This window comes from Ktedonobacter robiniae, from assembly GCF_016587375.1.
GTDB classification, from domain to species: Bacteria; Chloroflexota; Ktedonobacteria; order Ktedonobacterales; family Ktedonobacteraceae; genus Ktedonobacter; species Ktedonobacter robiniae.
Window position 1 is genome coordinate 4,130,947 of record NZ_BNJG01000001.1, and the last position, 230,686, is coordinate 4,361,632.

Below are 230,686 nucleotides of genomic sequence, written 5' to 3' on the forward strand. Positions count from 1 at the left end.
CTCGGGACAGTTTAAAAACTACCATCTACCGATCTTGAGCATTCCCGATCCCCAGGATGCGCAGAAGACGCTGAAGCTCTCTTCGGCTCCCAACGAGATCGTCTTCGATCCCCACGGCAACGCCTGGTTTACCGAGCTGAATGCCGACTCCGTTGGCATGCTAAATCCGAAAACAGGAGAGATAAAGCAGTATCCGCTCTCTGCTCAGTCCAGCGTACAGAAGCTCAATCCCTATGGTCTGGCGCTGGACCACCAGGGTATGCTCTGGGTAACACTATCGAGTTCCGCCCAGCTAGCGCGCCTCGATCCAGCCAGCGGTAAGGTGCAGCTCTATCCCCTGCCCGATCCTCAGCTCTACTTGATGCAGGTCACCAGCAACCGCCAGGGTACTATCTGGGCTACCGGCTTCAACAAACTCCAATTGCTGAAGTTTGAGCCAGCCAGCACGCGTTTTACCTCGTATCCGGTCTCCTCGAAGAAGAGCCAGGAGACAGACGGGACGGTCTATGATGTCGTGGCGCTGAGTAACGGCGATATCTGGATGAGCGTACCTTCTGAGAACGCCCTGGCCCGTCTCGACGCGAAATCGCATGCACTCACCTTCACGCCGCTTCCAACGAGCGGTGCCTATCCGCTCGGTCTCGCCCTCTCCAGCGACAACACGCAACTCTGGTTTACTGAGAGCGCCAGTGACAAAATAGGTGTCTATAAATTAGCATAAAGGGAGCGTGCTCGCATGTGAGCACGCTCCCTTTATGCTAATTTATAGACTATTGCAGGTACTTCGCGAACCAGCTCTGGATGTGGCGCAGGCGCTCCTGGCGTGAGCGTGGATGCCCCCCACGCGAGAGACCGTGGCTCTGCCCTTCAAAGCGTACCAGCCGCACTTCGCGTCCCATATATTTGAGCGCGGCGAAGAGTTGTTCCCCCTGCTCGATGTTACAGCGCAGGTCCCGGTCACTGTGGATGATGAGGAGCGGCGTACGAATATTCTGCACATACTTGATGGGCGACATATTCATATACTTCTCCAGGTCCTCCCAGGGCGTGGTATCCAGGTTGTCATAGCTCAGGTCCCAGCCGATATCGCTTACGCCAAACATGGTCGCCATGTTGCTGACGCAGCGGTCGGTGATCGCGACCTTAAAGCGGTTGTTGTGGCTGATCAGCCAGTTGGTCATAAAGCCGCCATAGCTACCCCCAGTAACGCCCATGCGCTCAGTGTCGATATAGCCACGCTGTACGACCTCGGCGACGCCGTTCATGATATCGATGGGATCTTTCTCGCCCCAGGCCCCGCGTACAGCATGCGCGAACTCAAAGCCATAGCCGCAGCTACCGCGTGGATTGGTATAGAGGACGACATACCCCTCGGCAACGAGAAGCTGCATCTCGTGGAAGAAGCCATAGCCATATTGCGTTTGCGGCCCGCCATGAATCTCCAGGACCAGGGGATACTTCTTGGAGGGATCAAAGTTGTGCGGCTTTAAGACCCAGCCATCCATAGGCCAGCCATCAGCCCCCTCATAGGTGAAGTGCTCTGGCGTTGCCAGATGGAGCTCATTGAGTAGGGCATCGTTGAAGCTGGTAATCTTGCGCAGTTCGCCATTGGTCTCGGCTGAGCGTACGAAGATCTCCTGTGGGTGCGTGGCGTCGGCAACATTCATCGCGAAGGTCTGCTTGCTGTGATCGATGCTAAAGTCGCGTACATGCACATTACCAGGGGTGACCGTCGGTGGCTCTTTGCCCGCGCCATTGGTGGTGGAGATGGCATAGATACGCGAGGCGCCCCGGTGCGAGGAGAGGATATAGAGCGTCTTGCCATCGGCGGACCAGGCAGGCTGCGGCATCAGGTGCTCGTCGCCAATGTCGCTATTGGTGAATTCGAGGGCCGTTCCCTCAAACTCGGGCGTCAGGTTCTTCGGCTTGCCTTTCTCTGCGCTGACGGCGATGGTGTAGAGATAGGCATGCCCTGCCGAACCAACTTTCTTTGACGCGATAAAGGCGATCTGCTGCCCATCGGTGGACCAGGAGGGTGAGGAACATCCCATGCTGCCATCAGTCAGGACGCGTGGCTCACCCACAACCTTGTTATCCTGAAGCGCGAGCACATAGACATCTGCTCCAGGAAGGCGCCAGCGCTCCTCGTTGCGGTCAGAGGTGAAGGCAACCTGATTTCCATCAGGTGACCAGGCAGCATCGCCATCGTTCCAATCGCCATCCGTCAACTGCTGTGGCTCTCCGCCCTCGCGTGGGATCAGGAAGAGATGCGCGCGGCGCTCATAAATAAAGCCAACGCCATCCAGGCGATACCAGAGCTGGTCTATCACATGCACTTTGGGCAGCGCCTTGCCGTCTTCCGTCTCCTCCTCATCAGCAGGCCCAACTTGTGCGCTGAAGAGCAAGTGCTGGCCATCGGGTGACCAGGCGGGAGATGAGGCGCCATGCTCCATGAAAGTAAGCTGGCGCGCCTCGCCGCCATCGGTGGGCATGATCCAGATCTGGGGCTTATCCTTGCCGAGCTTCTTCTGCTCTTTCTTCTCCGTCGTGGGAGGCTGATCGCTGCTCTCACGCTTGGCGACAAAGGCCAGCCAGCGCCCATCGGGCGACCAGGTTGGTGCGCTGGTCAACTCGGTCTCCTGGGTAAAGCGGCGCGCCTCTCCATCCTCGGTGGGACTGATCCAGATGCTTGAACGATAGGCATGCTTCTTGTCGTCGATGCGCGTCACGACATAGGCGACCTGTTTGCCATCTGGGGAGATGCGCGGCCTATCGATAAACTGCATACGATAGAGGTCTTCAATGGCGATGTTCCGTGTCATGAATCCAACCTTTCTGGTAATGTGTAGGGGCAGCGCTTACCTGGCCTTCTTCTGCGAAGGTGAGCTATGCAAGCAGGACCCCTACTCTTACACCTATACCTTAGCCATTTTCGAGGGTAATAGTGTGTCGTAGAACACCAGCACGCTGTGCCTGGACTGTTAATTCTAGTGTAGCATGTGTTGGGCCCTTGATGGTCCATTCTACTTTACAGCGATGGTCAGTAATGCTGCGCCCATAGCTCCCTTGCAGCTTATTAGAGCGTCCCTCCAATTGGCCCACCTCTTGATACTGTTTCCCTTGCAGCAGTTCGACCTCCTCTGGCAGGCTCAGGGTTACTTGAATGGGACGCACCACTCTGCGCTCACGAGCCTGGGCGCTAGTGTCTGTGGGGAGAAAGCCATTGTTTTCGATGACGGCAGTGATATGGTAGATCTGCTCTGCTTGCAGTTCGACCTTGAGCGCGTAGAGACTGAGGTAGGGATTGAGCGAGGCATGCATCAGGGTGAAGGCGCTATGTTTTTCGCACATCTCTGGCAGATAGCGCAGCGGTGCGTTCTGTCGGTAGAGCTTACTCTTCCAGCCACCAATCTCAACCGCTCCCAGTTGCGGATGCTCAAAGGGGCGCCAGTCCTCGAAGGCCTCGCCCTGCATGACCTCGTCGTTCCACTGCATCAGTTTAATGTCATCCTCTTCTGGGTGCCAGCGCATCCAGGGAATGAAGTCGCGTGGCCCGATGCCTGCTGTGGTGGGCAGGTCCCAGAGTTCAACTGTAAAGCCAAACCAGCCCAGGTGATCATAGACATAGTCATCCATCGCGCCCTTCGTCAGATCTTTGGGTCCGTAGCGGAAGCCATGGTAAGTTGAGATGGCTGGATAATCCGTGATCTCCTGACTCTTCTCGCCAAGAAGCTTGAAGACCTCCAGGTCTGAGGGCAACATCTCATCGTCAGCCTTGGTGCTGTATGGACGCAGCAGGACGCCGGAGGTGGTATGGTAGGAGGCGAAGCCTGAAATATTTGTATGGGTGCGCCAGAACTCGGCCTCGGCCCGGGTCTCTGGCTCTGAGAAGGGATAGGCTCCCGCGCCAGATTGCTCATTCTCCGCGGCCCATTGATAGGGGTAGTTGCGGTTGATATCCAGACCCTCTTTGCGTGGAGCAAGAGGAATAAGGTAGCCATCATAGTTGCGGATGAGGCCCTCGGTCATCAGGTGATAGTAGGTTCCGCCTTCTTCATCAATCTCACGGCGGCGCATAATGCGTGCATCTTGCCTGGAGCTTTTCCATGCCCCATTGGGGTCTGGGACACGCATCATAAGGATCTCGCCGTCCCCATCAATGTCCTCGGGATAGAGTCCATCGGGATCATGGGCATCGTCATAGGGATAGGGCCGGGTACTGCTGCGCAGAGTATAGGGTGTAGTCAGGTAGCGTTCCGCTCCATCCACACTCAGGCGCGGCAAAATATAGAAGGTGGTGCGGTCAAGCAGGCGCGTGATTTTTTCGTCCTGCCCATAGCGTGTCAGGTATGACCAGATGGTATACAGGGCGATGGTTGAGCCAGTAACTTCACCTGCATGTGTATTGCCATCGATCCAGTAGGCTGGCTTTTCCAGGGCTGGCCCCGTTGTCTGATTGGTCAAGGTGACAAGCCAGATTTCACGCCCTTCCAGACTTTTGCCTAGAGACTCGATGGTGGCAAGCTGTGGGTGCGCTTCGACAAGCTCAAAGAGGAGTTGGGTCAGTATCTCGTAGGTGTAGTATGAAAGCTTTCCTTGCAGAGGGTCGAACTCCTGATGAACAATAGCATTGGGCATGGTGATATCCTGTCTCTATTCTAAAAAAGGCCTCTCTATAGCCTGGCATTGCATTGATGAAGGGGAATGTTAGGGGCGCTATAGGACGAGCATTCTGCCCTTAAGTGGGGTATCACCTGCTGTACGTTTGAGGGCGTACAGCAGGTGGCCGAGACTATTTTACGCCTTGGGGCGGCGCCGGCCTCGGCGCTCACGCTCCATAGCGAAATCGAGCGTTTCGTGCAGGCGTTCGAAATCGTCTACATCGAGCTGAAGCTCTACCGCGGGCAGATCGTCAGGGCGCGCGCGCCCCTCTTCAAAGAGCTGAAGCACCATTACCAGCTCAACCTCGATGTCGATGACACCGCTGCTGGTATCGATTTCAAGCTCTTCGTCATCGTCATCGTCATCATCATCACTGTCTTCGCTGGTGTGAGGGCGAGGAATGAACTCAATGTTGGTGCGCGCGCACTTGAAGCGTCCCGTTAACTTGAGCGCGTCAGTAGAAATCTCTTCGGCCAGTTCGCGTACAACTTCCATCATCTGGCTAAAGGCGTCTTGCAGTTGTTCTAACGCGTCATCATCATCCCCGAGAGCGTCTATCTCTTGCGAGAGATCTCCGCTGGTCTGGTTGCCGGGGATGCCTGCTTCTGGTAAGCGCTGGCGTGCAAGCTCATTGAGTTGTTTGAGTGCCTGGGCGAAGGCGGGGGAGAATGTAGAACCATCTTTTTCGCTGGTCTTTGTTTCTCCTTCGTGAGCCACACCCACCTCCTGGCCCTCGCCTTCCTCATGCTCCGTCTCCTCCTCACTTTCCAGGCCTACGGCTGCCTCGACCATGAGAATTTGTTGGTGCAGTTGTTCGGCCACCTCGCGAGGAAAGTAGGCTAAGATTCTTGCCTGTCTTGACGCTGCGAGTAACTCAAATTGGGGCCAGTCCCGGTAACGTTCGCGGCCCCGCAAGTATCTCACTTCCACTAATCCCAAGGTGTCCAACCGCAACGATAGATCCATGTCTTCCTCCTCGATAGCAGAATGAACCCGGCTGCATCTTCCATATGTTCCGCCGTTCCTGGCTCTTTGCACGTATTGCTTCTGCTCGTGTATTTTTTAGGCAAGAGAGTACATACCCCTGTTCTCTGGGGTATATGTATTGGTAAGAAATAGGTTTGTAAATAGCCGTCCTCGCCAACTCACCCTGGCGCTATTTCCCTTACTTGGCACCAACAAACTCTCCAGGTTGTGATTCTTCTATCCTGTCCCATCATATCACAACAGGCGCGAAATAATACAACTAGCAGTACATATTTTGCCCTTTTTTAGTACTGAATCGGATTATTGATAAATTCTAAAGCTATTTTCGTTTTGAAAAAAATTCATAATTTACCCAGGCGATAATTATTGGCGCAGACATGGTATGTGGTGGGAAAATGCGCCGCATTTTCCCACCACATACCATGTCTATCTTTTGTTTACTGCCACTGCGTCCAGGCGGAGCGCAAGCGGTGGCGGGTCAGGCTTAAGGCCGTTGCCAGGATCAACAAGCTGAGTCCCATAATGGCCAGGGCGAGCGAGGATGGTAGGCCGAGCGAGGGCAGAAAGAGCGCGTGCATAGCCGCGATTACTACCAGGCCCGCTCCGCTGAGCACAAACACGCGGATATGGGTTCCGATACCCACCAGCAGCAGTATCAGGGCTTCTCCTCCCAGGAGCAGCGTGGGCGCCAACTCCGACCCTTGGAAGCTGAGCCAGAGCGTGGGGAGGAGCAGGAGGGCCGTGCCAGCCAGCGTACACAGTTGGGCACCTACTCGTTGTTGTGGCAGCCCTTCATCCCGTTGCAAGAATGCCGCGATCAGAATAAGAGCTGTCGCTGGCGGTAGTGTGAGCACATCAAACTGCGTCTGCTGAAGCGCCAGCAATTCCCACGATAGAGCCAGGCTAACAAGTAAACAGGCACTGTAGTAAGCCCAGCGTTGCCAGTTCGTCCTCCTTTGCGTATAGCCATAGGCCGCGATGAGCATAGACAGAACCAGGAGCGTGAAGGCGCCTGTGTGGGCCAGGACCGGTATGGTGCTGCTTAATCCTCCCTGCATAATCACGCTGCCAACTACCAGGACTTGCCCCATGAGACTGACGATTGTGGCAAGCTCTGATGTGGGGAGCCAGTGCGTGCGTGGGCGTAGCCTGTGCCAGAGCCATTGTGAGGCAAAGATGAGTATATTGAGAGCGCTATACGCCAGGGCAGCCTGCCAATTTGTGAAGGGTAGAGTGGAGATGGTCCATAGAGCCAGAGCACTGGAGAGAAGCACAAGTTCTGGCATGCGTTCCACTAGCATCACAACGAGGCTCAATGCGAGCAGTGCCACCAACATGCCTGAGGGAAGACTCGCATAGTGATGTTGTGTAATCTGTACCTGCCAGCCGAACATAAGCAGCAACCCAAGCAGACTGGCGAGGTACCAGGAGGCATTCCATGGCAAGACCAGAAACTGGGATGTGACTTCTTGCTTCTTGCCTCCTCTGGCAAAGATCTTTACCAGGCGTCCCACGAGCAATCCCACACCTCCCAGGCCCAGGGTCAGGGTTACTAGGTATGTGCTTTGCTGCTGTACCTGCTGTGCCGAGCATGCCTGGGCGACGGGATCGCATGTGATTACCCTGGTTGCCAGGAGCAGGCCCCAGGCCGCAAAAGCCAACACCAGCGCCTGCCAACGTGTCGGCGCCTTGCGCTCATTAAGCAGGACACCATAGGCAGCGAACGCGTACACGATGAGGATATCTGGCACGGCGGCATAGAAAGGAAAGTTGACGTTTGAGAGCGAGCCATAGATTCCTGTCAACAGGGCTGAAGCCAGGGCAGTGGCATAGAGTGGCAAGCTATAGTTGTGCCACCAGTCACGCTTCTCGTCTCTTTCCCCACCGCGAAAGAAGGCTATATACTTGCTGACGCTTCCTAGCAGGGCAAAGGTTAGCGCGATCAGCACAGGACGATAGAGATCACCCAGCGCGCCCGCGTAATATACCGACCAGGTCGTGTACACAGGTGCCAGCCATGTAAAGAACGGATCTTCACTTACCAGTCCACCGACGTAGAAGAGTTGCGCGCAGAGCAAGAGAACCCAGCTCGCGCTTGCCATTTCACCATAGATGGCGCCCTGCACGCCAAGCGCGATAGTAGCAACATTCGCGCAAACTGTGAGCGCTAGCGCCTGGCGTGGGCCACGCCACAAGCGGATGCTAAGCGTGAGGAGAATACTGGTGGGTGCAAGCCAGGTGAGTATGGCAAAGGTATTGACGGGCAGGCAGAAGGCCCAGACCGTGCATATGCCAGCGAGCCAGGTAACCTCATGCTCCTTGCTGAGCAGACCCGCGATATAGTAGAGTGCGGCACAGAGCAGGAGTAGCCAGAAGGTCGCGTGTAACGTCGCCTGGTTGCCGCTGCTGGTTCCCAGTACACCCAGCGTAATGGTCGCTATCAGCGCGGTGACGCCCAGGGCAATACTATAGGTGCGCCCAAGCCAGAGGTGTGCTCCCAACATGAGCAGGATGCTGATCGGGGCTATCCATGTCAGCAAGGAGAAGTTTGCAAACGAGCACGCAATGAGCAGAAGCAATGTGGCCGGAGTGAGCCCAGTCACGGCTGGCTCCTGGCTGATAAGGCCTGCTACATAGTAGAGCGAGGCACACAGGAGCAGAACCCAGGTAGCGAGCGTTGCTTCATGATGAACACTTCCACTAATGCCAACCATCAGTGTCGCCAGAAGGGCGCTTATTGCCAGTGGCGCACTCCAAACTCTCCCAAAGCGCATGCGCGCAGCCAGTGCGACGAGAATGCTCATTGGAGCAAGCCATGCCAGGAACAAGAAATTATTACTGGGCAGGCAGATGGCTACGCCCGCAAAGAACGCGGAAACAATCAGCCACAAAGGTTTGCGTGCCAGGATTGCACCGATATACCAGGCTGCGGCCAGGAGTGCCAGTTCCAGGAGAATAGGTACCGCGATAGGCTGCAAGTTCTCGGCGAGCACGCCCGTTGTTGCGCCAGAGAGCGTCTGTATGCTCTCCATGCTTGCATAGAGGAGGCCATACAGCAACCCCTGGAAGAGGGCAGGCCATTCCCAGGTGATGTGCTGGTATCTTGTCTCGACTCTACGAGGCCAGTGTTGCGCAAACTGGCGCGAGATCCCCGCTGCGAGTACAGGTAGGACCAGGCAGAGGCTAAAGAAGAACGGAATATAGTTAAAGAGTGGCCCTATTGCCAGGAAGCCTAACACCATTGACAGTGCTAGAAGGCCTGGACGTCGTTGCGCAATGGCAAGCCCATAGCTGATCACTTCGAATCCCAGTAGTAGGCTGAGCTGAATGGCTGCCGTTTGCGAGAGGGCGAAAAACAACGTCAGGCCCATGCCAGTGAGGGCGACAAGTTCAATGGGGTTGCTCCATGCCTGGCTATATCTCGCGCGTGCCTGAAAGCCCAGGGCGGTAAGCAGCAAAGCGACGCCCAGGAATAGCCAGGTGGGGTGAAGTGAGCTGAGCAGCAGAGTCTCACCGCAGAGCCAGTAGAGTAAGAATCCGCAGAGAAGGAGGAGCCAACACCAGCGTGCCTGAGCAGGAGCCAGTTGACGCTGCAACTTGGTATGTAATTGGACGCTACTGAGCGTGAGGAGTAAACCAAGGATGCAAACCACCAGGGTCGCGATGCTATCTATCATAGCTGTGGGAGTGTGAAGAGGCAACCAGTCGTTATGCGTGAAGGTATTAAGGAACACGTGTAGGGGCATGCTTGCTTCACCGAACAGGGGAGCGAGCGCTATCAGTGTTAAGCTTATGCCTTCCAGTTGTTTCTCCAGGCCCTGCGTTCTGAACTGGCGCATGAGTGAAGGCGCGAAGCGCAGCAGTATGTGATAGTAGGCGGCCACGCTAATAAGTACGACAGCGTAGCCAGCAGGGCGTAGTGAGCAGGCAAAGGCGATGGTGAGTGCCAGGACGATAAACAGGTAGCACGTTCCTGTGACCCAATATGTTTTGCGTGTTCGCCAAGCCATACCCGGGCACCAACCTAAAAGCAGCGCGATCTGTCCACAGAGCGCAATCTTCTCCTCCAGGTTGGAGATGCCGGGCAGAATGATGTATTCAGATGAGAGCGCTATCGCTATAGTCAAAAGGGCTCCCAGCGCGCAGATGCCTACCCAGAGGTACATGCAGACGCGTAGTGGGTCGTGCAAGACTGCCAGCCTTCCATCAAAGATGCTTGCGCTATTCTTATCGGGGGGAAGACAGAGCATCGCTCCAAGTGCCAACAGCATTGGCCCACAAAAGAGCCAGGGCAAAGCCAGGTGAAAGGCGCTGAGGGTCGCGACATCAGCGATGCTCAGCGCCGCCAGCGAGAGGTAGCTAAAGAGGCTAAAGCGCTGATAGACCGCGAGCGATCCGTACGCTATTGCCGCATATGCCGTGACCATGGCTACCAGTGCCGCAGGCGAAAATGTCACCAGGCTTCCAGACGCCAGGCGGTACGCAGAGAAGCTGACCAGGGGAATAAGCAAGGCAAAGATGGCAGTGTAGATGATCGAGACGATCCGAAAACTATCGAACCTGCGCGTTACAATCCCGGTGGCGCCAAAGACGATATGCACCAGGAGCATTACAATAAATGATTTCAACAGATCCGGAGTTGTAGCGATAAAGTTGAGCGACCCTGTGAGAAGGAGAAACGCACCCAGCGAGGCCACAATATTGATGGTCTGGTCTTCAAAGAAGGTCCGCAACGAGAACATCTGGTGTGGAGATCGTGCCACGGCCTGAGGCTCTGGGCTGGGTGCCAAAGCCTCCTCAGACCGACTTGTGTTTGCTCTCACAGGTATGACTGGACTTATTGGGCTTTGTGCTGGTCCAGGCTGGACGACTCGTGTTGGCTCTACTGATGGCATACCATTGTGTATATGATCTACAGGTGCGCTGATAGGAAGTGTAGGCATCTGTTTCTCACTCACGACAGATGGCGCTTGAGCGCTCATAGCTGGCGTGGGCGGAGTCAACGGCATTGGCGCTGGTATCTCCAGGTGTATCTGCTGAAGCGTATTAAGTCGAGCCTGGTGTTGCACGATCAGTTGCCCTACGGTGATGTTCCTATGCTGGTAGGCTGCGACCCGCACAAGGTCCTGAATCGACCTTCTAAGAAAGTTCTTCTCTTTCTCTAACTCGACTGGATACTGGCAACGAGGGCATTCCTCTCCCGGAGGGCTACCATGGATGGGTAGCTTGCAGCCAGCGCACCATTGTGCAATAGTAGGCATATATCCCTCTCTTTCGCTACGTCTCTCTTTATAAGGGGCCATAGTCTTGATGCTTAAAAAAAACAGGATAATGAACATATGAGTACGTTACAAAACATTGTACGTTCAGTAAACGCTACTGCTGAGTGTCATTTGTCCCATTTCCTGTACCTGGGGCTGGATAGTATGCCTGAAGCCTGGATAATGCCTCTTCAAAGCGCGTCTGCACATCTTTTTCTCGATGCGTAATCTTCTCAGCTTCATACAATGTGCGGCCAAAGCGAAAAAAGCCTTCTTGCTCAACATGGGCGACACTCGGTAGCGTGCTAGGAGCTGGGAAATGCTTCTGGCCTAGTGGATAGGGCATATGGAAGGAGAAGACGAGATCTGGAATAGCCTCGGTCTGAATCTCTAGCAAGTAGAGCGAGTAGTAATCCTTCTCTTCGGCGTAGAGACAACGCGGGCAAGCTTTGACCTCCTGTGTGTTCAAGCCCAAGTACTCCCAGATGCTCTCGTAATATCCCTCTCTTTTCTCTTCATAATGAGTTTCGCAGAGGTGCAGTGAGATTTTATGTGGTTCTGGTGGGCGATAAAAAGAGAGGCGTGCATATGGTGTTTGGGCAAGCAGGCGCATAGCCTTATTTTTGTGTTGGTACCAGGTGCTTTTCTGTTCCAGGTAGCGTGTTGCATATTTGGTGGCACGTCTGCTTTTGAGCTGGTTCTCCTTGGCCCAGCGGGAACTCCAGACGGTCCAGTATGCCAGCTCCAGAGTCGCAACAAGCCCAGATGATCCATGGCTCCGCCATTGCATTATTAAAGCCTGCCAGGCATCTTGCTGTTCTTTCCGCAGGCGTTGATGTTCCTTGCGGCTCTCGGCGCTCTTTTGTGATCCCGCATGCCGATTTTGCTTTGTGCGGGCAGTATGCTCGCCTCGCCATTTTGCTACATCTTCCTGAGTGATTGCCAGAATCATGCGGCGGTCATGCACCGGGTAGCCAAGTGTACGTCCGGCTTTTCTAAATTGGCGATGGGTGAGCACTGGTAGTTTGCCTTCCTCAATCCAACGGCGGCGCTCAAGAAGCGTGCATTGAAGCAGTGTTTGCGCCTCTACCGGCTCAACTGCCAGTTCCTCAGGATACATTTCTAGCAAATGTTGCCATGCTGTAGCGTCCTCATCGATCAGCTTCATAAGACGCTCCATTACCTGCTCCTTAGATTCTTTGAGCTTATGATCCAGCCCCAGAAACGCCAGGATCTGCGCCTTGGTAAGCATTCTATTGAGTTGCTGTGCCTCCATCTTCTCCTCCCATACCATCATCAAAATTGTGCTCTATCTTTTCAATACACTGCTCATTGCCAGAAGCGGAAAGCAAATAACGTCATTTCTGGTTGATGGTGTGATGTGCCCCGGGCTGCCATAGGCAGCCCGGGGCACATCACACCATCAACCCTGGCGAGCGCCGCAGGCGCGAGAGGTCATGTATATAGTGTGCAATAGAAAAGGGAGCGAGCGGGCTGGGAAAGTCAATTTCCCAGCCCGCTCGCTCCCTTTTCTATTAGAGCTATTTGTTAGGAAGGATTCTCTTTGAGAAGCTGCTCTAGTTTCTGAGTATGCTGGCGGCGTATACTTGCGCGCTCAATAATGGCGCGCTCCTCATCGTCCGCTGGCTCGAGGGGTGGAATGGGGGTTGGCTTGCGGTTCTCATCAAGAGCAACGTAGATGACGTTGCTGCTGGCGATCTTACGTACCTCGCGTGTGATAAGGTCCTCCGCTGTGACCTCGACGCCGACATCCATGCTGGTGCGGCCCGCATAATGTAGCTCGCAATGTACGGTGACCACATCGCCAATGAAGGCGGGGGCCAGGAAGTCGAAGCGCTCGACTCTGGCCGTCACGACGTAGGGACGATGGCAGTGCTTGATGGCGACGACGGCCGCGGCTTCGTCTACCATTCTCATGATCACACCGCCGTGGACGTTGCCCTGGCTGTTGGCGTCGATCAATTCCATGTTGCGGCGTGTGGTGCTGCGTGAATAGGCGATGCTATGCCCCTGGGTCAGGTCAACCTCGGGCAGGTTCTTATATCTATTAGCAATTCTCTCGAATGGATTCATTGGCTGTGACTCTCTCCGGCAAACAATATTTGTGTAACAATATACTTTATTATCTCATCACCAACAAGGCTGTGCATATGTAGCTGGCTGCATATTTCTATCCAGGGCAACAAAAAAACTTCCCACAGGATCGCGGGAAGTTTTTTGTTGCCTGACTTGATTTCTTAGTCTTCGCGGGCGCGTGAGCGCTCGTTCTGGGTCAGGTAGCGTTTGCGCAGGCGAATATTCTTCGGCGTAACTTCAACCAGTTCATCGTTGTTGATGAAGTCCAGCGACTGCTCCAGGCTCATCAGAATTGGCGGTGTCAGGCGTACCGAGATGTCAGACGTGGAGGAGCGGATATTAGTCTTCTGCTTCTCTTTACACACGTTGACTACCATGTCCATGGGGCGTGTGTTCAGGCCAATGATCATTCCCTCGTACACCTGGGTCCCCGGCTCGATGAAGGTATCACCGCGCTGCTGGGCGTTGTTCAAACCATAGGTGACGGCGGTTCCTAGCTCGGAGGCCATCAAGACACCCATGCGTGTGGTACCCATCTTACCCAGCCAGGGCTCGAAGCCGATCAGCATGCTGCTCATAGCGCCGTTACCCTTGGTCAAGGTCAGGAAGCTATTGCGGAAGCCGATCAAGCCACGGGTTGGAATCTTGTACTCGATGCGTACATTGCCGTAGCCGTCACTGGCCATGTTCGATAGCTGGGCTTTACGTGTGGCCAGGACCTCAGTCAGGGCGCCGATATACTCGTCCTTTGTATCAATGACCAGGTGCTCAAAAGGCTCAAATGTATGCCCATGCTCATCCTGGCGCGTGATGACCTCGGGACGTGAGACCTGGAACTCGTAGCCCTCACGGCGCATGGACTCGATCAGGACGGAGAGGTGCAGCTCGCCACGACCCGAGACGATGAACTCATCGGGAGAGTTACCGTCCTCGACGCGCAGGCTGACGTTGACCTCCAACTCGCGATAGAGGCGCGCACGCAACTGGCGCGATGTGGGGTACTTACCCTCGCGTCCAGCAAAGGGGCTGGTATTCACGCCAAAGGTCATCTTCAGAGTTGGCTCTGAGATGGCGATGGTCGGCAGGGCCTCTGGCTGCTCTGGATCGGCAAGCGTCTCACCGATGTTGGCATCCGAGATACCCGTAACGGCAATGATATCGCCCGCCTGGGCCTCGTCGATCTCAATGCGCTGTAGGCCGCGGTTGGTAAAGACCAGGTTCACCTTCTGGCGGCTCACATCGCCATCGCGTGTAATGCGGGCCACACTACTGTTGGGAGTAATACGCCCACGTGTGATACGTCCAATGGCGTACTTGCCCTTGTAATCGTCATAGTCCAGGGCCGTGACCAGCATCTGGAAGGGCGAATCCATGTCGACCTTCGGTGCTGGAATGGTATTGATGATGGTCTCGAAGAGTGGCTCAAGACTGACGCGCTCATCATCGGGATTGCGCATGGCGACGCCTTCGCGCCCAATCGCATAGAGCACTGGGAAGTCGAGCTGCTCATCGGACTTGGCTAACTCCAGGAAGAGGTCCTGCGTCCATTCCACAACCTGGTCGATACGCGCGTCTTTGCGGTCGATTTTATTGATAACTACGATGGGCTTCAAGTTAAGCTCTAGCGCTCTTTGCAGCACGAAGCGTGTCTGGGGCATGGGACCCTCAGCAGCGTCAACGAGCAGGATACAACCGTCGGCCATGTTCAGTACGCGCTCAACCTCACCACCGAAGTCGGCGTGTCCAGGTGTATCGATGATATTGATCTTGGTACCGTGATAGCTTACAGCGGTATTCTTCGCCAGGATGGTAATGCCACGCTCGCGCTCCTGGTCGTTTGAGTCCATAATCAGTTCGCCGACCTGCTGATTCTCGCGAAAGATGCGGCTCTGCTTGAGCAAGCCATCGACAAGCGTTGTTTTGCCGTGGTCGACGTGAGCGATGATTGCTACATTGCGGATGTCGGTTCGTTCTTTTAGCTGATTTGGGGTCTTTTCAGGGGTTGCCATAGTTGTCTCGGTATCGATAGCGTCAGAAATTTGCATGGTAATAGCGTAAACTCCTCAGGGGGCATAAGAAAACCGGACGTCCACGGCGCCCGGTGGATAAAGCAAGCAAGTAAATGGACCGACAATTCCAAGCTACATTGTAACGACTCCGCACACCTTCGTCAAGGCAAGCATGAATTAATGGGTAGTGTATATGGAGGCGGTTCCGGTCGGTACCCGGAACCGCCTCCATATACACTACTTCACTTCTTGAGCGCCGCAGGAGTGAATAGGTCTAGAAAAACGTGCGTGACTGCGCGGGATGCGTTCTATTTAATGCCTGGTCAACGCTGTAGCAAGCTGTGATCAGTGAAAGATGCGTAAAGGCCTGGGGGAAGTTTCCCAACGCCTCACCTGTAGGACCAATTTCTTCTGCGTAGAGTCCCACATGGTTTGCATAGCTCAACATCTTCTCCAGCATCAGGCGTGCTTCCTGGACGCGACCTGCCCGTGCCAGTGTCTCCGCCATCCAGAAGCTACATGGGCTAAACGTTCCCTCAGCGCTGCCCAGGCCATCAGGCGCGGCCTTCTTTGGATGATAGCGGTGAACCAGGGAGTCACTGCTCAAATCGCGCTGGATGCGTTGAATCGTGCTCAAGATGCGCGGATCAGTCGGACCCGCGAACTTTGTCAAGACCATAAGGAGCGAGCTTGCGTCTACTGCATCACTCCCATAGTATTGAACAAAGCTACCAATTTTTTCATTCCATCCCTTGCTCATGATCTCTTGATAGATCTGGGCGCTTGTGCGTGTCCAGCTATCGACGGGCGCAGGTAAACCCCGATGGCGAGCCAGGCGTAGGCCACGATCAAAGGCGACCCAGCTCATCAGGCGTGAATGCACAAAGGGCTTGGGACCACCACGTACCTCCCATATTCCTTCATCGGGCTTTTGCCAGTTATCCTTTAGCCAATTGAGTAAACGGCACAAATTTTCCCATAGATCGTAGGAGATTGAGGCGTATTGATTATAAATGTAGATGGCATCCATCAGTTCGCCATAGATGTCGAGTTGTACCTGCGAGTAGGCTCCATTCCCAATGCGTACCGGGCTGCTCTTCTTGTAGCCTTCGAGATGGTCCAGGGTAAGCTCGGTCAGGTCGTGTCTGCCATCGATGTTATACATCGGTTGCAGCATCATCTCGTTATTTTTGAGTTCATGACAGCGTGTGTCGAGCCAGCCCATGAAGGCCTCAGCCTCCTGAGTGAAGCCCAGCGTGAGCAAGCTATAGAGGCTGAAGGCGGCATCGCGTAGCCAGGTATAGCGATAGTCCCAGTTGCGTGTGCCTCCCAGAGTCTCGGGAAGGCTGGTGGTTGGGGCCGCGACAATGGCCCCGGTCGGAGCATAGGTGAGCAACTTCAGGACAAGGGCTGAGCGTTGCACCATCTCGCGCCAGCGCCCTTGATACTGACATTGGGCGAGCCAGTTCTGCCAGTAGGCCATGGTCTCGTTGAACTCGGCGCGATAGTGCGCCTCCGAATGATCCTGGGGCGCGATCTCATCGCAATTGGTGCTTTCAAGAATGAAGCGTGCGGATTGTCCCTGGTGCAATGTAAAGTGTGCTTCTACACCACCCCCATCGTTTGCTTGCAAGGAAACGGAGGATACGAGCCCCAGGCACATGCTCTGACTATGAAAAATGACGCCTTCCCTATCATCGGCAAATGTCAATGTATGGGCGTCGCGAGCATAATTGAAGGCTGGCTGACAGATCATGTCAAATGAAAGCGAGCCGCGTACCACGGAGACCGAACGCACGATATGATGCTGGCGATGCGAGCGTTTGCCGCGTTTGATGGGCATAAAATCCGTAATCTCAGCAACGCCATCAATGGTTAGAAAGCGTGTAATCAAGATGTTGGTCTCGGGCAGGTAGATCTGCTTATGCCCCATGTTAGGGGTCTCGATGGGGGCGATGCGGAAGCGACCGCCTTTCTGGGTATCAAGCAACGCGCCAAATATGCTGGGAGAGTCGAAGCGAGGGAGGCAACACCAGTCAATCGAACCATTCTTGCCAACCAGGGCCACGGTGTGCAGGTCGCCAATGACGGCATAGTCTTCAATGGGCAGGTAGCCATCCGTCGAGCGGTTGAGGGTCGTGGGCTGCGAATCTATAGCCATAAGAATCCTTTCGTCGCAATCTCTTCTGTCTCTTTTAGAGATATACGATTGACAATGGCCAAATAGATGTATTGATCTCTAATAGGAGAAAAGGGTGTGGTGGTGGTTGCGATCTGCAACCACCACCACACCCTTTTCTCATTCGTAACTTATATATAACTACTTAATCTTTGCTAGCATTTGCTGCACCATGTCTTTGAGGTCCAGGTGTGAGCGGGCATCCTGGCTGCCCAGGCAGGTGAGGTCGCTGCTGGTCTTGCCCTGGTAGGTAATCGTGGTCGAGGTGCCGAAGGAGGCTGATTTCAAGCAACCGTGGTGGGGAATCTTGCTCACATCGCCTACCGCCTGCAAGGCGGTATGAAGTTGCTGGATGGCGAAGGTGCCAGCAGGAAAGGTCTTATCCTGGTAGGTGCCGAAGTGTGTTTTGCCTTTCTGCGTATAACTCAGGCTGCCACTGCCATCGCTATGAATCACCAGCGTATAGCCGGGGGTATTGGTCGAGCCAGAATTGGTAATGGTGGCCAGGGAGCCACCAGTCGCGGCGCCTGAGCCTTGCCCCTTGGAGGTAGTATCAAATGCCGACATCGCTGTTATTCTCCCTATACTCATGGATGCAACGATAATAACTAGAAGGAGCGCTATGGTCGTGCCTCCTATCCATAATACGCGCCTCCCTGGTAAAAAGGAACGATGTCCAGGGGTATTGATGTGATGAACTGACATAAATTGCACCTCTCCAGGGTCAGATTATTGCAGGTAGACAAGCTTGGTTAAGTCGTTGTTGTTATCTATGAACTCTTTGCGTTCGTCGTAATGACGTTATTGGCAGGAGAAAAGTTCCCATGGATTGCTGCTATGGCGTTGGGCGAATGTAACTCTCTCTTTCCATAAACAAATTATATGGTCCAGGCTAGCTTGGCTTCCTCTCGCCGCTATACAGAAAAGCCCTCGTCCTGGTGATATACTCCAAATTGATGCACTATTAAGTTTACGCAAGGAGAATATACCCTATGCAGCCATCCACACGCATCCTGGCCGTTGATGTTGGGACCGGAACCCAGGATATCCTTTTGTTTGAGAGTGGCAAAGAGATGGAGAACTGCTTCAAGCTGGTTATGCCCTCGCCCACTGTCATTATCGCTGAACGCATCAAGCAGGCAACAAAAGTAGGAAAACGCCTGCTCTTAACGGGTGTTACAATGGGTGGCGGTCCCTGTCACTGGGCTGCCCGCGATCATGCGCTGGCAGGCTACGCCGTAGCTGTCACGCCTGACGCTGCTCGCACCTTTGATGATGACCTGGCAGGCGTCGAGCGCATGGGTTTTGAGATCATTGATGATCAAGAGGCCGAGCGTCGCGCCGCGCAAAATGATACCGTCCATATCGAGATGCAGGACTTCAATGCTCAGGCTATTCTGACGGCTTTTACAGCCTTTGATGTCGACCCCACCGTCGATGCCATTGCCCTGGCAGCCTTTGATCACGGGGCCGCGCCTCCTGGATATAGCGACCGGCGTTTCCGTTTTGACTTTATTACAGAGACGGTCCGGCGTCGCCCCTCACCCAGCGCCTTTGCCTACCTGGCCCAGGATATTCCCCCCTCACTCACGCGCCTCCATGCGGTGGCGCAGAGCGCCCGGCGCTATTTAAGTCTGAGCGGATCACGCCTGGATGCGCCTCTGCTCTTGATGGATACCGGCTCGGCGGCGGCGCTGGGTTCGCTTGAGGATGCCAGGGTGCGTGAGCAGCGTGAGTCTATTCTCTGCAATATCGGCAATTTTCATACCCTGGCCTTTCACCTGCGCGATGGCGAGATCATGGGCATTTTTGAGCACCACACGGGGGAGATTGATCGCGCACGCCTGGAAGAACTGCTCCGTAAACTGGCCCAGGGTACATTGACTAATGAAGAGGTCTTTGCGGATAGCGGCCATGGGGCCTTGATTATCAAACGCTTGCATGAGACAAGCACTCAGCCAGGTGGAAAATTACCTTTTCTCTCGGTGACGGGACCGCGCAGGGCGCTGCTGGATGGCTCTGAACTCAAGCCCTATGCCTGTACGCCTCACGGGGATATGATGATCACTGGCTGCTTCGGCCTCTTACGCGCGCTCGCGGACAACAACCCCACGCTCGCTCCAGCCATTGAGCCAGCGCTACTACCTGCCTTCAAGCTATCCTGAATATTATCCAGTTTGAGTCGCTCCCCGGCCCTGTTAACCTGGGATTGTGTGCCTCTCTCGCTTGTCCTGGTCTATGTATTGAGCCTTTGTCCTGGACAAGTGTATGCAGGTGCAGTGTTTTTCTATGGGTATATGGAAGAAGCGTTTGGGCGTGCTTAATTCATAGGCTTGCCGTGAGGGGTGAGGAATGGGATCGGTTACGAGTTCTGCGTTGGGGCTTGAGAGGAACATCGGCAGCGGTTTGGACACGGGTGACTTTTTCGCGGATTAACGATATCTGTGAATGGACGGCCTGGCGGGACTGCTGGAGTTTTCGCGCTATCTCAGAGGGGCGTTCATTAGCAACGATGTACTGGCATATTATTGCTTGCTTCTCAGTCAGACCTATGGCCGGGTGATCAAGAGCCAGGCGAGCCATATCTTCCAATTGACCATAACGACTACGTCGATAATCATTCAGGTCGTCCGGAGAGAAGAGCCATCGGTCGACGACACGTACTCCTGGTATGCGTCCTGCCTCAACCAGGTGCATAAAGTGCCAATAGCTCAGATCGAGGTGTTTCGCCGCCTCGTGAGTTGTCATCATGCCATTGAGATGCTGTAGGTTACGATGTAGATCGCTACTCCTAAGGACCATTGTCGGACGCCTTTCTACGGGTACAGCCGTGAGTTAAAAAGTGCCTGGCAAAAGACATTCTTAGTTACAATGAGTATAACATAGGAGCTTATAGTAGTTCAAGCTTGGGAATTCTGCAAATAGTCAAAAATAGGGAACGCTAGAGAATGCGGAGAACTTAGCCTTTGGGATAGTATTTCGCTCATCTCCGCATCCCAGTAGAGAAGAGAGCGCTTACTACTGATCCGAAACCCTGGCGTTTATCCCCGAATGGGGTGAAGCGCTAGTCGCGAGAGCGACGTTGGGTTTCGGAATAAAAATCTTAGCGACCCAGGTCAAATAGGCCCTGAAGGCGCATCGCCAGCATCATGTCGCCAGCCATCTTGACTTTGCCTGTCATAAAGGCGTTCATCGCGTCCAACTTCCCTCCTGCGATGTCCAGCCAATCCGTATCCTTAATAGTGAAAACCACGTCTGGCTTCTCGACACCGCCCTCAATCAACTGGCAGGTCTGGTTCTCAATTTTCGCCGCGTACGACCCGGCCTGCTCACCAGTAATATTAAACTGAAAGGTCTTGTTGAGTCCCGCTGCCCCTTCCGGCTTGAAGCGCGATTGTAAGGCCTGGAATGTTTCTGCTACTGTCATTTCTTTTCTCCTTTAAATGCGAGCAGGTAATTCCCTGCTGGCTATAGTATAGTCATAGAAACGCCAATGCCTTCAAGAACGCGTGTTTCTCGCCCGCGAAGCTCATGGGTAAAGGGGGGTGGGTGGCAAGAAAGAATCCTCCAGGTTAGAGCCGGGCTCTTGTATACAAAGTCCTCTAATGATATGCTGAAGGCAACAAGACGTCATTGACGTGAACACAAGATGTCGTAGAAAGAAGTAGGGGGTCCTATCATGTCCGGTGAGCGGATTGCGCGCAAGGTAAAGATCGAGGGCGGCTATCTCAATTTCAGCTCGGCCCACTTTATCACCTATGGTGGCAAGTGTGAGCGCTTGCATGGCCATAATTATGGCGTCCTGGTCGAGGTTGAGGGGACGTTGGGCGAGGATATGCTGGTCTTTGATTTTACTGTACTTAAACGCTTGACTAAGGAGATCTGCAAGCGCCTTGATCACCGCTTCTTGCTGCCCCTCCACAATCCGCATCTGCAATTGGCCTCCACTGAAGATGAGTGGGAGGTGCATTTCGCTGGCAAGCGCTATATCTTCCCACGCGCCGACGTGGCGGAGCTACCCATCGATAATTCGACCGCCGAGCGCCTGGCCGAGTATATTTGCAACGAACTCTGCCGTGAACTTCGGGCTTTTAACACCTCTAATCTCTCCTCTATTATGGTCGGCGTCGAAGAGGCCCCCACACAAATGGCTTACTATAAACTCTCGCTTAACGAGTAGCCATAAGGAGAAAGACAGCGGGTGCGCTTTCGAGCGCACCCGCTGTCTTTTCCTACTCTTCTTATCCCTGGCGTACGGCTTTGAGCCATACGGCTTGGGCGGCGGCAATCGCCTTGCCCGGCTGGATGTTATAACCGAGATAAGCCAGGCTGTTCTCAACAGCGCTTAGCGCGACCAGGACATCATTGGGGGTCATATAGCCCATGTGCCCGATACGGAAGATGCGCTCTTTCAGAGTTTTGCCCTGGCCCGCGGCATAGATGACGCCGAAGGTGTCGCGCGCAACCTTGAGGAAGGCCGTGGCCTCGACGCTCTCTGGTACCATGACGGCGGTCAGGGTATCGGAGGCAAACTGCTCTTCTGTGCACAACAGGTCAAGTCCAGCGGCCTTGATGCCTGCGCGGCACATCTCACCCATGAGGTGATGGCGCTCCTGTACCTGCTCCCAGCCCTCTTCTGCCAGCATGTTCAGCGCGGCTTGCAGGCCATAGTAGAGCGAGATGGGGGGCGTTTGTGGGGTCTGACCCTTGTCGTAGCTCTTGCGGTATTCCTTCAGGCTGAAGTAGAACTTGGGCGTATGCGCCTCTTCCGCCTGGGCCCATGCTCGCTTGCTCGCGGCGATGATCATCATACCGGGAGGGCACATCAGGGTTTTCTGTGAGCCGGTGAAGGCGACGTCTACGCCCCACTCATCCATGTGCAGTGGAAGTGCGCCCACGCTGGAGACGCCATCGACGAGGACGAGCGCGCCATGTTTTGCGGCCTCGGCGGCGATCTCTTTCACGGGATTAAAGACGCCGGTACTGGTCTCATTATGTTGCAGGCAGACGGCTTTGATGCTGCCCTGGTGCTTGTTGAGCACCTCGGCAACCTCGGCTGGCTTGGCGGCAGTTCCCGGCTCGTAATCCAGGTGCTCGACGGCATAGCCCAACTCGGCGTTGGCCTTGGACCAGCGCTCACCAAAATCGCCAATCACGACGTTGAGCACCTTGGCGCCTGCGGGCACAAAGTTGACCATCGCGGTCTCCCAGCCACTACTACCCGAGCTTGCCAGGACGTAGACCTGCTCCTGCGTGCGGAAAAGCGCCTGGAGCTTACTGGCAACGTCTTTTGCCAGCACGCTAAACTTTTCGCTGCGGTGATTGATCATGGGCATGGTCATGGCGGCGGCAACCTGCGGGGGAACAGGCGTGGGACCTGCCAGGTGTAGGGCAACTTTCTCTTTGAGCATGTGTATCTCTCCCTCGTTTCAGCAAACAAAAAAGGCACCAGATTGATGGTGCCCAGCCCAGGCGAGCGGCTGATACATAATTTAAACTTGTTCTCCAGGCTTCCCCGTGGTAATCCACGTACGCGCCAGTTACCGAGAGAACACGGAATGTGTCTACTTTCTTCTTCCAGTATACCAGATATTCTGCATTTTTCCAGGGGCTGTGTGAGTCAGGTCCTCAAGATGAGAACCCGTCTCATGCAGCCCTGGAGCTTTTGTCGCGCCTAGCGTGTAATGAAGTCGCGACCGATGGCGTGCGCCACTGCCTGCGCCTGTGGCATCAGTTCGTTGAACTGCTGAATGGTCAACGACTGTGCGCCGTCCTTCAGCGCCTCGTCGGGATTGGGGTGTACCTCGATCAAGAGGGCGTCGGTTCCCGCGGCGATAGAAGCCAGCGTCATCGGCCCCACCAGGTGACGGTGACCTGTGCCCTGGCTGGGATCTGAGATGATCGGCAGGTGCGAGAGCGTCTTCGCGACGGGGATGGCGCTGATGTCCATCGTGTTGCGGGTCGCCTTCTCGAAGGTACGGATGCCGCGCTCACAGAGGATAACGTTTTTATTGCCCTGTGAGAGCACGTATTCAGCCGCCAGCAGCCACTCTTCGATGGTCGCCGACATGCCACGCTTCAGTACGACGGGCTTGTTGGTGCGCCCAATCTCGTCCAGGAGCATGTAGTTCTGCATGTTACGTGTGCCGATCTGGAGAATGTCAGCGTACTCGCAGACCATGGCTACATCGGATGGGGTCATGACCTCGGTAATCACGGCCATGCCGAACTCGTCGCGCGCCTTCGCTAGCAACTGGAGGCCCTTCTCACCCAGGCCACGGAAGCCGTAGGGGGAGGTTGAGGGCTTGAAAGCACCACCACGCAGGATGACGGCTCCAGCCTTGCGCACGGCCTCGGCGGCGGTCATCAACTGTGTCTCCGTCTCAACGGTGCAGGGACCCGCCATCATGACGACGTCTTTGCCGCCAATTGTGACGCTGCCACCGTCGACACAGGCCGCGGGTACCTCGACCGTAGTATTCTCAGGGTGAAACTCGCGACTGGCAAGCTTGTATGGCTTGGAGACGCGTAGAACGTTGTCTACGCCGGGCAGGCCCTCGAGAGAGTCTTCCAGGCCCGGAGTGATGCCGCCGATGCCACTGGGCAGGCCCGCGTTGCTGGTTTGCCCCAGCACACCAATAACGGTGCGCTCGACGCCCTGTGAGAGGTGTCCCGAAAGTCCATGGTTCTGCAAAAATTTCAATACGTGCTGTATCTCTTCGTTATTACTATGCGCCTTCATAACGACAATCATGAGTCCTTCTCCTTCTTCTCGCAAACAATTGAGTACGAGCAAACAGCGCTCGCGCTCCGGCCACCGTGACCACCTTGTCATAATTGCCGGGTCGATACAACTTACTTCTTCTCCGAAAACCCTGAGCGTGCTTGCCCCCGAATGGGGTTGGGTTTCGGAATAAGGTTTTTGTCACCAACCTGCTTTTTCCTGTCGGTGATGAATAACAATAACTTGAGCCTGCCTGGACCTCTATCCAGCCTACACGCCCTATTTGTGTAGACCGTAGCTTGGGCGCAGGCGGATAGCTTCGTGCAAATACACGTGACGCATCTCGGCGTTGCTGCGCGTGCTGTTGACATGCAGCAGGACGCGGATGCACATTCCCAGGCTCTCAGGCACGGGAATCTCGCGTGCGCACATCAGCGGTACCTCGGTCCAACCGATCTCGCGTGCCGCTTTCGCGGGAAAGCAGGCATCAAGATCCTCGGTCAGCGTGAAGAGCGCGCTGGCGATATCTCCAAGCTGAAGCTCATTCTCGCTGACGAGATGCTCCAACAGCTCTTTGGTTGCCCTACAGATCTCTTCCTCGGTGTTGTTCTTGACCGTTGTTGCGCCACGTATTCCTCGACAGTAGATCACTATGCTTTCACCCCTTTACCGGTTAAATACTCGCCCTTCTCGACCAGAAGCACTGGTAAGCAAGAACGAAAGTGTCTCCATTGTAAGGGATGAAGGCAAGGTTCTTCCAGCCCGCGATGCTACTGTTGTAGGCTATACCACGCCCACAACCACATTCCCTCCCTTTTCCTCTTTCCTATTTTGCCCAGTTCCTCTAGGCAAATATCCTTTACTTCTTCTCCGAAATCCCTGAGCGCGCGCCCGACTGGGGGTTGGGTTTCGGAATAAGATCTTACTGATTACTCCTGGTTCCCTGGTGCAGACTCTGGATATAGCCTTTGACTGCCCCAGGTTGTTCCTCTTCGCTAGTGCGGTCGATCAGGTTGACCAACGCGCTACCAACGACCGCTCCATCGGCTAAGCGACTGATCTGCGCGATATGCTCAGGAGTCGAGAGGCCAAAGCCGACCGCGATAGGTACCTGCTTTGCTTCGGTATAGCGCCGGATGCGCGCGATAAAGCTCTGCAGATGCGCTGGTAGCTCGGTGCGTGCGCCGGTGACTCCACTTAAAGAGACGCAGTAGACAAATCCGCCCGGTCCCTGCGCGACCAGTTCGACGACCCGCTCCATGCGCTCATCCTTGATGGTTGGCGGGATGAGGAAGATAAGGGCGAGACCATGGCGAGTGGCTGCCTCACGCAACGGTTCTGCTTCGTCTGGGGGGAGGTCTGGTACGATAATACCACAAACCCCATGCTGGCGCGCCTCGGCGCAGAAGCGCTCCAGCCCATAGGCCAGAATCGGGTTGTAGTAGCCCATAAAGACAAGCGGCGTCTCGCTTTGAGCGGAGATGCGTTCCGCGATGCGCATGCAGCCGCGAATCGACATCCCGCGTTCGAGGGCGACGTGCCCTGCGTGCTGGATGGTCGCGCCATCGGCCAAGGGATCGCTGAAGGGCAATCCTAGCTCAATGATGTCTGCACCTCCCTCTATGGCCGCCTGGATAACGTGCACGCTCTGCTCTTCATTGGGATAACCACACATAAAGTAGGGGATTAGTACGCCCCGCCCCTCCTCTTTGGCGCGCTCAAAGGCGTGCGTGATGCGCGCCGCTGGCGACGCGATGGTTTCCTGTCGTCTCTCCATAAATCACTCCTCGTTTGCTTCGTCCGTTATCCTGGGGTGGCTGGCGTCCAGGATAGTTGCGGTGAGCCGTGTTTCGTCTCCTGCCGCGTAAGTGCGTAGTAGCTCCTGAAGCTCTGCCAGAGCCTGCTCAATGTCTGCTCGCCCCTCGGCATGATGCGCCTCAATAGTAATGATGGCGCTGGTCGTGCTCTCCTGGGCTGCGCTTGGCTCGCTCTGGCGCCAGCACCAGCGTCTCGCGATGACCAGGCCCTGCTCATCCGAGAATACGACCTCGTCTACCTCCGGATGCTCGACTTCGTCTGCGCCCAGCAGGACGTAGCGCTCGCTGCCATCCGCGAAGTGGACCGTGACCTTGCCGGTGATAGACTGAATATCAAAGACCGCGACCGGCAGGCCATAGCGGATGCTGACCAGGTTGCCGATATCCACCATCGTATTGATGCAGGGAATATCTCCCTTCTTGGTCAGGCGGCGCAGCAGGGCCTCGGCGGCGCTCCGGTACTGCGTAGGCTCGACGCCAAAGCCACGAAAAGCCGTGCGCCAGGCCGCCAGGGATGGCAACTGGCTGAGCGGAGTCTTGCCAATGCGTTGGATGACCGCCTGCTGCTCGTTGAGATAGGCATCACGCAGCTTTTCAGGTGTGGGGCCGTTGCGCAACCCGTGTGCCAGAATCACGCCCCCAACTACCTGGGGATAGCGCGCTAGTAGATCCGCGCTGTAGCCAAATGACATCATGTCTCCCTTTTCCCTTCTGTTTCTACAGGCTTACGTTCAGTGCCTTCGCGACGGTGATCATATCCTTGTCTCCGCGCCCAGAGAGATTGACGAGGATCAGTGAGCCTGGGGCGATCTCGCCGCGCTGTCCCATCTCTATCAAGTAGCCAAGCGCGTGCGATGACTCCAGCGCTGGGATGATACCCTCGGTCCGGCTCAGTTCTTGCAGGCCGCGCAGGGCGGTGGCGTCGCTGGCGGCTCCATAAGTGGCACGCCCGCTGTCTTTCATATAGCTATGCTCTGGCCCGACGCCGGGATAGTCCAGGCCCGCCGAGATGCTGTGTGTGTCAAAGACCTGCCCATCCTCATTCTGGAGTAGGTAGCTCATGGCTCCATGTAGCACACCCGGCGTTCCCGCGACGAGTGTGGCCGCGTGTTCTCCCTGCTCCATGCTGCGCCCACCGGCCTCCACGCCGATTAGCTTGACCTCGCTGGCATCGGCGAAGGGGTAGAAGATGCCTATGGCGTTGCTGCCGCCTCCCACACAGGCCAGGATCATATCGGGGAGCCGTCCCTCAAAATCTTGAATCTGCTCGCGCGCCTCGGTACCGATGACAGATTGGAAGTCGCGCACGATGAGAGGATAGGGATGGGGACCTGCGGCGGTCCCAAAGAGGTAGAAGGTGCTCTCGGCATTGGCTACCCAATCGCGGAAAGCTTCATTAATGGCGTCTTTCAGTGTGCGCGAGCCAGTATCGGCTGAGCGTACCTCGGCCCCCAGGAGCTTCATGCGAAAGACGTTGAGCGATTGGCGCTCGATATCGACGGACCCCATGTAGATGATGCATTCTAGCCCCAGCATGGCGCAGACCGTGGCCGTGGCGACGCCGTGCTGGCCCGCGCCCGTCTCTGCGATAATACGCTGCTTGCCCATGCGCTTCGCCAGGAGTGCCTGCCCCAGGGCGTTGTTGATCTTATGTGCGCCCGTATGCGCCAGGTCCTCGCGCTTGAGATAGACCTTGACATCTGGTGCAACGAGCTTTGAGAAGCGGGGGACGTAGTAGAGTGGGGTGGGACGGCCCACATAGTGCCGCAGGTACGTCTCTAGCTCGGCTTGAAAGGCTGGATCTTTGCGTGCCTCCTCATAGGCTGCTTGCAGCTCGGCAAAGGCCGTGGAGAGGCTCTCAGGGATAAACTGGCCGCCATACTCGCCAAAGCGTCCCCGCTGATCAGGATAGCGCTGGTGCTGATACTGTGGCGTCTTTTCCTCTTGTGCTTGCATGCGTATTATCTCTTTCTAGTCGTTCCAGAATTACGTGCTTAGCCCTGGCTGGTGCGTACCTGGCTCAGGAAGCGCAGAATCTTCTCAGGATCTTTCTGTTTCTCGCTTTCAACGCCGCTGCTGACATCGACGCCCCAGGGCTGAACCTGTGTGATGGCCTCGCTGACGTTCTCAGGTGTCAAACCGCCCGCCAGGAAGATGCGTTGCCCCTGTGCTGCCTGGCGGGCCAGTTGCCAGTCAGAGACCTCGCCTGTTCCACCCCACTGTGGTGTTGGCGTGTCCAGCAGGAGCCGCCACGAAACCTCGCGATAATCCTGCAACCTCGCCAGGTCGTCCTCCGTACGCAGGCTCAAGGCTTTGATGACGGGTCTCTTGATACGCTGGCAGAACTCGGCTGTCTCATTCCCATGAAGCTGTACATATTGCAAGCCAGCCTCCTCCACAACGTCGTTGATAAAGCTGGCCTCCTTATTGACGAAGACCCCAACGAGGTCGGGCACGCGTTGCCCCTTCTCCAGGCGCTGAGCATAGCTGCTGCTCGCTACGATCTCGCGTACATGCGCAGGCTCAATATAACGGTGGCTTGGCTCATGAAAGATGAAGCCGAGCAGGTCCGCGCCTGCCTCAATGGCCGTGGTAATATGCTCCGCCTGGCGTAGGCCACAGATCTTGACCTGTGTGTTCGCGTTTGCCCCTCGCAGAAGACTCTGGATCTGTCCTGATATATTTTTTGAGACGACCAGGGATTCGCCAACGAGCATGCCCTGGACATCGTAGCGCGCCAGGCGCCGGGCGTCCCCCTCGTTATGAATACCGCTCTCGGCGATAACAATGCGGTCGGCGGGAATCTGTTGGCGCATATCGCGAATGAGATCCGGGTGCATTTTAAAGGTCACCAGGTCGCGGCTATTGACGCCAATAACCAGCGCCCCTGCCTCGACGGCGCGCCGCACCTCTTCCTCGCTGTGTGCCTCGACCAGGCACTCCATGTGCAGGGAGCGCGCCAGCCCTAGCAGGTGGCGTAGCTGAGTATCATCTAGCAGCGCGCAGATAAGCAGGATGGCGTCCGCGCCCCAGGCGCGTGCCTCGTACACCTGGTAGTCATCGACGATAAAATCTTTGCGCAACACCGGGATCTTCACGGCCTGTTTGATGGCTTGTAAATACGCAGGCGAACCCAGGAAGAAATGCGGCTCGGTAAGGACTGAGATGACCTCAGCCCCATTGGCTTCATAGGTTCGAGCCAGCGCTACGGGAGTGGCATCCGTAAAATCACGGATGAGCATGCCCTTCGAGGGCGAGGCGCGCTTCACCTCCGCGATCAGGTGCACCTCTGAGCGTGGCTCGAAAGCCCTCGCGAAGTCGCGTGGCGGCTCCTGTGCCCTGGCCTGTCGTTGTAGCTCCTCTAGTGGTACCTCTTGTTTACGCGCTTCGAGGTCGAGACGCGTTTGTGTGACGATGCGATCAAGAAACATAATTTCACCTGGCGATTGATTGCGTACACTCTATAACATCGGCGAGGGTGCGCCTGGCTTTACCTTCGCGTAATGTGGACTGGGCAAGTTTGATGCCTTCATGGATCGAAGGCACAAGGTCATTGGCATAGAGCGCCGCCCCCGCGTTCAGGCAGAGCATATGCGTCTTCGGGTTGTCGCTATAGTCGCTGAGGAGCGTGCGTAGCATCTCGGCGCTCTCGGGCGCGTTTCCTCCCTTAAAGGCGGCGCGGTCGCTGATCAGGGGTAGGCCAAAATCCTCCGGTGTGATGCTGTATTCGCGCGTTTCCGCGCCCTGGCGCACCTCGCAGACATAGGTTGGCGCGCTCAGCGAGCATTCGTCCAGGCCATCGGCCCCATGCACGATGAGAGCATGCTGGCAGCCCAGGCGCAACAGAACCTCGCCCATCTTGCGCATCACGCTACGGTCGGGAACGCCCAGGACCTGGTAGCTGGTGTGCGCCGGATTGGTGAGCGGGCCAAGGATGTTGAAGATGGTGCGAATGCCAACCTCGCGCCGGGTGGGACCAATATATTTCATGGCCGGGTGATAGGCTGGTGAGAACATAAAGCCGAATCCGACCTCGTCGACGCAGCGCGCGATCTCTCGCGGCCCCAGATCAATCTTCATGCCCATAGCCTCCAGCACGTCCGCGCTCCCACAATGGCTGGTGGCCGAGCGGTTACCGTGCTTGGCGACCTTTGCTCCCGCCGCGGCGGCGATAAGACCCGTGCCCGTGGAGACATTAAAGGTTCCCGCCTGGTCGCCACCCGTGCCACAGGTGTCGAGTGCTCGGGCCTGGCTCTGCTCATCGAGATGGACCTGGACGGCCTTATCGCGCATGACGCGCGCCATGCCCGCGATCTCTTCAATGGTCTCGCCACCGGGGCGTATACGCAATACGGCCAGGAACGCGCCCATCTGGGAGGGCGTGGCGACTCCCGTCATCAGTTCTTCCATGACTTCGGCGGCTTCGTCTTCGTTCAGGGTACCGCCGCTGGCGATATGCCCGATTGCCTCTCGTATCATTGCTCGCTCTCTCCTCGTTTTCTGCCTGTCGGCCTCGTGCCCCAGGCGTCCTTACCGGGTTAAAAAATTGCGTAACAACTCTTTTCCTGCTGTTGTGATGATAGATTCGGGGTGAAACTGGACGCCCTCCACGGGATACTCGCGGTGGCGCAATCCCATAATCAGGCCGTCCTCCGTCTGGGCCGTGATCTCCAGCGCCTCTGGCAGGGTTTCACGCTCGACGATGAGGCTATGGTAGCGCGTGGCCTCAAAGGGTTTTGGCAGTTCTTGAAAGACGCCCTGGTTATCGTGATAGATGAGGGCCGTCTTCCCATGCACCGGCTCTGGCGCGCGAATAACGCGTCCGCCATACACCTGTCCAATGGCCTGGTGTCCCAGGCAGACGCCCAGTAGCGGTGTGCGCGCACCAAAGCGCTCGATCACCTGGCACGAGATGCCCGCCTCATTTGGCGTGCAGGGCCCCGGCGAGATGACGATGCGCTCCGGATGGAGCTCCTCAATCTCATCAAGCGTGATCTGGTCATTGCGCTTGACGAGGACCTCCGCGCCTAGCTCTGCCAGGTACTGGTAGAGGTTATAGGTAAAGCTGTCGTAGTTATCGATGAGCAGCAACATCTTATTGGTCCTTCCCGCTGGGTAGCGCGACCGTGGCAGCATGCGCCTGGAGATATTCGCGCGTAATGTTCTCGGCCTCGTCTACGGCGCGCATCTGGGCGCGAGCCTTGTTGACACTCTCCTGGTATTCCTTGGTTGGGTCCGAGTCGGCGACGACGCCACCACCGGCCTGCACATAGGCCACACTATCTTTGATTACCATGGTGCGCAGGGCTATGGCCGTCTCCTGGTTCCCGTTATGGCTAAAGTAGCCAACCGCTCCCGCATAAAGTCCGCGCTGGTCGCCCTCCAGCTCGCTGATAATCTCCATGGCGCGAATCTTGGGCGCGCCCGACACCGTTCCCGCCGGGAAGCCCGCGCGCAGGGCCTCAAATGGCGAGACATTCTCTCTCAGCTTGCCTGTGACGTTCGAGACCAGGTGCATGACATGTGAATAGCGCTCAATGGTCAGGAATTCATCGACCTTGACGCTGCCAGGCTCGCTCACGCGTCCCACATCGTTGCGCCCCAGGTCTACCAGCATGATGTGCTCCGCTTGCTCCTTAGGGTCCTGGCGTAGCTCGTCGGCCAGTTGCTGATCACTGAGGTAGTCTCCGCCTCGCGGTCGTGTGCCCGCGATAGGTCGAATCGTGACCTCCTCGTCTTCGTAGCGCACCAGTAGCTCTGGCGATGCCCCCACCACATAGAAGTCTTGCAGGTCGAGGTAGAACATATAGGGTGAGGGATTGATGGCTCGTAGCGCCCGGTAGACCGTAAAGGGGTCAGCCGTGATGCGGCGGCTGAAGCGTTGCGAAGGGACAATCTGGAAGGCGTCGCCGGCTTTGATATATTCAATCGAGCGGCGTACCATCTCCTCGTACTCCTCCTGCGTGCGATTGGAGGCCCAGGGCTCGGATTTCTGTTCCAACTGCTCCGGCTCTGGCAGGGGAACGCGTACCGGCTGGCGCAGGCGCTGCTGCACATCCTCAAGGATGGCACTGGCCCGCTGGCATTCGGCTTGTAGGTCTGGCGCATCCAGGTGCAGGTGCGTGATCACGCGCACGCGCTGCTTGACATGGTCAAAGACCAGCACTGTCTCCGTAAAAACAATCACCGACAGCGGCAGATCGAGCGTGTTTTTCACGGGTACGGGCACGCGTTCAAAGCGCGAGACCGCCTCATAGGAGAGGTAGCCGACGCTGCCACCAAAGAATTTGGGCAGTTCGTTGGGCGCCATGTCGGGCGGCAAGACCAGTCGGTACTGCCCCAACTCCTGCTCAATCAGGGTCAGGGGATCGTGGCAGGGAACCTCTTCTCGGCGTGTGTTGACCTCGCCCCGCTCATTCTTGCTCATCTTGAGCAGGGTCGCGGTCTCTTCGCGGTGCACCATGACCATGTAGGGGTCAATGCCGATGAATGAATAGCGTGCGACTTGCTCTCCCCCGGTGACGCTTTCGAGGAGAAAGCTATAGGGATTCTGGGCCGTTTTGCAATACGCGGAAACAGGGGTCTCCATGTCGGCCAGGATATCACAATAGAGGGGCAGTATGGGTCTGCTCTTGCTGACATCCTGACTACCCGTCTCTATGTCATACAGCCTTTGAATTTCGGCGAGCGATGGCGAGTATAGCATGCTCAAAATCCTTCTCTCTGTTCTGGCGGAGCTTCTGAAGTGAATCACTTCAGAAGCCCTTTCACTTTGTGTTAACCCAGACCTACAACTGTTTTGACGTTGCGAACTGTCTCCTGCGCGCTGGGGCGAACCGCGTCCGCTCCTTGCTTAAGGATGTTTTCCAGTTCACCCATGTCATTGATATATTCGTAGTAGCGTTTCTGAATAGGTTCCAGCGTGGCAACGAGCTGCTCGGTGAGCGTGGCCTTGAAGTCTCCATAGCCCTTGCCCTCGAATTCGGCTTCGATCACCGCCTGCTCTTTGCCCGTGATCGCCTGATAGATGCCTAGCAGACTGGTGATGCCGGGGCGCTGGGGATCAAACTTCACCAGGCGCTCAGAATCTGTCTGCGCGCGTCCGATCTTCTTCTTAATGACCTTGGGATCATCCAGCAGGTTGATGCGCGACTGCGGATCCGGATCGCTCTTGCTCATCTTCTTGGTTGGCTCGCTCAGCGACATAATGCGCGCCGCAACGTCGCGAATCTGTGCCTGCGGTAGCGTAAAGACTGGCTGCTTGTAAAGGCTATTGAAGCGCTGGGCGATATCGCGTGTCAGCTCGACGTGCTGACGCTGGTCATCACCAACGGGGACATAGTGCGCGTGGTAGAGCAGGATATCGCTGGCCATCAGGACTGGGTAGCTATACAGGCCGTTGCTCACGCTATCCGGATCATCCGCCGCCTTGGTTTTGAACTGCGTCATGCGGTTCAACCAGCCCATAGGAGTGAAGCAATTGAGAATCCAGCTCAGCTCGGCGTGTTCCTGGACGTGCGACTGGACAAACAGTTTGCAGTGTTCCAGGTCAAGTCCCACCGCCAGGTAGAGCGCCGCCAGCTTGCGTGTATTCTCGTGCAGCTCTCTGGCGTCGATGGGCAGGGTAATCGCGTGCAGGTCAACGATACAAAAGATGTTTTCGTACTGTGCCTGCCCCTCGACCCAGTTGCGGATGGCTCCCAGGTAGTTGCCCAGGTGAATATTTCCGGTCGGTTGCACACCCGAAAAGGTGCGTTTCTTCACGGGAGGCTTGCCAGTTCCCGCCGCTAGCTGCTCAGTGGCTTTCGCATTCATCTCAATCGTCATTGCTCCATCTCCCAAGAAAACATGTATTTACAGAAAACAAAAAACGCCTCTCATCCCCCACAGGGACGAGAAGCGTGTCGCTTTCGTGGTACCACCCTTGTTCAGATTATCCGCCAGTATCGTGTTGTTTTGCTGCCTAACTTGCTTTTCTAGGTTGCGAATAATCCCTCTTTGCCGGATACGGCCTCGTCAGAGCGCTCAATCTTTTTCTCTACTTCTGGCTCTGTCCTGGTGACATATCCTGTCCTCGATAACGGGGGACGTTCCGAAAGAGTACTACTAATTCTATCGGCGTAGAACGTTCGCTCTTTAGCTTGCAGGCCCATTCCATAGCTGTGCTGATATCGGTTTCCACCATCCCCGACTCTCTGGCATCGTCGACAGGCTATGTACTTTTCCTGTTCATCGCGTTCGGTCTTTCTTTGTGCGTATGAAAAAAGTATAGTAACAAATTTGTGTTCTGTCAAGTGCTATATGCGCGCATTTTCGCTTTCTTCATTCATATTTTTCCATCAGAGCCTTTACACTTTTGACATATGTATGATTGAAGATGCCGTAGTGATCCAGGTTCCAGGAGCCTTCGTTATAGGCGCTGACCACCTTGTCCAGGTCGCCATCATAGCGCTCCCACAATTTGTAGAGGTAATACGTTCCCAGGCGGATGTTATCCTCAAGCTTATAGGGGTCGCGCCTCGTACTAATGGTACTGTTGAGCGCCTTCGCCGTATAGGGCATAAGTTGCATGACACCAATGCCGCCGTCCTTGGCGATGACGTGCTGTTTCCAGCCGCTTTCCTGCCAGGCAATTGCCAGAACAAGGTCCGCTGGAAGACCATAGTCGTTCGCGTACTGGCGCAGCATATCTTCCACCTGTGTTTTTGAGGAGCTTTCCAGTGCTGTGTAGGCATACCAGCGTATGCTTCCATCTTCTAATATTCCAGCTTCTTGTATCGTTTGGGGCAGACAGAGCTGCTGGCCATAGAGAATCAGGTTCATATTCAGCAGGTAATTAGCCTGGGCGATATCCGCTAATGAGACCCCAGATTGTTGCGCGATATGATTGAGGTTATCTCCCACCTGGACCGTATACCACCTGCACTCCTTGCCCGCACCTGGATCGGCTGCGAAGGTCTGGAAGTGGAGAAAACTCACCGTAAACAGGAAGAGGAGCAAGACACCCAACAACGGCGATGGCAGTATCCCTCTGCCCCTTCTCTTCTGCAAAAAGTATTTTCTCATCTTGCACTACCCCTCCCCTTACAACTTTCTGCCTCCAACACATCTTTACTATAAACTCCTCTTGTATAAACACATACCAACTCTTAATATCTTTTCGCGCCTGCGGCGCTCGCCTGGGTAGGGAGTGTGATGCATGGTGGCAGCCGCAAGCTGCCACCATGCATCACACTCCCTACCCTTCTGCTGTGCTGAAATAGCGCTCTTGACGGCTTTTTCCCTGCATGTTACAGTGAGGGAAAATGTCTACGCATATGACTGGCTAGCAAGTTTGGAGAAACGGGGCCAAGAATGATGAAAGCAGGCGAAGCGCTGAGCGCGACGGTCGAAGAATATCTGGAAAGCATCTATAACATGAGCGTTGAAGGCGAACTCGTGATTGGCGCGCGTCTGGCCGAGAAATTTGGGGTCTCCGCGCCTACCGTGACGGAGATGCTAAAACGCCTGGTGAAATCTGGATACATTGAGATGGACAGCAAACGCCATATCACCCTTACTGAGGCTGGTTATGAGGCGGCGGAGGCCGTGCTACGCCGTCACCGCCTGACCGAACGTTTCCTGGTGGATATGCTGGGAATGCAGTGGCACCAGGTGCATGAAGAGGCCTGCCGCCTCGAGCACTTTATCTCTGGCGCGGTCGAGTCGCGTGTAATTGCTAGCCTCGATCTGCCTCAGACCTGCCCCCATGGGAACCCTATCCCCGGTATCGTTCCCAATGCTCGCACCTATCTCAAGGATAATCATGCCCTGCGCCTCTCCAGTGTTTCCGAGGGGCAGCAAGTTACTGTGCTCTGTATCTCGGAAGTCGTTGAGGATGAAGAGGCGTTGATCCTCTACCTGCATCAGAAAGGCATTACCCCTCGTATGCATGTGACCGTGCTCTCGCAGGAGCATGTGGAGCCTGATGTCGATCCCACTGCTCGTGGCGAGCAGTTCTTGCTACAAGTGGATGGACGCCAGGTCGCGATTAGCAAGGCTTCTGCCGCTAAAATCTGGGTCGTTGCCAACTAAAGCCCATTCCCTCTTGCTAACGGGCCTTCTCATCTTACACTTCTTGTCAGGACCAGTCTGCTTCTATTGCTCACATGTAGGCGCGTGCTTTAGCAGCGCGAGCAACATCAGGCTGGTCTTTTCGTCTCATTCTTGGACGAGATCGACGCATATTTGCTATACTGCCTAAAAATAAGGATGTTGGCCTCGTTCTCTTCTTTACGGCGAGAACAAATATATCTGTGCGTCTAAATACTTACTACTTATCCGAAAACCCTGGGCGCGCGGCCGCTGTACCCCCGAATGGGGGTTGGGTTTCGGAATAAGATCTTAGCGAGATTGTGTGAAAATGTTATGAATGATGAGCATGAATCTTCTCAGTTGAGACCTTCCCTGGATGCAGAGTGGCAGAAGGCACCAGCACAAAAAAGACGTGCAGGCGTGACCTTGTCTGAAGAGTCAGTCAATGCACAGACCGAAAATTCGCGTCGAGACTGGCTCATTGGGATAGGCATGGTGCTCTCCTTTATGCTCTACTATCTGCTAGGAAATACCAATCTCCCCTTTGGGATCTTGAACGATCCCCATGTTGTGCCAGCCTCGTTCCTGCCCTTCCTGGGCCTGCCTTTTCTCCTTATATTTCTGGTCCTGGCCTGGATGCGCCTCCCTCTGGCCCTGGCACTCTTTCCATTGACGCTGCCCTATTTTCAGGATCATTACCCAAAGACTGTCTACAAAACTCTGCATTTTAGCCTGGCCGAGATCGCCATCTTTTCCCTCTTTGCGCTGGCGCTGGGACAGCTTGTCTTGAAGAAGGAGGTGCGCGCCTCTTTCTCCTGGCGGGCGCTGCGTGAGCGTCTCGGCGCCTTCCTGCTCCCGGCTGCGATCTTTCTGCTCGCGGCCTGTGTCTCAGTCGTCATTGCCTATTCACGTAGCAATGCCCAGGTGGCCCTGCGCAAAGAAGTGCTGCTGCCGCTGCTCTATGTCGTGCTGGTCCTGGGCTATATTCGCACACCACGCCAGGTGACAAATCTGCTCAAGGGGCTTATTGGCGCGGGTCTGATGATCGGCCTCTTTGGTGTGATTCAGTATTTCTTCATGAAGAATACCCTGGCTCAAGAGGCTGATGGCGTGCGCATTCATACCGTTTACGGCAATGCGAATAATATCGGCCTCTTTATCGATTATGGGCTTCCCATTGCCCTGGCCTGGCTGGTAGCGCTCAAGCTCTCCTGGCGCCAGCGCCTCCTGGTGCTTGTGCTCTGCCTCCCCATGCTGATCTCGATTTTTCTGACGCAGTCGCTCGGGGCCTGGCTGGCCCTGGGAGCCGCGCTCCTCTTCATCGTTGCGCTCTCCCTGCCCAATCGCAAAGTCTTGCTGATCGCGACGGTTGCCTTGCTGGTCGTCGCTGGTGCAGCCTTGGCCCTCTATCATGACCGCATTCTCAACTTTGTCTTTGAACGCCACGCTGGCCATGGCGTGGGTACAGCCGAGAAGCGTATTTACCTCTGGCAGACTGCCTGGCACATGATTCAGGATCATCCCTGGTTTGGCGTTGGCCTGGATAACTGGCTCTGCCACTATAGCCCCAATAAAATATGCCGTACCTCGCTACCTCACTACTGGATTACCAATGATCCTGTCACGGGCGCCTGGACGGGGATGAGTGATGAGCCAACGCTCTCGCATCCACATAACATCTTCTTGCATGTATGGGTCAGCATTGGGATCTTTGGCCTGCTAGCCTTTATAGGGGTGTTGATACTCTTCTTCTGGACCTTCTCTCGGATCCTGTTGCGTCTTCGTACAGCCCCACTGGCTGAGCGGGCTGCCTATCGCTGGCTGGTGGTTGGTGTTGGTGCCTCTATGGTGGCGGCCCTGGTGCAGGGCCAGATCGATAGTGCCTTCCTGGAACAGGATCTTGCCTACTGTTTCTGGTTGCTGTGTGCCGCGTTGCTCATTCTGCGCCAGCTCACACAGACCGCCTGGTGGCGCGAAAAAGCCTAGAAAAGGAAAAGTGGGGAGTGCAGAGGGGCATCAGCCCCCTCTGCGTCATTTCCCTCCCGCCGCAGGCGGGATGAAGCCCTTTCAGACGAAATTGTACAGAGTAGACTAGTCTTTTGTGAGCAGCCTCACAGTAGGAATGCGAGGCCGCTCATAGCTATCTTTTCCCAATCCCTGTTACACTACAAAAAGAGTTTTTTCGGGAGAAGATATATGCTATTAGACATCCCCGTGATGACATTGCTCATCTGGTGCGCCTGTCACTTTGTGGGTGACTTTGCCTTTCAAAGCACCTGGATGAGTCTGGAAAAAGGTAAGAGTTGGGAAGTCAATTTTTATCACTGTGCGACCTATACTGCTGTCTTTGTGCTCTTTGCCCATCCCTCCTGGCTGGCAACACTGCTTCTTTTTGCGACCCACTTTATTGTCGACCCACTGAAGGCGCGCTATAAACTCATTGGCCCCATCTGGCTTGATCAGCTCCTCCACATCTTAACCATCGTCCTTATTCTCGCGTTCAAATTCTAGCTATGGCGTTTGTGGACAGCGCGATGCTGCTGACGATTTTACAACGTATAAGTAAAGAGGGCGTTGCAAGGTTTGCAACGCCCTCTTTCACGTGTATTATGCACTAGCTTTGTTCAACCTGGGGGCCGTTCTCGCCCTCTGGACCACTTGGCTTCTCACCCTTGCCATAGATGAATGTAGAGAGATCACTGCGTGTCTCCTCCAGGATTTTGTGGAGCTGCGTCAGACGCTGAGCATCTCCACCTGTGCTGCGCGCCGCGATAACGAAGAGGCGTGCGACCTCGGCAGCCTCGGTACGTAGTGCCTGTACCTCTGGTGCATCCCAACGCTCAACGCGCCCCGCGAAGCGCTCCCACCAGGGGTTATGTCCAGGTGCGCCCCCTGCAGGATTTGTCTCCTCCGCCTTGCGCTCGCCCAGGAAGGCACGCCCGGCGTCGGTGATGTGATAGATCTTCTTGCCCTCTTCTACGGTCACGGTGACCAGGCCGCGATCTTCAAGCATTTGTAATGTTGGATAAATCGAACCCGCGCTAGGGGCATACAGGCCGTTCGATTTCTGTTCCAGAGCCTTCATCATCTCATAGCCATGCATAGGACGCTCTTGTAGAAGCTCTAGCAGGGCATACTTCATATCACCGCGCCCAAAGAAGCGCTTCTTAAAGCCTTCAGGACCAAATGGGCCCTCAGGGCCAAAGGGACCCTCGGCTCCAAATGGGCCATGCTGACCAAATGGGCCGTGAGGACCAAAGGGACCTCCAGGGCCAAACCCGCCGCGACGACGCATCCACATCCCGAAGCCTCTTGGACCATGATGTCCATGGCGGCCATGGCGCCTCTCAGACTCCCAGGGGGGCGTCCACCCCTCCCAGTCTCCGCCAGCGCCCTCAAATGCAAAATCTTTTCCAAATCTGCGTGGCATTGCTGTCCACTCCTTTCAAGATGGTGTTGTACTTGCTGTTCTCATTGGCATTTGCTCAATACGATATATCGTTATTGGTAATATAAACGATATATCGTATTGTTGTCAAGACCCAAATGTAGCAATATCTCGCCTGGCGGTAATTCACCTGAATTTGTGTCCACTTTTTACCCGAATCTTTGCTCATTCACCCGAGTTTGTGCTGTGCTAACGATATACTCATGCGCGTTTGGTAGATAGTAGTTTCTCTTTTTGTACGATTGAGTGGAGTGGTGGTTCGATGGACACGTAATCTACCAGATCTTCGACACGTCACAGTGCCCCAGGATTAGATGTTTGCAAAATTGCAGGGCGATCAATTTCGGGTTTTCTGCCCGGCTTCAAGGTAGAAGGTCACCAATACAGTCGTTTGCCGAAACCGTGGCAATGAGTCGTTGCGTTGTATGTTCTCCAACAAATTGGTGGTCTGATCCTGATTTTCTTGCTAGAAAATGCTCTACATTGCCATAATATACTTCAAGAGGTCGAATGTTCAAAAAGCAAACCGAAAAGGAGTTCCTTGATGATAACAGACACATCCCCATTGATGAGTGTGTACGAAGGCTGGGATGGCCATCAGCGTAGCTTGATACGAGCCATTGCTCCACTCTCCCCCCAACAGTTAGCCTATCGACCTGCACCCCATCTGCGCTCTGTAGGGGAAATCGCTAGCCACCTGAGCCTGGGACGGGTTGGTTGGTTCCAACGGATGCAAGCACCTGGCAGCAAGGAGGTCGTTCGCCAGGTCAATGGATGGGAAGAGGAGCATCGTATTGTCGAAAATGCGGCGGAACTCGTCAGGCGCCTGGAAGTGACCTGGCAAATGATCGAGACCACACTCGACTCCTGGGCGATCAGTGACCTGGCCCAGACGTATCAGCATACGTACTGGGGAAAAACCTACACGATCTCGCGCCAGTGGACGATCTGGCGCATCATGTCCCACGATCTTCATCACGGTGGGGAGCTCGTCATCCTCCTTGGCATTCAGGGTATCAACGCTCCCGAACTTGGTGATCTGGGCGGACATATTACCGAACCTCCTCTAGCTGAACCACCCTGATCGTACCGAGGACGCGTTACGCTCTTTGCTGGTTATGGAGATATCGAAAATGCTAGGTATTCCTTGTTGAAATTCATGTGGACTTGAGATTGGCGTTTTGGGGACGTAGGTTTGGCGCAAGAAGAGCTCTTTGCTAGCGTGATGTTACCGCAAGGAGGACAAGTGAAATCAGCATTTTCCTTCTTCTTTTTCTAGTATACTGGAAAAATGCCCAAAAAACATCGTCCAAAGGGCCGGTGTGTGTTTGCGTTCTCTCCTGTATGATATGGGTCGTCGTACGCTCAAATCATCAGCAGGGCTCTATGCTCTGTTGCTTCAAGGAGACAAACGCATGCAGATTCGACGTTTCAGCTCTGAGCTCAAAATCAAAATCCCTGGCAATCATCCCGGTTTGTACGGTGTACCTATCCAGCTCCGCCGTGGACAGGTCCCTCTTGAAAAACTGGAAGCGCTTGCCAGGCGTGTCAATGGCATGCCTCTGCTGCTGAATGCTGAACTGCAGGTGGAGGCGATGTACTTTGATCCGCATGCCTGCATAGAAGAACACGCAGCAGATCATCCGATCCTCTTCCTGGTCATTCACGGTCAGGGAACAGTGCGTATCGGTGGCCCCGCGGGGGAAACGCGCGACATCCAGGCTGGTGATGCCGTTCTTTGGCCTGCTCATACCGACCACACCGTCTGGACAGGGGACGAGGAACTCCATGCGATTGTGATCAACGCATTTCAAGACAAGGCTGCTCACTGACATTCTTGGCAACGTTCTTGCCTTCCGTCTCAATGGCGGTTCTCAATTCACGTGGCCACCGAACATGCTAGTGCAAAAGCACGAGGCCTGTTTGGATTAAAGATGTTGTATGGTTCTCCTCTTGAGAATTCAAAGCTCTTGTGCCTGGCGCTAACGACTGGATAGGCATCTGTCCGAAATGTGACGCACCCTCTCTGTCAGGAAACGCATTTCTAACTTGCATTTGTGTTAATCTGAGCGTATGCTTTCTCCATCTTGTTCAGTTGCGGAGGAAAACCATGGCAAAAGAGCAGATTCATATGCCGACATCCATACCACAGGCGGCCCGGCTGGCGGTAGCCGTGTATTTTTTTCTAACCGGTGCCACGTTTGCCTCATGGGCAGTGCGTATTCCAGCCGTGCAAACCAGGCTTGGGCTGAGCCCAGGTGAGCTTGGAGTGGCCTTGCTGGGAACGGCTGCCGGCGAGCTTGTGTTCATGAATCTGGCCGGTTACCTGGCGGCGCGCTTTGGCAGCCGATTTCTCACCGTGATTGCATCTGTCTGTCTTAGTGTGATGCTGCCGATCCTGGCACTCGCGCCAACCCTGCCGGTTCTGGTGGCGACGCTCATGCTCTTTGGTGCCTCTTTCGGATCGGTGAATGTGGCCATGAATACGCAGGGGGTGGCTGTCGAGCGGTGTTACGGGCGTTCCATCTTCAGTTCGTTCCACGCTTGCTACAGTATCGGCGGACTAACCGGGGCACTAGTCGGCGGGTTGATGGCCACTCATGACATTGCTCCCTTGCCGCATTTTCTCGGCGTCGCGTTCCTTGGAATCATTCTGACGCTCTCGGTCGCGCATTTTCTGTTGCCAGCCCATACGGACGCACAGGGAGCAAGGGTCGTAGTTGCCCGCCCAACGCGTACACTGCTGGCCCTGGGCCTCGTTGCTTTCTGTGTGGTACTTGGGGAAGGGGCCATGGCTGACTGGAGTGCCGTCTATCTCAACACCATCCTGCGTACGGGGATGGGACTGGCCGCAGTGGGCTATGCTGCCTTCTCCATCGTCATGGCCGTGGGCAGAGGAATGGGGGATCACCTGGCGAACCGCCTTGGACCAAGTATGATGGTCCGGTTGGGAGGACTCGTGGCTGCGGGAGGGCTCACACTCGCGTTGGTGGTCAATTGGGTTCCGTTGGCCCTGGTCGGCTTTGGTCTGGTGGGCGCGGGCTTTTCGGTGATCTTTCCCCTCACACTGAGCGCTGCAGGCCGTACCTCGAAGCATGTATCAGGAACGGCGATCGCTGCCGTCGCCACCTGCGGATATGTCGGTTTTCTGGTCGGTCCAGCTGTCATTGGCTTCGCCGCGAACGCTCTGAATCTGCGCGTTGCTCTGGGCGTTGTGGTGCTCCTCAGCCTATGCGCTGCTGCCTTCGCGCGCGTGGTAGGCGGTAGCAAACAAGCCGGGAGCGGCCAGGTTCTTGCGGATGGCGAACGCTCTTTTCCTTTGGGGATCTCTACTGAGAGGAAGCCAAAAAGATCATCACAGATCTGAGCCTATCAGTCCAGCTTCAGGTGCCCCATAACTTTTCGCACAAGGATGTCCCAGGCAAAAGATGGTAAGATCTAGATGCCATATCAGTCGACGAAGAACTCCTCCAACACGGGAGCGAGAATCTGCGGGACGATATCGTGTGTCTGATCCTTGAGGCGGCGGTGTTGCCCTTTAGGCAGGGAGTCTACCAGCGTTTCCGCGCCTTTGTGCATCCATGCAGGGCTCTGCCCACCGTCCACCACGAGCGTGGGGATCACGACGGAGGACACCAATTTGGTTGGCAATGGTTTCCCCAACTGGATATCTCTTAGGATGGTCATTTCGTAAACGAGGGTGTGTGCCATAGCCTCAAGCGCGGGCCGGAATGGGGCATGTCGCAACTGAGCAACGACTTCGGCAGGCATGCCCACTCCTTTCGTCTGGAAGAGTTCGACCGCCTCACCTCGACGACCCGCCGCTATCAGCTCGGCGAGTTGTGCCGCGAGATCCTCTGGTGGCCGAGGTCGACTCTCATCAACGATCAAGGGGGGCTCATACAACGCTAGCTTGGTGATGGCGACTCCGCGAGCTGCCGCCTTTAGAGAAAGGACCGCACCGGAGGAATATCCAAACACCGACGCTGATCCCCCCGCTTCGACGATGAGGGCTTCAAGATCCTCGATCTCGCGGTCGACTGCATACGGCGCCTTATCCCCACTGTCACCTCGCCCCCGGCGATCGTAGGTGAACACGGTGAAGTGCGATGCCAGCAACTGAGCCAGAGGCGCGCCTGCCGATCGATCATTGAAGGCGGAGCTCACCAAGATAATCGGCGATCCCTCACCCAACCGATCGAACGCGATTGAGGTATCGTCTTTTGAAATGACTGTTCTCAATGGTGGTTTCCTCTCGTGAACACAATATCCGCTTGTAAGTTGCAAGTAGCAACAGTATAAAGCCAGGAATCAGAAAAACTTCTTCGATCTTGCTCTTTTACACAGAACTCGGGATGGCATCCAATCATGGGTGCTCTTACGCCCTTTGAGCGTACCATATTTTCTATAATCTTCTCTTGCATCCCAAACGTGACCACATCGATTGCTCACGGCAGAGCTGTGAGTAGGGGGTGACTCTGTCTGTCGGCGGGGAACCAGTATTCCATTTTCGAAGGATCATTCAGCGCAATTACCACCTTCAAGCCGGAGGAGGCTCCGGATGGTCATCACGAACCTGGTTGCTGGGAGAGCGGACAGACACGCCCTTGATATAGATACGCCGTATCCCTTCTAAGATCTGTTCTGGCGTGTACCCTCGCTTATGCCGTTGAAAGAGATAGAGAGCAGGATCGGAGGTTGCAATGAGCGCATCAGCGGTGTAGATAATGTCCAGCGGCGCAAGTTCCTCCTGGGTAATGGCTTCCTCTAGCAGATGCGCGATGAGGCTATGGGAGGTCCGATAGTACTGCGTGCCAAACTTCATCTCTCGTCTCTCAGCAGACGACGTATCCATGATGGCCACCAGGAATGGTCCTTCCTCCTCGATGAAGGTAATACATCTCTGGAGGACACTATCCAATCGCTGTAATGCTGACCATATTTCTCCATCCTGGGCACAGGCCTGGATCTCCTCTAAGAATCGCTGGGCGCTCCCATTAAGCAGATCCAGAATCAATTCGCCCTTGTGGGCGTAGCGGCGATAGAGCGTTCCCTGACCAACGCCTGCTTCCTGGGCAATCTGATGCATACTGACATCCTCAACGCCTCGCTCGGCAAACAACTGCCGAGCCACCCGCAAGATTCGCTGGTCAAAATCGGCTGCCTGACGGCGTTCTGGCCTCCTGCGCATCCCCGCTTCCCTTCCACTGCGCTTTGCTATAACACCCCATTCTTGCTGTTTCCCTGCTTCCATAGCACCTCTCTTTGTGTGATCTCCTCTTGACAGGGGGACAGTTGTCCTTTACAATCTCCCTATTGAGGACAGTTGTCCTTATATGGAGTATAAAGCCTCCCGTAACCCTCGTCAAGCACAGATGAAGCTTGAAGCACGATGCAAAACAGAGCATGTGTTTGTCTTGAAGGTCCGGGATGGCATAGCTAGCTCGTGCTCATGCCGCAGACAGCTGCCACATGACCTGTTTTCCGTCATTGAGCAAGAGGAATACGAATGAAGGAAGGTATGATGACGACCAGGCACCTTGTTGATCCTGAGCTTGTTGCTCTCCTTGACCAGATTCCTGCCACCGTATTAACTGATGAAACCCTGAGGCAGATACGTGCCATGAGTTCCCGGGCATCTGCGGACTTGCCCCAGTTTTCTGCTCTTTCCGTGAGCGATCGCTTCATCCCCGGCCTAGAAGGGGCACCCGATGTACGGGTGCTGGTCTACCTGCCAACCTCGGTTCAGGGACCGCTCCCTGCCCTGCTCTGGCTTCACGGGGGCGGGTATATTATGGGTTCGGCTGACGCGGAAGATCTCACGGTCAAAAGCATCGTGTCAGCTCTCGGATGTGCTGCCATTTCGGTAGACTACCGTCTGGCCCCTGAGACGCCCCATCCTGGTCCGGTCGAGGATTGTTACGCGGCCTTGAAATGGCTCTCTACCCATGCCGACGAGTTGGGTATCGATCCGAATCGGATCGCGGTTGGCGGCAGTAGTGCAGGAGGAGGGCTGGCCGCTGCATTAGCGCTCTTGGCACGTGACCGTGGGGAAGCCCCCTGGCATTCCAATTTCTGCTCGCTCCTATGCTCGATGATCGCACGTGTACACTGGCAAACCCGCATCCGTACACGGGGGAATTCATCTGGACGCCGGAGGCCAATCGCTTTGGCTGGAGTTCTTTGTTGGGCCAGGAACCTGGGGGGCCCGATGTTTCGCCCTATGCTGCGGCGGCACGTGCTGAGCATCTGGAGGGCTTACCCGCCACCTTTCTCTACGTGGGTGCTCTCGATCTGTTTCTGGAGGAAGATCTGGAGTATGCTCGCCGCTTGATGCGAGCAGGCGTGCCAACGGAGTTACATGTCTATCCTGGTGCCTACCACGGCTTCCGTATGGTCGCCGACGCCCAGGTGACACAGGCTGCCGCGCGAGATCTGTTAGCTGCCTTAAAACGCGCCTTTGATCTATCTCGCCGCTCAGACAAGCACCTCCCGGCCTACCACTCCTGAAATCGAGAGAGGGGGGGTATTTCTCGAAAGCCTCCTTCCCTTGGGGCAACCAATCTCATGGAAAGCCAGGGCGTCTCTCACGAATTACTTGCGTCCACTTAAAATATCTTCGAAAAGCGCTCCAATTCGCGTTTAGTTCGGTAAAGTCAGTTCTTAGCAATATCCTCTATGTAAAGATACGTGCCAAACGGCTCGAAGGTTTGCTGTAAGGGCGCGTGGAAAGGAAGAGGTAATGAAGGATGTGACAGGAACGACGCTCAATGGTTATTACCTCTTCAGGCGGTTGGCTGTGGGGCAGGTGGCCGATGTCTACTGCGCGCGGTCGGCCCACCTGGAGGAGGGAGAGGTCGCGGTAAAGGTCTTTCGGCCTGGATATGCCTTGCACTCGCTTGCACGCCGCTATTTTCTCTCTGAGTCGCGCAAGATCATGCGTTTTCAGCAGGAGTATATCCTACCGTTGCTGGCATATGGCGAGGAGCATGGCTTGCTCTATATGGTGACTCCTTTTATTGTGACGGGGACATTAGACGATTTGCTAGGTAAGGTTGGGGGGCGCTTTTCAACGATCCAGGCTCTGTCTATCATACAGCAAGTATGTCGCGCCGTGCAGTACGCGCACGAGCACGAGGTGCTTCATGGAAATTTGAAGCCTTCGAATATCTTTGTCTCTGCGGACGGGCGGATGCTGCTAGCAGATTTTGGCATCGCCTGTGGCTATGATGAGCGTCAGCAGTCGCTGACATGTGTAGGCTGGGGATCGGCTGCCTATGCCGCCCCTGAACAATCGCTCGGCGTTTTGCGCCGCTCAAGCGATATCTATGCACTTGGCGTCTTGCTTTTTCGCCTGTTGACGGGCCACCTGCCGTTTGTGGGCGAGACCCCATCCGACGTATTACTCAAACATGTACGCGAGGTACCACCTGCCCTGCGCAGTTTCGATTTCACGCTCTCTTCATCGGTAGAGCAGGTGGTTTTGCGCGCGTTACGGAAGCGAGCGGAGGAGCGTTTCTCCTCGGCACATGAACTCAGCCTGGCTTTTCAGCAGGCCGTGATGTCTGAACGTGTTGTCCTGCCGCTTTCTCCGCTTCTGGAGCCTGCGCCGTCCCAGCCGCAGGAGCATTGGGGGCATAGGCCATTCATGGCACCCGCTACGCTTTCGCAGCCTGTGACCGGCTTCCAGTGCGAAGAGCAGTCAGTCGAACCTGCCCCCATACTACGTAAGCACGAGGTAACTGGCCTGTTGACCATGGCTAAACCTGTGCAGGAATCTACTTCCCCTGTCGCATCCCCTCTAGGCATCCTGACAGCGGCCCCTGCGGAAAACCAGGTTCTCGCCAGCGCCCAGGCCTTGCCAGAGCCGCAGCCTCCAGACCCTGCCGAAGACATGCAGGCTCGCTTCCTGGGCCTCCTCTGGAGCCAGTGGCTTGCGTTGCTGGTCGTCGTCCTGCTTTTACTCGGCCTGATAGGCGCCCTGCTCTCATCTTTCTACTTTCCGAATGGCTAATGAGAGCAGTTGCCAAATTGTAGGGTTCATGCAGGCATGGACTCCGAGCGCAGTGATCTCCCCATGCGGCCACAGCCTCTAGGTCCAAAATAGTTTTAGGTCAAAATAGTTTCGCGTTTGTCTGACCTGGCCAGGCGCGTGTAATAACTATGTGTTGCCAGCGTCCAGAGTTCCTGGAAAAAGGCTGGATCGCGCCTCTCAAGCTGCTGAAGCAAATAATTTTGTTGCTCAAGACTCACACTACAAAAATTTCCTCCCGCATCCTGGTTGAGGTCCTGCAGTACCACGCGTAGGCGTTTAATGTTGATCATACGTGGAACTTTGTTGCTGGAGCTGGGGAGGACATAAAAGAGGAACTCATCAATAAGTTGAAGGCTCGATGGCGAGGGAAAATCGTCATCTGATGGAATAAGTAAATCTATGATCGTATTTAACTGTGTCCGTTCCTCGTAGGTGAGGGCTAGCGCACACATCTGCGAGTTCGGCGTCTGCCTGAGCATCTCTCTCATTGGGGGAGTCCTTTTATAGTTGAGCTTATCAACCGTTACTACCTTACCTAATAGTATCATATCCATGAGGTTGTTATCAACCAAAGTTCAGCTTGTATGTTTCGTGCTGTTGTGGCTGTTGTAGTTGAATAATAGTCAAAAACACACTATCTTACTGCTCTACGTATAACGCATATTGAATTGCTGATACAAAGTAGTGACGCTGCCCCTTTTTTACCGGGTAGGAGCTTGCTCTGCCTGTCTCCGCACAAACGAAAAAGCCGGTAGGCTTTCTTCAAGTGGTAGGAGGCAGCTTGAGATCTCTCCCCGTGCATCGGTGACAAAGGAGCAGATGAGATCTACATTTGGATCGTAGTTGGTGCTACGTAGCTCGAAGCTATCGTAGTGATAGTGCTGGAGCTCAAAGTCCAGTTCGTTGTAGCGCAGGCGCAACCTCGCGTCTTCCTGCGTGATGGAGATGCATCCATACCCTGGATGCTCAAATACCCCGGTGTATGCCTCTAACTCATGAGAGGGGTGGGTCTCTGCGATATGTGCCGCTTTGTGCGCTGTGCGACGCTGCTCTTTCTCGGTCGCGCTCAGGCGATATTCTTGCTCAAAACGTGCGTGCCAGTCTACTGTTTCCAGCTCTAGCAGGCAATCCAGAACATAATAGGCGACGAGACTCTGGACGGGTCCGCTATTATGGTTGGTCAGAACCACGAGGCCAAGCTGTTTCTCTGGCATGAACGCGGTCAGCGAGCTGAAGCCATCGATATTGCCTCCATGCCGCACCAGGGTCTCTCCCCGGTATGTATTCACCGACCAGCCAAGGGCGTAGCTATCATAAAAAAGCTCTTTGTATTTGCGCTCTTCGGGTTTGAAAACCTGTGGGCTGTGCATCTCCTGCATTTGTTTCTGGGAGATCAAGCGCTGTCCATCATAGACTCCTTGCTGCAGGTGAAAAAGAACCCATTTGCTCATATCGATGATGTTGGTATGGATGCTGCCGGCTGGCCCAAGTGTCTGCCAGTTGCTATACCATTGCATCTCCTCCAGACCTTCACCTATCTGGCGATAGGGAGACGCGTAGTTCCCTGTTGCGCGCGCCGATTCGGCGTCAAAAACGCTATCCGTCATTCCCAGTGGGGCGAAGAGGCGTTGTTGCACAAAGCTCTCCCAGCTCTGGCCCGCGACGACCTCTACCAGGTGCCCCGCCGCGACATACATCAGGTTTTGGTATTGCCATCCCTGGCGAAAACTTTTATTGGGCGGCAGGTATTGCAGACGCTTGACGAGCTCTTCTCGTGAGAGTGCCGAGGTATACCAGAGCAGCTCGTGACGTGGTAAGCCGGTACGATGCGTGACCAGGTCGCGGGGCGTGACGTGTTCGCTGGCATAGGAATCATGGAGCTTGAAATAGGGCAGGTACTCCTTTACTGGCCGATCCCAGTCCAGTTTCCCTTCATCCACGAGGAGCGCCATCGCACCGGTGGTAAAGGCCTTGGTACAGGACCCAATTGCGAAGCGCGTTTCAGGTGTCACATCAAGGTTGTGTTCCAGGTTTCGTTTGCCGAAGCCCTGCGTATAGAGCACCTCGCCCTCTTTTATGATGGCGATTGCCAGCCCTGGCGTGTGCCAGCGCTCCATATGCGCTGTAATAAAGTTTTCGAGCGCGTTCAGAGTCTCTCTCTTACCGAATGGAGTCATGTGTCTTTTTCACTGTCCTGGCTAAGCGGATGATGGGTGTCTGTCAGAAGATCGTGACTACTATACATGATTGTCTAGTCAAAGATCAACGTCTTGTTCTCGTAAATGAGTACGCGGTTCTCGGTATGTAATCTCACGGCCTCCGCTAAAACCCGGCGCTCCACATCGCTTCCCTTGCGGACGAGGTCTTCGGTATTATCACGGTGATCACAGTGGATGACATCCTGGGCAATAATGGGCCCTTCGTCGAGATTGTCGGTCACATAATGGGCGGTGGCCCCTATGAGCTTGACACCACGCTCAAATGCTCGCTGATAGGGATTGGCCCCTACGAAAGCTGGGAGGAAGCTATGGTGGATGTTAATAATCCGGTGGGGATAGGCGGCAACGAAAAAAGGCTCGAGGATCTGCATATAGCGGGCCAGAATCAAAAAGTCTACCTTGCCATCAAGGAACTCCAGGATGCGCTTTTCGTCAACGGTACGTGTCTCTTTAGCGACGGGAAAGTAATAGAAGGGAACATCATACATCTTTGCCAGTGGCTCTAGCAGGTTGTGATTGCTGATAATAAAAGGGATATCCATCTGCAACTCGCCATGCTTCCAGCGCCAGAGCAGGTCTATCAGGCAGTGATCTAGCTTGCTGACGAAAATGCCCACGCGTTTGCGCTGCTCCGAATAAGCGACGCTCCACTGCATCTGGAATTTTTCTGCCAGTGGCGCGAAGGCCGCGCGTAGTTCTGTGGGCGAGAGCTTGAAGCCCTCCGCGGCAAAGCTTACACGCATAAAAAAGCGGCACTCCTGCTGGTTGCTTGAATGCTGTGCCGACTCGACGATATTTCCCTGGTGCTCAAAGATGAAGTTTGAGACTGTAGCAACGATGCCAGGACGATCTGGACATGAGATCAACAGAGTAATCGTTGGCTTCGCGATAGACATCAAATGCCCTCCCACCGTACGCGATGAAGTATATTGAGCGTATTCCTTTCCCCGCCTCTAAATAGGGCAGTGTGCCTCGTTGCAGCCTCTATCATAGACATCTTTTCTAATTTTGTCAATGCATGCCATCCTATTTGGGCTAATCTTTTACCGCTCATTCATTCCTGGCTGAGCTTTCTTACTCCTGTTCAGGCACAATAAGAACATGCTATAATCTCTCACAATATCTGTAAAAACCTATGTCGAGAGAGAGTTTTATGGCCATGCCTACTATACAAACTGAAATACTACCTATCAATTCCAGGCAACCAGAAGAGCCTATTCTGGCACACGCGGCTACCCTGCTGCGCGCGGGCGAGCTTGTTGTGTTCCCTACGGAGACCGTGTATGGCCTGGGGCCGCGGCTCTGCAACCAGCCGCTGTTGAGAAGATATTCGCGGCCAAAGAGCGCCCCTATAGCGATCCCTTGATTGTACATATTGCCTCTGAGGCCGATATAGAGCACCTCGTGCGCGATATCTCCGAACAGGCCCAGCAGGTAATGCGCCACTTCTGGCCCGGCCCTCTCACCCTTGTTCTCCCTGCTCATTCACGTGTGCCTCGTCTCGTAACCTCGGGGCTGGATACCGTCGCTATCCGTATGCCCTCTCACCCGGTCGCCCTTGGCCTCATTCGTGCCCTTGGAGCACCTGTTGCCGCGCCCAGCGCCAATCGCTTTATGCATGTAAGCCCTACGACCGCGCAGCATGTCGAGGCCGATCTCAAAGGACGCATCCCTTTGATTCTCGATGGCGGAGCCAGTACTGTCGGGGTCGAGTCTACGATTCTCGATATGAGTTCAGATCTGCCAACGATCCTTCGACCGGGCGGTGTAAGCCTGGAGGCATTGCGCGCCCTTCTTCCCCAGGTGCAGCCGCCACGCGCTCGCTCGCTCGCCACTCCTGATCTCGCGCATGAGGCCAAGGCGCAGAAGTCGCCCGGGCAGATGTTGATTCACTATGCGCCTCGTGTGCCCGCCTTCCTCTTTGAAGGCGCATCCATGTCCATGCGCCACGCCATGCTGCTGGAGCTTCAGCGTCGCCAGCTTCAGGGCCAGACCGTGGGCGTCTTGATCGCCGATGAAGATGTGGCGTATTTTCAATCCAGTGGTGCCTCGGTGTATGTTCTTGGGAGTGAAGAGGATTCCACAAAGGTTGCTTCGCGCCTCTTCGCTGGCCTGCGCATCCTCGAAGACGCCGGAGTTGATGTGATCCTCTGTCGCGCCTTCCCTGAAACGGGCCTTGGCCTCGCCATTCGCGACCGCCTGCTCAAAGCCACCGGCGGCAAACTCATCCCTTGCTAACCTCGCCGCCTCGTGGCAGGCTACTTACGCAAGTGGTGAATCTTGAGGGCGATCTGGAGCGAGAGGCGTAGTTCCGCGTCCTCCAAAGAGTGCCCGAGTAGCTCCTCGATACGCCCGAGGCGATAGAGCAGTGAGTTGCGGTGCAGGTGCATGGTGCGTGCGGTCTCGCTCAGATTGCCATTGCAGCGGAAGAAGCATTCTAGCGTTTCGAGCAGCGTCCCATCGTTGCGGCTATCTGAGTTGAGCAGGGGACCGAGCGTCTCCTGGTAGAAGATATTGAGTTCGTTATGCCCATCCAGGTGGAAGAGCAGGCGGTAGACACCTAGCCGTGAGAAGGAGTGTAGCTTGCCTTCACCGAAGAGGCGGCTGCCTATCTCCAGAGCTTGTTGCGCCTCGCGGTACGACTGTGGAATGCCCTGAAGCTGCTGCGAGATCCGGCCAATACCGCAGGAGCATTGTGTGTGTCCCTCGATGCGCAGACGTGTCTCCACGCGCTGGAGACGCTCATAGATCTCACCTTCGCCTGTGCCGCTACTCTTCTCTCCCGGTGTGCTCAGGGGCAGCAACGCCACCAGGCGTCGCGTCTCTGTAAGAATCCAGCAGCCAGGCCAGACGCGTTGTAGCTCATCCCGTACCCGCCTGCCCCACTGGGGGAGAGTCGGGCTATGTGTGGAGGGTGCCGCCTCTGTGGAAGCAATCTCAAAAACGGCGACCACCTGGGGAACGGCCAGGTCATAGCCTAAAATACGAGCCCTTGCTAGCACCTCTTCCGGTTGCTGATAACGCCCCTGTAAGATATTGGTAAACGCCTCGACATGATAGCGATTCTCTACCTCATTGCGCTCTCGCTCACGGGCGACCTCCATAGCGAGAATAGGGGCTACCTGGCGTAGGATGATGCGTTCCAGGTAGTCAAAGTTATTCTCTTCCCCAATTAGGGAGATATAGCCAACCGCCTCATGACGAATCATAATCGGCTCGACCACGCGCGTCAGCCCCTGTTGCCTGAGCGCCTGGTCGTTGAGATGTATCGTCAGAGGCAATGACTGGCGCTCGGGAGGAACGCCCTGGTTACGGATCTCATGTTCGGCATCTTCTATGACAACCCATTTCTGCCGGTGCAGAGCCAGGTAGTCACAGATGCCTTGGGCACCTACTCCCTGGACGCTCAGTTGCATCAAGTGATGGGCGATCTCGGTCGCCTGGCGCTCGATCTCGCCGCGAAAGCTGACCACAAAGTAGATAATCTCGCGGGCAATCTCTTCTATCTGCGCATTGGCCGGAAGGAGAATGAGCGGCAGGTTATGCCGATCAGCAAAGGCGAGTGACTCCTCGCCCAGGGCTTCGCTGGAGGCTGCACCGACCGCTACAGCGGATACGCCCGCCTGGTGGAGGCTATTTAGGAGATGGGGAAGGGTTTCGTTCAAGCGGCGGAGTTGTAAGAGGGTCAGGAGGGCAATTTCGCCACCTTGCACACTCTCAAATGCAGGGAGACGCACGCGCATAGGACTCGCCCAGGTGACACGACGTTCTTGTCCTCCTGCTCCCGCTACTAAATGAGCGTCCCGTGAGGAGAGCAGGGTCAGAATATTTCGGACTGAGGCCGATGATGCTGATGGTAAGAGACTGCTCATGTTACTCACGGGATTTCATTCTCTCAGTAGGGACGTGCCTACATGCTTCTAGACTACGAAAAACTCTACGCATCTCTGATGCGCAGTCGTATTTACTCTTCAGAGTCGAGGTTGCCGTCGAACTCCACGTCTTCGGCCTCTTCGCTCTCATCACCGCTATCGTAGTACTCGTCCTCGTTCGAGAAATCTTCATCGTCATCACGGTCGAGGCGCAGCATCGAGTCCTTAATGTACGCGCGGATCGTGTCACCACCACCCTGCGAGGGGAAGCTCACCTTACCAAACATGTTGGGGTGCTGGTACACCTCGCGGATAATAATGCGTACTCGCCCGTTTTCCACCGTCTGGATGCCAGCGACATAGCGGTTGCCACCCTGGGTGAACTCAATAATGCGGTTGGCTAGGCGTGGCTCGACCTGTCCAATAATCTCCTCCTCCGAGTTGCGCACCTGAAGGGTATGCCCATTGATGTGCAGTTGTGCGACATCACCAACTCCAACTTTCGCTAGAATGGCGCTTGTGGCAATATTGACCAGCTCGGTCACCGCGGTCTTGCCCTTCTCCTCCACAAAGAGGCGCGGATCAATGCGCTCTCTCCCACGGGCAGAGACCGGCCCTTCCTGCTCAATCAGCAGGGCCAGGCGATCAATATTCTTCCTGGCAATGGTATTAGCCGGGCTATACTTTAAGGTCTGCGAGTAGGCATCATGTGCGTTCTGGTACTGCCCCAACTCGCTGTAAGCCTTACCCAGACGATTATAGGCGTCAGGCTCTGTGGGAAAAATATTCAAAACGTTTTTATTGGTCTGAACAGCTTCGTCCCACGAGCCCTCCTGGGCCTGTTTTATCGCCTGATCAGTCCACTGTTTTTTGAGTCTGATCTTCTCTTCCGATGATAGTGTTTGCGTCATCGAACGACACCTCCACCTGTGAATTTGCTATTTAAATTGCTAATTATACCTCAACAGCGCAACCTTGAAGGGACCAGGGTGTGGTCCGTTCAATACGCACATTGACGAGATCGCCAATCTGGATGGGCTGCTGCCCCTCCTCAGGTTGTGGGAAGAAGACGAGCTTGTTGGCCCGGTTGCGTCCCTTCCACTGCTGACGTCCATGAGTTTCATTGCTTTCTTCGACCAGTACCTCTTCGATCCTGTTTAGATACTGCTGATTGATCGCCAGGGCGATTTTGCTCTGGACCTCTTCTACCGCGTGCAAGCGGCGCTTCTTCTCCGCCAGGGGAATATCATCCTCCCAGCGTGCCGCGACTGTTCCCGGGCGTACTGAGTAGGCGGCGACGTGTACAACATCAAAGCGTACGCGCTCAATCATATCCAGGGTCGTCTGAAACTCTTCATCAGTCTCGCCGCAGAAGCCAACAATGACATCAGTCGAGAGCGAGATATTCGGCCAGAGCTCACGGACGCGGTCGATCTTCTCATAGTATTCCTCGATGCTATAGCCGCGTTTCATACGCTTCAGCGTATCGTTATGGCCCGCCTGGACTGGAATATTGAGGTGTTCGCAGACCTTGGGCAGGCTGGCCATACGCTCGACCATGCTATCCGTCATATAGCGCGGATAGGAGGTCATAAAGCGAATGCGGTCCAGACCATCGATCTCGCTCAAGCTCGTCATCAGATCCGCCAGGTTTGGCTGATCCGCCAGATCCAGGCCATAGGATTCAATGGTCTGTCCCAGCAGCGTGACCTCTTTTGCCCCCTTCTCCACCAGCAGGCGAGCCTCAATCATCAACTCATCTATGGGACGGCTGCGCTCGCGTCCACGGCGGTACGGTACTATACAGTAGGTACACACCTTGTTACAGCCCAGCACGATAGGCAACCATGCAGTCGGGCTGGCCTTCTTCGGCTCAATCTTCGTGGGATAATGTGCGATGCGCTCGCCGGGCTTGGGCGTAATCGCCATCGGCAGCACAGTACGTTTCCCCGAACGCGAAAAAGAGGTGGCGAAGGTCGGCGTCTGTGGCTCATTCGGCACTGTGGTAAGACGCTGCGCCTGCTCAGAGAGCGCCTCTTCATTTGGCATGAACTCAATATCGAGGCAGCCAGCGCCAGAGATAGGGGTCCAGCGCTCCTCCAGGAAGCGTGGCAGAATGTCAGCCTGCTCAACCTTCATGAAAAGGTCAATATGTGGATAGCGCTTGCTCAGCTCATCAATAGTCTTCTGATTGCCAATCATGCAGCCCATGAGCGCTACCAGCAAATCGTCGCGCTTCTCCTTGGCGTATTTGAGCAGCGCGAGCTGGTTGTGAGCCTTCTCCTCGGGAGCCTTACGTACGCTACAAGTATTGAGGACCACGAGATTCGCCTGATCCATATTTGCCTCTTCCCAGCCCATCCCCTCCAGCATCGTCTGAATACGCTGCGAGTCGGCCTGATTCATCTGACAGCCAACCGTCCAAATGTGATATTTCCCGCGTGGGATAGTTGTCGTGGTCATCTAACATGCCTCTCTTCGAGCGTGATTGCTAGTCATTGATCATATTGATCACAAAAATACTCTTGCACACCCTTCTCTAGAGACGGTATTATACAGCGTTGCTGAAGCTTTGTCTAGCAAGCTTGTTTTGCGTTCGTAGCCGTCCGTCAAAGCCTTTTTACACCGCCAACGTTCACTGCTGGACCGCTGCCCCGAAAACGAGGGGCCAAAAGGGAGATTTTTACTTTTTTCACGTTTTTTGCCGCTTCAAGCTAGTGGTGTGGCGCGAGAATAACGGCATCCTACATAGGAGAAACAGTGACGAGAGCGTCATGTTACCTCTTTGAGTGTCTCTTCGTGTACTCGATCTAAGAGCGAGAGAGGTGATCGTATGACAGAGACAACACGAGCCGTTCTCATCCAGGCCATATGTCAGGCTGCTTCTCCTCTTCCAGAAGCGAGAGCAGATACTGATGCTCTGATGGCGTTGATTGGAGATGCACGCTTTGTGCTGCTGGGTGAAGCCACACATGGTACACACGAGTTCTACCAGGCACGTGCAGATATTACCAGGCGACTTATTACGGAAAAAGGCTTTACGGCTGTGGCTGTGGAGGCAGACTGGCCCGATGCCTATCGTGTGAATCGCTACGTTCATGGAATGGAGGGTGATGCCACGGGGAGAGAGGCGCTGGCTGGCTTTGAGCGCTTTCCGGTATGGATGTGGCGCAACAGCGATGTCCTTGCCTTTATTGAATGGCTACGAGCCTATAACAGCGCGCAGACGAAGCATGAGGGAGACGTTGGCTTTTATGGCTTAGATCTGTACAGCCTGTATCGCTCCATTGAGGCAGTGGTGGACTACCTGGAGCGCGTTGACCCGGAGGCTGCAAAACGTGCCCGCTCTCGCTACGCATGCTTTGAGCATTTCGGCGAAGATAGCCAGGCCTAGGGCTATGCAGCCAGCTTTAACCTCTCTGCCTCCTGTGAACAGGAGGTAATTCATCAGCTCGTGGAACTGCAACAACATACAAGTGAGTATGCCAAACGCGATGGTCGCCTGGCGGAAGATGCTTTTTTCTATGCCGAACAGAACGCGCGGTTAGTCAAGAATGCCGAGGAGTATTATCGAAGCATGTTCCGTGGACGTGTCTCCTCCTGGAACCTGCGTGACCAACACATGTTCGAGACCTTGCAAGCCCTGGCGGGGCACCTGGATAGGCAGACACAGGCAGAAAAGACGAAGATTGTGATCTGGGAGCATAATTCCCATCTTGGGGATGCGCGAGCGACCTCGATGGGCGCTCAAGGGGAACTCAACGTGGGGCAACTGGTGCGCGAACAGTATGGCTCTGAGGCAGTTTTGATCGGTTTTAGCACCTACACCGGGACCGTCACCGCCGCCTCTGACTGGGGTGGAGAACACGAACGCAAGCGCGTTCGTCCCGCGCTTCCCGAGAGCTACGAAGCCCTCTTCCACGAGACCGCACTCCCTCACTTCCTGCTCCCTTTGTCTTCCGAGAGTCAAATGGATCAGGTCTTAAGCGGTTCTCGGCTGGAGAGAGCTATAGGTGTTATCTACCTCCCTATTCGGAACGTATAAGCCACTACTTTTCCGCTCGCCTGCCACAACAGTTCGATGCCATTCTGCATTTTGACACCACACGTGCAGTTGATCCGCTGGATCGAACGGAGCAGTGGGATAAGGGAGAAGCGCCTGAAACCTATCCTTCAGCATTCTGAATGAGCCGAAGTCAATCACATCTTCCATAAGGCACAGACGCGATCAATCAAGCCTACGACAAAGGCGAACTTCTCACGCAGTGGGTCCCCCAGAAGAATATGCTCCTCTGTCGCGTTATGGTCACCACCTCCCATGGGACCAAGGCTTGCAAGAACGGGAATACCAACATCGGCAAATGCATTTGCATCTGAAGTACTTCCTTTGAGTCCGGTTGTGAAGGGGAGACCAAGTTCCTCGGCCACGCTTCGTCCCAGTTCTGCAAGGTGCGAGATCTGTGGGGTTGGCAGGTAGGGAGGTGGAGTGTGATTGAAAGGCGTAATCGTTATCTCGCTTCCTTGTTCTTCGGGCTCCTCATTAGCTACAATCCTGTTCAAGAGTTTGCCAATCTTGAAATACTCCTGAGGACTTGTGGCTCGGAAAGACACGGTTGCGCCAGCATCGCCAGCCCGCGTGGTATAATGCATCCCGTCGCCACCTCCGAAGAGTCCAGTGATATTGATACTCATTCCCTCGTATTGTGCAACCAACTCTCTCAGACGTAACAGTTTGAACAACAACGCATCGACCGCTGAGATGCCTTCCCCCAATCCTGCATGCCCCTCTTTCCCTCTCACGGTGAGGTGATAGGCTGACTGAGAGCGTCGTCCCACTGTCACATTAATTCCTCTGATCCACTCCTCTTGCGACTCGAATTCCAGCCCAACATGAATTGCATGCTCCAGGAGTAATCGCTGCATCCAGGGGCGAGAATGCATCGAAGCCCATTCTTCATCGTTGTTGAGCAAGACAAGCACCTTGCCGTACGGTTTGAGGTTGCGCTCCACGAGAAAGCGCAGGGCTTCAGTCAGTAGAAGATTTCCTCCATGCATGTCCGAGGTCCCCAATCCATAGAGCTGGTCCTTTTCAATACGGGGAGGATGCTGCGAGACGGAGCCAACTGGGTACACCGTGTCGACGTGTCCAAAAAGCGCAAGGGCAACCTTCCCCTCGCCTTCTCCTACAGCCGCGAGATTATTCCCATATTCAGTGGAGGGAAACAATCTCGTCTCGAAGCCCAGGCTTCTCAACCATTCCTGATACAGATCAACCTTTGTGTTGATGCCAACGGTATCATGCGTGCCAGAGTTGATAGCGGAGAGCCGCATAAGCATTTCGACAAAGCGCCTTTCGTCAAACCATGTATATGCCTGCTGTAGAAGAGACACCTGTATCATTTCCTCCTTTCTCTCCATCATATCAAATCCGTCGAAGGCGTATCTTCTATATATATGTGGGACTCGTTTAACTCACTTTGACGGTGAGATTCATCCCTGGATGAATTATACAGTAAATATCCCAAGAGCATCTGTCTCTCGTTCTCTTTTGAGAGGCAGATGCTCTTGGGATTATTGTGGCTTAGTGCCAGTATGTTTAAGTATATTAGCGCCAGTGTTCTAGTGATTCTTGCACAGCAATGTGTCCGTTGTAGCTCCATTCCTGAAAGAAGGAGGCATTCCCACGTATCAGGCGACTACGCTCTTTGGAGAAAGTAACAGATAAGGCGTCGCGTCCCTGAATGTTGTGAATGTGCATAGGTACAGAATACACAGTTCTTTGGGCGGAAGGCACACGATCGGGATGCGCGACTTCACTCCCTCGGCGCCGTTCAAAGAGATCAAGCAACATAGTTATCTGCTCGGGAGTTGCTGCGTCATTAATCAGGATGACTTCGTACCAGTTGGTATCGTGTTCATTTCGGTTCTGTGCCAGGCTAAGGAGCAGACAACGTGAAACATCTACATCTGCAATGGTACCCTCCTCAATCTGGTCTCCAACAAAGCGCCAGCGTGGGCCAAGATAGGCCTCAGCCCCTTCACAGGTACAATGATCCCCGCAGGTGCATGGGTCGCACGAGCAAGAACAGGCCTGGGCTGCAAACACCGTGCCCTTGAGTTGATAGGTTAGCGTTTTCATGGTCATATCGCACCACTCTTTTCTCTTGTCCTTTGCGTATGAGGAACAAACAGGCATGCACAACTGCCAACAGGCCCTGATGGTGCCCTTGTTATAAGAGGCATGCCTGTTCCTCATCGCATGATTGCTCTCTTTTTAGAGTAGCAGCAGAGACAAAGAGCTTTCTTTGAGTAAAGAGAAGGGGTGGACCCGCTAATCAGCGGGTCCACCCCTTCTCTTTACTCTTCGCCTTACTTCTGTTCGATCGCTTGCAGGTTGCGTCGATCCTCGACGCGCGCGCTGGCGGTCTTGGACTCGCCACCCGTGGCGCGTGGCAGGCTATCGGCTGGCACCAGGTGAACATGCGGCGTGTTGCCTGTGACCGACTTGACCGCCTCGGCCATCTGCTTCTGGAGCTGCTTCACAAACTCTTCGCTCTCCAGCATAGCGTTCTCTTTGACCTCCACCTTCAGATCGAAGGTATCCAGGCCGTTACGCTTGTCGACGATGATGCGGAAATTCGCGCCCGTCTCGGGGAAGCGCAGCAACGCCGCCTCGATCTGGCTGGGGAAGACGATCAGGCCGCGAATGGGCACGGCATCATCCGTGCGCCCCTTAATGGCTGCGATCTTTGGATGTGTACGTCCACAGGCGCAGCGCTCCTCCCACCAGACGCGTGAGAGATCGCGGCTACGATAGCGCAGCATCGCCGTACCATCGGCATTGAGCCAGGTCCAGACCAGTTCGCCCTCTTCGCCCTCGCCCACAGGCTCGCCCGTCTCGGGATTGATGCATTCCACCAGGAAGGCATCCGCCCAGGCGTGCATGCCATCGCGTATCTCGCATTCACAGGTCATGCCCGGGCCCAGAAACTCAGTCATGCCAAACTCATCGTAGGCCGTAATACCGAAATACTCTTCCAACTTGAGGCGTGTCTCCCAGGGCCATGGCTCCGCGCCAAAGAGACCAACTTTCAACTTGCTCTTCTTGAAGTCGATCCCCATCTCGCGCGCCTTATTGCCGACGTAGAGTCCAACGGAGGGCGTCATACACATGCCAGCCACGCCAAAGTCAAAAATAAAATCGATAAAGCGCTCGTACTGGCGCGCATCCGAACCCATGGGAATGACCATCACGCCCATCTTCATCGCGCCATAATGGAAGCCAAAGCCGCCCGTGGGCAACCCATAGCCATAGCTATTCATAAAGACATCGCCTGGCCGCAGACCCGTCATCCATAGCTCGCGTGCGTTCAAGTCCGCCCAGTTTTCAATATCCTTCATCGTCGCGAAGACCGGCACACTCTTGCCCGTTGTGCCACTGGTTGCATGAACCTCTACCGCACCATTCTCGCCGCCAATGGGAGCTAGCGCCATCCCATAGGGGTAGGCCCCGCGCACGCTCTTCTTCTCCAGGAATGGCAACTTGCGAATATCTTCCAATGACTGAATATCCGAAGGCTTGACCCCCGCTTCATCATAGAGCTTGCGGTAGAAAGAATTCTGGTGGTAGACGCGCTCTACCATCGCCTGCAAACGCTGTAGCTGTAGTGCTTTCAGCTTCTCTTTAGGAAGGGTCTCTATCTCTTCTTGAAAGAATCTACGAAAACTCATCAATAATTCCTCCGGGTCACATAGTTATCTATTTCAACGCGATAGCTTTCTTTATGGTAGAAATAGCGTAGCATACGAGCCCAAATGTTTCCCTTCTACCTCGCCCGCACCGTTGAGATATTGAGATAGAAGCAAGAAAAATTTTTTTCCTTCTATAATATGCCATTTATTCTAGCATGACGCAGTGGGATACGTCTATTTTTAGGTACTACCTATCAGGGGTGGCCCGCTACTGGGGGAAGTAACCGCGTACGCCAGTAGCGGCCCAAGGCACAGCCCCAGTAGCCGCATACGCCAGTAGCGGACTTATATGATATGATGAAGAAAAGCTCATTTATTCTTCAGCTAAAACATCCATTACTGGAGCACACATTTCTATGACAGAAGCAATCGTCCGTGCCGTAATCTGGGATCTTGACGGCGTCATCATTGACAGCGCCGACTCCCATCGCAAAGCCTGGTATCGCCTGGCGCAGGACCTGAACATCCCCTATAGCGATGAACAGTTCTGGGCCACCTTTGGCTGGCGCAATGACGCCATCATCCCCACCATGGTCGGCGAGGCCACCCCCGAGCATATCAAAGAACTGGCCGACCGCAAAGAGGCCTATTTCCGCGACTATGCCCGCCGTAGCATCGCCTTCCTTCCTGGCGCGGAAGAACTGCTAGCCGCTCTCCACAAGGCGGGCTATCCCCAGGCCCTCGCCTCCTCCACGCCCCGCGAAAATATCGCCCTGATCAGCGAAGTCCTTGGCCTTGAGCGCTATCTCAACGCTCTGGTCTCGGGTGAAGAGGTTGCGCGCGGCAAGCCTGCCCCCGACGTTTTCCTCAAGGCCGCCGACTCTCTAGGCGTCGCGCCCACGCGCTGCCTGGTCATCGAGGATGCCGTTGCCGGAATCGAGGCCGCACGCGCCGGCGGTATGTGCTCCATCGCCGTAGCTGGCGAGCGTGACCTCCCCGGACTGCGCGCCGCCAATCTCGTCGTCAAAGACCTCACCGAAGTCACCCTCCAGCGTATCCGCGCCCTGGCTTGACAGGCACCTTGTCGAGTGGCACAATAACACATGTCCACCGACGAGGAGGCGTAGGGGCCCCGGTGGGTCTCACCGTCTTCAAAACGGCTGGGGGGTCGCTCGGCGCGGTCCCCGGTGGGTTCGACTCCCATACGCCTCTGCCTCGCTTTTGGGATGACAATTCTGTGCCTGTCATCAATACCATGGTTTTAGAGGTTTTCTAAAACTATGCTTCCTATTTCTCGCTCCAAAACTATGCTTCCGTTTTTCTATGTTATGTAAGGTAGTTGCTAAATTGGATTTAGTGCTGCAATCGCTATATACTACTTAAAGCATCTATTTTTTTAAAACTAGGATTACCCCAGGAAGTGGTAGCAGCGTTTTTCTCAAGATCGGCTCTTTCGTTCATACAAGGAAAGAAAACCCATGGCAAATCAGGAACATCTGGCTCTCCTCAAACAGGGGGGAGTGACATGGAACCGGTGGAGAGCCGATCATCCTGAGATCGAACCTGATCTCACGGATGTAGATTTCGAGGAGATTGACCTCACTGGAGCCGATCTGCGCGGGGTCGATCTGCGAGGAAGCTCCTCCAGTTTAGAGATGGATGGAATGGATTTACAGAAGGTCAATCTCAGTGGGGAAGATCTCAACTATGCTTATCTCAGGCACATCAACTTCAGGGAAGCCAACCTGAGCGGGGTTTGCTTTGACTCTGCCCTCTTCGTTGATGTTGACTTGCAAGGAGCCAATTTGCAGGGAGCTATCCTGGAACAGGCTGGTTTGACCAGAGCCAATCTGAGTGGTGCTAACCTGAGCGGAGTTGATGCAACCTGGGTTGGTTTGGATGGGGCGAATCTCAGCCAGGCAAACTGCTTTCGGGCTGAGTTGAGTGGAGCTTCTCTCAAAAAAGCCAACCTCTGTGAGACGAATTTGCGAGAAGCCAACCTGAGCTCACTTCCTTCTGATTGGCAAGAGGTACCCTGGGCAAAATTTGAGCCAGCGGATCTCAGTGAAGCGGATCTTCGTGGTGCAAATTTACACCAGGCGAACTTGAGGGAAGCTGATTTGAGCAATGCAAACCTGCGCGGAGCTAACCTGGAACAGGCACAAGTGGAAGGAGCGAATTTCCAAGGAGCGGATCTTCGTGGGATTCCCTGGACGATCATCACGACCTTGACAGCACAATCGGGAGTGAACTTTGAGGGGGTTCTCTTGGAAACTGCTGGGAATGAGTGACCTGGCTGAAAATCTCACCTTCTCTCCTCTTCCCCCAACACCACAGGATCGTTTAGGAGAATAACAACCAGTGCGCCATGAGGTGGCTTCGGTCAACACCATTGGCGAGTCACAAATCCCAAATGCCCTTTTTCTAAAATTACTGCGGATTCCAACCTTTTTTCTAATTTTATTGCGGATTTTTCTAAAGTTAGAGGGCCTAAAATGGCCCTCTTTGTGCTCATTCTATTCTAGAATTATTCCGGACGGCACAAATTCTGTCATTGTCATTTGTGATTCTCCGATCCTGGTAAGGAAAACACCAAGCGGATATTCCATCTACAGATGAAATACCGTTGGTTTTGGCTAAACGCATGAGGTAGCTGGTGAGCGACTCAGCATTTTCTGGCTTTAGATGAATTGGCAATACATCAAAATAGTACCGCATCTTGAGGATTTTCGTTCTATCCAAAAAGGGCTCACAGATTTCAAAGGGCTTGGTTTGAGAAAAGCCTTGCAACGTTGCGAAAATGGTCAAATCAGGTGTGTTTTGCTCTCAACTTTTTCCTGAGAACGTATCCAACTTTTCCCAAGGCTCCCCCAAGGAGCCCAAGGACTAATCCCATCATCGCTCCTAGTACCACTAAATGGCCCAGCGCACCAGCTAAGGTTTGATAGGCAAAATACACTGCCATATTTGGGGCCCCGCTCGTTGCGCCTCTCGCAGACCATTCAGCAAGATTGAGCGGGTCATGCAAGAGCAATGGCATCCCAAAGACCACGAAGATCAAGCCCGTCAAACACGCGATGGCTCCACTGCTGAGCCCACTCCAAAATCCTACGTTCATTCCGATATGGATGTCGTTTGTCTTATAGGTCCATTGGAGGCTCGCTCCTAAGATGATAAGCGCGATCACTGCCCAAAAGAGATCATCAAGAATATCACGAAGAGGGAGTCCAAACATCAGGATATTATTCATACTAATTTCGGCTGTCCAGAAGAGTCCAGCACCAAGGCCCAACGCAACACTCTTCGGATAGGAGGGCTCTCTGTGAAGCGGCATTCTTCTGCTGTGCAGAAAGAGAGCACCATTTATGGCAAGGAGGAGAACACATGCCCCGACTGCTTCAATTGCTTGCACCCCGAGAGGCCATTCTGTTCCTCTGTACAGAAAGAAGATACTCAGCACCAGCAGTAGACTTCCCAGAAGGCTTATTTTCAGGATTTTACTACTCATCGTCTTACCATCCTTTTAAGGTTTTGCCGAGACACCCCCCGACTGTGCCGCATATCCCTCCTGTAAACAGCGAAAGAAACGTGCCAACCATCGTCGCTCCCAGAGCATCCTCAATGATAAATTCATCAATGCTCTTCATGCCACTTCGGTGGAAATCGTCAAGCATAAATGCATTTTGTCGTATGATACCCATAAAGGCGAAAGTGATGAGAAACAGAGCACACACGCCGATAACAATGCTCAACAGACCCGTACAAAGGCCAGCATAGGTTCCCAATTTCATCTGACCTGTTTTGCGAGCGGCGATATAGCCTGCGATGCTGGTAAAAATGACCACAGCGAAGAGAAGACTGTTATTTAACAGGCCATTCACAGTCAGGTTCGCTGGAGCAAGATTGTTGATGAGGTTGTATCCAATGTGGATCAGACCAAGCAGAGCCCCAAAGAGGATGCCTTGCCTAACCCAGGCGTTTTCATATTTGTGCTCTCTTTCAAAACGGCACATTGCTCCCGTAGAATGCCCCTTGCTTCATCGCTCACGACCCCAAACCAGAAACGTCCTTCTGCCTGTTGTCCAGACTCGACAACATCGGTGTAGTGATCTCTGAAGGTTTGGAGCATTTGCGAGCCAAATGCATATCTGTACCCTTGTGGATAAAACATCAATAAAAAAGCGTAAAGCCGCTCGGCTTTTTCTTTCTTGGATTCTCTACTCATAGGTTTACCTGTACTGATAGCCCTGGTATGAGCCGGCGTTTTTGCATTAAGAGAACGGTCTCCACATAACGCTGCATTTCCGCGCCAAGAGCTTGCTTGCCACGCTCGGTCAGTCGATAATATTTTCTGCGTTCCTTGTCAGGATCGATCTGCTCGCCTGCATCCTCGATAAACCCATCAGCGAGCATGCGTTTGATGGAGCCATACAAGGTTCCATTGCCCATCGTGATTTTGCCCTGTGTATCCTGCCTGACCTGTTTCATGATTTCATATCCGTGCTTTTCCCCTGTTGCCAGAGAGAAAAGGATATAAAAGACAGCAGGAGTTAATGGTGTAACGTCTTCTTCTGTCTCCATAGAAGCATTATAGGTCCGTAGCGGACCTATTGTCAAGTGGAAAAGGAAACATATCTTCACGTTTTTCGGAACCACACTGGAATCTCTCCCTTTTTTCGGAGTTAGCCTGGAACATTTCGACTATGAAATGAGTACTTTTTGGCCATGGCCCACCTTTGACCACGGCCCACCTTTGTGGAGAGAGTAAGCTCAAAAGAGAGAGTTTCACCAAGGAGAACCAGCATCATGGCAAAAGGGGGAAGAACAGCACAAGCGGTGGGACAAAAGAATGTATGAAAACAACTGGAGAGGCAAGCAAAAGATGTTACGGACACGCTTACTGAAGCGTATGGACTTGAGATCCCATTTATTGGTGCTGGAATGGGCTTTGTAGCGACGCCTGAGCTGGTGTCCGCGGTTTCGAATGCCGGAGGCATGGGCACGCTCGGCGCGGCACTGGTCCCTCCTGATCGGTTACGTGAACTCATTCGACGAACTCGATCCATGACCGCAGGACCGTTCGGCGTGAACCTCATCACGCAGTTCACCGAGGAGGCTCAACTGGAGGTCTGTCTTGAGGAGCGGGTCCCGGTGATCAGCTTCTTCTGGAACGATCCTCCTGAGGCGTTCATCCGCCGCCTTCAAGCTGCAGGAGTGAAGGTATGGATGCAGGTCGGTTCGCTCCAGGAGGCACACGAGGCGGTCCGCTGCGGCGTCGATGCGGTGGTCGTGCAGGGGACGGAAGCCGGGGGACACAATCGCAGCACCGGGGCGGTTCTCTCGCTTGTCCCTGCCATCGTGGATGCTATCGCTCCCGTTCCCATCATTGCGGTAGGGGGCATCGCGGATGGACGAGGAGTGGTTGCGGCGCTCGCGCTGGGTGCAGAGGCGGTCTGGGTCGGGACACGCCTAGTGGCGAGCCAGGAGGCCTATGCACACGACGAGTACAAACGGCGCATCGTTGAGGCCCAAGCCTCTGATACTGTTCGCACGACCATCTTTGGTCCCGAGTGGCCTCATCAGTTGACGCGGGTAATTCGGAATCGTGTGGTCAACGAGTGGATCACGCGAGAGCAGGAGGTCGTCTATCCCCCCGAACCAATCGAGCTCATTGGGCAGACGATCCTTGCAGGCAAGCCCGTGCCGCTTCCGAAGTTCTCTTCCCTCCCACCCACTCCCGATGTGACTGGCGACTTCGAGGAAATGGCTCTCATCGCTGGGGAGAGCGTCGGATTAATCAAGGAGATCAAACCCGCCGGTGAGATTGTGCATGGGATGATGGAAGAGGCAAGGCAGATCATTGAGCACAGGCTCATGGGTACCTTGAATCCTTCCAGAGGATAGCTCAGTTTGCGGTGTTCTCCTAGCAACGAGGAGAACACCGCAAACCGACGATGATCGATGCGTCGTCGTCCTGCTCACTGGAGGATCGGGGGACCTTGCGCCAGCAGCTCGCGCGGATACTCCTGACGCGTGCACATCTCTTTCCCTGGCATGCAGTTCGCCCCCTTGATGATGCCATAGCACGCACCCTCAATTGCGCGACAACATGGCAAACCTTATGGCAGAAAACGGCAAATCATTTTGATCATTCGCAAGTCAGCGCAAAACTCAGATACCGACTGGTAGAATAGGCATATCAGCACGATTCATCGGTGGGAATGGAGAGAAGGAGCCGACATGCCTGGACAACGCCAGAAACAGCAGAAGCCAAAACATCCCAAGGAGAAGCGACCGACAACGCCTACCTTTCTGCTCGAGCTGCCCCTCGTCGTCGACCCAGGACAAGCCACTCGCCTGCGCGCTCACCTGGAAGCCGCTCGCCAACTCTACAACGCCATCCTCTCCCAAGGACAGAAATGCCTGCGCCGCATGCGGGCTGGCGCTGCCTGGCAAGCGGCTCGCGATCTTCCTCAGCACGGGGAGCTCTCAGTATCCCCGTAAGGCTTTCGACCTTTTATTTGCCAGAGCCTCCCCCCAGCAATCATTCACAGACCCTGGATTGTTGACAGAAAACAGTCAGATATTCTACAATCTCATCAGTGCCCATTCCACATACGGATGCTGCAATGAGCTTGAATGCACTGGTTCAAGATCTCTCTGTGAATAGTCGCTGACGATCAAGCCTGATTATTGACAGTGGTTCTTGTCGAGTACTCTGTGATGATATCCTCTTGATGATCGTGCTCGCTAGTTCTCGCGCACATACGGCACACGGGTCTCTCATCGGCCTGTACGAGAATGCGTGGGCAATCTCTTTTTCTTTGAAGGAGCAATGTTAAATGCATGTACGCGTTCCTCTCAATCACCCCGAACTGTCTATTCTACCCCAACCTGCCAGTATCGTGCGCGAAGAAGGATATTTTCAGCTGACCCAGGACACCGTGATCGTTACAGACCAGGAGACACAGGCTATCGGCACGCTGCTCGCCAACATGCTGGCACCTGCACTCGGCTTCTTGCTCAGTGTGCTTACAGATGAGCATACTCATCTCCCCACTATTTCGCTGAGCATTGATTCCCAACTGGCACACCTGGGCCAGGAAGGGTATATGCTCAAAGTCACTGCGGGCCAAGCCACGCTGCGAGCAGCTCATCCCGCTGGGGTGTTTTACGCCACTCAGACGCTCAGACAACTGCTCCCAGTCGAGATCTTCTCTTCAACGCCAGTCAGCCGGACGTGGACTATTCCGGCTGTCAGTATCGAGGATTTCCCTCGCTTCTCGTGGCGCGGGTGTATGCTCGATAGCGCGCGTCACTTTATTCCAATGCAGGAAGTGATCAAGCTGATTGATGTGCTGGCTTTCCATAAAATAAATGTACTACATCTACACTTGACAGATGATCAAGGGTGGAGGATCGAGATCAAAAAATATCCCAAGCTGACCGAGATAGGTGCGTATCGCAGGGAAACAGTGATCGGACACGCAAGGAGGCCACAGGGATATGACAGCACACCACATGGCGGCTTCTATAGCCAAGATGATCTACGCGAGATCGTCGCTTACGCGGCAGATCGCTTTATGACGGTTGTTCCTGAAATCGATATGCCTGGGCATGCCCAATCGGCTATTGCGGCCTATCCTGAGTTGGGCGTTTTAAAAGCACCGGTCGAAGTGGCGACAACCTGGGGCATCCACCCTTATCTGTACAACCCGACCGAGGCGGTATTTCAATTTCTCAAGGATGTCCTGAGCGAAGTGATGGCTATTTTCCCCAGCACTTTCATTCACATTGGTGGCGATGAAGCCATCAAGGATCAATGGCAAGACAGCCAGCAGGTGCAGGCACTCATCAAAGCGCTGAAATTGAAAGATGAGGACGAGCTTCAGAGTTGGTTCCTCTCACAGATTAGGACGTTCCTCGCACACAATAATCGCCGACTCCTGGGATGGGATGAGATTCTCGATGGTGGCCTACCATCTGGAGCCACAGTGATGTCGTGGCGAGGGATGGATGGGGGGATCATGGCTGCACAATCACACCATGATGTGGTCATGACTCCCACTTCGTCTGTCTATCTCGATTACTACCAGTCCAACGATCCTGCAGAACCGCTAGCTATTGGCGGCTACCTTCCTGTGGACAAGGTGTATGCCTTCGATCCCACCCCAACCGTACTCACACCAGAGCAGGCACAACATATTCTCGGTGCTCAATGTAATCTCTGGAGCGAGTATGTTCAGACCACAGAGCATCTGGAGTATCTGCTGTTTCCACGTGCCATCGCACTCTCCGAGGTCGTCTGGACGCCAAAGGAGCGCCTCGAGTTCTCCGACTTCCGAGGGCGATTAGCAGCGCATGAAGCTCGACTCGCCTCCCTGAACGTCAATTTCCGACCAGTGGAGAAGTTGGACCAGGAGCAGATGTTCCCAGCGCGAGCAGATTTGGTCGTTCCTGGTGGTTTTTAAGGGGGAGTGGAAACAAAACCTGGTGCGGCAAAACTCGACAGAGGGACACTGGGTTGGACTCCGAAACGAGAAATCTGTTTGTAATGCTGACACAGCAACACGCACTTTTTCCATCACGTCTCTTCCCTCATTGCTCACAGAGAGCATATCACATGCGTGCTCGCCTTCGAGCAACTCTCTAGAAGAACTAAATCTCGCATGAAATCAACGATGCAGACGCGGTAGTAGCTTTTGCATGATATCAAGTGGTAATGCGTATGAGAGGTGGGAAGCAAATACCCGAAAAATGCTCTAACGTTCCCAATGTCTACGTAGCAGAGATAATCATCTTCACGAGGAGTGCTGAACAATCCGATTCTGTGGACCCTCCCTGCGGAGTGGGGAATAGTGCCCTGTCCGGTGACGTTGATGCAGTTCAGGGTCATACATGGTTGGAGGAGGAGGTTCAGTGCCAGGCGAAAGCTTGTTGAGGAGTTCGTAATCCTTCTTGAGGAGCGCAAAGATCAGTGTAATTAAGCGGCCAATGATATGGCCCAAAGCCTTCCCTTTTCCTTTGTAGGCTTGCATTCTCTCATCATAGAAACAGAGTCGAGGGACCAAACGCTTGTAGAGCTTTGCCCATTCGGTGTCCATCTGGATCGCTTTCCAGGCCACAAGGAACATCACTTTCTTCATTTCACGTGAGCCCGCCTTTGTGAGGCGCGTGCGATCAAAAGACACACCTGTTTGCGTTCTGATTGGTGCCCAGCCAAAATAGGATTTGAGATGAGCTGCGTCCTCAAAATTGCCAATAGAGCCGATAGTCGCGATGATCGACGCCGCAAAGAGCGGGCCAATGGGAGGGATGGAGGTCAGAATCTGGCCCTCACGACTTTTCTCAACGATTTGGCCAATTTTCTCTTCAAGTTGCTCCAGATGGTTTTGAAGGAGTCGAAGTTCCTGAATCAACAAGGTTTGTTCGACAATCAGGCTGTCTTGCCGGGCCGGGTTTTTCGTCCCAATACTTTGCCCGGCGAGCTGCTGGATCTGCATGAACTGGGCTTCGGAGGGATGATTTCTCCTTCGCACTGTTCGAAGTTCTATCGAAGTCGCGGCAGCAATAGCAGCAGGTGTAGGGAAATGCTCACGCAGATCTAAGGCAAGAGCAGCATTCGGGTCTTTGAAGACTTGGGTAAATTCGGGAAAGAGTTCATCGCAAATGGCTGTCAGCTTGTTTTTCCGCTGAGTGGCTTCGTTCACCAGTTCATAGCGGTGGCGCATCAATCCTTTGAGTTGGGCTGCGGCCTCAGAGGGAGGAAGCGCCCGACGAATTGCCTGAAGCGTGTTGGCAACCTGGGCACCGAGTTCAAGTTGGGTGTAGAGCTGATTTGCTAACCCTAACGCATCGCGTTTATCGGTTTTGACCATGCCCTCCTGACGGCGTTGAATATGGATGACAAAAACCGGAAGATCCAGCTCTAACAAATACTGGAGGAGCGATCGATGATAATGGCCCGTTTGTTCCATGAGAATGAAACACTGCTCAAGAGGACAATAGGCTTGGATACGCTCTACAAAAGCCCGGAACCCTTCTCGTGATTGCTCAAAGATGAATGCAGGACAATGATCAAAATGTTTATGACGTTCTAAAAGTGTTTTCGAGAGAAAGCCAGCAACATGTTTGAATTTGCCGATATCAACACCAATGTAAAGAGCCTCATTCGGGAGAGTGGGCAAACCCTGGAATTCTGTGCGCCTCTGCTTGCTGCTGGTCATTGTCACACCTCCTGGTGGATGGAGAGGCTAGGGCTCGTGGGCGTGGCCTGCCCAGTTACATACGAAAAGTTGTACTGGCCTTCAAATGCGTATGAAGGATTTCGCGCACGCCCCCCAATTACCAGTGAAAGGTCATGCCTCAAAATGCCCTGAAGGTTCTCCGAGTCCTCTTCTGAGGGGAGCTACTCCTCAGTGCCTCTCCACTCACAAGAGTACCTGGAATCTGTGAAACAATCAACAAACGGGTAGTGATACCTCACCATCAGATGTCGTATGTAAATGCCCTACCATGTGAGCAGCTTTTGCCCTCAAACCAGCACATTGGGGCAAGTGTGCTGGTTTGAGGGCAAAAATCGTGGAGCTTTCAGGTCATTTACCAGAAATTGAGTGCATTTTCCCTCGAACTTTACCTCTTTCGCGGGGATACAATAGAGGGACGTTTTTTAATCCACCAGATCGGAGCATATTTTGGTTGATCGTTCTCATCTCGCTCGCCACGCGTGTAAATCCCACTTCATGGAGGGGATTTACACAATTTACGCCTGGGCCTCCCTCAAGATGGTGGCGAAAAATTCCATGGTATCTTTTTTGATACTCTCTCTCAAAATTGTGCGTACTTCACAAGGGCCGAAACCCTGTGGTAAAAAGAATGGAGCGATATACGAGGAAGAATCCTCATTGGCAAAGAACATCTTAAATGAAAGAATGGTAAGCCATGAAAGCTGTTGGATTTTATCGTTCCCTTCCTATCGAACACGAAGAGAGCCTGATCGATCTTGAGATAGAGAAACCCACGCCGACTGGGCGCGATCTGCTGGTGCAGGTCAAAGCGGTCTCCGTCAATCCGACCGATGTCAAAGCCCGTGTTGCTCACAAACAGGCAGAGGAAACGCCACAAATCCTTGGACGAGATGTAGCCGGGATTGTGGCTGAAGTTGGATCGGAATGCTCACTCTTCCGGCCAGGAGATGAGGTCTATTATGCTGGCAGCAATGTTCGTCCCGGCGGCAATAGTGAGTTTCATTTGGTGGACGAGCGCATTGTTGGGCATAAACCAGAGAGCCTCGATTTCGCGCAGGCTGCCGCGCTCCCTCTGACCTCATTGACCTCCATGGAAGGACTTTTCGAGCGTCTGGGCATCTCGCGCAATCCTGCCGTCAACCAGGGCAAGACCATCCTGATCATTGGCGCTGCGGGAGGAGTCGGCTCCGTCGCAACTCAGCTCGCCGACCTTGTTGGCCTGACAGTCATCGGAACGGCATCGCGACCAGAAACGATCCAGTGGACCAGAGAGCACGGCGCCACCCATACAATTAGCCATACACAGGCATTTGTCCCTCAATTAAAGGCGCTCGGCTTTCCCACAGTCGATTACATCTTCTGCCTGAACGACCCTGAGCGGCATTGGGATAGTATTGTCGAGGCCATCGTGCCGCAGGGCAAAATCTGTTCCATTCTTCCACTCGGTCCCTCCGCGAAGCTCGACACGCTCTTTTATAAAAGCGCAACTCTCGCCTGGGAACTGATGTATACCCGACCCATGTTCCAGACCCCCGACATGATCGAGCAGCACAACCTGCTGGAAGATCTGACGCGGCTCGTTGATGCTGGCAAGGTGAAGACAACGCTGACCGAGCTGCTGGAGCCGATCACTGCGGCGAATCTGCGCAAAGCCCATGCGAAAATTGAAAGTGGCAAAACAATTGGCAAGATAGTACTGGCAAATTTCTAGCATCTTTTGGAATATTACCGTTTTTCTATTCCTGTCTACCAACAGGCAAAGAACCTTGGTGATGCAACTCTGGCGAAGCAATGAGGCTGTTCGCTCGACGATCTGACACACATACGTGTGTGTATGCTCCCTCGTCTCGACCACTTTGATGAAGATGGAGAGCGCATAGCCAATCATGTCCACGCTTACTGCTGTGGTATTGGCTCAGATTCTTTGTGAACCATAATCTGCCGAATTACCCATATTGTGGCAGTGAAATGAGCCACTGAGTTCTGTTTTTCTCGTGGATTCATGTAAACATACTCACTGCCACAATATGGCTCATGGACTCGTTTGGTGATACGGATTGCGTATGCAAGAGCGCACCAAGCCCTTGCACACCTTCGAGAGCATGGAGAGGATTCAGCATAGCCCTTCGCTGTTCCCAGGCCGATCTGGTTCCATTTCTTCTCACCAAACGAGTCCATGAGCCACAATATGGATCACACATTTGAATCGCTGCCAGGACATACTACAGAAATCTTATTAGCACAGCAGTTTAAAGCCGCCTCTGGTCTCAAGCGACTGCCATGATATGGGTAAGAGTAGGTGCCAGAATGAGGGTAAAATCGCAGACACGTTATCATATACAACGGGTGCTTACTTTTTCCGGAGTTACGCTGGAATCGCTTACTTTTTCCGGAGTTACAATGGAATATTCCGGAAATGAAACGAGCACTTTTGCCAACTTGCGCTCATTCCATTCCGGAGTCACGGTGGAATTCCCACTTTGTGATACCATTTCCTTTATGAAAAAGAAACATATTATTGCGGGGAGCGCAGGTTTTCTGAGACCTACACCTGCACGTCCAGAATTGGGGCCGGTCATGCGGTACATGCTTGACCTCACCGGTCAAAAGCGACCGAAGCTTTGCCTGCTCGCAACTGCGGGTGGTGACGATCCGGCTTGGATAAAGAATTTTTACGATGCCTGTAGCGGTCAGAACGTTGAACCAGGTCACTTGCAGCTGTTCCCTATGCCCAACCATACAGACATAGAGGACTATGTCTTGGGACAACACGCCATTTGGGTAGGTGGGGGTTCTGTCGTGAACCTTCTGGCTGTTTGGGAAGCGCATGGCCTGCATCGCATACTTCGACGTGCCTGGGAAGCAGGAGTGGTTCTCGGAGGAATTAGCGCCGGCGCCATCTGTTGGAGCGCAGGCGGAACAACCGACTCGTATGGTCCAGAGCTACGACCAGTCATAAATAAGCATCACTTGCTCCCATACTCTATGGGTGTCCACTACGACGGTGAGGAGCAACGCAGACCTTTATTCCAGGAATTAATCGGGAAAGGCGCACTACCTGAAGGCTATGCTACTGACAACGGGGTGGCCCTACATTTCGTGAATGAGAAGCTCTACAAGACCATATCACAAGAAGCGGGTAAAGGAGCTTACCACGTCTCCCTTTCTGAGCCTGGGCAAGTCATTGAAGACAGAATAGAACCTCAGCTTCTAACCGCTATGTAGGTCATAGGCATAGTTTCTACTTACGAGAAATATGTAGATAACCTTCGCGCTTTTTACCAGTATCCATTGCGATAAAAATGGACGCTCATTGAATGTATACGTGTAAATGTGCGAATGAAATGCAGCGGGATCTTGCTCATTATGTGCGGAAGCAAACAGTATGAAAACGCTCTGAGCATGATGAAAAGATCAACGAGGCGTGCACTGAGCAATATTCTCCCTTGTGGTGATGGGACGAGAAGGGATATACTCTGATGAGAGACCCCATCACCACACTTTCAATGATGGAAAGGATTCTCATCGTGGCATTGACATCATCTGTTCGTGAGGGCTTCATTCCTTTTCGGGGATATCGTACATGGTATCGTCTCATTGGAGACTTCACTCCTACCGCAGAGGGCACTTTTCCTCTGCTCACCTTACATGGCGGCCCGGGAATACCGCATGATAGTCTTGAACCTCTTGAAGAGCTTGCGGAGACTGGCCGCCCGGTCATTTTCTACGACCAGCTTGGCTGTGGTAACTCTGATTGCCCCGACGATCCTTTACTCTGGAAGGTGAACCTCTTTCTCGAAAAGATTACGGCTGTACGCCATCATCTGACGCTTGATCAGATCCATCTCTTTGGACACTCCTGGGGAGGAGCATTGGCTCTCGAACTCTCAAGCTACCTGATATGAGCTGAAAAGTCAACAGCAGGCAGTAATCATCAAAATGGCGGAAGACCCCCTATCATGTGAGTCGGTGTCGTACGTGTCCCCGGTACCTGGCATGGTGATTCGTCCAAACCTGGGCAAGCCCTCGCCATGTGGGAGCAAACTCTCGGTTGGTTTGAGCGTTACATCGAGATTCGCCCCGAAGAGTACGACAATCGCTCATAGTTCTCCGTACAGAAAGGACTTTTGCATATGGCCGATGTGATAGTGCCAACACGCAAACTAACGCACGATGACCTGTGGATCCTGCCGGAGATGGGACGCGTGGCGCTCTCGCCTGATGGTCGGAGCGTGGTCTTTAGCCTCGCGCTCAAGGACAAAGCCAGCAACGAAGTGCTGAGTGATATCTATTTGCTGCGTCTGGACGAGCATGGACAGGCTCTCAACGAACCTGTGCGCCTGACACGCGGCGGGAAACAGAACAACTTTCCCGTATGGTCACCTGATAGCCAGCGCCTCCTCTTCACCTCCAATCGAGAGGGAGACAAGGCGCAACTCTGGCTTCTGGAGATGGGCGGAGGCGAAGCACGTAAGCTCACCAACTTCGCTCGCGGCATCAATGAAGTGGCGTGGTCACCCGATGGCAAATGGATCGCCCTGACATCCGCCGCCCTCAATTCCGATGAAGACGATGTGCTCACGGGACGCAAGATACTGGACGAGGCGGCAAAGAAGCGCCAGGACGAAGAGGAACGCTATCGCCAGCGTACCATCAAAAGCGTCTGGTATCGTCTGGATGGCCGTGGCATGCTTGAGAAGCGTATGCACGTCTTTGTCATGCCCGCGCCTCAACCCGGCGACGCGAGCGAACAGCTCGTGGACCCGCAACATATCAGGCGCCTGACCACGGGCGATTATGACCATTATGGCATTCGCTGGACTCCAGATAGCCGTGAGATCAGCCTGGTCACCAATCGCAATGAGGACTACGACCGCACCTGGGTTACCGATCTGTGGAACATAGATATCGAAACGGGCGAGATGCGTTGCCTCACCGATAGTTCGCTCCAGGTGCATAGCTGGTCCTGGTCCCCTGACGGCAGCCAGGCTGCGGTACTAGCCGCGCAGGATATGAATAAAGAGGGCATAAGCGTTATTCGGTTGCGCCTGATCGCACGTGAAGACAGCGAGATGCGCACGCTGCTCTCCGACCTGGATTATGATGTTGCACCAACCGTTGGCATGCGCCTGGGGTCTCCAACGCCCTACCAGCCACGCTGGAGCGAGGATGGCAAACGCGTGTACTTCGCCATCGCCGAGCATGGGCGCGTCAATCTGCATGCTGTTGATGTTGAGCACAACACACAGATACCGCTGACCACAGGGGAACACGTCACCCATTACTTCGACCTCTTGCCGGGCGGTCACGGCATCATCTACGCGCAGAGCCAACCGACACACCCGTGGGAGCTTTACCGTCTGGAACTACGCGATGGGCAGCCCAGTGAGGAGCACAGGTTAACGCATCTCTACGATACGCTATTAGCCCCCGTCACGCTTAGCGAACCGGAACGCATCACCTATGAAAGCTCGGGAGGCGAGCAGGTCGAAGGCTGGTTGCTTCGACCGATTGGGTATAAAGAAGGGACGCGTTATCCCCTCTTCTTGCATATCCACGGCGGGCCACAGTCAGCCTTTGGCGCTGGCATGGACCCCTTCTTGCAGTATTGCGCGGCGCAGGGCTTCGCCGTCTTCTACTGCAATCCCCATGGCAGCACAACCTACGGCGAGGCTTTTGTGCGCCAGGTAGAGGGCGATTGGGGTGGCTGGGATTATCAGGACATCATGCGTGGTGTAGACGAGTGCATCACACGTGGTATAGCCGATCCCGAACGCCTAGTTGTCTCAGGCTACAGCTATGGCGGCTACATGACCATGCGCATTATTGGGCAGACGGACCGCTTCAAGGCGGCGGTCCCAATGGCGGGCGTCTCCAACCTGGCAAGCTTCGTGGGAACCTCCGATATCGGCTTCTGGATGGCTTTCCAATCAAAAGGGTATCCATGGGACGCGGAACGCACTGCATATTATCACGACCGCTCACCTCTTACACACGCCGGAAAGGTCACAACGCCTACACGCATCTATCATCCAGAGAACGACCTGCGCTGTCCTATCAGCCAGTCGGAAGAGTTCTATATCGCGCTCAAGCTCATGGGCAAGGTTCCCGTCGAGTTCGTGCGTGTTCCCGGTCACTGGCATATAGGCGCGGAGAAACCCGCTCTGATGCTGGAACGCTGGGAAATTATGCTCGACTGGTTCCGCCGGTACGTCGACATCCGTCCGGAAGAGTACGTATAAGCACAATGCTCGTCACCTGCTCTACTGAGAGCAGGTGACGAGACCATGCAAAGCGTCACACGATATCATAATCCCATAATTTACAGCTCACGTTTGAGGCGATGCAAGAATGTCAGGGCTGCTTCCTTACGGCTGTGCTGCAAAAATAACAGCCCTGGGGGCGATGCAGGGCTTTCCAATTCTCAAAAGGGTGATGAAAAAGAAGAGTTTTCCTTGTAGAATACGAAAACCAAATCATCTCTCAAGGAAAACTCTGCATGGACTATACCACATTGACGCTTTCAACACGAGCGAAACATCCCCCAGAAATGGTTCTCGCAGCTTCGCTGTACCACACCTTGCAAGCCCTCTCAGACAAGAGACGCAAACAAGGAAAACGCTACGAATTGGCTCTGGTCCTTTCTCTGATTGTGCTCGCCAAGCTCGCAGGGCAACAGACACTCAGTGGAGCCACCGATTGGATTCGTCATCATGGCGTGCCTTTGGCACAGCGCTTTGGACTTCGTCGCCAGCAAATGCCATGCCAGATGACCTATTGCAATGTCCTGGCGATGGTAGACAGCAAGCATCTCGACGAGCTTCTTTCGGCATTTTTCATCCGTTGGGAAGCTCAGGCTCGATGTGGGGAGCAATCCAGTCGCCTCCTCATTCCAAGCCTACAGACCAATCACGCTCATGTCGCTGTTGATGGCAAAGCTCTACGGGCGACGAGCAACGAGGTCCATCCGGTTCACCAACTCAGTTGCTATGAAGTGGCGACTGGCATCGTGCTTTGGCATTGCAATGTGCAGGAGAAGGAAAATGAGATCAGTGCCCTCAAGCCCTTGTTGGCGCCATCATGGGTCAGTGGACGCATTTTGACCCTCGACGCTCTGCATACGCAACGCGACCTCTGTGCGCAGATCCATCGCTTGAGAGGAGACTATCTCCTCATTGCCAAGGACAATCAGCCCACCCTCCAAGAGGATATTGCTGATTTGTTTGAGGACGCTTTCCCTGATCGGCGGCGCTGGAAGCAGGCAGAGACCTGGGACAAAGGACATGGACGATTGGAACATCGCCAGCTTCTCTCTAGCCCTGATCTCAACGATTGGTTTCGCAAGGACTGGGAAGGCATCGAGCAAGTCTTTCGCCTCGAACGAACGACGCGCATCCTGAAAACGGGAAAGCTTCGCCACGAAGTGGTCTATGGGCTCAGCAGTCTCTCGATGAGCAAGGCTCCTCCCCAACGCATGCTCCAACTCGCCAGAGACCACTGGGCCATCGAAAATCGGCTGCATCATCGGCGAGATGTCACTTTGGGGGAAGATCGCTGTCAAACCCGTACAGGATCCGTTCCCAGTTTGCTTGCTCAGCTCAATAGCGCCGTATTGAGTCTGATGGATCGCCTTGGCGTTCGCAATGTTGCTCGCCAGATGCGCTACTTGAACGCCCATGTTGATCAGGCTCTTGATCTTATCCTCCTTGGTCAATGTTCTGTTTATTAGAATTGGAAAGCCCTGGGGGGCGATGCTTCAGGCTTGAACACTATCTGATCCTTGTGTTACACTTTTCCTGAATCGGTATATTTTCTCGCAGGAAGGTTACAAATAACATGGACCAACACACTCCCCTGCAAGCGACCGCTACCAGCCAGCGCTTCGAGTTCAGCGCGCCACTGGAGTTGGCGGAGGCCAGACGCGATATGGTTTCGTCGCCGACGCTGGCGATAAATGAGGCGGTGTCCAGGCGGCGAGCGGAGGGCAAGGAGACGCTGCATCTGGGCTTTGGCGAAGCGATATTTCCTCTGCACCCAGCGCTGCGCCAGGCGTTGGCGGAGGCGATTGAGAGTACAGGCTATGCGCCGGTGGCAGGGGTGTTGAAATTGCGCCAGGCTATCGCGGGCTATATGGAACGCACGCGTGGCATAAGCTGCAGCGCGGAACAGGTGGTTGTGGGACCGGGGAGCAAACCCTTGCTCTACGCGCTGCTTCAGGTGCTGGAAGGGGATGTGCTCGTACCGCGACCGTCGTGGGTGAGCTATGGTCCGCAGATCAGGCTCGCCGGGTGGCAGGTGGTCCCGGTCGCGACCGATCCTGCGGACCACCACCGTCTCACCCCGGAGGCGCTGAGCGATGCTGTGACCGCCGCCCACGCGTCAGGAGCGAAGCCGCGTGTGCTGATCGTGAATTCGCCCAGCAACCCGACGGGTGGGATGCTGGCAGAAGAGGATGTTGCCGTACTGGGAGCCTGGGCGCGCGCGCATGGTATTACCATCATCAGCGACGAGATCTATGCCGAGCTGGCCCATGGCTGGCGGCCTCATGTTTCGCCTGCGCGTTTCTATCCGGAGGGCAGCATTATCACCGGGGGACTTTCAAAAGCGTTCTCCGCCGGAGGCTGGCGGCTCGGCTACGCTATACTGCCCGCCGGCGAGCGCGGCGCGCAACTTGGCAAGGCTCTGCGCGCGCTGGCTAGCGAGATCTGGTCCGCCGCGGCCACACCGATCGAAAAAGCAGCCATCGTGGCCTTCACCCCCAACACGGACCTGGAGACCTACGTGCGGCGCTCGGCGCGTATTCATGGCTATGTCACCCACGCGCTGTATCAGACGCTGATTGAACTGGGCGTCGCGTGTCCCAAACCGGCTGCCGGGTTCTATCTCTATCCCGACTTTGCCCCCTGGCGCGGCGCGCTGGTTAATCTGGGGGTCACAACCGGCCAGCAACTGGCGCAGTACCTGCTCGATGAATGGGCTATCGCGACTCTGCCCGGTGTGGCCTTCGGCGAGGAACCGGACGCGCTTCGCCTGCGATTGTCCACCAGCCATCTCAGCATCGTATCCACTGGCTCAGCGCCGAAGGAACAGGCAGCGGAACTCTGGCAACTGCTCGCTCAGGCTGATGCTCTGCCCGTTCCGGGAGAGGTGGGCCAGCCGGTCGGGCCTGATCTGCCGGAGTTGGCGAAGGCGCAACTGCGCTGGAGAGAAGTGATCGGATATTTCAACAGTCTGGCGTAGTCCAGAAATAGCGATGAAATGCTCGGCGAGAGTGGCTCCTGATTTATACACAACCAGGAGCCACTCTCTATACAGGATAATGGAGAGAACTATGGATGAGTTTCCCACGTGGCTCACAGCTACGCTCGCGTCCGACGCGACTGAAGGACAGGGTGTTCTTCCAAACACTATTCTTCCCCTGCAATCTGCCTTATGCGTTGTTGGTCCGGCCCGCGTGGTGCTGATAAGTCAGGACGACAATCTGGCGGTGCGTAAAGTGCTGGAAGTACCGCCTGCGCCGGGTTCTGTGCTGGTTGTCGCGGGAGGGAGTACATCGCGAGCCGCAACTATTGGCAGCTTGATGGCGCTCGAAATGCAGAATGCGGGAATCGCCGGGCTTGTGACGGATGGCTTGGTTCGGGACTCGCGGGAAATCCGCGAGTCAGGGTTTGGTGTATGGTGCCGGGGCGTGACTCCCATGGCTCCTCATTGGGTTGGACCGGCCTATATCGGCGGCTCGATCTCTCTTGGGGCACAATCATCCAGGACGGCGACCTGGTCATTGCCGATGATGACGGTGTGGTGATCTGGCCGCAAGAGCGCATCGGTGAATTGCTGATCAAGGCCGAAGCCAGGCTTCAGCAAGACCATGCGCGGTTGGCGCAACTGCTAGAGAAAAAATGAACTGATCCGCACTTGTTTCTTTCCCTCGAACTGGCCCACAGAGATGTCCCGCGCGACGTTTGAGAAGCCCTGCGCAACGCAAGCCTGGCATTGACAACAAGGCGAGCTTATGATATATTTTTTGCATGCATCTGATATATCACGTAGGCCGATAGGATATATCTCTACGGAAAGTGACTTCAAGGATGAGGAGCAGCCTGTGCAACTAGCTTAGGCCCGCAGCGCTTTTCGCCACGCTGATCCTACTCCCTTCTCCTATGAGAGCGTCGTCTGCTCTCTTGCCTATACTGTTGTACATTTTGTCAGGGGGCGAATTCGCTTTGGCGAACAGCTAGAGCGCTATTTCTCTCACCAAGGAGGAAAAGAGGAACCCTGTACAATACCCACCGTCGAGAGCATAGAGATGATTGCCGCAAAGTTCCACTCACGCCCGCTAGGGTGTCATAGGAACCACTTCCATAGTGCTTCGTTGATGGATAAGTAGCGCAATATGTGAACATATGATACGTTTCGGGAGTGCCCTTAACATAGGTATGTTTATAACAACCTGATGTGCCATAAATTGGCATATTGGTTTCGTTATAGAAAACTCAGTTGCATGCCTGGCTCGTGTTTGAGACAAGAGAGGCAGGCATACAGCCGAGTCGATGTCAGGTCGTACATATGATTGGTTGTCTCACTTAAATCGATTGTCTTCGATCGATGGATGGCGAGCGGCCAGGAACAGGGGAGACTATCATATTGGCAGATCAATCTATTGAAACCGCTTCTGGGAATACTCAAGAGGCCCATCGTCTGGAGCGAAATGTCCTGGCCGTCCCGCATGGAATTGCGCTGGCAGCAGCAGCGATGGCGCCCGCTATCGCTGTTGTGCTGAATGCACCGGCGGCGGGTCCGGTAGCCGGAGCGGCGCTCCCACTCTCTTTCTTATTGGCGTTTATCGGGTGCCTGTTTGTGGGAAATACCGTTGTCCAATTTGCGCGCCGACTTCCCTCAGCAGGATCATTCTACACATTCAATAGTCACGGGTTGGGCAAAACGGCAGGCTTTTTTACCGGCTGGCTTTTCTGGATCGGTTATGCTGTGCTTGCACCGGGACTCTTCGATGCTCTGGGCGCATTTGCGCATGATTATGTTGTCGGGACTTTTCATGCTGATGTTCCCTGGTGGATTTTCAGCCTTATCGGTATGGCGATAGTAGGGGGGCTTTCCTGGCGCAGCATCAAAGCCTCGGTGCAGGTCGACCTGGTATTGCTGAGCATCGAGGTGATTATTTTTCTCGTGCTGGCAGTTATCGCCATCGCGAAAGGTGGCAGTGGTAATTCGTTCACAGTATTTACACCGGCAGCGTCGCCGAGTGGTTTCTCCGGCGTCGGACTGGGTGTTGTCTTCGGCATTCTCTCGTTTGTTGGCTTCGATGCGGCGGCAACACTGGGAGAAGAGACAAAGAACCCAAGGCGAAGTGTGCCACTGGCGGTCGGTGGGGCGCTGCTCTTTGTGGGTGTGTTCTACGTGGTGATAATGTACGCACTGACGGCGGGCTATGGACTGAATAATCCCGCGAACATGAAGGCGTTCTTAAGTGATGCCAATCCCATTGTCACGCTTGCTCACAGAGATGCCCCCTGGTTGGAACAACTCGTTGACCTGTGCGCAATCACGGGCATTTTCTCCTGCCTCATGGCCATCCACAATACGACCACACGTGTCATTTTCTCCATGGGGCGTGATCGCGTGCTGCCCGCTCTGCTTGGGCGTGTGCACCGCCGCTGGTTCTCTGCATATACCGCGATTATCGTGCAGACGATCTTTACGCTGATGGTTGGCCTTGGCACAGGGGTGTGGTTAGGTCCGGGTGCAACTGGCGCCTATGGCTTCACCGGGGCCATCGGGACAGTGGCGATTGTGGTTGTCTACATCCTGAGTAATATCGCGCTGATTCGCTATTTCTTCAGGTTGCCAGAGCGCAACGTATTTGTGCATATCATTTTGCCGCTCCTGGGTGTAGCGGTGCTGGTGTATCCTCTGTGGGCAATTGTTCAGCCTGGCCAGGCATATCCATATAATTGGGTCCCAATTATCGTGCTTGTCTGGCTGGTGATAGGGATCGCAACCTACTTTTATTTCCGCGTCAAGTCTCCTGAGAAGCTGACCGCGCTGGGTTCTTTCCTGGCTGAAGACGCTTCAGCCGAAGAGCCCGCGCCGCTGGATGAGGAGCAGGTTGCCGGGTAGGTTCGTAGACGCGGGGCAGTGACAAAGAAAGAAGGTATGGTGTCTGCGGATGACACGAGGGCGTAGGTGATCCGCAGACGCGATATGATGGTGGAAACGCATGCTAACAGTTGAAAACAAAGTTATTTATTCCACGCTTGCAGAACTGGTTGATCCTCAGCATACAGCGGTCGTTGTTGTGGATATGCAGAACGATTTTTGTAAACCTGAAGGGGCGTTTGACCGATTGGGGATAGATCTCGCGATGTATGCGCCGATGATTCCACGCCTGGAGCGGCTGTTAGCCGACGCGCGTGCCGCTGGTGTCCTGATTATCTATATTAAGATGACGGTGCTCCCGGGTCGTCGCAGTGAGTCACCGGCCCAACTGCGTTTTAATATGCGCTTGCATCTGCCATCTCATCCTGCGAGCGAGCCGCTCTTATACACGGTAGAAGGTACCCCTGGACAGGAAATCATTCCAGAACTGGCTCCAGAAGCGGGCGATCTCATTGTACAAAAATACCGCTCAAGTGGTTTCTGGGGGACAAATCTGGATTTGCTTCTGCGCAGCAATGCGGTCGAGACAGTGGTTATGACTGGTTGTACCACGGAGGGATGCGTTGAGTCTACCGCGCGCGACGCACTCTTCAACGATTACTATGTTGTACTGCCAGAAGATTGCGTGGCGAGCGATGATCCGCGGCAGCATGAAGCCTCGCTCTTTTTGATGCGTCACCGCTTTGATGTGGCCACGTCTGATGATATTCTGGCGATCTGGCAGGGAGTCGGCAAGAAGACGAAGCGATCCTGACTGCTGAGCCGGTGGGGTGCTGGCGAAGCGTAGGGACAAGAGTCGGATGAGAAGGAGGGCGTGTAATGAACAAATTAGCTGGCAAGGTCGCGATTGTAACTGGCGCTGCCCATGGCATTGGACGCGGGATCGCGGAGGCCTTCGCCCTTGAGGGGGCCGATGTCGCGATTGCCGACGTGGCGACTGCCGAGAAGGCACAGCCTGTGCTGGACGCGATACGCCAGAACGGGCGGAAAGCGCTGTTTGTGCGTACTGATGTGGCGGATGAGCAGCAGGTACGAGCAATGGTGGACAGCGTGCTTGAGACCTTCGGACACGTGGATATCCTGGTCAACAATGCCGGTATTTTCACGCAATCGCTGGTAGAAGTTCTTCCCATCGAGGACTGGGATCGCGTGCTGAATGTGAATTTGCGTGGCACCTTTCTGTGTACGCGCTATGTGCTACCACACTTGCTTGAGCAGGGCGGCGGGCGTGTGATCAATATTGCTTCACAACTGGGCTATCTCGGCGGACGCGAGGTCGCCCATTACAGCGCCAGTAAAGGTGGGGTAATTGCCTTTACAAAAGCATTGGCACGCGAGGTGTCAACCAGAAATGTCCTGGTGAATGCGATTGCCCCTGGCCCCATTGTCACCGATTTACTGCGATCTGAGACAGAGGAATGGAAAGCCGCCAAGTTGGCTGAGCTTCCCATCGGGCGCTTTGGCGAAGTGAGTGAGGTGGCGCCAACAGCGGTTTTTCTGGCATCTGATGATGCCTCGTATTATGTGGGGCAAACGCTCGGACCCAATGGCGGGGATGTCATGCTTTAGTTTCTGGAAAGTTAGAATAAACTGCGATGAGTAATGTCGAAATCGTGAAGCAGGCTCAAGCCGCTGGTATCCAACTCGTACGTTTTCTGTATTGCGATCATAGCGGGGTAACACGAAGCAAGGCCATTCATGTCTCCCACCTTGAGAAGAAACTCCATGAAGGTCTGGGGCTGACACGCGCGCAGATGGCGATGAATATGCTGGATCAACTGACCGACGTGGAGGGCATGGAACCGGTGGGCGAGATCCGCCTTGTGCCTGACCCGGAGACGTTCAGCGTGTTGCCCTGGACGCCGGGTAGCGCGAGTTTGCTCTGTGATCAACTGGATCACAATCATTTGAACTGGGGCGCGTGCCCGCGCTTGTTTCTGAAGGATATCGCGACAAAGGCCAGTGAAGCTGGCATCAAGGTCGAGGCTACCTTTGAGAACGAATTTTATCTGGCGCGTGAGCTGGATGGTATCTATACTCCCCCCTTCGGCCGAGAACCCGTCTACAGCTCGATCGGATTGGATCTCTCGGCGCAGGTGATGCACGATATTGTGAAGGCACTGTGCGAGCAAGGTCTTGTCGTAGAGCAGGCGATTAATGAGTACGGTCCGGGCCAGCAGGAGATTTCTGTGCGCCATGCCCCAGCGCTGCGGGCCGCCGATAATCAAATCAAACTGCGCGATACCGCGCGTGGCGTGGCTTTGCAGCATGGACTGCTGGCCAGTTTCGCCCCCAAGCCGTTTCCGGATGAGATTGGCAGCGGCTGCCACGTTCACTTTAGCCTCTGGGATCAGGAGAGTGGACGTAGCTTGCTGTATGATCCACTGGACCCGCGCGGACTCAGCCATGACGGGCGCTCCTTTATCGCCGGTATTCTTGAGCATCTCCCCGCGTTGGTTGGCCTGACCTGTCCCAGCTACAACTCGTATCGGCGGCTCCAACCTCAGGCCTGGAGTTCTGCATATACCTCCTGGGGCTTTGACAATCGTGAAGCGGCAGTGCGTATCGTCTCACCGTTCTGGGGACGCGAAGAGCAGTCCTATCACATCGAACTGAAAACAGTGGATGGCAGTGCCAATCCCTATATTGCACTTGCTGGACTGATTGCTGCTGGATTGGATGGTATCAAACGGCAACTTGATCCAGGGGCGCCATGCGAACACGATCCAGACAAATTGAGCGAAAGTGAGCGTGAGCAGAACCGCGTTCGTCGTTTACCGACAACGATGGTCGACGCACTGGATGAGCTGGAACGCGATCAACTCTTCATGGAGGCCATGGGAGACCTGATGAGCCGGTCCTACCTGGCCGTACGCCGCTCGGAAGAGAAAGCTTTTGCGGAGCAGGATATCGATTTTGAGATTCGTAACCACTTCTATAAATTCTAGCCTGTCTGGAGACGCTCAATGACATCGATAGATCTCACACATGTGCCGCTGGCGGATAATCACTGCCATGGCATCTTTCGTACGCAAGGACCGATGGATATACCTTCCTGGCGTCAACACTTCACCGAAGCCAGCGACCATACAATGCGAACGACGCATGTGGCGACGACGCTTTTTTATCAGCGCTTGATACGTGCGATGGCCGAATTTTTCGAGTGTGAAGTCACAGAAGATGCTGTACTGGCGGCACGTCAAAAATACGATGACCGCAGCCTGGTGCGCCGGTATCTGCAAGCGGCCAACTTCGAGGTTCTTTTCCTGGATAAGGGCTACCCACCCCTGGAGATGCTTCTCTCTGATGCAGAACACGCGGAACTGGCCAGTTGCCGCGTGGCACCCATGTTGCGCGTGGAACTGCTGATGCAAGATTTGGTTGCCAAACATGACACACTATCTGCTATAGTCGAGGCGCTAAAGGCAGCTCTAAACGACGTTCGTGGGCAAGGCTACGTCGCATTAAAAAGTATCGTGGCATACCGTACAGGATTGGATATCCGCACCTGGAACAGTGATGATGTCAACATAGCCTTTGCTGAAGCTAGACGCGAGGTACAAGCAAAAGGTGCGGTTCGCCTGGGCTATAAGCCGCTGCTAGATACGCTGCTGCACGTAGTCTTTGCTGAAGCAGCCGGACAAGAACTGCCAATACAGTTTCATACGGGTTATGGCGATACCGACGCTGATATGCTGCTGGCGAACCCTCTGAATCTGCGCGCTGTACTGGAGCGAAAAGAGTATCGGGCTATGCCCATTGTTCTACTGCATGAGTCCTATCCCTATACTCGTCAGGGGGCTTACCTGGCAGCAGTCTATGAGCATGTGTATTTCGATCTCTCTTACGGTATTCCATTTCTGGGCTACAGCGAGATGCTTGAGTTTACACGCGCAGCCTTTGACATCGCCCCTTTCTCAAAGTTGCTTTATAGTTCTGATGGCGTAGGTGTGCCTGAACTGCACTGGCTTAGCGCCCGCGATGGCCGGAAAATCCTGGGGCAGGCGCTGGGCGAGCGTGTGGCAACCGGCGAACTGGATGTGGCTGGGGCCGAGGCGGCTGGAGTAGCGGTGCTTCGTGACAATGCTCTGCGGCTCTACGGCCTTTAGATATTTTGGAGGTAAATATGGGCAGGTTAGCAGAGAAAGTGGTCTTTCTCACGGGTGGCGGGGGGGTGCTTGGCCGCGCGAGCGCGGGACTGTTCGCACGGGAAGGAGCACGCGTCGCTGTTGTGGATACGCTCAAGGACAAGGCAGAGGAGACAGCGCAGGGCATTATTGCCAGCGGCGGCGATGCGATTGCGCTATGTACTGACGTCACGGACGAAGCTGCCGTACGAGCAGCGGTTGAGGCGACGGTGCAACATTGGGGACATCTGGATACCATCTTCAATAATGCTGGCGTTATGCCCCATCAGGACGAATCAGTCCTGACCCTGGATGTTGAACTGATGGCACGTATTTACGCAATCAATGTGACAGGGACCGCTTTGTGCTGCAAATATGCCATACCACATATCAAACGGACGGGCGGTGGTGCGATCGTCAATATGAGTTCGTTCTTGGCGGTCGTGGGCTGCATCAAGCCGCAAGATGCCTATGGTGCCAGCAAGGGAGCCATTGTGGCTTTAACGCATTCCCTGGCTGTGCAATTTGGCAGAGATGGCATTCGTGTGAACGCGCTCTGCCCCGGCCCGATCGAAACTGAGCATGTGCGGCACTTTTTTGCTGACGAGGCGGCACGAAAGTTGCGACTTGACCATATCCCGCTGGGACGTTTTGGGCGGCCAGAAGATGTCGCAGAACTGGCACTGTTTCTTGCATCCGATGCCGCGGGTTGGCTGACGGGTCAGGCTATTGTGCTCGATGGCGGTGTTTCGTGCAATTATTTCAGCGTTTTGTAGTATTTCAAACGAAGAGGAACCTATGTGTCGTCTGCTTGGGTATGTAACGCGTGAGCCGGTTACCGTCGCCCATCTCCTAAACAATACATTACAGGCATTTGTGGAAGCGTCACACCTTCACGGTGACGGCTGGGGCTTTGCCTGGTACGATGAGTCCAATCGATTGCAAGTGGCGAAAGCTCCTGAGCCAGCTCACGCCAGTAAAGAGTTCTCTAACCTGGCAGAACACATGCGTACCGATACCTTTCTCGGTCACTTGCGCTGGGCCACCCCTGGTTTTCCGCTCAGTATAGCCAACACGCATCCGTTTACTTATGATCAGATGGCTTTTGCGCATAATGGGCTCATTCAGCCCAATGCAGAACTCGAAAAACTCATCGCTCCGCAGCTGCACGAAAACCTTGCGGGAACGACGGATAGTGAACGCCACTTTCTGGCACTTCTCTCCGCGCTTGAGAGCGCACCTGCGGTTGAGGCTATACAGACATATATAAAGCTGGTTCACGAGCGCTTGCAGGTAGTAAGCGCGAATTTTCTCCTACTCATGCCAGACGCGCTCTACGCAGTCTGCGATTTTGATCCGCAATCTGAGCTAGCTCAAAAAGAACCGGACTACTTCTCACTGAAGTATCGCATTACAGACGATGCGGTCTTGATTGGGTCAACAGGTTTGCAGCAGGATGAAGCATGGAAAACGCTCGAAAATGGTCAGATGCTCCTTGTCAATCGTGGTAGACTTAGGGTGGCTGTTATCGATATCGCCGATAAAAGAGAAATCGGCTGAAGTTCAATGCAGGAGTAGTACCGATCATTACTTCAACAGGAGACACGAAGAAGATAGAGCGCGCCAGCGATCTCGCGTATGAGCGTATCCGCACTATGATTATTGATCTGCGTCTGCAGCCGGGGGCAATGGTGAATGAGTTGTCCCTGGCCGCGGAGATAGAACTGGGACGGACGCCGGTTCACGAGGCAGTGGCGCGCCTGGTGGTTGATCGCCTTGTGAAGGTGCTTCCCAGGCGTGGTCTAATGATCACACCAATTGGACTGGAAGAAGTGCGTGAAATTTTCGAGGCACGTGAGGCGATCGAGTGTGGCAATGCTTACTTCGCCGTACAACACGCGACTGCTGCCGAGCTTGCAGAACTCCGTCGCCTGGTTGAGCAGGCGGAGAACGCTCGCGAAGAGACAGCTGTGCAACGGTTTTTAGATGACGATCAGTTTATTCATCGCTTCCTTGCCAGTTGTGTGCACAATTCGTTATTGCAGGATGCGACCAATCAGATCTTGATGCATAGTTTACGTTTCTGGCGCTTCTATTTTGCAAGGTATCATATCGCAGAGAGCACTCTTATCTCTCATCGAGCATTGCTTGCGGCATTGGAGCAGCGCGATGCTCAAGGAGCGTATATGGCTATGCGTGAGCATATACGAACCTCGCGTGCTTTACTGAACAAGTTGTTCTAAAAAGGATCTCTCTGCGAGTACCTCCAGGTATCCCCTCACCGCCTCTGAACACCCCCCCCCGCATTCATGCATGGGGATGCGCAGAGGCGTTCCTTGTTAGGTGAGAGGGGATGGAGAAGAAGCAGGACCTGACATAGAGCAGATAATCACCTGTACTGGCTACATGGGACATCCGTTCGGAAAAAGCCGCTGTTAAGTAGGATCGAGTATGTTTTCAGTGCTTGCAGATGGATGTGCAATGAGGATAAAATCAAGAATGTGAACAGGTGCTCACAAGACAATAGAAAAATCAACGGGAACGTGAGGAGCGGCAGCAGGCGGCCCATCAATAAAATGTAAAAAGGACTTTTTCTAAAATTATCGCGGATTCTGGTACTTTTTCTAATTTTATTGCGGATTTTTCTAAACGTAGAGGGCCACTCTGGACCCTCCTCCTGCTCATTCTATTCTAAAGTTACTGCGGACGACACAATGTGAGAATTTTGTCATTAACACCATGGTTTTAGAGGTTCTCCAAAGCTATGCTTCCATTTTTCTCGCTCCAAAACTATGCTTCCTCGAACAGACACAGTACATATGACAGCAGAAAAACGTAGTCGCTCTACTTTTCCGTTGATCTCAACTGTCTAATAGGACAACGCCAGGTTATATCGTCATCTCAGTAGTCATAGCCGCGATCTAGGCAGCAGTTCTCACAGAGCCGATAGCGGTGGCGAAGGGGAAGGACACGTCCACAAGAGGCGCACCTCTTGCGAGTATCTAGCCGAGAGAGGAGAGCCTGATCAATACGCTCGGCGAGAGCATAGCGGGCCCTGCGGACCTCTCCATAGCAGGGGCCAAATGGTCGAAACTCAGGAGTGCGCGCTAGCCACAGATACAGGTCGGCGCAGGCTATTACCTGCTCAGCTCGTACCAGATCATCGGAACTGGCGAGATCTTTGGGTGGGTCTGGAGGGGAAGGAAGGCGGTCCCCTTTGACAAGCGCCCTGGCACACCATCGCCAGTAGAAGCGCGACTCCGGTCGTGCTGGCGCGTGAGTCAATTTGACGGCTGCGCCCAAGCCCAGGCCTGCTTCTTCCTCTGGTTGTAGCATAGAAGCCAGCTCAATGCGATCCCCGAGATCGGCAGTCTTGATGAAGGATCGCATACTTGCCGGGATCGATTCCAACTCGCGCCACTGACGCAGGCGGGCTGCGAGTCGCCCTGGAAGCAAGGCCAGGTCTGAAACCGATGGAGCTACATATGCCTGTCCAATTGGGGAAGAAGTCTGCTCAAATTGCTGGCGGAGAAAATCAAGATCCACCTTATTGAGCGCCGTGATAATCCCTTGCTCAGCCAGGCCAAAACGTCCTGCCCTCCCCCCGATCTGGTGAACCTCCATCGCGGTGAGTGGACGCACCCTCTTGCCATCATATTTTTTCGTTTCGTAGAAACAGACGGCATCTGCGGGAAGGTTTAAACCCATGCCAATCGCATCGGTAGCCACGCAGATCTCCGTCTCACCGCAGGCAAAACGATCAGCTTGCCGACGGCGGACCTCTGGCGGCAATGCGCCATAAACGATGGAGACTTTTCGCCCCATCTGTTCCAGATCGGCCTTTAATGCCAGGACCATGCCTCGAGAAAAGGCGACCACAATGGTCCTTGCGGGAAGGTCCCGCAACCTATAGGGGGTTGTTGCCATCCTGAGCGGGACGAGACGGGAAGATTGCTCAAAAGTAAACGGTTGCCCAACAGCGTAAAGAAGTCGTTCCACGAGAGGTCGAGCAGCAAGCGGCCCGAGCACGAGCATTTCTTCCGCACGCGCCTCCATCAGAGCACGTGTCCAGGCCCAACCTCGATCCGGGTCTCCCACCATATGAGCCTCATCGATAACCACGCACCCTCCTCTAGAACGGGCATCAAACATTTCAATCGTGGCGGCGGTGATCTGTGCTTCTCTTACCACAATCTCCTCTTCCCCCGTGAGGAGATTGCAAGCAATTCCTCTTCGATTGAGAGCGTCGTAAATTTCATAGGCTAACAGGCGCAACGGTGCCAAATACCAGCCGCTGCCGGCAGCAATTAATCGTTCAAGCGCGGCCCGGGTCTTTCCGCTATTAGCCTCGCCCAGCAGAACTTTGATTCGCTGATTCGCTCGCTGCTCATGTCTCCAGTCCGGGAAGGTTGCGATGAGCTGCTCACGAAGCGCGCTCTTTTCTGCCTCTTCGCGAGCTTTCTGGGCCAGGAGAAGTTGCTGCCGCTCCTCTTCCGCGGCTTTCCTTGCCTGCTGAATAGCTCGCCAATTGCCATCGAGCGCTTTCCGGTAAAGTGCGTACGTAGCTGGCAGCTCCCAGCGCCCTCTGACTTCTCCCCAGGTGGCTCTCGTTGTTGAGGCGCCGAGTTTTTGCAGGCGGCGGTACATGCTACTCCGATGGACTCCACAAGCGGCTGCCAGGTCACGAGTTTTGAGAGTGATAAAATCCGCTATCTTCTCGTAAAGTTCTTCGTGGGTGGCAATGGCGTCAACGGTTGAGGCTGGTATGCGGAGCCGGCCATCCGGGTCTCTAAATGCCGGGACAATCCCCTGCTCTATAGCTGCGAGAAAGGCTTTCTCAGGGAGACCGATCCTCCTGGCCGCGGGCTGCGTGCGATAACTGCGACTAACGACCTGCATGCGATTGGTTTTGCCCCCTTTCGCCCCGGGACGTATGACCTCTCCGCACAGGTCAAGCAACTTCTTCCACTGCTCCTCCCTCGCCTGGACGAGCGCTTTCATCTGGGATTTTGCGTACTGGAGGGCTGTTTTCTCATCAATATCACCGCGCCTCATCCACCAATGCTCGCGAGGAGGAAAGGGGGCGGTCAGGGAGATCTTGCTGACCTGCTTTTGATGATTCAGCCAGTGTCGCTGTCGGTCGTTGAACAGGCTGTTCCATTGGTCTTCGTTAAAGATGCCTGTGGCATGGGATGTGAGGGTCGCTATGGCTTCTGATACGTCTCGCTCTTCCTGTCTGCGCCTGGTCAAAAAAGCGGTAAGTTTCGCGTTGATTGTGATACGTAGAGGGTCAAAAACAAATTTTTCAGAAAGAGCGAGTATATTCTGCTCCTGGAGCCTCATCAGGACACCGTGGTAATTTGGGATGTCTCCAAAGCTTTCAAGCCAAAGACAGCCCTCGTCGCTCCGGTCGAGTCGCAGGATAGCCTGAATCTCATCGGGACAGGTTAATTCGCAGATGCGATGCTTTCGCATCTGCGCCAGTTCTTGAATGGTTGGACCAGCAACTGTCCCACCACTTGTTATTGCTGGGATTTGTGGGCGAGACCATTTTTGCTTCTGACAGACATCCCTCCATGACACACGAGAAGCATCAAAAAATGTTAATCCCTTGCACCCTACTCCCCTTTGAGAGGCTTCTTTGCTTATCGATTTCCAGGAGCCATTCATCTTTTCTCCATCAAACTGTTCGCGAATCTGCCACCATTCGAGGTATCCCTCAGGGACACGTTTCACCAGCTCTGCAAGCAAATCGACACTAAAAGGCTTTTTCGCCATCTACTTCCTCCACAGATATACGAACCATTCCTGGATGAGTCTGCTCATGTTTCGGGCTTGCGAACGGCGCGAACGCCCCTCGCAAGCCCCCACATTCGATGCGGAGTACATGACTGACTTATAACCTCACATACCACTGGTCATCGAGGACATTGAGCGCTTTGAGCGCGGCGATGCCAGTGCGCCTGGCGGTGAGTCCAAAAAGCACTTTGTGAACTTCGATCACGTTGGACCCGTTCAATGCGCCCAGCTGTGCGCGGTACGCTTGGGTGAAGGCGAGCTGCACAGCCATGGGGCGTACGGCCATGGCGTTGAGCACCTGGTCGACGGTGTGCCACTGAGGCGGCAACGGCTGCCCAAAGAGATGCAGCGCGACCAACTCGGCGACGCCGCGATCATCGTAGTGTTCGATAGAATTCTGAATACTTCGTCGTCGATTCAAGGTATCCGTCGATGCATAATTTGCTGACATAATGATCCCCCTTGCTATTATCGGCGGTTGTAACACCTGAGCCCTGTAAGCGATCCGAACGATGCCTCCGTCGTTCCGAACTCCCGTGGGGTGGCGGTTGACGCTCTGAAAACGCCAACGGCGCGGCGAGACAGCGGGGTTGAAGTCTTACTTGTGGCGCCGCTTGTTCCGTTTCCTTTTTCCCCTCCGCCGCGACTGGGCCTTGTGGGGCGGAGGGGAACCAAACGCGTCCCTCGGCGGCGCGAAACCAATCTCTTCGGCCGTTACGATGTCGCCGCCAAGCACCTCTAGCAATTGCTCGAGCCATCCCTCCATTCCCATGCTGCGAATTTGCTTGGCGTTGACGTCGATCCACATCTGCTGCTGAACGAGAGGTGGATGTGCTGAGGCGAACAGAGGGTCTATGTTGATGGCCCTGGATGGGCTAATGAGCTGGCTTTGCGCGCAGGGCTTTCCCTCTAACACGTCCAGCAGCTGTCTGAGCCACTGCTCGGCTCCTATCTCTCTCATATGAGAAGCGTTCTCCTGTACCCAATCAGCCTCCTCCGCGAGTTCCACGTGCTGCTCTGTCGGCTGCACCGCAGCCGTGATGGCGTAGAACGGATTGATGAGAATCCTCTGCAAGGTGTCTTCCGTGAAGTGCGCCACGCGTTTCCCCTTCCTTTTGGTGTTGGTGACTGCACGATCAGTATCGGCGCTGTCTCTGGAAGCGAGGGAACGGAGCGCCTGTCTCCGCCTCGTCCTCCCTTACAATGGTAGCAAGCCACGCTCACCTTAGGTCCACAAAAGTTCACGAGAAGCTCACGAACCTTCATGGGAAAGCCGAAAGATCCGGGTAGACAAGCTTGGCCTTCCCACCCTAAGCGGGAAAGGTGAACCGCGCAAACCGGAGCGCGGTGCCTACTGCCAACGCGGTGAGATCGGGGGAAGCGCTCAATAGGTGCTGTCCCTGCTCCGTAGCTGCTCTTCGCTGCACTGGGGCATTCCCCAGCCTTGGCAACTTTTCGGTTTTGCCTGAACTGCCACTACGAGGAAGGATGAATTGTTGCATGCGGCAAGTACCCGTGCTATTTGCCCCTCGGGGATCTTTCTGGCAATCGCGTGGGCTTGCTTTTCTGCGCCGGGGCCCGGCTTCGGTTTCCCTCCGTATCGCCTGGCGGAGTCTACCGCAGCAGGTGTAGGGATGCGCTTCGGTTGCTGCAGATGGGGAAGTCCTGCATTTTCCGGGAGTGCGGCACGGTTCGGGAGGAATTCGTGACGTCCTGTGTGGATATGGTGAGTACGGTCGCCGGAGAGGAGAGGCTAATTGGTTACTATCGCTGTGAGAAGCGATCGCAGGGGCCAAGTGGGGCTCCCGATCAACTCCTCTGTCAACAACCCGCCCCCTAAAACGGGGCGGGCTTGCGGGGAGGGCTACCGCAACGTAAGTGTTTGACTAGAGGCCACAATCCGCTCAGCCTTGTGTTGAGCCGCTTGTGGAGCAGCGATACCGGGCTAAGAAATAGTTCGATCCCAGGCTCATGTGCTAGAGAGAGAGAGCAAAAGTACGTCCAGATGCCCCCCTAGTCTGGACCACTACCTGCCGCGCCCAAGCAGACGGCTTCGGGCCTATGCCTGTATCGCAATCTCGAAGGGGAATATTACCACGGCATAGACCGTGCGCGCTCGAAATCGGGCAAGAGTTTTGAGGCCTTTCTCCTAAAAAGGCCCTCCCGTAAGGGAAGCTACCAACAGAGACGAGCGGAGGCTAGCGCCGTCCGCCCGTGTTTCCTCCCGCAGCCTGAAGGCGTGCGGGTCTCCACACGGAGGGAACCTATGATCAATATGTTTGTTCCTCTTCGAAAGGACTGGTGAACAATGCCGGAGAGTCAAAGCGATCTGGCGCAGAAGCTGCGCCAGATCGAGGACGAGTACAGTGCCGCCAAGGGGGGGCTCACAGGACTGTGCAGTGGAGCCGCGAGACACCAATTCATCACGGCTCGGATGGAGAATATAGGGGCGTATTGCGCGCGTCTATCTCAACTTGTCGGCGAGGAGAACGCGATACGCTGTGTCCTCGGAGCGGCGGAACGCCAAATACCGTAGAAAGGCGCGATCTTTCCGGCGCTGCGAGGATGCCCCACAGGGGCTCGGTGCCGTGCAAAGGCGAGATCCCAGTCGCTGACCCGTATCACAGCCATGGGGCAGCGGCTGGGAATACGGCGTTACGATGGGACCCCTCCCTATTTGCGTATTCCCGCGAGAAAAGTGTGTGCCTTGCTTGCTGATCCGCCGCTTCCGCTTTCGCACCTGCCTCCTGAGAATAGGGTGTTGGGTGATGCTCCCAGGAGAGGAGGGTAATAAGCCATGGATTACTCTGAAAAAAGCCTACCGGTATCTCCCGATACCAAATCGGCATACCACGTGACGGTGCGCGAGCTTCCAAGCCACGAGCGGCCGCGAGAGCGGCTGCGCCGCTACGGCCCGCAGGCGCTCTCCACCATAGAACTGCTCGCGATCATCCTGCGCACCGGCAGCACAAAGGGGAGCGTGCTCGAGCTGGCTAACCGGCTCCTCGCCAAGTACGGAGGGCTCAGCGGGCTCATGCGCGCCGATTTTAGCGAGCTGTGCCACGAGTACGGGCTCGGAGAGGCGAAAGCGTCGCAAGTGAAGGCCGCGCTCGAGATCGGGAGGAGGCTGAGTATGCTGCAGCCGGACGAGCGCTACCGCATCAGGTCCTCGACGGACGCCGCGAACTTGGTCATGCTCGAGATGGCGTATTTGGACTACGAGCAACTGCGCATCCTGCTCTTAGACACGAAGAACCAGGTCGTCGAGAACATCAGCCGCTACCACGGGACGGTCAATAGCTCGGTTATGCGCGCTGCGGAGATCTTCCGCCCCGCGGTTATCCGCAACTGCCCGGGTATCATCCTCTGCCACAACCACCCCAGCGGCGATCCAACCCCTAGTCCAGAGGACATCGAGAGCACGAAGCAGCTCGTTGTGGCGGGTCGCATTCTCAATATCGAGCTGGTCGACCACATCATTATCGGCAACTTGCGCTTCGTCAGCCTGAAGGAGCATCTGAGGTGGGAGTGATTTGAGTGCGGGCGTACCAGCACTCCGCCTTCAGCTGGCATTCCTGGCAGCGGGGCCTCCTGGCTTTGCAGACGAGCGCCCCGAAATCGAGCGCCGACCAGTTGATCTGCAGGCAATGCCCCCCTTTGACCAGGAGCGACGCGAGCTGGTGGAGCGATCTGCTGCGCTCCTTCCCCGAACTCCCGATCGGCCCAAAGAAGCGGTCCAGGAGCCTTGCCATGTTTACATCGAGGAGGGCTTCGGTCCGCCCGTACACGATGGCCAGTATTGCGCTCGCCGTGTAGGGGCCGATGCCTCGCAGGCGCTCTAATTCGGCGCGGGAGCAGGGAACGTCGCCCCCGCGCTCCTCGATTGACTGTGCAAGCTGCCGTAACACCAGAGCCCTTTGCCTCCAGAGCCCCAGCGGCCTCAGCTCGCTCTCCAGGTCTTCCAGGCGGGCCAGCGCGAGGGACGCCCACGATGGGTAGCGCTTGATAAATCCGCTGTAGGCTCGCGCTACCCCAGCGGCGGTCGTTTTCTGCAATAGGATCTCCGCGACAGCGATCTCGTAGGGCCTCCTGCCCGGATCGCGCCAGGGAAAAGAGCGCCCGCTGCTCCGAAACCAGGAGAGAAGTTGCCCGCGCAACCAGGTGGCGCGCGCTACCGTCTCCGGCGCTGGCTCGTAAGGGATTGTTTCTGTTCTTTCCATTATTTGGCTCCTTCCTACCCTTTTTGAGCGGCCCGACTACTAACAGGCGCGCTCCAACGCTGGTACTCGCAAACCAGGGAAACGATCCGCGACTGCACTAGGGGCTTCCTCACCACCCGCTGGGCGCCCGAAAGGCGGGCTCTGACGCGGCGCAGAATCCCGTCGCGACTGCTGAGGAGGACGATGGGAACCATAGAGCGCAAGAGGGGCTCGCCCCTGAGGTGCTTCAGTACGCCGAAACCGTCCACTTTGGGGAGGTCCATGCCCAGGAAGAGCAAGTCAGCGGGACCGTAGCGGCCGAGAAAGCGTAGCGCCTCCAGCGGGTCGCCGAAGCAGACTACTTCGTGTCCCTCGCGGCTGACGATTACCTCGAGGATCTTGCGCGAAGTAGCCGAGGTATCCAACACCATGATCCGTAATTGCCTCTCCATTGCTACTCCCCCTGGCTCTCTCTTTGTTGTCGCCCCAGGCCTCCATGGCTACCATAGCATCCCTCCCTCATGGCCTCCCCATTGGCATTCACCGAGGAAAGGCGGTTACCTCACAGCTCTCTCACGGCATCTGGCAACAGCGGAGACCGCCCGGAGCATGAGTGGGGGGAACTTTCCTTCCGCCCTTTCGTGGTTGCCTAAGAATAGGCAGGGAGAGGAAGAGCGTGGACCGGTGAAGGCCCCTTTCACGGTTAGCTCACGAAGGATCACGACATCCTCATAGCGGCGCGGGGCCTCCCTGCTATAATCTGGTAGGGAACCGGTGCGCCGTGGAGCTGAAGGGGAGCCCTTTCGGGGCGGCAGGTTTCCCATGGATCGCCATGGTTCAGGCAGCACAGGAGGAGATATGCGGGTAATGCATGAAACTGACGAGCTCAGCCGCGCCGAGCTTCCACTGATGCGGATCACTACGCTCGGCGAATTCGCCCTCGAGCGGCTCGTGCCGGGAGATCAGGGAGACCCGCCTCGGTACGTGCGAGTGGCGCGAAGCGAGTGGGGGAACCGCGGGCCAGCTATGACCCTGCTGAAGGTGCTGCTCTGCCGCGCGCAGCGTCGGGCCCTCCGCAGCGAGCTCATCGAGGCGATCTGGCCCGACCACGAGGCGATCAACGCCGCGCACGCGCTCGATTCGGCCACCTCTGTACTCCGCAGGCACATTTTGCGCGCGGGCGATTCTGGAGTCATGCTGCTCACGCTGCGCAGCGGCGGTGAAACGGCGCTCAAACTACCGGGGCAACACCGCCTCTGGGTTGACGCCGACGCTTTCCTCTCGCAGGTGTCGGGCGCGATGCGGGTCGAACACCGGGGGCAGAGCCCTATCCCTTTGCTCGAAGACGCGCTGGCCCTCGCCAGGGGGGAGTTTCTCGAGGACGACCTGTACGCTGAGTGGGCGCAAGGTCGCAGGCACACGGTCAACGGGGCCAGGCATCGTGCGCTCTTCAAGCTGGTGGATCTCTACCTTGAAGACGGGCAGGTGTCGTTGGCTGAGGAGTGGCTCTTCGCCGCTCTGGAGGAAAACCCGACCGACGAAGACGCCCTGTGTCGGCTGATGACCATGCTGGCGCGGCAGGGGAGGCGCCGAGAGGCCCTCCAATTGTATCTGTACACCGAGGACGTGCTCCAGGAGGAACAGGCTGAGCCAGCAGCCTACACCCGTGACGTTGCGCGCCGCATACGGCAGGGGCTCGCCCTGAGCGAGCAGGGAGCGAGGTATGCCGCCGCGGGCGGTCGGGCTCCTAGCTCTCTGGGAGGAGGCGGGCCTCCGGATTGGGGGAGCGGCATCGGCGAGGAGCGATCCCGGATGGCTTCCCTACGCGCTGGTCGGGCTGTCCCCCCCTACCAGTACCGATCGCTACGTCACCGGCCTCAGAGGCGCTTCGGGGTCTCTACCGGTTGGACTCTCGGCTGCTCCTGAGCGAAACGCATCGGCTTTTCACCGGGTTGAGCAGGCGGCCGCGCCCACGCGTGCGGAAGTCCGATTTTTCCTCCATCTTCCCGCGTCTGGGAAACGCGGGAACTCAGCGGGCGAAGCTCAAGTTGGAAGGCGGAATGGCGTGTGTATTCACTATGCCTGAAGTTTTTCTGCAAAACTATGCTTCCTCAATTTGACCGCCAATTATAAAGACGCGGAAAGCCATGAGAACTGAGCGTCCTATACGAGCTCAGGTCCTCGTAAATTTCTGCAAAACTATGCTTCCCCTCGCCTGCAAAACCATGGGTAAAGTTACAGTCATTTTACCCATAGGTTTTGCAGATTCTGCAAAACTATACTTCCTCACATCTGCAAAACCATCGGTTATAATACCGCTTGCTACGGCTTTCCAAATGCACTTTTGCTTGCTTGGCCGCTTTTGTAGTAATATACTTAACCCAACCAATCAAGCAGAGCAAAGACCATTAATGGCGGATATCTTTTCGCTTGACACACCAGGCGATGATCCGCGCCTGCACAACGGTGATAACTACCAATACTCCCCAGCAGAGCAGTAGATGTTGCAAGGCCTGAGCACGCATATTACCATTGACACTTGAGAAGATCGTACTGACAAACGAGAAGTTGTCAGCTTCAACCTTGTTGGCATGAATACCAGCGGTAGTACCCATGGCCGCCATCGCCCAACGAGCAGCGAAGAGGGCACCGGGTATCTGGAGGAACTTCGGTTGATCTAGATTAAAGATCGTTCCTGAGAAGATGACCTGCGGGATCAGTGCCAGGGAGACAATACTCATGGCGCGATCGTTATTGGGCACGAGCGCAGAGATAAGCAGCCCGGTCATCAAGCCCGCGATACCGGTCAGTGCGAGCGAGATATAGATCTCCAGGAACGGCGGTAAGAAGACGCTATTGCTATAAGGCGTAAAGAGCGCGATTGCACCAACCAGGACTAGGCTCTGCACCAGGCTAAAGGCGCCCAGTACCACGAACTTCGAGCAGAGGTAAGGCATCAAACCCAGGTTCACCGAGCGCTCACGACGATAGATGGGTGCCTCCTTGACGAGCTCGCGAGCGCCATTCAGACAGCCAAACATAATCGAAGCAAACGCCATAATGAAAAGGATCTTCTGTGCATCCTGACCCGATACAGGGAGAATAGCGGCATCCAGTACCTGATCCACGGTCATATTCTTACTCGCGGCAAACTGCTGACCTTGAGGCGCCTTCAAGAAATTGACCAGATAGGTACAATCGGTTGTTGGTGCTGAATACACATCTGCCGGTTGCACATGCGTCGCGCAGGTCGCGATCTTATTCGCGTCAAACATCCCATGTACCGATAGCCCAAAGAGTAGTGCACCAATGATCGGAGCTTGAAGGACCAGAATTGCCAGATTCACTTTATCGTTATAGATCAGCTCTAGATAGCGGATACTCAGCAGTATAAACTGCTTCCACGGATTGCCGCGCTTGGCAGGCTGGAGCGTCTTCGCAGCGGGATTCCCCTGACTCTTCGCGAGGCTCTGGCGCTGCCGTATCGGGGCCGCTATATACTTCTGATAATCGGGCGACTGTCTGAAGCGGGTCTCCGCCTCAGCTGGGATCTCCGGATGCTCTTCGGTTGGTTCTAGCGCGCTATAGATCTCAGCGAAGTCAGTCTTCCCAAAGAAGTCTCTGGCCTCATTCGGTGGACCAAAGTAGGCGACTCGACCACCCTGGCAGAGGAAGCAGATGTAGTCACACGCATTGATGTTATTCGTTGCATGTGTCACCAGGACGATCGTATGCCCTTTATCTGCCAGCTTACGCAATAGCATCATCATCTTACGGTCCAGGCCGGGATCGAGTCCAGAGGTTGGCTCATCTAAGAAGAAGATACTGGGTTTGGCTAGCAGTTCCAGCGCAATCGAGACACGTTTCCTTTGTCCACCAGAGAGCTTGCTCACTAGCAGACCACGGCGGAACTGCATCTCAACATCGTCCAGCACCTCATCAATGCGTTCATTGATCTGTGCCTCCGTAAAGTCTTGTGGCAGACGAAGCTTCGCCGCATAGTACAGAGCGCGCTCTACAGTCAGCTCGCGATGGATAATATCTTCTTGCGGAACATAGCCGAGCTGTGTACTAAACGCTGCCAGATTGGCATAGTAGTCCTGACCGTTATAGAGGACTGAGCCACTATGTGCAGGGCGCAAGCCGTTTAGCGCATCCATGAGCGTAGACTTACCGGTACCGGAACCACCGACCAGGGCCACGAACTTGCGTGGCGGGATGACCAGTGAGATATCATCGAGCAGAATAACGTGCTTGTTCCCCTCTTTACGCAAATTGACCGCATCGATGCGGACACCCTGGCTCTCATCCTGCTGAGTCAGCTCATTACCGCTATAAGTAAATTTGTAGGGACCGACGCGAATGATATCGTCATTCGCAAGAATCTGGTGCGTATGGACGCGCTCAGTATTTACATAGATATGATTGGTACTGTTGAGATCGATGATACGGTGGCCGCCACCCGGTAGCAGTTCAAGCCGCGCATGGTGGTCCGAGATCTGAGGATGCTGGAGGACAACCCGGTTATCGCTCGCACGACCCAGTGTAATGACTGGCTCACCCAATTGAATAGGCGGCATCTGTGGAGCCGGTTCCTGTTCCTCACCGGAACCATCATTATAGATCAGCGATACAAAGGTACCGTTTTCATCGCTGATGCGGAAGATATCGCCGCGTTGCAATACACGGCGGAACTGCTCATCACCCTGAATGGTACGGCCCTGAAAGGTCAGACCATTCAAGGTGTGATGGCGCTTCGGATGGGGATGGATCAAAGTCAGTTGCTTATTGTCACGAATGATCTGTACATGGAAGGCAGAGACGGTCGGGCGATTGATTACGATCTCATTGGAGGGATGACGTCCGATATTGATCTCTGGGGTAGTGGGTGAGAGCGGATAGAGCTGTTTCTCATGATCGACGTTGGTACTGATCTCAATGGAGGGCAGCCCTGGAATAAAGCGAGCCAGCAAGGTTCGATTACCAGGAGCATTATCATCGTTCACGGCTGAAGATTCGCTTACAACATCCATCGTCTCTCCCCCAAGCCACATAATGCGGTATACATATTTCACATCTGCTATTATATGTTGTATCTGCTATTACATATTATAATGAAGTGTACTACTTGAGATAGCTGAATAGATAGCAGCTACTTGCCTAAAAGCTTGCCTTCACAATCTGCTTCCCCAAAAATGAAACAGCCGAGAGCGTAAGCCTGCACTCACTTACTCTCTCGACTGCTTCTCGCAGAGGGCGATGTCTTTTTGTTTACTCCTTGACCTGCACAGGAGTACCAACTGGCGCCCAGTTGTAGAGCCAGCCTGCGTCATCTACCGCCATATTGACGCAGCCGTGGCTGCCTGTTACCGTCTCATCGCTCTCCTCCTCGTAGTGCTCGGTATTGGTGCCCTCGCCAAACTCATTGCGCCAGGGAGCATCGTGGATGAAGTAGCCGCCACCCGCGAACTCCATGGCATAGCTCACCGTCGTCGGTGGATAGTAGTAGGGCGAACTCTTGCCCCAGGGCGAGTAAAATGTCATCGGACTCTGCTTATAAAAGATGCTAAAATTACCAGTTGGTGTCGGGAGGGCCGGTTGTCCGCTTGTGATAGCAGTCTCAAACACCTCTTCCCCATCCTCAAACGCATACAGAGTCTGCTCCGATAAACTAATGACGATAAGCTTGTCCGCTCCATCAGCATGGCTATGCTTTGGCGGCGGACCCATCACTAATAAACTGGCAAGAACAAACGCGAGCATACCAAAGTAGAAAAATTTGTTTACTCGTTTTTTCATTTCAGCCATCCCTTTTGCTTGCGCAAATTTATAATACTTTCTAATAGTGAGTATATAGCGCCTTCTGCTAATAAGTATTTAAATGTTCTTCATACTCCATTAGTAAGAAAAATACGTATAAGTAATAACGACGCTGCTGAAGCACGCGTCTACATATCAAGCGCGATAGGCCTCGTACCTTGATATGTAGACGCGTGCTTCAGCAGCGTCGTGCCCCCACGCACCGTCCTACTTCCTGTACCGCTTATAATCCTGATAAATATGCAAATAAAAACCATCCAATCTTGGCTCCAGCTCTTCTCGCGTCAACCAGGTTGGCTGCCCCTCGATGCTAGGGTGCAGCTCCCCGCCCACGCGGCTCCCGCGAAAGATCAAGTTGACCGTGCTCAGACGATTGAAGGCCGGACTACTGATGGTCGTATAGCTAACAATTTCATGCACCTCGACCTCAAGCCCCGTCTCCTCCAGGCACTCGCGTCGTGCCGCCTGCTCCGGCTGTTCGCGCCAGCGCATAAAGCCTCCAGGAAAGGCTGTCTCGTCCTCTGGCCGCTCTACAACCAGGAACTTGCCATCCTCTTCCACGATCACGCAGACACAGGCAAATGGCGGGAGGTTGCCACCAAGCCCCACATTTAGGATGTTAAAGAAGATTCCCACAAAACGCTTCAATGCCAGGTATAACACAGTTTCTTGCCGCTTTCTAATATGATACGATGATGCGCAGTGGCAGCCATTGGCTGCCACTGCGCATCATCGTATCATATTAGAAAAACTTTTTCTTAGCGTCCGCTGCTGCTGCGAGACTGCGCGCGTCGTACCAGCGCGTCGGCGGTCACAGCCAGGACCAGGACGATACCTTCGACGATCTCTTTGATGTCGGTACCCTGGCTACGCAGGTCCAGACCATTCTCCAGGCCACCAATGATCAGTGCACCTAGCACAACGGCCCAGACAGTGCCACGACCACCAAAGAGGCTCACGCCACCGATAACGGCTGCGGCGATTGCCTGCAGGGTCAGCGTCGGGCTGACAGCGCTGGCGACAGCCGTGGCGCGCGAAGCGGCGAGGATACCACCCAGGGCGGCAAAGGCCGAGCAGAGGGTGAAGACCACGATACGGATGAGGACGACGTTAATACCAGCGCGACGTGCGGCCTCCATGTTGCCACCCACCGCGTAGACGTGGCGCCCAAAGCGCGTCTTCGTCATGATGAGCCACATTACCAGGAGCAAGCCAAAGAAGATGGCGACGCTATTTGGCACTCCCAGGAAGGTGCCATTGACTGGTCCTGGGGTGTTCTCCAGGACGGCGATTACGCCCTCAACGATGACGAAGGGGATCACGATGTTGGCTACCAGGCTCAAGGTTGACTTCACGCGCAACCCTTGCTGCTTGCGCCGCATCTGTTCAATGATCTGCCAGATGGCGTACAGGATCAGGATGACGGTTGGTGCGCCAACTCCCAGCCAGTCCGGCAAGAAGCTGAAGGGGGTGCCCGCGATGGAGACAATCACCGGGTCATGCACGATCAAAGTTGACTGCCCATTGAGCAGGTACAGTAAGAGACCCGCGTACCCGATTGAACCCGCCAGGGTGACGATGAATGAGGGGACGCGCAATACTGCGATAAAGAGACCGTTAATAAATCCGGCCAATGCGCCTACCAGAATGCCCGCCGCCATCGAGACGTAGGGATCCACGCCCATGCGGGTCGAGAGCACACCTGTCACGACCGCGCCAAAGGTACCCACCGCTGCCAACGAGAGGTCGACCTCGCCAAGCAACAGCACCAGGGTCACGCCCAGGCCGTCAATACCAATGTTGACAATCTGTTGCAGCAGGTCCGACAGGTTTGCTGGTTTGAGGAACAGACCATCCGTGGTGATGGTAAAGTAGACAACGACAAGTACAAGTGTGAGCATGACTGGGAGAAAACCGAGGTCGCCTCGCAACAGTTGTCCCAGGGATCGCTTCTGTGTATATTCTGCTCGCTCAACACTGCCCGCGGCGCTCGTGCCCCGGGTGTTGGGCTTTTCTACTACATCGCTCATGATTCTTACTTTCCTCCCGGTACGCCGTTGCCGTTAGAGGCTGACTTGCCAAATTCCGCGCCTGTAATGGCGGCAATGACACGCTCGTTAGTGGTAGTATTGGCGTCAAAAGTGGCCACGCGCTGCCCCAGACGCATGACAATGATGCGGTCCGCGACCTCGAAGACGTCGGCCATATTGTGTGAGATGACCACAACACCCAGACCTTGCTCGCGCAGGCGCCTGATCAAATTGAGAACCTGTCTGGTCTGCGCGACACCCAGGGCCGCGGTCGGCTCGTCGAGAAGCACGACCTTCGCGTTGCGTAGAATGGTCTTGGCAACGGCGATTGACTGGCGCTGCCCACCTGAAAGTGTGGAGACAATGGCGCGTGCCGAAGGCAGTTTGACGTCCAGGGTCCGCAAGACCTCCAGACTGCGGCGCTCCATCTCGATCTCCGAGAGCGCTCCCGCTGTGGTCAACTCATGCCCTAAGAACAGGTTAGAGACGACATCCAGGTTATCGCATAGTGCCAGGTCCTGGTACACAGTTTCAATACCCAGGCGGCTGGAGGTCTGTGGGCTGCTCAGCGCGACCGGTTGCCCATTGACCAGGACTTCACCTTCATCGGCTGGCTGAACGCCTGAAATCGTTTTGACCAGGGTCGATTTGCCCGCGCCGTTATCGCCAACCAGGGCCACAACCTCTCCTGGATAGACCTCGAAATCTACATTATTTAATGCGCGTACCGCGCCAAAATGCTTGCCGATGCCACGCATCTGCAAAATCGGCTGTCCCGCTGGTCTGCCACCGAAGGCCGCTGATGACTCCCGCGCCACTTGATCAGCCATAGAACCCTCCCAAATTGCTCGACTATTATGTTTACTCAGGGATAGACTCCGCTAGAGGCTCTCACCTCGCGGAGTCCATCGCGCACCATCTGAAAGAGGGGAAGAGTGGACAACTCTTGCGAACCACCCACTCTTCCTTGCCTGAGGCTGATTAGCAGATGCCGCCAGCACCCGCGGGCAGACCTTTGCACAGATCGCCCTTGGTGACATAGTTGTCATCGAGAACGGTCTTGACGTTGGTCTTGTCGATTGCGACGGGCTGCTCGAGAACCGAGGGAACCGAGCCGCCATCGGCGGTCTTGGTGGTCGCGCCATTGGTGACGCCAGCTGTGTCGGTACCATCAGAGATGGCCTTCACCAGGTCAGCGGTGGCTTGCGCCTCTTTGCTGATGGCTTTGTAGACAGTCATCATCTGGTCGCCCAGGATGATGTTCTGCAAGCCAGCAACGGTCGCGTCCTGGCCGGTGACCAGTACTTTACCGTTGAGCTGCTTGGCCTTCAGCGCGGCGATGACGGAGTTGGCCATACCGTCGTTGGCGACATAAGCGATCTGAACGTTGCCGTTCTGGGCATTGAGGGCGCCGTCCATCTCGGTGCGGGCCTTGTCGTTGTCCCAGGCTGGGGTGTACTGATCATAGACCTTGGTCAATGATTTGGCGTCGACCAGGGGCTGGAGCTTGTTCAGAGCACCCTGGCGGAAGAGGATGGCGTTGTTGTCGGTCTGGGCACCGTTGATCATGACCAGGTTGGTGCCATTCTTGGTGTAGTCCTTGTAGTGGTCGACGATGTACTGACCCTGGAGCTCACCAACTTTGACGTTGTCGAAGGAGACGTAGTAGTTGAGGTCCTTGGACTGAATCAGGCGGTCATAGGCAATGACGGGAACGCCACGGGACTTCGCTTTGGAGACGATCGCGGCCGCGGCCTGACCATCAAAAGGCGCGACGACCAGGATACAGGCACCCTTGGTCAGGGCGGTGTCAGCCTGGTTCTGCTGCTTGGTGGCATCTCCCTCAGCATTGTAGAACTGAGGCGCCTGGCCTACTGCCTTCGTGATGGCGTCGGTCAACAGGGGACGATCTTTGCTGTCCCAGCGCTCGGAGCTGGCAGTCTCGGGGAGCAGGACGCCGACATTTTTACAACCTTTGCCGTTGGCGGTGCTGCCACTACCGGTGTTGCTGCCGGTGTTGTCGCCGCTGTTGCTGTTGCCGCAGGCCGCCAGGAGCATCGTCAAAACGAGCATGGCGAAGAGCGCGTAAAGGGGCTTGCGCTGACGAAATACTTTCATCGCTGAATCTTTTCCTTCCAATTGCTTGTGCTTGGTTCCCTTCCAATGGAAACCCAACTTCATTGATAGCATCGAATGTTCGCATGTGCCGTTCATCATCGAACGATAAATGTTTGGGATAAGTCCCTATCCAGGCATACCTGGACACTTACAAACAAGGCGTTCTGCCGCTCATTACCTCCCTTCTTCCGGTACCGTGATATATAAGCGCGTGCTTATGCAGCGCGGCGCCTCAGCCAGGCATCACTTTAGCAGGCTTCACCGCTACACGCGCGGGGTCAGCCTCCTTCTGTGTCGCCTGTTCTTCACGCTCTACCAGAATACGTTCCCAGGACTTGAAAAACGGGTAATATATTAAAGCGGAAATCACGAGATTGACGCCTTGCAGGACACTGCCTCTCCAGTCTCCTCCAGTGGCGATAAACCCGCTTATTCCGACGGGAACGGTGAATGGCTGCATCACGATCGGTACATGCACGAGTCCCAGCGAGAACGCCAGGTAATTGATGCTCACCACGACGATGGGTACCAGGATAAACGGTATCATCATCAATGGATTGAGCACCATCGGCACACCAAAGGTGACCGGCTCGTTAATGTTAAAGATCGCGGGACCCAGGGCGACGCGGCCTACCGTGCGTAGCTGCGACGAACGCGAGCGCAGCATATAGATCACGAGCGGCCAGGTGGCTCCCGATCCACCCAGGTGCGAAAAGATGTGGAAGAATGGCTCGGTAACGATGCCATGCCCTCCTGTGGCATTAGCTGAGATCGTGGTAAGCCAGAATGGCAGGGCGATTGCCGTAACAATGTTCATGCCATGAATGCCTACCGACCAGAGCAACATCATCAGGATGATCTCCAAAATCGCCGCTGGATAACTATCCTGCACCACGACCAGTGGCTTGAAGACCTCCATGAGTAATAGCGGGAGTGTAAGCTGCTGTGTCTTCCCATCCGCGATAATCGTATGGGAGCTGATAAACCACTCCAGTAACCAGATCACGGTGATTAGGAAAAGTGTGGGTACCAGCGCTTCAAAGGCCCGCTTCACGTTTGGCGGCACCGTCTTGGGGAGGCGAATGGTATAGCGCGAATTGCGAAACCAGTACACCACCTCTGTGGTGCCAATACCCACCAGAATAGCCACCAGCAGACCCTGACCCCCCAGTGAGGGCAGAATCTGCCCCAGCTTCAGTTCATTGAGATCCGTCACCGGCACATTGGCGATCAGAAAGACCACCATGGCCAGGATTCCCGGCTGAACCGCTTCCGTACGCCGGTACTGCGCCAGGCTATGCGCTACGCCAAAGGCCAGGAACAGGGCCATCAACCCGAATGAAAGCTCATACGGCACCAGGATCGCGTCCTGGTACGGCTTCAGCCACTCGGCCAGTGCCCCAATGGGCGGATTGGCGATAATGAGAAACAGGCTTCCCGCTATGATGAGTGGCAGCGTGAAGATAATGAAGGCATCGCGAATCGCCTGCAAGTAGATGCTACTTGCGATGGCCCCCAACGGAGGCACAAAATAGCGCTCAAAAATCTCGCTTATCCGCTCCATTATCCTATTCACGGTACACCCATCTTTGGTCAGATATCTGTATACTTCCTGCCGACCTTCGGTCGGCAGGAAGTATACAGATATCTAATTACTCTTCTCCCACACTGGAGAGGATCTGTTGGACTTGTTCAAGCACTGCCTCCCCGTTCATCGTCGCGTAATGAAAAGGCTCGATCATAGCGACTGGCTTACGAGCCTCATTAGCGATCTTCTCTATGCTCTTACGCAGATGACGGATCTGAGGCGCAAGCAGGACGATATCGCATTCGTCCACTCTGGACGTATACTCCCCCGCGCTTAATGCCTCAACGCTCAGTGCAAAATGTTGTTCCTGTGCCACAGCTAGCATACTTTCCACCAGGAGGCTTGTTGACATCCCCCAGCTACACACAATCAGGACTTGAACCATACGAAACCCTTCTGCCACGTCGTGTGGATGTTTGGTGCCTGGTGGTTGCTTTCTAGCACACTACGGACCAGGTTGTTTTTCCTACTCTCTATTACTGCAAGTCTCATGCCAATTAGTGTGCTACACACATAGCACACTTCTCCCCTCCTATCTGTGTATTACTGTGCTTCATCCTATATAGATGGTGGAGTGAGATTGCTGGCAGCCGCAGGCTGCCAGCAATCTCACTCCACCATCTATATAGGCGAGCGCTGCAGGCGCGAGCAGTCACGCAAAAAGCATATACAAAGAGCCTCAAATCAGAAAAAGAAGAGACTGGCCATCGGCCAGTCTCTTCTTTTTCTGATTTTTAAATTGACACACTTGGATTGATGAATATATCTACCTGGCGCAAAATACCTACGATATTATACGCCTCCTCCTCCGGCAGGGTCCGCCCCACCTGGTTGCCTAAGACCTGCCAGGCCCGCCGACACACATCCAGCTCACGCGGATAATGCTTCTGCACGCGCTGTCGCACCTCGCCGCTGACTAGAAAGCGCCCCTGGTGCCCGCCTCGCTCTAGCACAGTTGCCAGGTGCACAATCAGGCCCGCCAGCACATCAATATCAAAGCTCTCCCCCACCTCGATCTCGATCATCTCCAGCATACTTTCCAGCAGTGGAAGCACGCGCCCAGGATTCAGGAAGAGCAGACGCTCACTCAAGGTACGCGCGATGGCCTCGAAGAGTTCGCGCCTTCCCTGGAAGGTGGGCGTCGTGCGCGTGGGCTGAGGCTGAAGCAGCGCCGGATCGATGAGCGTGACGCCCAGCAACGTACGTAGGCGTGCGATACCATCCCCAAAGAGCACCTCGGTCAACGAGATAAAGGGGATATGCGGCAAATGTGGATTGATCGTGCCAACGATGCCCACCACTTGCCTGTCGCCTACCAGGCGTTGAATCTCGGCCTCCGTTTTGCCTGTGATGTTGATGTCCATGCAGATAATCTCAACATCTTGCTCTTGCGTCTCCGGCAGGCGTTCATAAATAATCTCTGCCAGCTTAACGGCGCTTCCATGGCCTGTGATGCAGATCGAGAGGATGACTCGTGACTGGGGCGCATGGGAGTCATTATGCCCTGGAAAATTATCTCCTCGCCCCTCCTCCATCTGCTGTGCCGTCTCCGCCCAACCCCTGGTGTTCCCCGCGCCATTCTGCCCTACCTTCTCCTCGCTTGCGACCTGGCTTAAGCTCGCCGCCAATTGCTCAAGCGCGATATGCTCTCCGCGCCGTGCTCGCCTGGAGGCCTCTACGACCAGGGGTGCGCTGACATTTGAGACCGTGTAAACTGCGATGCCCGTCCGTTGGGCGATCATATCTCCCAGCGAGAGCAGCGAGGCAAAGTCTACAAGTAGCAGGACACCATTCCCCTGGTCGGCCTTGCGTACACTCTGCTCTACCTGGTTGAGAATGGTCTCTGGTGTCTGATCCAGGTTCAGCTCGATCGGCGCGACCGAATCAGCCCCAACCAATGTATTGGCCAGCTCCGCCAACCCCGTGGCAATACCACGTCCATGCGCGGCGATGACGATACCCACGGTCGCGTGCTCGACGCTCAGCAGCGTATCGGCATTAGTAAAAAGGAGGGTCAGGACATTGGCTTCGCTGGCGGGTAGCGTAATCCCCAGTTCCGTTTGTACGCGTGCCAGGGCCGCCTGCGCGACTGCATATTCAATAGGATAAGTCTGGCGCACCGCTTGCATCCCTGGCACAGCCATTAAGGGCCTCTGGGCCATACGCTCAAGCATACTGGAGAGGTGTAGGGCCAGGACCAGGTCAAGCTTCTCGGGAAAAGCCCGCTGTAACTCTTCCTCCGCGAAGCGCACGACGGAGCGTGCCAGCGAAGAGATCCGTTCATCTACCAGGTGCGCCGCCTGGTTGGGACGTTCCTGGGTGACGGTCTGTGCGTAGTGCTGGAAATATTGCTGGATTTCAAGCTGGAGCAGCTTGGTAATCTCCTCCTCAGGTAGACCGCTTTTACGTAGCGAGGCCAGGCCTGTGCTGATTGAATCGTACAGGTTGCGTGCCGACTCGCCGACTCCATTAAGGCTCAGCCCACTCGGTGTAAAGATATGCGTCGCCTCCCAGACAGGTTGCTCCCCATCCGTGTCGTGCCGGAGGTCTTTGATACGCAACAGGCCACGCCGCACATGCTCTGGCAGCGTCTCAAGGTGCACATGAAGCTCATGCTGATTATTAGTGCGATATTCCAGGTAGGCGCGTGCACAGATCAACTGCACATCCGTTCGCAGTTGGCCAATATTGCCGGGGCAATCATAGAGTAGCAAGGCCTGCAAGACCTGGGGCGCGACCTGGATGTTGGCGCCAATACTACTACATTCCGCGTTAAAGAAGGCGCGAATCAACTCATAGCGCTCTCTGGAAGTACGCTCATCCAAGCCTGGGAGCGTAATCAGCATAGGAATGCGCCGCCTAAATGTCGGTAGGAGGGCTATGGCAGGATCTTCCGTGGTCGCTGCTATCAATAGCAGTGAGGCCTGCCGCTCACGAATATCGCCCAGGCGCCGGAAGCGCTCCTGGTCCATCAGATAAAAAAGCATCTCCTGGCCCTCAGGCGGTAGGCGATGCACTTCATCCAGAAAGAGGATACCCCGGTGCGCCTGCTCGACCAGTCCCGCCCGGTCCCGGTCGGCTCCCGTATAAGCCCCCTTGACCACACCAAAGAGATGCCCCATCAACAACTGTGGATTGCCTGCGTAATCGGCGCAGTTAAAGCTGATAAAAGGCGCGTCGGGGGAGAGCGCGTTATGTTCCAGCGCGAAGCTATGCATCAAGCGCGCAAGCGTGGTCTTGCCTACGCCACTGGGACCATATAAGAGCGTATGCAGCCCGCGTGGTGGATAAAGAATCGCCGCCTTGGCCTGCTGTATCGCCACCTTCAGCCCCTCATGATGCCCGATCATCGTCTCAAAGCTAGTGATGACCGCACCCAGATCCGTCGAAGCCACAATCGTTTGCGGCCTACTCAGCACGAGTGGCGAGATGGGAAGTGCTTCCACCCGCTTTGGCACTGAGGCTGCTGCTACACGCAGATCGCGCGCCGCTGGTACCACAACAGATGCAGCCTTATCTACAGAAGGAGCCTCAGCATCGCTCTTCTCCTTAAGCGCAAAAAGCACAGGACGCCCGGGAATCTTTTCAATCATCCCATCCTGTGCCAGTTGATTCAAATCTCGGCTAGCATTCGTCCGATCAATGCCCGCTTGCTGTGCAACCTCTTCCGCATTGAAGCCAGAATACCGCCTGAGCACGCTATTCTGACCTGGTCGCTGCTGAGTGCACAGGAAGCGCAGAGCCTCCAAGACACGCTCTTTGCGCTGCATGCACGGTCCTTTTTTCTCGCCCCCAACCCACGCCTGGGGAAACATCCGGAGCAAATAATCTCATAGAAAGTAGAGCTTTTGTAGGCCTGCCCCCTAGTATACAAACCCCCCATCGAAAAAGCAAATCCCCCCCAACCCTCGCCCCCTCTTGCCCCCTCACCACCATAGGCGCCCGATTAATCGTGCGTGAGGCGATTTATCGCATAAATACTAAATTGCGACTATCGCACCATAATACTCCTCCCGTCCCCCTCTCTGGCGATAACCCCTCTCACTAACACCCTACGCCCAGCACCACACGCAAAATGAGCACCCACACCTGCTCCATTGCAAGCATAAATGCTCATCTTCAGAACGTCATCCAGCACCAGAACGGGCCAGAAGCCGTGATACATGTGCCATGTCCAACACCAGACAGACATGGTAAAGCATGTTTTAAAACATGTCGTAAGACATGTCTTTTTTAATACACGCGGCGCGGGACCCGGTGAAGCGCCAGGCGTGCAACATCGCAGAGAGAACGAACTGGAACCCTCAGCCCCGTTATCACGCGAACGCCTCCCCTCTCAATCCCAACCATACCGCCTTTTCAACGCCCAACTTACAAAAGTCGAACATTTGTATTATACCGCATTTCGTCCCCCAAAGAAAGCCCAACCATAGTAATCCGAGCAAGGCCTTGCCCAGGTAAATAATATTGCTGTGTGCTGGCAGCCGGAGGCTGCCAGCACACAGCAATATTATTTACCTGGGCGAGCGCCGCAGGCACGAGAAGTCACGCCAGGATGAGCACACAAAAAAATGGCAAGCAACCGCCTGCCATTTTTTTGTGTCAAAAACTCTTTAGTAGTTGGTGTTGTCCAGCGTCGAACCATACGTATTGCTATTCTTCGCTGAGCGCACCGCCTCTTTCGAGGTGCTGGCAACATCCTGGCCCGTGCTCTTCACATCCGAAGCCGCATTCTGGCCAATGTTCTTCAGATTGCCAGCTGTATGCTGTAGAGTGCTTGACGCCTGCTGAGCATAGCCCTTCAGGTTGTCAGCCGTGTGCGAAACGCGGTCGGTAATCTGCTGCTTGTACACGGTCAGCTGCTCGTTTTCGGGGAGATAGCCGCGCAGCTCATTTGTGCGCTCACTCACCAGGCGCCGCATATCTTCGCCCTTCATAGGGGCGACCAGCAGACCAATGCCAACACCAACCAACATTCCCTTGAAGAAGTTATTCATATCCGCTCTATCCTTCCTTATGAATGAACGTCTGTCTTTTCACTCACCTAAAGCTACAGAATAAGTCCTGAAGCATACTACTAAGATAACGCACCATCTAAGCAATGAGTTTCAATCCCGCGCCTTTGCGAAATAACTTATATATGGCCTTTATCTCAATAATTTTGTGGGTGAAACCCACAAAATTATTGAGATAAACCTCCACCCAGCGTCACCAGCAGCTCCATATAGCTCGCAAAAGCCGCATACGGCCCCACAAAAGGCAGCTCACGTGCTATTTCCTGTAGTCGTGCACCCGTATATCCCTTCTGCCCCAGGTTTCTCAACCAGACCTTAGCCTTCTCCACCCGTGCGCGATCCTCCGTGCTCAATGGCCGCTGTGGCAGTCCTCGCCCATAGTTATAGCGTTGCAGTAGTTCTGGATCGAGCAGATAAGACTTCAGTAGGGGCACAATAATGCCATGCACAATGGCCTCGTCCATATAGGTGCGCAAATAGGCCGCCATAAGCCCTGGCTCAGGTGCCTGTGCCTGGCTCATCCGCTGTAGAAGCCTGCCTCTTTCCTCCATCCTGGTCCGCACAGGATGGAGAAGCCGCCCCTCTCTATCTATGCGGATCTCATGCAGCGGCCCTATAAGCGTTGCGCCATAACCCTGCCGCCCCACCCATCCTTCCAGCGTCGGCATACGCCGTGCCTGGGGCGTCACCTGACTCTGCCACTCCTGGGCCACCTGGCGCGTAATCGGCCAGCGCAGCCAGGTGCGCGGCGGCGTCACCTGCGAATCCAAAAATAACGCCTCATGTGCCATCTGTATCACCGCGTCAATGAATGCCTCCTGCTTCTCGCGCCGATTGCTGCCAATAATCCAGGTATCTATAATGCCCTCCTTGCGGTAGGCTTCGTGGCGCATCTGCCACTCCTCGATCTCCAGGGGCGCGCACTGATACTCCACCGCCTGGCACAGCCCATCCGCGTGGCGCAGAAAAACATCCGCGATCCGGTTCGGCTCTGGCAACCTCTCCTCCAGCGTCACCTGCGCCTCGGGAAACTGCCCCTTCAACCACCTGGCCAGCACCGCCTTCCCCCGCATATGCTGTACCGATTCCCCCTCCGTGCTCCATGCACACTCCCCCCGCTGGTGCGCGAAATGCGGCTGCATCCGCTTCGCCCCACCACCGCGCAGATGCACCACTCCCCGACAATTGGGGCACTGTAACAGCCTGTCCCGCGACCACTCCTGCAATTGTTCCAGTGGCGTCTCGCTCGCCACCACCGTCTGACCCTCCGGTCCATATGCAACCAGCATAGCGCCTACCTCATTCAGCTTGTCCGCAAAACGCGACAACACCTTGCCCGCAAAACGCCACGAAATTCTGGTAGGGACCCGCTTTAGCGCGTCCAAAGGCGATTAATCGCCTGTAGGCGCAGCCCAAACCGTTTCTATTCGACATCTCGCAGGGTGTATTGTTTACTGCCCAGCAAAAAAACGCTCACTCCCCACTGCTATCAATGGTATTTACACGCAGGCCCCCCTCCTCCCAGCCAGGTAACAATCGCGTAGCCGCGTACGCAAGTAGCGGGCCCACTGGCAATGCAATACCAGAGACGCGGACATTATTGGTCACTGACTCGTTTTGAAATTGCCCATCTCTTGCGGGGAAAATCGAACAGCCAATTCGCTTGACGCAGCGTAGTATAGCCCAGGATCAAATCCATAGGTATGTCGATATGGGAATTCACGTGTGACAGGTCAAATCCAGCTACTTTATGAGGCGAAAACGCATAATTCCCAATGATAGGAGACGTCATAATGAAGAGAGGCGTTTCTACCTGGGCTCCTGTTGAGTCTGTTCCTTGAGATTGTCCTATTTCCTGAAAAAAAGCGGGATACTTTTGGATAAAGCTCATGTCTGCCAGGGTTATTCCAGCCCCAGTATCCCATACTGCTGCCGCCTCGATCTCTCCGAACCGAAGAGTCACGTAAGGATGAAACTTCTTGTCCAGAATCAGCTCTTGAAAAGGCGAGCTAGACTCCGGTTCATATTGAATGACAACCCTCCGTTCATCAAATAAAAAGTGGCAGCAAGAGTCTTTGAGAAGATCCATCCCGATCAAATTTGCTCTCACAGAGTGATTTGCTTCCACACGATTGAGCAAAACGTCGTGTTTGCAGATCGGACCAAGCTCGATCATTGGGACCCGAATCAACTCCAGGTGGCCTGCTGCAAAAACTCCTGATGAGTCCCTCTTCTCGATGCAATCGAATGTGGATGTATAATCGTCGAAGGTAATACTGCTTGTCGCTGCACCAGTATCAAGAAGAAAACGGTAAGGGGAGCCGTCAATTGTTCCGTCAACAAGAATTTCGGCAGCATCACTATCTTCTTCATCCGGCTTGATAATCAAATCGAATCCGTTCATGTTATCTCCTCGCGGGTAAACTCTCTGCCAATGCCGAGCATTCTTCGTATCTCCTCGCGGGTAAACGCTCACGCAGTATTTGTTAACTCCTGCTTCACCATCTCCACCCGCGTAGGTGCGTACGTAAGCAGCACACTGCTGATGTACGTGCGTAGCGCCCCTTCACCCAGCATTTATTAACCCTTGCTTCACCATCTCCACCAGCGTAGGCGCGTATGTAAGCAGCCCACTGCTCTCATGAGTTTGTATCAATCTATATAATAATATATCGCAAGCAATGACCCTATAGTGCTCTCCTGGAAGTCACACTTCGTAGTAGCGTTCTCAAATGGTGTAAATGACAACTGTGGGTGAACACAGGTGCAGTACAAGGAAAAGACATGAAACACTCCGTTCTACGGAAAACTCTCTGTCTAGCCCTCCTTAGCACTGTCTTTGCTATTGCCTTAGTCATAACCACAGCAACAAGCTCATCCGCAGCCACCCTCGCATCCACGAAGGTGCAGACCCCCATAGCCGTGAATATAGGTAGTCACGCTATACAGTGGGGGCCTGGCTGGGGAGGCGGCTGGCGCGGTGGAGGCTGGGGTTGGCGCGGCGGCGGCTGGGGCTGGCGTGGCGGCGGCTGGGGACCTGGTTGGGGAGGTGGCTGGGGCTGGCGCGGTGGAGGCTGGGGACCCGGTTGGGGAGGCGGTTGGGGCTGGCGAAGTAGCTGGGGTTGGGGACCCCGTTGGGGCTGGTATGGAGGCTGGGGACCCCGTTGGGGCTGGCGCGGCGGTGGTTGGGGAGGCGGCTGGGGAGGAGGCTGGGGAGGCGGCTGGTAGAGAGAAACCAATGCAACCTATCATCTGGCGCGACACCCTTAAGTCGCGCCAGGTGATAATAATGTACCCTTTACTCCCCGCCCTCCAGAGCGTCTCCCCCTCGAGTAGCCGCGTACGCAAGTAGCGGGCTCCTTCTTCCTACTCAATTTCTTCAATATTTCCTCTTTTACTTGACAAACCATCTCTTGTCGGACATACTATAAATGTATATCGCATAACATTATAAGATTGTATTGTATTGTATTCTACACCTTCCATCTCTCCACCTCGTGAAAACGTCCCTCTACTTCCCACATGGAGGCTTACATGACGAAACACGACCCGCAGGCCTACACCAACCTCTTCGCCCGCCCCTTTATGCCCTTCACCGGACTGAATGACCTCATTCAGCCCTCACCCATCACGAGCATCTGGCCCATCCAAAATCTGCTTCCCGTAGGCCTGACGCTCCTCAGCGGCGAATCCCGCTCCGGCAAGACCTCTCTCGCCCTCCAACTCATGCTCAATGTCACGCAGGGTCAGTCTTCCTTCGCTGGCGAGGATCACGATGACTCCCAACCCTTCAAATCCACTCGCGGCCGTGCCTTCTACCTCGGCCTTGATCATTCTCTGCTCCGCCTTCACGAACTCCGCTCACGCCTGTTGTCGACCCAACCCGGCACTCCCTCACCCAACAATCTCTTCTTTACCAATACCTGGACCCCTCTTACGCCCACCGAGGGCCTGCATGAGCTTCAAAGCTGGCTTACTAGCTATCCCGATACACGCCTGCTCGTGATCGATAACCTGGCCTCCCTACGCCCCCTCTTTAAAGGTAACGACCGCGAACTGCTTTCGCTCCTGCGTCGCCTCGCCGAGCAGCAGAATATCAGTATTCCCGTTCTCCATACCTGCAAACGCTCCTCCTCCCTGGCGGCCTCCGTCGATCATCACCTCCATCTCAAACGACTTCCCGTCTCCAACTACTACCATCTCGATATACTCGGCTCCTCGCTTGCTCCCTTCTCCCTCACCCTGCATTGCCCAACCTCTCACATTCATTTCCGTCACGCCTCCCTCGAAGAGAATCTCGCCCTCACAACACTCAGCGCCCATAAAACTCTCACACCCGAACGCCTCACCATCCTCCATCTTATCCACACTTGTGAGCACCCCCTTTCACCTGCCCAGGTCACAGCCGCGCTTGGCCTCGACTACACCTGCGTGCGCCAACTCCTCAGCAAAATGGCCAAAGCCAACCTGCTTACCACCGTCTCCCATGGCCACTACACCCTCCATCCCTTCATCAAACCCCTCGTCCCCGAACTCCTGGCCCAGCATCCTCACCAGCCCAAATTCGAGATCGCTCACATTCTCCTCTTCCCTAACTCCGAAGACACCCACTCCTCAAACCCCTCCGACACTCCCGAATCCTCTCCCCCAACACCCGCCATTCCACCCAAACTCCTGACACCACCTCCAATCTCGCATCCCAAACCCGGATCGCTCACAATCTCGCCCCTCATTCCCATACACTCCTTACCAACCCAAATGCAAATACCTATCCTGACTAATGTGATGTGCAAGTTGGTGCAAACGGGGTCCAGGGGCAGCGCCCCTGGCGGGGTTCGGGGTGTCCCCGAAAAAATCCCTTTTTACTTTTTTGTTTGCCGACGCAGGCGGCAAACAAAAAAGTAAAACTTAATCTTGCCCTCAGCAAACAGACATGCTATCCTGTATGCCTATACGGCCGTGCTCGTCGTTTGTCACGCCTGGGCTAAGAGGTGTGTTATGCTCGATCTAAACACTATTCCTATTATCGATAATCATTGCCATCCCTTCCTGCTTCAGCAGCGGATGGATGCTCAGACTTTTCGTGGCTACTTCAGCGAGGCGACCCATCCCAGCTTTGCCCAGAAGCATGTCTCGCATTCCATCTACTACCTCTGGTTTCTGCGCCAGGCCGCAGCCTTCTATGGCTGCAAACCGCTTGAAGATGAGATAATCGCGGCTCGCTCACGCTTCGATACCGCAGACCTGGTGCACCGCCTCTTCGCGGATGCCTATATCGAGGCCTTGGTGCTCGACTCTGCCTACCCACCGCCCACAACCTGTTATGCTCCCGAGCAGATTGCCAGTCAGGGTGGTGTCCGGGTAGCAACCCTCCTGCGCCTGGAGATCCTGATGCAAGATCTTATTCAGGCACATACCGATTTCGATGAGGTGGTCGCGCGCTATAGCGAAACGGTACGCCACGCCCGTAAGCTTGGTTACAGTGGCCTGAAGAGTATCGTGGCCTACCGCACAGGCCTGGAGGTCGCGGAATGGTCAAAAGATGAGGCGGTCGCGGCCTTTACCGAGGCCCGCGCCCAGGCTACCCGACATGGCGAGCTACGTTTAATGCACAAGCCCCTGCTTGACTATCTCTTACATCAAGCCTTTGAGCAGGCGGCTGAGCAAGAGCTTCCAGTGCAGTTTCATACCGGCTATGGCGATGGCGATACCGATATGCGCCTGGGCAATCCGCTACACCTGCGCGCCATCTTCGAGCGGGGCGACTATCAGCGTATGCCCATCGTCCTCCTGCACGAAAGCTATCCCTATGTGCAGCTTGGGGCCTACCTGGCCGCGATCTATCCCAATGTCTACTTTGATCTCTCGTATACCATTCCCTTTGTCGAAAAACTTGAAATGCTCACATTCACCCGCCAGGCCCTGAGCATCGCGCCCGCCAGCAAGCTAACCTATAGCTCTGACGGTATCAATGTCCCTGAAATGCTCTGGGTAGGCGCCAAACGCGTCCGCACCATCCTGGCTCAGGTCCTGCAAGAGATGATCGACGCCGACGAACTCGACACATCCCAGGCCCAGCACCTTGCCCGCCTGATCCTGCACGACAACGCCGCCCAACTCTATTTTAAAATATGATCCGGCCACGCAACCAACTATCAAATCCCATAGGCGCCCGATTTATCGCGCGCGAGGCGATTTATCGCAGTGGTATGGGTGCGTGGTCACGCCTGATCCATGTCATAGGCAAAATAGATCTGCATAGGCTATTAGGGGAACGCAGCCGCCCATGCAGGAGGGCTGACTGTCCAATATCATGGAGAAATACCAATGTCTGAATCACTTAATTCTGTGACTAATCTCGCCCAATTTCGCATCGGGATCTCCGCCCTGATCTTTCGCCAGGGCCAGATTCTCCTGGCCCACCGCAGCGATATCGACTGGTGGAACCTGCCCGGTGGCGGCATGGAACTTGGAGAGACGCTTGAGCAGACCGTCAGCCGTGAGGTCCTGGAAGAAACAGGCCTCCAGGTCGCCGTCGAGCGCCTCGTAGGCGTCTATTCCAAGCCCCAGAAGCAAGAGGTTGTCCTCTCCTTCCTCTGTCGTATCACTGGCGGCGAACTAACCACAACCCTTGAATCCCGCGAATGCCGCTTCTTCTCCCCAGATGCCATCCCCGCCAACACCCTCCCCAAACATCGCCAGCGTATCGAAGACGCCCTCCTTAACCAGGAACGCGCCCTCATCCGCAACCAGCTCTCCAGCACCTCCCACGACCAGAACCTCCCCAACGCGTAACACAACGTCTTTTTTATATTATTTGGGTCGGAGGCGTAGAGTGTTCCGCCAGCCGCAGGCTGGCGGAACACTCTACGCCTCCGACCCAAATAATATTTATTTCTTCAATACCAGCACGTCCAACGGTCCCATCTCTACCGTTCCCTCAACCTTTCTCTCGTCCAGGAGGGAGGTATAGCTTCCCATTGGCAGAGTGATCTGCTGCCGCTCCTTGCTCTGATTGAGCACAAAGTAAACCTTCTCGCCGTGCTCGCCCTCGCGTAGCGTGACCTCGACGCCCTCTGGCGTGTCTAGAACTGGCTCTACGCCTGCCTGCGCGCAAATCTGCTTGATAAGCGTGTGTACCAGTCGCTGCTCAGCGTGCGTCGCGACATAGTAGGCCTTGCCTTGCCCATAGCTATGCTCAGTGATCGCTGGCTGTTGCGCGTAGTAGTCCTGCCCAAACCTTGCCAGAGCCTGCGCGCCCTTCAGATGTACCAGCTCGCCCCACTTGGTCGCTGCATAGCGCCCGCGCAACTCTCCCTCTTCGATAACGACCTCGTTGGACATCTGCGGTGTCAGGGGATCAAACTCCTCAACATAGATGCCGAGCAGTTCGCGGAGCGCTCCGGGATAGCCGCCTGGGATGACATGCTCATGCTCGTCGACGATGCCGCTGAAGAAGGTCGTGAGGAAAGTTCCTCCCAGCTCCACAAAGCCTTTGAGCTTCTGCTCCACACCTGGCATGATCATGTGCAGCAGGGGCGCGATGACCAGTTTGTACTCGCCCAGCTCCGCCTCGGGGGACACGATATCCACCGCAATATTCCGCGCATAGAGCGCCTTATAATAGGTAAGGATCTGTTCATAGTAACGCAACTGATTGCTTGTCCCCGGCTGATATTCGGAGGACCACCAACTCTGCCAGTCCATGAGGAGCGCGACCTTAGCGTGAATGCGGGTGTTGGCGACCTGTGGGGCCAGCTTCGCCAGTTCGGCACCCGCCTGGGCTACCTGCTTAAAGATGCGGTTCTGCTCGCTTCCCTCGTGCGAGACGACCGCGCTATGATACTTCTCCGCGCCCGCCATGGATTGGCGCCACTGGAAGAAGAGCGCGCCATTGGCTCCATGCGCGATGGACTGCATAATGTGCATGCGCAGTTGTCCTGGTCGTTTATGGGGGTTCTGTGACTGCCAGTTGACCTGGCTCGGACTCATCTCCATGACGATGTGAGGCTGCCCGCCCTTCGCTCCACGCATGATGTCATGCGGCATGGCGACCTGGGCCGCGCCGTCATGAGGCGCTGGGTACATATCAAAGGAAACGATGTCCATATGTTTGGCCCAATCGAAGGCATCGACGGGTTTGAAGGCCACCATCAGGTTGGTCGTCAAGGGGATAGACGGCGTGGCGCGGCGGAGAATCTCCTCCTCCAACTCGTAGCATCCGCGCAGTGAATCGTTCATAAAGCGCCAGTAATCCAGCGTTTGCGTGGGATTGGTCTGCGCTGGCGTGGTACGCGGCGGCAGCACGTCTTCCCACTCATAGTAGCGCTGGCTCCAGAAGGTGGTTCCCCAGGCCTGGTTCACCTTGTCTAGCGTCTGATAGCGTTCTTGTAGCCATTTGCGGAACGCGGCGGCACAATTCTCACAATAACAGGCGCCTGTATGGCAGCCATATTCGTTGTTGAGATGCCACATCTTCAAGGCAGGATGTTTGGCGTAGCGCGTTGCAATCTGTTCAACGAGCGCGCCGGCCTTGCGCCGGTAATCGGGGCTGTTTGGGCAGTAGTGCTGGCGCGAGCCATGGCTCATGCGCACGCCCTGCTGTGTCACTGGAAGCATTGAGGGGTAAAGGCGGCTCATCCAGGTTGGAGGCGAGGCAGTCGCGGTCGCCAGGTCCGCGTAGATACCATGCTCTGCCAACATATCCATAATGCGGTCCAGTTGCTCAAAGTGATATTTATGCGGTTCTGGCTCTAGCAAAGTCCAGGAGAAGATATTAATTGAAACCATGTTTACATGGGCCAGTTTCATCAGGCGCATATCCTCGCGCCAGATCTCCTCTGACCACTGTTCCGGATTATAGTCCCCACCATAGAGGATCTTATCAGGAAAATATTGCTGCATAGCTCTTAAATGCTGCCTTTCCTTTTCGACATTGATATTATAAGCAGTGTATCACGTGTGGAATATGAGGGTGTGGAAGTGCCAGCTCCCCAAATCATGTAGGGTCCATGCTTGCATGGACTCCGAGCGTAGCGACGACCACCACGCCCATGCCAAGCATGGATCCTCCAACTTACTCTATGCAGAATGGTTACCTTTCTCAGCTCCATGATATGTAGACGCGTGTTTCAGCAGCGTCGTGCCCCTTCCCTCCTCGTCCCATGATATGTAGACGCGTGCGTTTAGCAGCGTCGTCTCTGGTATGGTATTATACGAGTGCAGTTCTGAGAATTGCTGTTTCCAGCAAGAGAGAGGTGGTTGTGCCGCAACGATGCCGCACTCTCCATACATGTGCTCTCTCTGCTGTTTGTTTTTCAGGGGTCCCACCCTTATAATGGGGAGTGGGAATAGGTTGTAAAATACAAAATACAAAATTTCGAATTTGTAGGAGTTTGAACGATGCCCAGAACGTCGGTGCAGACTTACGGAGGCTATTGCATATGACAGTGAATATCGAAGCTACGGAAGCTGATACTCTAGCACAGCCGCTAGATGTCATTGCACTTTTCCGCACCATGGTTACCGCACGAGCCATCAACGACCTGTTGAAGACTCGCAAGACTCAGGGTCGTTTCCCTTTCTATATTGGTTGTGCTGGGCATGAGGGTATGGCAGCGGTCGTGGCTGCCTTGCAAGAAAGTGACTGGCTCGCGCTTTACTATCGTGACCTGGCCGCCTGGCTCCAGCGCACAGGCGATGTCTATGGACCTCTGCGCGAGGCCTATTCTCGCTCAACTGGCCCCATGTGCTCCGGGCGCAATATGCCATCGCACTATAGCAGCCGGAGCCATCGCATCCTCCCAGGTGTAAGCGAGGTTGGAGGCCTGGCTCCCTTCGCGGGCGGCGTCGGCTTCTCGCTTAAGCAGCATGCAAGCAAAGATCTGATTATGTGCTCTACAGGTGATGGTGGCTCAGCCACTAACGACTTCAGCGTGCTTCTGCGCCAGTCGGCTGTGCATCAGCTCCCTGTGCTCATGGTCATTGAAGATAATAATTGGGCGATTACGACCCCCTCAGTGATCCAGTATGCCGGCTCGCTCGTGGAGTGGGCAAAGGGCGCTGGCGTCTACGCGGAAGAGGTCGATGGTACAGATATCATGGCGACCTATGAGGCGAGCAAACGCTTCGTGGCCCGTATTCGTTCCGGCCAGGGTCCAGTCCTGATGCATCTGCGCCTGGGTCTGCTTGATCCGCATTCCAGTAGCACAGATATCAAGTCCTACCGCAAGAAAGAAGAGATCGCGCTCACGACCGAGACCAAGGACCCGGTCAAGAACTTTGGCCGCTGGCTGGTGGCAAACGGTCACTTGCAGGAAGGCGATCCAGAGCGTATGCGCAAAGAAATTCGCTCAGAGCTGGATCGCGTTGAGCGCGAGGTCTTGCAAGAGCCGGAGCCGGATGGCAGCCGCGTGATGCAGCATGTCGTGGCTGTTCCCGAGTGGCATGAGAATATTCCTCGTGGTGCCAGGCGTCCTCTGACCATGCTGGGTGCGATCAATGAGGCCCTGGTCGAGCTGGCCGACCGCGATCCCAACTTCTTTGTCTACGGTCAGGATGTTGGTAGCCCCAAAGGCGGCGTCTTTGGCGCGACTGCCAACCTCGTGCAGAAATATCCTGAGCGCGCCATCAGTAGCCCGCTGAACGAGCAGCTTATCGTGGGCCTGGTCGCGGGCGCTGGCATGGTCGATGGTAAGGCACGCTGTGCCGAGATCCAGTTTGTCGACTACCATCAGTCGTCGACCCAGACTGTGCGCCTGGCGGCTCGTACCTCCTATCAGAGCTTTGGCGACTGGTACGCGCCCATGATTATTCGCACTAAGTCGGGCAGCGGTGGTGGTGGCCCCATCTCCAGCAGTACCGCGGGCGGCGGCGCCTTTGGCCACTCCAATGCCGGAGAGCAGTGGTTTACCAATATTCCTGGCATGATTACCATCTGTCCCGCGACCCCCTTTGATGCCAAGGGCCTGTTGTTACAGGCTGCGCGTTCGCAGTCGCCTGTGACCTTCCTGGAGCGTGGTCGCCTCTATCGCTCGGAGCCGCCCAAGGATGCTGATGGCAATATCATCCCCCAGATGGCCGAGTACTGGAGCGTCCCCGAGGGTTACTATACCCTCCCCATTGGTAAGGCGCGCCGTATTCGCATCGGCGAAGGCCCGGTGAGCGTGGCGATTGTCGCCTGGGGTTCGATGACTCTTGAGGCCTGTACCGCCGCAGCCAATATCGTCAAGCAAGAGGGAGGCGCGATTGAGGTAGTTGACCTGCGCACGCTGGTGCCCTTCGATGAAGCGACCGTCGCTGCCGCAGTCAAAGAGGCTAATCGCGTCGTTGTCGTGACCGAGGAGTCCGATCTGACCAGCTATGGTCGCCATGTGCATTCCTGGATCGTCCAGAACTGCTTCTACGACCTGGACGGCTCGCCAACATTCATCAGTGCGGTCGCAGCGCCAGCCGCTCCCTACAACGCGCCCGAAGAGGTTGCCTTCTATCCCACGGCCAAAACTATCGAGGAGCGCATCGCCGACCTGCTCGTCGAATAAGATCCTCAGAAAGAAAAGAGTGCGCATAAAAGCCGGGGCATTGCCCCGGCTTTTATGCGCACTCTTTTCTTTCCCCTTTTCTGTGCTCGACGTGTGCTAAAAACTATGCTACACTGCGTCTTAGATGCAAGAAGAACTACGATGCGCTTTTCAAGGAGAACTCTAAAACCATGACCTGTACATCTTGTGGTGCTGATGTCACCGGAAAGAAGTTTTGTCCTGAGTGCGGTACATCTGTGCAGGCTGCTCAGCCCATGCGGACATGTCCCCACTGTCAGGGGTCTGTGCGCGCAGATGCAGCTTTCTGTGCACATTGCGGCGGCTCACTTAAAGGGGCTGCACCTGTCGCTTCGGCGCCCACGACGCGGGCCTGCCCCTCGTGTCATGCTGAGTTGCCCTTGTCCAGCGCCTTCTGCACAAATTGTGGCTCTCAGCTCCAGGCGACCCCTCCCTATACCTCGTCGGGACAGTATCCACAGTATCCCTCTCAGCCAGCGCAGCCTCAGTATCCGCAAGCGCCGCAGTATCCGAATCAGGTGCCCTATCCACAGCAGCAACCCTACCCACAACAGCCCTATCCGCCGCAGTATCCGCAACAGCAGCAGTATGGGCAACAGTATCCCCAGCCAGCCCAGCAGCCTTATGGCGCGTATCAGCCCGATCCCATGATGGGCCAGGGGCAGATGGTGCTGCGTTGTCCCACCTGTATGGCGATGGCTCCTATCGGGACCGCCTACTGTCGTGGCTGCCGCACCAATCTGGCAGGTGTCGTGCCCGTGCCCATGAACACGATGGCTCCTGGCCAGCAGCCCGGCGGCTTTATGCAGGGGAATGGAGGCAAGTATGCCATGGGGGCGCTGGGAGGTGCCGCCGCGGTGATTGGCGGCGAGATGCTCCTTGAGAACCTGGTCGAGGGCCAGCATCATCACCATCATCGACGCGAGGATGACGACGATAATGGTGGCCTGCTCGGCTTTATGGATAATATCGGCCTCTAATCTGACTGGTGCATCTGTGCCCGCTACTGGCGTACGCGGCTATATATGGCGGTAGCCGCGTACGCCAGTAGCGGGCACTCTCATACCTTCAATATACCAAAATTGGCTATCTCCCTTTTCTGTTTAGTTGCGGCAACGTCTGAAACCGTCTATAATACGGCGAGATACTCTCGTCTCCGTATGCAGAAAAATAAGCTGTCCGGGTTGTTGGTATTGTATTAGTCCTATTTTGATCAGGAAATATAAGGAGAACTGGTGCCTTCTTGCCTCTTACGAGGCCAAGCGCCAGAACTGCGCATGAACTACGAGCGAACGACTCTGCCTAATGGTTTACGTCTACTTACTACCTCAATGCCTGGTATGCGTTCCGCCAGTATTGCCTTCTTCTTTATGGTAGGTTCGCGTCATGAGGATAACCACGTCGCGGGTGTGTCCCATTTCATTGAGCATATGCTTTTTAAGGGATCGCAGCACTATCCTTCTGCCAGGGCTATCTCCGAGGCGATTGAAGGAGTCGGGGGTGTCTTTAATGGGAGCACGGGGAAGGAACTGACGAATTATACGGCTCGCGTACCCGCGGAACAACTCTTTGCGGTCATGCGGGTCTTTGCTGATATGTTCCGTCGCCCACTTTTTGATCCAACCGAGGTCGAAAAAGAGCGCAATGTGATTATTGAAGAGATCAGCTCAACACAGGATGATCCCCAGGAATGGGTGAATCTCCTGGCTGACGAGGTGATGTGGCCTGCTCTCCCCCTGGGACGCGATGATGCCGGAACTGTCGATTCTGTCTCAGAGTTGAGGCTTGAGCAAATGCTGGATTATTTCCACACATTTTATCGCCCTAACTCGCTGGTGATCAGCGTCGCTGGCAATATTGATCCTGAGCAGGTGCGCCAGGTGACTGAAGAGCTATTCGGGGACTGGGAGCCGAGCGAGTTCCCAGGCTGGAGTGCCTCGCTGCCCCCGTCAATGCGGCACCTGTCCGTATGATTGAGAAGGACACTGAGCAGACAAACGTTTGCCTGACCACCCTGGGGACCTCGTATCGCTCTGCCGACTACTTTACATTTTTGCTTATCAATGCTCTACTGGGTGATGGAATGAGCTCACGCCTCTTCCAGTCGATTCGCGAGGAGCAGAGTCTGGCTTATGATATTGGTAGCTATCTGAACTGTTACCATGAGACTGGGAGCCTGGTGGTGAGCGCGGGTGTTGACCCTTCGAGTATTGATGCCACCGTTCGGGCCATCCTGGTGGAGCTGGAGCACCTCTGCACAGAGCCAGTACCGGACGAAGAGTTAGCGCGCACCAAAGCCTATGTGCGTGGTGGCTTCTTGCTGGGGCTTGAGGGAACCCAGCAGGTAGCATCCTGGTTGGGTAGCCAGGAGTGTGCGCAGCACCAGGTGCGGGAGATCGATGATATCATTGCCCATATTGACGCCGTGACTGTACAGGATGTACAGCGTGTAGCACAGTCGTGTTTCGCGCCCCAATGGCGTCGCCTGGCGATTATTGGACCAGATGGAACACAGCGAGCAGGTGAGTTTGAGAAGTTGCTTACAGGTGTGTAATGCTGCGGGAAGAGGAGACCTTGTTTTATGGCACAAACCAAGCTACAAACGAATCCGCCAACTACGCTTCGTGATTATTTACAACAGACCGAGGATCTGATCAGCAGAGGCGAGCATGAAGAGGCCCTGGCTCGTTGTCAGCATATTCTGGCTCAGCATCCTGAGTCTCTGGAAGCGCAACGCCTGCTCGGTGAGGTCTATTTCGCTCAGGGGAAATTAGAAGAAGCTCAACAGGCCTTCGACTGGGTGTTGATGAATGATCCCGAGAATGTAGTTGTGTATTGTGACCGGGCCTTAATTAGCGAGAGTCTCTCGGATTTTGATACGGCCCTCGATTGTTACCAGCAGGCTTATGAGTTGAGCCGCGGCAATAGCCACATTCGCGAGGAGTTTAATAAGCTCAGTGCCAGGGCGGGTCAGCAGGGCTTTATGTTCTCGCGCGCAGGTCTGGCCCGGCTCTATACGCGTGGTGACCTGGTAACACAGGCTATTCAGGAGTGGGAGGCGGTCCTCGCCGTGACCCCTGAACGACTAGACGCGCGTTTGGGTCTGCTTGAGGCACTCTGGCGTGAGGGCTTGTATGATCGAACCGAGCAGCTTGCGCGCCAGATTTTGCAGGATGTGCCCGGCTGCCTGAAGGCGCAACTTCTCCTCGCCCACATCATCTCGCCGCGTGATATGCACCAGGCTGAAGATCTCATCAAGCGCGCCGAGGCTCTCGACCCTGATTTGCTGATGGCACAAGAACTCTTTGCCGATCTGTTGGCGAAGCAGACGCCTGCCCACGAGCCATTCCTGGCCATTATCCAGCGAGACCCGGTGGCATTGGACAAATCCGTTCAGGAAGTATCTGCTCCTCAGCCATCCACTTCGTCGAGCCGTCCCAGCTGGCCAGGCCTCGATGCAGCCTCCCAGGAGGTTCAGCAGCCAAGCACCTCATCAAGCCGACCGAGTTGGCCTGGCTTTGATGTCATTCCCGAACAACAGCAGTCAAGCACCTCGTCGAGCCGGCCGAGTTGGCCTGGTTTTGGTGCCGAATCTCAGGAGGCACAACAGGCGCCTGCCAGTGAAGCCTCTATGCCTGGAGCAGAAGCCCCGACTAGTTCCTCTTCTACCTGGAATTGGCCCGGTGTTGACCGACCCGCCGCTGCCACTACCAATCAGTCGAACCAAACGGACCTCAGTGCCTTGCTGGCCGAGGCCCGTAAATATCTCTCCTCCTCGTTTGATGACGAAGCATCCTCGCCAGCCGCCGAGCCTGAGCAGCCCTCGAAACAGCCTTCCAGCGCCTCCTGGTCCGGCATAAGCAGTGAGCCTTCCGCCAGTGAACCAGCCACCACAGCGCCAAACAAACCATCTAGTGGCGTTTGGGAGGCGTCGACCACTCTGAATAAGGGTGAAGCAACACCCACAGAATGGCTGGATATGTTGACCCAGGGCGAGCGCCAGCGTATGGCAGAGCCTGCTGGTGAGCCTCAGGAGGCCTCTGCTCCGGTTGAATCTCAGCAGCCACCAACGCCAGTCCAGCCATCTCAACCAGCCGCGGCTTCCCAGCCTCTGGTAACTCCTGAAGTGAAAGCCGAGGCTAAGGCTAATGAAGACGCCTTTACCTCGCCCTTTGCCATGGATGATGACGAGGAAGAGTCTTCCTTCGGCCCCTCCTGGCTGAAGTCGATAGGAGCCGAGAGCAGGGAGAATAGCATGGAAATGCCTGCTATCTCGCTCTCCAAAGCCAGGCCAGAAGCCTCCAAACCTGTCGCGAAGTCAGAGGCGCCTGTGAGCCCTCAGCCCGCAGAGCAGCCCAAACCCAGCGTCGAACTGCCCATGGCCTCCGAACCCATTCAGCCTGCGCCAGAGCCGGGATCAGCAGACCCCTTTGCCTCCTGGTCGGGATACGCAGCCACGCCCAGCGCACACCTTGAGCAGCCAGAAGGACATCATGAGGCTCCACAGGAAGAGGCGGCGTCACTGCCTACGTTTGATTCCTGGAACTTCTCCAGCGATATGGGCGGCGAGCCAGGTGCGTCTGCCGCCATGCCTGAGTGGGCAAGCCAGTTACTTGGTTCCTCGGAGACAGCGCCCGCCGAGCCTTTGCCCGCCCCCTCGTGGATGTCTCAACTCTCACGCTCCGCCGAGCCTGCGCCCCTCAACGAGGCGCCTGAGCCAGCGCAAGCGGAGGCACCAGGCACGAACGAGAATGAGCAGAGCGTTGTCAGCTCACTAGAGGATCTGGAGAAAAACCTCTACTCACAGGGCTTTGTCCCCATGGAACCACACAGCCTCTCCTCCCTGGCGGAAACAGAACCAGCCACGCCAGAGCAGCCAGAGCAGCCAGAGTTTTCGGAGATTCCAGACTACCTGGGGGCCCTGAAGCAGGAGCCTCAGGGAGCGACGCCCGATTTCTTGCGCGAACTGCAAGGGTGGCAGCAACAGCCGAGTCAACCGGAAGCACAGGACTGGCAGCAGCAATTACAGCCAAGTCAACCGGAAGCACAGGACTGGCAGCAGCAGTTACAGCCGAGCCAATCAGAAGCGCAGGATTGGCAGCAGCAATTACAGCCGAGCCAATCAGAAGCGCGGGATTGGCAGCAGCAATTACAGTCGAGCCAGTCCGAGTCTCAGGAGAGTACCTCACTCTCTTCCGCCCTGGCCCAGCTAGGCCTGGTGAGCCAGCGCGCTCAGGAAGAGCCGCAAGCTCCTGTCCAGCCAGCCGCGAGTGTCGCGCCCGAGCCACAACCGTCAGCGGAACAGCCTTCATGGGTGGCCGCACTAGGTGCCGTTCCTCCCATGCCGGTACAGCCAGTCACACGCGAGCCAGGGCCTCAGTCGGACCCTGTCCAGCCAGCTACGCCATTTGCGGCCTCGCCCAAACCTGAGATGGAGAAGCCCTCGCCGCAGTCGAAGGCGCGTCCGAATCCCTTCCTGGAAGATGGCCTGGAAACAACCATGAAGCGGCCCGCGATACGCCTTCAGCCGATGCAGCGTAACGCGAAAGAATCGCAAGCCCCTGTGGTACGCAGCCGACCCGTGGAGCGCAAATCAGCGGCAAGCGAAGGGAGCGGCAAGCCCCAGGAGCGCTTACTCAAGGGCTATCAGTATCAACTGGTGGGCGACTATGACGAGGCGATGCAAGAGTATCGCGTCTTGGTTCGTACCTCGCCAGAGGTGCTGGGAGAAGTGGTAAGCAATCTCCGGGCATTGCTCAAGCTGGCGCCCAATTATGCAGCCGGCTATCGTGTGTTGGGAGATGCATACATGCGCCAGGGGGAATACCTCCAGGCAATGGAGGCGTATAATAAGGCGCTGACCATGGCGAAGAAGGCTAAGTCCTAATCATCAATAAGGAGTTCTGACGTGGAAACTATTCTGCAACGGCTGACTGACCTTGACGAGGTGTACGATGCCATCCTGGTGGGGAAAGATGGTTTGATCGTCTCGGGTATACTGCATAGCGAAGACGAGGAGGTCGTCGGCGCTATGTCTGCAGCCGCATTTGGTTCCATTACCAGTTTTACTGAGCAGATTAGCAATGGGGAAACCAGCCACGTTGTCATCGAGACGAAGAAGGGGACGATTCAAATGGAGGCGGCGGGCGATTTGATCCTGATCGTGACAACAACAGGTAAAGGTAATATGGGTCGCGTACGCCTGGAGATGAAGAAAGCCTGCGCGCAACTGAACGAACTGGTCACCACCGGCTACTAGGCGCGGGATGCAGAAAGGTTGATCCTTGACGGTTGCCCGACGCTGCTAAAGCACACATCTACATATAACAACCATATGTAGACACGTGCTTTAGCAGCGTCGGGCCCACACTCAATGTCACTGTACACCGCCCTGGATGTGTAGCATCCATTGATCTTCCAGCCTCGAGTTGCTATACTGCGCGTGCGCATGGCAGTTAGCCATGCATACATGGAGCATATTTCGCCTGAAACGCTTGCTTTTTCGGGCACAGAGGGCAATGCAGCAGGTAGGAGGGTGAGGGTGTTGGTCGTCGTGACCGATAGCCTCACCCTCCTATCTGCGGCGCAATGCCACAGAGACTAGCACTGCAATTACACAACCATTATATTAAGGAGATTTATTGTAACCATGGAGCGAACTCTTGTTCTGCTGAAACCCGACGCAGTCCAGCGCGATCTGGTCGGTGAAATAATTACTCGTCTTGAGCGCAAAGGTCTGAAGATCGCTGGCCTCAAAATGATGCGCCTCTCGGATGAGCTGCTCAACGAGCACTATAGCCACCTGGTGGGTCGCAGCTTCTTCCCCGAGGTCAAATCCTTCATGCAGCTTACCCCCGTGGTCGCGCTCTGCCTTGAGGGCGTCGAGGCCGTCGACACGGTCCGTGCGCTCTGTGGCATCACCAAGGCGCGCGAGGCGGCTCCTGGCACCATTCGTGGCGAATTTGCCATGAGCGTGCAGGCGAACCTCATCCACTGCTCCGATTCCCTGGAGACGGCCAAAGCCGAGGTTCCTCGCTTCTTCAAAGCCGAGGAGCTCTTCGAGTACAAGGATATCCTCGAGACCTACGTGTATAATTCGAGCGAGCGCGAGTAGTCGCACGGTCGCAAGATCAGAAAACAAACAAGGGAGACTTGTTCTTATGGACAAGTCTCCCTTGTTTGTTTATTCTGACCCAGGTCTATGGCCTGGTGAAGAGACATGGGAAGTGTAGGTAGGGCTCAGCTGGCTTTGCTGGCTCGTTTCTCGCTCCGGCTTACTTTGACGGGTTCTTCTTGTGTGCCTGCCGCAGCCTGGCTCGATGAGGCTTTTTTCTGTTCGCTAAGCCGCCAGCAGCGCGTTTTGCTGCGGAAACATTTATCCTGCTCTTCTAAGGTCTCGGGCGGGGTCCCTTGCAGGCAAAAGACCTGGTACATGGGCTCTCCTGAGACATCGTTGCAGGGAAACCAGCGTTCCCGGTAACAAGGGCAGGCATTCTTGTGTTTCCGCCAATTTGAATTTTCAGATGGATGAGTGTAGATTTCGCCTGCCAAATTGTCTCCTTATCCTTCCTAAATTGTTTCGTATATCGAAGTTACTAGGGGTACCCGTAGTATATCACATTGTTTTTAGAATAATAGAGCAAAGACTACAGACAAAACGGGTCAGTTTATGGTATAATAGCTGTAAGATGACGTTACTCCCGCTATAACTCCACCATTGCTCGCTCTACTTGTGATTTCCCCCTTGCGACTTCTCGCCACTGCGTGACTCGCTGGGTAAGTGTGTGGGGGCGCACTGGCGAAGCCAGTGCGCCCCCACACACTTACCCTTTATGGAAGAGCAGGTGTATGCCCCCACGCATACCTTTTATGGAAGAGCCGATACGCGCCCCCACTTACCCTTTATGGAAGAGCCAGGAGATTGTATATGGCGCTAGAAAGTAATGTCTGTTGTAGGGAGCACTCTGATAGGATGGGTGGGATGGGCAAGCTGTGCGAGAAGATGATTGTGGTGGGCGACAATCTGAGCGGTGGTCAACTTGCCATTGTCGCTAGTGGTATGACCATCGGCTACCAGGTACACATCGTAGTTGAGGGAGGCGGCACGGCGGCAGGTGGCATCGACACAATATTCTGTTTGGGCGCCGGTCACCACCAGACGCGTGACCCCAAGTGATTGAAGTGTGTCGTGCAGTGAACTCTCATAAAAGGCATCGGAGGCACTCTTGTGGACGATAATGTCCTCAGAATGAGGAGCAACCAGGGGATGAATCTGCCAGCCTGGAGTACCGGGTTCTAGCGGATGCCCAGATCCACCACCATGCTGGATATAGAGGATCGGGACCTGCTGATCGCGTGCCCGTTCAAGCAACTCGACGAGAATATGTAAGACCGCAGCCTCTTCTTCATATGCCTCATCAAACAGGCCATTTTGGACATCAATCAACAGGAGAGCAGTCTGTGCAGCCATAGCAGTTTCCTTGTGGTATAAACTATTTGAGACAACCATTATAAAGTACTCTCTAGAGCATACACTCTCTTCAGGATAAAATATGTCCTTATTCACCAATTTCTTGTGAAATGGGAAATGTGGAAAGCTGAACAGTTTCGTCCTGAAAAGCGTATCCTCTCTCAAGGCTTAATCGTACTATCTATAGAATGGCATAGCGCGCTCACCTGGCTGTCTGAAGTCACTTGAGTAACCATCCCTTGGTGCAGGATTGCAGTGTATTACAAGGCAAGCGGCGTTTCTAGACGCTGTTAGAACCGGAGCTACCGTTGTTTGAACCGAAGTCTGATCCAAATATTTCTGCTATGCCTCCGCAAAAGGAGGCTTCAGCTATAAGGCAAGAGGAGCGCGACATCGCGCCCTGGACGCTTAATGATGTCATGTTGGGTGTGGTGCTTACCGCCGTCCTCTGGCTTGTCTCCGCCATCATCTACTCCAGTTATACCGCAAGTACGGTCTCCAGCACCAATAACCCTCTCAAAGCCTTCCTGACCCTTGTCCTGGCTACCCTGGTTGAAGGCGTCTTCATAGCGGGACCATTGCTTATAGCCTGGCGCACAACCCGGCCTGCTGAAGGGAAATCGCATTGGCGGACTGCCCTGGAAGGGCTGGGGTTCAGGCGTTTCCATGTCTGGCATGCCTGTGTCGTCATCATTGGCTTCTTCTTTCTGATCTACCTGGCAAACTTTGTATACCAGGCCGTGATTACGACCTTCCACTTGCCGATCCAGACCAATGACCAGTACATTTTTGAGAAAGGGAGGATCGATCCGCTTACTACTTATGCCACGCTGGCGGCTGGTGTGCTTGTTGCGCCCATTTGCGAGGAGATCTTCTTCCGTGGCTTCTTACTCGGCGGCTTGCGCCGGAGCATGTCCAATGGTTGGGCGATTATTATCAGCGCGGTTGTCTTTGCTCTGGCGCACTTTGATCCCGGTTCGTTTGCGGTCCTGCTGGTGATTGGCTTGATTCTTGGCTATTTGCGCTGTCGCATGCGTTCCATCTGGCCAGGAATTCTTTTGCATACGCTCAATAATGCGTATAGCTCGCTGCTGATTGTGTTGGCGCTGACCCATGTTATCAATGTTTAGGGATTTCTCGCCACTACGTGGCTCGCTGGTTTAGGGTGTGATGGCGCGGCTGGCTCCGCCAGCCGCGCCATCACACCCTGACTCTGTTTGGGGTTAAGAAATTTGTGGGGCGTATATTAGCGATGAGGGTGAGTGGTGAGAGTCATGGTCATCACATTCCCTGACTCTGTTTGAGGGTTGAGAAATTTGTGGGGCGTATATTAGTGATGACAGGAGGTGAAAGCGTTGTAGCCATTACCTTTTCTGACCATGTCTGAAATATTGTGGGTGCTAAGAAGTTTATAGCCTCTAAGTGTGCTTTTGGTGGCGGAGTTCGCCCTGGATGAGGCGGCAGAGGGCCAGGAAGAAGCAGAGCATCGCTACCTGGGGGAGGAAGACGCTGTCAGCACCTGTAATGAGCCTGGGGATGCTGAAGAGGAGTGAGAGGAGCGAGGCAAGCCCAAACAGGATGGTGGGGCTGGTTTGTGTTTTCCAGCAAGAGGGGCGTAGCCACCAGATGGCGATACCCAGGCAGCGTGCCGTGATGCCCATCCAGCTCTCGATGTTCTCTAGGGAGCGCGCATCGAGAGGGCTGAAAAAATAGAGGCCCAGCACGACCAGGGCGCCGACGAGAGGAAGCAGGGCGACAAAATAGCTGTCCCAGCGTTTGATGGGGGTGCGATGGATGGAGAGGCAGGCATAGGTGCCCAGCAGCACAATAGAGGGCGCGGTTGTAAAGTAGGCGATGAGGGCATCATCCAGGTGGGGGATGAAGGTCCGCAGCGCAAAGTTAAGGAGCGAGAGTATTCCCCAGGCGCCTCCACAGATGCTTCCCAGGCGTAGCCAGGTGTTGCGTGAGGTAAAGAGAAGGGTAATCCAGCCCCCAAAGACGAATACGGTCTCGACGAGGAGGATCTTGCTGTTGGGAGATAGGAAGGGCAGATGATTTTGCAGGCCCTGAGCTATCAGGCTGCCAGCACTCAGCCAGATGACCGCCAGTAGCGCGAATGTCACCATAAAGCGCGGCGTCCAGATAATAACCTCTTTCTCTGGAAGCGCTTTAATGGGTGTTTCAGGCTGCTTGAGCGTTTCAAGCTCGGGAGCAAGCATGGGCGTATGGATAGCTTGTTCAATGGGGGTGGCGATACGTTCTGGCATCCTAAATGTTTAACCTTACCTCTCAGTTTTTGTAGCTCTGTTGTTTCTAACGATTGGGCAGCATATTCGGGTACATTTTTTCTTCCCACAAAAGAGTGATCTTGCGCGCGACGCGAGAGATGCGGCGCTATGCACAAGATCACAGGTGTTTATTTTCGCGGCAATGGCGGACAATAGTCCTAATCGAGGTCGACGCCAATCAAGCGTGCAGCCTGTTTGCGGAGCGATTGCAGACCATTGCTGAAGCGTACAGGATAGCACTGCTCTGGTGCGAGGGTGCGATATCTGGCCGGAAGCGCCTCCAGATTTTGCTGGGCCAGCTCGCGGATCTCTGAGAGTGGGGGGAGGCTACCGGGAATGATCTCGCCGTTGCGTACCACGGGGCGCAGCAGGCGCTGGTAGCCCTCTGGATGTGGTTCATGGGAAAGCTGAATGACATCCTCTTCCCAGTTGGGGTGGCGATAAATCTCTTTCTTGCCCGGCCAGGTACTTTTGGCGCCTGCGATCTTCATTTTGGGATATTCGGTCCCTGACTCGTCGACGTACCAGACCTCTTTATAGACGGTTCCAAGCGAGCCACCGGCGATGCCACGCTCAACGGAGCCCGCGCCATAGCCCAGAGTGGTCCCGATGCCAAAGGAATCTATTGTCGCTCCGGCCTCGAGTAGTTCACTGATCTTCCACTCGTCCAGGTCACCACTGGCAAGAATGCGTACGCTGTGTAGTCCGGCCTTGTCGAGCTGTTCGCGGATATAGATACTATCAGAGGCGAGATCGCCACTATCCAGGCGAACTGCAGCAAGGGTATGCCCCATCGTCTCTTGCGTGCGTAGCGCGACCTCAATAGCTTTATGGACCGCTGCACGTGCATCGTAGGTATCCAGGAGCAGAGTATAGCGATTATAGGCCTCAGCAATGGCGTAGAAAGATTCTTCCTCGGTTGGGAACATCTCGATCAAGGCGTGAGGCACGGTTCCTGTCGCGGGTAGGCGATACTCATAGGCGGCATTGAGCAGTGAGGTGCTGGCACAGCCACCAATGTAGGAGGCACGCGCCACCGTCATAGGCTCCTGAGCGCGGCGGAAGGCGAACTCTGCCACGCGGCGTGTACGACCTTTTTCAGCGGCATAGACAATGCGCGAAGCCTTAGTGGCGATCAGAGTTGAAAGCCCTATGGCCTGTAGCAGTCCGGCCTCCAGCAATATAGCCTCGCGGAAGGGGGCCGTCACGCGCATAATAGGTCCATTAGGAAAGGCGATTGAGCCCTCTGGTAAGGCCAGGATTTCACCTGTAAAGCGTGTCTGCGCCAGTTCATCGAGGAATGAGGCATCGTAGTCGCGGATGCGCGCGAGGAACTCCAGTTCTTTGTCGCTGTAGCGGAAGGCCTGCACAAACTCAAGCGCGGCCTCCAGACCTGCAACCAGCATATAGGTACCACCGAAGGGTGCTGTACGGGTATAGAGATCGAAGGTTGTGAGTCCATTATAGCCGGTGCGCCACGAAACATATGCTGAATCTGGATGATACATATCACTCATTAATCCTGGATGGTAGTTAGGTGCGCGACGATTCATAAACAAACCTCTTCAGGCAATGCCCTCTGCAAAATTATGCTTCTGCCAAGTTAGTGTACATCTTACCATATTTAAGCAAGCCAATGTGTGTTAAAGGGTCATGCGGGTGTCTATGTCGGGCACGTGCCCGACATAGACACCCGCATGACCCTACTCTTATGAGGGGAGTTGAGGCTTGCATGCCCCCACTGGTACTACTCTGGTACTATCCTTCTCTGCTTTATAAGAAGTCGTTATTGCTTTTTATGTGCCTTCAAGTCTTATGGGGTCCTGGTTTTAGTGCTTCTAAAGTATTGCTAAATAATATTTAGATGCTTTTGTCAATTGCTTGCTATAGCCTGGGGGTACTATGTTTTCTCAAGTCTGGGAAATGATAGCCGTATATCTTTAGTGTCAAGACGCGGTGACATGAGATATATAAAGTCACCCCCAAACGTTTGTGCCTGGACACAAGCGATGTACCACTAATGAGATACAATCACTGATTTTGACTGATTTTGTAAAAGGTAAAAGGAGCATACGTGAAAGAGCATACTATCCAGACATCCAAACAGGCGAAGAACGTAAAGAGCTTGCTGCTGAAGCTTGGAATGGCAACACTGTTTGGTGTTATGATGATGACCGCCATGCTTGGTTTGGGTGCGCGGACAGCCTCTGCTAAAGTTCACACGGCTAATGCCAATGCGGATGTCGTTTCGATGATTCGCCAGGTCTTTGGTCCTCACGCCAACCAGGCGATCAACATCGCCCGTTGTGAGTCGCACTTTAATCCGAACGCGACCAACACGCAGGCGATTGGCAATAGCCACGCGGCAGGTGTCTTCCAGATCCTCTACCCAAGCACCTGGAATGGGACGCCTATGGCTGGTAGCTCACCTTATGATGCCTACGCCAACATCAAAGCCGCTTACCACATCTTCCAGCGCGACGGCTACAGCTGGTACGAGTGGCAGTGCCAGCCCTAATCAATAAAGAATAGCGTATACGCAACATCCCACCTGATATTTCATCAGGTGGGGTGTTTGCTTTTGTAGAAGTGACCTCTTGCCACTGCGTGGCTCGCAGAGTAAGGGAGTATGAGGAGAAGGATGGGGCAAGTCCATCCCAAGTTGAAGCACCTCATGCGCTGACGGTGTCTATATGTTCTCAGGCGAGGAGTAGGATGATGCCAGTGGCGATCATGCCGAGAGCTGCCAGGATTTGCATATAGCCCAGAGGCGGCAGGATGCGTGCGACCAGGAGAAATAGTAAGAGCGCGCCAATACTCCAGAGGATAAGCCAGCCCAGGCGCAAAATCATGTTGGTGTGATGCTCTTGCATAAGCGTATCCTTCTACCGTGCTGTGTTGCTACATTGGTAAATGATGATAAGCCCTTTTCTTTAGCATAGTCAGTAGACGAAATATTTTGTGTCTCTGTTGATCTGGCAGGGCGAGCGTTAAGTTTAATACGTGATGCTAGAGGATATGGCTTCACCCGGTTTTATTTGCCTGTTACCCTTTTTCTTAACTTTTCCCGTCTATGTCAGTGTGTGGATGAGCCTGGCTGGCTTGATAAACGCATTGCTGGCAGGTTGTTGTGTGAGGGGCATACTGGAGATAGTTGTAGCTTTTTGGCGCTCACAATATTGTTGCGTTACATAGAGGAAAAAGGTAAGGGGCAGGCCCATGAAGATTGTTGTTATTGGTAGTGGCTTTGGTGGTTTGACCGCCGCGATTCGTTTGCAGGCTCAGGGACATGAAGTGATCATTCTTGAGAAGCGCGATAAGCCAGGTGGGCGCGCCTATGTCTATGAGCAGGATGGCTTTACTTTTGATGGGGGACCAACCATTATTACGGCTCCCTGGCTGATTCACGATCTCTTCACGCTTTGTGGCAAAAAGATGGCGGATTATGTCAATTTGATGTCGATCGATCCTTTTTATAATATTCGCTTTGAAGATGGTTCTGTCTTTCATTATGCTGGTGATCGTGAGCATATCTTAAATGAGATTCGGCGCTTTAATCCCGATGATGTGGATGGCTATCTGCGTTTCGCCCAGGATACAGAGCAGATTTATGAGAGGGGCTTTGAATTAATTGACCAGCCCTTTACAACAGTGTCTTCGATGGCGAAGGTGGTACCGGACCTGGTGCGCTTGCAGGCTTATAAGTCGGTTGCGGGCCTGGTGAACCAGTATATGAAGGATAAGCGCTTGCGCCAGGTCTTTAGCTTTCATCCTCTCTTGATTGGGGGCAATCCCTTTGAGAGCACCTCTATCTATGCGCTGATCCATACGTTGGAGCGCAAGTTTGGCATCTGGTACGCTCAGGGTGGTACCGGAGCACTGGTCAAGGGCCTGGTTAAGCTGTTTGAGGATATGGGAGGCACATTGCATCTCAACCAGGAGGTCGGACAGATCCGGGTGGACGAGCGCACTGGCCTGACGAATGGCGTTGTGCTCAAGTCGGGAGCGTATATTGCTGGGGATAGCGTGGTCTGCAATGCCGATGTGGCCTATTCATATCTGAATCTCGTGCCAGCGAAGGCCCGGCACAAGTATACCGATAGCCGGATCAAGAAGATGCAATACTCGATGTCGCTCTTTGTGATCTACTTTGGTACGGATCGCAAGTATGAGGATGTCGCGCACCACGAAATCCTGATGGGACCGCGTTATAAAGGTTTGCTGGATGACATCTTTAAGCGTAAGGTTTTGGCGAAAGATTTCTCGCTCTATCTGCATCGTCCAACGGCGACCGATTCCTCGATGGCTCCCGAGGGCTGTGATTGTTGGTATGTGCTCTCCCCGGTACCACACCTGGGCAGTGGGATCGATTGGACACAGATGGCGAAGCCCTATCGGGACTCGATCGTTAGCTACCTGGAGGAGCGCTACCTGCCGGATCTCTCGAAGCATATTGTGAGCGAGCACTATATCGATCCGTTGCATTTTCAGGATACATTGAACAGCCATCTGGGCAGCGCCTTCTCGGTTGAGCCAATTCTGACACAGTCGGCCTGGTTCCGTCCGCATAATGTGAGTGAGGATATCGCCAATCTTTACTTTGTGGGTGCAGGAACTCACCCCGGTGCGGGTTTACCTGGAGTCATGAGTTCAGGTAAAATAGTAGCAGACATGATTGGTCAGGATGGCCAAAAGGGGAAAGTTAATTTAGGGGAAGTAAGTAGAGGAAGGGAAAACGTGTTACAGGTGCGCACATGGGAGAGACAGGCGGTTCGCTCACATAATTGAGTGGCTAAACTATTTACCTGTATGCGGCAAGGGTGTGCCTCACGATGAGGCAGGCCTTGGCCGCCGAGGAGCCACCAGCTTAGGGTGGAAAAGCGTGTATGCAGGTAAATAAGCGTCATTGGCGTGCATGTTGTGCGTGCTTAAGGACACGTGCCATGCATTCCGTGGTCACCTAGAAGGAGGGCAGCCATGTCTGAGCAGCGTCGCTGGGCATTGGGTGTCGCGACCGGTACCGGCATCCTGGGCCTGACAGTTACTAGTGGTCTGGCGTTTATTGCGAATCATATCGTAGAGGAGTTCTCTCGACCGCACCTGATTCTGGATGAGTCTGGTTTCACCTGGACCATGCCTCAACCTGCCTCTGATCCTGATCCCTCGTTGCAACGATCTCTACTCTTCAAAACCGTCGATGGCAAACTGCTTAGCGGTGACTTCTGGGCACAGCCGTGTCCAGCTCCCACAGTCGTCCTCTGTCATGGATATCGTATATCGCGGGCGCACCTGCGCTCCGTAGCTACCTTAGAGTATGCGCGTGGCTATAATGTGATGGCTTTTGATTTTCGCGGGCATGGAGGCAGTGAAGGGGCTTCCACGAGTGGGGGAAATGTTGAGGTGCGTGATCTCGAAGCCGCTTTGATTGTGGCATGTAGCCAGCCAGAGACGTTGCCAGGGCGTATCATCATCCATGGCTTCTCGATGGGAGCCTCCGTGGCTCTGCTGACTCCTCCACATCCCGATGTTTGTGCCATCATCGCCGATAGTCCCTATGCGCGCTCCGACGAGGTTATGCGCAGGCTGGTGCAGTACCGCCTGCTGGAGGCCAGTAATCGCTGGAAGCGCTGGCCGCGCCTGGTGGGCCAGTTGCGCTCCCTCCTGCCTCCGCTGGCCTGGGCGACCGTGGGTATGAGCGTGCTTGTCTTCCGCCTGCGCTTCGGCTTCACTTTTGTGGCGCGTCCGGATGCTAGCTTTAAACGCTGGCAGGGCTGGAAAACCTATGCTCAGACTTCGGATCGTCGGCGCCCCGTGCCTATCCTCTTGATTCATGCTGAAGGCGATCAGCTTATTCCCATTGCGCACGCGCGGCAGATCGCCAGCCAGGCCAAGATTTACGAGGTTCCCCTGGAGACCTACTTTGTCGAGGGGGATCGCACTGTGATGCTTATGGATATAATCCGCGTCAGTACAATAGCGTCCTAAAAAATTTTCTAGAGCGCCAGCTGGGACCAGATTTTCCCGAGCAGCACCGTAATGATGAGGGCGAGAACTAAATAGTTGCTAACCAAGCGAAAATATCAGGCCTGAGTACCTGGACAGGAACACTTGAACACTTGCAAAAAAGGCGTTTTTATGTGCATAATCTTTTTAGGGATAAAAGTATGTTTTATGGTGAAACGCGCATAAGTTGTCTAATAGCTGATGCACTACCCGGTAAGTGTGCTTCTAGAGGAGAGACATGCTGATACCTGATGAGATAACACCCACCACGGGCGAATTGGAGAGCATTGTACGTGTTCCCGATCGCCGGAGTGCGCTGCGCTTGAAGCGACAGCAGTTACGTCATCAACCAACGACCGATGCCCTACCCAATCTTCATGTAGTGACGCCCCCGGCACGTAGTGCTCCCCGCCAACTTACAAAGGCGCGCGAAGAAAATCGACATCTGCGTATGATGCTGGAGACGGTGCGTGAGGAATTGTACCAGGCGCGCCAGGAGTATACTCTGCTTCATGCGCGCTATGAACACGATGTCGCCGTCATTCATAGCGCGCACCAGCAGGAGATGGACGCGTATGGGCAGCAGTTGCAGGAGGTATTGGAGGCGCATACTGGCCTGCAACGCGAACACCAATCCCTTGCGACGCGTTTTCAGGAGTTACAGCAAGCGCTTGATACCTCGGCCTCACAACTCGCGCAGGAGAAGATTGCGCAAGTGACGCAAGAGCTGGAAGTTGCTCCAGAGACGACTCCGCCCTTGCTGGAAGGCGTGCTTGAGACGCTCCAGCGCCACGCGAAAGAGCGGGAAGACAAAAAACTGGTAGAAATTCTCTTCTTAAAGCGTGAGATCCAACGTATGAACGAGTGTCTTGAGCACGAACGCCAGCAAGTAGACGCCGAGCGGCAGAAGTTGCTGACGTTGCAGAACTCGGCGCGCGAGCAGGCCGAGCTACGTGAGCAGATGGTAGAGGCGCGTTTCCAGGCGCGCTGGCGTATGCGTGCCATTGTATCGTCGATTGGTATGCTCTTGCTGCTGGTCGCGCTCCAGTTCGGTGGTTTGCATCTTCTGCATGCCGATACCAGCCCTCTGCTCTCGCTGGCGTTGATTGCGCCCATTGTCATCTGTGTCGTCTGTGCGATTGTGTTTGCGACCCCCGTCTCGATGATAAAAATCATCTATCATGGAGCACCACATAAACGGAGAGCGAAAGCCTGAACTGAATGACAGTCACAATCGAATAGTTGTTCTGGCGAGAGGTTGGTGCATTTGATTACGATGTAGCCCTCTCAAGATAAGCCCGGTTGCCTGGATGAGTCTGAAGATCTTTTTATAGGTAGGTCGCAGTTCGACGCGACTTCCTATGCGTTCCCTCCAACTTCATCAAGCGACCGGGTTTTTGCGTGGTATTCAGGCGCGACTGGCGGGGGGAGCGAGCGTTTTATCCTTTAGAGGAACCTTTATCGTGTAAGAGAGAGAAGGTTTTTGTTATAAAGGAGATATGTTATGACTCAGCAGGCTGAAGCCTCGCAGAAATTGAAGCCGCATAAGATCTGGCAGGATGGGCATATGCCCCAGCCCTGCGCAATCGTGATATTTGGGGCAACTGGCGACCTGGCGCAGCGCAAATTGCTCCCAACGCTGGCACATTTGATGCATGATCATCCCCTCCCTCAGAGCTTCTGTATTGTGGCCTTTGCGCGCCGCCCCCTGGATGATGAACAGTGGCGAGCGATGGCGCTGAAGTCCATCAATACCTATATGCCTGAGGATGATCGTCTGGATGAGGAAGGGCAGAAGCAGTTTGCCTCGCACCTCTTCTACTGCCAGTCGACGTTTGAAGATTCGCAGGGATATCAGAAGCTCAAGCAGCTTTTGGAGAAGTTGGATCGCGAGCAGGGGACGGCAGGCAATCGTCTCTTCTACCTGGCGACGCCTCCCGAAACGGATAGCCAGATTATCGCGCAACTGGGCGCGGCGGGCCTGTCACATCCGGGACAGGGAGCGGAGAATGGGCATGAGGAGCATGGGAACCATAGCAATAACCATGGCAAATCCTGGGCCAGGATTATTATTGAGAAACCCTTTGGGCATGACCTGGCAACGGCGCAGAAGCTGAACCGGGACCTGGGACGCGTCTTCCGTGAAAACCAAATCTATCGCATCGATCACTATATGGGTAAGGAGACGGTGCAGAACATCCTGGCGTTCCGCTTCTCCAACGGCATTTTTGAGCCACTCTGGAACCAGCGCTATATCGACCACGTGCAGATCACAGTCGCCGAGTCACTGGGAATTGGCACACGCGCCGAGTTCTATGAGAGTGAGGGCGCGATCAGGGATATCGTGCAGAACCATATTATGCAGGTGCTGTGTCTGACGGGTATGGAGCCGCCAGTGGCCTTTGATGCGGAGGCAATTCGCGATGAAAAGGTCAAGTTGTTGCGCGCGATCAATCCCTTGACGCCTGACGAGGCCAAACAGGACGTAGTACGCGCGCAGTACGTGGCAGGCGAGGTTGATGGCAAGCACGTGGTGGGCTACAAAGAAGAACAGGGCGTGAAGCCTGACTCGACGACGGAGACCTTTGTGGCGCTCAAGTTCTTTATTGAGAACTGGCGCTGGGAGGATGTGCCATTCTATATTCGTACGGGCAAGCGTCTGCCCAAGCGTAGTACTGAGGTGACCATCCAGTTCAAACGTGTGCCGCATCAACTATATAAGCCATCTGAGACGAAGGGATTGGTACCTAATCGTTTGACGATTCGTATTCAGCCGGATGAAGGCATCGCGCTTAAGATTGGGGCCAAGGTGCCTGGCGCGGCCAACCAGCTAAGTTCGGTTGATATGAGCTTCTCTTATAACCAGGCTTTCGGTATTGAGTCACCTGAAGCCTACGAGCGGCTGATCGCGGACTGTATTCTGGGTGACTCGACGCTCTTCATTCGTCGCGACGAGATCGAGGCGTCCTGGCGTATTATCGATAGCATTACTAAGGTCTGGAAACAGTTGCCCCCTCGACGGTGCATACTTATAAAGCTGGAACCTGGGGGCCTGTTGAGGCGAATGGGTTGCTTGAGCGCGATGGACGTTCCTGGGATAACCCTTAGTTGCCTGTGGCACGACGCTGCTGAAGCACGCGTCTACATATCATAGTGCCTGCGGTGCTTCGCATAGGGTAAGGAGAGAGGCCATGCCAGGCATGACTCTCTCCTTTATGAGGAAATTTAATCGGTGCTACCCGAAATAGATTATGTTAGCGGTCGCGGTTGCGGCCGAACTCGCCCTTTTCCTGCTGCTGCTTCTCCATCTCGAGCGCGCTGCCCTGGCGATTCTTCAGCTCCTGCTGGCCCTCGGAACGGTTACCGTTCTGCTGTTGCTGCTGCTGTTGCTGCTGCTTTTTCTCCTGTTTGCGCTGCTCTTCTTTGCTATTGAAGTTCTCGTGTTTAGCCATGATGAAAGTTTCCTTTCTTAACACACTCGTGTGTGTACTCTAACACTCGTATTCGAGAAATACGTAGTAGTATACTGGTGATGTTGTATGTGTACCACCATCAACAGTAGTTTCTACATAACTCTCTATAGTTGATACTAACAACGCTCTAAAATGAGCGATTTGAATAGCAAAGGTGAGTGTGTATATAGTAATATTCTACTAAAAAAGAGGGCGTAATGGTGCCCCCACCATTACGCCCTCTTTTTTAGTAGAATATTAGCCCAGGAGGTCTTCCATTTGTGAGAGGTAGGATTCGAAGAGCTGGAAGGCCTGGTGAACTGGCTCGGGCCGGGTCATATCGACGCCCGCGTTTTTGAGCAGGTCAATGCTGTACTGAGAGGAACCGGAGCTGAGGAAGTTCAGGTAGCGGTCTACCGCTGGCTGACCCTCATGCAGGATCTTCTGGACCAGGGCAGACGAGGCCGAGATGCCCGTCGCATACTGGTAGACGTAGAAGCTGGAATAGAAGTGAGGGATGCGTCCCCATTCGATGCTGATCAGGTCATCGACAAAGGTCTCGCCGCCATAGTACTTCTCATTGAGCTGCTTGTAGAGCGCGCTGAGAGTATCGGCGGTAAGTGGTTCGCCCTCGCCGGCGCGTTTATGGATCTCCTTCTCGAACTCGGCGAACATAGTCTGGCGATAGAGGGTACCACGCAGGTCCTCCAGAGCATGGTTGAGGATGGCTAAGCGCTTGCCTTTATCGCTGGTATGCTTGAGCAAGTAGTTCGTCAGCAGGCCCTCGTTGAGGGTCGAGGCGACCTCGGCGACGAAGATGGTATAGTCGCCATACTGATAGGGCTGATTGGTACGCGTGAAGTAGGAGTGCAGCGAGTGTCCTAGCTCGTGCGCCAGGGTGAACATACTGTCGCGGTTCTCCTGGAAATTGAGCAGGATAAAGGGGTTGGTGCTATAGGAGCCGCCGCTATAGGCGCCGCTGCGTTTGCCGGGGGTCTCGTAGACGTCAATCCAGCGCTCGGAGAGGCCCTTCTTAAGGGCGCTGATATAGCGTTCGCCAAGGGGGGAGAGAGCCTCGACGATGATGTCACTGGCCTCCTGATAGGTTAGCTTATCCTCCTGCTCCTCCACGATGGGGACGTACAGGTCATACATGTGCATCTCATCGAGTTTGAGGACGCGCTTGCGCAACTGTAAATAGCGGTTGATCAGGGGGATATGGTCATGGACCGTCTGGATCAGGTTGTCGTAGACGCTTTCAGGAATATTGTGGGCTGAGAGTGCGCGCTGGCGGGTGCTCTCAAAGTTGCGCTGGCGTGTGTAGAAGGAGTCGGACTTGACCTGGCCCGAGAGGGTTGCGGCAATGGTATTACGCTGTTTTAGGAATGAGTTGTGCAGGCCTTCAAAGGCCTCCTTGCGCACGCGGCGATCTTTGCTACGCACGAAGACCAGGTAGTTGCCCTGGGTCAGCTCAACCTCTTCGCCCTGCTCATTGCGGATCTTGGGCAGCTTCATATCGGCGTTTTCGAGCATGGAGAAGATGGTATCGGGCGAGGTGGCCATCTCTTCGCTGGCGGCGAGCACGGCCTCGACCTCGGCGGAGCGGATATGCGGGCGCTTGCGGTTGAGATCATCCAACTGATGACGGTAGAGGGCCAGGCCGGAGACCTCTTTAATATAGCGTTCCAGGGTATCCTGGGGCAGGGCCAGGAGTTCAGGCTCGATGTAGGAGATAGCGGTCACGACCTGTACATAGAGTTGCATGGCGCGGTCGGCCATCCCCTGGTAGAGGCTATTAGTGGTATCTTCGTCGCGGCGCATCGAGGTATAGACGTAGAGGCGCTCTAGGACCTCACCCACCTCATCGCGTTTTCTGAGCACATGAAGGAGAGCCTCGCCACTCTGGCCTAAAGTGCCTTGCAGGGCCGCCAACTCTGAGACGCTGCCCTGAATGCGCTTAAAATCTTGCTCCCACTCCTCATTTGTGGCGTAAATGCTCTCAAGATTCCACTTAAAATCGGACGGAATCTCGTTGCGGTTCTTGAACGTTTGCACTGCTATACTACCTTTCACTACTACATAATGGTACGTGGGCAAATGCGGTCGAAATGCTGTGGTTATGCGTGCTTGTATCGTACCATAAATTGGGTGTTTATGGTTAGCTGGAGGGGGAGAGGAAGCAGGAAATGTTGCCTGAAGTGGACCGACGCTGCGAAAGCACGCATCTACATATAATGTTATATGTAGATGCGTGCTTTCGCAGCGTCGGTAGGGAACTTTCTGCATCTCTCGTTCCCTATCTTTACTGAAAGGCTACTCTTCACCTTCCTCGTCGTCGTCTTCTTCGTCCTCGTCCTCTTCATCGTAGAGGAGCAGGTCGTCGCGCTCGCCCCATTTGTTGAGGAAGCGGTAGAAATTACGTTTGCTCAGGCGGGAGCGCTCGTCATCTGAGTAGTAGGTCTCTTCGATCTCCTCGTGGCGCTTGAGGGGCAGGTCAGACGTGACGCATGTCTCCAGGCCCAGGTCGCGCATGGCGAAGTTGAAGTCGATATCCATGTAGTGTGGATAGCGATAATGCTCATCAAAGAGGCCGGTCTCCTTGAGTCGGCTGCGCCTGAAGGCCAGGCATTGTAGGTCAATGACCTCGACCTCTTGTTCCTCGCTCTCTTCAAAGTGGCGCAGGTCCGCGGTCACCCAGCCCTGGGCGCCGGTGATACCGACGTCGGGGTCCGAGAGGGTACTCGCGAGCGGGGTAAAGATATCGCCAGTCAGCTCAATGTGGCTGGAGAGCAGGACGATATCGCGCCCCAGGCTCTGTTTGAGGGCGAGATTGTATGCCTCTGCCGTCCCCAGGCGGCGCGATGGACGCACGAGGCGCAGGCGTGGCTCGTTATAGCGGCTGGCATCTGCCCAGAGGTCGAGGCCGTCCTGGGAGGCATTGTCGACCAGCAGGATCTCGAGGTCTGCATCGCCAGCATGGCGTAGAACGCTCTCGATGCAGCGGCGCGTCTGGTCTTGCGTGTTGGTGGCCAGAATGATGATCGAGAAGTCGCGGGTCGCCTTCTCGTCGAGGCGCGAGGGAACCAGGCGTGTAAGCCGGTAGGTCTTGTCATCGATGTCGACACTGGGCAGGATGACCAGGTGCGCTCCACGAGGGTTATCTTTTACGGCGTAGCCAGCTTCCTCAAGCTGCTGTTTCAGTTCGTCTGCACGGGCATATTGACCACGTCGCCGCAGTTGGTCGCGTTCGTGTGAGAGGGCTAAAATCTCGGGTGGTATGCTATGTCTAATAGGACGAGTAGTCATATCTCAAATTCCTTCCTTAGCTACGTAAAAACTCTATCCACATCTTCCCGCTCCTGGTTGAGTGCGAGACTGTTGTCGCGGGGATCGACTCTCTGCTCAAGCTAGCGTTGTTTGTGTTGAGTGGAGTCGTTTGGGTGTCTCTCAGGTGCTTTGCCTGTCCAGCCTCAGTGGATGAAGAGACGATAGGTGAGCATGTGAAGCGCTAGTGGCACGTTTGTGGGGAAGCGCTGCTCCAGGACAACAATCTCGCTGATGGTAGCATCCAGATATTCAGCAACACCACTCTGTCCTCCTTCTTGTCCTGCTATAAGGGGAGCGTCCGCTATGCCAGTGTGGAGCCTGGATAGTTTGTGGGACGTTCACCTCAAGTCTAACATAGTGGAGTGTAATTGTACATAAAATTTGTGCATGCGTACCTCCACTTACACACAGTAAGACGATGAGAAAAAGATGGCTCGCTTAATGTTATCGTCTGGATCTGTGTCGCCATAGTAAACGGGACAGGTTGGAGGAATATAGGATGTGGAGAGCATAGTGAGGACTCCATTTCTGGTATCTAAGCCTGGATTGGGTGGCTTATGGCTTGCCAGATGTACAAATGTTAGTTTGCCTTCTTAGATTTTAGCATATTGTGATTGCGTTTTTAAAGATGCTTTTTTTGTCACTTTCGCGCCCGCGGCGCTCACGGGGTAAAATAATTCACGGCCAGGAATGCGGCATTCGCCGCATTCCTGGCCGTGAATTATTTTACCCCGGTGGTGAGAGAGATGAAAATGCGCTCCTGGTATTGGGAGACAAAAATGTGCCAATGCCGGGAGCGCGCGCGAACAGAAAATGAAGTAAGGTTATTGCTTAGTAAGTTTATCCCTTTAGGATTGCAGGGGGCCTGTCTGGTTGCGGTGGTGTTCCGCAAGTTCTTTTACGCGTTGGACATGGCTCTTGTGACAGATGACGGTCAGGTCGTCCATTTCTACGACAATTACATCTTCCAGGCCTATGGTGTAGATGCGACGCTCAGTGTTATTGAAAATGACTACGTTCTGGCTGCCAAAGCCGGTGTGGTTGCCAACGGCGTGGACTCCCTGGGCGTCGGCGGGGAAGAGGTCGCCATACTGCTCCCAGTTGCCCACATCGCCCCAGCCCAGGTCGGCGGGTATCACTACCAGGTTAGTGGTTTTCTCGAGGACCGCGTAATCGACGGTAATGTTTTCGAGCGTGGGCCAGAGCTCCTCGAGGAGCTGGGACTGGTGATCGGTGGGGGCATTGACGATGGTATCGATTTTCTGGGCGCTGTCGGGGAGGTGTTCCTGCATCTCTGCTAGGAAGGCCGAGGCTTTCCAGATGAAGATGCCTGCGTTCCAGACATAATGGCCATCGCGCAGATAGCTCTCAGCCGTCTCGCGATTGGGTTTCTCCACAAATTTCTCGGCGCGGCAGGCCTGGTGTCCATGGCCTTCGCAGACGGCATCCGCGAAGCGGATATAGCCAAAGCCAGTCTCCGGGCTTGTTGGCTTGATGCCAATGGTCACGAGGCGATCCTGTTCCGCCAGTTCACAGGCCAGTTGCAGGGTCTGACGGAAGGTTGGTACATTGGCGATAACATGGTCGGCACTGAAGATGCCAAGGATGGCTTCGGGATCTTTATGCGCGATAGCGGCGGCTGCCCAGGCGATGGCGGCGGCAGATCCGCGTCCCATGGGCTCCTTCAAGATCTGGTTCGAGGGGACTGTGGGTAGATGTTCCTCTACGAGTGGGGCCATATGCTTCCCTGTGACGACCCAGGTCTGGTCCGCAGGGGCTAGAGGGGCAACACGCAGGAGCGTCTCCTGAATCATGCTATTGCCAGTTGGTAGTGGCAAAAACTGCTTAGGGAAACTTGGTGTGCTGAGTGGCCAGAGACGTGTGCCACTGCCGCCAGCCAGGATAATGGCATAAAAGTGTTTCATGGAAAGGGGTCGCCTCCTCGCATGCTTCATTTTCTCTATAGGTGGCTTTAATATAAAGCGGTCAAACTCATAACTAAATACGAATTGATTGTAGCGATGTTGATAGGTTTCTGTCAAATAGCTAGGCTTTTTTCTCTGTAGTAGGCGTGTGGAGGAAAATTGTCGGAAAAAAACTACCAGGCCTCAGCTTAAAGGGGCTGATTGCCTGGTAGGAAAGGATGAGTTGGTACCCTGTTTTAGCGCTGTGCGCCAACGGGCGTGCGCTTGACTGTTACGGCCTGGGTAGGCACGGCAATGGTGGCATTGGCAGCAGCAGCGCGATCCTGGCGTTTCTGCATCTGCTCGGGGCTGATGCGATAGACGTCTTTTGCCAGGCCAAGCTTCTCCAGGGACCAGATCAGGTAGCCGGAGCCGTCAATCTGCCACCAGCGCAGGCCGTGGAAGGCCGAGCGAGGGAAGGCATGATGGTTATTGTGCCAGCCCTCACCGAAGCTGAGCAGGCCCACGACCCACTCATTGCGGCTCTGGTCGTTGGTCTCATAGTCGCGGCGGCCAAAGATGTGGCAGACTGAGTTGACGCTCCAGGTGACGTGGTGGGTCAGGAAGATGCGGACCAGGCCAGCCCAGAGCAGGCCAGACCAGCCACCAATGGCGAAGGGGATAATCAGGCTTAACACAACCCAGAGCAGGAAAGTCTTGCTAACAAAAACCACAATCGGATCTTTTTGCAGGTGTTTGGCGTACTGATTGGGATCGGCCATGCGGTCCTTAAAGAGCCAGCCGATATGAGCGTGGAAGAAGCCTTCTACAGGGCTATGGGGATCGCCCTCTTTATCTGAATAAGAGTGATGTTTAATATGGGTTGCTGCCCACTCCAGCGCGGGACCTTCCAGGGCCATGGAGCCAAGTACCAGTAAAAAGAATTTGACAACCGGATGAGCGGCGAAGCTGCGGTGTGTAAGCATACGATGGAAGCCGACGGTGACACCAAGGGCAACAAGGGAGTACATAACGAGGAGAAGAGTGAGGTCTGTCGCGTTAATGGCCTTTTGCCAGAGCGTGGCAATCGCGTATACGGTAGCGACGAGAGGTCCAACAACCGCCAGGAGAACTATGCTTTTGTACGCAAGACTTGTCTTCAAAAAAACCTCCAGGTAAAACTCATCCGATCAGGAGAGCGATTTATAATTTCTTCCACGAGCTTCTTATACGGAAACCAACCCCCATTCGGGGGCGCGGCGCCACTGCCGTGGCTAGCGCTTCGCGCTCAGGTTTCCTAATAGGAAGTATCTAAAATGCTACTGATTCTTTGGAGTGGGGAGGTTTCATTTTTGTTTCACGAGTTTGAGTATTTTTGGCCATTTCGCTAAATTTGCTTTAAACTTGTTTTGTATGTAGTTCATAGCTAATCGGTTTTTATTTAGTAAAAAGTTTAATCTCTTATTCTGTTAAGTGTGTAATACTTGATAATTCTGTATCATCTGTGTGTATTTTGCTTTTTGGCATCATTATGCTGGAATGGCGATATGAGATAAGCGTGGAGGAGTGATACTTATCTATGGGAGAATGCGTTTGTACATTTAAGATGGGAGAGCGGTGGATATAATTACAGAGATATAAAGAACGTAAAAAATATAGGATGCATTAATGTATGGAGAAGGATCAGGGATACCAGGAAGAGGAGCCACAGGAATCCTATAACGATGGGGGGACGCTTGCAACCCATCCAGCGTATGCTCATCCGTTTGCGCCTGGCATGGTTATAATGGACCAGGCGTATAAGTATCTTGTCTCATCAGAGTAGTCAGAAAGTGGTGAGTGTGGTATGCTGAACCAACAATACTGTACAATAATACATAGTAGAGACTCTGTAGAGATACAGTGCCAAGCTCGGAAACAGAGCCATTAATAGTAGAGTTTAATGACTGTGGAAAATCAAGGACAGCAACCATCACAACCAGTGCAGGGATCGTCTGAGCAGCAGGGGAATGGGTTTTATGGGTGGCAGTACGACCAGGACAACACTGAGATTGCGGGACCCAGGCCACCGGCGGCACCTTTGCCTCCGCGCCAGTTCGCCCCGCCATCGCAGGGTGGTCTGCCACCGTCCCAGGGAGGGATACCAACTTATCCCGAGCCCCAATCGTCGCCACAGGCATATATCCCGCATAGCTTACAGCAGCCACCAGGTGCCTATCCACCTCCCGGGCCATACCAGGAGCAGTACGTGGATATGGGCTCCACTTTGAGCTATGGTCAGGGTATGGAGTATCAGTATTTTGATGCCCCACAGCCCTCGCAGCCTATTGCTCAGTTGCGCCAGGAGCGTTTGCAGCAGTTGCGTGAAGAGCGCATGCGGCGTCAGCAGAGGCGTATGAAGGCTGATGTCACAACCATTATTCCCTGGCGTAGAAACCCACCCAGGCCTACACCTCCACCGATACCGGGCAGTAGGCCTTCGTTCCCTGATGCGCCGCTTCCTTCGGGGAATAACTATTCGTCCGTTCAGGCTGGCCCTATCGCGCCTCCCCATTCTCCGCTTTCGCTTCCTGGACGTGAGGAGACCGGGCGGAAGAGTGGGCTATTGGGAATCTCACAGAAGCTGAAGACAGCGGGCACTTCGGCACAAGATACGGGAATGATCCAGAAGGCAGCCATTGGGCGCGCGACGATGATCCTGACCGTCGCTTTTGTGGGCAGTCGTGTACTGGGTCTCCTGCGTACTTCTATGTTCGCGTTTGTGTTTGGTGCGAGCAACGTCTCAGACGCTTACCTACAGGCCTTTCTTATCCCGGACTTAATCTTTAATGTTGTCGCGGGTGGCGCTCTGAGCTCGGCCTTTATCCCCGTGTTTACCAAGCATATGGTCGCGGAGAATGATGAGAAGACGGCATGGCATATTGCTAGCTCGGCTCTGAATCTGGCTATTCTGGGCATGGTGATTCTGGCTGGTCTTGCTATCCTTTTTGCTCCGGGCCTGGTGCCACTGTACAACCAGGGGGATGCCGCGCATCTCGCCCTGATTACCTCGTTGACGCGCATCATGCTCCTGCAATCGATTGCGCTTGGGGCGGGTGTGATTACGACCTCGGTCTTGAATGCACGCCAGAACTTCCGTATCCCCGCGATTGGTACAGTATTGTATAACGTGGGACTGATCGCCGGTCTGTTGCCTGGTTTACTCCTGGCCTTCCTGGGGAAGCGCAATGATACCTTCGCCATTTATTGTGCGACCTGGGGCGTTGTCATTGGCGCGGTCTTGCAGGTAGGTATTCAGGTGCCAGCCATCTTTAAGGTGGGTATGCAGTACTCTCCTAAAGCGCTTGATTGGCGAAATCCGAGCATTATTCAGATCGCGCGCCAGATGGTGCCACGTATCGTCAACGCCTCGATGCTGAGCTTTACCACCTTTGTAGACCGTAGCTTGATTGGTCTGCTCGCGGTAGGTATTGTCGCGGCCAATGCCAGGGGTGGCACAGATGGCCTGATCTCGCTGTACTATCAATCGATGCAGTTGATGCTGTTGCCATTGGGTGTCTTTGGTATGTCGGTGGCGACCGCGGCCTTCCCGACGCTGGCTGAGAATTTTGTGAAGGGACGCCTGGACCGTGTGCGTAACACGATTATGGAGACGCTGCGGGGTATTCTCTATATGTCGATTCCCTCGAGCGTGGGCCTGATCGTGATTGGTTTCCCCATCATTCAGGTACTCCTGCAACATGGTCGCTTTAACCTGGAGGCGGCACAGACCATGACAATCCCGCTGGCCTTCTTTGCCTTTGGCCTGGCGGGCCTGGCGGCTGTAGAGATCCTGACGCGCTCGTTCTACGCCTTACGTGACAGTAAGACGCCAGTCATTGTGAGTATTGGCCAGTTTATCTTCAAGATCGCCCTGGCGCTGCTGCTCATCAACATCGCGGTAGCCGCGAATGGTGGGTCATCCGGTGCCACTGCCTGGGGATTGGGTGTGCTGGCCTTCTCGACGTCATTCGCGGGCTTGCTTGAGGCTATTATCCTGTTCTGGCTCTTGCACCAGCGTCTAGGTGGCTTTAACCTGCGCGATTTTGGCGCCTTTACAGGAAAGGTGTTGGGGGCCTCGGTCGTCATGGGTGCCGCGCTGCTCGTCCTCAATTTTGTGATAAGTAACTTGGTGTTCAAATGGCTGGGGCATTTCCATTTCCTGGCCTGGCTGGATACGACAGCGACACCCTCGCTGGGTCTCCTGGGAACAATTGTCGCGATGGTGAAGCTGGCCGTGTTTGGCTTCGTAGCGCTCTTCGTCTACGTGCGCGTGGGACGCAGGATAGGTATTGAAGAGCTTGGCCCAGTGCGGCGTGTGCTTGATCGCTTGAAGCTTTCCTGGATCTAGTCTGGCGCCTGCTAGGGTAATAGTAAGATACAGTAGCCCGCTACTTGCGTACGCGGCTACTGTATCTTACTATTACCCAGAAATAAATTATGTGAAGGAATTAGCTATGAGAAGAGTGGATGTATCTCTAGTGGGCTTTGGCGTGGTGGGGAAGGGATTGGCCCGGTTGTTGTTGACGAGGCGTGAGTGGCTCCAGGAACAACGGGGACTCGATATGCGCCTGGTGAGTGTCGCCAGTGCGCGTTCTGGTTGTATCTATGCTGAAGATGGCCTGGATATCGCTGGCCTGCTGGCATTGGCGGAGCAGCGGCGTCCACTGACCGAGCTTGCGCATACTCGATATTTTTCCAGTACTCTGGCAGGAATCGAGGCGTTGAAGAGCGATATCCTGGTAGAGGCGACGGGCACGAATCTGCGAGACGGGGAGCCAGGGTTGAGCCATATTCGCGCGGCCCTCTCGCGTGGGCAGCACGTGGTGACGGCCAATAAGGGGCCAGTTGCGCTGGCTGGACTTGAGCTACTGCAACTGGCGCGCCAGAATGGAGTCCAGCTGCGTATGGAATCAACAGTTATGGCGGGTACGCCGGTCTTGAGCACGGCCCTGGAGGGGATGGCGGGCGCACAGATCATCACGACGCGTGGCATCGTCAATGGTACGACCAATTATATTTTGAGCGCGATGGCCGAGGGGCGTGACTATGCCGAGGTGCTGGCGGATGCCCAGGCACGCGGCTATGCCGAGGCCGATCCCACCGCCGATGTCGAGGGCTATGATGCCGTTGCCAAGGCTATGATTCTCTCCACACTGCTCTTCCAGCAGCCTTTAGGAGCCGAGCAGGTGGCGCGAACGGGGATTACAGGGGTCACCCGCGAGCAGGTCCAGCATGCGAGTGAGGTGGGGAAGCGTATTAAGCTTATCGCCTCTGTGCGGCGTATGAGCGGTGGCGAGGTCGAGGCGCGCGTGGAACCGGTTGCATTGCCTCTCAGTGACCCCCTGGCACACGTTGTGGGCGCGATGAATGCCCTTACCCTGGAGTCGGAGACGCTCTCTTCCGTGACGGTGATTGGTCCCGGCGCGGGAAGTATTGAGACGGGCCAGGGATTGCTCGCAGATATTCTTGCTATTGCAGGCATCTAGATTTGATAGCGTTGTGTTAAAAAGAACTGGGCTGGCATGCTGCCAGCCCAGTTCTTTTTACTTTTCTTCTTTGTCTAGTTCTTCAACCGCATTCTCGCCCTTTTCTGCGTTCTCGATGATGTCACCCTCCTTAAAGAGGATGCGCTGGGCGGCGACGCGCCATTTGGGGGTGCGGCGGAGGAGAAACTCCAGATCCATGCTGAAGTGCAAGAATTCCTCTTCCTGGGCGTGTTGCATGATCTTGCGCGCCTCGGGGTCTTGCTCGACAGAGATACGCTGTTGGTACCAGTTGATGGCCTCACATTCTTCCTGAAGGGAGGCAATGAGGCGCGCAAAAGTACGCGTTTCCGCGGAGAGTTCTTGTGCTGGCTCGTGATACTGCTCAAAGCCCATGAAATCAATCCTTTCCAGTCAGAAGATAGTGCTCCGTCTCATTATATCTTCCCCGGATTGCTTAAGCTCAAGTTTATTTTGACTCTTTTGAGGGGGTAAGCGCGCGCATACCAGGAATTTCGAAGCGAAGACGCACGCTCCCGAAGGCGATCCAGTCGCCATGTTGCAGGAGTTCTGCCTTGAGTGGCGTGAGCACAAGTTCGCCCAGGCGTGTCTTATTGTGGCTCTTAATGTCCTCGATATAGAAGAAGGTCTCCTCGAAGCGAATGCGCGCGTGCTGGCGCGAGACGGTCTTGGTGGGATCGAGAGAACTGAGATCTATATCCGGAGTATAGCCGCGTTTAGGATCAACACGTCCAATAATGACATTTTTTCCGGTGATGGGGAGGCGTTCTTGCAGCTTGCCAGCCTTCTCGTAGCGCAGGTAGGCATAGATGCTCTGCTCCTCGGCCAGGGCGCGGATGGCCGGTAGCGGCAACGACTGCGCGAGGTCGGAGCTTTGGCGCTGAGTCTGCTGAGGCGTGTGTGGTGTTGAGAACGCCATTTCGCTGGTGAGAGGGCTGCTGGGGCGGCCCTGGTCGGCATCGCGTAGCGTCTCCTCGAACTCAATGGGCCTGGTGGCTGGCGGAGGGCAACGCCTTGCAGTGCCTTGAGGAAGGCATTGACATTGGCAAAGCGGCGACCAGGTTCCTTGGACAGGGCGCAGTCGACGACGGCCTGCAATTCATCTGGCACATTATACATATACTGTTTCATGCGTGGTACCGCGCTCGTACCCTGCATGACACCTGTCTCGGCAGGTGTATGGCCCACGAAGGGGGCGCGCCCTGTGACCAGTTCAAAGAGCAGAATGCCTAACAGATAGATATCGCTCCAGGGGCCAATAGGCTGGCTGTTGAGGTGCTCAGGAGAGGCATAGCGTGGATCGATTGCGGCAAGACTATCGCTGGCTGTGCTATTGGAGGCTCCCAGCGCTCTGAGAAGTTCACGCAGACCAATGTCATCGAGGCGAACACGATCTGTGAGACTATTGTTGTCCATGAAGGTCTCGACAGTAACAAACTGGGGGCGTAGATCCAGGGCCGCGATATGCGCCTCGTGCAGGACCTTGACACCCAGCGCAAGCTGGTGAATAAGATCAAGCGAGCGCTGAAGATCGATGTTCTCATTGTCCATAGCGTGCCGCAGGGTCACGCCACGTGGTGGATCGGTAGCGATAAAGATGCGATTATTATCGACGCCCCAATCGGAGATATGAAGTAGATGCGGTGAGGCGTGCGTCCGGCGTTGTGCCAGGGGCTGGAGCACCTGTTGGATCACATGTGGAGGGACGTTTGGCGGACAATGCAGCACATAGAGGCCAACAACATCATTTGTATTGCGATTATAGGCCGTGCAGGTTGTCAGTATGCCATCGCTACTGAGAATTTGCCCTGTCCGATAGATGCCGCCAATAAGACGCGTATCACGCTGAGACATGCCAGTCCCTCCCATGTAAAAGAAGTTTTTCTGCTAGCACAGTATATACCGATGGGTACGTCTTGTACAGCTACAAGCAGAAATGGACCCTCCTCAAGCGAGTTTCTCGCTTTCGAGATAGAGCATAGGAACAGTCATGCTTAACCCCCCAGATGCACTCGCCACCTGGTTTAGTTTGTGTTCTAGTATGGCAAAAATCTGCTCTTCATCCTCTGGATCGACAACCCGTCTCCAGCCATCTAAGAACCCAAATTTTGTAAGTGGATGATTGAAGAGTGCGCTCCCATTCTGATACCGGAGCTGGAATTGATCTTCTTTGAAGGTAAGAGGACGAAACCCATTGTTTTGTAAGAGATCAAGCAGAGCTTCTTTTGCTCCTCTATGGGCTTCATTGCTTTCTAGTCGCTCCAGGTAGGCAGGCTTGTTTAGCTCTTTTAATGTGGCGCGAAACACTTCATAAAATTCGTGCATATGCCCAGCGGGATTGGTTGTAAGAACAAGATGCCCTTCGGGTTTGGTGATGCGGAAGCATTCGGCTAAAACCGCGTTCGGATCACTAAAATTGTTGATCCCGAGATTTGAAACAATCATATCAAAGGATTCAGCCTGAAACGGAAGATGTTCGGCATCGGCCTCCAGAATCTGAACATTGGGTAATTGATAAACCTTTAACTTTAATCTGGCTCGCTCTACGGCCCCTTTCCAGCTATCAACTCCCGTTACCTGACAGGAGGCGCCATACATGTGGGCCAGTTCAAAAAGTGGGAAGCCTGTTCCACATGCCAGGTCCAGGACGTTCAAGTTGGGATGCAGCTCCAGATTATTCAGGAGCATTAAACCGAAGCGAGCCGCCCATAGCGAGCACTCATCAAATACTGAGGCCGTACCTGGCTCGTTGGGATCATAAATAAAGCGCAGATAATCTAACATGCTATCCTTTATCTTTCTTATTTGCTAACAGCCAGAAACCACATGCCGCGATGTGACTCCTGAGCATCGATTGTAAAGCCTGTAAGCTGGAGTTGTGTTATAAGCCAGGAAAGTGCTAAGCGAAGCTTGCGATAACTGCTCTTCTGGAGCGCCCACTGTTCACCCTGGCGTGTGTAGATCAGATCGTGTACTACCACACTCTCGGGTTCATATTCAAGGAAACAGGTCAAAATGGTGTTGGCATCGCTGCGAACCGGGATAAAGCGATCCAGTGCGTGTTGCTCAACTGAAAGGTCTCGAAAACTGAGAATACATTTGCCGCCTGGTACGAGCAGTTGATGGATAGCTTGAAGCAAGTGAATGACATCATCTTTGCTCTCTAAATGTGGAAGCGTATCTCCCATGCACACAACGACATCATATGGAGCTTCAACCAACTGCAAAACGTTACGGATATCTCCTTGCAGAGCGACAATTGCATGCTTCTCTTTGCGTTCGGCTAGCTCTGTCAGGAGGCGCTGGCTCAGATCGATAGCCGTCACATGAAAGCCAAGGTTGGCCAGGGCGATGGATTGGAAACCAGATCCACACCCCAGGTCGAGCGCGGTCTTCGTACCCTCTCCAAGAATATCCCAACGCTTGAAAAGCTCCTGTTGTTCAGAGACCTTCTCTTCAAAGGGGCCAAACATCCAGGTATAGTGTTCAGCGAGTAATTGGTCGTAATGGTGGGCGACGTCCGTCATCTTAACTCTCTTTCTTTGTGTATACTCACCAGTAATTAATGCCTGGTTTCTTCATTGACCTGGTTGTCCAGGTAGCCAAGGTGCGCAGAAATGTTTTGCGCTGCCTGGACAATGATTTTTGTGTAGTGATATTGTTGCGGATAAAAGCGATAGGCTGGAATACAGAAACTAATAGCGGCAGGAACGCGACCATCCAGGTCATGAATCGGGGCTGCCACGCAACATAGTCCTGGCGCGGTTTCTTCATGATCATAGGCATAGCCCTGCGTGCGCACCTGATCTAGCTCGTGAAGTAGCTGCTCACGGGAGGTGATGGTCTGAGCCGTACGAGCAGTCAGCGGCAATGTATCCAATAAAGCGGGAAGGCGATAGGGTGCTTGAAAAGCCAGCAAGATTTTACCTACCCCTACCTCGTGGGCCGAGAGACGCGCGCCAACGCGCGAGAGGAGGATTTCAACGGCTGGTGTGGCCTGCAACTTTTCGACAAAGAGAACCTGGGTCCCATCGAGGACTGCTAGATGTGTAGTCTCCCCCCAACGTTCAACGAGTTCGCGCATGGCACGCCTGGCTTCAATGCAGAAAGCCGTATGCTCGACAAGCACCTGACTTAGCTCAAACAGCCGCCAGCCAAGTTGATAGCGCCCGGTTGGTGTGCGATTAAGAATCCCTTGTTCTGTGAGGCTGAGTAGAAGGTCACCCATAGTGGACTTGGGCAACTGTAATGCCTCGGCAGCTTCACGTACCCCCCACTCTGGTTGCGCGAAGGAAAAGAGATTGAGGAGGCTGCCAACTTTCTCAATCAGATGTGGTTTCATAGCGACTCCTTCCGTGTCCACGATCCACCTGGCCTGTGGCCTGCCTGGGCTGCACAGGTCTGTTTTCTCTGTCTGGCTTGCATTTAGTATAGACGTTTGAGTACACCTGGGACAAGAGCAATGTCCGGTATGACCGGACGCTCGCGTTGACGAGTTAGAGGAGTCACGAGCATACTTAAGAACATGTTCCGGCAAGGATAAGCAGAGATGAGGCGAATTGTAGAGAAAGGAAGCGAGATGAAATCATCCATTTTCGAGCGCATGGAAGCACACGATTATGAACAAATTTACTTTTGCCAGGATCGGACATTTGGCTTAAAAGCGATTATTGTGATTCACGATACGACGCTGGGCCCTGCGATGGGAGGTATGCGCTTGTGGCCTTATGAAACTGAAGAAGAGGCGCTCACCGATGCTCTGCGCCTGGCGCGAGGGATGACCTATAAGAATGCCGCGGCAGGGATACCGTATGGTGGTGGGAAAGGGGTGATTATTAGTGATCCCAAACGAGGAAAAAATGAAGGCATGTTCCGCGTTCTGGGCCGTTTTATCGAGCGGCTAGGTGGATTGTACTTGACAGGCGTGGACGTTGGAACGACTGTTGAAGATATGGATATCATCCGTGCAGAGACGCGGCATGTTGTGACGGTTTCGGAGGCATGGGGCGGTCCTGGTGATACCTCCTCTGTTACCGCCCATGGAGTGTTCCAGGGGATATGTGCTTGTCTGGAAGAGGTGTATGGTAATCCCCAGCCTGAAGGACGTACGATTGCTGTGCAGGGTGTGGGGGGCGTTGGACGCGCGTTGGTGCATGCCTTAGTGGAAGCAGGAGCTAACGTCACGGTGGCGGATGTCAATCAGCAACATGTTGAGGCTGTGACAACGCTTTATCCGCAGATACAGGTTGTGTCACCGGAAGATATCCATCGGCTTGCTGGTGATGTCTATAGCCCCTGTGCATTAGGTGCGGTACTCAATGATCAGACGCTTCCTGCGTTGCGCTGCAAGATCATCTGTGGGGGGGCTAACAATCAACTTGCGGAGGAACATCATGGAGAGATGTTAGCCGAGCGGGGTATTGTATATGCGCCAGATTTTATTGTGAACGCGGGCGGGATTATAGTAGGAGCAGAAAGCCTCTCCCATGGTGGCTTTCATCCGCAACGAGCGTTGAAGCAGGTGGAACGCATCTATCAGACCATGCGGAACGTTCTCTCCTATGCCCAAGAGCAACAGATCCCAACACACCAGGCAGCCGCTAGCCTGGCTGAGCAGCGCCTTGCGATGATACAGCAGGTGCAACATCTCTCGGTGAATAATAACTAGAGCGGTGTGCATCTCGATGCCGCAAAATACCCTGTGTTCTTCAGGGTATTTTGCGGCGTGGGTCAAGCGCCAAGAACTAACTTTTCTGCATAACGCTTTAAGGATGGTTAAGCACTATTTTTTAGCAGGAGCGAGCTCTTCTATTTTAGAAGGTATATGCCAATGCTCCTGCCCATTTTGGTCGCAGTACCATTCGCCCCATTCCGCCATCTGGAGCAGGATTGACTCTAAGCTCCGCCCAAGTTCTGTTAGTGAATATTCGACCTTGGGAGGTACCTGGGCATAGACCTCGCGGTGGAGCACTCTTGCCTGCTCTAGCTCTCGTAATTGCATGGTGAGCATTTGCTGGGTAGCTCCAGGAATGAGCCGCCGTAATTCGCCAAAGCGCTTGGTTCCGCTAAGCAAATGCCAGACAATCATCGGCTTCCATTTTCCACCGACGATTGAGAGCGTCACCTCGACCGGGCATGCTGTAGCTTTCGGCATCTGCTTCATTGCTTATTCCTCCCAATAGTATGGTTTTATATACTACGTCAGATAAAATTGCGTACTTGTTTCTTTTACGTTTATCATCTATTTTAATTCTATCAAGAAGAGTGAGAGATGACAAGCGTCTTCTACATTTCACCTGGCTATTTTCTGTTGCTCACTATTGCCTGGATGGACCTGGGAAGAGGAAGTAGCGAAGTCATGGCTAGAATGCTTCTCGTTTGACAAGAGTTGAAAAGGAGATCTTTATGAAAACGGTACGCATCGTCTCATTGATTGCACGAAGCGCCTTTATGCTTGCTATGCTGCTGGGACTTTTACTCTGGATCGCTCAGATATTCGATCTTTATATGCTTCTGAGGATACTGCTACAGATAGGTATGACTTACATTCACGAGACACTCGGCATTACAGGCACTCTGGCCTTTATCATCCTTGCGTTTGTGGCTGTCTGGAAGCGCGAACTTCGGCTGCTGGGTATATTCAGCATGATCTATGCGATCCTGGTAGTGGCCTTTGGAGTGACTCAGCCACGGATTCTCGTGGGCAATCTACACTGGTTGATCCAGGGTGCTCACCTGCTGATTGGCATCGGCGCGATGTATCTGGCACGAGGAGTAGAGCGGCGCTATCGTCGCCTCACGCAGTCAGGGTCAGGGCGCCAGAACTCAGAGACACCTGTGTTGCAGGTTATGTGATTTTACCACGATCAGGGCAGCCGAGCGATGCTTCATCACCGCTCAGCCTGCACCAAACTAGATATAAAGAAAGAGAGATAATAATGGCAACGTATGACCCAATGAATACTCCGCTACAGCAACAGATCGATGCGTTTATAGCTCAGACGCGGGACCAGATAACCGCATCCATGCGTGAACAATTACTACGCCCTATCCAACAAATTATCGCATCTAGTGGGGCTGAGAAGGCTCTCAAAGAGGGTGAACTGGCACCGGATTTTACGCTACCCGATGCTCTTGGTCGTCCCGTGTCACTCTCAGATCTGCTCAAGCAAGGGCCAGTTGTCGTGACCTTCTATCGAGGCGCCTGGTGTCCATACTGCAATCTGGAATTGCGTGCTTATCAGCAGGCCTTGCCGCAATTGCAGGCGCTGGGCGCCTCTCTGGTCGCGATTTCTCCACAGACGCCAGATCAGAGCCTTTCGCTGGCGGAGAAGAACGCTCTGACCTTTGAGGTTTTAAGCGATGTTGGCAACCAGGTTGCGCGAGAGTATGGTCTCGTTTTTCGCATTGATGAGGCTGTGCGCGTGGCGTATCAGCAGATTGGTGCCGATCTGCCCGCCTACAACGGCGACGCATCGTGGGAACTGCCGATACCAGGAACCTTCCTGATTGATCAATCGGGAAAGGTAAGCCTGGCCTTCGTCGATCCAAACTTTATTCATCGCCTTGATCCAGCCATCATCATTGCACAGCTCAAACAGCGCAAGGGTGAGCTGAGCCTGTAAGATTGGAAGACCGCATGCAGCTTGAATTCGCAAAGGAGCGTACTATCAACCTATGAGCTTACCTGAGGTATCCGTTGGTCAAGGCGTTGTGACGGCCAACCAGGAGCAGCCCTGGCGCATTGGTATGCGCCAGGGCTGCTCCTGGTTGGCTGCTTATTTATAGAGCTTGGAGTCGACGTATTGTTTGACTAGATCCCAGTTGTTACCCTTGGGGATCAGGATATCCTGTCCATCGTCCGAGGTGCTGGAGGTCAGGACGTTATCGAAGCTGAGACCGATACGCGCGGTCTGTGGGCTGTTGAGATCCATCTTCATGGTAAAGAGACCCAGGTCGGCGAGCGACATGTTAGTATAGATGGCCTTTTGCAGGGCGTCCATCGCGTTAAAGAGGTTGGGCCAACTGGAGATCTGTTTCATCTTTGCCAGGGCCGTCTTGATGATAAGCTGCTGGCGAATGGAGCGAGCGAAGTCGGTGCCCTCGGCGGGATTATCGGTCACATAGCGGGCGCGGGCGTAGCGGATCGCGGTCTCGCCATCCATGTGTTGCATACCTTTATTAAAGTGGACGGTAATCCAGCTGGCATCGACGTTGGCGTCATCGTTTTTGGGATAGTTCGCGGTAAATGTGTCAGGCACATATACATCAATGCCGCCAAGAGCGTTGATCAGCTCGCGAAAGCCATTGAAGTCGATTAACATCCAATTCTTGACATCAAGTCCAGTGATGGAACCGAGCTTTTCTGCGGCCGCATTTCCGCCTGCGGCTCGATCAGCACCATTGTTCGAGTTTGCCTGATAAACAGTGTTAAGTTTGGCATAGTGACCGGAGCCAGAGGGCACCTGCACCCAGAGGTCGCGTGGCACCGAGACCAGCGAGGTATGCTGATTGCTGGGGGTCATGCTAATGACCACCATGGAGTCGGTCAGGTTTGTCCCGTCGTGAGCGCCACCACCATAGCCCATAATGAGCAGGTTGACGCGGTCGCTGGTATTCATATAGCCTGTCTGGGTGGAGAGCGAATCTTTATTCGTTGAAATGGCCGAGCCAAAGGCCAGGACACGCTGACCTGTGTAGGCCCCGGTGCAGAGCAGGATAACGAGGAGCAGTCCCACTATCAGACAGCCAGGCGCACAACCAGAGCGTTTGCGCCTCGCTGGCCGGCGCGCGGAACCGGGCAGTTTTTCTCCGTTTTGCGCCTGCGAATAGGGAGGCGCGCCAGGAGTATAGGTTCCCGGGCCAGGAGTATAGGTTGGGGGAACTGGTCCGCCCTGTTGAGGGTAGCGTGGCCCCGCATTGTGTGAGGGGTTATATGGTCGCCCCTGTGGCGGTTGGTTGGGCTGTTGGCGGGGGGCACATTAGCATTATTGAAATTGCCTAGCACAAGCTTACCCTGGGGGGTCTCAGGCTGTGGTCTATTCTGAGATCCTTCAGGTGGATAGGGGCGTGCGGGCATTGTATGATCGTCGTAGTAGTTATTATCTGACATGTATAATCAACTCTTTTCTGATCAAAATGAATGAGAAGGATAAAAGCGTTTTGAAAGTAGGTTATACCAAATTTTAATGCCACTATCTTCCAGGTAATAAGATCTTATTCCGAAACCCAACGTCACTTGCGTGCCTAGCGCTTCGCGCTCAGGGTTTTTGGATCAGAAGTATCTAGATTTTTGTAAAGAAAGAACATCCTCTACAAAGATAAACGCATTGGCGCGTAAGAAGTTGCAAACTACTACTATTTTTGTTGCCAATTAAGGATGCTTTTGCTGTCCTTCCCGTTGCGTGTCGCGACGATTTCCGCCATGATGGCCAGGGCGATCTCTTCAGGTGTTTTAGCTCCAATATTCAGGCCAATAGGGCCATGGATGCGTTGTAACTGCTCCTCGGTAATGCCTTCATTCTTGAGGCGTTCAGCGCGTTCCTCGCCTGTTTTGCGGCTGCCTATCGCGCCAATGTAGCCGACTTCGTGGGCGAGCAGGACCTTCAATGTTGGCTCATCGAATTTGGGATCGTGGGTCAGGACGGCGACGGCGGTTGAGGGATTGAGATCGAGTTTCTGTAGCGCCTCATCTGGCCACTCTACAATGATCTCGTCGGCATGGGGGAAGCGCTCTGATGTAGCGAAGGCCGCGCGTGCATCCACAATGATAACGCGGTAGTTGAGCGTTTTAGCGAAGGTGGTAAGGGGAATGGCGATATGTCCGGCTCCAACAATGATGAGGGTTGGCGGGGGGGCGAAGCCTTCAATAAAGACCTCGTAGGTTCCTGTGGGCAGTGTGATAGTATGACTTGAGCCGGTGCCAGACCAGGTGGCGCGCTCCGCAATGGGGAGAACCTGTTGATCAAGCTCCACGGAACCAAGCGTGCCCTGGGGGGCCTGGCCAGGAAGGAATAAGAGCTTGGTGCCGATATGCTCAGGACCCTGAACGAGCGTGGCCAGGGCCGCCCCTCTCTGATTGTCAAGCGCACTCTTTAATGTGGTATAGATCTCACTCATGGTGCTTGTATCCCTCAAGTCCTCACGTAATAACGATGTGGTCTTACCAGTCGAGGCGTTCGACGAAGACGCGAATTGTGCCTCCACAAGAGAGGCCTATCTTTTCTAGATTATCGGCTTCACTGATGCCAAACTCAAGCAATTGTGGCTGCCCACTTTTGATGACCTGGTGGGCGGCGTGAATGACGGCAGGCTCGACGCAACCACCACTGACGGAGCCTGCGATCTCGCCTTTCTCACTGACAGCAAGCTTGGCGCCTGGCAGACGTGGGGCGGAGCCGATCATACTGATGACGGTCGCGATGGCGACCTGCTCGCCTTGAGCGCGCCATTTTTCAATATCCGGTAAGACGTCGCGCATAGTGTGTGCTCCTTTCAAAGAGGGTGGCGTGATTATGTTACTGTTAGATCTTACGCCTGGTCCAGGCTTCCACGGCCTTACGTCTGCTGTAGGCGTCGCGGAGTGGACGGCTATCATCAATGCTTGAGAGCGTATTACCCAGCGAGATCAGGCTGTCCAGGTTATGCGAGGGCAGGAAGTTATCGATATAGGGCAAGGCGGTCTTCATGCCGATGGTAAGAGGCCGATAATCGGGTGAGCCCAGCAGGGGATTGAGCCAGATCAGGCGATGGCAACTATGTTGTAAGCGATCCATCTCCGCGCGTAGGGTATCGGCCTCGCCACGGTCCCAGCCATCACTGATGACGAGCACGACCGCGCCTCGTCCCAGCACGCGCCGAGACCAGTGATGATTGAAGTAGTGCAAAGCGTCGCCAATGCGTGTGCCACCCGACCAGTCCTGCACCTGCTTGGAGACATCGTGTACCGCCTCATCGACATCGCGGCGCTTGAGCTGGCGCGTGACCCGCGTCAGGCGTGTGCCAAAGACAAAGGCCTCCACATTTTGCAGTCCATTGGAGATCGTATGGATAAAGTGCAGCAGCAAGCGCGAATAGAGGCTCATGGAGCCGCTAATATCGCAGATGATCACCAGGGGACGAGGCTTGCGCTTCGTCTCGCGCCAGGTCAGTTCGATCAATTCCGCGCCATATTTCAGGTTGCGGCGCACGATACGGCGCATATCGGGATAGGAGCCGCGACGCCGGGGGGCCTTGCGGCGTGTTGGACGCATGCCCAGATTCCAGCGCATCTCGGCCATCAAGCGTTTGGCCTCCTGCACCTCTTCCCAGGAGTAGTTCTCGAAGTCTTTCTGGCGCAGGCGCTCGATGGCACTATAGGCCCCGCTCTGAGGATCTCCCAGGTCGTTGTCGTCCTTGTTGCGGTCGCGCGCGTTTGTAGAGGGCTTACGCTCAGATTGACGCGGATCGCGCGCCATATCCTTGTGTTGCTCTTTGGCATTCATATGCTCAGCCAGGCGCTTGCGTTCAGAAGGCGGTAGGCGCAACTGGCGCTGTTCGCGCTTGACCTGCTGGCCCTTGTCAGATTTTTTCTGATTGGGATTGTCGCGCACAAACCAGAAGTATTGATACATCTGCTCGAAGAGTGGCTCCTGCTCGTGACGTGTGAGCAGGCTACACTTAAGCGTGTTGTAGAAGTCATCCGGGCGGGTAATATCCACTAGATTCAGCGTCTCGGCCAGGTCAATCATCTGGCGTGGCCCGACCTGGATACCCACTTCCCAGAGCAAGCGGCCAAACTCGGTCAGGCGATATAATAGTTTCTCGCCGCGCTCAAGATCAATCGGGCGCAGAGGCGCGGCGATGGCTGCCTGCTGAGTACCATTGTTCTGGGGTTCGATTTGCATGCCTCTACACTCCTACAATTTTGCGAATGACCTTGCTGAGCTCGCCGCCGCCTCCGACTTTGAGCACATCGTCCTGGTACTTGAGAAGCGCGCCCAGCGTATCACGTACTGTACCTTCAACGAGTTCGAGCTGATGTAGTGCAAGGAGTGAGCTTAACCAATCAAGGGTCTCGGCGATGCCAGGAGCTTTATACAGGTCCATGCTACGAATCTCCCCCACGAAGGCGCAGACCTGGCGAGCCAGCTGCTCAGGAGCCTCGGGCATGCGTGCCCGCACGATGGAGTACTCTTTCTCCAGTGTGGGGTAATCGATCCAGTAGTAGAGACAGCGGCGGCGGAGCGCGTCATGGATCTCGCGTGTGCGGTTGGAGGTAATGATGACGAAGGGTGGCTCCTGGGCGCGAATGGTGCCGATCTCTGGAATCGTGATCTGGAAGTCGGAGAGCAACTCCAACAAGTAGGCTTCAAACTCTTCATCGCTGCGGTCCAGTTCGTCGATCAAGAGCACTGGCTGTTTGGCATTGGTCGGGCTGATAGCCTGGAGCAGCGGGCGCTGAAGAAGGAAGTCTGGTCCAAAGATCTCTTTGAGTTCATCCTGGCGACCCTGTGCGCCGCCCTCCATCAGACGAATATGCAGCATCTGGCGCGTGTAGTTCCACTCATAGACGGCGGTACTGACATCGATGCCTTCATAGCATTGCAGGCGGATCAAGTGGGTATCGAGAAGGGAGGCCAGGACCTTCGCAATCTCGGTTTTGCCCACGCCGGGTTCGCCTTCCAGCAGAAGCGGCTTGCGACGCTTGAGCGCGAGGAAGACGGTTGTGGCGAGGCTACGGTCGGCTATATAGTTCTGGGCGAACATGGCCCGTTGGACGTCTTCAATTGAGGCAAGCGACGAGGCGTTTGCCGTGGTGTTCTGAGTGGTCTCGATAAGATGTTCCTGCTCCAAGAAAGGCCTCCAGCTACTACCTTGCGGAAATCTGAGCGCGCTTGCCGTGCCACCGCTTGCCCCCGAATGGGGGTTAGGGGGTCCCCGAATGGGGGAAGCGCGCTCAGGTTTCCGCGTAAGTTCCTAGGGAAACTACAGCGAAGCACATATGCGTTCGAGGTGATAGTTGTATTCTAAGCTATGCGAATGCCTGTCTGCAAGGGAAGCGAACTCTCACTTGCGCCCTAGAGCGCAGAGAATGTTGGTGGGTGTATGCTCCTTGATCTGGAGTTCGGTATTGAAGAAGCCAATTTGAGTCAGGTCGAAGAGGAGTTGTTCGCCGATGGCCTTGAAATCCTGATCTGTTTTGGCGTTGTGTGGCTGGAGAGTGAGTGCAAGCATTCCGTCGGGGCGTAGTACGCGGTACAACTCGCGAATAGCGGCCTTGCGGTCGCTCCAGAGCTGAACGGAGTTAATGGCAAAGGCCTTGTGGAAGGTATCGTCTGCGAAAGGAAGTTGCTCGGCGCTTCCCTGCTCCAATTGCACGCGCCCGGAGAGAAGGGCGGCGGCATTGCGTTTTTTCGCCATACTGAGCATGGCTGGGGAGGCATCGACGCCCGCGATGAGAGCGGCCTGCGTCTGCTTTGTCAGCAAATGGATGGCCTCCCCCGAGCCGAAACCTACCTCTAGCACATGATCGCTTGTTTGAACGGGCAGGAGCGAGAGCGTCCAGGTGTAGAGAGGCTGATTCTGGCGTGCCATGATCCTTCCACCCAGGCGCCCCAGGAGCCCGGCGGGGTGTCCAAATAAGATGTCCCGCATGTATCTGCAATCCTCCCTTGGCTGGCAAGACGAGTACTTCCAGGTTACTATTCTTGCTATGTCCGCCATAATTGGCAAAAAATGTGATTATGTACAGTATTGTAGCAGAAATATAGACAGCAAGAGGGAACTGGGCATGCAGTTAGTAAGTGATGTGAGGATGTCCCACCCGTCGCCGATGGGTGGGACATCCTCACATCACTTATGAATTAATTTAGCTGATGAGGAGCTTGCCATCTTTGAGGAAGAGAGTATCATCGACCCAGACCTCGCCTTGCTGGCGCAGATCGCAGATCATATCCCAGTGGAGTGCCGACTTGTTGAGGCCGCCAGTCTCGGGATAGCACGCACCCAGGGCCAGGTGGACGGTGCCGCCCATCTTCTCATCGAAGAGGATATTGCGCGTCCCGCGGGTGACGCGAGGATTATTGCCAAAGGCGAACTCGCCCAGGTAGCGCGCGCCCTCGTCCATATTCAACATATTCTCCAGGATATCCTGGCCCTCGCGCGCCGTGGCCTCGACGACCTTGCCATCCTTGAATACGAGGCGAATACCATTGACGGGGCGACCAGCATATGTAGAGGGGATGTCGTACTGAATAACGCCGTTGGCGCTATTCTCAACCGGACTAGTGAAGAACTCGCCGCTGGGGAAATTGCGTTTGCCATCGCTATTGATAAAGATGCGGTCTTCAATGGAGAGCGTTAGATCTGTCCCCTCACCTACGACATGCACCTTCTTATGCCCCTTCAGCCAATCAACCTGGCTTTGCTGCCGCTTGGAAAGCTCTTTCCAGCGCGCAGCGGGATCTTCATCATTGAGGAAGCAGACGTCGAAGACGAACTCTTCAAACTCGCGCAGGGACATATTGGTATCCTGAGCGTAGGCCGTGGTTGGGTAGAGGGTCAGGCTCCAGCGGAAGCTTCCCTCCTGCTCGCGTTGGCGGTAGGTGCTCATAAGTTGACGACCAACCTGGTGGCGTTTGGAGAGGCGCGCGGGATCGATATTGCTCATGGCCTTGGTATTGCCACTGGCCATAATACTCAGGCGGGCAGTGATTTTATCGGCCAGGGCGGGCATGACAGGCGAGAGCCAGGAGAGTTGCTCATCGTTGGCCTCGCGTAGGTGGATCTCGTCCAGTTCTTCAAGCTGGATCAGCGGAACGGGGTAGGCTCCCGCGCGTAGAATCTCTTCATAGACTGCTGAAATAAGAGGGGCAGCCAGGGGAGTCGATTGAATAGCGACCACGTCGCCGGGTTTGATATAGAGGGAGTACTGAACCAGGGTTTTGGCCCAGCGTTCGATGCGAATATCGCGCATAAGGATATTACTCTTCTTTCCGTTTGATATTGATCTTCTACATTATACAATGAAGAGGGCTACTTACGTACGCGCCTCCACTGGGGGCTTGGAAGCTGCTTAGAGGCATGTACTTTAGGTAGTAAGTAGCCTTCTTCAAGCCGTAGTAGGCCATTAGGCTGTGCTGGACGACGCAATACCGATACCTATGACCAGGATCATGGCTGCTAGCCCAGCCCAAAAGCTTAGTGGACGTGGAAGCCTGAGTGAGAGGCGATTGTCGAGGGCATACGAGCCTGGGCCTGCCAGCCCGAGAATGCCTGCGAGCAAGAAGAGCAAGAGTGCATATTCGAGGCCACCACTGGCAATCCAGAAGCCATGTGTCAGGTGAACTTTGAGAATGGCCACTAACATTGCACCCATAACCGCCAGGGCCCCAAGAGGATGAAGGAGTCCTAGCAGGAGCAGGAGGCCGCCGCCAAACTGGCCCAGTGCAGCTAGTAGTCCCCAGAAAGGCGCAGGGCGTAGCCCGAGTGTCTCAGTCAGCTTAATGGTCCCAGCCAGGCCATCTCCGCCAAACCAGCCGAAGAGCAGTTGTGTTCCATGCGCAACAAAAAGCAGTCCCACGAGGACACGAATAAGTGAGAGCGCCGATTTATAGGACATTTCAGCTCTCCTTTCCCTTGTGTTTTTCTTTTGCTTATAGTCACATATATAGTATATGGATATACGTTACATGCCGCGTGCTGTTTGTTCCAATGCTCAGAATGACGGTAAAATAAGATTGAGCAAAATAGTAAGATACAGGGAGTAAAAATGTGACTACAGAGTTAGCACGAGGAGATAAAGATATCGCGCGTCAATTCTATGAGCGTGCCTGGAATGACGCAGATGAAAGTGTCGTTGATGAACTGCTGGCCGAAGATTTTTATAACCATGAACTGCCGGATGATAATGGGCAGCCACATAGAGAGCGTTACAAGCAAGCTATTCGCGATACGTTTACCGCCTTCCCAGACTGGAAGATAGACGTTTATAAGATTGGTGACGAGGGTGAGAACGTGCTCATGCGATATCGCTGCTGGGGAACACATACTGGACCAGGTATGGGAGAGCCAACGGGAAAGCGCATAGAAATGGAGGGTGCCACGACTGTGCGTGTTGCGAATGGCAAGATCCATGAATTTTGGAAGAGGGATAATTCGTCAGAGGCCTGGAAGAAATTGAGATCTGAGTAAAGAAGAAGCTGCTGACCTCGCGAGGTCAGTAGCTTCTTCCCTCTGGCTTTACGCGCGTTCCAGGGCTTGCTCGATGGCGCGGCGGGTCATAACGGAGACCATCTGGCGGCGGTACTCGGGGGAGCCGTGGATGTCTCCGACCAGTTCCAGGCCCTCGGCGGCATGGCTGGCGGCTTCCGCGATGGTTTCGCTGGTAAGCTGTTTGCCGATCAGAGCCGACTCGGTGGCGCTGGCGCGGGCGGTCTGCATGGCGGCGCCTGTGACAACGACGCTGGCGGCTGAGCAGGTGTTATCGCTGTCGAGTGAGAGCACGGCGGCGCAGCCTGCGATCGCGTAATGCGAGGCGCGGTTGGAGAGCTTGGTATAAGCACTACCAGTCTTGGCGGCAGGTTTGGGGAAGCGCAGCTCGACGAGGAGTTCATTGGGCTCCAGGACGGTCTCGAATGTACCCAGGATAAACTCATCTGCCGAGACGGTGCGTTTCCCGCTGGGTCCCTGAATGACCAGTTCGGCTTTCAGGGCCAGGATCACACCGGGCATGTCCGCGGAGGGATCGGCGTGGGCGATGCTCCCGCCGATGGTACCGCGGTTGCGTACCTGCTGGTCCGCGATATGCGAGGCGCATTCGGGCATGAGCGGGAAGACGCGGCGCAGGAGGTCAGAGTACTCGACCTGCGTATAGGTGGTGAGCGCGCCGATTGCAATCACGTCGTTCTCTTCACGAATATAGGCTAGCTCTTGAATCTTGCTGATATCGATCAGATGCTCGGGCTGGGACAGGCGCAGTTTCATCGCTGGAATCAGGCTATGGCCGCCCGCGAGCACCTTGGCCTCGTCGCCATATTGTTGCAGGAGGGCAAGGGCCTCATCCACCGTTTTCGCGGGATGATAATCAAAGACTGCTGGTATCGACATACTGCTCGTATCTCCTCTTGAGTGTATATTGTGTATGTTGGCCGAGGAACGCTGCCACTTCTGACCAGAGTTCCTCAGCTAGCACGCTTTATCCTTGTTGGTGGTGGATGATCTTCCACAACTTTTCGGGTTTATAGGGCATATCAACGTGGTCGACGTTGAGCGCGTCCGCGATAGCGGCAGCGACCGCGGGCGTCGAGCCAATGGTGCCAGCCTCGCCGACCCCTTTGACACCCAGGGGATTGACCGGGCTGGGTGTGACGGTGTGATCGAGTTCAAAGGGTGGGAAGCCCTCGGCGGCGGGCATCGCGTAATCCATAAAGGTCGCGGTGAGGAGCTGTCCATCCTCACTGTATTCTACACTCTCCCACAGTGCTTGCCCAATACCCTGGGCGAGTCCGCCGTGAATCTGGCCCTGAACGAGCATGGGATTGAGCTGGCGTCCACAGTCATCCACGGCCACGAAGCGTGTAATCTGCGGCTCGCCGGTCTCCTGATCGATCTCGATGACGCAGATATGCGTACCGAAAGGGAAGACACAGGCATCAGGCTCGAAGAAGACGGTTGTCTCCAGGCCAGGCTCAATGCCAGGGGCGAGCGTATTTGAGGTATGCGCCACCGCGGCCACCGCGGCGAAGGAGACGGCCTTTTGTGGGGAGCCAGCGACGCTAAACTTCCCATCTTCAAGCGAGATGTCTCCAGGGCTGGCCTCAAGCATATGCGAGGCGATGAGCTTCATCTTCTCTTTAAGCTTCTGTACGGCGTTGAAGACGGCTGAACCACCGACGGCGGTGGTGCGGCTGCCATAGGTACCGCGCCCCTCGGGTGTAGAGTCGGTATCGCCGTGCAGGATCATGACGTTTTCAACGGGAATGCTAAACTCGTCGGCCACGATCTGTGCGAAGGTCGTCTCCTCGCCCTGGCCGTGCGGGGAGGCCCCAGTATACACCATCGCGGTCCCGTTCTGTTCAACGCGTACGCGCGCGCTCTCATAGAGGCCCACAGGTGCGGAACCTTTGGGACCGAAGCCGCAGATCTCAATGTAGGATGAGATGCCGATGCCCATAAACTTGCCAGCGGCTCGCTTGCGCTTCTGCTCCTCGCGTAGCTCTTTATAGCCAATGATATCCATGGCCTTCGCAAGCGCACCCTGGTAGTTGCCGGAGTCGTAGACGGCTCCTGTCGCGGACTTGTAGGGGAACTGTTCCGGCTTGACGAAGTTGAGCAGGCGGATCTCGGCGGGGTCTTTATGCAGAGCGTACGCTACCATATCCATGGCACGCTCAGCCACATAGGTCGCCTCGGGTCGACCGGCGCCACGGTAGGCATCGGTCGGTACCTTGTTGGTAAAGACGACATCGCTACTGAGATAGATGTGGGGAATATCATAGGAGCCGCCAGCGACGGGAAAGCCAAAGGCGGTCATGATCACATCCGTAAAGAGCTGGCTATAGGCTCCCAGGTCAGAGATGCCATGAACCTTAAGGCCGGTAACCTTGCCCTCACGCGTCGCGGCAACTTCTACATAATCGACCTGGTCGCGTCCATGGACAGTAGTGGCCAGATTCTCGCTGCGATCCTCGATCCACTTGATGGGGCGTCCGAGTTGCATGCTGATATAGGCAGCTAGCGTCTCCTCGGGATAGACATTGAGTTTGGAGCCAAAGCCGCCTCCCACCTCTGGCACGATCACACGCAACTGGTGTTGCGGGAGATTTAACTGAGAGGCCAGAATGTTGCGCAACAGGTGGGGAATCTGCGAAGAACTCCAGACAGTCAGCGTCTTATTCGCCTTACGGTATTCCGCGAGTACACCACGAGTCTCCATCGAGGCGGGGGCGAGGCGTTGATTGACCAGGCGGAATTTCAGCGTGATGCCACCATTGGCCTTAGTCTCGGCGAAGACTTTGTCGATCTCATCGGTAGGCGGCTTCACATTCTGAGCCACATTCGTGCCAAACTCTTCGTAGAGCAAGGGGGCGCCAAGTTGCATAGCCTTCTCGATATCAATGGCTGCGGGGAGGGGATCATAGTCCACCTCGACCAGGTCGGCGGCATCGCGGGCAATATAGGTGTTCTCCGCGACAATGACCGCCACCGGATCACCATAGAAGCGTACCTTGCCTTCCGCGAGTGGCCCGCGTACGCCCATGCCATTAGCAATATGGCCCACGGGGACCGCGATTGGAACATTGCCCACTTTGCCTTTAATATCTTCAGCGGTATAAACGGCGACGACGCCAGGATGTTTCAGGGCTGCTGACGTATCAATGCTAAGAATGCGGGCGTGACCATACGGACTGCGCACAACGGCCATATGGAGCGTCCCTGGGAGTTTAATGTCATCCACATAGGTAGCCTGGCCAGTGATCAGCCTGGGGTCTTCACGTCGTTTAATTGACGTACCAAGCATAGAAGCAATACCCATAAATAGTTACATCCTTTCTCCACTATGAGAAACGCAATGCGATGGGCCTGAGATCGATGTGGGAAGGGGCCTAGTCGCCGGTGCTCACCGGCTGTGAGGCCCGAGTCTCCAGGGCTTCAGCGGCAGCCTGGACGGCGCGTACAATGTTCTGGTAGCCAGTGCAGCGACAGATGTTGCCTTCCAGACCCTTGCGAATCTCTTCCTCGGAAGGGTGAGGGTTTCGCTTGAGGAGCTGGGCGGTGGCCATAATCATGCCTGGTGTGCAGAAGCCGCATTGCAGGCCATGTTTCTCCCAGAAGGCTTCCTGAATGGGATGGAGATTGTCCTCGCTGGGGGCCAGGCCCTCAATTGTTGTGACCTCGCATTCATCGGCCTGGACTGCCAGGACGGTACATGATTTAACCGCTTCTCCATTGACATGTACGATGCAAGCGCCACATTGAGAAGTGTTACAGCCGACATGGGTGCCGGTAAGGTCGAGGGCATCACGCAGGTAGTGAACCAGGAGTGTGCGAGGCTCGACCTCAGAGTGATACTGTTTCCCGTTTACCGTGACTGTGATTGCGCGTTTCATCGCCATCGATGGTCCTCCATCTGAGTCTAGTTGTGTGTGCGCCAGGTATCTGGAGCGCATAGACACAAGTGTACAAAGTCTGCGAACATATAGAACGATATCGAGAGTGAGCAGCCCGGAGGCTACTCAGGAGTAAGGTATGTTTTTCGTCTAGAAACAGGGATGACTATGTCGTGTAGGACCTGCTATTAGTGTACAGGATTGGCCTAGAACGAACTCTTCAGGCTACAGTGTGCAGCACAACTGCTACCGGTAGATGTAACATAGTGTTGAGCCATGACGGGTTAAACGTCAACTGTCCTTTTATCCCACTTATAGATGTTGGGGCCAGGTTTCCATACGAAAAATGCACAAGGAGAAGCCAGAGGAGCCTGAGTGTAGTGAAAGAAATACATTGAAACACAGAGAAACAGGGATCGAGCGATTGACAAACTGGCCTCTCGTTAGGAGGTTGCGCCCTACTTTTTGAGTGTTCTTACTCGCTGACGAGCGAGAGAAAAAGCCTTAAAAAGGAGGTTCGTGCAGCCTGAAAAAAGCGTAGCATACAAAAGCAAGCATTGTCAATGCGACAATGCTTGCTTTTGTATGCTACGCTTTAACATCTCATATTGCTTATGGGCAGGCAGGGGGGGTCACATTTGGGATTGTGATGGTTGGACAAAACTTAGGGGTGCCGGTTGGCTGACCGCCGGGACCACCTGGATTGGTGGGTCGGGTGGGCGAGGGAGAAGGTGTCACAGTTGGTTTGGTCAGGCTAAAGAAGGCCGCGCGATCTTGCCCGACCGAGCAGTGTGAGCCGTCTGGTCCTGCAAAGTCAATGGTGACGATAGAGGTCTTTCCAACCGCGCTATCGTGTCCGGCGGTGGAGATAGGGATAACGACGAGTCCGTCGCTAGAGGTTGTGCCGGTGGCAGTACCAGATAGACCGTCGCCCCAGTGGATGATGGCGGTGGCCGTAGCGCCTGCGACGCCCTGAGGGTTGCCACCAGAATTCTTGGTAAACTTGGCATTGATGCCCAGGGTCATTTGCTGCGGATCGGCGTTATAGGCAGGCGAGGTCTGAGTGGCCCAGGCGCCGCACCAGTAGCCGGGTGTGGGTGAGGCGGTAACTTGTTTCTGGATATGGTTAGGATCGATGGTGACTGTTACCTGGGGCTTTTCGTTCGCACTCATGCTATTGTCAGGTGCGCCACAGGCGGCAATGATGGTGGTAAATATCACGAGGAAGAGGACGACCGCGCCTTTGAAATAGAGTGAGGCCCTCGCTAAAAGTTTTGGCTGCTTGTTTGGATCTGGTGCTGGTATATGTGGTGCATCCATAAATCATTAACCTTTATCTTTAAATTTGCTTATATGCACGTTGCGGTCAAGTTCTTAAGAGCGCTATGCGCTCAACTGGGACGCAGGAGATTTTTCTCGTGATTATAACATACTAAACGATGTGTATGGTGAGAATTGTGTAACACGTACCATAAAAGTACTAGATAGAACATGGTTTATCTGGAAGAGATGCATAAGAGGAGAACGTATGCTCTGTGGAAAAGAAAAGTGGAATATCTTGCATCCCAAAGAGGAGAGAAGATATTCCACCTATGCTTTTTGTCTTGTGATGGAGTGCCTGACTTAGACTACTTTTACCGTTAAATTCATTCCTGGGTGGATAGTACAGTAGAACTCAAAGGTGCCAGCGGTTGTGAATGGCCCAATATTTTTCGAATCATTGCCCGCGAAGTTAATAGTGCCAATATTAGGTGCTCCGGGCTCTGCTCCAGCTTTGGCTTTATTGCCCTGCCAGGTGCCATTGCTGATAACATGGGGACCACTGACGGTATCGACCAGGGCGATGCTATCACCCTTTTTGACGGTCACTGTTGTGTCGATGAAGTTGGCTGAGCCCATCTTTACCTTGGTGCTAGCTTCGACCTGCTCTTTGATGGAACAAGCGGCGATAATGACGGTGAAGAGTGAGAGGCAAACCATCACAAATAAGAGTTTTTTATACATAAGAGATCCTTTCAGTCCTCCAAGGGCCTGGGTTTTGGTTATGGGGAGACCGGGTGAGTAAAACCGAAGATGCCTCCCCAGGAAAGCTCATAGTAAATATAGCAAAATCTGCCATACATAGCAAAGAGACAAGGGACTAATGCCCTTGTCTCTTTGTTTATTGAAGTGGTAGCGCATACGGGATTCGAACCCGTGATCTCCGCCTTGAGAGGGCGGCGTCCTAGTCCACTAGACGAATGCGCCAGAGCGTATCACCACTGGGTGATTAGTGTAAGCAAAAAAAGAAGACAAGGGGTTCTCCCTTGCCTCAGGGAAACGTATGGTAGCGCATACGGGATTCGAACCCGTGATCTCCGCCTTGAGAGGGCGGCGTCCTAGTCCACTAGACGAATGCGCCGGACTTTTGATGCTTGCGGGGCAGGTACGCTGCCATCGACTTAGCACGGTGTGAATAATACATGATAGCGGGGCCGTTGTCAAGAGTTTTCCAGGCTATTTCTTCCAGTATTCTAAAAGTCATGAGGCGGCCAGATAGGCTCATGCATAGAAGCTTGCTTCACGATCTGTGCTGGCTTTTGACTTCTCACGCCTGCGGCGCTCGCAGAGAGGTAAGTGTGGGTGTGCTGCGGCGCGGGCTTAGCCCGCGCCGCAGCACACCCACACTTACCGAGAACGTTTGCTTCGGGAATGGATATCAAAGGGCGTGGTCTGACCTCTGAATTGAACAGTGAAGGCCAGACGCGTCCAACGTTCGGGGAGATGGGGATTGATGTGTATCTGGTCGTCTTTGATGCGTAGGCCCGCGAAGCCAAAGATGATGGCTTGCCAGACCGCGCCCGCGCAGGCTGCGTGGATCCCCTCTGGCGTGTTGCCACGCAGGTTCTCGATATCCACCAGCACGCCCTTCATCAGCAATTGGTAGGCCGCTTGCGTCTCATCGAGCTCGCTGGCCAGGATGGCGTGGAGCGCGGGTGTGAGTGAGGAGCCATAGTCATGATCGGTGATGGGATAGTAGTAGTCCCAGTTGACGCGCTTGGTTTGCTCATCAAACTCTTCGGTGAGAATGGTCAGCAGCATAAGCACATCGGCCTGTTTGATGATACGGTACTTCTGGATCGCGTGGACGCCCAGAAGGCCCTGGTAGGAATCCTTGCGACCGTGATACTTGCTTTGATCGAGAGGCTCCAGATTAAAGAAGCCATCAAACTGCTCAAAGAGGCTGGTCTGAGGATCTCGTGGGAGGCGAATTTTATTGCTCACCTCGTGCCAGTGTGCCAGGTCTTGCTCTGTCAGTTCGAGCTGGTGTGCAAGCTGCTCCGCCTTCTCCGGGTGATGTTGTTGTAGCCACTCCAACACTGCCAGGCCATATTTGATGTTCTGTCGGGCCATGAAATTGGTGAAGACGTTGTTGTTGACGTGCTCGTGCCACTCATCGGGACCGATCACATCCGTAATCACATAATCGCCTTTTTCGGGGTCTTCTTCCACGCGGCTGACCCAGAAGAGAGCGCTACTGAGCAGGATCTCGGCGCCAAACTTCTCCATAAAGGTATCATCGCCGGTCACGCGCCAGTAGCGCCAGGTGGCATAGGCGATGCTGGCGGTGATATGAATCTCGATAAAGCCGTTGAGGACGGGAATGACCTCGCCCGTTTCAGGATGAATGATGGAGCTAGGAGTTGTCTCCTCGCCACTCAAGGTACTCTCCCAGGGGAATTGGGCGCCCTGGAAACCATTACTGGCCGCCTTCTGGCGCGCGGCATCGAGTAGGCGATAGCGATAGATCAGCAGGTTGCGTGCCACCTCTGGCATGACAAAGGTATAGAAAGGCAGCATAAAGATTTCAGTATCGTGGAAGACATGTCCACGATAGCCAAAGCCAGTCATGCCCTTGGCTGCCACGCTATAGCGACTATCATGGGAGGAGGCGTTGATGCGCAGTTGATACAGATTATAGCGTGTTCCAACCTGGGCCTTTTCGTCGCCCTCAATGATAATGTCAGCGCGATTCCAGAAAGCACTCCAGGCCTCGCGGTTATTGGCGAGAAGCTGATCATACGGGAACTCTATATCATACTGGAGCTTTTGGAGATGCTGAATGGCTGCTGTGCGGGGATCATCGGTGGCATCCCGCGAAGTATAGATCACGACCAGTTTATCGGCCGAGAAGGTCTGCCCAGGTTCGAGCGTACCGCTGTAGCGGATGGCGGGTGCGATATCTGAGTTGAGCAACTCCTTGCTAAAGTTGGGTGTCTCGCTCTGGAAGGTTGTGGCCATAACAATCTGTACGAGCGTCTTCTTGGTCTCGCAATGTAGCCATTGGAGGTCATCGGTGTTGCCCTGGTCGACGGTCTCCAGGTGCATGACGTCGTAGTTGCCCTCGGCGGTATTGAGTGTCGCGATGATAGCGACTTCACAGGGCTGGCCCTGTGGCGTTTGTTCCAGGGTAGCGCTATAGTGAATGGCGCCTACATGTTCATCGTCAAGGCTGGCGAAACGCTCGCTGGTAACGCGCACTTCGATGCCAGCGGGACTGCGCCAGAGGATGTTGCTCTTGAGCAATCCCTGGCGAAGATTAAGCGAGCGATGATAATCTAAGATGGTGCCGCGATCAAGGCGAAAGCGTTCGCCGTTGAGAAAGAGCTGGATCAAGGTCCAATCGGGGGCGTTGGCGAGTTCCTCCTTGGCGATGGGAATATGATCGAAGACGCCATAGAGGAGGGTCGCGGGATTATTGCGAGGATACCCTTCCCCGAACGTGCCACGTGTGCAGAAATAGCCATTACCAATCGTAAAGACGGTTTCCTGGCTCAGCACCTTTTTGAGTGTTGGATCGAACGCGTCCTCGTTGATGTGCCAGTGATTCACGAAAATCCTCTTTCTTTTCCCTAACCAATCCCTACCATGTGGGTGGCAGACATACCCTTGTGTTGCTTTTTGGGTTCCTCTTATAGACGTCATGATAGTTACTCAACGAGTAAGTCTTTTAAGTGTTTATTCTCCATGTTGGGGAGGACCTTATCAGGGCCATGAAAGCGTGAGGCGGGTCCAATAGCGACCGCCTTCATGCCCGCAGCCTTGATAGCTTGAATGCCAGCATCGGCATCCTCAACACCAATACAGTTGGGGGTAAACACATTGACGAGTCCCGCGGCATAGACGAAGATGTCGGGCGCGGGCTTGCCGTTTACCACGCAGTTGCCATCGGCGATACCGTCGAAGTAGCTGGTCAATTGCAGACGGTCAAGCACCAGGCGACAGTTCTTGCTGGCGGAGGCAATCGCAACTTTGATGCCCGCGCTTTTGATCTCTTCGAGGAGCGCCACGCCGCCAGGCACGATCTCTTTGGGGGTCATGCGCTCAATGAGGGCGTGATAGTAGCGATTCTTGCGCTCCATCATCTCCTGGATCTGGTCCTCGGAATACTGATGACCGCGGATGATATACATCAACGATTCACGGCGCCCCACACCGCGCAGATGCTCGTCATTCTCTTCATGCGTGAGGGAAATGCCCTCGTCATCGGCCAGGTGTTTCCAGGCCTGGTAGTGATATTCAGAGGTATCGGTTAACACACCATCAAGGTCAAAGATAATAGCTTGTGGTTGTGACATGTTTTGCTCCATCTCGAATGCTGTAATCGCGAGCGATAAAGAGGGGAGGGCCTTGCTATGAACTGCGGCATTTCTTCCCCTACTCCATAAACGAATGAGAGACTAAAACAGGCTACAAAAATACTTATGTCTTTGGATGAGTATGGAGTTCATAGAGAATTTTAATACGTGTTAATGATGTTTATAAGCCAGGCAATAACACAGACGTACTATATAATAGTTCAGCTTCTATGTTAAGTCCGTTTCATGGCCGCTGCATGAATCTTCGTGCCTGTGGCGCTCAGGAGTAAGGGGTATGGGTGAAAACGGCAAAGCTGTTTTTCATCCATACCCCTTACTCCGAGACAAGAGCAGGAAGGGAAATGAAAATTCCTGTGGGGCAAGACGCTGAATTGAAAGCAACCATATAATCGTATAGTATGTAAGCGATGTAGTAATTACACGAAAATACGCAGGTCGTAAGATACAAGGTCAAATTTATGGGAGGCAGGCAGGCTAATGGAATATCCTGTACAAATTGGATTGCCGCAGATTCTACTCTTCATTTTGTTTGTGGGTGGGCTGGTGCTCTTAATCTCCTCGCTGATGGGATTGGCGGGAGGTCGGCGTGTCGTTGAATATGTGGATGAGGAGGGAATTCGTCGCTATAAGCGTAGGCGTCGACATATGAGGCCGGGGCGAGGCATTGGTGGTGTGCTGCTGCTGCTGCTGGCTGTAGGCATCCTGTGGATTACCTCGTTGACGCAGAGCTATCTGGGCTTGACGGGTGAGATCCAGGTTGGGCGTGTGCATGCGACCACGATTGAAGGCATACCGCACTTAATGAGCCTCGAGCTAACACAGTACGACCAGCACGGCAATACCACGGCCGATAAGACGTACCTGGTGAAGGGTGACCAGTGGATGCTCGAGGGCAATATGCTCAAGTTCCCCGGCTGGTTGAACCTCTTTGGGCTGCACTCGGGCTATAAGCTGACGCGTCTGGAGGGCCGCTATGAGGACGTGAACCTGGAGGCGAAGGGCGAGCGTTCCGTCTATGAATTGAACGGGGGCGATGGACAATTCTTCAAGACTGTGTACAAGCAGGCGTGGAGTTCACCTTTTGTAGAGGCCGCCTATGGCACGGCTGTGTTTCTACCAGCGGATGGGATGACCTATAACATCTATGCCTCGCAGGCGGGATTAGAGGCCAAGCCCGCGAAATAAGGGGGAGCAGAGGCGAGTGCTTCTGCTCCTCTAACTTTTATTTGGTTTTGCCAGGAGACTTGAGCAAGGCAAGTATTTCCTCGCGTGTACGCGTCCAGGCCTGCGATTTAGCATCAATCAGCTCGAAATGATCAGTATTTGATAGTTCAACCAGGCGGGCAATATCGCCTGCCTGTTGGGCCTGGCGCAGGTATTCCTGGCTGACGGAGAGGGGGACACAGTCATCCGCGTCGCCATGAATCAGCACCTGTGGAATCTGGAATGGGAGGAGGGCCGTAGGTGAGGCGCTGGCGTAGTGTTCCTCTACCTCGGCGGGACCGCCTCCCAATAATTCAGCGGCGGCGCCTTTTCCCAGATTGAGTTTCCAGACAAGCTCCAGGTCGCTGGCGCCTGCCAGGCTGATAACACCAGTAAGCCGGAGTGGTGAGGGCCTGAAGAGCTGACTGGTGTTGGCTATGTGTGAGCGGCCCGCCAGCCAGAGGGCCAGGTGCCCGCCAGCCGAGTGCCCCACCGAGATGACGCGGTCCAGGTCGAGGGCGTAGGTTGGAGCAATGGGTCGTAAATAATCCGTTGCAACGGCCACATCCTGCAAGGTCCCCGGCCAGGCTCCTCCTGGATCGCCAACGCGCCGGTACTCAATATTCCACACCGCGATACCATGACCGACGAGGTCCTGGGCCAGCCCTTCCATTAGTGTGAGGTCATAAGGGGCGCGCCAGAATCCTCCGTGAATAAGCACCACAACCGGGTGTGAATCCGGCCCTGGCGGTACGTAAAGCTCCCCAAACTGCTGAGATTCTGAGCCATAGGCCAATGAGATTGCTTGCATGGTCAAATCCTCTCCCTGTATGAAGTGTCCTCGCCTGATTATGCATCAGGAGCGAGGCTCTTTACAAGAGGCGGGAGTGTATCGCCAGCTTTCTTGTGAATGACGACATCAGCGTAAGTATCGAGCGTGGTAGGCTCGAGATTAATGATGATGAGCGGCACGTTGCGGCGTAGCGCAATGCGTGGAAGCGTGGAGGCAGGCGTTACTTTCAGGGATGAGCCGATAACCATAAAGAGATCACACTGTGTAGCATATTCCTTGGCGCGGCTAAGCTCGCTTTCGGGTACGCGCTGGCCAAAGAGGATAGTTGCCGCCTTCAAATAGCCGCCACAGAGAGGGCATTGGGGATCGCGCTCGCCATCGTCGATGCGCTGTTGCAAGGCCTCTATGGACGAACGTGCTCCACACAAGGTGCAGCTAGCCATACGTGAGGTCCCGTGCATCTCCACGACGCGTTCGGGGGCATTGCCCGCGTCCTGGTGTAGCCCATCGAAGTTCTGCGTAATCAATCCCAGTAGCAGCCCCAAACGCTCTAAGTCGGCCAGGGCGAGATGCGCTGCGTTGGGGTGTGCGGTGCCCATCTGGTGGCGCAACTGGCGCCGGGTCGCCCAATATTTCTGGCGCGCCTCGGCGCTGTTAATAAAGTCCCGATAGCTTACGGGCGGGTTGGCGCGCCAGATGGAGCCAGGCTCGCGAAAGTCGGGGATGCCAGACTCGGTACTGATGCCCGCGCCCGTTAAGACTGCGACGCGGCGTGAGACCTGGAGCAGTTCGGTGGCATCTTGCAGTTGTTCCTGTAATGTGAGCATAAGCGATATGGCTATATTTTCTCTAAGCGAGGATGAGCTACAAAAACGGTAGAGCTAGTGTACGTACGTTGGATGTGTATAATCTTCAGCATTATAGCGAAAGTGCGCAGCCTGTGCAAATTGCCAGATGGCACAGTTGAGCCAGCATGGATTCTACAACTAAGGCAATGTGAGTTGGGCGTAGGTCGCAACGTAGCCTGGTTCCTGGTCCTGGTTATTGGCTTTGCCTGTGACCAGGAGGCCTATCTGGCCTGCCGTATAGTGGCTATCGCTGATACTGGTTGTATGGTTGGCAAGAGTGATGGGGGTGTTATTGACTTTAAAGCTATAGATGCTGCCATGAGCGATGACCTGGAGTGTATTATCTGCGTTGAGGCCAGTGTGGATAGCTTGTACAGCAGTGCTGCTCCAAAGGGTGTTAGGCGTAGGGATACCGTTATTGCTGTCATAGCGTAGGACCATGAGACCACCTTCTCCGTCGATGATGAGGGCGTAGCAGGACTGGACATTTGATCCAGAGTAGGAGAGATGGAAGGCAATGCCATAAAAGCGCTCCTGGGTTCCGGCTTCCTGGTGGAGGGTGACGGTCCAGGTAAAGTTATCTGGCAGCGTGCCGCTGGCCTGAGGGGCAGGAAAGTGAGTGTTGCTATCATGCACGGCGAGGTTATAGCCAGTGCTTGATAGCGAGCCCGTGGTTGCATTGAGATCCCCCTCAGGCCAGCCATGGGGGTTGTCGCTGGATTTGAAGGTGTCGGTAAAGGCCTGGACGCCCTGGGTGGAAGGTGAGGTCGGCCAGCCCAGACTAACACCCAGGCGAGGGAGGACATTAGTCGCCACAAGCACGATGGCAAGCAGAATGAAAATAACCGTCATGACTGTAGAGAGCTTGAAGGCGGGCGTGCGACGTGGTTGGTGTGTCTGAGGGGGAGCCTGGTAGGAATTGGTCTGTGGCATGGCACCCTGACCGGTTACGGGCGTGCGATGCGATTGATACTGAGGCGTGGTGAGCGCCCCCGCCTGAATATAGGCTCCGGGCGAGGACGGCAGCGCCTGAGCCGTGGAATAGCTGGGCTGAGTGGCCCTGGCGGATAGATGCGAGGGAATGGTAAGCGCCGAGGCATTAGAGGAGAGCTGCGGCATCGCCGATGAGGGCTGCGAGAGCGTTGTCAGAGCCTGCTCCAGGGCATCGGCCATCTCTTCTGCGGCCTGAAAGCGCTGCTCGGGGCGTTTGGCGAGTGCGCGGAAGGTAATCTGCTCCAGGATTTCGGGAACCTGGGGGTTGGTGACACGAATGGGGGCAGGCGGCTGGAAGGTGTGCTGGTATTGAAAACCGGTAAAGTTTTCGGCCTGGAAAGGGCGCTGGCCCGCAAGCATCTGATAAAGCACCACACCCAACGCGTAAATATCGCTGCGTGCATCCACAGGCTGTTCGTTAAATTGCTCTGGCGCCATATATGCCGCTGTCCCGACGATTTGGCCTATCTGCGTCAGAGCCGGGTTGGCGTGTGCCTGAGCCAGGGTCGCGCGTGGCGCTTCATCATGAGTAGAGAAAAGTTTGGCGATGCCAAAGTCTGAGAGCAGCAGGTGATTCTGGTCGCTGGAGGAGACAAGCATGTTCTGAGGTTTGATATCGCGGTGGACGATGCCCCGGAGATGGGCGTGATGGAGGGCGCGCGCCATCTGGAGGATATAGCGTGTCGCGCGTCGTGGATCAACGGGCTGCCCATCGTGCATATAGCTGCGTAGGGTTCCCCCACCGACATACTGCATGACCAGGTAGGTCAGCGTCTCGCCCTGGATACGGGCCTCGCCGAAGTCATAGACCGACACAATATTGGGGTGCTCCAGTTTGGCGATAAGCAGGGCCTCGCGTTTGAAGCGCTCGATGAACTCCGCCTTATCCTGGTGCTGTCCCTGGTCGAGCAGGTGTGGCAGAATCACTTTGAGCGCGACATCGCGTTGCAGGCGATCGTGATACGCACGGTAGACGCGTGCCATGCCGCCCTCGCCAATGGCTGCCTTTATCTGATAGGCTTCGATCTGTGTGCCAATGAGTGCATCTTGTGGCATTATAACTCCCGAAACAGCAGTCTCGCGCCTGAGGCGCTCACTCTGATTGGTGGTATGGGTGTGCTGGGTAGCGGCCAAGGGCTGCCCCCTGCACATCCACATCACCAAACTCTCTCTTCTATTCTATCATTGTCGAGCTTTTCGTGCTCAAGCGTCCTATCAGGTAATGATTGTTGAAACGGTGAGCGTTACGGTTACCGTGACTTGCTTTGAGCCGCTGGTAAAGGTAAGGTAGCCGGTATATGTTCCGTCTTTCAATTGGACCCTATTGGGAGCAGTTGCAAGTGTTGTCGTCTGCTGCCCCGCGCTCAGTGTACCAGAGGATAGTGAGAGATTCAGCCAGGTGGCAGAACTGGTTGCGCTCCAATCGGAGCTTACGTTACCACAATTGGTTAGCGTAATCTGCGCGCGATCCATGCCGCCATTGACGCTCTTCATGGCAATGGAGGTAGGAGAGGCATTGATGCAAACGACGGTTGCCGCTTTGACGGTAAGCGTGACGGTAAGCGTGCTGTAGCTGGAACTGGCCTGGCTAGAGAAGACGACCGAGGTAGTATAGGTTCCGGCTTTTAACTGGCTGGCATTGGCACTTACTTGAATTGTCTGTGTGCCTGGAGCTTCAATCTGGCCCTGCGAGGGATACACATTGAGCCAGGAGGCGTTCCAACTGGATTGCCAGGTAAGCGTTCCACTACCGCGGGTAGTGAGTGTGGTCGTAGCGGTTGTCGATTGGTTGCTACCAGCGGTTGCGCTTAGTGAGACGCTGGCAGGGTTGACGATGTCCAGGACGGGTGGGTTTGACGCAGGAGTATCCGTGGTCGCGGGTGTATCTGTAGGAACAGGAGTATCCGTGGCAGTGGGTGTGCTGGTCACAGTGGTGGTTGGAGTTGGGAGGTGAACACCATTCTGGGTCACCGTCACTTCAAGTGAGGCTGTGTGCTGGACTGAGTTGCCACTGGCCTGAATGGTATGCTTACCTGGATGCCAGGTATTGTCAACATGGAGTGAGACCTTAAAGGTTCCCAGGGCGCTGACGTTCAGTGTATTGCTTCCACGCGTTGGATGTTGTGTGGAAAGAACGTTTCCAGCCAGCATATTTGTCTGTCGTAGGCTGCCAGGGGGTGAACCAGCGGCAAACAGAATGGGTGTGTTGCCATCAAGTGTGAGTGTAACCGAGGTTCCGGGGAGGAAGCCCTGCCCTGAGAGTTGATATGTATTGCCGACCCGCACGACCGAAGCTCCATCCAGGCTGAGGGCGGGGGTAAAGAGCACTAGCCCGAGGGTTCCGATGCTGGCCAGAATCACGAGCACGGTAAGCGCGATTAGCAGCCAGGAGAGGCAACCGGGGTGGCTTGGGGGCGTGGTTGGCTGAGGCGAGCCAGGAGGGCCTGGTTGAGGCGATGATGTCGGTGGTGTATAGACGGGTGGTGGTAGTGAAATGGGTGGCTGGGCCACTGTTGGGAGCCCTCCAGGGGTGAAATTGCCACCAGGACCTGGCATCAGTCCTGCCTGCATGTTGCTCATGGGTGAGGGCATATTTGGCGTCCCGTTGGCACCTGGTATGCCTGGCTGGCTGGGCGTACCCTGGACAGTAGGAACATTGTTGGGTGTTTGCTCAAATGCCGCGCCCATCAAGGGGAGACCGAGGAGGGCTGCGCGTTTACGGCGCTCCTCCTCCTCCTCGGGTGTTGACGCTGGAAAAGGGGTTGGGCGATACATGGGTGTAATAGGCGTAGTGGGAGGCGTGGTGTAGACCGGGGGAGGAGTCACCGGATTAGACGCGGAAATGGGTGTGTGCGGACCCGAAATCTGGGTCAGGGCATCAGCTTGCAGGACAGGATTATGCTGCCTGGTAAAGTCGTCGCTGGCGAGCTGATCCAGGCTTTTTCCACAATTCCCGCAGAAATCTGCTTCGGCGGGATTAAGTATACCACAATGTTTGCAATGCATCATCGTGTAGTCTCTACTTTTCTCTGCTTGGTTGCTAGCAGGGTATGTATAGAAATGAAAAGTCCTTCTCTGTGTATATAAAATGCAATTTGCGACGTCAAAAGTGGAATTGAATAAGAACTCCACTTCATATGGTACCATGTATTGTTGGGTTCTGAAGTAAAAAATATGACAGTTTCCCTGTGATGTGTACCACAAAATAGTTTCAGAGCTTTACACTGCAAAGACGTGAGCTTAAGGCATTTCTTGTGCATGAAGTGGCGCGCTTGTTATCAGGAGGGAAGAAGCTCCTGCTCTTCGGAGCCGAGGCGATATTTAAGGTCATAGGTGCGAATAAAGGTCAGCTCTTCTTCTGTCATGCCATAATGTTGGGCCAGGAGTGCATCTATGGTATCAATGATCGGCTTAGCTTTTTTGGCATAGACGGTATAGCTGCCGGTCTGCCCCCGGCGGCGATGGAGGGCGTTGTGGCGATAGTCCTGCATTAAATCCGCACAGAGCTGGCACAAGGCCTCAACCACCTGGGGATCCTGGGGATAGGTAAAGCGAAAACCAAAGAGCATATAGTCTTTGAGGTTGAAGGTATCAAACGTGACGGTATAGTACCACCAGAAGAGCGAGCTGTTGAGAAGTGCCACGAAGACATCGCGGTGGTAAGGCGCCTGAAAAGAACAATACTTATTGGATGTGGTGTGATAGGGCCAGGGAAAGTTGATGAAAACCTTCCAGTACAGGCCGCCAGCCGAGCGATAGTACATACAATTCTGATTGGGCTGGGGCGAGAGGTAGCGCTCAATTGTCTCTTGTCGTAGGAGCTTAGCCAGAATCGCGTTCTCACTGGCGTGGCCGAACTTTGGATAGTAATGAGGGTTTGCAGCATCAGTGTTCACGGTGACAGGACTGTAAGCGAGCGTAGGGAAGAGGGCCGGGCGCTGTTCCGTGCTCCATTTACGTATATTTGTGCTGAAGCGTCGCTCTGGTCCGCTGGCGCGCGCCAGGTAGATGGCGGTGGGGATGCTGGCAATTTTATGACCACCAAAGAGCATGGCGGGCCGGAAGTGATAAAACGAGAGCCAGCTTGTGGGAAACCAGCGTTTAAAGCCTCGCAAGAAGGGAAGCATATTGCGCGTGGCGAAGGCCGCCAGGGGCAGGATCATGCCCTGCCTGCCACCTGGAGCGAGAAGCTGGACACTGCGCTCGATAATACAGGGATAAAGGTTGGCGCAGGCGGCTGTTTCGTAGCGTGGTAAGCGATAGGCGAACTTACGCGCCTCGTACTCTACGTAGGGAGGATTTCCCAGAATGATGCTGAAGCCGCCCTGTTGTTGGATCTCGGGGAAGGTGGCCCACCAGTGGAGAGGCTGGTGACTGGCACGCCAGCGGGCAAAGGCTTCGTCATCAGCAGGATTAACGCCATATGTCGCAGCCAGGGCATAGTCGAGTTCGCGCGGTGCCTGCGGATTCGGATAAGTTGCTGGAGCATGAACATAGCCTACCAGCGCATTACCCACATGTAGGTTCTGCTGGAGTGCGGGCAGAGGCTCAATACCTTCCACGCCTTGAAGCTGCGCCAGCAGTTTGAGAAAGAAGCGGAGTGTGCAAATCTCAATGGCCTCCTCCATGAGATCGACACCATACAGGTTGCGCGTGATAATGGTCTTGAGCAGGTCATATTTCTGCTGTACAGCAATAGGTCCACTGAGACGGCAGAGACACGCCTCGTAGAGTGGTTCTAATACGTTGAGGGCTGCGAAGAGAAAGGCCCCTGAGCCGCAGGTGGGATCGAGAATCGAGATCTGGCAGAGTTCTGTATAAAAAGTGCGTACCAGTTGCAGAGGAAACGACACTGTGAGCAGATCGAGTACAAAGAGCTGTATATCCAGGTTGTGAGTGATACAAGCATCAAACGTGTGAATCTCGCCCGCTTTGAGCGTATGCAAGAGATGTGTATAGTGTGCCTGACGTTGTGTGTATTCCTGTGCTGTTTCGCCGGGAAGCTCTGTTTGGCACCCCATCTCGGCATAGATATAGCGCTCTGGCTGTGTGCGCAGGAGTTGCCAGTGAGGCGATGATGGCAAGAAGGATTCGGGTGCTTGTTGCGCGACTTTTTGTAGTAGATAGGGGAGCAGGGTATAACGTGCGATATAGGAGGTCACATCGTCGTGTGTATAGTAGGCCCCCATCTGCTGTTTATTGACATATTGTTCCAGAATATGCCCAAGTATGTCAGGATTGATGACATCTTTCGTGCCAGAAGCAGAGGCTGATGCGTCAAGCTGCCACTCGTAGGTATCGAAGAAGGCGAAGAGTCGCTGAAAACTCTGGTCGGGAAGGTGGAGTGCTGGATAACGCTGCTCAATGGCGTGCGGCACGAAGAAGTTGCCCCCCAGGAAGGGAACAGAACCCAGGCGTGCGAGTAGCTCATGTGTGCGTTGGGCTTTGCTCAGGCCTTCGTGAAAGAGCGGTAGCAGGAAGTGGTGGTAGAACGTATCGGGTCCATAGAGTTCTTGTGTCTGCTGGAGTTGCTCGAAGAGATAGCGTGGATTGCCCGCCAGGAAGCCCCGCTGTTGCAGGAAGGCGAGGAAGAGCAGGCGATAGAGCAGCAACGAGGCATAGTGCTCGCGCTCACGGCTCTCTTCAATGCCCGAGAGTGCAGCGAGAAAGTGGTAGCGCTCCTGCTCAAATTGCTTATAAAAGCGGCGGATAACCTGTTCTTGTGTTTTCTTCACCCAGACAACCTCTACTAAAAAAAAAGCTTCTAGTATTGCAACGTATGGTTGTGCTGTTTGTATGACATTTTATCCAATCGGGTTAGGACCGGCTATACTTCGTCGTGGGCGGCGCGATATTTCTGATCATAGTGCAGGAGGAATGATAGCTCTTCTGCCGTAAAGCCATAGAACTCGGCCAGAAGCGTATCGATCTGATCAAGTAAGGGGCGTGAGCGGGAGAGCATGTATTCCATCAGCTCAATACGCAGGCCCGCATGCGTATGTTGTACATTCTCGCGTGTATGGCGAGTACTGTAGTGTGCATGGCGGAGAATATCGTGTTCCAGCGCAAGGGCGAGCTCCTGGAGCTGAGCGCTATCGAGGAGGTCGCGGGGCAAAGGGAAGGCCTTGACCAGGGTATGTGTCAGGTGAAAGCCATCCGAGTGGGTCGCGAACCAGGTATAGAAGAGCGAACTATTCATCACAGCCATAACCACGCGTGCCAGTGGCTCAGAGGAGAAGTAGAGGAAGCGGCCATGCGGAGGTGTCATAAGCACCCCATTCTTTTTGTAGAAGGGAATATGGCAGACGGCCTTCGTCCAGTAGTTGGTTGCCTCCTGGTAATACACAAAGTAGGGCGTACAGCCAGGTGCCAGCAGTGAGCCAAGCGCCACCTGGTTGAGGAGACGCGCCAATGTATGCAAAATCTGGGCATGAGGAGGCGCGGCCAACTTCAGAAAGGTCGTGGTGGCTGGCGCGCTATCCAGGGGCGTATAGTGAATCAGCTCAATGAGTTGGGGGCGTTCAGAGGCATACCAGCGCTGGATGCGGGTGCTATAAGTTTGGCGCGCGGCGGATGTTGATGTGTCGCGTCGCGCGAGGAGCAGGGTAAGACGCTGAAAGGCGCCCTCAAAGAGGCGGCAGGGAAAGATCTCAAAATGCGCGAGCCAGAGTGTGGCGGAGGATTGGCGTAACAGGGCGCGGAGCGAGGCGAAGCGTGGACTGCCACAGAGACTCAAGGGGACAAGCAAACCAAGATAGCTCTGATCGGCGTGGCTGATCTGTAAGGCGCGTAGGAGTACCTCTGCGTAGAGATTTCCATATGTCGGCGTCCTGGAGCGTGGAGGTTGATCAAGCAGGCTGGCCGGAGCACGTTGTAGCTCCAGGTAAGGCGGGTTGCCGAGAACGATATCAAAGCCGCCACGTGCCATAACCTGAGGAAAGAATGTGGGCCAGGAGATGGCGGGCATGGTATCAGAGAGGATATCGCCAGAACAAATATGCTCTTCTAAGTTGGGCGAGAGCGGCTGGCGAGCGGAGGGAGGCGCGCACGCTAGCAGTGCCAGTAAAAGCTGGTGCTGACAGATAGTTGTTGCCTCCTCTAAAAGATCAATGCCATACAGGTTATGAGTAAGGATGGCGTGTAGCACGAAATAGTCCCTGCCGGGCGAACTGGCCACAGAGGCGCGAAGCTCCTGGCAGCGTGGGTGGGTTGTGAAGGAGCATAGGCGTTGCAGGCAGGCGCTATAGAGTACCTGGAGGAGATCAAGGGCGGTGCAGAGAAAGGCCCCACAGCCACAGGTAGGATCGAGGACGCTTATCTGCTCAAGGGTATCGTAGAAGGCCAGAAGGGTCTCAACATCCTCACACAGCGTAAGGGCATCCAGCAGAAATTGGCGCGCATCCAGGTTACTGGTGACAAGTTCCATGGGCGTTGCGATACCTTCGTGTTCGAAGTGGGCTTTCAACTGTGCGAGGCGTGTGTGGCGCATGGTATGTTCAAAAGCTGTTTCCAGGGGGAGAAAGTTTGGCTCCTGGAGTGCTGCTGGCAGGTAACGCGAAGGAGTGAAGTGGCTCAGGGGGAGCGCCAGCATAGCGTGAAGAGCGGAAGGTGAGATACGTTTTGCGAGAGTGTCTAAGAGATAAGGGATAAGCGTATTGCAGGCCATATAGTAGGTTATATCCTCGCTGGTATAGTAGGCCCCCATCTTCTTCTGGTTGAGGTGCTGCTCGTACAGGCAGGACAGCGCAACAGGCGTGAGGCTTTGTGTGTCGGACGGTTGCCTGGCAATCTGCCATGTATAGGTGTCAAAGAGACCGTAGGCAGCCTGGAAGGCGCTATCAGGCAAGCTAGCAGGCCTGTCTGTATATTCCAGGGGAGAAAGGCGAAAGAGTGGGAGAGGAAGATGGGGAAGGGCATGAAACCGCGCGTCTTGTGATGGCTCATCAAGAAGTGCTGCCAGCAGCGGGAGGAAATACTGCGAGTAATAGGTATCTGACTCATCATGGTGCTCCTGGTGCTGCTCCAGGCTGTGGCGCATATAATCGGGATCTGCCTCCAGGAAGTCCGCCTTTTGCAGAAAATAGAGTGTTGCCAGGCGCAGCAGAAGGCGGAGCGCCAGGGCGGAGCGCTCCTCATATGCCAGGTCGCCGGTTATCGCGCCTGCTATCTGGGCGTGCAAACATTGACACTGGCGGCAGAAGTGTTTGACGATTGAGTGTGGGCGTTTTGGCCCATGCCTGGATAGAGAGTCCATGAAACGTGTTCCCTCTGCTCTAGCCTGTCTTCTTTTATTGTGTGATTAGATGCATGTCATTGTCAAGGCGGTTGTACCATGTTTCAGCCCCTGGTATAATAATCAAAATTTGTCGATATATGCCTCCGTGCGGATATGCTCGTTTGTAGCTTGAATCGTGACGGTGCGCATAGAAAGGCCTGAACAGGCTGGAACATGTAGACGTGCTATGCTACTCACACTAACAACCACCCATCAACCTGCTACAGATTTAGGATATCTGCTGCACAAAAATCCCGCACACGCGCAGACTTTCTCCCTCAAATTTGGGAAGGCGCATGTCTTTTATCCTGAGGCAAGCGAAGAGCAATGTACCGCCGCGCTGCTGCTGGATATTGACGCCGTGCAACTGGTACGTGGACGCGATAAGGGGCAATCGCTGGATCAGTATGTAAATGATCGCCCATATGTGGCCTCCTCATTTCTGAGCGTCGCGCTCTCCGAAGTCTTTGGTACCGCCCTTAATGGGCGCTGTAAGCAGCGACCAGAATTGGTAGAGACGGCTATTCCGCTGAAAGCAACGCTCTCGGTGATTCCTTGTCGCGCGGGTGAGGGTTGGCTCAGGCGTTTATTTGAGCCGCTGGGCTATAGCTTGACCATTGAGCCGTATACGCTTGATGAGCAGTTTAGCGAGTGGGGCCAGAGCCATTACTATACCGTGACCCTGGAGGGGCAGCAGCGCCTGAGCGACCTCCTATCACACCTCTATGTGCTGATTCCGGTCCTCGATCACAGCAAGCATTACTGGATTGGGGATGACGAGGTCGAGAAGCTCCTGACGCGCGGCAAAGGCTGGTTAGAGACGCATCCTGAGCGTGAGCAGATCGCCTATCGCTATCTTAAGCATCGCCGTGATCTTACACGCGATGCGCTCTCGCGCCTGGTTGCCGAGGATAGTGTTTCTGAGGAAGAAGAAGAGGTCCTCGACGAGGAAGAGGCCGCTGGGACCACGGAGGAGCAAGAGGGAAGCGACGAGAAGAAAGTCTCAGTCCATGACCAGCGCTTGCAGGCGGCCTTTGAAACTATACGCCAGAGTGGCGCCAAACGTGTGCTCGACCTGGGTTGTGGTGAGGGCAAGCTGTTGCGTCTGCTGCTCAAAGAGAAGTCCTTTGAGCATATCCTGGGCCTTGATGTCTCGTATCGTTCGCTTGCCATTGCGCGGCGGCGTCTGCACTTTGAGCATATGGCGCCCCGCCAGCGCGAGCGTATCAGCCTGGTGCATAGCGCGCTCACCTATAGCGACAAGCGCCTGAAGGGCTATGATGCCGCAGCGGTCGTCGAGGTCATTGAGCACCTGGATATATCGCGCCTGAGCGCCTTCGAGCGCGTGCTTTTTGAATATGCTCAACCCGGCCTGGTCGTGATCACCACGCCCAATGCAGAGTATAACGTCAAGTTCGAGACCTGGCAGGCCGGTACCTTCCGCCATAAAGATCACCGTTTTGAATGGACGCGCCAGGAGTTCGAGGCCTGGGGTAAGGGTGTAGCCGAGCGTTTTGGCTATAGCGTCCGCTTCCAGCCTGTTGGCTCCGAGGAGACCGAGGTCGGCGCGATCTCGCAGATGGGCATCTTTGAAAAACGATCTTTTACCGCCTGAGGTTGCAATATATATAATGAAAATTACCATTCCAGAGTTTTGTCTTGTGGTGTTGATTGGGCCGTCGGGCTCGGGAAAATCAACCTTCGCGCACACTCACTTTAAGCCAACTGAAACCATCTCATCTGACTTCTGCCGCGGCCTGGTCTCCGATGACGAGAATGATCAGACCATCTCGAGCGACGCCTTTGATGTGCTCTACTATATTGCCGGCAAACGCCTTGCCCTTGGTAAATTGACGGTTATTGATGCAACGAATGTCAGAGCCGAGGATCGTAAGCGCCTCTTTGAGTTGGCGCGCGCGTACCATGCCCTGGCGGTTGGCATCGTCTTTAACCTGCCCGAGAAGTTCTGTCATGAGCGTAACAGCCAGCGTCCAGACCGGCAGTTTGGGCCACACGTGGTGCACCGTCAGCTCAACGAGATGCGTCGCTCGTTTGGCTCGCTGCGTCGCGAGGGTTTTCATCACCTCTACTTTCTGGATTCCGCTGAGAAGGTGGCGTCCGTCGAGATCGAGTGTGAGCGTGTCTGGAACAACCGCAAGGATGAGCATGGTCCTTTGGACATCATCGGCGATGTGCATGGCTGCTTTGAGGAGCTACAGACGCTCCTGGAGCGGCTAGGCTACCAGGTGACCAGCGAGGTTGGTGCGCAGGGTAAGACCTATCACGTCACGCATCCCGAGGGGCGCAAGGTTGTCTTTCTTGGCGACCTGGTGGATCGTGGTCCGGCCACGCCCGAGGTCTTACGCCTGGTCATGGATATGGTTGAGCAGGGGAGCGCGCTGTGTGTGCCGGGCAACCATGATGCCAAGTTGTGGCGCAAACTGGATGGGCGTAACGTCCAGGTGCGGCATGGCCTGGCGGAGACGCTAGAGCAGATGGAAAAGGAAGCGCCGGAGTTTCACGCGCGAGTCAAGAAGTTCCTGGATAGCCTGATCAGCCACTATGTGCTCGACGATGGCAAGCTTGTTGTGGCGCACGCAGGTCTGAAGGCCGAGATGCATGGGCGTACCTCGCGAGCCGTGCGTGAGTTCGCCCTGTATGGCGAGACGACCGGTGAAACCGACGAATTTGGTCTCCCCGTTCGCTACAACTGGGCGGCAGAGTATCGCGGCCAGGCCCTCGTTGTCTATGGGCATACTCCCGTTCCCGAGGCCGAGTGGCTGAACAACACCATTAATATCGATGGTGGTTGTGTCTTTGGCGGCAAGCTCATTGCGTTGCGCTACCCTGAGCGTGAACTGGTGGAGGTATCCGCCCTCCAGGCCTATAGTGACCCGGTGCGCCCGCTTCAGGTGCCGGAGTCCAAGCTCTCGGCGCAGCAGCAACATGACGACCTGCTGGATATCGAAGATGTCTCAGGGAAGCGCTATATCCCTACCCGACTCAAGCAGACCGTGGCTATTCGTGAAGAGAACGCCGTCGCGGCCCTGGAGATCATGAGCCGTTTCGCTGCCAATCCCAAGTGGCTGTTATATCTGCCGCCAACCATGTCACCCGCGGAGACGAGCCGCGAGCCGGGCTTCCTTGAGCATCCTAGAGAGGCCTTTGCCTACTATCGTGAGGAAGGCATTGAGCGTGTGATCTGCGAAGAGAAGCACATGGGGTCGCGCGCCGTAGTGATTGTCTGTCGAGACGAAGAGGTCGCACGCCAACGCTTTGGCGTCATTGGTGAGGGGAGCGGCATCTGCTACACGCGAACGGGACGACGCTTCTTTGAAGATGCATCCCTGGAGGCAGAACTATTGCAGCGCCTACGCGCGGCACTGGAGCGTGCCAACTTCTGGACGCGCTTTGAGACTGACTGGGTCTGCCTGGATTGTGAGTTGATGCCCTGGTCTGTCAAGGCGCAGTCGCTACTGCTGAAGCAATACGCGGCGGTTGGGGCGGCCTCGCGTGCTTCGCTGGGCAATGCTGTTTCCTCGCTCCGCCAGGCGGCTGAGCAGGGCGTAGAGGTTGGGGATCTGCTTAAGCGCTATGAGCAGCGCGAGCGCCTGGCAGGGCGTTATGTCGATGCCTATCGTTGCTATTGCTGGCCCGTTACCTCGCTGGATGACCTGAAACTGGCCCCTTTCCACCTTCTGGCAACGGAGGGACGGACCTACTTTGAGCGAGAGCATACCTGGCATATGCAGACGCTGGCCGAGATTTGCGCGCAGGATGAGCAGGTCCTGCTGGCAACGGCGTACCAGGTCGTGGACCTCACGAATGAGGCTAGCATCCAGACAGGCATTGACTGGTGGTTAGAGTTGACGGGACGTGGTGGTGAGGGTATGGTCGTCAAACCAATCAACTTTATTGCCCAGGGGAAACACGGCCTGGTGCAGCCCGCGATCAAGAGCCGCGGCCCGGAGTACCTGCGTATCATTTACGGGCCAGAGTATAGCGAACCAGAGTACCTGGAGCGTTTGCGGAAACGTGGTCTGTCAGCTAAGCGTTCAATGGCTTTGCGCGAATTCGCCCTTGGCGTGGAGGCGCTGGAGCGCTTTGTCAAATTGCAGCCGCTGCGGGGCGTGCATGAATGCGTCTTTGGGGTTCTGGCCCTGGAGAGCGAGCCAGTCGATCCACGCTTATAGGAATTGATGGCCGGGGTAGAAAGATTTGATTTTGTGCTGCCTGGCCCTCCCAAACTTGGCTGCCTCACCTATACTCAAGATGGAATGCCCTATGCCCACGTGCTATGCCAGTGGGCATAGTTTTTGTGATATAATCACCGCGGCGTATGACCCAGTGAATACGCACAAAGAAGTATGATCTTATTCCGAACCCCAACCCCCATTCGGGGGCGCAGCGCCACTTGCGTGTCTAGCGCTTCCCCCATTTGGGGACACGCGCGCTCAGGGTTTTCGGAGAAGAAGTATGCAGAGGAAAATTACACATGGCACCTGAATATAAAGAAGCACACGTTATCAAGTTGGGTGGTTCAATGATTGTTCCCAATGGCGGCGTCAACGTCGAGTTCTTAAAAGAGTTTAACTTGTTTATTCGCAAGCAGGTGCAGGAATATCAGCGACGCTTTTTTATCTTTGTGGGTGGGGGAAAGCTAGCGCGCAACTATCGCGACGCTGGTGCGGTCATTACTGGTCACGCGCTTGATAATGAGGACCTGGATTGGCTGGGTGTACATGCCACGCGCCTGAACGCGCAACTCTTTCGCACGGTCTTTAAAGATCTGGCGCATCCCGCCATCATCAAGGACTATAGCCTGATTCTTAAGCCAGACAAGCCTATCGTCATCGCCGCCGGGTGGAAGCCTGGCTGGTCGACAGATTATGTCGCGACTGTGTTAGCTCAGGATTACAACATCGCCTCCATCCTTAAACTGAGCAATACAGATTATATTTACGATAGTGATCCACGCCAGAATTCCGAAGCCAAACCCATTGAAGAGATCTCCTGGAGAGATTATCGCTCCATGATAGGTGATACCTGGGTTCCTGGCGCGAGCGCTCCTTTTGACCCCATTGCCTCCAAGCTGGCCTCAGAACTGAGTTTGCGTGTGATGTATATGAAAGCCAACAATCTGTCGAATGTTGAGAAGGCGCTCAATGGCGAGTCTTTTGCGGGGACTGTGATCTCATAGCCGTTTCTCTTGAGCGAGTTCAGGTCTGCTGCCTGCTGTCTCTCTATCCTGGTTTCAAGCGTGATAAAGACGGAACCCCTTACGCGATATCTGGATTAATCCAGCGTTTATCGATGTGGTAAGGGGTTGATTCCCGTCTCGTAGAACGTTCGTCCAGTCGGTATGCTAGATATAGATGGCAAATGCCGTCTGTGCAAGCATCAGCTTGCCCTTCTGGAACTTCATCTCCTACAATACACAGGGGAGCCGAGCGCGTCAACGTATTGAAAGTAGTTTCGCATAGATATGACGAGGAGCTTGTATGACAACGACGCAAACGCAACCGCAGATTCAGCAGTGGACAAACCTCGCTCAGCAATTACGTGTGGACAGTATCCGTTGCACGACGACTGCTGGTTCGGGGCATCCCACCTCTTCCATGTCAGCGGCTGATCTGATGGCCGTGTTGATGATCAGCTATTTGCGGTATGACTTTGACAATCCAAAACATCCCAACAATGATCACCTGATCTTCTCCAAGGGGCATGCCGCGCCCTTGCTCTACTCGATGTATAAGGCGGCAGGCGCGATTGATGACGCAGAATTGATGACGCTGCGTAAGTTTGGTAGTCGCCTGGAGGGGCATCCCACCCCCGCTCTGCCGTATGTCGACGTCGCGACTGGCTCGCTTGGGCAGGGTTTGCCGATTGGCGTTGGCGTGGCGATGGCGGGTAAGTACCTGGATAAGTTACCCTACCATGTCTGGGTGGTGCTTGGCGATAGTGAAATGGCCGAAGGCTCTATCTGGGAAGCCTGCGACAAGGCTGGCTTCTATAAGACGGATCACCTGATTGCTATTCTGGACTGCAATCGTCTGGGCCAGCGTGGTGAGACCGAGCTGGGCTGGAATACAGCGGCCTACGCGGCCCGTGCGCAGGCTTTTGGCTGGCATGCCATCGAAATTGATGGCCACGACTATGAGCAGATCAACCAGGCCTATGCCGAGGCGCTTCAGACCGAAGGCAGGCCTACGATGATCATCGCCAAAACCAAGAAGGGCAAGGGCGTCTCCTTTCTTGAGAACAAGGAGGGCTGGCATGGCAAGCCCGTTCCCAAGGATAAAGAAGATGAGGCCTTGCAAGAACTACATCGTCCAGCGCGGAGCATGACCTTCTCAGTACAGAAGCCCGAGAACCTCCAGCCCGCCTCCATTCCCCCGGCCAAAGCTGTCGACCTGCCGCGCTACGAAGTAGGATCTTCCGAGGCGACGCGTAAGGCCTATGGCGACGCCCTGAAGGCGCTTGGTGACGCCGATGGACATGTAGTGGCTATGGATGGTGAGGTCAGCAACTCTACCTATGCGCAAGAGTTCGCCAAGGCCTTCCCAGAGCGCTTCTTTGAGCAGTTCATCGCGGAGCAGCAACTGGTGGCGACCGCGATTGGCATGCAGGTGCGGCACTATATCCCCTTTGCTTCAACCTTTGCGGCCTTCTTCTCGCGTGCCTATGACTTTATCCGCATGGGGGCTATCTCGCGGGCGAACATCCGCCTGTGCGGCTCGCATGCTGGTGTCTCTATTGGCGAAGATGGACCTTCGCAGATGGCCCTTGAGGACCTGGCGATGATGCGCGCCGTCTTTGGCAGCACGGTCTTGTATCCATCTGACCCCAACCAGGCAGCACAACTGGTCGCAGAGATGGCGAAGCATGATGGCATTGTCTACCTGCGTAGTACGCGTGAGAAGACCCCAGTTCTCTATGCTCCAGACGAGAAATTCACCGTTGGTGGCAGCAAAGTCGTTAAGCAGTCGGCTCAGGATAAAGTGACCGTGGTCGCGGCAGGTATCACCCTGCACGAAGCCTTGAAGGCCTATGAGCAACTGAAGGGCGAGAATATTCACGCTCGTATCATCGATGCCTACTCCGTCAAGCCAATTGACGAAGAGACCATCCTGGCGGCGGCGGAAGAGGCAGGCAATAAGATCGTGACGGTTGAAGATCACTGGCCCGAGGGCGGCCTGGGCGATGCCGTGACCGAGGTTTTCACCCAGCGTGATGGCCCCATGCCCCAGGTCGTGAAACTGGCGGTCCAGAGCATGCCCGGCTCCGGCACCCCTGCGGAACTGTTGGAAGAGGCTGGCATCAGCGCGCACCACATTGTGCAAGCGGTGAAAGCCCTCATCTAGCCCTGGCAACTGAATAGTATAGTGTAGAATAAACGCGGCGAGGTCCAACTAAGGGCCTCGCCGCTTGCTGTCCTTGCGAACAGGAACATTTGCATTTGAAATACTACACATCCCTTTCCGCTTTTGGATTTTGCCAGTGTATAGAGAGAGTAGGGCGTGCCAAGAGCGGTTTAAAGAACCACTCTATGGGCTATGGTGGAAAAATGCCCGCAGCATTTTTCCACCATAGCCCATACCTCTGCGAAGCGTCGCAGACGCTGAGAAATCTGTCCGAACAGTGTAAAATAGGCTCAGGTTCTTTCTCTAAGGAAAGGGATAAAAGTTGAGTACAATGGATATTGGAAATCAATCACTCGAATGGGATTCAGTTCTCAAGGCCAGCATCGATCTGGATGCGCGTAAGGCCTTGCCGAAGTTAGATGCGCGTGGAATCGTGGCTTTTACTGATGGAGCGTGTATCAAGAATCCGGGTGGTCCCGCGGGCTGGAGCGCGTTGTTGTGGGCAGCGGTTGACAGTAACAATGGCATTATGGCCCAGGGGGCTGCGTGTCTGGAGTGTTATGGGCATATCCCCAAGGCGCCGACTACCACGAATAATCGTGCCGAGATCTCGGCTGTGCTGGCGGTGCTCTCCATTGCGCCTCCTACGTTGCCGCTGAAGATCTACAGTGATAGCGAGTATACGATTAAGGTTGCGCAAGGCATTTTTCAGATGAAGGCCAACCCGGATCTCTGGCAGATCTATCGTCAGCTACTCAGCTATCGCAAGCAGCCGCCTACCTTTGAATGGGTGCGTGGGCATGCCGGGCACGCACAGAATGAGCGCGCCGATGAACTGGCAGGATTGGGCGTCTTTAATGGCGATACCGCAGCCTTTAAGCGCTGGGAAGCCACACAGACTGCCGAGGCCAAATCGGGAATGTCTACAGGTGAACTGGCACAGTTGCGGCGCCAGGTCCAGACGGTAAAGGCTTTTTTTGAGACACAGGCGCGTGGCGGTGGGCGTATTAGCGAGCAGGAACGTCGCTTTATCGATGATATGGCGAAGCGGATGCAGAAAAACACGTTCGCGCCAAGTGAGAAGCAACGCAACTGGGTCAAAGTGCTAGCTTCAAAATATAAAGTTCAATAGAGCTATGTGGAAGCAAACGTTGTAGATAGGTAACAGCACCGTTTAAGCCATTATATGCAGGTTTTCGTTACTGGAATATGTGATACACTAGCAGAGGTTGAGGGGGAGTACGTCTCTACCTCTCCGGCAACGTGAACCCTGCATTTCGCTCTCGCGTATGCTTGATGGTGTGTTTCTTGATTGAAGCGAAAGGATTGCATCTTGAAAGATCAAGTGGTGCAGCAGTTGAAAGAGAATCTGCATTTACTGCACGAGCCTATCGGATTGGCGTTTGTCGAACAAATTCCTACGGATGTCGCCCATGTCGCGAAACGCGTCCCCTCTGCCTGTACCTTCTGGCGCCTGGCGGAACAGGGCGTCTTCTACGCGGGAGCGGAGGATCACCAGGAGTGCCCCATTGGGATGATGACCATGGGTTTTCAGATGCCAGCCTCCGACCAGGAACGGGCGCAGGCGCTTGTAGAGACGATGGCCAGCGTAAAGTATTTCTCGCCGGCCGAAGTAAGTGCGCTGCCCACAGTGCAGAAGCCGCACCAGTATATTGTGTATGGTCGCCTGGACCAGTTGCCTCTGGACCCGGATGTCGTCCTCTGTCGCATGAATACGCAACAGGCCATGCTGGTGGCTGAGGCCATGGGACAGGTCAACTGGCTCCAGGGGGGACAGAGTGCCTTTGGTCGCCCAACCTGTGGAGTTATTCCGCGTACTTTGCAGACTGGGGAGGTCTCATTGAGCTTTGGATGTGTGGGGGCGCGTACATATATCGAACTGACGCCAGAGGAAGTTATCCTGACGCTCCCTGGCGAACAGTTAGCTGAACTGGCTGAGCGCTTGCAGACCATTGTGGAGGCCAATGCTGCGCTTGCGCCCTATCACCAGCAGCAGAAAGCACTATTCCTCGCTTAAGTCGCGTGGAATGTGTCTTTAAGAAGGATTGTATGAAGAGAAATCATGCTCAAATGCTCTGTGTAGCTTATGAGCTAGGCGAGTTGTCCACCCGGCCACAAGCGGTGCAGGGTGGACTATTGCACCAGATGTGGCGCCTGGATACAATGCGTGGGAGATACGCGGTAAAGCAACTCAATCCTGCCATTATGCGCAAGCCAGGGATTGGGGAGGCTTATCGTACCTCAGAGCGTATTGCCCTGGAGATGCACGGGCATGGGGTGCCTGCCATCGTTGCACTCCAACGGGAGGGCGATCCCCTCTATGAGGTAGAGGGAGCCTCCTATCTCGTCTATGACTGGTGCGAGGGCAAGGCACTTGCTTCAGAAGCAAGCGAGCCGGGGCAGGCGTGCCAGATGGGGCACCTGCTTGGGCAGATGCATAGCGTGAAGATGAGCATGCTGGGTGTGGAGGATGAGGAGTGGCGGAGCTTTGACGAGGAGGTGTGGGATATGCTAACCTTCCACGCGGCCTCGCAGAATCTGGATTGGGCCTACATCGCGCGCTCAATGCTACCTCGCTTACTGACCTGGAGTCGTTTGTATGAGGTGGCGGGCCAGCAATTGGGGCGGCACCAGATCGTGAGTCATCGCGACCTGGACCAGAAAAACGTGTTGTGGCGGGATGACCAGACGCCTTATGTCATTGACTGGGAGGCGGCTGGCCTGATAAATCCGACGCTTGAACTGGTTGGAGCGGCTCTCTCCTGGAGTGGGCTTGTTGTTGGTGATGTGCGTAAAGAGAGCTTTGACGCGGTTATAGAAGCTTACCGTCAGGTGGGTGGTGCAATTCGTGATAAAAGCGAGGTCGCGTTGCATGGCTTGATGGGAACCTGGCTGGGCTGGTTGCTTTTCAATATGCGGCGCTCACTGGGAGAATCTGTTGAGCGCGAAGAGGAGCGGGACCTGGGTATGCGCGAGACGAGCATGACGCTAAAGCTCCTACGCACGTTTGATGACCATCTCCCCATCTGGGCAGGCTGGCTCGATGCGTGGCGATAGAATTAACAGGGTGTGTGGAATGCGCTGTGACAGCCTGTGGCTGTCACAGCGCATTCCACACACCCTGTTAATTCTATCTATAGGAGCGGGGTGAGGAGCAGTTTGGTTAATGGGAGAATAAACTGGCGTTCATTGTCCCAATAGTTATGGGCTTGTAGGCTGCCCGGTGAGCTAAAGCGCAGATTATCGACCTGGATATCATAAATATCCATAGTGCGGTCATGACCAGTGTAGGGGTCGATATGGACAAAGAGGTGATCCCCATGCTTAGGAATAGGCGTCTCTCTCCGCCAGGAAAGAGGGGGCGCCAGGGGATCGGCGACAGGATCATGATTGTCCCAGAAGTTGAGCCAGTGCGCTATGGGGAAATCGCACTCGATGTCACGGCCCCAGCGGAAAAAAGTGACATATTTGCGGAGGGGGCTACCCGCTGTGATCAAGCCAGCAATCTTTTCCCTTGCGTACTGCGGCAGGAGGCGAAGCACATCGAAGGCAATGACTGTGCCATTGCTATGAGCGTTGAGAATGATGCGCCCAACATCGTCGCGACTGGCCAGGCGTAAGAGGGCGTCAAGAACGAAGCTGCGAATGCGTTCGCGCTGCTCGTTCGTACTGACATAAGCTGCCACATCGGTTTGCAATTGTTGCAGAATTGCGAATCGGCCTGTTTGCTCCTTATTGGTTCTGAGTGAAGGATAGGTTCCGAGCAACGAGGCGTGAGGAGGCGCCTTGGGCGTGGAGAAGAGGGGAGGAACAACTCTTTTGAGAAAGCGTGCGACTCCCAGGGGTGAGATGTAGTTAAAGAGCGAGGAGAGCAGCATCGTGCTCGCATTGAGCGTGGGAACCAGGTGTCCTCTATTCTCTTCGATGTCTGAGTAGACAAGCGCGATGTGTACAATAGAACCCTTGCCATTGCTCAAAGGGGCCTGGGAGGTATCAATCTGGTGCGGGCTATCACGTACCCAGACACCTAAACGTGCTAATCCAGCCTCCCGGCGATGGCTGCCAGCCGGCCAGCAACTCTGGACATAGATGGGACCATGAGAACTGGAGGGCGTGTCTGGACGATAAAGGGGGTCTGCGCTGAGCTGGTTTGAGTCAAGGTATCTACGTAAGTTGGCATGTAGTCTGTCTGCATAGCCTGGTGTTTGGCCTTGCGGGGGGTGTTGAAAGCCAATACCATGCAACGTGACCAGGCAGGTAAGTGTTTGATTCACCATAACATATCCTCCACCAGATCCAACTAACCATCCACCAATGTTATGTGTGTGATATCTGATCGCCTGGCACAGGAAAGCCGTATGACAGCCGTTATGTGTGCCTTACTGTCTATTGTACCGCGAAAAGGCCTACTTTACCACCATCGAGTGTACGAATGTTGCCAAATAGAGTAGAATAGTGGACTGTTGTGTCCGGTACTGTTGGCGTTATAATTATTGCAGGATCCTCAGACGGATCGAAGGAATAGTCTGGTAGCACAACAATCGCTTCCCACATCCATCCTCTATTGGCGGGAAGAGTATAACAAGGAAAAGCCGAATATGTCAAGTATTTTGTATTAGGTAGACATAAAGAGAAGTTCGAAGAAATACTTCCTCTATGTGTGCCTAAAATTGCTGATATTAGTGCAAGGACATTCTGCATGACTACGACAAAGTCAAAAATACAATCAGAGAAGACTAGTGCACCGGTGCCGCATGAGGTCCTGGAGCGTAATCCAGGTATGCCCCTGGACCTGGATTGGATTCATCGCGTACATGTTAACCGTAGCGCCGTTGAGCGCCGCGCTGTCACTATTCCCACACGGCGTTCAGTCAAAAAGGAGTGGCAGGCAGCCTGGCTTCTGCGGGCGATTACTTGTATTGATCTAACCACATTAGCGGGCGATGATACGCCGGGCAATGTCAAGCGGCTCTGCGCCAAGGCCAGGCAACCTGTACGCCAGGAACTGCTTGACGCGTTGGGTGTGCCACACCTGCAAACGGGGGCGGTATGCGTCTATCACAACCTGGTACCCGTGGCGGTCGAGGCGCTAGCCGGGACGAATATTCCCGTCGCCGCCGTATCAACGGGCTTTCCCGCAGGTCAGAATCCCTTTGACTTGAAGCTGCGCGAGATCCAGGCTTCTGTACAGGCTGGAGCAAAAGAGATCGATATTGTCATTTCGCGCGCCCACGTACTCACGGGAAACTGGCAGGCCCTTTATGACGAGGTCAAGGCCTTCCGCGAGGCGTGTGGAGATGCGCATATGAAGACCATCCTGGCAACCCATGAGCTAGCAACGCTGCGTAACATCGCGATGGCAAGCCTGGTCTGTATGATGGCAGGGGCTGATTTTATCAAAACCTCGACCGGGAAAGAGCCGGTGAACGCCATCCTACCAGTGGGCCTGGTCATGACACGCGCCATTCGCGATTATCATGAAGAGACAGGCTACAAGGTTGGCTTTAAGCCGGCGGGCGGTATTCGCAGCGCGAAATCCTCGCTGGATTGGCTGATCTTGATGAAAGAGGAACTGGGCAATGAGTGGTTAAACAATTCACTCTTCCGTATTGGAGCCAGTGGCCTGCTTTCAGATATCGAGAGACAGATTGAACATTTTGTGAGCGGACGCTACGCGGCGGCGCACCATAATCCAATGGTTTAGATCCGGGGGAGTTGTAGGCATGAATGTAATGGAATTATTTGAGACAATGGAGTACGGTCCCGCGCCAGAGGCTGCCAACACTGTCCAGACCTGGCTCAAGGAGCATGAGCGCTTCGGGCTGTTTATTGAGAACCAGTGGATCGAGCCAGCAAGTGGGCAATACATGGAGAGCACGAACCCTGCCAATGGCAAGGCCTTGGTGCAGGTTGCCTCCGCCAGTAGTGCCGACGTGGATGCCGCAGTATCCGCGGCGCGTAAAGCGTTCAAAACATGGAGCAAGACCCCAGATCATGTACGTGCGCGCTATATGTATGCCCTGGCGCGCCAGATTCAGAAGCATGCGCGCTTCCTATCGGTCCTGGAGTCGCTGGACAACGGGAAATCTATCCGCGAGACGCGCGATATTGACATCCCTCTGGTGGCACGCCACTTCTATTATCACGCTGGCTGGGCGCAGTTGATGAAGCGAGAGCTGCCGGGTTATGAGCCTGTAGGAGTTGTGGGACAGATCATTCCCTGGAACTTTCCTCTCTTAATGCTGGCCTGGAAGATTGCTCCAGCCATTGCTATGGGCAATACGGTGGTCTTAAAGCCAGCGCGCTATACTCCTCTGACGGCCCTCAAGTTCGCTGAGATCGTGCAGGAGGCTGGTCTGCCGGCGGGCGTGATTAATATTGTCACTGGCGAGGCGTCGCAGGTAGGCGATGCACTGGTGAAGCATCCTGACGTCAACAAAATTGCCTTTACGGGTTCAACCGAGGTGGGGCGCAGCATCCGCCGCTCGACGGCTGGCTCGGGGAAGAAGCTATCGCTTGAACTGGGTGGAAAATCCCCCTTTATCGTCTTTGATGACGCTGACCTGGATAGCGTCGTCGAGGGCGTGGTAGACGCCATCTGGTTTAACCAGGGCCAGGTCTGTTGCGCGGGATCGCGCCTGCTGGTGCAGGAGAACGTCGCAGAGCGCCTGCTTAATAAGCTACGCGCACGTATGGAAAGGCTGCGTGTGGGTGATCCGCTGGACAAGGGTATCGATATTGGCGCGATTGTCTCGCCTTCGCAGTTGCAGGAGATCGAGCGCCTGGTCGCGCAGGGCGAGGCCGAGGGAGCCGAGAAATGGCAGCCCTCCTGGGCTTGTCCAAACGAAGGCTCGTTCTTCCCGCCCACGCTCTTCACCAATGTCTCTCCAGCTTCCAGCATTGCCCAGGTCGAGATCTTCGGCCCGGTCCTGGTTGCCATGACCTTCCGTACGCCTGCTGAGGCGGCCCAGCTAGCTAATAACACACGCTATGGCCTGGCAGCAAGCATCTGGAGCGATAATATCAACCTGGCCCTGGATACCGCGCCAAAAATTCAGGCTGGAAGCGTCTGGATCAACTGCACCAACGTCTTCGATGCCTCCAGTGGCTTTGGCGGCTATCGGGAGAGCGGCTATGGTCGTGAGGGTGGTAAAGAGGGCCTGTATGAGTATGTGCATCCCAGTTGGGAGGCAAGCCAGGTTCCCGAGAAATCTCCGCGCACCAGGCCACAAGGTGTCACCGAAAACGAGGAAGTCGCGAATACATCAGAAGAGGCGGAGTTCGCTCTTCCCGCCATTGATCGCACGCCCAAGCTGTTTATCGGTGGCAAGCAGGTGCGTCCAGACTCGGGGTATAGCCTGAGCGTCAAGGGCGCTGATGGCAAGCCGCTTGGGGAAGTTGGTGAGGGAAATCGCAAGGATATTCGTAACGCTGTAGAGGCGGCGCATGCCGCGAGTAAATGGGCGAACGCTACTCCTCACAACCGGGCGCAAATCCTGTACTATATCGCCGAGAACCTGGCTGTACGCGAAGAAGAGTTCGCGCGGCGCATTATGCAGCAAACGGGTCGGGGGCGAAAAGAGGCGCTGCAAGAGGTGCATACCACGCTCTCACGCCTGTTTAGCTACGCGGCCTGGACGGATAAGTTTGAAGGAGTGATTCACCGCCCGCCCATGCGTGGCGTGACGCTGGCGATGCACGAACCTATCGGGGTTATAGGCGTCGTGGCACCCGACGAATACCCTTTACTGGGCTTCATCTCGCTGGTGGCGCCAGTGATTGCCATGGGGAATACAGTAGTTGCCATTCCCTCACCAACGGCGCCTCTTAGCGCTACGGACTGCTATCAGATCTTTGAGACATCGGATCTGCCCGCCGGGGTCGTCAATATTGTGACAGGCGAGCGCGAGGGATTAGCCAAAGTTCTGGCCGAGCATGAGGATGTCGATGCACTCTGGTACTTTGGTTCTGCCAGAGGTGCAAAGATGGTAGAGGAGGGTTCGGCGAGCAACATGAAGCGTACCTGGGTCAACTATGGGCGGCAGCGGGACTGGCTGGACCCCATCCAGGGCGAGGGCGAAGAGTTCTTGCGAGCCTCAGTCCAGGTGAAGAACATCTGGGTACCCTACGGCGAATAAAGTCGTTCAATACATACCACTTAGATAGTATGGTGCATCATGGCAACCTGAGGTTGCCATGATGCACCATACTATCTCTTACCCCACTACTGCGCGAAGCTGATCGACAACCTCTTCCAGCTGGGCTGCAGCATCGGTTGCCGAGGTGGCGCCAGAAGCAAGCTGCTCGGTCACCTGGTTAGTAACTTTGAGCGCGGTTGCTAGCTTTTTATTGCTCTCGTTCTGATACTGCGCGGCATTCTCGATATACTTGGCCCCATTTTGCACATGCTCGACAGCTTGCAGGAGCTTCTGTCTATCAAGCTGGTTTATATTCTGGCCAAGGTTTTTGCCCACTGCTGCGAGCTGGGCCGCGGCTGAGTTAATGGCCTCGGTGTAGTACTGAACGGATTGCAGGCCGATCTGTGAAGACTCAACCACCCACATCTGCTCGGTCGAGGCATCACGCTGACGCGATGCCAGGCTGTTCAGGGCATCGCTGCTATCACGCAGGGCATTGACCGCTTGCAGGATCGGCCGGGTCAGGCTGCGGCCAGCCACAAGACCAATGATAGCGACAAGACCGGACATGATGAGGGCCACAAGTAGCGTCACTTCAAGCTGCTGTTGTGCGACTGCATTGACCGTGCTGAGTGGGCTGAGCACATAGTATTTCCAGGGGACATTGCCAACGTTGGCTTGTACGATCTGATAGCTCTCATTTTGCTCGGCAGGTTGCGTTTGATAAGAAACTGGCGATTTCGTATCTTTCAGGTGTTGGGCGAGCGTTGCATCTTTTTTCACTGGAATACCGTTAGGACCGTAGCGCTGCTCATCACTGACTTGTTGTTGTACGTCTGACGGTAGGTCCTGTACAGCTTTAAAGATACGATTTTGCTCGGTATCTGCGATGCGCACGCCATCTTCATTCAGGATAAAGGCGTAGCTATTTTTTCCATTTTGCGTATCACCCTTTACAATACCCCAGATATAATCCAGGTCCAGGGTGACGCGAATGAAGCCAATGAGTGTATTGGTTGGTTTGCCTTCTGGAGTGAGAGCCGCGACTGGCGAGTAAATATCTACTGTAGCTTTTTGCTGATCTGGATTATAGTAAACCGTTGAAATGATGGTTTGATTAGTAAATACCGTGTCCTGGTAGCGTTGTGGAACGAGGATGTTTCCGTGAAGGGCTGGTTTTTGTGTTGTAGGATAGGCCAGGCGAAGTTTGCCCTGACGATCATACAACTGCCAGGTAGTGTAGTTTGGATCGCGATACATACCAGCAGCCAACGCGAAGATGGTGTGCTTGGTTTGATCCGCATAGGTTGGATCGGTGGGTGGTGTGAGGAGATATTGTTGGACGGTGGGAACCTGGGTGATGGTTTTTGCGTCGAGCACACGCTCCTTGAAATAGGTATCGATCAGTTGGACACGTGTTTGGGCATCGCTCTGCATGGCTTTATTAGCCTGATCTGATAGAATCGGTTGGGTACGCCATTCGATTACAAATAAGGTGATGACAAGCGGAAGAATCGTGGCGAGCACCAATCCTAGCGAGATACGTAGAGGCAATGAGATGAGGCGACGTTGCCTATTGTTGTAATTTGATCCAGGCATAGCGCATTCTAATCCTTAAGAATAAAAGTCCCTTACTAATTGGAACTAATGCTACGAGAGTGTTGGCTCCAATAGTTAAGAATCTAACGAACGATCCCAATATATTCAAGATCGCGAATGAGTTGTTGTGTTTCGTCTTGTGAACGACCCATCAAACGTGCAAGTTCGGCGCTATTTCGATTTCCATCGATGAGAAGGAGAAGACGTCGATGATTGCGCGATAGGCCAGACTGTTCGATGAGCCGAAGACTATCGTTCATCTCATGAATGCGTTGAGGCACAAGCTGCCCGCTTGTGGGGGGGCGTACCTGGGTAGCGGCCCGCTACCACCAGTATAAGGCGGTAGTAGGCCACTACCACTAGCATAAGAAGGCGGTGCTTGATTTGGTGAAAGCTGCCTCAGCGCTGGCAGAGATGGATTGGTAACGGTTGTTTGAGGCCCAGTTGCGCGATCGGTGTCGAAAGGGACAAACGTAAAAAAACAGGATTTCCAGGTAGCAAATAGGCTGATGGCCTGTTGATCGCGTAGATGGCCTAGACGGGCCTGCGAGATCTGCCCTCGGAAAAAGGTTATTTCGCCTTCCTCCGAGGCGGGGCCAGACTCTTTTTGTACGGTGAGAAGTCCTGTCTTGCGGCCTAATTGAATGACTTGAATAACGTTATTTAGGTTGTCGGTATGTGTTCCGCGTCGTGGGGTCATATTCAAACATCCATTGGTTGATCAGGTTGCACAAGAGATACAAGAGAGCTTTAATCCTGCAAAAAGAGCAAGAGAGGCTCTAAGTCTTCGTTCTCTTATGTGGGCATACCAAGCATATCACAAAATGTGCACAAATTGAAAACCCCCCCGCGGGAGTAGCCGAAACTCCTATTCATTCTGCCTGAAGAGTCGCTTTCTCTGGTTACGCATCATGTCTTACCTGATATAAACGAATTCAATTAGCGATTTTTACACATATCTATTGGCGTTTTTGTGAAGTTATCTATTCTTAGCATCCTGGCTCCAGGGCTATTTATTCTCTTCTGCTTCTTGGCTCGACTCGCTACGCGAGCCTCGGGTAAGGCATGTGTGTGGAAAACGGCAAAGCCGTTTTCCACACACATGCCTTACCCCTGAGCACCGTAGGCGCGCAGGACCCCATATTTTCGAGGATTAAATAGCTCTGTCCTGGCTCGAAGGAACTAGCACTTTGTCAGTGAAACATGCGATAATAAACAAAACCAGTGCTGTGAGTTCGTGCTGCAAGAGTAGAGCACGAGGCACGACCTTAAAGCCCAGAATTGCTGTCTTAACGTGTTGGGGAAATTGTTTCATAGATTGGAAGTAGGGGGCATTGTTGATGGAGTCTCTAAACCTCTCCCAATTTTCTCGTCAGGACCCGGAGAAGAGAGGAGTGGGTGACAGCGCCCAACCACCGGAGCAACTAGCAGTTGGAGACCTTGCGCGCTGTTGCGCTGAGGAAACAACAAAATTTCTTAAACAGAGTACCTCGAATGACCGCTTTTGCCTTGAATTGTTTCGGCGTGCGATTATCAGGCGCGATGAGGCCGCCTGGCAGCACATATATCAGCAATATGCGCCGCTGGTACTGACATGGGTGACACAGCATCAAAGCGCGGTGCAACTGCTTGGGCAAGAAGGAGGAGCGTCCCTGGTGAACGCGGCTTTTGCCAAATTCTCTCAGGCACTGACACCAGCCAAAATCGGTAACTTTGATTCTTTGGCGTCTGTATTAAAATATCTAAAAATGTGTGTACATAGCGTGGTCGCCGACGAGGTACGCGCGCGCCAGGCTCGACAGTACGAGGAGACGCTTGAGGCGGTGGAGCATGAGCCATCAGGCAGTGATCCAGCCGATGATGTCGTTGCTCAGTTGTCAGCGCAGCGTCTCTGGGCGATTATCCAGGAAGAGTTGAACGGTGAGGACGAACGGGTCTTATTGTACCTGGCATATGTGCAGGGGATGAAGCCGGGCGAAATTTGCGTGCAGTATCGTCACCTCTTTCCCACCGTCGATGATGTGTACCGCATAAAGCGCAATGTACTGGAGCGCTTACGGCGTAATCGGCGTTTGCGCAATCTCTTCCGGCAATAGCGCCTGGAAAAGTGAATCTGGTGATAGAGGCAAGGGAGCAGGGAAATAAAGAGGAAACGCGCTAAAAAGGCGGCGTGCTTCGTTTACTTATAAAGAACAAGGGAGAGTTTATGACCGTCGAGCCTATCCTGCTTTGGAAGTGGCGGTCCAAAATGTGGCATTTCTTAATCTGCCGAGAAGATCTTATTCCGAAACCCATCCCCATTCGGGGGACAAGCCTTCACTGGCGTGTCTAGCGCTTTCCCCATTTGGGGACAAGCGCGCTCAGGGTTTTCGGAGAAGAAGAATAGATAGAGAAGCGTTACTCGTAGCCTGGTCGCTCTGAGCGTTCACGAATGTCGTATTGGTTGCAGCATGAGCATAGCGCCATTCGCCAGCTAGGAGTGGCGCCTGGAAAAATCTTAGAGGGATCGAGGGGGCACTCATGGAGTGTTATGAACCGGGTGCGATTCGTGATGAGGAGATAATCGCATACCTTGCGGGCGAGAAGGTAAGACCAGCGGTGAAAGACCATATGGAGCGCTGCGCGAGTTGCGCGCAGCGCTTTGGGGCCTATCAACGCCTGGAGCATGTCTTAATGCAGAAGCTCTATCGCTGGGATTGCCCTTCTAACCAGATGTTAGGTGAATATCAACTGGGACTATGTAGTGCTGAGGACGAGGCGCTGATCAAGACCCATCTGAGCGCATGTGTGTTGTGTTCCGCGGAAGTAGAGACGCTCTCTGCCTTCATGGCGCGCGAGGATCTATTTACCAACCCGGTGGTGGTCCCAGCCATTGTGGGCAATCATCGCACCTCAGCAGAGGAGGAGCAACACTCAGTACTTGAGCGCCTGCTCGAGCCTGTACAGGCGGGTGTGCGGCGCCTAGTAGCTACGTTGGTTCCCATGCAGCCCGCGCTCTACAGTGTTCGTGGAACCGCCTCTGCCTGGCCGCGCCGCTATATCGCTGAAGATATCAGCATTTCGCTTCAGCTTGAGCGGGGGAGTCAGGAGAGTGGTGGTGCGCAACTGGTAGGGTTTGTGACGCGCAAGGGAGCGACATTGCCAACCTTACAGGGAACGCCAGTTGTATTACTTGCACGCGATGGGAAGAGCTCGTATACGCAACATATTGACGACCTGGGCAACTTTATCTTTACCGCACTTATCCCTAATACCTATACACTAGAGCTGCGTTTTCCGGAAACCTGTGTGATCATTGAAGAGGTCGCCGTTGCCCTGGACGAGGATGGTTAGAGCGCCTGGTCGATGGGTGTGAGCCGTTTTTTGGGTTTGAGAGATCTAGAGAGGCGCCATAAAAGCAGGAGTCGAAGATGGCTCCTGTTGATTGTGATTCCTTTTGGGTGGTTTTTGGGGCCTCTAGAACGTTTGTAAGTATAAGCATCAGGAGGAGGCTGGGAGGGCCAGGAAGTATGTATATGTATATGTAGTTGGTGGCAGAAGAGCGACTTCTACCAAAGGATTGTGTAAAAATACAAGCTATGACTGCTCAGGAACTTGCTGCGACACTGCTGAAGGCGAGCGAAGAGCAAGGGCCGAAATTACTACATCTCTACGTTCCTCATCTCACAGCCGCGGAACTCAATACGCTGGTCCATCGCCTGAAACGTGAAGCGGATCGTTATTGGAACAGTAACGTTGAGCTCTCGTTTCGGCTCTCTGGCTACCTCCTGCTCATAGGCGACCTTACCAAAGATAGTTATTACCACGCGCTAGGTCTGTGGGCGCGTGGCGATGCACTGCGCCGTATGGAGCGCGATCAAGAAGCATTGCCTTTTCTCGATGCGGCGGGAGAGGATTTTCTCGCGTTGGGCGACGAGGTGAGCTGGGCGCGGACGCGCATCGGGCGTATTAATGCTTGCCTACATCTCAACCGCATGACGGAGGCGCTTCGTGATGTAGCCGCGGCGCGTGATATCTTTGTGCGGCATGGCAAGCTGGTGCGGGCGGGTCAGATAGATGTGAATGCCGCCATTATCAACTTTGAGCTGGGCCAGTATGACGCAGCCCTGCGCGCATTTGACCGCGCGATTGAAACCTATCAAATGTGTAACGAGGATGTTGAGCTGTATATCGCGCGCGCGCGTGGTAATAAAGCCCTGGCCCTGGCCGCTCAAGGTCGCTTTCGCGAGGCTGTCGAGATGCACAAGCAGGCACGGGAGACCTTTGAGCGCTACGGCCCGAGCGAGGAGATCTCGCTTGCACGTGAGGATCTCAACATCGCCGAGATTTACGCGTCCCAGGGCCACTATAGCCAGGCATTGCTGCTCTACAACCAGTGCCGGGAGACCTTTGAGCGCCACCAGATGCTCGAATCGCGGGCCGAAGCCACACACCAGATGTGCGTCTGCTTGTTGCGCTTAAACCGTTCTCGCGAAGCCTACGAACTGGCGGCCGAGGTCGTGGCCTTTTTTCGCGCCACTTCGGCGCAACGCGATAACCTGGCGCGAGCCTTGATGCGCCAGGCCAGTGCCGCGATCCTGATGCGGCGCCACCATGAGGCCGACGAGTTGCTGCGCGAAGCAAGTGATTTGCTGGCTGAGGGTGGCTTTGTACGCCTGTCGGCCATGGCGCGTTTGCGCCGGGCTGATCTCTATTACGCCAATGGAGAGCTGGAAAAGAGTCTGCGCGAGGTGGAGTATGTCGCGGACGTCTTCGCGGATCAAGAGGATTTGCCTAACCTGGCGTGGTCGATGTTATTGCAGGCCTATATCGCCGAGGCCGAGCGCCAACTCGACACGGCCGAACGTTTAAGCCATTATGCCCTGGATATCGCCATGGCTCAGGAGATGCTGGAACTCCAGTATCTCTGCTATGATCTCCTGGGACACCTGGCTGAGCTACATGGTGCTATCGACCAGGCCATGCAATACTATGATCGCGCCATTCAGGGGATTGACGAAGTGCAGAGTCGCCTGGTGCTGGAGGAGCGCGTAAGCTTTTTGGAGGGGAAGGGCGAGCTCTATAGGCGTGCGATGCTGCTGGCCTTGCAGGGGCGAGATGTCCCTAGAGCACTGACGTATGTTGAGAAGGCCAAGTCGCGCGCCCTGGGTGATTACTTGCGCAACAACATTGATATCAAGTTTACCGCAAGGGACCGCCTGAGTGGGAGGCAGCTCGAAGACCTGGAGCGCTTACGCGAAGAGCAGGCCTGGTATAGCTCGATTGTCTATGGTACCGAGGGCGATGTTAATCTTAGTGATACCGCAATACGTCGCATACAGAGCATCGATCCTGCCCAGGCTCGTAAAGAAATGCTGCAACGCGAGCGGCGCATTGAGCACCTGCTCGAACAGGTGCAGTTGCGCTCGATGAGCGATGTTATCGCGCAGCCGCAAAAGCAGTGGACGAACTCGCTCGTCACGCAGTTGGGACCAAAAATACTTTCGCAAACGCTGATCCTGGAATACTACCTGGCGGGGCAGGATCTCTACATTTTTTGCCTCACCCGCGAAGGGATTGTCGTCAGGTGCCTTCTGGGTGCCGTCACGCGCCTGGAGCGCCTCCTGGCATTGTTACGCACCAACTTTGACCTGGTGGCTCGCACTGTGGGCACACCAGAGCAGGCGAGTGTGTGCGAGGAGTTGCAAGAGAATTGCCTGGGCCTGTTGCAGCGGCTCTATGATATCCTCTTACGCCCCGTAGAGGGGGCGCTTCATGCCTGTCGTCACCTCGTGGTGGTGCCCTACGGCATGTTGCATTATCTCCCCTTTCACGCCCTCCTGGACGACGAGCGCTTTGTCGTGGAGCGCGTTGAGGTATCATACCTCCCCTCGGTCTCGCTCTGGGATGTCTGTCGACAGCGGGGGCTGAACACACAGGTGCGCTCTGAGGCCCTTACCAGGGCCATGGTGCTGGGCTTCTCAGAGAACGGCTGGCTTCCGCAGGCTGTGCATGAGGCCGAGGTCGTTGCACAATTGTTGGGGACCCGGCCAGCGGTACATGAGCAGGCGACCACGACGCTCTTGCAGCAGCGTGGAGCTAAGAGTCCCCTGGTGCATATCGCCGCGCATGGCCTCTTCCGCCTGGACGCACCCAATTTCTCCTCTATTCGCCTGGCTGATCGCCAGTTGAGCACGATTGAGGCCTTCAACCTCGATCTCTCCTCCTGCTCGCTTGTGGTGCTTAGCGCCTGTGAGACTGGCCGCGCCGTGATTGGGGGTGTTGACGAAGTCATCGGGTTGGGGCGTGGCTTTCTGTATGCGGGCGCCGCCTCGCTCCTGCCCACCTTCTGGAAGGTTGAGGATGCCAGCAGCGCCGAACTGATGGAACTCTTTTATCGGGTGCTCTTGCGTGGTGAGCGCAAGGTAAGTGCCCTGGCACAGGCTCAGCGCGATTTTATCACGCAAATGCGCGCCTCAGAGCGTCCCTACCGGGCGCATCCCTACTTCTGGGCGGCATTTCATTTGATTGGAGATGCCGGTCCCCTGGTCTCGCCACGCATGGTAGAATGGGACAGGCGGGAATCGTCGCTTAGTGAGCGCTAGCAGCTAGCGTCTCCTGCCATGATTACTGCTAGAACATTGCACCAAGACCTATGCGAATTGAGGAATGCCAACGTGATGAAATACCTGGCGCCAGCCTATGTCTATACCCATGAGGGGTTGCAGAAAAATAAGCTCATCGCCATTGATGATGCTGGTTTGATCACGGGAATTATTGATAGTTCACAGGCGGTCGCACATGAGCAGATCGAGCTGCTACCCCAGATGCTTCTCCTGCCCGGTTTTGTGAATGTGCATAGCCATGTATTTCAGCGCCAGTTGCGTGGCCATACGCATCGCCCACTCTCCCGGCAGGATACGTTTTGGACCTGGAGGCGTGCCATGTATGCCGAGGCCCAGCGCCTGACGCCGGAACTTCTCTATGAGGAGGCGCGCCAGACATACAGCGAGATGCTGGCGGCGGGCTATACCAGCGTCGGCGAGTTCCACTATGTGCATCACCAGGTTGATGGCAGGCCCTACGATCGCCCGAATGCCATGTCTGAAGCAATCCTACAAGCAGGAAAAGACACAGGGCTGCGCGTGGTACTCTTAATGACCGCCTATGCACGCGGCGGCTTTCAGCAGGCATTGGAGGCGGGGCAACGGCGCTTCTGCGACGCTACGGTAGAACAGTACTTGGCGCGCGTTGAAGCGCTGCGTCAGCAGGGATACCAGGTCGGGGTTGCGCCCCACTCGGTCCGGGCCGTGCCGGGGGAGTGGTTTCACGCCATTGCTGCGTATAGTCGTGAGCATAGCCTGCCGTTACATGTACATGCTGACGAGCAGGTGGCTGAGATCGAGCAATGTCGTACTGCACATGGCTGTCGCCCAATCGAGCTTTTAGAACGCTACGAAGCCCTCTCACCTCGAACGACGATCGTTCATGCCACCCATGCCACCGAGCACGAGCTTGATATCCTGGCCCAGTATGGCAGCACGGTCTGTGTCTGCCCAACGACCGAGGGCGACCTGGGGGATGGAATCGCCCCCTATGAAGACCTGCGTGCGCGCGAGATTCCCCTTACCATTGGTTCGGATAGTAACACGCGCCTGGACCCTCTAGAGGAGCTGCGCTGGGCCGAATATAGCGCGCGCATGCGTTATCAGCGCCGGCGCGTGCTAGTCGCGGATGAGCTTGCGGCTCCCGGCCCGCTCTTGCTGGACTATGGCACGCGACGTGGGGCCGCCGCCCTGGCAATACAGGCTGGCGAGATCGCTCCCGACCAGGCGGCTGACTTTGTGGCTATTGACCTGGAACATCGGCAGATGCGTGGCTGGAGCGAGGAGGACTTGCTGGATACGCTCTTCTTTGGCGCATCCTCTGAGGTCATTGCACAGACATGGGTACAGGGAGCGTGTGTATATCGGCGTAACGCGTGATAATAAGCAAGAAAGAGCGAGAGGCGCGGCATGTCTGCCGCGCCTCTCGCTCTTTCTTGCTTATTGGGAGGCGCTTTCGATATCGGTACCGCTCTCATCGGGCTTGTTGACCCAGCCACGATAGGGGCGTTTCCCTGGCGTAGGTTCTAGCGTCTTGGCCTCGTGTGCCAGGCGCACGGCCTCGATAATGGCCCTCTCCAGTTGGGGATCGGTGTCATTCATATAGTCTTGAGGTGCGATATCCACCTCGATATCGGGTTCGGTGCCATAGTTCTCAATATCCCAGCCGACATCGGCGAACCAGTTGGCAAACTCGGGCTGTGTTGTGGTGGTGCCGTCGACGAGCTGGTGATTGAGCGTATAGCCTACAACTCCGCCCCAGGTACGTGTCCCGATCAGGGGACCCAGTTGCAGGAGCTTGAAGCTATGGCTAAAAATGTCCCCATCGGAGCCGGCGTGCTCATTGGTCAAAGAGACCATGGGGCCGCGTGGTGACTCCTTCGGGTAGGGCATTGGCTTGCCCCAGCGTGAGAACTTATAGCCAATACGGCGGCGCGAGAGCTTTTCCAGGAGCAGGCTGGAGACGTTGCCGCCGCCATTCCAGCGCACATCGATAATCAGGGCAGGATAGTCATATTCGGCCAGAAAGCCGCGGTGGAACTCAGCGAAGCCCTGTGGGCCCATGTTGGGTACATGGATATAGCCGACCAGCCCGTGTGATTTCTCATAGACCACGCGCCGATTTCTGTCCACCCAGTCGCGATAGCGGGCCGCGCTCTCAGTCGCAAGTGAGATGGCATTCACCGTCACAACACGCCTGGTATTGCCTTCGGCGGGTTCAATAATCAGGTTGACCGCGTTGCCGGACTGATTGACGAGTAGTTCTTGGGGACTCAGGCGTGGCCCGACGCGTTGTCCATTGACCGCGATGATCGCGTCTCCAACGGCAACACCAAGACCTGGCTCACTGAGTGGTGAGGTCGCATCTTCATCGGAAGGATCGCCCACGATGATGCGCCCGATGCGATAGCGCTCAGTCGTGGGATCATAGCTCCAATCGACGCCGAGCGATCCCTGGCGGTAGTATTGACCGCGCCGGTATTCGCCACCATATTCAAAGGCGTGAGAGGTCCCCAGCTCGCCCTGTAGCTCATGAATGAGGTCAGAAAGCTCTGAGCGTGACCCCACGCGTTCGATCAGCGGAGCGTAGCGCTGGTAGATGCTCTCCCAGTCCACGCCCGACATATCTTCGGTCCAGAACTGCTCGCGTTGGAGACGCCAGGCTTCGGCAAACATCTGTCTCCACTCAGCGGCAGGGAGCACTGAGACCTTGATGCGGCCCAGATCGATCCAGCCAGTTTCACGTCCGGGAAAATCGCTATCCGAGCGTGGTTTCTCCGCATTGCGTAGCACGCGCAGGCGGGCGCGCGAGCGATAGATGAGCGTATTGTGATCGCGGGAAAGCATGGCTTCATTGACATTATCGAAGGTACGTTCCAGGCGTTGGGTCTCGATATCAAAGCTCTCAATCCAGCCGCGACTCTGCCCTCGGAGAGCGCGCCGGTAAGCGGATGGACCAGGAAGAGCACGCGTCCCCGCATCGCGAGAATACCTGAATAGCGTGCCTCGCCCGTGGGGAAGGCCACGGCGCGATGGGTGATACCATCCAGGTCGATATACACGCGATTGGAAGTGTTAGGAGGCTGTGTAGTCGGAGCTGATTGTGGTTCGGTTCCGTTATTGTCGTCGCTGGCGGCGGGGGCAACTTCAGGCACAAAGCCTGGGCGGCGGCGCAGGTCTTGTGTGAGTCGGGTCTCGGTCACAAAGGGAGAGCGAATATCTTTGCGCAAAGGGACGGCGTAGGGCTGGACCCCACGTGGAAAGCTCCACTCAAACTGTAAGTTATCCGAGATGGGATTAAAGACGCGATAGCCCAGGAAGTAGAGGTAGCGCCCTTCGGGATCAAAGGCTGGGCTAACATCCGCCAGGATAGGTTCGGTCGCGAAATGTGTCTCGCCTGTTTCAAGGTTACCCAGCTTAATGGCGCGTTTCTGGGCACTGCAGGCAAAGCTATAGGCCAGCCAGCGTCCATCTGGCGACCAGGCCAGGTCATAGATGCGGCCATATTCACTATGGTCGAGGACTCCATGTTGCCCTGATGCCAGGTCAACTACAATCAATTCTTGCCGATGATTAGTGATAGCCACAATATTCTCGACCGGGCAGACTGTAAGCTCAATCACGCGCCCAAACTCGATATCGGGCAGGAGCTTGTATTCATTATCGCTTGCCGGATCGATAATCACGAGGGTTTCGCGTCCAGGGGAATCGCAGATGGCGACGAGCCGCCAGCCGTCATTGAGCCACTCAAGAAAGCGATAGCGCACGCCATCCTGGATACCATACTGGATGGATGCTCCCTCCCAATTGCTGAGGCAGAAGGCCTTCCCACGCGTGGTAAGTGCGAGTGCATGCCCCTGGGGGTGGAGCGCGAATGTATCGATATACTGGTCGGCGGACACAAATTTGCGGCTAAGCTGTGTGCGCTGACTTGGTAGGGTCACGGTGAGCTGGCGTACCTGATTAGTCGCTGGATCAAAGACGTAGAGATCGGCGGCCGATTGCAAGACCAGGCGCTCGCCATCGGTGGAGAGGTGACGGGCGTAGAAGGTGTCGAAAAAGGTGTGGCGCGTAAGCTCCTCGCCCAGGGGCGTGCATGAGTAGATGTTGCCTACCCCTTCATGATCAGAGATGAAGTAGATGCGCTTTCCGACCCAGCAGGGATCGGCGACGTTGCCATGAATATTGAGCAGGCGTTGAAAGGTGCCGCTACCTGTAGTATCGCACCATAGGTGGCCTACGGTCCCGCCTCGATAGCGTTTCCAGTAGGCAGGTTCCTCGATATTGCGCCCAATAACAACTCCCCCCTCCGGGCCGTAGGAAATGGCGTTAGCCATGCCAACCGGTAGTTGCTGGGGCGGGCCGCCAGCTGGGCTGATCGCGTAGATGACGGTATATTTTGCCGTGAACTGGCCGGTGCTGCTTGCGTAGAGAATCGCGCCCCCATCGGGCGTCCAGCCAAGGACAGTGCAGGTGCCTCCATCGAAGGTAAGGCGACGCGCGGGACCACCGAGCGCAGGCATGACGTAGACCTCGCCCGGCCCCTCTTCACGTCCAACGAAGGCTAACCAGTTGCCGTCTGGCGAGAAATGGGGATGGCTCACGCGCCCCTGTCCCGCGGTGAGGCGCTCGGCCCGGCCTCCTTCACTGGAGACGAGCCAGAGATCATCCTCAGTCACAAAGACGATATAGTCTTTGTAGATGGTGGGATAGCGGATATATCCCTGCGCTGGAACGTGGGGAATGTATTCAGTTGTGGTGAGCTGTGCTAGCTCTTCTTGTTCGTTTGTTGTCATGATGAAAATGAGTGTGCCTGTATCGCTAGGTTAAAAAAGGTGTTCGCAGTACTAATGATACCAAAGCCTGACAACTTGATGGGTGTGGTTTTTAATTATAGCATACTTCGGAAAAGGGGGCTATGAATTGTAGAGTTAGTAGAGGTAAAAAATATGGTAGAGCCAGAGGGAGTGAAATTTCATATCAATAAGTACTTTCTTGTGTTTCCCTCTTGTCAGATAGAAGAAATAATGGTAACCTCAACCTGCAATTATTCTACACAATACGAGGAGAGAATGTGCTATGTCGCAGACTATACGTCGTGAAAACAATCCAACATCGGGCCGCCCTGGCCAGCGCCAGCAAGAGCGTTTGTATCGCAAGGAGCGCCGTCGGCGCCGTATTCGGATCTGGACCTCCGCGATTGTAGCGGTTGCGTTGATTGTCATTGGTATTTTTGGTGTCTTGCAATATCAGCAATACAATAACCAGTTGGTCGCGACCGCCAATAAGAACGCGACGGCAACCGCGAATGCTAAAAGCACCGCCAGTGTACACGCGACCGCAACAGGTGTTGCAAACGCCGTTATGACTGCGACGGGTGGCTCTCCTACGCCAAGCGCGGGTCCAAGCACACCTCCTCCCGCGGATGACAGCAAAATTGTGAAGCTTCCTGATGGATTGCAATATATCGATGTAAAGACGGGCGACGGGAAAGAAGTGACCAAGGGAAGCACCGTCAATGTAGAGTATACGGGCTGGCTGCAAAAGGATGGCAAAAAGTTTGACAGCTCCTATGATCGCAAGGGCGAACTCTTCAACCTGCAAAACGTTGGACAAGCCCAGGTCATTCAGGGCTGGAACGAGGGCTTGATTGGGATGAAGGCTGGTGGTACGCGCCGCCTGATTATTCCCCCGGCCCTGGCATATGGTGCACAAGGGAGTGACCCTATCCCGGCGAATGCCACCATCATTTTTGATGTGACTGTGGTGACTGTTGCCTAACTTTCTCCTCACTTGACTTTTCGCGCCTATGGCGCTCGCTTTGAAAGAGATATTATGGCCCGGTGGTCTGCCGATGGCGACCACCGGGCCGCACTATTTCTGGTAGGAGGAGGTGGTGTGCCTGAGTACCGCTACTTAGGCACACCACCTCCTCCTACTTATTGAAGAAGAGAGAGGGGGTGTCGATTAGAACATAGTGAGGAGAAGAGCATTGCATTGGCGTGGGGGTGCCAGATCTAATCCCTGGTCTCAGGAGGCAGGCAAAAAAAGCCTTTATTTCCCTTGACTTTTGCAAAATCAGAAGGTATACTTCTAGCAATTTGAGACCAGTTCCCAAAAACATTTACACTGAAAAGGTGCGGTATCGTCATGGCTTCAAACATACTAGGGAGAGCAATGCAAACGGCGACAGTAGCCGGGTATTGGTATTTCCATTGGGAAGTCGATTCCGCCATTGGAAAATTTTCTATTATCTCCTCTCTCCTTTCATTTGGAGGTGAGGAATTTTTTTTGCCCAGAAATACAACCTGACGAGATAAGTTACGGGGAGAGAAGGGGAGGAGCCAGGCGAAGACCATCTTACCGGGCTGGCGATCGGAGAAGGTTTCAATGATGACCTATCAACCGGTTGTGTTTTAACACGCGAAGCGTACAACGTCTGCATACATTAGCTATTAGGGGGATCTATGAGCCAGATTGCTGTTGAGAAGACATATGACACGTTAGCGATGATCAATGGAGATTTCAAGGGCAAGGACATTGTCTCGTTTGATCAGTTCAGTGCCGATGATGTGCGCCGGATCTTTGCCCTGGCGGGTCATATGAAGCAGCTTGTGCTTGGCAAAGAGCCATGCCAGTTGCTCGCGGGTCAGCTTGTCTCGCTGCTCTTCTTCGAGCCTTCGAGTCGTACCTTCGGGTCGTTCGCAGCTGCGGTGAAGCGCCTGGGTGGGCAGACGCTAGAGATCCAGAATCCTGAGACGGTCTCCTCGGTCAACAAAGGGGAGACCTTTGAGGATACGATCCGTGTGTTTGAAGCCTACTCAGATGCTATTGTGCTGCGTCATCCCCGCCCGGGTGCCGCGTTGCGGGCCGCGGAAAGCGCTGAGTTTGTCCCGGTCCTTAATGCTGGCGATGGCAACAACGAGCATCCTACACAGACGGTGCTGGACCTCTATACACTCTATGAGCGCTTCGGCCGCCTGGATAATTTGACAGGCGTTATGGCAGGTGATGCGCTGAACAGTCGGACGATACACTCCCTGATGCGTGGTCTTTCGCTCTTCGAGAATAATACAGTCTATCTGCTCTCTCCCGAGAAGCTGCGTCTCAATCGCGAAGATCTAAACATGTTCCGCTCCCGTAATATTACTATCCATGAAATCACGAGCGAGAGAGATATCCCTAGGGATTGCCAGTACTGGTACTGGACGCGTATTCAAAAAGAGCGCTTTGACTCGCTGACGGAATATAATGAAATGGTCGCACAACGTTTTACGGTTACCCCTGCCTTGCTCGCAGAATATGCCAGCCAGGAGATGATCCTGATGGATCCCCTGCCGCGCATTGGTACAATCGACACAGAGGTCGATAAAGATCACAGAGCTGTGTATCTACGTTCGCAGGTTCGTAATGGCTTGTATACCCGCATGGCGCTGCTGGCCCTCGTTCTGGGCCGCGCTTAAGCGTGGGGACTCTTACTAGTTACACAGATTCTGGAAGGATACCCAATGATGCTGCAAATTGACACTGCTAATAAGCTACTAAAAGATGTTGTGGAGGAGAGTTTGGCGTTTTCGGCAACGACTCGTAAAGGCGTCTTGTTATTAGAAGATGGAACGCGTTTCGAGGGCCTCTCCTTTGGCTACGAGCAGGCGACCGCCGGTGAGGTGGTTTTCTGTACTGGAATGGTGGGCTATCCAGAAGCCCTGACCGATCCCTCGTACACAGGCGAGATCCTCACAATGACATATCCAATTATTGGCAATTATGGCGTGCCCAATGCCGAGCGCTGGGAGGGTGATCGTATCCACGCGGCCGGGCTGATTGTCTCAAATTATATCCCGACGCCCTCTCACTTCGAGAGCACCATGGATTTGAGCACCTGGCTGAAACGTGAGAAGATTCCCGCGCTGGAGATCAAGGACACCCGCCTGCTGACCCAACATATTCGTAAGCATGGCACGATGCTGGCAACAATTATCTTTGATGAGGATATTCCTTTTCATAATCCCTATGTCGATAACCTGGTCGCGCGTGTCTCTACCAGCGAGGTGCGTGAGCATGGCTCAGGCGAAACCACTATCGCCCTTATTGATTGTGGCGCCAAGCACAATATCATCCGCAGCCTGGTGGCGCGAGGTGTACGCGTAGTAGAGGTGCCCTGGGATTACGATCTCTTCGCGGACGACAGGCCCTTCGACTTTGATGGCATCCTGGTCTCCAATGGTCCGGGCGATCCCAAAATGGCTGAGAAAACTATTCAGACGCTGCGCGCCGCGATGGAGCACGAAATTCCAATTATGGGTATCTGTCTGGGACACCAGTTGCTGGCCTTGGCCGCGGGCGGCGATACCTACAAGCTGAAGTTTGGCCATCGCAGTCAGAATCAGCCCTGCCTACTTGCTGGTGAGAAGCGCTGCTACATCACAACGCAGAATCATGGGTTCGCGGTAGGCACGGTTCCAGAAGGGTTTGAACCCTGGTTTATCAACGCGAATGATAATACCAATGAAGGCATGCGCCATCGCTCACTTCCGTTCTTCTCGGTCCAATTCCATCCCGAGTCTACACCGGGACCCATGGATACCGAGTGGCTGTTTGATCTCTTCCTGGAGAAGGTATACGAGGCAAAGGGGGCATTGATCTAAGTGAAGTCGCTAAAGAAAGTGTTGGTGTTGGGAGCGGGTGCGCTCAAGATTGGGCAGGCCGGAGAGTTTGACTACTCCGGCTCTCAGGCCCTCAAAGCTCTTCAAGAGGAAGGCATCTCAACGGTCCTCATCAACCCAAATATCGCAACCATTCAGACCTCGAAGCAAATGGCTGACCAGGTGTATTTCCTGCCCGTGACGCCATTCTTTGTCGAAAAAATCATTGAAAAAGAACGCCCCGATGGCATTCTGCTCTCCTTTGGCGGCCAGACCGCGCTCAACTGTGGTATCGCGCTCCACCAGAACGGTGTGCTGGAGAAATACGGGGTGCAGATCCTGGGTACACCGGTCTCGGCGATTATCCTGACCGAGGATCGCGAGGAGTTCGCGCAACATCTCCGCTCGATCAATATTTCCACGCCCCAGAGCCACGTCGCTGAGACGCTGGACGAGGCCTTGCGCATCGGGCATGAACTTGGCTTCCCACTGATGGTCCGTGCCGGGTATGCTCTGGGTGGACAGGGATCTGGTATCGCGCATAGCGAAGACGAACTGCGCCAGATTGTGGATGGCGCGCTGGCGTTTGCGCCCCAGGTCCTGGTTGAGCAGTATCTGCATCACTTTAAAGAAGTCGAGTACGAAGTCGTGCGCGACGCCTTTGATAACTGCATCACCGTCTGTAATATGGAGAACATGGACCCGTTGGGCATCCATACCGGCGAGTCGGTGGTTATCGCTCCCAGCCAGACGCTGACGAACAGCGAGTATCATACGCTGCGTGCGGCGGCGATCAAGATTGTGCGTAGCCTGGGCATCGTGGGTGAGTGCAATGTACAGTACGCCCTAGATCCCCAAACCTCGCAGTACTACGTAATCGAGGTCAATGCGCGCCTCTCGCGCAGCTCCGCCCTGGCGAGTAAGGCGACTGGGTATCCTCTGGCTTATGTTGCAGCGAAACTGGCGCTGGGTTACTCCCTTACCGAGTTGACGAACAAAGTCACAGGCGTCACCCAGGCCTGTTTTGAGCCGAGCCTGGACTATGTAGTAGTCAAAATTCCACGCTGGGACCTGGAGAAGTTCAAGGGTGTTAGTTGGACCATCGGCACTGGCATGAAGTCGGTAGGCGAGGTCATGGGTATTGGGCGCACCTTTGAAGAGGCCTATCAGAAGGCCATTCGTATGCTGGACCTGGAGCTGGAGGGCGCGACCGCAGAGCAACCTTTCGCCGGCTATACCTCGACGGAAGAGGTGCTCCAGCAGTTCCTGCACCAGCCCACGCATAAACGCATGTTTGCCTTGCCGTTCGCCATGCGCCATGGCTACTCCATTGAGCAGATCCACGATATCACTGGCATCGACCATTGGTTCCTGACGCGCATCTGGAACATTCTCTCGCATGAGGAGAGCCTGCGCCAGACGCATGATCTCTCCGCAGAGATGCTGCGCCGCCTGAAGCAACTGGGTATCTCAGATAAGCGCATTGGGCAGATGGTTGGTAAGGCAGGGCTGGAGATTCGTGAGCTGCGTAAGCAGTACGGTATTGTACCTGCAATTCTCCAGATTGATACCCTGGCGGGCGAGTTCCCTTCGGAGACAAACTATCTCTACATGACCTACAATGCGCAGCATAATGACATTCAGGCTCTGGGCCAGAATGGTGTCGCGGTGCTGGGATCTGGCCCCTACCGCATCGGCTCCTCGGTCGAGTTTGACTGGACCTCGGTAAGCGCCGTCGATGCGCTTAAGAAGTACCAGAAACAATCCATCGTGATTAACTGTAATCCCGAGACTGTCTCGACCGACTATGATACCTCGGATCGCCTCTACTTTGAAGAACTAACCTTCGAGCGTATCGCTGACATCTGCGAGTTTGAGTCGCCCCATGGCATCATTGTCTCAGTGGGCGGACAGACGCCAAACAACCGCGTACAGGCGCTACATCGCTACGGCTTCTCGATTCTGGGCACCAGCGCCGAGAATATCGATGGGGCTGAGAACCGCAACAAGTTTTCATACCTGCTGGACACACTGGGGATTCGCCAGCCGGAGTGGGCATCATTCAGCAGCCTCGAAGAGCTCCGTTCCTTTGTGGAGCGCGTTGGCTATCCCGTCCTGGTTCGCCCCTCCTACGTGCTCTCGGGCAGCGCCATGAACGTCTGCTATAATCAGGAGCAGCTGGAGCGCTATGTAGGCGAGGCCGCGGCCGTCTCGCGTGAGTATCCTGTGACTGTGAGCAGGTTCTTCCAGAAGGTCAAGGAGATTGAGCTGGACGCCGTCGCGCAGCGGGGCGAGGTCAAAGCCTTCGTCATCTCTGAGCATGTTGAGAACGCGGGCGTGCACTCTGGCGATGCAACCATCGTGTTGCCACCACAAACGATCAATGAGGAGACCAAAGCACGTATCGAGAAGGTTGGGCGCGCCATTGCCAAAGCCTTACAGATCACGGGTCCCTTTAACATCCAGTTCCTGGCCAAGGATAACGAGGTCTACGTCATCGAGGCCAATCTGCGTGCCTCGCGCACCTTCCCCTTCATCTCGAAGGTGACCGGTGTCAACATGATTGAGCTGTTCATCGACGCTCTCTTCCAGGAATCTATTCCTGACGTTAGCATGCCGCGCCCGTCCTTTGTCGCGGTGAAGGCGCCGCAGTTCTCTTTCTCGCGCTTGACCGGGGCAGACCCCATTCTGCGCGTCGAGATGGCTTCCACTGGCGAGGTGGCCTGCTTTGGTGACGACCTGGAGGAGGCCTACCTGAAGGCGATCATTGCCACTGGCGGTCGTGTGCCGCAGAAGGGCATCTTTATCAGCCTGGGTGGTGACGACAAGAAGGCCAAGTTCCTCGAAAGTGCGCGCCTGTTCGCGACCCTGGGCATTCCCCTGTACGCGACAGAGAAGACCACAGCCTTCTTGCATACCAACGGCATCGAGGCAACCAGGCTCTACAAGTTACATGAGCAGCAAGAGCCCAGTGTTCTGACCTACTTCCGGGAGAACAAGATCGACCTGGCCATCAACATCGTGGATCGCCATATCATGAAGGATATCGACGATGACTACGCGATGCGTCGCCACGCGATCGATCATAATATCCCACTCTTTACAAAGGTCAAGCAGGCGCGTCTCTTCGCGCGAGCTATTACGCAGAAGCAGTTGGAGACGATTCCGATCAAGTCCTGGAATGAGTACACGGTTGATGAGGCTGTGACTCAGAGCTAGTATTCTAGCCTGAGAGAGTCTCATAGCCGTAGATGATGGGGAGTAGCGATTGTGTGTGTTATCACACAGTCTCTACTCCCTTTCCCTGAGCACAGAAGCGTGCCGTGAATGCAATATTTATTGTGGGCGTAGAGTAGTAAGAGCAAGAACTAGAAGGTGGAATCCCATGAGTAGTGATGCAACATTGATGGAACTCTTTGAGCAGGCAGGCGCGATCATCACAAATAGTCATTTTGTCTATAGTTCGGGGCGCCATAGTTCGGTGTATCTGAATAAAGATGCGCTCTATTTAAGACCAGAGCTGATTTCGTCGCTCTGCGAGCGTATGGGACAGCCCTATGATCCTGAGCAGATCGACGTGGTGGTGGGTCCCGTCATTGGCGCAGTAATTCTCTCGCAGTGGACGGCCTATCATTTGACGAGGCGCAAGCTCTCGGGCGAGACCCGGGCGGTCTTCGCGGAGAAGGGTTCCGATGGCGTAGATAAACAATTTTTCTTTGGCCGTGGCTACGACAAGTTTGTTAAGGGCAGCAA

The 230,686-nt window shown here is 54.7% G+C and carries 180 protein-coding genes, 3 tRNA genes, 3 pseudogenes and 1 riboswitch (2 of these 187 running past the window's edge); of the genes and pseudogenes, 81 read left to right on the forward strand and 105 right to left on the reverse strand.

Features of this window, described 5'->3' with window-relative positions; translation table 11 throughout:
* Positions 1 to 721 carry the 3' portion of a Vgb family protein gene (locus JMJ04_RS17210; protein ID WP_201371682.1) on the forward strand. 431 nt of this gene lie to the left of the window's left edge, so 721 of the gene's 1,152 nt are visible here — the last part of the coding sequence; its start codon lies off the left edge, out of view; its stop codon occupies positions 719 to 721.
* 49 nt (positions 722 to 770) lie between these two features.
* On the opposite strand, the gene JMJ04_RS17215 is transcribed toward JMJ04_RS17210, so the two are convergent.
* The 9 genes from JMJ04_RS17215 to JMJ04_RS17255 form a co-directional block, all read right to left on the reverse strand.
* On the reverse strand, positions 771 to 2,822 hold the full coding sequence (locus tag JMJ04_RS17215; RefSeq protein ID WP_201371683.1) for a S9 family peptidase: 2,052 nt from the start codon (positions 2,820 to 2,822) through the stop codon (positions 771 to 773).
* 100 nt (positions 2,823 to 2,922) lie between these two features.
* Positions 2,923 to 4,638 (reverse strand): M14 family metallopeptidase, encoded by a 1,716-nt coding sequence (locus JMJ04_RS17220; RefSeq protein WP_201371684.1) that lies wholly within the window; start codon positions 4,636 to 4,638, stop codon positions 2,923 to 2,925.
* Positions 4,639 to 4,797: 159 nt separating this feature from the next.
* Entirely contained in the window at positions 4,798 to 5,628 is an 831-nt protein-coding gene (locus JMJ04_RS17225) for a hypothetical protein (protein WP_201371685.1), read from the reverse strand.
* 458 nt (positions 5,629 to 6,086) lie between these two features.
* A complete protein-coding gene (locus JMJ04_RS17230; protein WP_201371686.1) occupies positions 6,087 to 10,910 on the reverse strand; it encodes a hypothetical protein in 4,824 nt (1,607 codons plus the stop codon).
* Positions 10,911 to 11,025: 115 nt separating this feature from the next.
* The gene (locus JMJ04_RS17235; protein WP_201371687.1) at positions 11,026 to 12,186 is read right to left on the reverse strand and encodes a hypothetical protein; all 1,161 of its coding nucleotides are present in this window, start codon (positions 12,184 to 12,186) and stop codon (positions 11,026 to 11,028) included.
* A 272-nt stretch (positions 12,187 to 12,458) separates the two neighbouring features.
* Entirely contained in the window at positions 12,459 to 13,004 is a 546-nt protein-coding gene (locus tag JMJ04_RS17240) for an acyl-CoA thioesterase (RefSeq protein WP_007905712.1), read from the reverse strand.
* A 164-nt stretch (positions 13,005 to 13,168) separates the two neighbouring features.
* Positions 13,169 to 15,016, reverse strand: a complete 1,848-nt coding sequence (gene typA, locus JMJ04_RS17245; protein ID WP_201372383.1) for a translational GTPase TypA — start codon at positions 15,014 to 15,016, stop codon at positions 13,169 to 13,171.
* A 274-nt stretch (positions 15,017 to 15,290) separates the two neighbouring features.
* On the reverse strand, positions 15,291 to 17,177 hold the full coding sequence (locus JMJ04_RS17250) for a glycoside hydrolase family 15 protein (RefSeq protein WP_201371688.1): 1,887 nt from the start codon (positions 17,175 to 17,177) through the stop codon (positions 15,291 to 15,293).
* 159 nt (positions 17,178 to 17,336) lie between these two features.
* Positions 17,337 to 17,762 carry a hypothetical protein gene (locus JMJ04_RS17255; protein ID WP_201371689.1) on the reverse strand — a complete coding sequence of 142 codons (426 nt, stop codon included), beginning with the start codon at positions 17,760 to 17,762 and terminating at the stop codon, positions 17,337 to 17,339.
* A gap of 425 nt (positions 17,763 to 18,187) precedes the next feature.
* Here JMJ04_RS17255 and JMJ04_RS17260 point away from each other — a divergent pair, with 425 nt between their 5' ends.
* Positions 18,188 to 19,360 carry a DUF1786 domain-containing protein gene (locus JMJ04_RS17260; protein WP_201371690.1) on the forward strand — a complete coding sequence of 391 codons (1,173 nt, stop codon included), beginning with the start codon at positions 18,188 to 18,190 and terminating at the stop codon, positions 19,358 to 19,360.
* A gap of 160 nt (positions 19,361 to 19,520) precedes the next feature.
* On the opposite strand, the gene JMJ04_RS17265 is transcribed toward JMJ04_RS17260, so the two are convergent.
* Together JMJ04_RS17265 and JMJ04_RS17270 are read right to left on the reverse strand one after the other, a co-directional pair.
* Positions 19,521 to 19,997 carry a helix-turn-helix domain-containing protein gene (locus JMJ04_RS17265; RefSeq protein WP_007905702.1) on the reverse strand — a complete coding sequence of 159 codons (477 nt, stop codon included), beginning with the start codon at positions 19,995 to 19,997 and terminating at the stop codon, positions 19,521 to 19,523.
* Between the two features lie 301 nt (positions 19,998 to 20,298).
* Positions 20,299 to 20,622 carry an SCP2 sterol-binding domain-containing protein gene (locus JMJ04_RS17270; RefSeq protein WP_201371691.1) on the reverse strand — a complete coding sequence of 108 codons (324 nt, stop codon included), beginning with the start codon at positions 20,620 to 20,622 and terminating at the stop codon, positions 20,299 to 20,301.
* Between the two features lie 252 nt (positions 20,623 to 20,874).
* Here JMJ04_RS17270 and JMJ04_RS17275 point away from each other — a divergent pair, with 252 nt between their 5' ends.
* Entirely contained in the window at positions 20,875 to 21,375 is a 501-nt protein-coding gene (locus JMJ04_RS17275) for a 6-pyruvoyl trahydropterin synthase family protein (protein WP_201371692.1), read from the forward strand.
* Positions 21,376 to 21,436: 61 nt separating this feature from the next.
* On the opposite strand, the gene JMJ04_RS17280 is transcribed toward JMJ04_RS17275, so the two are convergent.
* From JMJ04_RS17280 to JMJ04_RS17335, 12 genes are all read right to left on the reverse strand, one after another.
* Positions 21,437 to 22,606: a pyridoxal-phosphate-dependent aminotransferase family protein gene (locus tag JMJ04_RS17280; protein ID WP_201371693.1), complete on the reverse strand. Its 1,170-nt coding sequence runs from the start codon at positions 22,604 to 22,606 to the stop codon at positions 21,437 to 21,439.
* Positions 22,607 to 22,654: 48 nt separating this feature from the next.
* Positions 22,655 to 22,749: riboswitch (ZMP/ZTP riboswitch) on the reverse strand.
* Positions 22,750 to 22,869: 120 nt separating this feature from the next.
* On the reverse strand, positions 22,870 to 23,949 hold the full coding sequence (gene aroF, locus JMJ04_RS17285; RefSeq protein ID WP_201371694.1) for a 3-deoxy-7-phosphoheptulonate synthase: 1,080 nt from the start codon (positions 23,947 to 23,949) through the stop codon (positions 22,870 to 22,872).
* A gap of 249 nt (positions 23,950 to 24,198) precedes the next feature.
* On the reverse strand, positions 24,199 to 24,570 hold the full coding sequence (gene aroH, locus JMJ04_RS17290) for a chorismate mutase (protein ID WP_201371695.1): 372 nt from the start codon (positions 24,568 to 24,570) through the stop codon (positions 24,199 to 24,201).
* 271 nt (positions 24,571 to 24,841) lie between these two features.
* Positions 24,842 to 25,696, reverse strand: coding sequence for a tryptophan synthase subunit alpha (trpA, locus tag JMJ04_RS17295; RefSeq protein WP_201371696.1), 855 nt, complete (start codon positions 25,694 to 25,696; stop codon positions 24,842 to 24,844).
* Positions 25,697 to 25,699: 3 nt separating this feature from the next.
* Entirely contained in the window at positions 25,700 to 26,431 is a 732-nt protein-coding gene (locus JMJ04_RS17300) for a B3/B4 domain-containing protein (RefSeq protein ID WP_201371697.1), read from the reverse strand.
* 22 nt (positions 26,432 to 26,453) lie between these two features.
* The gene (gene trpB / locus JMJ04_RS17305) at positions 26,454 to 27,692 is read right to left on the reverse strand and encodes a tryptophan synthase subunit beta (RefSeq protein ID WP_201371698.1); all 1,239 of its coding nucleotides are present in this window, start codon (positions 27,690 to 27,692) and stop codon (positions 26,454 to 26,456) included.
* A 38-nt stretch (positions 27,693 to 27,730) separates the two neighbouring features.
* The gene (trpCF, locus tag JMJ04_RS17310) at positions 27,731 to 29,167 is read right to left on the reverse strand and encodes a bifunctional indole-3-glycerol-phosphate synthase TrpC/phosphoribosylanthranilate isomerase TrpF (RefSeq protein ID WP_201371699.1); all 1,437 of its coding nucleotides are present in this window, start codon (positions 29,165 to 29,167) and stop codon (positions 27,731 to 27,733) included.
* A gap of 4 nt (positions 29,168 to 29,171) precedes the next feature.
* A complete protein-coding gene (gene trpD / locus JMJ04_RS17315; RefSeq protein ID WP_201371700.1) occupies positions 29,172 to 30,215 on the reverse strand; it encodes an anthranilate phosphoribosyltransferase in 1,044 nt (347 codons plus the stop codon).
* A gap of 51 nt (positions 30,216 to 30,266) precedes the next feature.
* The gene (locus tag JMJ04_RS17320) at positions 30,267 to 30,830 is read right to left on the reverse strand and encodes an anthranilate synthase component II (protein WP_201371701.1); all 564 of its coding nucleotides are present in this window, start codon (positions 30,828 to 30,830) and stop codon (positions 30,267 to 30,269) included.
* A gap of 1 nt (position 30,831) precedes the next feature.
* The gene (gene trpE / locus JMJ04_RS17325; RefSeq protein WP_201371702.1) at positions 30,832 to 32,442 is read right to left on the reverse strand and encodes an anthranilate synthase component I; all 1,611 of its coding nucleotides are present in this window, start codon (positions 32,440 to 32,442) and stop codon (positions 30,832 to 30,834) included.
* Positions 32,443 to 32,513: 71 nt separating this feature from the next.
* On the reverse strand, positions 32,514 to 33,551 hold the full coding sequence (gene trpS, locus JMJ04_RS17330; protein WP_201372384.1) for a tryptophan--tRNA ligase: 1,038 nt from the start codon (positions 33,549 to 33,551) through the stop codon (positions 32,514 to 32,516).
* A gap of 507 nt (positions 33,552 to 34,058) precedes the next feature.
* Positions 34,059 to 34,802 (reverse strand): lytic transglycosylase, encoded by a 744-nt coding sequence (locus JMJ04_RS17335; protein ID WP_201371703.1) that lies wholly within the window; start codon positions 34,800 to 34,802, stop codon positions 34,059 to 34,061.
* 288 nt (positions 34,803 to 35,090) lie between these two features.
* On the opposite strand from JMJ04_RS17335, the gene JMJ04_RS17340 reads away from it, so the two are divergent.
* From JMJ04_RS17340 to JMJ04_RS17350, 3 genes are all read left to right on the forward strand, one after another.
* Complete coding sequence (locus JMJ04_RS17340; RefSeq protein ID WP_201371704.1) at positions 35,091 to 35,810, forward strand: metal-dependent transcriptional regulator; 720 nt, start codon at positions 35,091 to 35,093, stop codon at positions 35,808 to 35,810.
* Between the two features lie 420 nt (positions 35,811 to 36,230).
* Positions 36,231 to 37,796, forward strand: coding sequence for an O-antigen ligase family protein (locus JMJ04_RS17345; protein WP_201371705.1), 1,566 nt, complete (start codon positions 36,231 to 36,233; stop codon positions 37,794 to 37,796).
* 210 nt (positions 37,797 to 38,006) lie between these two features.
* Positions 38,007 to 38,321: a DUF3307 domain-containing protein gene (locus tag JMJ04_RS17350; RefSeq protein WP_201371706.1), complete on the forward strand. Its 315-nt coding sequence runs from the start codon at positions 38,007 to 38,009 to the stop codon at positions 38,319 to 38,321.
* A 103-nt stretch (positions 38,322 to 38,424) separates the two neighbouring features.
* Here JMJ04_RS17350 and JMJ04_RS48040 read toward each other — a convergent pair whose 3' ends face one another.
* Entirely contained in the window at positions 38,425 to 39,240 is an 816-nt protein-coding gene (locus JMJ04_RS48040) for a PadR family transcriptional regulator (RefSeq protein WP_201371707.1), read from the reverse strand.
* A 562-nt stretch (positions 39,241 to 39,802) separates the two neighbouring features.
* On the opposite strand from JMJ04_RS48040, the gene JMJ04_RS17360 reads away from it, so the two are divergent.
* The 3 genes from JMJ04_RS17360 to JMJ04_RS17370 all read left to right on the forward strand — a co-directional run bounded on the left by JMJ04_RS17360 (position 39,803) and on the right by JMJ04_RS17370 (position 42,625).
* A complete protein-coding gene (locus JMJ04_RS17360; protein ID WP_201371708.1) occupies positions 39,803 to 40,342 on the forward strand; it encodes a DinB family protein in 540 nt (179 codons plus the stop codon).
* 331 nt (positions 40,343 to 40,673) lie between these two features.
* Positions 40,674 to 41,090 (forward strand): cupin domain-containing protein, encoded by a 417-nt coding sequence (locus JMJ04_RS17365; protein WP_201371709.1) that lies wholly within the window; start codon positions 40,674 to 40,676, stop codon positions 41,088 to 41,090.
* A 299-nt stretch (positions 41,091 to 41,389) separates the two neighbouring features.
* Positions 41,390 to 42,625: an MFS transporter gene (locus JMJ04_RS17370; protein ID WP_201371710.1), complete on the forward strand. Its 1,236-nt coding sequence runs from the start codon at positions 41,390 to 41,392 to the stop codon at positions 42,623 to 42,625.
* Between the two features lie 83 nt (positions 42,626 to 42,708).
* Here the strand turns inward: JMJ04_RS17370 and JMJ04_RS17375 are convergent, their stop codons facing one another.
* On the reverse strand, positions 42,709 to 43,500 hold the full coding sequence (locus JMJ04_RS17375) for an alpha/beta fold hydrolase (RefSeq protein ID WP_201371711.1): 792 nt from the start codon (positions 43,498 to 43,500) through the stop codon (positions 42,709 to 42,711).
* Between the two features lie 298 nt (positions 43,501 to 43,798).
* Positions 43,799 to 44,512, reverse strand: a complete 714-nt coding sequence (locus tag JMJ04_RS17380; RefSeq protein ID WP_201371712.1) for a TetR/AcrR family transcriptional regulator — start codon at positions 44,510 to 44,512, stop codon at positions 43,799 to 43,801.
* A gap of 270 nt (positions 44,513 to 44,782) precedes the next feature.
* Here JMJ04_RS17380 and JMJ04_RS17385 point away from each other — a divergent pair.
* A pseudogene (locus JMJ04_RS17385) lies at positions 44,783 to 45,768 on the forward strand (alpha/beta hydrolase).
* 232 nt (positions 45,769 to 46,000) lie between these two features.
* The gene (locus JMJ04_RS17395) at positions 46,001 to 47,272 is read left to right on the forward strand and encodes a serine/threonine protein kinase (protein WP_201371715.1); all 1,272 of its coding nucleotides are present in this window, start codon (positions 46,001 to 46,003) and stop codon (positions 47,270 to 47,272) included.
* 95 nt (positions 47,273 to 47,367) lie between these two features.
* Here JMJ04_RS17395 and JMJ04_RS17400 read toward each other — a convergent pair whose 3' ends face one another.
* The 3 genes from JMJ04_RS17400 to purU all read right to left on the reverse strand — a co-directional run bounded on the left by JMJ04_RS17400 (position 47,368) and on the right by purU (position 50,408).
* Positions 47,368 to 47,781 (reverse strand): gluconate 2-dehydrogenase subunit 3 family protein, encoded by a 414-nt coding sequence (locus JMJ04_RS17400; protein ID WP_201371716.1) that lies wholly within the window; start codon positions 47,779 to 47,781, stop codon positions 47,368 to 47,370.
* A 213-nt stretch (positions 47,782 to 47,994) separates the two neighbouring features.
* On the reverse strand, positions 47,995 to 49,470 hold the full coding sequence (locus tag JMJ04_RS17405; protein ID WP_201371717.1) for a serine hydrolase: 1,476 nt from the start codon (positions 49,468 to 49,470) through the stop codon (positions 47,995 to 47,997).
* 74 nt (positions 49,471 to 49,544) lie between these two features.
* Positions 49,545 to 50,408: a formyltetrahydrofolate deformylase gene (purU, locus tag JMJ04_RS17410; protein ID WP_201371718.1), complete on the reverse strand. Its 864-nt coding sequence runs from the start codon at positions 50,406 to 50,408 to the stop codon at positions 49,545 to 49,547.
* A 263-nt stretch (positions 50,409 to 50,671) separates the two neighbouring features.
* Between purU and JMJ04_RS17415 the strand changes: the two genes are divergently transcribed.
* Positions 50,672 to 50,878: a hypothetical protein gene (locus JMJ04_RS17415; RefSeq protein ID WP_201371719.1), complete on the forward strand. Its 207-nt coding sequence runs from the start codon at positions 50,672 to 50,674 to the stop codon at positions 50,876 to 50,878.
* On the forward strand, positions 50,839 to 51,750 hold the full coding sequence (locus JMJ04_RS17420) for an L-threonylcarbamoyladenylate synthase (protein WP_236038168.1): 912 nt from the start codon (positions 50,839 to 50,841) through the stop codon (positions 51,748 to 51,750). Before JMJ04_RS17415 ends, JMJ04_RS17420 begins: the two co-directional genes overlap by 40 nt.
* Positions 51,751 to 51,770: 20 nt before the next feature.
* Here JMJ04_RS17420 and JMJ04_RS17425 read toward each other — a convergent pair whose 3' ends face one another.
* From JMJ04_RS17425 to JMJ04_RS17435, 3 genes are all read right to left on the reverse strand, one after another.
* Entirely contained in the window at positions 51,771 to 53,384 is a 1,614-nt protein-coding gene (locus JMJ04_RS17425) for a helix-turn-helix domain-containing protein (RefSeq protein WP_201371720.1), read from the reverse strand.
* Positions 53,385 to 53,476: 92 nt separating this feature from the next.
* Positions 53,477 to 54,295: a tetratricopeptide repeat protein gene (locus tag JMJ04_RS17430; RefSeq protein ID WP_201371721.1), complete on the reverse strand. Its 819-nt coding sequence runs from the start codon at positions 54,293 to 54,295 to the stop codon at positions 53,477 to 53,479.
* A gap of 43 nt (positions 54,296 to 54,338) precedes the next feature.
* The gene (locus JMJ04_RS17435; RefSeq protein WP_201371722.1) at positions 54,339 to 55,847 is read right to left on the reverse strand and encodes a MiaB/RimO family radical SAM methylthiotransferase; all 1,509 of its coding nucleotides are present in this window, start codon (positions 55,845 to 55,847) and stop codon (positions 54,339 to 54,341) included.
* Positions 55,848 to 56,217: 370 nt separating this feature from the next.
* On the opposite strand from JMJ04_RS17435, the pseudogene JMJ04_RS46570 reads away from it, so the two are divergent.
* Positions 56,218 to 57,569, forward strand: a pseudogene (locus JMJ04_RS46570) (erythromycin esterase family protein).
* A 15-nt stretch (positions 57,570 to 57,584) separates the two neighbouring features.
* On the opposite strand, the gene JMJ04_RS17450 reads toward JMJ04_RS46570, so the two are convergent.
* The 3 genes from JMJ04_RS17450 to JMJ04_RS17460 form a co-directional block, all read right to left on the reverse strand.
* Positions 57,585 to 58,775, reverse strand: coding sequence for a M20/M25/M40 family metallo-hydrolase (locus tag JMJ04_RS17450; protein ID WP_201371724.1), 1,191 nt, complete (start codon positions 58,773 to 58,775; stop codon positions 57,585 to 57,587).
* Between the two features lie 214 nt (positions 58,776 to 58,989).
* Positions 58,990 to 59,529 carry a DUF1326 domain-containing protein gene (locus JMJ04_RS17455; protein WP_201371725.1) on the reverse strand — a complete coding sequence of 180 codons (540 nt, stop codon included), beginning with the start codon at positions 59,527 to 59,529 and terminating at the stop codon, positions 58,990 to 58,992.
* Positions 59,530 to 59,753: 224 nt separating this feature from the next.
* Positions 59,754 to 61,115: a phenylacetate--CoA ligase family protein gene (locus JMJ04_RS17460; RefSeq protein WP_201371726.1), complete on the reverse strand. Its 1,362-nt coding sequence runs from the start codon at positions 61,113 to 61,115 to the stop codon at positions 59,754 to 59,756.
* A gap of 377 nt (positions 61,116 to 61,492) precedes the next feature.
* Here JMJ04_RS17460 and JMJ04_RS17465 point away from each other — a divergent pair, with 377 nt between their 5' ends.
* From JMJ04_RS17465 to JMJ04_RS17475, 3 genes are all read left to right on the forward strand, one after another.
* Positions 61,493 to 62,149 (forward strand): HAD family hydrolase, encoded by a 657-nt coding sequence (locus tag JMJ04_RS17465; protein ID WP_201371727.1) that lies wholly within the window; start codon positions 61,493 to 61,495, stop codon positions 62,147 to 62,149.
* A 44-nt stretch (positions 62,150 to 62,193) separates the two neighbouring features.
* A tRNA-Sec gene (locus JMJ04_RS17470) sits at positions 62,194 to 62,289 on the forward strand.
* Positions 62,290 to 62,554: 265 nt separating this feature from the next.
* The gene (locus JMJ04_RS17475) at positions 62,555 to 63,367 is read left to right on the forward strand and encodes a pentapeptide repeat-containing protein (RefSeq protein ID WP_201371728.1); all 813 of its coding nucleotides are present in this window, start codon (positions 62,555 to 62,557) and stop codon (positions 63,365 to 63,367) included.
* A 518-nt stretch (positions 63,368 to 63,885) separates the two neighbouring features.
* Here JMJ04_RS17475 and JMJ04_RS17480 read toward each other — a convergent pair.
* The 3 genes from JMJ04_RS17480 to JMJ04_RS17490 form a co-directional block, all read right to left on the reverse strand.
* Positions 63,886 to 64,584 carry a hypothetical protein gene (locus JMJ04_RS17480; RefSeq protein ID WP_201371729.1) on the reverse strand — a complete coding sequence of 233 codons (699 nt, stop codon included), beginning with the start codon at positions 64,582 to 64,584 and terminating at the stop codon, positions 63,886 to 63,888.
* A gap of 4 nt (positions 64,585 to 64,588) precedes the next feature.
* Entirely contained in the window at positions 64,589 to 65,089 is a 501-nt protein-coding gene (locus tag JMJ04_RS17485; RefSeq protein WP_201371730.1) for a hypothetical protein, read from the reverse strand.
* A gap of 208 nt (positions 65,090 to 65,297) precedes the next feature.
* Positions 65,298 to 65,657 carry a PadR family transcriptional regulator gene (locus JMJ04_RS17490; RefSeq protein ID WP_201371731.1) on the reverse strand — a complete coding sequence of 120 codons (360 nt, stop codon included), beginning with the start codon at positions 65,655 to 65,657 and terminating at the stop codon, positions 65,298 to 65,300.
* A gap of 282 nt (positions 65,658 to 65,939) precedes the next feature.
* Here JMJ04_RS17490 and JMJ04_RS17495 point away from each other — a divergent pair, with 282 nt between their 5' ends.
* From JMJ04_RS17495 to JMJ04_RS17505, 3 genes and pseudogenes are all read left to right on the forward strand, one after another.
* Entirely contained in the window at positions 65,940 to 66,980 is a 1,041-nt protein-coding gene (locus tag JMJ04_RS17495; protein WP_268887357.1) for an NAD(P)H-dependent flavin oxidoreductase, read from the forward strand.
* A gap of 336 nt (positions 66,981 to 67,316) precedes the next feature.
* A pseudogene (locus tag JMJ04_RS17500) lies at positions 67,317 to 67,553 on the forward strand (hypothetical protein); the annotation flags it as partial.
* Positions 67,554 to 67,918: 365 nt separating this feature from the next.
* On the forward strand, positions 67,919 to 69,547 hold the full coding sequence (locus tag JMJ04_RS17505) for a beta-N-acetylhexosaminidase (protein ID WP_201371733.1): 1,629 nt from the start codon (positions 67,919 to 67,921) through the stop codon (positions 69,545 to 69,547).
* A gap of 330 nt (positions 69,548 to 69,877) precedes the next feature.
* Here JMJ04_RS17505 and JMJ04_RS17510 read toward each other — a convergent pair whose 3' ends face one another.
* Positions 69,878 to 71,302, reverse strand: coding sequence for an IS110 family RNA-guided transposase (locus tag JMJ04_RS17510; RefSeq protein ID WP_201371734.1), 1,425 nt, complete (start codon positions 71,300 to 71,302; stop codon positions 69,878 to 69,880).
* 715 nt (positions 71,303 to 72,017) lie between these two features.
* On the opposite strand from JMJ04_RS17510, the gene JMJ04_RS17515 reads away from it, so the two are divergent.
* From JMJ04_RS17515 to JMJ04_RS17585, 15 genes are all read left to right on the forward strand, one after another.
* Positions 72,018 to 73,034 carry a zinc-binding alcohol dehydrogenase family protein gene (locus JMJ04_RS17515; protein WP_201371735.1) on the forward strand — a complete coding sequence of 339 codons (1,017 nt, stop codon included), beginning with the start codon at positions 72,018 to 72,020 and terminating at the stop codon, positions 73,032 to 73,034.
* A 596-nt stretch (positions 73,035 to 73,630) separates the two neighbouring features.
* The gene (locus JMJ04_RS17520; RefSeq protein ID WP_236038052.1) at positions 73,631 to 74,548 is read left to right on the forward strand and encodes a Type 1 glutamine amidotransferase-like domain-containing protein; all 918 of its coding nucleotides are present in this window, start codon (positions 73,631 to 73,633) and stop codon (positions 74,546 to 74,548) included.
* 302 nt (positions 74,549 to 74,850) lie between these two features.
* Entirely contained in the window at positions 74,851 to 75,228 is a 378-nt protein-coding gene (locus tag JMJ04_RS17525; RefSeq protein WP_201371736.1) for an alpha/beta fold hydrolase, read from the forward strand.
* A gap of 228 nt (positions 75,229 to 75,456) precedes the next feature.
* A complete protein-coding gene (locus JMJ04_RS17530; RefSeq protein ID WP_201371737.1) occupies positions 75,457 to 77,565 on the forward strand; it encodes a S9 family peptidase in 2,109 nt (702 codons plus the stop codon).
* 257 nt (positions 77,566 to 77,822) lie between these two features.
* The gene (locus tag JMJ04_RS17535) at positions 77,823 to 79,052 is read left to right on the forward strand and encodes an ISAs1 family transposase (protein ID WP_201370953.1); all 1,230 of its coding nucleotides are present in this window, start codon (positions 77,823 to 77,825) and stop codon (positions 79,050 to 79,052) included.
* A 197-nt stretch (positions 79,053 to 79,249) separates the two neighbouring features.
* Positions 79,250 to 80,563: a pyridoxal phosphate-dependent aminotransferase gene (locus tag JMJ04_RS17540; protein WP_236038170.1), complete on the forward strand. Its 1,314-nt coding sequence runs from the start codon at positions 79,250 to 79,252 to the stop codon at positions 80,561 to 80,563.
* Positions 80,564 to 80,654: 91 nt separating this feature from the next.
* On the forward strand, positions 80,655 to 81,128 hold the full coding sequence (locus JMJ04_RS17545) for an RraA family protein (protein WP_236038054.1): 474 nt from the start codon (positions 80,655 to 80,657) through the stop codon (positions 81,126 to 81,128).
* An 839-nt stretch (positions 81,129 to 81,967) separates the two neighbouring features.
* A complete protein-coding gene (locus tag JMJ04_RS17550; RefSeq protein WP_201371739.1) occupies positions 81,968 to 83,458 on the forward strand; it encodes an APC family permease in 1,491 nt (496 codons plus the stop codon).
* A gap of 100 nt (positions 83,459 to 83,558) precedes the next feature.
* A complete protein-coding gene (locus tag JMJ04_RS17555; RefSeq protein WP_201371740.1) occupies positions 83,559 to 84,251 on the forward strand; it encodes a cysteine hydrolase family protein in 693 nt (230 codons plus the stop codon).
* A 65-nt stretch (positions 84,252 to 84,316) separates the two neighbouring features.
* Positions 84,317 to 85,066 (forward strand): SDR family NAD(P)-dependent oxidoreductase, encoded by a 750-nt coding sequence (locus tag JMJ04_RS17560; RefSeq protein WP_201371741.1) that lies wholly within the window; start codon positions 84,317 to 84,319, stop codon positions 85,064 to 85,066.
* A 26-nt stretch (positions 85,067 to 85,092) separates the two neighbouring features.
* A complete protein-coding gene (locus JMJ04_RS17565) occupies positions 85,093 to 86,445 on the forward strand; it encodes a glutamine synthetase family protein (protein WP_201371742.1) in 1,353 nt (450 codons plus the stop codon).
* Between the two features lie 18 nt (positions 86,446 to 86,463).
* On the forward strand, positions 86,464 to 87,606 hold the full coding sequence (locus tag JMJ04_RS17570; RefSeq protein WP_201371743.1) for an amidohydrolase family protein: 1,143 nt from the start codon (positions 86,464 to 86,466) through the stop codon (positions 87,604 to 87,606).
* 17 nt (positions 87,607 to 87,623) lie between these two features.
* On the forward strand, positions 87,624 to 88,400 hold the full coding sequence (locus tag JMJ04_RS17575; RefSeq protein ID WP_201371744.1) for an SDR family NAD(P)-dependent oxidoreductase: 777 nt from the start codon (positions 87,624 to 87,626) through the stop codon (positions 88,398 to 88,400).
* A 22-nt stretch (positions 88,401 to 88,422) separates the two neighbouring features.
* The gene (locus JMJ04_RS17580; protein WP_201371745.1) at positions 88,423 to 89,184 is read left to right on the forward strand and encodes a class II glutamine amidotransferase; all 762 of its coding nucleotides are present in this window, start codon (positions 88,423 to 88,425) and stop codon (positions 89,182 to 89,184) included.
* Positions 89,185 to 89,270: 86 nt separating this feature from the next.
* Positions 89,271 to 89,867: a GntR family transcriptional regulator gene (locus tag JMJ04_RS17585; protein ID WP_268887358.1), complete on the forward strand. Its 597-nt coding sequence runs from the start codon at positions 89,271 to 89,273 to the stop codon at positions 89,865 to 89,867.
* Positions 89,868 to 90,525: 658 nt separating this feature from the next.
* Here JMJ04_RS17585 and JMJ04_RS17590 read toward each other — a convergent pair.
* The 4 genes from JMJ04_RS17590 to JMJ04_RS17605 all read right to left on the reverse strand — a co-directional run bounded on the left by JMJ04_RS17590 (position 90,526) and on the right by JMJ04_RS17605 (position 94,925).
* The gene (locus JMJ04_RS17590; RefSeq protein ID WP_201371746.1) at positions 90,526 to 93,402 is read right to left on the reverse strand and encodes a helicase-related protein; all 2,877 of its coding nucleotides are present in this window, start codon (positions 93,400 to 93,402) and stop codon (positions 90,526 to 90,528) included.
* A gap of 118 nt (positions 93,403 to 93,520) precedes the next feature.
* On the reverse strand, positions 93,521 to 93,874 hold the full coding sequence (locus tag JMJ04_RS17595) for a hypothetical protein (RefSeq protein WP_201371747.1): 354 nt from the start codon (positions 93,872 to 93,874) through the stop codon (positions 93,521 to 93,523).
* 147 nt (positions 93,875 to 94,021) lie between these two features.
* Positions 94,022 to 94,522, reverse strand: a complete 501-nt coding sequence (locus JMJ04_RS17600; RefSeq protein WP_201371748.1) for a hypothetical protein — start codon at positions 94,520 to 94,522, stop codon at positions 94,022 to 94,024.
* A 211-nt stretch (positions 94,523 to 94,733) separates the two neighbouring features.
* Positions 94,734 to 94,925, reverse strand: a complete 192-nt coding sequence (locus tag JMJ04_RS17605) for a hypothetical protein (protein ID WP_201371749.1) — start codon at positions 94,923 to 94,925, stop codon at positions 94,734 to 94,736.
* A gap of 806 nt (positions 94,926 to 95,731) precedes the next feature.
* On the opposite strand from JMJ04_RS17605, the gene JMJ04_RS17610 reads away from it, so the two are divergent.
* Together JMJ04_RS17610 and radC are read left to right on the forward strand one after the other, a co-directional pair.
* Complete coding sequence (locus tag JMJ04_RS17610; RefSeq protein WP_201371750.1) at positions 95,732 to 95,959, forward strand: hypothetical protein; 228 nt, start codon at positions 95,732 to 95,734, stop codon at positions 95,957 to 95,959.
* 261 nt (positions 95,960 to 96,220) lie between these two features.
* Positions 96,221 to 96,955 (forward strand): RadC family protein, encoded by a 735-nt coding sequence (radC, locus tag JMJ04_RS17615; RefSeq protein WP_201371751.1) that lies wholly within the window; start codon positions 96,221 to 96,223, stop codon positions 96,953 to 96,955.
* Here radC and JMJ04_RS17620 read toward each other — a convergent pair.
* Both JMJ04_RS17620 and JMJ04_RS17625 read right to left on the reverse strand, forming a co-directional pair.
* Entirely contained in the window at positions 96,924 to 97,643 is a 720-nt protein-coding gene (locus tag JMJ04_RS17620) for an HhH-GPD family protein (RefSeq protein ID WP_201371752.1), read from the reverse strand. The genes radC and JMJ04_RS17620 overlap by 32 nt on opposite strands.
* A gap of 14 nt (positions 97,644 to 97,657) precedes the next feature.
* Positions 97,658 to 98,074 (reverse strand): response regulator, encoded by a 417-nt coding sequence (locus JMJ04_RS17625; protein WP_201371753.1) that lies wholly within the window; start codon positions 98,072 to 98,074, stop codon positions 97,658 to 97,660.
* Positions 98,075 to 98,921: 847 nt separating this feature from the next.
* Here JMJ04_RS17625 and JMJ04_RS46575 point away from each other — a divergent pair.
* On the forward strand, positions 98,922 to 99,548 hold the full coding sequence (locus JMJ04_RS46575; RefSeq protein ID WP_236038171.1) for an AfsR/SARP family transcriptional regulator: 627 nt from the start codon (positions 98,922 to 98,924) through the stop codon (positions 99,546 to 99,548).
* 482 nt (positions 99,549 to 100,030) lie between these two features.
* Here the strand turns inward: JMJ04_RS46575 and JMJ04_RS17635 are convergent, their stop codons facing one another.
* The 12 genes from JMJ04_RS17635 to JMJ04_RS17690 all read right to left on the reverse strand — a co-directional run bounded on the left by JMJ04_RS17635 (position 100,031) and on the right by JMJ04_RS17690 (position 116,597).
* Positions 100,031 to 102,655 carry an ATP-binding cassette domain-containing protein gene (locus tag JMJ04_RS17635; protein WP_236038056.1) on the reverse strand — a complete coding sequence of 875 codons (2,625 nt, stop codon included), beginning with the start codon at positions 102,653 to 102,655 and terminating at the stop codon, positions 100,031 to 100,033.
* A gap of 238 nt (positions 102,656 to 102,893) precedes the next feature.
* Positions 102,894 to 103,421 (reverse strand): L,D-transpeptidase, encoded by a 528-nt coding sequence (locus JMJ04_RS17640; RefSeq protein WP_201371755.1) that lies wholly within the window; start codon positions 103,419 to 103,421, stop codon positions 102,894 to 102,896.
* Between the two features lie 228 nt (positions 103,422 to 103,649).
* Positions 103,650 to 104,105 carry an NUDIX hydrolase gene (locus JMJ04_RS17645; protein ID WP_201371756.1) on the reverse strand — a complete coding sequence of 152 codons (456 nt, stop codon included), beginning with the start codon at positions 104,103 to 104,105 and terminating at the stop codon, positions 103,650 to 103,652.
* Positions 104,106 to 104,200: 95 nt separating this feature from the next.
* Positions 104,201 to 105,472 carry a sugar ABC transporter permease gene (locus tag JMJ04_RS17650; protein WP_201371757.1) on the reverse strand — a complete coding sequence of 424 codons (1,272 nt, stop codon included), beginning with the start codon at positions 105,470 to 105,472 and terminating at the stop codon, positions 104,201 to 104,203.
* A 5-nt stretch (positions 105,473 to 105,477) separates the two neighbouring features.
* Positions 105,478 to 106,302, reverse strand: coding sequence for an ATP-binding cassette domain-containing protein (locus tag JMJ04_RS17655; protein WP_201371758.1), 825 nt, complete (start codon positions 106,300 to 106,302; stop codon positions 105,478 to 105,480).
* Between the two features lie 151 nt (positions 106,303 to 106,453).
* Entirely contained in the window at positions 106,454 to 107,590 is a 1,137-nt protein-coding gene (locus tag JMJ04_RS17660) for a sugar ABC transporter substrate-binding protein (RefSeq protein WP_236038058.1), read from the reverse strand.
* 232 nt (positions 107,591 to 107,822) lie between these two features.
* On the reverse strand, positions 107,823 to 109,154 hold the full coding sequence (locus JMJ04_RS17665; protein WP_420799484.1) for a PTS sugar transporter subunit IIC: 1,332 nt from the start codon (positions 109,152 to 109,154) through the stop codon (positions 107,823 to 107,825).
* 88 nt (positions 109,155 to 109,242) lie between these two features.
* Positions 109,243 to 109,563, reverse strand: coding sequence for a PTS sugar transporter subunit IIB (locus JMJ04_RS17670; protein ID WP_201371761.1), 321 nt, complete (start codon positions 109,561 to 109,563; stop codon positions 109,243 to 109,245).
* 349 nt (positions 109,564 to 109,912) lie between these two features.
* Positions 109,913 to 112,948: a sigma-54-dependent transcriptional regulator gene (locus JMJ04_RS17675; protein WP_201371762.1), complete on the reverse strand. Its 3,036-nt coding sequence runs from the start codon at positions 112,946 to 112,948 to the stop codon at positions 109,913 to 109,915.
* A gap of 843 nt (positions 112,949 to 113,791) precedes the next feature.
* Positions 113,792 to 114,175 (reverse strand): YtxH domain-containing protein, encoded by a 384-nt coding sequence (locus JMJ04_RS17680; protein WP_201371763.1) that lies wholly within the window; start codon positions 114,173 to 114,175, stop codon positions 113,792 to 113,794.
* A gap of 185 nt (positions 114,176 to 114,360) precedes the next feature.
* Positions 114,361 to 115,482 carry a competence protein CoiA gene (locus JMJ04_RS17685; protein ID WP_201371764.1) on the reverse strand — a complete coding sequence of 374 codons (1,122 nt, stop codon included), beginning with the start codon at positions 115,480 to 115,482 and terminating at the stop codon, positions 114,361 to 114,363.
* Between the two features lie 308 nt (positions 115,483 to 115,790).
* Complete coding sequence (locus tag JMJ04_RS17690; RefSeq protein ID WP_201371765.1) at positions 115,791 to 116,597, reverse strand: retropepsin-like aspartic protease; 807 nt, start codon at positions 116,595 to 116,597, stop codon at positions 115,791 to 115,793.
* 380 nt (positions 116,598 to 116,977) lie between these two features.
* Here JMJ04_RS17690 and JMJ04_RS17695 point away from each other — a divergent pair, with 380 nt between their 5' ends.
* From JMJ04_RS17695 to JMJ04_RS17710, 4 genes are all read left to right on the forward strand, one after another.
* On the forward strand, positions 116,978 to 117,421 hold the full coding sequence (locus tag JMJ04_RS17695; RefSeq protein WP_201371766.1) for a hypothetical protein: 444 nt from the start codon (positions 116,978 to 116,980) through the stop codon (positions 117,419 to 117,421).
* Positions 117,422 to 117,727: 306 nt separating this feature from the next.
* The gene (locus tag JMJ04_RS17700) at positions 117,728 to 119,098 is read left to right on the forward strand and encodes an AAA family ATPase (RefSeq protein WP_236038060.1); all 1,371 of its coding nucleotides are present in this window, start codon (positions 117,728 to 117,730) and stop codon (positions 119,096 to 119,098) included.
* A 93-nt stretch (positions 119,099 to 119,191) separates the two neighbouring features.
* On the forward strand, positions 119,192 to 120,328 hold the full coding sequence (locus JMJ04_RS17705; RefSeq protein WP_201371767.1) for an amidohydrolase family protein: 1,137 nt from the start codon (positions 119,192 to 119,194) through the stop codon (positions 120,326 to 120,328).
* A gap of 192 nt (positions 120,329 to 120,520) precedes the next feature.
* A complete protein-coding gene (locus JMJ04_RS17710; protein ID WP_201371768.1) occupies positions 120,521 to 120,988 on the forward strand; it encodes an NUDIX hydrolase in 468 nt (155 codons plus the stop codon).
* 96 nt (positions 120,989 to 121,084) lie between these two features.
* Here the strand turns inward: JMJ04_RS17710 and JMJ04_RS17715 are convergent, their stop codons facing one another.
* A complete protein-coding gene (locus JMJ04_RS17715) occupies positions 121,085 to 123,097 on the reverse strand; it encodes a beta-galactosidase (protein WP_201371769.1) in 2,013 nt (670 codons plus the stop codon).
* A gap of 539 nt (positions 123,098 to 123,636) precedes the next feature.
* On the opposite strand from JMJ04_RS17715, the gene JMJ04_RS17720 reads away from it, so the two are divergent.
* The 7 genes from JMJ04_RS17720 to ndk all read left to right on the forward strand — a co-directional run bounded on the left by JMJ04_RS17720 (position 123,637) and on the right by ndk (position 132,865).
* Positions 123,637 to 125,733 carry an alpha-ketoacid dehydrogenase subunit alpha/beta gene (locus JMJ04_RS17720; RefSeq protein WP_201371770.1) on the forward strand — a complete coding sequence of 699 codons (2,097 nt, stop codon included), beginning with the start codon at positions 123,637 to 123,639 and terminating at the stop codon, positions 125,731 to 125,733.
* A 170-nt stretch (positions 125,734 to 125,903) separates the two neighbouring features.
* Positions 125,904 to 126,731, forward strand: a complete 828-nt coding sequence (locus JMJ04_RS17725) for a zinc ribbon domain-containing protein (protein ID WP_201371771.1) — start codon at positions 125,904 to 125,906, stop codon at positions 126,729 to 126,731.
* Between the two features lie 255 nt (positions 126,732 to 126,986).
* Positions 126,987 to 127,724 (forward strand): M16 family metallopeptidase, encoded by a 738-nt coding sequence (locus tag JMJ04_RS48045; protein WP_201371772.1) that lies wholly within the window; start codon positions 126,987 to 126,989, stop codon positions 127,722 to 127,724.
* Positions 127,721 to 128,305 carry a M16 family metallopeptidase gene (locus tag JMJ04_RS48050; RefSeq protein WP_201371773.1) on the forward strand — a complete coding sequence of 195 codons (585 nt, stop codon included), beginning with the start codon at positions 127,721 to 127,723 and terminating at the stop codon, positions 128,303 to 128,305. Before JMJ04_RS48045 ends, JMJ04_RS48050 begins: the two co-directional genes overlap by 4 nt.
* A 27-nt stretch (positions 128,306 to 128,332) precedes the next feature.
* Positions 128,333 to 131,638: a tetratricopeptide repeat protein gene (locus tag JMJ04_RS17740; RefSeq protein WP_201371774.1), complete on the forward strand. Its 3,306-nt coding sequence runs from the start codon at positions 128,333 to 128,335 to the stop codon at positions 131,636 to 131,638.
* Positions 131,639 to 131,659: 21 nt separating this feature from the next.
* Entirely contained in the window at positions 131,660 to 132,010 is a 351-nt protein-coding gene (locus JMJ04_RS17745; protein WP_201371775.1) for a roadblock/LC7 domain-containing protein, read from the forward strand.
* Between the two features lie 390 nt (positions 132,011 to 132,400).
* Positions 132,401 to 132,865: a nucleoside-diphosphate kinase gene (gene ndk / locus JMJ04_RS17750; RefSeq protein WP_201371776.1), complete on the forward strand. Its 465-nt coding sequence runs from the start codon at positions 132,401 to 132,403 to the stop codon at positions 132,863 to 132,865.
* Positions 132,866 to 132,990: 125 nt separating this feature from the next.
* Here the strand turns inward: ndk and JMJ04_RS17755 are convergent, their stop codons facing one another.
* Together JMJ04_RS17755 and JMJ04_RS17760 are read right to left on the reverse strand one after the other, a co-directional pair.
* Positions 132,991 to 133,185 (reverse strand): hypothetical protein, encoded by a 195-nt coding sequence (locus tag JMJ04_RS17755; protein WP_201371777.1) that lies wholly within the window; start codon positions 133,183 to 133,185, stop codon positions 132,991 to 132,993.
* A 499-nt stretch (positions 133,186 to 133,684) separates the two neighbouring features.
* Positions 133,685 to 134,221 (reverse strand): cysteine hydrolase family protein, encoded by a 537-nt coding sequence (locus tag JMJ04_RS17760; protein WP_201371778.1) that lies wholly within the window; start codon positions 134,219 to 134,221, stop codon positions 133,685 to 133,687.
* 344 nt (positions 134,222 to 134,565) lie between these two features.
* Between JMJ04_RS17760 and JMJ04_RS17765 the strand changes: the two genes are divergently transcribed.
* A complete protein-coding gene (locus JMJ04_RS17765) occupies positions 134,566 to 135,351 on the forward strand; it encodes a type II CAAX endopeptidase family protein (RefSeq protein ID WP_201371779.1) in 786 nt (261 codons plus the stop codon).
* A gap of 288 nt (positions 135,352 to 135,639) precedes the next feature.
* On the opposite strand, the gene JMJ04_RS17770 is transcribed toward JMJ04_RS17765, so the two are convergent.
* Entirely contained in the window at positions 135,640 to 136,488 is an 849-nt protein-coding gene (locus JMJ04_RS17770) for a hypothetical protein (RefSeq protein ID WP_201371780.1), read from the reverse strand.
* A 179-nt stretch (positions 136,489 to 136,667) separates the two neighbouring features.
* A complete protein-coding gene (locus JMJ04_RS17775; protein WP_201371781.1) occupies positions 136,668 to 138,062 on the reverse strand; it encodes a nicotinate phosphoribosyltransferase in 1,395 nt (464 codons plus the stop codon).
* A 521-nt stretch (positions 138,063 to 138,583) separates the two neighbouring features.
* Here JMJ04_RS17775 and JMJ04_RS17780 point away from each other — a divergent pair.
* Complete coding sequence (locus tag JMJ04_RS17780) at positions 138,584 to 139,027, forward strand: transglycosylase SLT domain-containing protein (protein ID WP_201371782.1); 444 nt, start codon at positions 138,584 to 138,586, stop codon at positions 139,025 to 139,027.
* 181 nt (positions 139,028 to 139,208) lie between these two features.
* On the opposite strand, the gene JMJ04_RS17785 is transcribed toward JMJ04_RS17780, so the two are convergent.
* Positions 139,209 to 139,382 carry a hypothetical protein gene (locus tag JMJ04_RS17785; RefSeq protein ID WP_201371783.1) on the reverse strand — a complete coding sequence of 58 codons (174 nt, stop codon included), beginning with the start codon at positions 139,380 to 139,382 and terminating at the stop codon, positions 139,209 to 139,211.
* Positions 139,383 to 139,728: 346 nt separating this feature from the next.
* Here JMJ04_RS17785 and JMJ04_RS17790 point away from each other — a divergent pair, with 346 nt between their 5' ends.
* From JMJ04_RS17790 to zwf, 4 genes are all read left to right on the forward strand, one after another.
* On the forward strand, positions 139,729 to 141,297 hold the full coding sequence (locus tag JMJ04_RS17790; RefSeq protein WP_201371784.1) for a phytoene desaturase: 1,569 nt from the start codon (positions 139,729 to 139,731) through the stop codon (positions 141,295 to 141,297).
* 189 nt (positions 141,298 to 141,486) lie between these two features.
* Positions 141,487 to 142,494: an alpha/beta hydrolase gene (locus JMJ04_RS17795; RefSeq protein ID WP_201371785.1), complete on the forward strand. Its 1,008-nt coding sequence runs from the start codon at positions 141,487 to 141,489 to the stop codon at positions 142,492 to 142,494.
* 256 nt (positions 142,495 to 142,750) lie between these two features.
* The gene (locus tag JMJ04_RS17800; RefSeq protein ID WP_201371786.1) at positions 142,751 to 143,728 is read left to right on the forward strand and encodes a hypothetical protein; all 978 of its coding nucleotides are present in this window, start codon (positions 142,751 to 142,753) and stop codon (positions 143,726 to 143,728) included.
* A 288-nt stretch (positions 143,729 to 144,016) separates the two neighbouring features.
* On the forward strand, positions 144,017 to 145,666 hold the full coding sequence (zwf, locus tag JMJ04_RS17805) for a glucose-6-phosphate dehydrogenase (protein WP_201371787.1): 1,650 nt from the start codon (positions 144,017 to 144,019) through the stop codon (positions 145,664 to 145,666).
* A 100-nt stretch (positions 145,667 to 145,766) separates the two neighbouring features.
* Here the strand turns inward: zwf and JMJ04_RS17810 are convergent, their stop codons facing one another.
* From JMJ04_RS17810 to JMJ04_RS17830, 5 genes are all read right to left on the reverse strand, one after another.
* The gene (locus JMJ04_RS17810; protein WP_201371788.1) at positions 145,767 to 145,964 is read right to left on the reverse strand and encodes a hypothetical protein; all 198 of its coding nucleotides are present in this window, start codon (positions 145,962 to 145,964) and stop codon (positions 145,767 to 145,769) included.
* 258 nt (positions 145,965 to 146,222) lie between these two features.
* Positions 146,223 to 148,019 (reverse strand): oligoendopeptidase F, encoded by a 1,797-nt coding sequence (pepF, locus tag JMJ04_RS17815; protein ID WP_201371789.1) that lies wholly within the window; start codon positions 148,017 to 148,019, stop codon positions 146,223 to 146,225.
* Positions 148,020 to 148,277: 258 nt separating this feature from the next.
* Positions 148,278 to 149,270, reverse strand: coding sequence for a glycosyltransferase family 2 protein (locus JMJ04_RS17820; protein WP_201371790.1), 993 nt, complete (start codon positions 149,268 to 149,270; stop codon positions 148,278 to 148,280).
* Positions 149,271 to 150,139: 869 nt separating this feature from the next.
* Positions 150,140 to 151,216 carry a mannose-1-phosphate guanylyltransferase gene (locus JMJ04_RS17825; protein WP_201371791.1) on the reverse strand — a complete coding sequence of 359 codons (1,077 nt, stop codon included), beginning with the start codon at positions 151,214 to 151,216 and terminating at the stop codon, positions 150,140 to 150,142.
* Between the two features lie 236 nt (positions 151,217 to 151,452).
* Complete coding sequence (locus JMJ04_RS17830) at positions 151,453 to 152,358, reverse strand: acyl-CoA desaturase (RefSeq protein WP_201371792.1); 906 nt, start codon at positions 152,356 to 152,358, stop codon at positions 151,453 to 151,455.
* A gap of 509 nt (positions 152,359 to 152,867) precedes the next feature.
* Here JMJ04_RS17830 and JMJ04_RS17835 point away from each other — a divergent pair.
* The 3 genes from JMJ04_RS17835 (at position 152,868) to JMJ04_RS17845 (ending at position 156,723) form a co-directional block, all read left to right on the forward strand.
* Entirely contained in the window at positions 152,868 to 153,020 is a 153-nt protein-coding gene (locus JMJ04_RS17835; protein ID WP_201371793.1) for a hypothetical protein, read from the forward strand.
* Between the two features lie 123 nt (positions 153,021 to 153,143).
* A complete protein-coding gene (gene murJ / locus JMJ04_RS17840) occupies positions 153,144 to 155,585 on the forward strand; it encodes a murein biosynthesis integral membrane protein MurJ (protein ID WP_201371794.1) in 2,442 nt (813 codons plus the stop codon).
* A 106-nt stretch (positions 155,586 to 155,691) separates the two neighbouring features.
* Positions 155,692 to 156,723 carry a homoserine dehydrogenase gene (locus JMJ04_RS17845; RefSeq protein WP_201371795.1) on the forward strand — a complete coding sequence of 344 codons (1,032 nt, stop codon included), beginning with the start codon at positions 155,692 to 155,694 and terminating at the stop codon, positions 156,721 to 156,723.
* A 57-nt stretch (positions 156,724 to 156,780) separates the two neighbouring features.
* On the opposite strand, the gene JMJ04_RS17850 is transcribed toward JMJ04_RS17845, so the two are convergent.
* The 6 genes from JMJ04_RS17850 to JMJ04_RS17870 all read right to left on the reverse strand — a co-directional run bounded on the left by JMJ04_RS17850 (position 156,781) and on the right by JMJ04_RS17870 (position 161,083).
* Positions 156,781 to 157,116, reverse strand: a complete 336-nt coding sequence (locus JMJ04_RS17850) for a ferritin family protein (RefSeq protein WP_201371796.1) — start codon at positions 157,114 to 157,116, stop codon at positions 156,781 to 156,783.
* A gap of 73 nt (positions 157,117 to 157,189) precedes the next feature.
* Positions 157,190 to 157,552, reverse strand: coding sequence for an FHA domain-containing protein (locus JMJ04_RS46585; protein WP_236038172.1), 363 nt, complete (start codon positions 157,550 to 157,552; stop codon positions 157,190 to 157,192).
* The gene (locus tag JMJ04_RS17855; protein ID WP_201371797.1) at positions 157,435 to 158,595 is read right to left on the reverse strand and encodes a serine/threonine protein kinase; all 1,161 of its coding nucleotides are present in this window, start codon (positions 158,593 to 158,595) and stop codon (positions 157,435 to 157,437) included. The genes JMJ04_RS46585 and JMJ04_RS17855 overlap by 118 nt, the downstream gene beginning before the upstream one ends.
* Before the next feature lie 93 nt (positions 158,596 to 158,688).
* Complete coding sequence (locus JMJ04_RS17860) at positions 158,689 to 159,525, reverse strand: class I SAM-dependent methyltransferase (RefSeq protein ID WP_201371798.1); 837 nt, start codon at positions 159,523 to 159,525, stop codon at positions 158,689 to 158,691.
* A gap of 17 nt (positions 159,526 to 159,542) precedes the next feature.
* Positions 159,543 to 160,268, reverse strand: coding sequence for a class I SAM-dependent methyltransferase (locus JMJ04_RS17865; RefSeq protein ID WP_201371799.1), 726 nt, complete (start codon positions 160,266 to 160,268; stop codon positions 159,543 to 159,545).
* 35 nt (positions 160,269 to 160,303) lie between these two features.
* Entirely contained in the window at positions 160,304 to 161,083 is a 780-nt protein-coding gene (locus tag JMJ04_RS17870) for an IclR family transcriptional regulator (RefSeq protein WP_201371800.1), read from the reverse strand.
* A 237-nt stretch (positions 161,084 to 161,320) separates the two neighbouring features.
* On the opposite strand from JMJ04_RS17870, the gene JMJ04_RS17875 reads away from it, so the two are divergent.
* Positions 161,321 to 162,409 carry a Glu/Leu/Phe/Val dehydrogenase gene (locus tag JMJ04_RS17875; protein ID WP_201371801.1) on the forward strand — a complete coding sequence of 363 codons (1,089 nt, stop codon included), beginning with the start codon at positions 161,321 to 161,323 and terminating at the stop codon, positions 162,407 to 162,409.
* A gap of 114 nt (positions 162,410 to 162,523) precedes the next feature.
* On the opposite strand, the gene JMJ04_RS17880 is transcribed toward JMJ04_RS17875, so the two are convergent.
* Complete coding sequence (locus JMJ04_RS17880; protein ID WP_201371802.1) at positions 162,524 to 162,904, reverse strand: winged helix-turn-helix transcriptional regulator; 381 nt, start codon at positions 162,902 to 162,904, stop codon at positions 162,524 to 162,526.
* Between the two features lie 242 nt (positions 162,905 to 163,146).
* Here JMJ04_RS17880 and JMJ04_RS17885 point away from each other — a divergent pair, with 242 nt between their 5' ends.
* Together JMJ04_RS17885 and JMJ04_RS17890 are read left to right on the forward strand one after the other, a co-directional pair.
* Positions 163,147 to 163,596, forward strand: a complete 450-nt coding sequence (locus JMJ04_RS17885; protein ID WP_201371803.1) for a hypothetical protein — start codon at positions 163,147 to 163,149, stop codon at positions 163,594 to 163,596.
* An 83-nt stretch (positions 163,597 to 163,679) separates the two neighbouring features.
* On the forward strand, positions 163,680 to 164,366 hold the full coding sequence (locus tag JMJ04_RS17890; protein WP_201371804.1) for a peroxiredoxin-like family protein: 687 nt from the start codon (positions 163,680 to 163,682) through the stop codon (positions 164,364 to 164,366).
* Positions 164,367 to 164,519: 153 nt separating this feature from the next.
* Here JMJ04_RS17890 and JMJ04_RS17895 read toward each other — a convergent pair whose 3' ends face one another.
* The 9 genes from JMJ04_RS17895 to JMJ04_RS17935 form a co-directional block, all read right to left on the reverse strand.
* On the reverse strand, positions 164,520 to 165,479 hold the full coding sequence (locus JMJ04_RS17895) for an LCP family protein (RefSeq protein WP_201371805.1): 960 nt from the start codon (positions 165,477 to 165,479) through the stop codon (positions 164,520 to 164,522).
* A gap of 2 nt (positions 165,480 to 165,481) precedes the next feature.
* A complete protein-coding gene (locus JMJ04_RS17900; RefSeq protein WP_201371806.1) occupies positions 165,482 to 165,853 on the reverse strand; it encodes a hypothetical protein in 372 nt (123 codons plus the stop codon).
* Between the two features lie 245 nt (positions 165,854 to 166,098).
* Entirely contained in the window at positions 166,099 to 166,860 is a 762-nt protein-coding gene (locus JMJ04_RS17905) for an XdhC family protein (RefSeq protein WP_201371807.1), read from the reverse strand.
* Positions 166,861 to 166,903: 43 nt separating this feature from the next.
* Entirely contained in the window at positions 166,904 to 167,221 is a 318-nt protein-coding gene (locus JMJ04_RS17910) for an XdhC family protein (RefSeq protein ID WP_201371808.1), read from the reverse strand.
* A 43-nt stretch (positions 167,222 to 167,264) separates the two neighbouring features.
* On the reverse strand, positions 167,265 to 168,626 hold the full coding sequence (locus JMJ04_RS17915) for a vWA domain-containing protein (protein ID WP_201371809.1): 1,362 nt from the start codon (positions 168,624 to 168,626) through the stop codon (positions 167,265 to 167,267).
* A 4-nt stretch (positions 168,627 to 168,630) separates the two neighbouring features.
* The gene (locus JMJ04_RS17920) at positions 168,631 to 169,488 is read right to left on the reverse strand and encodes an AAA family ATPase (RefSeq protein ID WP_420799486.1); all 858 of its coding nucleotides are present in this window, start codon (positions 169,486 to 169,488) and stop codon (positions 168,631 to 168,633) included.
* A 300-nt stretch (positions 169,489 to 169,788) separates the two neighbouring features.
* Positions 169,789 to 170,376: a class I SAM-dependent methyltransferase gene (locus JMJ04_RS17925; protein WP_201371811.1), complete on the reverse strand. Its 588-nt coding sequence runs from the start codon at positions 170,374 to 170,376 to the stop codon at positions 169,789 to 169,791.
* Positions 170,377 to 170,590: 214 nt separating this feature from the next.
* Positions 170,591 to 171,697, reverse strand: a complete 1,107-nt coding sequence (locus tag JMJ04_RS17930; protein ID WP_201371812.1) for an aminopeptidase — start codon at positions 171,695 to 171,697, stop codon at positions 170,591 to 170,593.
* A 153-nt stretch (positions 171,698 to 171,850) separates the two neighbouring features.
* On the reverse strand, positions 171,851 to 172,342 hold the full coding sequence (locus tag JMJ04_RS17935; protein ID WP_201371813.1) for a DoxX family protein: 492 nt from the start codon (positions 172,340 to 172,342) through the stop codon (positions 171,851 to 171,853).
* A 152-nt stretch (positions 172,343 to 172,494) separates the two neighbouring features.
* Here JMJ04_RS17935 and JMJ04_RS17940 point away from each other — a divergent pair, with 152 nt between their 5' ends.
* The gene (locus tag JMJ04_RS17940; protein ID WP_201371814.1) at positions 172,495 to 172,914 is read left to right on the forward strand and encodes an ester cyclase; all 420 of its coding nucleotides are present in this window, start codon (positions 172,495 to 172,497) and stop codon (positions 172,912 to 172,914) included.
* A gap of 48 nt (positions 172,915 to 172,962) precedes the next feature.
* Here JMJ04_RS17940 and JMJ04_RS17945 read toward each other — a convergent pair whose 3' ends face one another.
* From JMJ04_RS17945 to pgmB, 9 genes are all read right to left on the reverse strand, one after another.
* Entirely contained in the window at positions 172,963 to 173,829 is an 867-nt protein-coding gene (locus tag JMJ04_RS17945; RefSeq protein ID WP_201371815.1) for an FAD binding domain-containing protein, read from the reverse strand.
* 88 nt (positions 173,830 to 173,917) lie between these two features.
* The gene (locus tag JMJ04_RS17950) at positions 173,918 to 176,257 is read right to left on the reverse strand and encodes a xanthine dehydrogenase family protein molybdopterin-binding subunit (protein WP_201371816.1); all 2,340 of its coding nucleotides are present in this window, start codon (positions 176,255 to 176,257) and stop codon (positions 173,918 to 173,920) included.
* 70 nt (positions 176,258 to 176,327) lie between these two features.
* A complete protein-coding gene (locus tag JMJ04_RS17955) occupies positions 176,328 to 176,837 on the reverse strand; it encodes a (2Fe-2S)-binding protein (protein WP_201371817.1) in 510 nt (169 codons plus the stop codon).
* Between the two features lie 606 nt (positions 176,838 to 177,443).
* A complete protein-coding gene (locus JMJ04_RS17960) occupies positions 177,444 to 178,151 on the reverse strand; it encodes a hypothetical protein (protein WP_201371818.1) in 708 nt (235 codons plus the stop codon).
* Positions 178,152 to 178,454: 303 nt separating this feature from the next.
* Complete coding sequence (locus tag JMJ04_RS17965; RefSeq protein WP_201371819.1) at positions 178,455 to 178,835, reverse strand: cupredoxin domain-containing protein; 381 nt, start codon at positions 178,833 to 178,835, stop codon at positions 178,455 to 178,457.
* A gap of 166 nt (positions 178,836 to 179,001) precedes the next feature.
* Positions 179,002 to 179,078 (reverse strand) — tRNA-Glu (locus JMJ04_RS17970).
* Between the two features lie 77 nt (positions 179,079 to 179,155).
* Positions 179,156 to 179,232 (reverse strand) — tRNA-Glu (locus JMJ04_RS17975).
* Positions 179,233 to 179,498: 266 nt separating this feature from the next.
* Positions 179,499 to 181,703, reverse strand: coding sequence for a glycoside hydrolase family 65 protein (locus tag JMJ04_RS17980; RefSeq protein ID WP_201371820.1), 2,205 nt, complete (start codon positions 181,701 to 181,703; stop codon positions 179,499 to 179,501).
* Positions 181,704 to 181,801: 98 nt separating this feature from the next.
* Complete coding sequence (gene pgmB / locus JMJ04_RS17985; protein ID WP_201371821.1) at positions 181,802 to 182,449, reverse strand: beta-phosphoglucomutase; 648 nt, start codon at positions 182,447 to 182,449, stop codon at positions 181,802 to 181,804.
* Positions 182,450 to 182,947: 498 nt separating this feature from the next.
* On the opposite strand from pgmB, the gene JMJ04_RS17990 reads away from it, so the two are divergent.
* Positions 182,948 to 183,655: a hypothetical protein gene (locus JMJ04_RS17990; RefSeq protein WP_201371822.1), complete on the forward strand. Its 708-nt coding sequence runs from the start codon at positions 182,948 to 182,950 to the stop codon at positions 183,653 to 183,655.
* 37 nt (positions 183,656 to 183,692) lie between these two features.
* Here the strand turns inward: JMJ04_RS17990 and JMJ04_RS17995 are convergent, their stop codons facing one another.
* From JMJ04_RS17995 to JMJ04_RS18020, 6 genes are all read right to left on the reverse strand, one after another.
* Positions 183,693 to 184,484 (reverse strand): alpha/beta hydrolase family protein, encoded by a 792-nt coding sequence (locus tag JMJ04_RS17995; RefSeq protein ID WP_201371823.1) that lies wholly within the window; start codon positions 184,482 to 184,484, stop codon positions 183,693 to 183,695.
* A gap of 38 nt (positions 184,485 to 184,522) precedes the next feature.
* Positions 184,523 to 185,293, reverse strand: a complete 771-nt coding sequence (locus JMJ04_RS18000; protein WP_201371824.1) for an SIR2 family NAD-dependent protein deacylase — start codon at positions 185,291 to 185,293, stop codon at positions 184,523 to 184,525.
* Between the two features lie 159 nt (positions 185,294 to 185,452).
* Positions 185,453 to 187,363: a serine/threonine protein kinase gene (locus tag JMJ04_RS18005; RefSeq protein ID WP_201371825.1), complete on the reverse strand. Its 1,911-nt coding sequence runs from the start codon at positions 187,361 to 187,363 to the stop codon at positions 185,453 to 185,455.
* A 159-nt stretch (positions 187,364 to 187,522) separates the two neighbouring features.
* Positions 187,523 to 189,316 carry a zinc ribbon domain-containing protein gene (locus JMJ04_RS18010; protein ID WP_201371826.1) on the reverse strand — a complete coding sequence of 598 codons (1,794 nt, stop codon included), beginning with the start codon at positions 189,314 to 189,316 and terminating at the stop codon, positions 187,523 to 187,525.
* Between the two features lie 269 nt (positions 189,317 to 189,585).
* Positions 189,586 to 192,042, reverse strand: a complete 2,457-nt coding sequence (locus JMJ04_RS18015) for an Eco57I restriction-modification methylase domain-containing protein (RefSeq protein ID WP_201371827.1) — start codon at positions 192,040 to 192,042, stop codon at positions 189,586 to 189,588.
* 92 nt (positions 192,043 to 192,134) lie between these two features.
* Entirely contained in the window at positions 192,135 to 194,561 is a 2,427-nt protein-coding gene (locus tag JMJ04_RS18020) for an Eco57I restriction-modification methylase domain-containing protein (protein WP_201371828.1), read from the reverse strand.
* Positions 194,562 to 194,769: 208 nt separating this feature from the next.
* Here JMJ04_RS18020 and JMJ04_RS18025 point away from each other — a divergent pair, with 208 nt between their 5' ends.
* The 7 genes from JMJ04_RS18025 (at position 194,770) to JMJ04_RS18055 (ending at position 205,024) form a co-directional block, all read left to right on the forward strand.
* Positions 194,770 to 196,197 carry a 3' terminal RNA ribose 2'-O-methyltransferase Hen1 gene (locus JMJ04_RS18025; protein WP_201371829.1) on the forward strand — a complete coding sequence of 476 codons (1,428 nt, stop codon included), beginning with the start codon at positions 194,770 to 194,772 and terminating at the stop codon, positions 196,195 to 196,197.
* Between the two features lie 16 nt (positions 196,198 to 196,213).
* A complete protein-coding gene (locus JMJ04_RS18030; RefSeq protein ID WP_201371830.1) occupies positions 196,214 to 198,775 on the forward strand; it encodes a polynucleotide kinase-phosphatase in 2,562 nt (853 codons plus the stop codon).
* A 302-nt stretch (positions 198,776 to 199,077) separates the two neighbouring features.
* A complete protein-coding gene (pyrH, locus tag JMJ04_RS18035; protein WP_201371831.1) occupies positions 199,078 to 199,782 on the forward strand; it encodes a UMP kinase in 705 nt (234 codons plus the stop codon).
* Positions 199,783 to 200,083: 301 nt separating this feature from the next.
* The gene (locus JMJ04_RS18040) at positions 200,084 to 201,946 is read left to right on the forward strand and encodes a transketolase (RefSeq protein WP_201371832.1); all 1,863 of its coding nucleotides are present in this window, start codon (positions 200,084 to 200,086) and stop codon (positions 201,944 to 201,946) included.
* Positions 201,947 to 202,277: 331 nt separating this feature from the next.
* Positions 202,278 to 203,078, forward strand: coding sequence for a ribonuclease H family protein (locus JMJ04_RS18045; RefSeq protein ID WP_236038173.1), 801 nt, complete (start codon positions 202,278 to 202,280; stop codon positions 203,076 to 203,078).
* A 201-nt stretch (positions 203,079 to 203,279) separates the two neighbouring features.
* The gene (locus JMJ04_RS18050) at positions 203,280 to 203,984 is read left to right on the forward strand and encodes a DUF169 domain-containing protein (RefSeq protein WP_201371834.1); all 705 of its coding nucleotides are present in this window, start codon (positions 203,280 to 203,282) and stop codon (positions 203,982 to 203,984) included.
* Between the two features lie 32 nt (positions 203,985 to 204,016).
* Positions 204,017 to 205,024 carry a phosphotransferase gene (locus tag JMJ04_RS18055; RefSeq protein ID WP_201371835.1) on the forward strand — a complete coding sequence of 336 codons (1,008 nt, stop codon included), beginning with the start codon at positions 204,017 to 204,019 and terminating at the stop codon, positions 205,022 to 205,024.
* Positions 205,025 to 205,101: 77 nt separating this feature from the next.
* On the opposite strand, the gene JMJ04_RS18060 is transcribed toward JMJ04_RS18055, so the two are convergent.
* Positions 205,102 to 206,244, reverse strand: a complete 1,143-nt coding sequence (locus tag JMJ04_RS18060) for a hypothetical protein (protein WP_201371836.1) — start codon at positions 206,242 to 206,244, stop codon at positions 205,102 to 205,104.
* Positions 206,245 to 206,666: 422 nt separating this feature from the next.
* Between JMJ04_RS18060 and deoC the strand changes: the two genes are divergently transcribed.
* Together deoC and JMJ04_RS18070 are read left to right on the forward strand one after the other, a co-directional pair.
* On the forward strand, positions 206,667 to 207,671 hold the full coding sequence (gene deoC / locus JMJ04_RS18065) for a deoxyribose-phosphate aldolase (protein ID WP_201371837.1): 1,005 nt from the start codon (positions 206,667 to 206,669) through the stop codon (positions 207,669 to 207,671).
* Positions 207,672 to 207,690: 19 nt separating this feature from the next.
* The gene (locus JMJ04_RS18070; protein WP_201371838.1) at positions 207,691 to 210,105 is read left to right on the forward strand and encodes an aldehyde dehydrogenase family protein; all 2,415 of its coding nucleotides are present in this window, start codon (positions 207,691 to 207,693) and stop codon (positions 210,103 to 210,105) included.
* A gap of 78 nt (positions 210,106 to 210,183) precedes the next feature.
* On the opposite strand, the gene JMJ04_RS18075 is transcribed toward JMJ04_RS18070, so the two are convergent.
* The 3 genes from JMJ04_RS18075 to JMJ04_RS48715 all read right to left on the reverse strand — a co-directional run bounded on the left by JMJ04_RS18075 (position 210,184) and on the right by JMJ04_RS48715 (position 212,404).
* Positions 210,184 to 211,704, reverse strand: coding sequence for a PDC sensor domain-containing protein (locus JMJ04_RS18075; protein WP_201371839.1), 1,521 nt, complete (start codon positions 211,702 to 211,704; stop codon positions 210,184 to 210,186).
* 83 nt (positions 211,705 to 211,787) lie between these two features.
* Positions 211,788 to 211,985, reverse strand: coding sequence for a hypothetical protein (locus JMJ04_RS18080; protein ID WP_201372400.1), 198 nt, complete (start codon positions 211,983 to 211,985; stop codon positions 211,788 to 211,790).
* A complete protein-coding gene (locus tag JMJ04_RS48715; protein ID WP_201371840.1) occupies positions 211,961 to 212,404 on the reverse strand; it encodes a DUF4388 domain-containing protein in 444 nt (147 codons plus the stop codon). Before JMJ04_RS48715 ends, JMJ04_RS18080 begins: the two co-directional genes overlap by 25 nt.
* A 640-nt stretch (positions 212,405 to 213,044) precedes the next feature.
* On the opposite strand from JMJ04_RS48715, the gene JMJ04_RS18090 reads away from it, so the two are divergent.
* The 4 genes from JMJ04_RS18090 (at position 213,045) to JMJ04_RS18105 (ending at position 219,668) form a co-directional block, all read left to right on the forward strand.
* Positions 213,045 to 213,800 (forward strand): RNA polymerase sigma factor, encoded by a 756-nt coding sequence (locus JMJ04_RS18090; protein ID WP_201371841.1) that lies wholly within the window; start codon positions 213,045 to 213,047, stop codon positions 213,798 to 213,800.
* A gap of 424 nt (positions 213,801 to 214,224) precedes the next feature.
* Positions 214,225 to 215,037: an anti-sigma factor gene (locus tag JMJ04_RS18095; protein ID WP_201371842.1), complete on the forward strand. Its 813-nt coding sequence runs from the start codon at positions 214,225 to 214,227 to the stop codon at positions 215,035 to 215,037.
* 245 nt (positions 215,038 to 215,282) lie between these two features.
* Positions 215,283 to 218,288: a CHAT domain-containing protein gene (locus JMJ04_RS18100; protein WP_201371843.1), complete on the forward strand. Its 3,006-nt coding sequence runs from the start codon at positions 215,283 to 215,285 to the stop codon at positions 218,286 to 218,288.
* A gap of 75 nt (positions 218,289 to 218,363) precedes the next feature.
* Positions 218,364 to 219,668 carry a formimidoylglutamate deiminase gene (locus JMJ04_RS18105; protein ID WP_236038174.1) on the forward strand — a complete coding sequence of 435 codons (1,305 nt, stop codon included), beginning with the start codon at positions 218,364 to 218,366 and terminating at the stop codon, positions 219,666 to 219,668.
* 60 nt (positions 219,669 to 219,728) lie between these two features.
* Here JMJ04_RS18105 and JMJ04_RS46590 read toward each other — a convergent pair whose 3' ends face one another.
* Both JMJ04_RS46590 and JMJ04_RS18110 read right to left on the reverse strand, forming a co-directional pair.
* A complete protein-coding gene (locus JMJ04_RS46590) occupies positions 219,729 to 220,964 on the reverse strand; it encodes a S41 family peptidase (RefSeq protein ID WP_236038061.1) in 1,236 nt (411 codons plus the stop codon).
* Positions 220,865 to 223,084 carry a S41 family peptidase gene (locus tag JMJ04_RS18110; protein WP_236038062.1) on the reverse strand — a complete coding sequence of 740 codons (2,220 nt, stop codon included), beginning with the start codon at positions 223,082 to 223,084 and terminating at the stop codon, positions 220,865 to 220,867. Before JMJ04_RS18110 ends, JMJ04_RS46590 begins: the two co-directional genes overlap by 100 nt.
* Before the next feature lie 283 nt (positions 223,085 to 223,367).
* Here JMJ04_RS18110 and JMJ04_RS18115 point away from each other — a divergent pair, with 283 nt between their 5' ends.
* The 5 genes from JMJ04_RS18115 to JMJ04_RS18135 form a co-directional block, all read left to right on the forward strand.
* A complete protein-coding gene (locus JMJ04_RS18115; protein WP_201371845.1) occupies positions 223,368 to 224,069 on the forward strand; it encodes an FKBP-type peptidyl-prolyl cis-trans isomerase in 702 nt (233 codons plus the stop codon).
* A 686-nt stretch (positions 224,070 to 224,755) separates the two neighbouring features.
* Positions 224,756 to 225,751: an aspartate carbamoyltransferase gene (gene pyrB / locus JMJ04_RS18120; protein WP_201371846.1), complete on the forward strand. Its 996-nt coding sequence runs from the start codon at positions 224,756 to 224,758 to the stop codon at positions 225,749 to 225,751.
* Between the two features lie 45 nt (positions 225,752 to 225,796).
* A complete protein-coding gene (carA, locus tag JMJ04_RS18125) occupies positions 225,797 to 226,936 on the forward strand; it encodes a glutamine-hydrolyzing carbamoyl-phosphate synthase small subunit (protein WP_201371847.1) in 1,140 nt (379 codons plus the stop codon).
* Positions 226,937 to 230,152: a carbamoyl-phosphate synthase (glutamine-hydrolyzing) large subunit gene (carB, locus tag JMJ04_RS18130; RefSeq protein ID WP_201371848.1), complete on the forward strand. Its 3,216-nt coding sequence runs from the start codon at positions 226,937 to 226,939 to the stop codon at positions 230,150 to 230,152. It begins immediately after the preceding gene.
* A gap of 166 nt (positions 230,153 to 230,318) precedes the next feature.
* Positions 230,319 to 230,686, forward strand: the 5' portion of a protein-coding gene (locus tag JMJ04_RS18135) for a phosphoribosyltransferase family protein (RefSeq protein ID WP_201371849.1). 295 nt of this gene lie beyond the right edge of the window; only the first 368 of its 663 coding nucleotides appear in the window; it begins with the start codon at positions 230,319 to 230,321; its stop codon lies beyond the right edge, outside the window.

Coding starts and splice junctions, on each gene's coding strand:
- JMJ04_RS17705 (WP_201371767.1), top strand. CDS start 119,192: ATGCTCGATCTAAACACTATTCCTATTATCGATAATCATTGCCATCCC.
- trpA (WP_201371696.1), bottom strand. CDS start 25,696: ATGGAGAGACGACAGGAAACCATCGCGTCGCCAGCGGCGCGCATCACG.
- JMJ04_RS17825 (WP_201371791.1), bottom strand. CDS start 151,216: ATGAAACACTTTTATGCCATTATCCTGGCTGGCGGCAGTGGCACACGT.
- JMJ04_RS17555 (WP_201371740.1), top strand. CDS start 83,559: ATGCTAACAGTTGAAAACAAAGTTATTTATTCCACGCTTGCAGAACTG.
- trpS (WP_201372384.1), bottom strand. CDS start 33,551: ATGAATGCGAAAGCCACTGAGCAGCTAGCGGCGGGAACTGGCAAGCCT.
- JMJ04_RS48715 (WP_201371840.1), bottom strand. CDS start 212,404: ATGACCCCACGACGCGGAACACATACCGACAACCTAAATAACGTTATT.
- JMJ04_RS17405 (WP_201371717.1), bottom strand. CDS start 49,470: ATGACTCCATTCGGTAAGAGAGAGACTCTGAACGCGCTCGAAAACTTT.
- JMJ04_RS17240 (WP_007905712.1), bottom strand. CDS start 13,004: ATGAATCCATTCGAGAGAATTGCTAATAGATATAAGAACCTGCCCGAG.
- JMJ04_RS17710 (WP_201371768.1), top strand. CDS start 120,521: ATGTCTGAATCACTTAATTCTGTGACTAATCTCGCCCAATTTCGCATC.
- JMJ04_RS17640 (WP_201371755.1), bottom strand. CDS start 103,421: ATGAAAAAACGAGTAAACAAATTTTTCTACTTTGGTATGCTCGCGTTT.
- JMJ04_RS17665 (WP_420799484.1), bottom strand. CDS start 109,154: ATGGAGCGGATAAGCGAGATTTTTGAGCGCTATTTTGTGCCTCCGTTG.
- JMJ04_RS17935 (WP_201371813.1), bottom strand. CDS start 172,342: ATGTCCTATAAATCGGCGCTCTCACTTATTCGTGTCCTCGTGGGACTG.
- JMJ04_RS17475 (WP_201371728.1), top strand. CDS start 62,555: ATGGCAAATCAGGAACATCTGGCTCTCCTCAAACAGGGGGGAGTGACA.
- radC (WP_201371751.1), top strand. CDS start 96,221: ATGGATTACTCTGAAAAAAGCCTACCGGTATCTCCCGATACCAAATCG.
- JMJ04_RS17900 (WP_201371806.1), bottom strand. CDS start 165,853: ATGTCAGATAATAACTACTACGACGATCATACAATGCCCGCACGCCCC.
- JMJ04_RS46590 (WP_236038061.1), bottom strand. CDS start 220,964: ATGTTTGCCGAAGCCTGGCGTCTCCAACGCGAGCAGTTCTGGACCGAA.
- aroF (WP_201371694.1), bottom strand. CDS start 23,949: ATGATTGTCGTTATGAAGGCGCATAGTAATAACGAAGAGATACAGCAC.
- JMJ04_RS17960 (WP_201371818.1), bottom strand. CDS start 178,151: ATGGATGCACCACATATACCAGCACCAGATCCAAACAAGCAGCCAAAA.
- JMJ04_RS17890 (WP_201371804.1), top strand. CDS start 163,680: ATGGCAACGTATGACCCAATGAATACTCCGCTACAGCAACAGATCGAT.
- JMJ04_RS17340 (WP_201371704.1), top strand. CDS start 35,091: ATGATGAAAGCAGGCGAAGCGCTGAGCGCGACGGTCGAAGAATATCTG.
- JMJ04_RS17510 (WP_201371734.1), bottom strand. CDS start 71,302: ATGACCAGCAGCAAGCAGAGGCGCACAGAATTCCAGGGTTTGCCCACT.
- JMJ04_RS17800 (WP_201371786.1), top strand. CDS start 142,751: ATGCTGATACCTGATGAGATAACACCCACCACGGGCGAATTGGAGAGC.
- JMJ04_RS17300 (WP_201371697.1), bottom strand. CDS start 26,431: ATGATGTCATTTGGCTACAGCGCGGATCTACTAGCGCGCTATCCCCAG.
- JMJ04_RS18100 (WP_201371843.1), top strand. CDS start 215,283: ATGACTGCTCAGGAACTTGCTGCGACACTGCTGAAGGCGAGCGAAGAG.
- JMJ04_RS18090 (WP_201371841.1), top strand. CDS start 213,045: ATGGAGTCTCTAAACCTCTCCCAATTTTCTCGTCAGGACCCGGAGAAG.
- JMJ04_RS17725 (WP_201371771.1), top strand. CDS start 125,904: ATGACCTGTACATCTTGTGGTGCTGATGTCACCGGAAAGAAGTTTTGT.
- JMJ04_RS17860 (WP_201371798.1), bottom strand. CDS start 159,525: ATGTTAGATTATCTGCGCTTTATTTATGATCCCAACGAGCCAGGTACG.
- JMJ04_RS17350 (WP_201371706.1), top strand. CDS start 38,007: ATGCTATTAGACATCCCCGTGATGACATTGCTCATCTGGTGCGCCTGT.
- JMJ04_RS17595 (WP_201371747.1), bottom strand. CDS start 93,874: ATGTCAGCAAATTATGCATCGACGGATACCTTGAATCGACGACGAAGT.
- JMJ04_RS17365 (WP_201371709.1), top strand. CDS start 40,674: ATGCAGATTCGACGTTTCAGCTCTGAGCTCAAAATCAAAATCCCTGGC.
- JMJ04_RS17625 (WP_201371753.1), bottom strand. CDS start 98,074: ATGGAGAGGCAATTACGGATCATGGTGTTGGATACCTCGGCTACTTCG.
- JMJ04_RS48050 (WP_201371773.1), top strand. CDS start 127,721: ATGATTGAGAAGGACACTGAGCAGACAAACGTTTGCCTGACCACCCTG.
- JMJ04_RS17865 (WP_201371799.1), bottom strand. CDS start 160,268: ATGACGGACGTCGCCCACCATTACGACCAATTACTCGCTGAACACTAT.
- JMJ04_RS17560 (WP_201371741.1), top strand. CDS start 84,317: ATGAACAAATTAGCTGGCAAGGTCGCGATTGTAACTGGCGCTGCCCAT.
- JMJ04_RS18025 (WP_201371829.1), top strand. CDS start 194,770: ATGCTACTCACACTAACAACCACCCATCAACCTGCTACAGATTTAGGA.
- JMJ04_RS18070 (WP_201371838.1), top strand. CDS start 207,691: ATGAATGTAATGGAATTATTTGAGACAATGGAGTACGGTCCCGCGCCA.
- JMJ04_RS18030 (WP_201371830.1), top strand. CDS start 196,214: ATGAAAATTACCATTCCAGAGTTTTGTCTTGTGGTGTTGATTGGGCCG.
- JMJ04_RS17785 (WP_201371783.1), bottom strand. CDS start 139,382: ATGCAAGAGCATCACACCAACATGATTTTGCGCCTGGGCTGGCTTATC.
- JMJ04_RS17915 (WP_201371809.1), bottom strand. CDS start 168,626: ATGCAAATCGAACCCCAGAACAATGGTACTCAGCAGGCAGCCATCGCC.
- JMJ04_RS17685 (WP_201371764.1), bottom strand. CDS start 115,482: ATGCTGGTTGCATATGGACCGGAGGGTCAGACGGTGGTGGCGAGCGAG.
- JMJ04_RS17465 (WP_201371727.1), top strand. CDS start 61,493: ATGACAGAAGCAATCGTCCGTGCCGTAATCTGGGATCTTGACGGCGTC.
- JMJ04_RS17835 (WP_201371793.1), top strand. CDS start 152,868: ATGGAGAAGGATCAGGGATACCAGGAAGAGGAGCCACAGGAATCCTAT.
- JMJ04_RS17680 (WP_201371763.1), bottom strand. CDS start 114,175: ATGAATAACTTCTTCAAGGGAATGTTGGTTGGTGTTGGCATTGGTCTG.
- trpB (WP_201371698.1), bottom strand. CDS start 27,692: ATGCAAGCACAAGAGGAAAAGACGCCACAGTATCAGCACCAGCGCTAT.
- JMJ04_RS17920 (WP_420799486.1), bottom strand. CDS start 169,488: ATGTTCGCCCAGAACTATATAGCCGACCGTAGCCTCGCCACAACCGTC.
- JMJ04_RS18020 (WP_201371828.1), bottom strand. CDS start 194,561: ATGGACTCTCTATCCAGGCATGGGCCAAAACGCCCACACTCAATCGTC.
- JMJ04_RS17490 (WP_201371731.1), bottom strand. CDS start 65,657: ATGGAGACAGAAGAAGACGTTACACCATTAACTCCTGCTGTCTTTTAT.
- JMJ04_RS17885 (WP_201371803.1), top strand. CDS start 163,147: ATGAAAACGGTACGCATCGTCTCATTGATTGCACGAAGCGCCTTTATG.
- JMJ04_RS17700 (WP_236038060.1), top strand. CDS start 117,728: ATGACGAAACACGACCCGCAGGCCTACACCAACCTCTTCGCCCGCCCC.
- JMJ04_RS17430 (WP_201371721.1), bottom strand. CDS start 54,295: ATGACGCAAACACTATCATCGGAAGAGAAGATCAGACTCAAAAAACAG.
- JMJ04_RS17570 (WP_201371743.1), top strand. CDS start 86,464: ATGACATCGATAGATCTCACACATGTGCCGCTGGCGGATAATCACTGC.
- JMJ04_RS17360 (WP_201371708.1), top strand. CDS start 39,803: ATGATAACAGACACATCCCCATTGATGAGTGTGTACGAAGGCTGGGAT.
- JMJ04_RS17675 (WP_201371762.1), bottom strand. CDS start 112,948: ATGCAGCGCAAAGAGCGTGTCTTGGAGGCTCTGCGCTTCCTGTGCACT.
- JMJ04_RS17820 (WP_201371790.1), bottom strand. CDS start 149,270: ATGACTACTCGTCCTATTAGACATAGCATACCACCCGAGATTTTAGCC.
- JMJ04_RS17265 (WP_007905702.1), bottom strand. CDS start 19,997: ATGGTCCTTAGGAGTAGCGATCTACATCGTAACCTACAGCATCTCAAT.
- JMJ04_RS17965 (WP_201371819.1), bottom strand. CDS start 178,835: ATGTATAAAAAACTCTTATTTGTGATGGTTTGCCTCTCACTCTTCACC.
- JMJ04_RS17215 (WP_201371683.1), bottom strand. CDS start 2,822: ATGACACGGAACATCGCCATTGAAGACCTCTATCGTATGCAGTTTATC.
- JMJ04_RS18095 (WP_201371842.1), top strand. CDS start 214,225: ATGGAGTGTTATGAACCGGGTGCGATTCGTGATGAGGAGATAATCGCA.
- JMJ04_RS17650 (WP_201371757.1), bottom strand. CDS start 105,472: ATGAGCGATGTAGTAGAAAAGCCCAACACCCGGGGCACGAGCGCCGCG.
- purU (WP_201371718.1), bottom strand. CDS start 50,408: ATGTCTATCGCGAAGCCAACGATTACTCTGTTGATCTCATGTCCAGAT.
- JMJ04_RS17755 (WP_201371777.1), bottom strand. CDS start 133,185: ATGTACCAGGTCTTTTGCCTGCAAGGGACCCCGCCCGAGACCTTAGAA.
- JMJ04_RS18000 (WP_201371824.1), bottom strand. CDS start 185,293: ATGCTCACATTACAGGAACAACTGCAAGATGCCACCGAACTGCTCCAG.
- JMJ04_RS17635 (WP_236038056.1), bottom strand. CDS start 102,655: ATGGATGTTGTAAGCGAATCTTCAGCCGTGAACGATGATAATGCTCCT.
- JMJ04_RS17875 (WP_201371801.1), top strand. CDS start 161,321: ATGAAATCATCCATTTTCGAGCGCATGGAAGCACACGATTATGAACAA.
- JMJ04_RS17275 (WP_201371692.1), top strand. CDS start 20,875: ATGTCCGGTGAGCGGATTGCGCGCAAGGTAAAGATCGAGGGCGGCTAT.
- JMJ04_RS18040 (WP_201371832.1), top strand. CDS start 200,084: ATGACAACGACGCAAACGCAACCGCAGATTCAGCAGTGGACAAACCTC.
- JMJ04_RS17480 (WP_201371729.1), bottom strand. CDS start 64,584: ATGAGTAGTAAAATCCTGAAAATAAGCCTTCTGGGAAGTCTACTGCTG.
- JMJ04_RS18075 (WP_201371839.1), bottom strand. CDS start 211,704: ATGCCTGGATCAAATTACAACAATAGGCAACGTCGCCTCATCTCATTG.
- JMJ04_RS17765 (WP_201371779.1), top strand. CDS start 134,566: ATGCCTCCGCAAAAGGAGGCTTCAGCTATAAGGCAAGAGGAGCGCGAC.
- JMJ04_RS17620 (WP_201371752.1), bottom strand. CDS start 97,643: ATGGAAAGAACAGAAACAATCCCTTACGAGCCAGCGCCGGAGACGGTA.
- JMJ04_RS17955 (WP_201371817.1), bottom strand. CDS start 176,837: ATGGCGATGAAACGCGCAATCACAGTCACGGTAAACGGGAAACAGTAT.
- JMJ04_RS17605 (WP_201371749.1), bottom strand. CDS start 94,925: ATGCAACAATTCATCCTTCCTCGTAGTGGCAGTTCAGGCAAAACCGAA.
- JMJ04_RS17670 (WP_201371761.1), bottom strand. CDS start 109,563: ATGGTTCAAGTCCTGATTGTGTGTAGCTGGGGGATGTCAACAAGCCTC.
- JMJ04_RS17610 (WP_201371750.1), top strand. CDS start 95,732: ATGCCGGAGAGTCAAAGCGATCTGGCGCAGAAGCTGCGCCAGATCGAG.
- JMJ04_RS17775 (WP_201371781.1), bottom strand. CDS start 138,062: ATGAATCGTCGCGCACCTAACTACCATCCAGGATTAATGAGTGATATG.
- pyrH (WP_201371831.1), top strand. CDS start 199,078: ATGGCACCTGAATATAAAGAAGCACACGTTATCAAGTTGGGTGGTTCA.
- JMJ04_RS17720 (WP_201371770.1), top strand. CDS start 123,637: ATGACAGTGAATATCGAAGCTACGGAAGCTGATACTCTAGCACAGCCG.
- JMJ04_RS17695 (WP_201371766.1), top strand. CDS start 116,978: ATGAAACACTCCGTTCTACGGAAAACTCTCTGTCTAGCCCTCCTTAGC.
- trpCF (WP_201371699.1), bottom strand. CDS start 29,167: ATGTTTCTTGATCGCATCGTCACACAAACGCGTCTCGACCTCGAAGCG.
- JMJ04_RS17845 (WP_201371795.1), top strand. CDS start 155,692: ATGAGAAGAGTGGATGTATCTCTAGTGGGCTTTGGCGTGGTGGGGAAG.
- JMJ04_RS17690 (WP_201371765.1), bottom strand. CDS start 116,597: ATGAACGGATTCGATTTGATTATCAAGCCGGATGAAGAAGATAGTGAT.
- JMJ04_RS17250 (WP_201371688.1), bottom strand. CDS start 17,177: ATGGCTATAGATTCGCAGCCCACGACCCTCAACCGCTCGACGGATGGC.
- JMJ04_RS17790 (WP_201371784.1), top strand. CDS start 139,729: ATGAAGATTGTTGTTATTGGTAGTGGCTTTGGTGGTTTGACCGCCGCG.
- JMJ04_RS17950 (WP_201371816.1), bottom strand. CDS start 176,257: ATGGGTATTGCTTCTATGCTTGGTACGTCAATTAAACGACGTGAAGAC.
- JMJ04_RS17395 (WP_201371715.1), top strand. CDS start 46,001: ATGAAGGATGTGACAGGAACGACGCTCAATGGTTATTACCTCTTCAGG.
- JMJ04_RS17855 (WP_201371797.1), bottom strand. CDS start 158,595: ATGTCTCAGCGTGATACGCGTCTTATTGGCGGCATCTATCGGACAGGG.
- JMJ04_RS17810 (WP_201371788.1), bottom strand. CDS start 145,964: ATGGCTAAACACGAGAACTTCAATAGCAAAGAAGAGCAGCGCAAACAG.
- JMJ04_RS17540 (WP_236038170.1), top strand. CDS start 79,250: ATGGTTTCGTCGCCGACGCTGGCGATAAATGAGGCGGTGTCCAGGCGG.
- JMJ04_RS17760 (WP_201371778.1), bottom strand. CDS start 134,221: ATGGCTGCACAGACTGCTCTCCTGTTGATTGATGTCCAAAATGGCCTG.
- JMJ04_RS17880 (WP_201371802.1), bottom strand. CDS start 162,904: ATGAAGCAGATGCCGAAAGCTACAGCATGCCCGGTCGAGGTGACGCTC.
- JMJ04_RS18115 (WP_201371845.1), top strand. CDS start 223,368: ATGTCGCAGACTATACGTCGTGAAAACAATCCAACATCGGGCCGCCCT.
- trpE (WP_201371702.1), bottom strand. CDS start 32,442: ATGCTATACTCGCCATCGCTCGCCGAAATTCAAAGGCTGTATGACATA.
- JMJ04_RS17545 (WP_236038054.1), top strand. CDS start 80,655: ATGGATGAGTTTCCCACGTGGCTCACAGCTACGCTCGCGTCCGACGCG.
- JMJ04_RS17660 (WP_236038058.1), bottom strand. CDS start 107,590: ATGAAAGTATTTCGTCAGCGCAAGCCCCTTTACGCGCTCTTCGCCATG.
- JMJ04_RS17535 (WP_201370953.1), top strand. CDS start 77,823: ATGGACTATACCACATTGACGCTTTCAACACGAGCGAAACATCCCCCA.
- zwf (WP_201371787.1), top strand. CDS start 144,017: ATGACTCAGCAGGCTGAAGCCTCGCAGAAATTGAAGCCGCATAAGATC.
- JMJ04_RS17905 (WP_201371807.1), bottom strand. CDS start 166,860: ATGAGTGAGATCTATACCACATTAAAGAGTGCGCTTGACAATCAGAGA.
- JMJ04_RS17460 (WP_201371726.1), bottom strand. CDS start 61,115: ATGAGTTTTCGTAGATTCTTTCAAGAAGAGATAGAGACCCTTCCTAAA.
- JMJ04_RS17400 (WP_201371716.1), bottom strand. CDS start 47,781: ATGAGAGAGATGCTCAGGCAGACGCCGAACTCGCAGATGTGTGCGCTA.
- JMJ04_RS17850 (WP_201371796.1), bottom strand. CDS start 157,116: ATGGGCTTTGAGCAGTATCACGAGCCAGCACAAGAACTCTCCGCGGAA.
- JMJ04_RS17335 (WP_201371703.1), bottom strand. CDS start 34,802: ATGAGAAAATACTTTTTGCAGAAGAGAAGGGGCAGAGGGATACTGCCA.
- JMJ04_RS17455 (WP_201371725.1), bottom strand. CDS start 59,529: ATGACCATGAAAACGCTAACCTATCAACTCAAGGGCACGGTGTTTGCA.
- JMJ04_RS17910 (WP_201371808.1), bottom strand. CDS start 167,221: ATGCGCGACGTCTTACCGGATATTGAAAAATGGCGCGCTCAAGGCGAG.
- JMJ04_RS17235 (WP_201371687.1), bottom strand. CDS start 12,186: ATGGAGGCACAGCAACTCAATAGAATGCTTACCAAGGCGCAGATCCTG.
- deoC (WP_201371837.1), top strand. CDS start 206,667: ATGACTACGACAAAGTCAAAAATACAATCAGAGAAGACTAGTGCACCG.
- JMJ04_RS18055 (WP_201371835.1), top strand. CDS start 204,017: ATGAAGAGAAATCATGCTCAAATGCTCTGTGTAGCTTATGAGCTAGGC.
- JMJ04_RS17990 (WP_201371822.1), top strand. CDS start 182,948: ATGGAATATCCTGTACAAATTGGATTGCCGCAGATTCTACTCTTCATT.
- JMJ04_RS17380 (WP_201371712.1), bottom strand. CDS start 44,512: ATGGAAGCAGGGAAACAGCAAGAATGGGGTGTTATAGCAAAGCGCAGT.
- trpD (WP_201371700.1), bottom strand. CDS start 30,215: ATGATACGAGAGGCAATCGGGCATATCGCCAGCGGCGGTACCCTGAAC.
- JMJ04_RS18005 (WP_201371825.1), bottom strand. CDS start 187,363: ATGCCACAAGATGCACTCATTGGCACACAGATCGAAGCCTATCAGATA.
- JMJ04_RS17870 (WP_201371800.1), bottom strand. CDS start 161,083: ATGAAACCACATCTGATTGAGAAAGTTGGCAGCCTCCTCAATCTCTTT.
- ndk (WP_201371776.1), top strand. CDS start 132,401: ATGGAGCGAACTCTTGTTCTGCTGAAACCCGACGCAGTCCAGCGCGAT.
- JMJ04_RS17220 (WP_201371684.1), bottom strand. CDS start 4,638: ATGCCCAATGCTATTGTTCATCAGGAGTTCGACCCTCTGCAAGGAAAG.
- JMJ04_RS17520 (WP_236038052.1), top strand. CDS start 73,631: ATGAGGGTAAAATCGCAGACACGTTATCATATACAACGGGTGCTTACT.
- JMJ04_RS17255 (WP_201371689.1), bottom strand. CDS start 17,762: ATGTCGGCATTTGATACTACCTCCAAGGGGCAAGGCTCAGGCGCCGCG.
- JMJ04_RS17565 (WP_201371742.1), top strand. CDS start 85,093: ATGAGTAATGTCGAAATCGTGAAGCAGGCTCAAGCCGCTGGTATCCAA.
- JMJ04_RS17995 (WP_201371823.1), bottom strand. CDS start 184,484: ATGCAAGCAATCTCATTGGCCTATGGCTCAGAATCTCAGCAGTTTGGG.
- JMJ04_RS17435 (WP_201371722.1), bottom strand. CDS start 55,847: ATGACCACGACAACTATCCCACGCGGGAAATATCACATTTGGACGGTT.
- JMJ04_RS17925 (WP_201371811.1), bottom strand. CDS start 170,376: ATGCGGGACATCTTATTTGGACACCCCGCCGGGCTCCTGGGGCGCCTG.
- JMJ04_RS17280 (WP_201371693.1), bottom strand. CDS start 22,606: ATGCTCAAAGAGAAAGTTGCCCTACACCTGGCAGGTCCCACGCCTGTT.
- JMJ04_RS17260 (WP_201371690.1), top strand. CDS start 18,188: ATGCAGCCATCCACACGCATCCTGGCCGTTGATGTTGGGACCGGAACC.
- typA (WP_201372383.1), bottom strand. CDS start 15,016: ATGGCAACCCCTGAAAAGACCCCAAATCAGCTAAAAGAACGAACCGAC.
- pyrB (WP_201371846.1), top strand. CDS start 224,756: ATGAGCCAGATTGCTGTTGAGAAGACATATGACACGTTAGCGATGATC.
- pgmB (WP_201371821.1), bottom strand. CDS start 182,449: ATGTCACAACCACAAGCTATTATCTTTGACCTTGATGGTGTGTTAACC.
- JMJ04_RS17370 (WP_201371710.1), top strand. CDS start 41,390: ATGCCGACATCCATACCACAGGCGGCCCGGCTGGCGGTAGCCGTGTAT.
- JMJ04_RS46575 (WP_236038171.1), top strand. CDS start 98,922: ATGCGGGTCGAACACCGGGGGCAGAGCCCTATCCCTTTGCTCGAAGAC.
- JMJ04_RS17580 (WP_201371745.1), top strand. CDS start 88,423: ATGTGTCGTCTGCTTGGGTATGTAACGCGTGAGCCGGTTACCGTCGCC.
- JMJ04_RS18110 (WP_236038062.1), bottom strand. CDS start 223,084: ATGACAACAAACGAACAAGAAGAGCTAGCACAGCTCACCACAACTGAA.
- JMJ04_RS17715 (WP_201371769.1), bottom strand. CDS start 123,097: ATGCAGCAATATTTTCCTGATAAGATCCTCTATGGTGGGGACTATAAT.
- JMJ04_RS17515 (WP_201371735.1), top strand. CDS start 72,018: ATGAAAGCTGTTGGATTTTATCGTTCCCTTCCTATCGAACACGAAGAG.
- JMJ04_RS17655 (WP_201371758.1), bottom strand. CDS start 106,302: ATGGCTGATCAAGTGGCGCGGGAGTCATCAGCGGCCTTCGGTGGCAGA.
- JMJ04_RS17795 (WP_201371785.1), top strand. CDS start 141,487: ATGTCTGAGCAGCGTCGCTGGGCATTGGGTGTCGCGACCGGTACCGGC.
- JMJ04_RS17320 (WP_201371701.1), bottom strand. CDS start 30,830: ATGTTGCTGCTCATCGATAACTACGACAGCTTTACCTATAACCTCTAC.
- JMJ04_RS18060 (WP_201371836.1), bottom strand. CDS start 206,244: ATGGTGAATCAAACACTTACCTGCCTGGTCACGTTGCATGGTATTGGC.
- JMJ04_RS17225 (WP_201371685.1), bottom strand. CDS start 5,628: ATGGATCTATCGTTGCGGTTGGACACCTTGGGATTAGTGGAAGTGAGA.
- JMJ04_RS18010 (WP_201371826.1), bottom strand. CDS start 189,316: ATGATGCATTGCAAACATTGTGGTATACTTAATCCCGCCGAAGCAGAT.
- JMJ04_RS48040 (WP_201371707.1), bottom strand. CDS start 39,240: ATGCCACGCAGATTTGGAAAAGATTTTGCATTTGAGGGCGCTGGCGGA.
- JMJ04_RS17930 (WP_201371812.1), bottom strand. CDS start 171,697: ATGCGCGATATTCGCATCGAACGCTGGGCCAAAACCCTGGTTCAGTAC.
- JMJ04_RS18105 (WP_236038174.1), top strand. CDS start 218,364: ATGAAATACCTGGCGCCAGCCTATGTCTATACCCATGAGGGGTTGCAG.
- JMJ04_RS17770 (WP_201371780.1), bottom strand. CDS start 136,488: ATGCCAGAACGTATCGCCACCCCCATTGAACAAGCTATCCATACGCCC.
- JMJ04_RS17270 (WP_201371691.1), bottom strand. CDS start 20,622: ATGACAGTAGCAGAAACATTCCAGGCCTTACAATCGCGCTTCAAGCCG.
- JMJ04_RS17415 (WP_201371719.1), top strand. CDS start 50,672: ATGCCTACTATACAAACTGAAATACTACCTATCAATTCCAGGCAACCA.
- JMJ04_RS17530 (WP_201371737.1), top strand. CDS start 75,457: ATGGCCGATGTGATAGTGCCAACACGCAAACTAACGCACGATGACCTG.
- carA (WP_201371847.1), top strand. CDS start 225,797: ATGATGCTGCAAATTGACACTGCTAATAAGCTACTAAAAGATGTTGTG.
- JMJ04_RS18045 (WP_236038173.1), top strand. CDS start 202,278: ATGGATATTGGAAATCAATCACTCGAATGGGATTCAGTTCTCAAGGCC.
- JMJ04_RS17740 (WP_201371774.1), top strand. CDS start 128,333: ATGGCACAAACCAAGCTACAAACGAATCCGCCAACTACGCTTCGTGAT.
- JMJ04_RS17485 (WP_201371730.1), bottom strand. CDS start 65,089: ATGTGCCGTTTTGAAAGAGAGCACAAATATGAAAACGCCTGGGTTAGG.
- JMJ04_RS17590 (WP_201371746.1), bottom strand. CDS start 93,402: ATGGCGAAAAAGCCTTTTAGTGTCGATTTGCTTGCAGAGCTGGTGAAA.
- JMJ04_RS17575 (WP_201371744.1), top strand. CDS start 87,624: ATGGGCAGGTTAGCAGAGAAAGTGGTCTTTCTCACGGGTGGCGGGGGG.
- JMJ04_RS17945 (WP_201371815.1), bottom strand. CDS start 173,829: ATGTCGATACCAGCAGTCTTTGATTATCATCCCGCGAAAACGGTGGAT.
- JMJ04_RS17425 (WP_201371720.1), bottom strand. CDS start 53,384: ATGAGCAGTCTCTTACCATCAGCATCATCGGCCTCAGTCCGAAATATT.
- JMJ04_RS17505 (WP_201371733.1), top strand. CDS start 67,919: ATGCATGTACGCGTTCCTCTCAATCACCCCGAACTGTCTATTCTACCC.
- JMJ04_RS17230 (WP_201371686.1), bottom strand. CDS start 10,910: ATGCCTACTATTGCACAATGGTGCGCTGGCTGCAAGCTACCCATCCAT.